Consider the following 230,686-nt stretch of genomic DNA (forward strand, 5'->3'; position numbering starts at 1 on the left):
TGCACCGTGTTGCTCGACGGCCAGCCAGTACGTTCGTGTACGACGTTCGCGGTGGCCTGTGAAGGCCGGCAGGTGACGACTGTCGAGGGCTTTGAGCAAGACCCGGTGATGGCGCTCCTGCGTGAGGCTTTCTCTGAGCACCATGCCTTGCAATGTGGTTATTGCACGCCGGGTATGTTGACCACTGCGCGCGATATCGTGCTGCGCTTGCCTGAGGCCGATGAGCATCAAATTCGTGTCGAGCTGTCAGGCAACATCTGTCGTTGTACGGGCTACATGGGCATCGTCGCGGCCATTCGCAGTGTCCTTGTGCAGCTACGTGAACAGCCCGATCCAGTGATTGAATCCGCACGTGCACAGGCCCTGGCGGGTCATGGCGTTGCGATGCCAGCCAGTAGCGGGTCCTTTGCTTCTTTTACCGCAGAGCACAGCGCGCAGACACCGGCTGTCGAGCCTTCCGCCAGCCCTGCGTCAGAACCCTCGAGCGAGCGTGCGCCTGCCGGAATCAAGGGCGGAACCCGGATGGATGGACGCTTCAGTGTTGGCTATCCACCAGAACAGGTCTGGGCTTTCATGGCCGATCTGGAAGCTGTTGCCGGCTGCCTTCCCGGTGCCAACCTGGAAGAAAACGACGGCGAGCGAGTCAAGGGCTTTATTGCCATCAAGTTTGGCCCGATGGCTGCCAAGTTCGCGGGTGCGGCACGCTTGACGCGTAATGAAGAACAGCGTTCGGGCATGCTCAAGGGCGGTGGTCAAGACACCATCAGTCAATCGCGTGCCAATGGCGAGATCACCTACCGGGTGTTGTCCGATAACGCTGGGGCCACGCTCGTCGAAGTGGAAATGCTCTACTCGCTGCAAGGGCCGTTGGCGCAATTCTCGCGCTCTGGCCTGGTGAAGGACTTCGTGGCCCGGATGATTCTCGACTTCGGTCGCAATGTGGAACGGCGTATGGATCCCAATGCGAAACCGTCGACGCAACCGGCAAAATTGAACGTCTTTGCCCTGGGGATGAGCATCATCTGGAATCGCATCAAAGGCTGGTTCGGCCGATGAACAATGCGACCCCTGCTGCGGTTTCGCAGGCACGCGGCATGACCCGTGAAGAGCGCAAGGTCATCCTTGCCTCTTCCTTCGGGGCATTGCTTGAATGGTATGACTTCTACATTTATGCGGCGTTGGCCGGCTACTTCAGCGTGCTGTTTTTTCCTCCCGGAAACGCCACCGCGGCGTTTCTCGCCAGCCTGGCAACCTTCGGTGCGGGTTTTCTGGTTCGCCCGTTGGGGGCTTTGCTGTTCGGGCAGATGGGTGACCGCCTGGGACGTAAACGTACGTTCATGGTCACCATCATACTGATGGGAGTGGCCACCGTCGGCATCGGTTTGCTGCCGAGCTTTGAACACATTGGTATCGCGGCGACTATCTGCCTGGTGATTTTGCGGTTGTTGCAAGGACTGGCTTTGGGGGGAGAAGTAGGCGGCGCGGTGACTTACGTCGCCGAGCACTCGCCCACGGCTCGTCGGGGGTTGTACACCAGCAGTCTGCAAATTACCGCAGGGGCTGGGTTGCTGCTGTCGCTGGTTGTTGTCTACAGCCTCAAAGGGGTTATCAGTGAAGATGATTTCCGGGCGTGGGGGTGGCGCTTGCCCTTCGTTCTGTCACTGGTGCTGCTGGCCATCTCGGTTTACGTGCGTGGCAAGCTTGAGGAGTCGCCGACGTTCCAGCGCATGAAAGCCGCTGGCCGTACTTCCCGCTCGCCCATCCGCGAAAGCTTCCTGCGCTGGGGTAACCTGCGCCTGGTGCTGATGCTGTTTTGTGTGGCCGCTGCACTGGGGGCGATTTTTGGCACCGGGCACTTCTACTCGATGTTCTTTCTCAATCGCACGCTCAAGTTGCCCCTTGAGACCGTCCATTTGATTCTGGCCTGCGTGTTGTTGTGCGCGACCCCGCTCTATCTATTCTTTGGCTGGTTGTCTGATCGCTGGGGGCGCAAGCCTATTCTGGTGGCGGCTTGCCTGCTGGCGGCCCTGACCACTTATCCCATTTTCAAAGGCCTGACCCATTACGCCAACCCGGCGCTCGAGGCCTTTCTGGAAACACCGATAAGTGTCGCTGCCGATGGCTGTGAGTTTCGCTTGTTCGCAGCGCCCGTCAGCGCCTGCGATCGCGCTCACAGCTACCTGACCGATCAGGGGGTAGGGTATACGGCTCAACCCGCCGAGGTATCCGGGACGGTCATCGTGACGATCGGCCAGCAACGGCTGGTAGACCCTGGCGCTGAAGATCTGCATCGGGCATTGGTGAGCGCCGGCTGGCCGGCGACAGCGGACCCGGCGCAGGTCAATGGGCCGATGCTGTTTGTGTTGATGCTCTTACTGGTGGTCTATCTGGCAATGATCTATGGGCCGATGGCGGCGTTCATGGTCGAGTTGTTTCCCGCGCGAATCCGCTATACCTCGCTCTCACTGCCGTTCCACCTGGGAGCGGGCTGGATTGGCGGCATGTTGCCTTTTATCGTTTCGGCCCTGAACGTGGCCTACGGCGATCCTTACTTTGGCCTGTGGTTCCCCGTATCGATCATTGCATTCGGGTTGCTGGTAACCCTGGTTTTTGCCCCTGAAACGCGGGGCCGATCCCTTGAAGACGATGGCGCGGAAATCAACTGAACATGACCTGGGAGAGTGACCATGTCTGATTTGTACTCCTTGCTCGATGCATTGGATCAAGCCGACAGCGCAAAGACCGATGCTGTTCTGGCCACGGTCGTCAAGGTCGAGGGCTCGGCCTATCGGCGTCCTGGCGCCAGGATGCTGATTCCACTCTATGGCTCGACCGTCGGAACCATCAGTGGCGGTTGCCTGGAACAGGAATTGGCCAAAAAGGCCTGGTGGCTGACCGAGTCCGGTGAGGCAGTGGTTCGTCGTTACAGCACGGCGGCCCAGGAAGAGGAGGACGCCGATGATGAGGACGCGGCGCTGACCTTTGGCCTGGGCTGCAACGGTACCGTGCATGTACTCCTGGAGCGTCATGAAACCGGCAAGAAGAGTTTGTTGATCGATGTGCTTCAACGGGTAAAAGCCAGCGGTCAACCGGCAGCCCTGGCGACGGTCATAGCGGCGGGCAGAAAATCCCGTGTGCGAATCGGCGCCCGGATGGGCCTGGATGCCTTTATGAACCCGTGCGAGGGGATGTACTGCCAGGCACTTGAACACACCCTGCGTGGCGACTTGCACAGTACCCTTGGGCGCAAGCAGTCTCAGTTGATGATTTACGGAAGCGGTGCCGATGCAGTCGAGGTCTTTCTCGAATACATCGCGCCACAGCGCCGACTGGTGATCTTTGGCGCGGGTCATGACGCCCAGCCTTTGGTGCGGTTCGCAAGGGATCTGAACTGGCATGTAACGGTGGTGGACGGGCGTGCGCATTTTGCTCGCCCGGAGCGGTTCCCTGGAGCAAACCAGGTCCTTGTGGCGCCCATCGACGAGCCTTTTAACTTATCCAGTGCTGTCGACGGTGCCGCGGTTGTGATCATGACCCACAGCTATCGACAGGATCGGCATTGGCTGCAAAGCATTTTGCACTGTTCACCCGCCTATGTCGGGCAGTTGGGCCCTCGAGAACGAACAGAACGATTGCTCGATGAGATGGGCGCATTGGCCTGTTCGCCAGAAGATCTGCCCGGGCTTCACTATCCGATAGGGTTGGACTTGGGGGGCGATACCCCGGCGAGCGTGGCCTTGGCCATTGTTGGCGAGATCACGGCCTACCTCAACAAACGCAGTGGCGGGATGTTGAAATACCGCAAAACCACCATTCACCAAGCTTGTGAGCCAACCCACTCTCCAGTGGAGGGCGGCCTGCAGGAGAAAATGGAAGCGTAGCGTCTACTTCCTCCTTGGCGGGTTGGGGAAGTCAGGGCTGAATTTTTCAACGGCCTGTCAGGGCCGCTCTGCGACCCAGTGGAGCAAGCCCCTCGCCACACAGGGCACCGCATGAGGCTTAGATCCGGAAACTGCCAACCAATTGCTTCAGGCGCGCGGCCTGCTGCTCAAGGTCTGAACAGGCCCGCAAGGTCGACTGAAGGTTTTCCACGCCTTCCTGATTCAATGTGTTGATTTCGGTGATGTCCATGTTGATCGAGTCGACCACGGCGGTTTGCTCCTCGGTGGCGGTGGCCACCGACTGGTTCATGCCGTCGATTTCGCCGATGCGTAGGGTCACGCTGCTCAGCCGCTTGCCGGCGAGGTTGGCAATCTCCACGCTGTCCTGGCTGTGACGCTGGCTTTCACTCATGGTGCTGACCGATTCGCGGGCGCCCACTTGCAGCTCCTCGATCATGGTCTGCACTTGTTGCGCCGACTCCTGGGTCCGGTGCGCCAGGTTGCGCACTTCATCGGCAACCACCGCGAAACCTCGACCGGCCTCGCCGGCGCGGGCCGCTTCAATGGCCGCGTTGAGGGCCAGCAGGTTGGTCTGCTGGGAGATGCTGGTGATCACTTCGAGAATCTTCCCGATGTTCACGGTCTTGCTGTTGAGCGATTCGATGTGGGTACTGGAGACGCTGAGCAGGCTCGACAGTTGGTTCATTGCCGCGATACTGCGGTCCACCACTTGCTGACCGTCCTCGGCGAGGTGGCGGGCATCACTGGCCTGGTGCGAGGCGTGCGCTGCATTGCGGGCAATTTCCTGGGTTGCAGCGCCCAGTTGATTGATCGCGGTGGCAACGCTGCTGGTCCGGCTCGATTGTTCGTCGCTGTTGAGCATCGATGAGTTCGACGCACTGACCACGCGCAGTGCAACTTCGTTGACGTGCTCGGTGGCCGACGACACTTCGCGGATCGAGCCGTGAATACGTTCGACGAAACGGTTGAAGGCATTGCCGAGAATGCCGAACTCGTCCTGGCTCTGGATGCTCAGGCGACGGGTCAGGTCACCTTCGCCATCGGCGATGTCCTGCATGGCGCGGGTCATCACGTGCAACGGCTGGATCAGAAAGCGGATCAGCATGCCGAGCAAGGCGATGATGATCACCACCGCAATGATGGTGGCAATGATCGCTGAGGCGCGGAAGTCGTTGAGCATCGAGAACGCCTTGTCCTTGTCCACGGACAGGCCGATGTACCAGTTGACCGACGGCAGCCCCTTGATGTGGGTGAAGGTCATGATGCGCGTCATACCGTCGACTTCGACTTCACTGAAGTCGCCGCTGATCTGCGGGGTGTTTTGCGGATACGCCTCGCTCAGTGACTTCATCACCAGCATTTTGTCCGGGTGCACCAGGATCTTGCCGTCGGCGCTGACCAGGAAGGCATAGCCCATGCCGCCGAAGTTCAGCGCGTTGAGATTGTCAATCAGGGTTTGCAGGCTCAGGGCGCCCCCGACCACGCCAACGCTTTGCCCGGCTTTTTTCGACGCGCTGGCAATAGTGATAACTGTCTGGTGTGTCGCTGCTTCGACATAGGGTTCAGTCAGGGTGCTGCTGGCATTGTTTTCAGCGCTCTTGTACCAGGGGCGAGCGCGCGGGTCGAAGTCGTCAGGCATTTTCGCTTCAGGGCGGATAATGAAACTGCCGCTGGCGTCGCCCAGGAATGAAGACAAGAAGGTGGAGCTCAAGGCTTTTTGCTCGAGCAACCTGGCTGCGTTGGATTGTTCGGAGTTGAGGGCGATGTTCTGGGCGAGGTTTTCGATAAGCAGAATGCGTCCGGTCAACCAGATTTGAATGTTGTTGGCGGCAACGTTGCCCGTCTCATGCAGGTAATTGTCCAGGTTCTGGCGGATCGCATTGCGCTGAAAGTAGTCGTTGTACAGCGTGAACGAGGCAAGGGCGGCAATGACGATGAGGGCGGCGGCAAGCAGGATTTTATGGCTGAAGCGCAGATTTTTGTTCATGGCTTGTGGGTCCGCTAAGGTCTTGTTGCCCAGGGCGCGCTCTTAAGATCGGCAGGGACTATGTGTCGCAATGATTGGGGGGAGATGAAGCCGACTGCTATTTGTGGCAAGGCGTTCTTGAGCCGCTTTTTTCAGCAGCAAGCTCAAGGGGTGGACGCAGTCCTCGCTACGGGTTGCCACCAGGCAGTGATCGATCCAGAGAGGCTATCGATCACTGCCTGATGGTCGCTTTACAGGCGATCCAGGCCGCGTTTCAGTCCTGCAACGCCGCGTTGGCTGACGCCAGCGGTTGAGTTTTGGGCTGGCGTTGGTAAACGAAGCACATCGCTAATGCAGCAACGGCTCCCGGGATGGCGAAGACAATGAAGTTAAAGTGCAGTGGCAGTTGAATGCCGACCAGCACGCCCCCCAGGATCGGTCCCACTATCGCTCCGGTGCGTCCGATACCCGACGCCCAACCGAGGCCGGTCGAACGGATGTTCATCGGGTAGAACTGGGCAACCAAGGCCCACGCCAGAATCTGCGTACCAATGGTGCTTGCACCCGCTATTGCCACCAGCACGTAGAGGACTGCCGTAGGCGGGTGGAAGCCGAGCGAACTGATTGATACCGCTGCAATGACGAAGAACACCACTACCACATTGCGGAGTTTGAAACGGTCTCCAAGCCAACCGCCACTGATTGCGCCAACGATCGCACCGAGATTCAGCACCAACAGAAACATGATGCTTGATCCCAGTCCATAACCGGCATTAACCATCAGTTTCGGCAGCCAGGAGCCCAGCGCATAAATCATCAACAAACAGCAGAAACACGAGGTCCAGAGCAGTAGAGTGCTGATCGCGCGGCCCTCGCGAAACAGTTGTACCATTGGTGCTCCAGCATTTTTTTGCGTCGGTGTGCTGAAGTCGTCATTTGCCCGTGGGACAAAGCTTGGCTCAATACGTTGTATTACCTGACTCGCCTCGGTCGTGCGACCTTGACGCACGATGAATCCGACTGATTCGGGCAATGATCGATAAATGATCGGTAGCAGCAGCAATGGAATGGCTGCGACATAGAACAGTGATTGCCAACCGAAGTCTGGCAAGAGCACAACTCCCAGTCCTGCAGAGAGCATCCCGCCCACCGAGTAGCCGCTGAACATGATTGCCACCAGCGTGCTGCGAAGTTTCTTCGGAGCGTATTCGCTCATTAGCGCTACCGCATTGGGCATTACGCCGCCGATGGCAAATCCGGCGATAAAACGACAGATGCCGAACTGGGTAGGGTCTGTGCAAAATCCGGTCAGCGCGGTGAATACACTGAATAGCGCGATTCCGCCTACGATGATTGGTTTACGACCGATCTTATCCGCGAGAGGGCCCAGGATCAGCGCACCAAACATCATACCGAACAGCGCACAACTACCGAGTGAGCCTGCTTGTACGGGTGTCAAACCCCATTCTTGCATCAGCGCTGGCAGCACAACGCCGTAGATTACCAAATCGTAGCCGTCAAATATAAGGATCAGCGTGGTCCAAAACAGCACCCGCCAGTGGAAGGGATTGAAACGTGCCTCGTCTATCAATTTATTGATATCGATTTTTCGCATGGCATCTGACTCTTGTTGTTGTTTTTAGAAACCTGATCCTGAACCTGCGTGTGGCGACTGGCCGAGCGGCTCAGCCAAGAGCGTCTCCACTGGCCGGAAGGCTCATGCCGATAAAGTAAACATCTGGTTTGTAGTCAGGAAGAGCAGGGCGCATGCCTGCTCTTCGACGGTTATCTTTCGGTTTTGTGTGGTTTTCATCGTAAGGCCCTGTCGGAAGGTTCAGAACTCACTGCTATGTCGTTCCATGCTCGATAATCAATGATTTTAATCAGTATACTGACTATATGCATTGATCAAACTGATCCTTCAATCGACCCTGTAGACGTAGCGTGTCGCACAGGTAGCCTGTGCCATCAATCAACCGCCAATGCGCCAAATTAGATCAGTACACTGACGAAATGATCGTTGCAGATGCCGTGTGGATTGTCAAAGTATTTGGTCGGGGGGGAGAGCACTGAAAATCGGGCTTTACAGAGATAAACCCTGCGCCCTGATCTTGCTTGCGCCATGACCGACAGGTGCCAACCAAGACGGCGTACGAAGGCGGATCGATTCTCGCAACGACCTTTTCAGCGACCCTTGCAACGCTTCGCGGGAACCTCCAGGAGACAGACAATGTTGTTCACCGACGTCGTCATTGAACAGGCCCAGGAAGCGCTCGGCCCAAGCGCAAGGCGCTGCGTCACGGCTGTGGTACTGGCTGCGGGCCTGAGTCACCGGATGGGGCGCGAGAATAAATTGCTTCTGCCGATCTCTGGCGAGCCGCTCATCAGGTTCGTCGTACGTGCGGCGCTCCAGGCTCGCTGTCAAAGGGTCTTGGTGGTACTTGGGCATGAGGCGCCTGGTGTTCGTGGAGCACTGGTCGATCTTCCGGTCGAGTGTGTGTTCAATGAAGCTTTCGAAGAAGGCATCGGTTCGTCAGTACGGGTCGGCGCGAATAGCCCTGACTCTGTTCAGGAGCTCGCAATGGCACTCTCGGATATGACCGTTAGGCAAGCCCGAATCACCGGTAATGACTACACGCCAGGCGACGCGGATCGCGCATGCGTGGTTCGAACTCCCATATGGAAACCGTTTCAGGAGTCGTACTTGGCAAGAGGCTTCTCGAAACCCCGGGTTTTGGTGAGCCTTGCTCGGAAACTCTGCCGGGTGGCATTTGCCCTGATGGAAAATCAGAGCGAATACCAACCGGCGTGAAGTTGCAGGGTTGCCCGCAAAGACTGCAGTGCCCGCGCCACAGATTCTGACCAGATCTCAATCCAGCTGATGCCGATAAGGCAAGTCCGGCCCGGTCTTGCCGCAGGTCAGGGCGGCGGCGCTGACGGCGAAGCTGAGCATGCCGTCGATCTGTTCGCGGCTCAGGCGCTGCAAACCCTCCACCGAATCCAGCTGCTGTTCGGTCAGCCAGGCGATCAGTGCCGCCTGGAAAGTGTCGCCGGCACCGACGGTATCGGCCATCGCCACGGCACGGGCCGGCACCGACCAGGTGCCATGGCGGCGGCTGAACACGGTCGCGCCCTGGCCGCCACGGGTCAGGAAGACCAGCTGGCAGCGCTGTTCCAGCCAGCCTTCGATCACGCTCTGCGGATCGCGCTCGGGGTAGAGCAGGTTCAGGTCTTCGTCGCTGACCTTGATCAGGTCGGCATGCTCGACCAGCGCGCCGATGCGTTCGCGCCACCGTTCGATATTCGGCTCCGGGTTGAGTCGCACATTCGGGTCGAGGCTGATCAGGCGTTTGCCGCTTTCCCGGCGGACCAGAGCGAGCAGGGTGTCGGCAATCGGCTGCACCACCAGCGAGAACGAGCCGATATGCAACCCGCGCACCTCGGCGCCCAACTCAGGCAGATGCGCCGGCAGCAGTTGGCGATCGGCACAGCCTTCGCCGCGGAAGCTGTATTGCGGCGAGCCATGGGCGCCGACGGCGACCATTGCCAGGGTGGTCGGTGCATCGAAGTCCAGCAGGTAGTCCGGGCGCACGCCTTCATCCTTGAGCACCTGCTGCAAACGCCGGCCGAGGTAGTCGGTCGACAGCCCGGCGAATAGCGCCACATCGATGCCCAGGCGCCGCAGGCCGACGGCGACATTGAACGGCGAACCGCCGGCAATCGCCTTGTAGTTCACTTTTGAAGCCTGACCGCTGGCGTCGTTTTCACTGAAGAAATCGAACAGCGCTTCGCCACATACCAGATACATAGTCGTTCGCTCTTTAAAGGTTCGCTACACGTTGTTGATAGCGTTCGTAGGCCGGTTGATAGGCGGCCTCGCTTTGTTCGGTGCAGACCACCGGGGTGTTCATGATATCGAAGAGGGTTCTTCATCTCTGATCGTGAAGTCAGCGATGTTGCTGGCCGAAATCACAATGTCGGCATTCGGAAGGTCGTTGCGTCGAACTTTTTCATAGGAAGTAGACTCATCGAAACCCAATGATCGCCATCGATCAAGCAGTCGCGCTTCCAGGGTTTTTCGGTCAGCCTGCAGCATAATGGTGGCGTCAAAACAGTCTCTTAAAGACGACCATGGGGCGAGGTTTAATAGAAGGTAGTTTCCTTCCACGATGAGATATTTCACGTCAGAGGAAATCAATCGTCCTGCAGCACGGGATATCTCCAGGATTCGATCGAATACCGGAACGGCAACCGCGGGTTCGTTGTTCGCACGAAGCCGCAGCAACAGACTCCTGAAGCCACCCACATCGAATGTATCGGGAGAGCCCTTGCGATCCAACAGGTTCAAGGATCCAAGAACCGCGTCATCGTAATGAAAGCCATCCCCGGGAACGACAGCTGCGCTCCCCGGCATAACGCCATTAAGGGCCTCTACCAAGGCCTCGGATACAGTGGACTTGCCGGCACCAGGCGGCCCCGCCAGCGCAACGACAATTCGATTACCAGACAGAGACTTAACGTAGTCGAGTAGCTCTGTGCTTACTATTGTGTCTGCTTTGGTGAGCATGCCAAATCTCTCGTCAACAGGTGTCACTCAGGCTTCCCGTACCGAGCTACGTGGAGCCTGAATAACACGTGTGGATATATAGCTACAACAGGATCAACAGCCATTCCCCGCATTACAGATGGGGCTAGAGACCCCTATGTCATTTGACTCAACCGCTCAGTGGTCAGCCTGCCAGCCTTTGTAGTCCATGACATTAGTTCGGGTTACAAGTGAGGGTTTAAGCAGTACCGTTGTGCTTTCCAGGGGTTTGCCATTCAGCAGGTCATTACCCATCGTTACGGCCTGTTGTGCCTGGCCCCAAGGGGACTGAGAGGCAGATGCCTGGATCTGAGTATCGCTTTTGAGCGCAGTCTCTATATCGGGAGCCCCATCCACCGATGCGATAATGATGCCTTTGCGCTTGAGTTGTTTTGCTGCCAGGTCTGCACCTATGGCCTGGGGATCATTGATCGCGAACACCGCGTCGACTTTTGCAAAGCGAGTCAAGTCCGATTGCATCACGCTGTAGCCACCTTCGCGCGAGCCTTTGGCATCCTGATTATCAGACAGTACCTTGATATCGGGTGCCTGCGCGAAAACACTCTTACAGCCATTGACCCGGTCCAGGACTGCTGAAGTTTGCGTACCATTCTGGATAATAACGTTACCCTTGCCCCCCAGCTTTTCAGCTATGTACTGACAGACAATCCTGCCGGCTTCGACGTTATCTGTCTGTACCATGGCGTTGGCACCTTGCACCATAACATCTACTCCCACAACCACTATGCCTGCCTTCCTGGCTTTCGCAATCGCAGGCGCGATTGCCACGGGGTCGACCGCGTTGACAAGAATCAAGTCTACGCCCGAAGAAATGAAGTTATCGATCTGAGTGAACTGCTTGTTCAAATCGTAATCTGCCGACACTGAGATAAATTTTGCTGCTGGATTGATATGCAGTGCCTCGGCTTTGGCGCCATCTACCATTGCTACGAAATAAGGATTACCCAACGAGCCAACAGTTATCCCGACGGATTTCAACTCTCGCGCGTGTGCGGTGCTAAATGCCAGTAGTGTACAAACAGCGGTAAGTATTGTTTTTTTCATGAGAACTGTCTCTTATTATTGGAGTGCGGGGGGGTAATTTTATATATGATTCAGGTTCGTGCGCCTGACTGCCGAAAGCGATCGAGGGCTACCGCTCCGATGATGACAACACCTTTGATGATGTATTGCCAGATATCCGAAACTCCCAGCAATATCAGGCCATTGGAAAGTGTAGCGATAATCAGGGCACCAATTAGCGTACCGACAATGGTGCCGACACCTCCTGTAAAGCGTGTGCCTCCCAGGATAACGGCGGCGATAGCGTCGAGCTCATAAGACTGCCCCATTTGCAGTCCGTTAGCAGCCATCAGTCGAGCGGAAGTCATGATGGCCCCCACACCCGCCAACAAACCGGATAGGGCATAAACAAATAACAGGACTTTCCAGACCTTGATTCCCGACAACCGTGCGGCCTCAGGATTGCCGCCCACTGCGTAAATCTGTACGCCTAAAACCGTCCGTCGAAGAATAACCCACGAAAGAGTAACCACTACCAGCGCGATTACAACCAGCCATGGCACCCCGAACAACGTTTCGTTTCCAATATAAGCAAAGGATAGGTCGGGATTGAACACCGTTTTGTCTTCGCCGATGAGGCGTGCGATTCCACGCATCGCAGTCAATCCGCCTAGCGTGACTATAAACGCCGGTAGCTTCCCGAAAGCGACTAAAACACCATTGACGAGCCCTAGCAGCAGTCCGACTCCAAGCCCCGCAGCGATGGCCAGGGGAGCAAACCCCGGAACTTGCGAGACCAATAGCGCCACTACTGCGGAAACAGCCAGAATCGAACCCACCGAAAGGTCGATGCCACCTGTCAAAATCACGAAAGTCAGACCTGACGCCAACACCACATTGATAGAGGCTTGCTGACTGATGATTGAGAAATTCTGGACCGAGAAAAAGCTCTCGCTCATCAGGCTAAAGCCCACACAAAGGAGTAACAACACGGGCAGCATGCCCGCCACCCTCATTAGTTGGCGCATTTTATCCTGCGGGGTAACTCCGGCGATGCTTCGTACACCCGGTTTGGTGAAGTCACTTACTACTTTGCTTTGCAGTGGGGAAGTCATTGGACTAAGTCTCCGTTGGCTAGAGTCAACCTGTCGCTGCCTGTGGCAAACGCGATAATGGCTTCAGGTGTGATATCAAGACCGCTGTGGCCACCGAGTTCGGTGACAAGTTTACCTTCACACATGACCAATACACGGTCAGCAATGCCAACGACCTCTGGTAGTTCACTTGAAATCATCACTACACAAACGCCGGATGCGGCTAATGCATTGATGATTTTATATATTTCTGTTTTAGCCCCAATGTCGACACCCGATGTAGGCTCGTCGAGGAACAACACCCTGGGCTTCATCTCAAGCAGGCGAGCCAGCAAAACCTTTTGCTGGTTGCCTCCAGACAGCGCTCCGACATTGATATCTGAAGACGCTTTGATATTGAGTGCCTGGATTGCTTGTTCGGCGCGTCCAGTTCCGGCCGTTCGGTCGACAAAACCCGCCAATCGGGCATCACTTCCGAAAACACATACATTGATATTGTCGTGGACACTCATGTCGAGAAAAAGGCCCAGTGCTTTGCGGTCTTCTGTCAGGTAGGCGATGCCTGCATTACCTGCATCGCGAGGAGAGCGTATGACTACAACTTCGCCGTCCATTTCAATCTTTCCGCCGGAGTACGCATCGACACCTGCGATTAATCGGGCAAGTTCGGTTCTTCCAGAACCCACCAGTCCTGCAATCCCGAGAATTTCGCCGGCATACAGATCGAAACTGCAATCTTGAATCTTGAAACCGTCTGTAAGGTTGCGAACACGTAGTATCGGTTTCTCATAAGCGCACGAAGGACGCTCATGGGCGTAGAAACCGGAAACATCGCGGCCAACCATCATCCGGACCAAGGTTTCAGCTGACAGCGTGACGCGATCCAGCGAACCAACGTAATGACCGTCTCGGAGCACCGAAACAAAATCGGACAATGCGTATATCTCAGCCATTCGATGGCTGATATAGATGATTGCGACGCCATCATCACGCAGCTGGCGAATCAACGTAAAAAGACTTTCGGTTTCTTTTGAAGATAGCGGCGTTGTAGGTTCGTCCATCACCAGGATTCGCGTATCGGCATGAATTGCACGGGCGATTTCAACAAGTTGTTGGTCCGCAATCGACAGGGTGCCGACCAGCGCGTGCGGATCAAATGTGACGCCAAGCCGCTTTAGCACAACGTGTGCGCCTTCGGTCATGGCCTTGTGGTTTACAACCCCACATCGTCGAATCTCTCTACCCAGGTAGATGTTCTCCACCACGCTCATATTCGCGCACAAGCTGAGCTCTTGATAGATGACTGATATGCCATGGCGCCTGGCATCGTTCAGGCCATAGTTTCGAATATCACATCCATCGATTCGGATAGTGCCACTGTCGGCGATATAGGCCCCCGACAGTATTTTCATCAGAGTGGATTTTCCGGCGCCGTTTTCGCCCATTAGCGCGTGGATTTGTCCAGGGAAAATACTGAGGTCAATGTCATGCAGGACGCGCACTCCATTGAATGACTTCGAGATGGAACGCATTTCCAATAGGGCAAGAGGTGGACTTTCAGATCCAGTGCTCAGCATAGCGGTTCACTCCTTATCTACCGATTTGAGAAGCAGTTGAAACCTCTCATCGGTGTTCTTGTTCGAGAAACATAGCTGAAAGGAAAGCGCTTGCGCAAGCGCTTTCCTTTTCGTGCGGGGAAATGGGGTGAGGTTGGAAAAGCGCTTGCGCAAGCGCTTTCGTCTCGGCTATGCTTTTTCCAACAAGCGCTGCCGTGTCCCGTCAATCGGTTCGCAGGATGATCGCTACGATAATAAAAAGGAGTGCCCGGCTATGCTGCATAGCGGATTCCACCATCTCGATTCAGCCACTTCAGATGCGCTGCGCACCTCGCTGGGACTCTCACGAAGTGGCGGGCCCGTCCCGGCATCGATTCCGAGAGCCATCGACGCATTTTCTTGCCGTGAGCTTTACAATAGCTAGCCGCTGGACATGAGTTCAGCGCTATCCATCAATCACGTGAGAAAGGAGTGATGCACAGTGGGCGCAAAGATGAGCGATGTCGCGCGAGCCGCGAACGTATCAATGTCTACGGTATCTCATGTACTCAACGGTACTCGTAAAGTCCATCCTGACACCGTTCGTAACGTGAATCAGGCGGTAGAGTCCGTAGGCTATATTCGGAACTCACTCGCGCGGTCTCTGGCTCGTTCCTCTTCGGGTTCGGGTGCCATAGGTGTGGCGATTGCTACGCTGTCAAACTATTACTTCAGTGAAACAGTACGTGCCATCGAAGCGGCATGCGCGAAAAGCGGTTTGATGATGATACTCGTCAATACGCAAAGAGATCCGGAACAGGAACTCAAAGCGGTCAAAGCACTGCATGAGCGACGTGTTGACGGGATTGTTCTCGCCTCGGAATATGATCCGGAAAATCGAGTATTCAATTACTTGAAAGCCAACAAGATACCCACGGTTCTCATCGATCGACTGCTCTCGACGTCTTTCGATCAGGTCGGGGTAGAGAATAAGCATTCATCTCAAGAGTTGATTGCACACTTGATTAAATTGGGTCATCGGCGCATCGGGATGGTATCCGGACGATTGACTCAGTCTTCTTCTCTTGAGCGAATTGATGGCTACCGCGCGGCCTTGGCTGACGCAGGAATTCAGTACGAAGATCAATTGGTTTGCTGTGGTGAATCGGCGATTACGCCGGGAATGGAAGCCACTCGCCGTTTGCTATCGCTAGAGCACCCGCCCACCGCAATAATGACGGCAAACAACTTGATGACCATTGGTGCAATGCAGGCCCTTCGTGAAGCGGGGCTTGAGGTGCCAAAGGATATCGCGCTGGTTGGTTTTGACGATTTCGACTGGGCGGATGCTTTTAGCCCAAGACTGACAGTTGTAGCGCAACCTCTCGAGGAACTCGGAGCCCAGGCTGTGAAGCTTTTATTGAAGCGTATCAAGCAACCTGATGGGAGACGTCAGACTATTCGATTGAAACCCTCTTTAATCCAGCGAGATTCTTGCGGCGCTCCCAAATGACTGTACTCAGGGCTTCGTCCTGAGGATCTAGCGGTTGCAGACGTGAATTATTTGACTCTTGTCCACGTCTCGCCGCCCGGATAACGTTGAAACTACATGACTGGCACCTGGTTTCCATTTGTCGTGCACGCCTATCTATGCGTGCAGTGTTTTTTTTGCTTGAGCGACCGGCTTTCGGTTTTGTTTTCTTCAGGTTTCAATGATTTCGTTAAAGAAATAGATATTTATTTTTATCGCGATGGACAACGCTGACCTCGCGCAACGAAGTCCGATAATGGGTTGTAACTACACACCGCAGAGCTTATTCCTGTGAGGGTGCTTCTGCGTTTGCAGAATGACAAAACTTGAATCGTTTGATCGAGATGGCAGAAGCCGTATTGGCGAAGAGGGGCTGAGCATGAATAACTACAACAAAACGAATGATGTGACTGCACTACCGGCATGGCGCAATCTGCTCGACCATCGGGAGAGCATGAAAAATTTTAGTATGCGCGATGCCTTTCGAGATGACAGTAAACGTTTTCAAGACTTTTCCTTGGCGGGCTGCGGGCTTTTTCTGGATTACTCCAAAAACCTGATCACTCACGAGACGCGCTCATTGCTTGTAAACCTTGCTCGCGAGGCTGGGGTGGAACAGGCAGCGCATGCCATGTTCAGGGGGGAGAAAATCAACGGTTCCGAGGGGCGTCCTGTGCTGCATACCGCGTTGCGGCGACCAGTGGGGGAGCCGTTGATGGTCGATGGTCGCAACTTGATGCGCGATGTGCATGGTGCCCTGGCGCAGATGACTGACGTTGTGGGTCGTATCCATAGCCATCTGTGGCGTGGTTACAACGATAAGGTCATCACTGATGTCGTAAACATTGGTATTGGTGGCTCATTTCTGGGCCCGGAGCTTGTCTCTGAGGCACTCACGCCTTTCGCTCGGCATGGGGTGCGGTGCCATTATCTGGCTAACATCGATGGCAATGAATTCCGAGAGGTAACAGCCGAACTGAACGTAGAAACAACGCTGTTCATCATCTCCAGCAAAACCTTCGGTACTCTTGAAACCTTGAAGAACGCGCAAGCTTCTCGTAGCTGGTACCTGGCTAAGGGCGGGACGGAAGAAAAGCTATATCGCCACTTCATTGCTGTGACAAGCAATCGTCAGGCTGCGCTGGATTTCGGCATCCGTGAAGCAAACATTTTTCCTATGTGGGACTGGGTCGGTGGCCGTTACTCACTATGGTCTGCCATTGGCCTGCCGATTGCTCTGGCCATTGGCATCGCTAACTTCAAGGAACTGCTGTCCGGCGCGTACGCGATGGATCAACATTTCCTGAACGAACCATTGGAACAGAACCTTCCCGTTCTTTTAGCGGTACTTGGCGTTTGGTATCACAACTTTTGGGGGGCGCAAAGCTATGCGTTCTTGCCCTATGACCATAACCTGCGCAACTTCGTGAAGCATCTGCAGCAGATGGACATGGAGTCTAATGGCAAAAGTGTTCGGCATGACGGCACGTCAGTTTCCTGCACCACTGGCCCAGTAATCTGGGGCGGCGTGGGGTGTAACGGACAGCACGCTTACCACCAGTTGCTGCATCAGGGGACGCCTCTGATTCCAGCGGACTTCATTGTGCCTGTGGTCAGCCACAATCCAGTGGCCGATCATCAGGAATGGCTGTACGCCAATTGCTTGTCTCAAAGCCAGGCGCTGATGCGCGGCAAAACCCGCAGTGAAGCTGAGGCAGAGCTGAAAGCCAAAGGCCTTTCATCCAGTGAGGTTGAACGACTGGCGCCGCATAAGGTGATCCCCGGCAACCGGCCAAGCAATACGGTTGCTCTTGAGATCATCAATCCACATAGCCTGGGTGCGCTGATCGCCCTTTATGAGCACAAGGTCTTTGTCCAGGGCGTAATTTGGGGAGTCAATTCGTTTGATCAGTGGGGCGTGGAGCTGGGCAAGGAACTAGGCAACAGCGTCTATAGCCTCCTGACTCGCTATGACGCGGAACCGGCTGATGATTCCTCGACGCAGGGTCTTATAGATTTCTTCCGGGGACGTCATCGGGGTTAGAGCCTCATAAGATTGGGCGGGACGTGTTTATCTCAATCGTTAGCTCACCGTGGTCACTTTGCACTGGCAATGCCTGGATTTTTCTCATGCTTTTAGTTCAGGTAATGCGGTGCCTTTTTTATTCGATTCAACTGGGTATTTAACTTCCGGGAGCCGGTGCGTGGAGTTAGCTGCGTACCTGGATCAAAAGCATGCTGTTCGCGTTGTCGACCTTGTCCAATAAATATAACAAACAAAAGGTTTTATGAATGAACGTTAAAACTCTCAGCGTAGTTCTGGGTGCGTCCCTTGCTGTTTGCTTTTTGTCCGTTGACGCGTATTCAACAGACTTCAGTGGTTATTTCAGAACCGGAGTAGGGGATTCGACTCAAGGAGGGAAGCAGTCGTGTTTTCAGCTACCGGGCGCGCAATCCAAATATCGCCTTGGCAACGAATGTGAGCAATATCTGGAGCTGGATTTGCGTCAGGATCTGCTTTCACTGGACGACGGTTCGGTGGTCAGCGTGGAAGGCATGGCACAGTTTTATAATGAGTATGGCCATGCCCCAAAATTTGACGGGGAGCACGGCTATACGCGGATGAGTCAGCTCTACGCAGAGTGGAGCAAGATGCCGGCATTGAATGGTGGCTCGTTCTGGGCGGGCCGTCGTTACTACAACCGAAACGACATCAATATTTCCGACTACTTCTACTGGAACCAAAGCTCAACAGGCTTTGGGTTCGACCAGGTCGCGTTGGGAGATCGAAAGTACAGCTACGTGTTCTCACGCAAGGACAACGTCTTCCAAAAGGATTTTGTCACCCGTCATGATGTGACCGTCAGCGGATTCAACACAAATCCCGGTGGCGAGGTTCAGTTGGGCGTCAGCTATCTGGACAAGCCAAGCCGCAAGGATGCTCATCAGGGCTGGTCGGTGGTTGCCCAGCACAAGCAGGTCGCGTTTATGGGCGGAGTCAACAAGTTCGCTGTTCAATACGGCCGAGGGCCGGGCACCGCGTTGGGTTACACCGGTGATTCCACGTTGGATGAGAGCAACAAGAGCTGGCGGCTCGTGGAGTTTTTCGATTGGCAAATGACCCACGCTTTCAGCGGTCAGGTTGAATTGGTCTATCAAAAAGACACGCGCCCTGATGGGGATGATCAGAACTGGTTATCCATGGGTGTTCGGCCAATTTATGCGTTCACGGATCAGTTCAAGTTGATCACCGAAGTTGGGCGCGACCAGGTTGAAGCCGCAGACGGTACCCGAAAACTCACTAAGTACACCATCGCGCCGACCTGGTCACCGAAGGGCCCGGGATTCTGGGACAGGCCGGAAATTCGTCTGTACTACACCTACGCAACCTGGAACAAGGCTGCGCAACGCGCCGCCAGCTTGCAATCTCCGGGATCGGCTCTGTCTGATACCGGTGCGTTTGGTACAGACCTGCAAGGCTCCAACGTAGGGGTTCAGGTCGAGTATTGGTGGAAATAAACGCCCTGAATGCGCGGTGACCCTTCGGTTACTTGTACCCGTTTCTGAATGGCATTGTTCTTGCTCTCAATACATTTCAGGTCCAATGGCGGGCCAGTAATTCTATATAGACAAAGACGTCCCCACTCGTCCACACCCCTGCTGATGGCAGGCGGTGTGGCGGGTGAGGACGTTTTTTTTTGCCTTGCTTTTGGGGTGATCAAGACGCCTTGGAACAGGAGTGCAAGGCAAGAAAGAGCGCCTTTTCTACGCAAAATGACTGAGCGCTCGCCTTCAAAGAGGGCGATCGAAGGTTGATGGGGGCTAGTTCCACCGTAGTAGCCCTTCAAATGATGGAGCATCCAGAGGCCTGTACGCATGACAACTCACTCTCCGCTACTCGAGCCTCGCCCGAGGCACTTTTGGCGCCTCGGCCTCCAACAAATATTTGCCACGATGTTGATCGTCCTGGTCTTGATGGCGGCAGCCAATGTCGCGATCGTGCAGCTGATACTCACGCGTTTCGACAAGGTCGCGGAAACTATCAATGGAGCGGGCCGTCTACGTATGTTGAGTCAGAAAATCGCCTTCGAGCAGTTGGCCTCATTGCGCCCATCCAGTACCGGTGGTGGTATCGCAGCGACACTGGACGCCTATGAGCGCGACCTGGCCGCACTTGAGCACGGAGGCCAAGTCATACCGAGGCTGTCGCTCAAGATGCGGCCACTGCTCATGGCACTGCGCCGTGACTGGACGGCGTACCGCGAACAGGTGCAACGGCTGTATGGCAAACATGAGGCATCCATTGAGCACGATGCGCTGGCCGCTGAATCCACACGGCTTCTGGACAATGCCGAGGCGCTGGTTGCGACCCTCACCCTGGACAACCAACGGGCCCGGGCCCGCATGAAGCTACAGCTCTCTGTGTTATTTCTGGCCGAGCTGCTGATTTTTGCAACCCTTGTGTTCATCGTCCGTCGACGCATCCTCGCGCCGCTGCGTGAGCTGACTCAGCACCACCGGGAATTGGCCGCGGGGCATTACGCAAGCCACATGGCAATCAAGTCCAGCGACGAAATGGGCGACCTGGCGAGCGCGTTCAATTTCGCCTCGCGCACTATCGCCGAGCTGATGCTGCGCAACGCCCAAGACAACGCCACGCTCCAGCAGACGGCCTCGATGTTCCAGAGACTGGCGGAAAACGCCATCGTTGGCGTGTATATCGTCCAGGATGAGGCCTTTGTATTCGCCAACCAGCGCATGGCAGACATGTTCGGCTACGGCCGTGAGCAGATAACGACCTCGCTCAGCTTGTTAGACATCATCGATGAAAAAGACCATGAAGTTGCGAAAGCGCAGATCCAAAAGCGCCTGAACGGTGAGGTAAACACAGTCATTTACGAGGTGCGTGGGTGTAAGTCCAATGGCGCCAGGATCGATCTTGAAATATACGGCAACGTCATGGCGCTCAATGGCCGTCTCGCGACGGTCGGTGTCATGCTCGATGTCACCCAGCGCCACGAGACGCAAAACCAGCAGCGGCGCCACTATGTGGAGAGCTTGCAATATCAGGCGACCCACGATGAGTTGACCGGGCTGGCCAACCGCAAACTCTTTTTCGACTGCCTCAATCAGGCGACGGCCATGGCGCGCCGCTTCGGCAAGCTGGTGGCGGTGCTTCTATTGGATCTGAACCAATTCAAAATCATCAATGACAGCCTGGGGCATCCCACCGGCGACGACTTGCTTCGCGCAGTGGCAGGCCGCTTACAGGCACTGATGCGGGGAACCGACACCGTTGCGCGTCTGGGGGGCGATGAGTTCGTCGTCTTGCTGCCCAACATGACCGCACCAGAGGAGGTCGCCCATGTCGCGCAAAAGATCCTCGACGCGCTGGCTGCGCCCTTTACCATCCAGAACCGGGAGATCCAGATCAGTGCCAGCACAGGTATCAGCCTCTACCCGCAGGATGGCGAGGAGCATGAGCTTCTCAAGAGCGCCGACCTGGCGATGTACAAGGCCAAGCAGGATGGCGGCAGTAAGTTCCAGTTCTATTCGACGGAAATGGATAGCCATAACCGGCGCCACATGGAACTCGTGGCCGAGCTGCGCCATGCACTTGAGCGCAGCGAGCTGACGCTGGCGTACCAACCCAAGTGGGATCTGTGCACACAGCAGATCAAGGGGGCGGAAGCCCTGCTGCGCTGGCAGCATCCGCGCCTGGGCAATATCTCTCCGACAGAATTCATTCCGCTGGCGGAGGAGGCTGGTCTGATCATTCCAATCGGCGAATGGGTCATGCATACCGCCTGCGCACAGAACCGGGCTTGGCAGGATGCAGGTTTGCCTGCCTTTGCCATCTCCATCAACCTTTCCGCCAGGCAATTCCACGGCGATGATCTGATCGATCTCGTCAATCGCGTACTTGAGCACACCGGGCTGGATGGCAAGTACCTCGACCTGGAGCTGACCGAGAGTGTGCTGGTGCAGAACCTTGATTCGACTGCAGCGGTGCTTGCCAGGCTCAAGAAGGCCGGTGTAGAGCTATCCATGGACGATTTCGGCACCGGCTACTCTTCACTGAGCTACCTGATGCGCTTGCCATTCGACACCCTCAAGCTTGATCGCTCGTTTATCAGCAATCTCGCTACGCTGCCCGGTGCTCGAACCCTTACCCTGGCAATCATCACCCTGGCACACAATCTGGGGTTGAAAGTCGTTGCCGAGGGCATTGAGACGCAAGAGCAGCTTGGCTTCTTGCGCAGCAGTGGTTGTGATCAGGGCCAGGGTTATTACTTCAGCCGCCCCTTGCCAGCGGAGGTTTTTTTCCAGTACGCCATGCACCGGATTTTCCCGTTCGATCTGCCTCCTGCCAGGCCTGCAGGCCTCATGCAACAGCTAACGACCGGCAGCCCTGCGCATAAGCAGCATTTTGTGAATATCTGAACCGCCCAATCCGGAGCGCATCCCTGAAAAAACCGGTTTCTGATCGCAAGAGAGGTGCGCCGCGGCACCTGGAGCAGAGGTTATCGGCATGGTGAATGGACACTCCTTCATCTCAAGCCGCCTAGCGCGGCAAATCTGCAGCAGAAAAACCGTTGCGCTGATAGAACCGCTCCAGTTCACGGGGCTCGGGCTCTACACCGGTGAATATCTTCAGATACTCGGGGATGTAGCGCATCCTCTGGGCCACCGGCTCCCGGGTTTTCATGCTGATGTAGCCAATCTGCGTCAGGTATATCGAGCGTGCGCGGGTCACGGCAGCGTCGTGTTCGAAACCAAAGCGGTCGAACATCTCGGTCAAGGCCTGGACGCGTTGTGAGTCAGCCTGGCCGATTTCCTCAGCCACCTCCGGGGATTGAAGTGCCCAGCTGCGCATGGCGAACTCGAATTGCGAGTCGAACAGATCACTGTTCAGCCAGCAATCGAAGACGTTGAGAATCGCTTCTGTAATGGATTCGGCATAGGCCTGGGACTTTGACACCAGATTGAAGGTGTTCTTGTTTTTCCAGAGGGCTATCAGCGCCTCGAGCAAGGCTTCCCGATCCTGGAAATACCAGTAGAAGCTTGTCCGCGAAAGATTGAGCTTCTTGGCCAGCGGCATCACCCTCACGGCATCAACCCCCGACTCCGTCAGGCTTTCGTAGGCCGCGTTAAGCCAGCCTTCCAGAGAGCCACGGCCCGCCAGTTCTGGGCTATTCGTCGTTGCTTTCATTGGCGCATTTCCCACGTTCGTTTTACCTTTTCAGGTGACAATATACACTGGTGTCAAGCTTATTGACACTGGTGTACATCGGGTCTATCGTCCATTTGCCTGATGACCTGCATGCGAGACCGATATGAATAACGATCCGCTTCTTCAGCCTTATCGCCTCAAGCACTTGACGCTGCGCAACCGCATCATGACCACCTCCCATGAGCCCGCGTATCCCGAAGACGGGATGCCCAAGAAATTGTATCGGGCCTACCACGTTGAGCGTGCCAAGGCCGGTGTGGCAATGACCATGACCGCAGGGTCGGCGGCTATATCCAGGGACAGCCCGCCCGTTTTCAACAATATTCTGGCTTACAAAGACGAAGTGGTCGGATGGATGAAGGACCTCACCGACGAATGTCATGAACATGGCGCGGCGGTCATGATCCAGCTCACCCACCTGGGCCGGCGCACGCGCTGGGATAAGGGTGACTGGCTGCCGGTGGTGTCGCCTTCGCATAATCAGGAACCTGCGCACCGAGCCTTCCCCAAGAAACTCGAACTCTGGGATATCGAGCGGATCATCGTTGACTACGCCGATGCCGCAGAACGCATGAAAGCGGCGGGGCTGGATGGTATCGAGCTGCAGGCCTACGGCCACCTGATGGATCAGTTCTGGTCACCGCTGACCAACGAACTTGAAGGGCCTTACGGGGGATCGCTGCACAATCGCCTGCGCTTCACCTTTGACGTACTGACCGCGATTCGCCAACGCGTGGGCCCGGAGTTTATCGTTGGCATCAGGTACACGGGTGATGAAGTCCTCGCCGGCGGCCTGCAAAAAGAGGAGGGGTTGCACATCTCGCAGCTGTTGAAAGACAGCGGCATGGTTGACTTCCTCAACGTGATTCGCGGCAACATCGCCACTGATGCCGGCCTCACCGACATTATCCCGATCCAGGGCATGCGCAACGCTCCCCATCTGGACTTCGCCGGCGAAATTCGCGCACTGACCGGCTTCCCGACCTTTCACGCGGCGAAGATTCCCGACGTCGCCACCGCCCGCCACGCGATTGCTTCCGGCCTGGTGGACATGGTCGGCATGACCCGGGCGCACATGACCGACCCACACATCGTGCGGAAAATTATCGAAGGCCGGGAGGATGAGATTCGTCCTTGCGTCGGCGCCAACTACTGTCTGGACCGTATCTATAACGCCGGTGCCGCCTATTGCATCCACAACGCGGCGACGGGCCGTGAAACGACGATGCCCCATGAAGTTCCCAAAGCCTCGGTGAAGCGAAAAATCGTCATAGTCGGCGCCGGCCCAGGCGGGTTGGAGGCAGCCCGTGTGGCTGGCGAACGTGGTCATGAGGTGGTGGTGTTTGAAGCGGCGAACCAGCCCGGTGGGCAGATTCGCCTGACCGCTCAATCCGAGCGCCGCAAGGAGATGATCAGCATCATTGACTGGCGCATGGCGCAGTGCGAACGGCTTGGCGTCAAGTTCCACTTCAACACCTGGGCCGATGCACCGACCATTCTCGACGAGAATGCCGATGTGGTGATTGTCGCCACGGGCGGACTGCCCCACACCGAAGTGCTGCAGCGCGGTAATCAGTGGCTGGTATCGAGCTGGGACATTATTTCCGGCGACGTAAAGCCTGGGCGCAACGTGCTGATCTACGACGACGCCGGCGATCACGCAGGCCTGCAGGCCGCGGAGTTCATCGCCCGCAGCGGCGCCAGGACCGAAATCATGACCCCCGACCGGTCGTTCGCGCCGGAGGTGATGGGCATGAACCTGGTGCCCTACATGCGCTCGCTGCAACAGCTCGACACCACCTTCACCGTCACTTATCGACTCAAGGCCGTCGACCAGGAAGGTGGCCAGCTGTTGGCAACCATCGGCACCGACTACAGCAACCTGGAGAAAACCCGCGTGGTCGATCAAGTCGTGGTCAACCATGGCACCCGGCCCCTGGACGAATTGTATTTTGAGCTCAAGCCGCTGGCCAGCAATGAGGGCAGCGTGCAGTACATGGACCTGATTGTGGGCAAGCCGCAATCCGTGGCGACTAACCCGCAGGGGCGTTTCCAGTTGTTCCGAATCGGCGATGCGGTGTCATCACGCAATACCCACGCGGCGATTTACGACGCGCTTCGCCTGGTCAAGGATCTCTAGCCGTCAGCTGTTTCGAGCCTTTAGTCACTGCCCTGAAAGTTGGTTCGATTGGTTTTGATTAACGTCAAACTCTTCCCAGCGAGGTTGCTGCATGCAAACGGGTTCTGAATCCACCGAGTCGCTCACTGCTTTAGCCGAAACACAGCTGCGTTTTCGCAGCGATGCAATCGTCACCGGACATGCACTGGCACCGGTCGACAGGGGATTGCTGGACGCCTATGCGGCTATCGATCGCCCAGCTCTGCGCCACTACCGGCTGGAGCGCATTCGCCAGCAACTGCGCGAGCAGGATTACGCCGGTATCCTGCTGGCCGACCCGATTAACATTCGCTACGCCACCGACACCAATAACCTCGGTTTGTGGGTGATGCACTCACCCAGCCGATATGTGTTCGTGGCCACCGACGGGCCGGTGGTGCTTTTTGAATTTACCAGCAGCCGGCATAACAGCGAGCACGTTGAAACCATCGATGAAATTCGCCCGGCCATCCCTTGGGTGTACTTTTTGGCCGGCCCGCGGGTGCAGGAAAAAGCCGAGCGCTGGGCCCGGGAAGTGGCGCAGCTGATGACCCTCCATGGCGCCGGCAATCGCCGCCTGGCGGTGGATCGATGCGATCCCTGGGGCGCGGAAAAACTCAAGGACAAGGGCATCCAGTTGTTCGATGCGCAGCCGCTGATGGAGCAGGCACGCTTGATCAAATCGAAAGAAGAGATCGTCAGCCACCGCGTGTCAATGGACGTCTGCGATCTGGCGATTGCCCGGATGCGCGCCAGCCTGGTGCCGGGGATCACCGAAAACCAGCTGTGGAGCATCATGCATGGCACCAATGTCGCCCATGGCGGGGAGTGGGCGGAGAGCCGCTTGCTGAACTCTGGCCCGCGGACCAACCCGTGGTTCCAGGATGCCTCGGACAAGGTCATCGAGGCCGGCGAAATGGTCTGTTTCGACACCGACATGGTCGGGCCTGGCGGCTACCTCTCGGACATTTCACGCAGCTATGTCTGCCCCGGCAAGGCGCCGACGGCCGCCCAGCGCGACTTGCTGGAGATCGCTTCGCAGCAGGTTAACTACAACGTCGAACTGCTGCGTCCCGGGCTGTCTTTTCGTCAGTTTGCCGAGCGCTGCTGGCCGGTGCCCAAGCAGTACGAGCACAACCGTTACATGATGATGCTGCATGGCGTTGGCTTGGTGGATGAGTACCCGAGCGTGGCCTACGCCGTGGACTTTTCCGAGTGGGGCTACGACGGCCACTTCGAGGCGAACATGGTGGTCTCGGTGGAAAGTTACATCGGTGAGCAAGGCGGCCGTGAAGGCGTGAAGCTGGAAGAGCAGGTGCTGATTACCGCCAATGGAGCGATCAAACTTTCGCGTACACCTTTAGTCGACGGCGATCGATAACAGTGGTTGTTGCCTGATTCTTGCAAGCATGGCGCCCACCCTGTACGGAGAAAAAATAATGAGCAGCATGACCGCGATCGAAACCGCACCGTCCTTGTCGCCGCGCCTGCAGTCGAATGCCGAGCCGTTCCTGCGCCTGGATGCCATCCATAAGCAGTTTGGTCCCTATCCCGTCTTGCACGATGTGTGCTTTGAGATGGAAAAGGGTGAAGTGGTGGCCATCATCGGTCCCAGCGGATCCGGAAAAAGTACCTTGCTGCGTTGCATCAACCAGTTGGAGCCGCCGACCCGGGGCCGGGTCAGCATGGCCGGCGTGCACATCGAGGCCGGGCGTGCGCTGCCCAGGAGCGAGCTGCTGAAGTTGCGCCGGCGCATCGGCATGGTGTTTCAGTCGTTCAACCTGTTCCCGCACCTCACGGTGCTGCGCAATGTCAGCCTTGCGCAGATCCGCACTATGGGCCGCAGCGCCAAGGAAGCCGATGCAAGGTCCCTGCAATTGCTCGATCGGGTCGGGCTCGCCGACAAGGCCCATTACTATCCGGCGCGCTGTTCCGGTGGCCAGCAGCAACGCATCGCCATCGCCCGGGCCCTGGCCCTGGAACCCGAACTGATGCTGTTCGACGAACCGACCTCGGCGCTCGATCCCGAACTGGGGCTGGAAGTGCTGGCGGTGATGAAAGAGCTGGCGCGCGAGGGGATGTCGATGATTGTCGTCACCCACGAAATGCATTTTGCCGAGACCGTTTCCGATCGGGTAGTGGTCATGGCTGAAGGTCGCATCATCGAGCAGGGGCCCAGCGTGCAAGTCATGCGTGACCCACGGCACGAGCGGGTGATCCAGTTTCTGCAGGCTGTGAGGAATCGCTGATGCTGGACATACTGAGTGTGTTGCTGCGCGGTGTGCCCTGGACCATCGCCGTGACTTTGGGGGCCTTCAGCATCGGCGTGGTGATGGGTTTTCCAATCTGCGCCTTGCGCATGTCGAACTTGCGTGTGTGCCGGCTTGGCGCGGCAATGCTGGTGCTCACCTTGCGTTCCATTCCGCCGATCGTCTGGCTGTTTTTTATCTTCTTCGGCATTGGCGGCGGGTACGTCACGCTGTCGCCATTCGCCGCCGCGGTGCTCGGTCTGGGGCTGATTACCGCGGCGCACATGGCCGAAGTCTACCGAGGCGCGTTCGCGGCAATTCCGGACGGGCAATACGAGGCGGCGAATGTTCTCAGCCTGACGGCGCCGCAGCGTTTTTTTGATGTCATCCTTCCGCAGTTGGTGCGCATCGCCATTCCCACCTCGGCGACTTATGCGATTGGCCTGCTCAAGGACTCGGCGGTGGCCTCGACCATCGGTGTCGGCGATATCAGCTTTGAGGCCTATCAAGTGTCCCAGCAAACCTTTCAGGGGTTGGGCGTGTATAGCGCGGCGGCCTTGGTCTACCTGATCCTCAGCGTACCGGTGGCGTTATTTTCCCGCTGGTTGTCTACCACGCTGAAGCAGAGGATTTCCCGATGACAGAACTTCTGAATCTGTGGGCGGCCTGGTTTCCCGAGCTGTGGAAGGGCTTTGTGTTGTCCATGCAGGTCACCGCCGTCAGCCTGGTCCTCGGGATTGTCCTGGGGCTGGTACTCGCCCTCGGGGTGTCTGCGTCGAGCAAGACCCTGCGCTACCCGGCCTTGATCATCGTTGAACTCGGGCGCGGCGCCCCGGCGCTGATCCTGCTGCAGTATTTCTATTTTGGCCTGCCCTCGGTGAATCTGACGCTGACTTCATTTTGGGCGGCGGCGTTGGCATTGGCCTACTGCGCGGCGGCCTACACCAGCGAAATCATTCGCGGCGGCATTGAGGCCGTGGCCCAGGGGCAGAACGAAGCCGCCGAGGTGATCGGCCTCAGCCGCGTCGACGCGCTGCGGTTCATCATTCTGCCCCAGGCCTTGCGGGTGGCACTGCCGTCATTGCTCGGCTTCTCGATCATGATGTTCCAGGCCTCATCGCTGTGCTTCACCATCGCTCTCCCGGAAATCGTCAGCCGCGCCTCGGCCATCGGCTCGTCGACGTTTGAGTACATGCCCGTGCTGGCCCTGGCGGGACTGATGTATGCCGCTGTTTGCGCGCCCGCGACCCTGGGTGTGGCGGCACTGGAGAGAAGATTGGCGCCGAGCCGGCAAGCATGAACATTTCACTCACGCTGCTTTCTTCAAACGATGCTTTCTCATTGGAAAGGTGAAGTAATGATGACGTCATTTCAAGGCATTATCCGTTGGGCATTCCTGTGTTCGGCCGTCGCTGGCGCACCTTATGCGTTTGCTGACTGTAAACCCGCCCACCAATTTGAAACCCTCACTCCGGGAGTCTTGACCGTCGCTGCATGGGTATTCCCTCCCTATTCGATCCCGGGCCCTGACAATCAGGCGAGCGGTGTTGACGGCGAGATCATCAAGCGGGTGGCGGCCAAAGAGTGTCTTGAAATCAAGTCGACTGTCGTGGACCCTGCGGCCGTCATTCAGTCGGTGATTGCCAAACGTGCAGACGTTGCCATCGGTGACTGGTACCGAACAGCGGAGCGTAACAAGGTACTTGGGCTTTCGGCCCCCTTGTACCTGGACGTCATGGGGATTATCTCCCCTCAAGGCTATTCCAGGATTTCCGAACTGGAAGGCAAGCGTGTCGGCACGGTACAGGGTTATCTCTGGGTGGACGATCTGAAAAAAGTCCTCGGCGACAACCTGATTCTGTATCCCAATCCCGTGGCGATGGCACAAGATCTGGCGTCCAACAGGATTCAGGCCGGTGCTGACAGCTTCGCCGTCGGTGTAGCCTCTCAACAGAAGGGGGCGTATCAGGGCCATAGCATCAAAGTATCGGAGCCCGATCCCCGGGTAAAAGCCACCCTTGAACCTGGGCAAACCAGTTTCCCCTACACCAAATCCAATGCTGCACTGGGTCACGCGCTGAGTGAAAATATCCAGGCATTGCACCGTTCTGGAGAGATCGCCGAAATCCTCGCATCCTTTGGACTTGATCACAAAGCAGCCGATGTGGGGGCGCCTCGCCTGTTGGAATAACACGTGGCAGAGGGCCGAACGAGCCGACTGCTCCTGCGGACGATTCGGCCCCTGCGCTGGCCTCAAGACTGCTCTGGAGAAATGATGGACGATCCTTCACTGGTCAAGCGTCTTTCGCTTGAAGAAGCTACCGCTTTCGCTCGGCAGCAATGTTTAGCCTACGGGGCCAGCGAGGCTGTGGCGCAGGCGCTCGCCAATGCCACTGTTTCTGCACAGGCCCATGGCATGCAGGGGGTAGGCTTCGCCCATTTGCCCGATTACCTGAGTGGATTTGCCACCGGACGTATTGCAAGAGCGGTGGAGCCGATCATGACCCATGTGGCGCCAGCCATGATTCGCTGCGATGCGCAAAGAGGCATTGCGCAGTTGGGATTCGACCAAGCGTTCGCGTCGTTTTGTGCTACCACGAAACAGCAGGGCATCACCCTGTTCGCCCAGCACAATGCGTTTACCTGTGGTGAACTGGGTTATTACACCCGTCGCCTGGCGGCTGAAGGACTCGTCGGGCTGGCGTTCACCAATGGCCCGCCGCTGCTGACTGTTTCAGGCCAGAGCCGTCCTATGTATTCGACTAATCCCATGGCGTTTGCCGCGCCAGGTGCGGATGGGCGCAAAGTGCTGATTGACCAGTCAAGCAGCGCAACGGCGTACGTCAACCTCCTTAGAGCGGCCGAAGCGGGGGAGGCTATTCCCGCAGGATGGGCCGTCGACGCGCAGGGCAACGAAACACTGAGTGCTCGCGAGGCATTGAATGGCACCTTGTTGGCGTTCGGTGGCAGTCGCGGAGCGAACATCGCGTTGATGGTCGAAGTCCTTGCCGGCTGTGTTACGGGCGCCAATTGGTCGCTGGACGCGCCGGACTACCGTGCAGGCAACGACTCACCCGGCTCGGGATTGCTGGTCATAGCCATTGCTCCCCGGTTACTCGATGAGCGCTTCGAATCTCGGCTGGCGGAGCAAATGACGCGTCTTGCAGCCATGGGCATCTACCATCCTGGCAAAGCGAAAGAGGAGGCTTACGCGAGTGCGATGCGTGAGGGCATCTGTCTGCCCTTGGCGTTGCTCGAGCAAATCGGTCGGACCTCCCTCGACGAGTGCCACGTCGCTTAGTTGCAATTTGAACCGGCCCGGGGACAGACGCCGATCCCCTTATCATTGGCGTGTCCACGGTCTGCTTACCTAATAAAACAGGGACATATCACTGCAACCCTCTCGGCGCGCGACTTCTGCCATAGAGAGACTGAGTGGAGGAAACATCATTTTAAGCAGTGCAGCTTTTCGTTCGGGTGAATAGAAAGGCATGACCATACTCTTGCCGCCCCCGGAATGCTTTTTAAGAATTCGGAGAGGCGACAATTACCCTGACACGGGGGCCCATGGGGTTCCACTGAATTCCAAGGAGAAAGAAGAAACGACCCTCGGGTCTTTTTTCGTTTGTGTGATATTCCGCTGAAATCCACTGCGCTCCAGCAGCATTCAGCGATTGTAGGTCCATTTTTTCGGCGTCCCCTAGGTCAAGACTTGTTTGGGCGTTGCTGCGTTGGCACAAACATTTCGTTGAAGCCTTGTGTGGTCGGCACCGAGGACTTCACGCAACCGGAGCTTCATGGTGTCAGCCTTAGTAGTGTCAAGCGCACTCAGCCGCATGACAACTTTGGTCTTGCGGTCGCCATCTTCCAGCTGCTAGTTATGGGCAAGCATCCTTATGCTGGCCGTTATAGTGAGGCAGATCTCGGTCTGGGCCAATCGATTGCGCAGAACCGCTTCGCTTTTTCAATCTCGCGTTGGACGGGGGGCAAACTTTTTCTGCGTGTCAGATGGGAGAGCTAACCCTGCGAACCAACAGTAAAACAGAGAGCGTTTTTTAGGTTGCTCGATCTATGGCCGTTGCATGCATACTGAATTCCTCTGTCCGGACTACCGGTCCCCGATGCGTATAGAGGGGCACTACCTGATTGCGCTGCGGAGGCTGGATTCCGTTGTACTAGGTGACGGGTAGCCGGATGGCTCTACATGGCGCCGGCAAGACATCTGGGGTTGTACAGATTATCGTGGTAAAGGTGAGCCCGTTTTTTGCACCCATACAGAAACACACATTACTCCTCCTATCACCTCAGCCTCTGTTTGGTTGAGTGGTTAGGGCTGTTACTAGATGCTGATGTTTTTCAGTTGAAGTCCCTGCTACACCTGAGGTTCGCTCGCCGTCCTTCCAGGCTGGCACTTTTCTATCTTCATGGACGGAACAATTTATGAGTCAACCCCCCATCAGCGGCAAATCGCTTCAGCAGTCTCTGGATTTTTTGCGCTCTGAGCTCTTGTCCTTATCTCCAGCGGGCCCAAATGGGTTTGAAGGTCTTGTTGCTACTGCTCTGGCTGATCTCACGGGGTTGACCTTTAGGCTGGCAAAGAGCGGTTCTCAATTCGGGCGTGACGCTAGCACCCCTCGTGCTCACTTTGCGATTGCAATGGAAGCTAAGCGGTATCAAGACTCACTCAGGCTGGAGGATGTAGCAGGGAAAATTTGGATTGCGGCAGAAGAGCTTGCCTCAAATATTGATGTGTGGGTGCTTTGTGCAACATCTGAAATGGGAGACGGCGTGCTCGCGAAGTTGGAAGCCATGCTGGAAAAGCGTGGCATCAGTTTGCTGATGCTTGATTGGACTATGGCACAGCTTTCGCGATTGGCGGTGCTTTTAGCAAGTGCTCGTGGGAAGGTCAGGCAATGGTTTGAGATTCATACAGCAGTTGGACTCGCATCAAAGATTGATGCTGCACTTGCAGATATTGAGGCGGACCACGCATTTTTATCAGCGCATCAAAAATTAAAGCAGGAAGCTAGTGCGGGTTACTCTGGCCTCGGGACACTTTCTGAGACAAATCGGACCTGGTGTAGTCGAGTGTTTTCGGAGCGATTGTCGTCAAAACAAGCGTTTGGTCAATATCTGACAGTGCAAGATAGTGCATTCCCGGCCATTGCTCGCCCCTCAATTGAAGCTGCTTTAAATAATGCAGTTTTCTCTCCGCAACCGGCTTTAGGATGTATTGCTATCCTCGGGCCTGAAGGTGCCGGAAAATCTTGGCTGGCTGCACAATTGTGGGTGAAAGCAGCGCCTCAACCCATACTAATCATCGGTGGTACTCAGGTTGTCGACTTAATCGATCCAAAGGATCCACTAGGCACTTTGGCGAGGCTAATTTCAGCTCAAGGGGAGGGTGACTTTGATGAGTCCGCAGAGCGTTGGGGGCGACGACTGCGTAGATGGAGGCAGCGCCCAGCTGCTCAATTAAATGATCCGCTTAGATTCTTGGTCGTAGTTGATGGGCTCAATGAACGGAGTGGTATGCCGTGGGCCGACACAATCGTTAGGCTAGTGGCAGAAGTGGAAAAGCTTGGTGGGCGCTTGATCTTAACCTGTCGTGAACGGTTTTGGGATCGTGAGATAGCACCCCGTTTGGCGGGGATCAATATCATCCCAGTAAGAGTGGGAGGTTACCAAACTGAGGAGCTCTGCGAACTGCTTTTACGACGTGGTATTCCTGCCGAGAGCATTCCATCGTCGGTGCGTGAGTTTATGCGCAATCCTAGAATCTGTTCCGTTGCTTTAGATTTACTTGGTCGCTTATCTGCGAATGCAGATGAACTCACAATAGAGCGTTTGTTATTAGAGTATTGGAGGCGTCGTCTAGAAGAGCGCGGTGATCTCACAGCCCACAATATTCGTGACTTTGAAAAGCTACTTCGGTCTCACGCTAATGCACTGCGTAAAAATCGAGGTGTTCAATTTGATCGAGACGATTGGCTCGAACACTCCGGAGCTGCTAAACGAAGTGATGGGCGCTCAGTGGAGCATGACCTAACAGACATTGAGGAGGGGGCGTTTCTGAAAGTGGTGGAGAACGAGGAAGGCTTCTACGAATTCAAGTCCGAGACAGTTCCTTTTGCTTTAGGGTTAATGGTCGCTCGTGAGCTACAAGACGAGGTTCGAAAGTCTGGCCGTGCTCCATCTGAAGTGATTGATAGTATCGTTGAAGAGGTTCAAGGGTTTGACCTCGTTGGTGAGGCTTTGCGATCGGCTGCTGGGATTGCCTGCTTTGAGGAAAGTTACCCTGCTCACGCTCGTGCTGCACTTATCTCTGCATGGTTGGAGCTGCAAAACATTCCTGACTCTGCATATGAATGTCTTGTGGCCTACACCAATGCAAACCCAGAAGCTGTTTTAGATGCCACTGAGACTGCCTATGATGAACATACCAATGCTCGAAGACGCCAATGGTTGCTAGGGGCGTTGCTCAGCTCTATAGAACGGCCGCGTGTAGCATCTGCGGCTGATTTACGTATAGGTAAATGGCTCGCCCGCTGGTCACGAGTTCCTCGTCAACTGGGGAGGCTTGATGATAGGGAAACGACTCGGGTTAAAGAGCAAGCAGAGAGGATTTCAGAAAGACTCAGTCACTTAACGCAAGAAGAACAGAGATTTTTTGCGAAATGGTGTGAGGACGTTGGCTCCCCGGATTCGACTCAGTTAGATCTGCCAGCAGCCTTTTTGTTGGCTGCTAGACCACAAGCTGCCTATGCAGAAAGTTTTTTGGCTTGGGCATTCGCCTGGTCCGTCACTGGCGATTACCAACGAGCAGATGTCGAGCTAGCTTGGGTGATTCGATTTAACAAAATAGACTTCCCTGAATTTGAGCGCAATTTGCTAGCCGCCGTTGAAGCTCTAATTAGTTCACCACATACGGAGGTGACCCGGAAGGCAGCAGCGATTGCTTTACGTATGCTTGGAACGGTACAGGGCTCCATCGAGGCTGACCGACTGAATCCTCGTAAGCCAGGAGAGCGCTGGCGTCAGGTGGAGAGCCTCTGTGCAACAGACCCTTATGATCCAGTGTCAGAGTTTCCAGCGAACCTTGGTAATGGGATTGATTGTGTAAACACACTGGAGCCCTCAAGTTTGTGGAGTCAATACGTTGGAGATGCGGGAAGCAACGAGTTGGAGTCTATTATTCCTGCTTTGGCTCGATTTGATATTGATTCGGTAATGCCATTACTGCGAAAGGTTGCTCGTGAGGCTCAGGTGAGAAGTTATATGCCGCTCAGGCAGCTCAGTTGGCAGTTGCAATGGATTAGTCCTTTGTTTGATCGCGAGACACTAGAGGCGGTGCACTATGGTTACAATCGGCTTGTTCAGAAATCCGATCTTTTAGTCGGTTCTGATACGACGCATGTGCCGGCTTCGGTTCTCCTCAGCTTGCTCCCGCATTTTGAAGCTAATGAGCAACTGCAGTTATATCTCAAGCTCCCTGGTAGTGTTGAGGATTGGTATGCGTTCCGCGAAGTTTTTAAGGCTCTGGGTGCCACTGATTTCGAGTTTTTCTTATTGGAGACAGAACAGGATTTGCGTCTTTTCCGTCGTGTATTGTTCTTTGCCTCGGCTCATTGCGTAGCTTTAACTGATAATAGCCGGCAGGTGCTCGCGCGTGCTTTGAAGCAAAAGAATCAGGATGTTGTGACTTATGCATCAGAGGTCGCATATGTAGCCCGTGATGCGGAACTCGACAATGTGGTAATCACTGCAGCGAAACAACGTATTCCTGAGTCCAGTTTAGGAGATGAAGCTTTTTGGATAAGTAGGGCAGTAACTGCTGCAGTCGTTTCGACTGGAAATGTTCATGAGTCAGCATTGATCACTCATGGCTTCCTTGGTTTTGCTGCTGAACAGTTTGCGGGCCTGCTAGATAGGCAATTGATTTCGGAAGTGAGTTTGGTGATTAATCGATTGCTTCTTCCTATTACCACCGCCGAACCTGAACTTGGAAAGTTGTTTTTGGAAGGGGGGCGTAATGGTAAGGAAATCACTCGCTCAGTAAAAGATCGAGCTGAGGAACGTGATGAACAGGATTCTGATACGCTGAAAGCTCTTTCTAAGCAAATGGGAGCCTTAGGGGTTGGAGTTGAAGAGTTTCTTGATCGGCAAGAAATCCTGGGTGACGAGTCCAACGCATATTTGCGTGACTTGACTAGCGAGAAAGCACAGGCTCTAGCACGGGTTCCTGATCTTGTTGGGTTGAAGAGATTGGTGAGAGTCGCTCCAGAAACTGTAGCCATTTGGGTTGAGCGTATTCTTGCGGAAACCGACAAAGGGCGTTTGTCAAATATACGTAACATAGCTTTGGTTCTTGCAGAGGCATTGGCTATAGGGGATCCAGCGTCTGCTGCTGCTCTTTTAAGTCATGTGAAACGCCTGCGGAGTCCTATCGAGCTATTGGTCGGGCACGCTCGAGTACCGCAGCACATAGTTTCTCTATTTGCTGGGCCTGCGGTTGAGGTTTTGTCAGATTTAAGGATAAGAGCGCTGGACAACGCCATGACAGATGCCGATCTTGAAACTTTGGTATTTGTTGCAGAGTCTGGCGGTCATAGCGTATGGCTTCGTAGCTGGATTCAGTATGAGGTCGAATCGGCCATCCCTGGACGTATTGCTCGGGCGTTAACAGTTGAGGGAATGCGAAATGATGACGAGCCATCGGTACTGCTAAGTCGTAGTTGGGGTGGTGGGTTTCTGGAGCATGTTGCCGAACGAGCGAGATTCGCTTACAAACGAAATGTTTGGTCTAGATATTGGTATGTCCAGGCAGTCAGCTCTTCAGAGCCTATTGAGTTCTGGAGATTTGGGGTGCTATTGGCTGGCATCACAGATGTTCGCGCATTTCATTGGTTTGATGCTGATCTCAATACACCCGTCATGCAGCGATTTGGGAGCGAGCTCTTTAAACGCGTCCGTAAGGCGGCAGAAAAGAGATCAAAAAAACGGAAAGATACTTTGTATGGACAGACAAAGCCGAACAAAGTTTTGTCTCAGGTACTGATTAGCCAATGTGTCTAGTGGGGGGCGGGGAACTGCACTGAGTTTGTGATTTGCAACGGGGTTTCCATACTTAACGATCTACAAAGCAGCTCAAGCCAATTTCCAAGAAGCGCTTCATTGAAGGTTGTGAGTTGTAGAAAAAAGCGACCTTCGCAGACCAAGGCCAATTCAGCTTTCGCACCCTCTAGCTCTCGTAGCAAGAAGCGAGCGTTGCCAAACAACCACTGTTTAAGGTTGCCGAAGGGATGCTCCACGACGGATCTTCGGCTGACCATCATTTCGGGATGCGCCTGCGTCGGTGCATTGCGCTTTCAGCGGGCAGTCAGTGCAGTCGCTAACCGTCGCCTGGTGGCCGGGATACCACTTCTGATTCTGTCTCAAGCGCTGGCATTGGCTTCATGCTCGTCTGCGAAGGCCATGAGCACCTCCAGATCGAGCACATCCAGTTTGATCCGGGCGATAAAGGCGGAGAACGCCAGGTTGGCGGCGAGCAGCCGCAGATCGGCGACCCAGGCGGGAAGATGGACCGGCCCCTGGAGCCAACCGGACTCGAAGAGCGGGGCCAGGCGTACGGTATCCCCCAGGCTGAGGCGTCCGGCGAACAGATAGCCCACCAGTTCCGGCCGGTTGTCGCGGATCGCTATGCGCAGCAGGGTATGGACGCCAAGCAAACCGGTCAGGTAGGCGGCATCCTTGGTGAACGCCGAACCGCCGCGCAGGTCGGCGCCGCGGAAAACCCGTTGGGTCGAGCGGAAGGACTCCTCCTGGGACTGACCGGCTGCGAGAAAACCTTCGAATACCTGGATGAAATCGGCGCCATCCAGCGCCTGCTGGACCGCGAGCACGCGCAGGGCGAGACGGCGCAGGCGGTTGATGTCCATGCTGCCGGTGAACAGCTCGGCCAGGGTGGCGATACCCTCCTGAGTCTGGGTCGTGCGTGGCGCACCCAGGCCCAGGCTTTTCAGGTTGGGTTGGAGCGCGCCGTTTTGTGCCGTGGCGACATGCACGAAGGCCTCATGCTGCAATAGCTGGTTCTTGTCCAGTTCAGAGAACAGCGCGCTGGCACGCAGGCGGATGCGACTCGCCCCGGCGATGGCCTTGGCGGCCAGGGTCGGATCGAGCACCACCGTAATCCGGCCCGGGCCGAAGAAGCGGTCCAGTTCCGGCTGCATCCAGGCGGCAAAGACCTCGGCCGGGATCTCGGCCTGGCTCGGTGGAATCTGCGCCCCCCCCAGAAGGGCGTCGGTGGTTTTCAGGAAGAAATGGGCCGCGTCCAGCATGCTCAGCTTCTGGCTCGGGTAGTAGAAGTCCGGACGCCGGTACAGCGCTGACGAGTACCGGGTGAAGTCGGGCGTGCCAATGGCACCCAGCATGCGCCCGGCCGTGGCATAGCTGCGCGCCGTCATGGCGAGGTAGCGCCCGGCTGGATGCCCCTCATCGCAGTGGCCGGTAAATGCTTCCAGGGCAGCGATGTCGGCGCTGTGCTCGCGCGGGCGCAGCTCGACCCTGGGCAGTTCTGCCTGCCCGGCGCGCCAACGCGCCAGGAATACCTCCTCGACCCCATCCGGCCAGGCCAAGGCATCCAGCACGCGGATCTTGCGGGTCAGGCCGGGCAGGGCGGCATCGAGTTCGGACAGGGGCGCGACGCTCACGCAAACCTCCTTGGGCGATGTGGGTCAATCTCAAAAGAGTAGTCGTTGTCCAGGCTTCGCGTTGCGGGCGGTCAACAGCCCGCGTTTGATGGCTGCCAGGCCATCTGTGCACCTGTTGCTCTTTGAAACAGTGACGATTGAGAGTCTCCAAGTGCAAGGGATTGCTTACAGAACCTGGGGGCATCGAGTTTTTTTCTCACCTAAAGGAGCGCAAGATGAGCTACTGGACGTTCGAACAACGTGTCGCGGTCGGCTTGCGCGTAGCCCTCCCGGGCACCACGGGTAAGGACAATTCACCGAATCCCACGATAAGCGCTTTCGCTGTCGACTGCAGGGAACGGGGGAGGCGTTTTGAAACCATTCCTGCTCAGACCAAGTGCCTCAACGTTGAACATGTTGCTTCAAGGTTGCCTGCAGCGCCGTGACGCTGTGCCACCCGCTTTAACGGAAAAAGCGGTCGTCCCCGGCATTCCAAATGCTCGCTACTGGCTAGACCTGGATCTGACTTCGTTCATCCAGGATGCAACTCAGGCCAACATTCGCGAGCGCGAGGAACTCGTCAGAGCAGGGAAGCCAAGCGACATCCTGCCGTTGGCAAGTATGCTGGCCGTTTCGGGTGGCGGCGACGCAGGCACATTTGCGGCGGGACTTATCGCGGGATGGACCCTGCATGGGACTCGACCTATGTTCAAGGTCGTCACGGGTATTAGCGCAGGCGCGCTGGTCGCCCCGTTCGCCTACCTGGGGCCTCAGTACGATAGCGTCATCCTGGGGATTTCCAACGCAATCGGTCCAAAAGACTTTTTCCATTCGCGAAATGTCCTGACCCGGCTTGCCAGCGACGGTATGGCGGACAGCAAGCCACTGTCGCGGCTCATTGCAAAGTACGTCACGCCTGAGGTGCTTGCGGCGATCGCGGCGCAATACGCAAAAGGACGACTGCTGATGATCGGCACAACCGACCTCGATTCAGCGCGGCCAGTCACTTGGAACATGGGGGCTATTGCCTCCAGCCAGGCACCGGGAGCGCTCGAGTTGTTTCGCAACATCATGGTCGCATCGATGAGTATTCCCGGCGCCGTCTCACCGGTCATGATCGATGTGGAGGTCGACGGCCATCAGTTCCAGGAAATGCACGTGGATGGAGGGGTCATCACTCAGGTGTTCCTATACCCACCTGGCACCGTGATGGCGCTGAACAAGGTCCCTGGAGCCATTTTGCGATGCGGGCGTCATTTCTATGTCATTCGCAATGGGAGACTGGAGCCGCAATGGTCCGGGACGAAGCGCCGTACGTTGAACATCGGCGGTCGAGCCATCAGTGCCTTGATTCAAACCCAGGGAATAAGCGACCTGGATCGAATTTACCGTATCGCGCTGCAGGATGAGGCGGACTTCAATCTTGCGTACATCGGCTCTGACTTCTACTTTCCGCGCAATCAGAAATTCGATGGCGAGTACATGAAGCGTTTATTCGATTACGCCTTTCAACTCAGCGCGAAGGGCTATCCGTGGCATAAGTCGCCGCCGAGAGAGAATACGTGAGGGGCCCGATTCTCTGGACTCCCGTACGGGCAATACAGTCATCGTCGGGCGCGCACTGGGAGGTGCCCTTGGTTTTCAGGATCGAGCTGCTGGACCGTCACCCTCAGTTCGCTCAGACGATTGCCGGGGCTTGCTGGAAAGTAGCTTCGCGTGGGCTGCAGTCCACCGCCTGTTACGTCCCGTGTCGAGGGTTGCCAGGTCATTAGTCAGCCGCGCAGGTGACTCCCCGGTGACTTCGCACAGCAGCGCTGTTATAGCGTCCCCGTCAACCGTGCCGTGCGCTTGTAGAAGATCCGCCACAGCGCTGACAGCGGGCCAGTACCGGCGCACCAGACAACTGGACCGGGCGATTGCCCGGGATTCGGCGTCGAGCAGCTTTCGTGCGGGCAGCAAGCTTATCAATTCGTGACCCCGGCGCCGGTCACCCCAGCCGCTGGCGCCGATGAATTTGTCAGATTGGGTGTGCCGGTAGACGGCTTCGGCCACCGGGCCGGCGAAGCAATTGAGAAGGTCTCGTTCAATTGACTCGACCATAGAGGGCAGGTATTCAGCAATCCCGGGGGCGTTGAGGGCTGGGTGCTGGACAAAGTAATCAGCCTCGACCAACCCCTCTACGTTTTGTGGGTTGCCGCGCAGATCAATCATTGGGCCGCTGAAGGCTTCCGTCCTGGTGCGCACAGTGACGCGCTTGATGGGCTGACCATTCCACCAAAAGGCCAGGGCGTGGCCAGCTTCGTGGACGGCCGTGCGACGCGGGCGCTGATTCATGATCTGGTCCTCCTCCGTGCAGGTCACGTAACAAGGTCTTCAACGAGAGCTACTCTCTGCTCCATCACCAGGGTTCAAGTAAAAGATTGTGTCTATCAAGACCCAATACTGCGGCTATTAGCTATCTTCTATAGAGGGTCTAGCATTGATTTAGCGCTGGCGTAAGCTGGCCGGTCGAGACCTGATAAGACATACGAATGAGTCAGAAGCGTACTAGGCTTGCCGTGGGCCTCCTGGCTGGCAACTTGATTGCCGCTATCGAAGTATTCCCGTGAGGCTTTGATGATCAGTTGATCGAACTGCTGGCCCTGCAGCCTATGTCATCGATTTCGCTCGTCGCTATTGCGCGCCCGGCCGGGCCGGATAGCTGGATGAACACGACCAAAGGTAGCTCACACATGGCAACTGAATCGAAATGCCCATTCCATGCCACCGCTGGCGGTGGCACGACGAACCGCGACTGGTGGCCGAACCAACTGAATCTGAAGGTCCTGCACCAGCACTCGTCCCTGTCCGACCCCATGGACGAGGGCTTCAACTACTCCGAAGCGTTCAAGAGCCTGGACTTTGCGGCGGTCAAGCAAGACCTGCATGCGCTGATGACCGATTCGCAAGACTGGTGGCCTGCGGACTTCGGTCACTATGGGCCGCTCTTTATTCGCATGGCCTGGCACGCCGCAGGCACGTACCGCACCGGTGACGGACGTGGTGGTGCCGGCTCCGGTCAGCAGCGCTTCGCGCCGCTCAACAGTTGGCCGGACAACGTCAGCCTTGACAAGGCACGCCGGTTGCTTTGGCCGATCAAGCAAAAGTATGGCCGTAACATCTCCTGGGCCGATCTGATCGTCCTCACCGGCAACGTCGCGCTGGAGTCCATGGGCTTCAAGACCTTTGGTTTTTCCGGCGGTCGGCCGGACGTCTGGGAACCGGATGAGGCCGTCTACTGGGGTTCGGAAAACAAATGGCTGGGAGGCGACACTCGCTACGGAAAAGATAAAGAGCCAATGCAAGAGCCCGGCGAAGGCCCACTCGTCGCTGAGCCGGGGGAAAATGAGGAGAGCCGTACCGACCAAGGGCGCAATCTGGAAAACCCGCTCGCCGCGGTGCAAATGGGCCTGATCTACGTCAACCCCGAAGGTCCTGAAGGCAACCCGGATCCGCTCGCTGCGGCGAAGGACATTCGCGAAACCTTTGGTCGCATGGCGATGAATGACGAAGAAACCGTGGCTCTGATCGCCGGTGGCCACGCCTTTGGCAAGACCCACGGCGCCGGACCTGCCGACAACGTCGGCGCCGAGCCCGAAGCCGCGGGCCTCGAAGCACAGGGCCTGGGCTGGAAGAGCACCTTCGGCACCGGCAAAGGCGGCGACACCATCACCAGCGGTCTGGAAGTGACCTGGACCACTACCCCCACGAAGTGGAGCAACAACTACCTGGAAAATCTGTTCGGCTTCGAGTGGGAACTGACCAAGAGCCCGGCGGGTGCGAACCAGTGGACGGCGAAAAACGGCGCTGGCGCCGGCATTATTCCGGATGCTCACGACCCGTCCAAGCGGCGTAATCCGACCATGCTGACCACCGACCTGTCCCTGCGATTCGACCCGATCTATGAACCGATTTCACGGCGCTTCCTGGCGAATCCGGATCAATTGGCCGACGCGTTCGCCCGTGCCTGGTTCAAGCTGATCCACCGCGACATGGGGCCGCTCTCGCGCTACCTCGGCCCGGAAATGCCGAACGAAGAACTCCTGTGGCAAGACCCCATCCCGGCGGTCAACCATGCCCTGGTCAACGACAGCGACATCGCAGCACTCAAGAGCAAACTCCTGGCCTCGGGCCTGACTGTCTCGCAGCTGGTATCAACGGCCTGGGCGGCGGCTTCCACCTTCCGTGGCTCCGACAAGCGCGGCGGCGCCAACGGTGGGCGCCTGCGTCTCGCACCGCAGAAGTTTTGGCAGGCCAACCAGCCCGAGCAACTGGCGAACATACTGGCAAAACTGGAGGGTATCCAGAGCGAGTTCAACAGTGCACAAACCGGCGGCAAGAAGATCTCGCTGGCGGACCTGATCGTGCTGGCCGGCTGCGCTGGCGTCGAACAGGCGGCGAAAAATGCCGGGCACAGCGTGACGGTGCCTTTCACCCCAGGGCGTATGGACGCGACCCAGGAACAGACGGATGTAGAGTCTTTCGGGTTCCTGGAACCCGCCGCCGATGGCTTCCGTAACTACCTCAAGAGCAAATACAGCGTACCGGCCGAGGCGCTGCTGATCGACAAGGCGCAACTGCTGACACTCAGCGCGCCAGAAATGACCGTGCTCATTGGCGGCCTGCGCGTCCTGAACACCAACGTCGGACAAACCCCGCACGGGGTCTTCACGAAGCAGCCGGAGGCGTTGACCAACGACTTCTTCACCAACCTGCTCGACATGGGCGTGGAATGGAAACCGGTCTCGGAAGCCAACGAAGAGTTTGAAGGGCGCGATCGCAAAACCGGCGAAGTGAAGTGGACGGGCACCCGTGTCGATCTCGTCTTCGGCTCAAACTCGCAGCTGCGAGCCTTGGCCGAAGTCTATGCCAGCGCCGACGCGCAGGAGAAATTCGTCAAAGACTTCGTCGCGGCCTGGACCAAGGTGATGAACCTGGATCGCTTCGACCTTCGGTGACGCGGGCGTTAAACCTGTGAGGCCTTGAAGTGGGCCACCTCGACCTGGTCGCTCAGGTCGGGGTGGCTCGAGGGAGGTAGCCAAGAGTCGATGCGGCATATTCCATTCGGTGTTTCTGAAAACCCGCAACGCCTCCCTGTGCACGTTATTTGTACTCGGCATTGAAAAAAGAGGCTTCGGCCGCTTCGGCCTCTTTTTTTCGTTCCGGGCGGGGGACCACTGAAATCCAGCCTCTCCCAGTGTCCCCTTGACCGAATCCTCGCAAGAAGAGGCATTGAGCATGCCTCTCCTGGTTACCTGGAAGATTTTCAGGTTTGCGGTACGGTATTCCCGCTCGCAGCGATGGCTTTGTTCTGCACGGCCCGACACAGCAGGCTGGAGACCATGAACCCGAGAATGGCCAACAGGCTCATCAAACTGAAGACGTAGTTGTAGCCTGGCTGGCCAGGGAAACGGTCAAGGATTGCGCCATAGATCACGTAAGCGAACATGCCGGGCGCATAGCCAATCAGGCAACCAATACCGAAGGCCGAGCCGGTGATGTGCTGTGGGATGCCCACTTCGCCCATGGGCGCCCAGAACACACCGCGCATGGAGAAAACGATGAGTGCGAAGGAGAGGGTGGCCGCCATGCCCGCATAAATGAAACCGTGGCTTTTGGGGATGAGCATGATCACGCCCATGGTTGGCAGCAGTGCCAGGAATGCCCATTTCAGGTAACGGCTCGGACTCTTGAATTGCTTGTCGGCAATGAAGCCACCCGCAGGACCACCCAGGATCTTCAGGAAGTACTGGTTGATGATGCCGTACGCGCCCACCAATGCCACGGGAAGTTCGTAGATGTCTTTGAGGTAGGGAATGAAATAGGTCAGGCCACAATAAACGATGTAGACCATGAACACATTGAGGCTGACCAGCCAGATACCCGGTACCTTGAGGGCCTCGACCAGATTGGATAGGCCATTTTTCTGCTGCGTGCCCGGCTGCGTACTGCCGCCCCTGAGCAGGAACCAGGTCAGGGTCCCTGCAATGATGTCGATCGCCGAGTAAAAGAGGATGGCTGATTTCAAGCCATTCTCGCCGGAACCCATGGCAATGAAGACACCCAGGGCAGAGAACGCGACCACGGTATCAATGACCCCACGGCCTCCTTCTAAAAGTCCGAATAGGCGTCCTTGCTCCTTGTCATCGCCCAGATTGCGGATGGCTTTGAGCAGCGAGGGCCAAAAGATGCAGTCGGCGCAGACAGCCAACAGGCCGAATACGACCAGCAGATTGCTGAAGGGCGGAAAGGTCGCCAGGTAGAGTCCCAGGCTGCCGGTGCCGATCAGGCCAATGGGAATCAGCTTCCGAGTGTCGAAACGGTCTGCGAGGAGGCCACCCACGACAAACAGCGCGGTGGCAATGATGGCGTTAGCGCTCAGGAGCAAGCCGATTTCAGTATGGGTCAAGCCCATGAATTGCTGCATGGGTACATAGAAGGCGTCTTTCAGGTTCGCCAGCTTATAGATGGTGCCGCCACCGAGGATCAGTATCAGGAATCTGAGCCATTTGGCCTTATCACGTGCTGTCATTATTATTCTCCAGGCGTAATTGGGTAAATGTTGCCGATGGTCATGTCAGGTTCAGGCGGTTGCGCGGTTCGCCAGCGTCAACTCGGCCAAGGTTCGGAACTCACCGAGCAGTGCCCGCACATAGGTGATCTGGTTATTCGCCCAGCGGTGTTCCTCAGCCATCATTCGCTCTAGCGAGTAGCCTGGCGGTAGCGCCGTTTCGCTCATTTCCCGGTACGCAATGAAGGGGTCAGCGGCTTCATCCGCTTGACGGAAAGCAGGGGCGATGTAGTGATTTTCCTGCTCAAGGATGAACGCGATCACTTGCGGGGTCCGCTCTCCGAGCAGCAACAGCTCAAACAGCATGCGGGCGCCGGGCAGGTCGTCTTCATCGCCGCCCTGCAGGACGCCGTAATGGCCGAAACCGTTTTGTTCGGGAACGATGCGCACGCCTTTCAGATGGGCTTGACGAATATGCGGGGCCAGGGTCTGAAGCGCCTGCAGAGGTTGTTCGCAGGCATTGATCATGTTGCCGAAGTCGAACAGCGCATGCAGTCGCGGATGGTTGAGCCGGCTTAGCAATTGGGCGATTTCGGCGCTTTTGAGTTCCTCATGTTGCTCAAAATCGAAGAACAGGTTGTGCTCGTCTGCTTGCTGCGCCAGGTAATGCAGGTCGGACTCGATCATGTCCATGACCCGAGACAGCGCCCCCTCGTAGCGTGAGTAGACGCGAATGTTGCGGGTGCCGAGGGTCTTGGCAATGGCGATCACTTGATCCACATCTTTTTTCAGTGTGCTACTGATCTCCAGGTGTACGTCCAGGCCCAGGCCAGTGGCTTTGTCGGCGAATGCCTGAAGCTGCTCGGGAGTCATTTGGCCAAGGCTGTTTTCTTCGCCGTCGAGCAGATGCAGGCTCAAGCCTTGCAACTCGTTACGGTAGGCAAAATCCAGCATGTCGGCTGGAGTGAGGCGGCCATGGGTGAGGTTGGTCAGTAGGGGATAACCATGGGCAAACAAGCGCAGCTGCCCGAGTCTGTCGAGCAGTTGGCTGGCCAGTTGCTCTGTCAGTACAGGAGGAGTCTCAGCCCCGACAGCCTTGTGGCTGAGCAAGGCGTGGAAGCGTTTTTGGATATTATTCATTCGAGTCATTCCTAGTGCAGGCACCGGGTCTACCGGCGCAGCCTTTATCGCGCCAGACAGGAACTCTCGATAGATCCATTATTATTTAAATGATAAGACCACTTACCGTGCTTGAACGGGCCTGCCCATGCGGTGCACAGAGTCTATGTCTGCGCAGATGGCCTCAGACCTTGTGACCCATTTTGCGCAGGGCCTGCACCAGTGCTTCGACTTTTTCCTCGGCCTTTTCTTCCGGGGTGCCGGCGAAACCGATCAACAGTGCAGGTGGCAGGTAGTGCTGCAGGCAATAGTCGCTCAGGGCATAGGTGTGAATATTATGCCGGGCAAGTTCCTTGGCGATGGTGTCGTCATTGAGCTCGGGTGGCAGCCAGGCGATCAGGTGCATTCCGGCCTCTACTGGCGTGATGTTGAAGAAGCTGCCGAGGCGCTGTTGCAGTTTTTCCACCAGACATTCCTGGCGTGCCTGGTAGAGCGCGCGCATGCGGCGGATGTGGCCGAGAAAATGACCTTCGCGCATGAAGTCTGCGGTAACAGCCTGGAGGAGGGTGGGCGGGCTGCGATCCATGACGGCTCGAATGGTGCAGAAAGGTTCGATCAGGGCCTGCGGGAGAATCACGTAACCCAGACGTAGAGAGGGGTAAAGCACTTTGCTGAAGGTTCCGACGTAGATCACCCGGGCCCACTGGTCCATGGCATAGAGCGCAGGCAGTGGGCGACCGCTGTAGCGAAATTCACTGTCACAGTCGTCCTCGATAATCCAGCTTTGGTTGCGCGCGGCCCAATCGATAAGCTCCTGTCGCCGCGCATAACTCATGGTGATCCCCAGGGGGTGCTGGCGAGACGGAGTGGTAAACACCAAGCGGGCGTCGGGGCATTCGCCCAGACCTTGCTGTATGTCGATCCCCTGTTCGTCTATGCGCAAAGGCACCACCTGACCACCCTGTGCCTGGAGCGCGATGCGCGCAGCAATATGTCCCGGATCTTCCATCCATACACGGTCGTCGGGATTGAGCAGCAGCATACCCAGCAGGTTGAAGGCCTGCTGGGCACCGGAGACGATCACTACCTGATCCGCGCCGCAGTCGATGCCGCGGGCATCAAAGACATATTCGGCAATAGCCTCGCGCAGCTCCATCAGCCCTTGCAGCTCGCCATAGCCGAGCATGGCCTTGGTCGGTTTATGCAAGTGGCGGTTCATCAGGCGCTTCCAGATGTGGTGGGGGAAAGCGTCGTAAGTACTGTGGCTGGGCAGGAAGGAGGTAGGGGTCGCGGGATCCCAGTCTGCGTAGGAAATCCCTTGGAAATGGTGAGTGCGCAGGGACAGCATGGACTGGCTCAGGTTTGACAGGCGAGGAGGTTGGGGCTGCCTGTCACTGTCGGCGCCGCCACGGTTTTCCCACTCATTGCCGACATAGGTACCGGCCCCGGTGCGCGATGTCAGAAAACCTTCAGCGATCAGCTGGTCGAAGGCATTGAGGATGGTAATCCGCGACAACTCCAACTCTTTGCTCAAGGTGCGGGTCGAAGGCAGGCGGATCCCTCCTTGCATCCTTCCGGTCAGAATCTGCTTGCGAATCTGCAGATAGAGTTGGCGGTATAGGGGAATGGAACTGGTACGGTCCAGCTCGATACCAGACAGCAGCAAACCTGCAGGGGATTTCATTACATGCTCGTTTGAGTTGGACCGTTGGTTTGTCTGAAGCGTCGCCAAGTCTGAGGCGGATAAGGGTATCGAGAGGTACGCCATAAGTCACGTGTACCGGCAAGGGCGCCCAGCAACAATAGCCAGACGCCGACGTTCAGCGTCCTTTTTTTGCAAGGTGTTCTCCACCTCGGCAATGGGTTCGTTTACAGGGACCTGAGTTGAAATGACGTCAGGGCGAAATGTACAGCTGTGTCAATATGGTTGACATAGGTGTACATTTTGCTTGCGAGGCTTCTGGTGACTCACTAGGATCAAGCCATGAACGAGCAAACCAAAGTTACCCCTGACTGACCACGACTTCTGACTGACAAAGGCAGGTTCAAATGCTCAGTAAACCCACGATAGGCATCATCGGTGGATCGGGATGGCTTGGCCGCTCGATAGCCTTGGCAATGCTCGACAAGGCGTTTGTAAAGCCCGGCGCGTTGGTGCTTTCAAACCGTTCTGCAGCTCATCCGTTACCGAGTGAAAAGTGGCCGCAAGTGACAGTCACTCGCGACAACCAGGCGCTGGTGGAGCGTTGTGATGTGGTCATCGTATCGGTACGCCCGGAGCAATTTGCCGACGTGGAGATTTTCGCTGAAAACAAGCTGGTGATTTCCTTGATGGCCGGCGTGACCCTGGACGATGTTGCGCAGCGTACGGGCAGTCGGCAGGTGATACGCGCCATGCCCAATGCCGCTGCAGAAATCGGCAAGTCCTATACGCCCTGGTTGGTCACGCAGGCGGTCACCGACGAGCAGAAAGCCTTCGCCCAGCGGCTGTTCGAAACCTTCGGCAGCGCCGATGAAGTCTTCAGCGAAAGTCATTTGAACTACCTGACGGCGCTGGTCGGAACGGGGCCGGCTTACCCGGCGCTGCTGGCTCGCAGCATGCTCGAGCATGCCTTGAGCAGAGGCTTGCCTCCCGCCATTGCCCAGCGTGCAGTGAGCGCTGTGGTAGTGGATGCCAGCCAGCTGATCGGCAATGGACACTCCGTCGACGAACTTTTGCAGACACTCATCAACTATCGGGGCGTTACCGCCGCAGGTCTAGAAGCCATGCTCGCCGGCGGCATCGATAAAACAATAAAAGCAGGTCTGGATTCGGCGACCTCGGTCGCCTGTTCCATGAGCCCATTTGCCCATTCTGCTGACACCCAGGAAGGTCCAATGACGCGGTAGTCGACCCTTCTTGATACTGGCCGCAATCGAGGGTCGAGCACCCAAGTATCAAGCCGCCTTCGGGCAATGCCAGTCAGTTAAGGCGGTACGCGAACGGTAGCAGCTGGCGAAGCCTGCGTTCGGCTGCGAAGCAGTCGCAAATCCTGCTTGCACGGTCTGTCTGAAATACCGCGGTGCCTGATTTTACGACTGCTGCGCAGCCGAACGCAGGCTTCGCCAGCTGCTACGGGGGACAGTTCCGAACCTCAAACTCCTTTGCCGCCTTCGGGCGGCTTTTTTGCGTTCGGGGAAAATAATGTCTGCACTCTTTAACGCGGTTCCACGAGTGATGACCTCGAAAAATGCAAGCCCGGGCGAGGCCTCTGCATCGGCATCGAAGATCCGGGATCCGAGCCATTTCAGCGCTTGTGATCAGACGGAACAACTCGTTCGCGTTCTTGCAGACAGGAGAATCCCTGCTTAACTCTGAATCAATGGTCAGTTAGTGACTAGCCAGTCACGATGGCCATCCAGGCACCCTCGCACTGTCGCTACTTGTATGTGTTGCCAGGTTAAACCGGCGAGGGGGCTGTGTTGACGCATGAAAATCGCCTGAAGTTATTAATGTGTTTGCCTGGCACTGAATTGTCAGGTCCACGTGTCCTGCTTTCTGCGATATGGCCCTGTGGGTAGTTGCTCACGCTGTGCGTTTAGTCCAATTTGTTCCGGGAAGAGAATGACATGATGCCGAAAACTGCCATCGTCGAGACTTGCAAGAAATACAAGGTTTATACCGAGCACTATCTCAACGCCGCCGCCGACAAAACCATCATTCTGGTCAACGGCTCGCTGACAACCACCGCATCCTTTGCCCAAACGGTGCGCTACCTGCAGCCGCGATTCAATGTGGTTCTCTACGACCAGCCCTACGCCGGTCAGTCGAGACTGCACAACCCCCAAGGCCAACCGATCCGCAAGGAAGACGAGGCACAGATACTGCTGGAACTGATCGAGCACTTTTGTGTGGACCATGTGCTGTCCTTTTCCTGGGGTGGGGCGGTTACCTTGCTGGCGCTGGCTCAGCGGCCGCGACGAATCGAAAAGGCGGTGATCAATTCATTCGCGGCGCGGGTCAATACGCCGATGCGCGATTATCTGGAGAGCTGCCTGAGCTTTCTCCAGGCCTGCGATCGCCTCAATGTCGGGCGCTTGATCAACAGCACGATCGGCAAGCACCTGCCATCGCTGTTCAAACGCTTTAATCAGCGCCATGTCAGCAGCCTGGCCGAGCACGAATACCTGCAGATGCATTTCCACGTCAATGAGGTGCTGACCCAGGACACCTGTTACGTCGCCTGTGCCGATGCCATCGAAATCCCGCTGCTATTCGTCAACGGCGAACTGGATGAGTACACCTCGGTAGAAGACGCCCGGCTTTTTGCCGATCATGCCCCTCAGTCCCGGTTCCATACCATCAAGAACGCCGGGCACTTCCTCGATATGGAACACCAGGCGGCCTTGCATGACACCCAGCAGGCCTTGCTCGACTTTTTGCAGCCGGCTTCCAGGATCGCGCAGCCGCTGGACAGCGGGCAACACTGCGCCGCGGGTCAGCTGATACTCCACTGAATCATCTATGGGATCGCTACAAGAGGCGGTCAATGGCACTCGCTTGTGAACGATGGGGACACGACCATCACGCTGTTGGGTCTACCACGGAGGTTTGGAGGAGGTGATGCATGGCACTTTCGCAGAATCAAATTACCCCGACTACCCCGATGGGCGCGAACCTGACCGCGGGCGGAGCGACGTTTCGCGTATGGGCTCCGCGCGCCCGGGAAGTCCATGTATGTGGCGACTTCAACGGTTGGGTCAGGAACGACTCCACGCAGTTGATGCGCCAGCCTGATGGACGCTGGACGGGCTTTGTCTTCGGCGCGACTGACGGAAATAAATACAAGTTCTATATCGTGGGTGAAGGCTCGGAGGGCTTCAAGCGCGATCCCTATGCTCGCGAGCTGACACCGGAATGGCCGAATCCTTCCTGCATCATCCGCTCAGCGGTCAGCTTCCCTTGGCAGGACTGGAACTGGCGAACGCCGGAGTTCAGCGATCTCATCATCTATCAGCTACATGTAGGTACCTGGTATGGCCCTGGGTTGCCAGACCGCGTCGCAACGTTCCTCGACGTGCTTGCCCGGATCGAATACCTGGCCGATTTAGGCATCAACGCTATCGAACCGCTACCGATCGGTGAGTACAGCACGCCGCGCAGCATGGGCTATAACGGATCGGATCTGTTCTCGCCGGAAATGGACTACTTTGTAGACGCAGCAGAACTGGATCCGTACCTGGCGCTCGCAAATCGCCTGCTTGTTCAGAAGGGGAAGTCTCCCCTGACGCGAGAGATACTTGAGAGCGGTATCAACCAGCTAAAAGTCCTGATCGATTGCTGCCATCTCTACAACATCGCTGTGATTTTTGACCTGGTATACAACCATGCGTCCGGCGATATCCGCGGCCAGGCAGAGTCCCTGTACTTCTTCGATCGCGCCGCCGGCATGAACCCGAACGACAGCCTTTACTTCTCCGACCGCGAGCACACGGGGCCGGTATTTGCGATGTGGAACAGTGATGTCAGACAGTTCCTGATCGACAATGCGGCATTCTTTGCCGATGAATACCATGTCGACGGCTTTCGCTACGATCAGGTGACGGTGATCGACCAAGAGAATATCGGCAGCGGGTGGCTGTTCTGCCAGCATCTCAACCAGACAGTCCGCAGTCGCGATCCTGCTGTCATCAACATCGCGGAGTATTGGGGGCCGGAGCCCGCGGTTGTACGGCCCAGTGAACACGCTGGCGCTGACTTCGATGCAAGCTGGCATGACGGCCTGCGACTCGCGATTCGTGGCCTTATCAAGCAAGCGGCAGCGGGAAGGGACGCGCCGCTGGACTGGCAGGGCGTGGTTGATCAAGTTCGCGCGCCGGGCTTTCGCGACGCGTGGCGAGCAGTGCAGTGCGTGGAAAGCCACGATGAGGTCTATCGTGACAGGTCCGAGCGAATCCCGTTGCTCGCTGCTGGCGGTGGAAATACGCGAACCTGGTACGCGACGAGCCGTTCCCGCGTCGCCACCGGATTGCTTCTGACCCTGCCGGGTATCCCGATGATCTTCATGGGCCAGGAGTTTTATGAGGACAAAAAATGGGCTGATGATCCCGTCAATCATCCGGACACCCTAATATTCTGGGGTGGCCTGGATTCAGACCGGACCATGCGCGATTTCCATCGCTTCACCAGGGAACTCATAGGGTTGAGGCGAAGGCAGCCGGCTCTTCGCGGCGAGCAGATTAACGTCCTGATGATGGACAATTTCCAACGCGTCCTGGTGTTTCATAGGTGGCTGGAACGAGTGGGCAGAGACGTAGTAGTCATCGCAAGCCTGAATGAGCAGACGTTGAGCAATTTCCGCGTACCTATGCCTGGCGCGGGCCCCTGGTTGGAAATCTTCAACAGCGATGCCTACGAGAGCTGGATCAACCCTGCCATCGCGGGCAACGGAGGCAGGGTTTCGGCGACAGAAGAACCGCTTAACGACATGTCCTGCTCCGCAACCATTACCATTCCGGCCAATGCGATATTGGTATTTTCTCGTGACCATGGTGACTAGTACTTCCTGAGCCCGCCGCTCGAATCTGGAGCTTTTGCTTCAAATCCCTGCATCGAGCGGTTTCTTTGTTTCTGATCGAAACGACCCAAGACAATCTCTGGCAAGCGACGGGTTTCACCACCGGGGACTTCCCGTTCGCGTACGCCTTCATCACGCAAATCGCGCCAGATCCAGGCTCAAAACAAATTAACCATGGGCCCCGTCTTTTGGCTTGACAGGCCGGTTTAAAGTCATATAACTTCAAATCGTATACTTTCTACCGAGTGGAGAAGTCGATGACCCGTCTAAGCGTTCTTTTCGCATCTACCGCGGCAGCCCTAGGGCTTTCTTTAGCATTTTCAGCCATTTCTGCGCCGGTTCAGGCCGATACCTTGTCGAAGATTCGTGAGCGTGGCGTGCTCGTCTGTGGCGTGCACCCTGGCTTGGTCGGCTTTGGTGCGCCCAACAGTGCTGGCGATTGGCAGGGTTTCGACGCGGACTTCTGCAAGGCCTTTGCGGCGGCAATTCTCGAGAAGCCCAAGGTCAAATTCGTCCCGCTGTCCGATCAGGCACGTTTCACCGCGCTGCAGAATGGCGAAGTCGATGTCCTCTCCCGGAACAGCACCTGGACCCTGACGCGCGATACCACGATGGGCCTGCAATTTCCGGTGGTGGACTTCTTCGACGGGCAAGGCTTTCTGGTTAACAAGAAACTGGACGTCACCAAAGCCTCAGAGCTGGATGGCGCTACGGTCTGCATCCAGCAGGGCACGACCAGCGAATATGTGGTTCGCAACTTCTTCGACAAGCTGAAGATCTCGTTCAAGCCAGTGGTGATCGAAAGCGGGACTGAATTCTTCTCGGCCTTTTTCGCCAGCCGCTGCGATGTGATCACCAGCGACATGTCACAGCTGGCGGTTATCCGGCTCAACTCGGGCCACCCTGAAAACTACGTCATCCTTCCTGATGTGATCGCGAAATCGCCACTGGGCCCCGTTGTCCGTGGTGATGACAAGCACTTTGCAGACATCGTCAAGTGGACAGTCTTTGCAACCTTTACCGCAGAAGAACTGGGCATTACCAAAGACAACGTTAAACAAATGCTCACCAGCAACAACGAAGACATCCGCCGCCTTCTGGGTGTAACCCCAGGCGTGGGGGCGAGTCTGGGCCTCAAGGAAGACTGGGTCGTCAATGTCGTTTCCGCTGTAGGCAACTACAAGGAAATCTTCGAGCGCAATGTTGGCGCCAACACCCCCCTGCAGATGAAGCGTGGCCAGAATGCGCTGTGGTCGGACGGTGGTCTGCTCTACGCTCCGCTTTTCTGATCCGTGATGTGAATGACTTCAACGCCGCATAGATGGCGAATCAGAAACGAGAGGTGAAGGTCATGTCGGCAAGAGATGGCGCGGTTAAACCCCAACACCGGGCAGTCACGGTGTTGGTCCAGCTTGCAGTGCTCACGGTTGTCGTACTTGCGTGTTGGTACTTCGGGCACGTGATCCACGAGCGCCTTACACAGAAAGGGATCAATACCGGGTTTGGCTTTCTGTGGGCTCGCGCCGGCTTCGACCTCAGCGAAAGCCTGATCGCCTACAGCGGTGACAAGTCATATGGCTACGCGTTGCTCGCGGGTTTTTCGAACACGCTGAAAGTCGCGCTCTGCGCCATTGTGCTCTCCGTGTTGCTCGGGGTGCTGGCGGCGCTGGCGCAGTTGTCCAAATTCGGCCTGGCCCGGCGAATTGCCAAAGTGTATGTCTCGACGATCCGCAATACGCCGCTGCTGCTGCAGTTGTTCTTCTGGTTCGCGGTGTTTACTTACGGTTTACCGGTAGTCCGGGAGGCGCTGGAGCCGCTACCGGGTCTGTTCATCAGCAATCGCGGGGTTAATTTTCCGTGGCCGAACCCCTTCGCATTAACGGCGATCGTCGCGATATTTTGCACCCTCGTGGCGTTTATCCTGAGAAGCGTGAAGACCGGTGGCGGCGCACTGAAAAATCCCGGAGCGTTGCAGATAATCCTGAGCCTGATTGCAGTTGTGGCCACCGCCTATGCCCTGTGGTCCGGGCAGATGACCTTTGAATGGCCGACAGCCAGCAAATTTTCAATCGGCGGCGGCGGGCACTTTTCGCCAGAGTTCATGAGTATGTTCATCGGGCTCTCTGTGTATACGGGCACTTATATAGCAGAAGCGATCCGTGGAGCCGTGCAGTCCATTGCCCAGGGACAGGTTGCAGCAGGTTATGCGCTGGGTCTGACGCACTTTGGCGTGCTGCGTTACATCGTGATGCCACAAGCCTTCCGGATCGCCATGCCGGCGGTGGTCAGTGAGTTGCTGAACCTGATGAAAAACAGCTCGCTCGGTGTTGCGGTTGGATACCCGGAATTGGTCTCGGCGGGAAATACCGCCATGAATCAGACGGGGCAGGCTATCGAATTGATCAGCATCTTCATGCTGGTCTACGTCACGGTAAACATCATTACCACACGGCTAATCGGTATTTGGGAGAAACATTATGTCTGGTAGTTTGAATAATGGTGCCCACGTATCGAATGTCGCACCCTTGACGATCATCCAGCGCCTGAAAGGCCTGGGTTTAGGTCTGCCCAGCAGGATTCTGCTCGGCGCATTGTTTTTCTGGGGCGTCGTTGCGGTTGGCCCAAGTATCTTCAAGTGGTTGTTGCTCGATGCAACCTTTGTCGGCGATGCTGCGTTGTGCCACCAGAACGGAGGCGCCTGCTGGGCGTTTATCGGTACCAAACTCAATCTAATCCTGTTCGGGGCCTATCCTCCCGAGTCGCTTTGGCGTCCGATCACCTTCATTGCAATGATTGTGGCGGTTGCGCTCTGGTGTCTGATTCGGGTCCGCCATCACAAAACCTCCATTGTGTTGTGGATACTGGTAGCACTGATCGGTTACTTGTTAATGAGTGGCGGACTGTTTGGTCTTGAATCCGTGGATCGTGCGCGCTGGGGTGGATTGCCTATCACCATACTGATCAGCATTGCCGGTCTGATGTGTGCGTTCCCATTGGGTGTATTGCTGGCGCTCGGTTGTCGCTCGCAGATGCCGCTTGTCGCTGTTCCGTGCCGGCTTTACGTGGATATCATTCGCAGTGTTCCGGCGATCACTATTGTCTTCATGACCTTTGCGATCATTCCGTTGCTGCTGCCGGACGAACTGATTTTCGACAAGCTTTTTCGGGCGGGCATCGGTCTCTCGTTATTTACCGCCGCTTACTTTTCCGAAGCGTTGCGCGGTGCCCTGCAAGCACTTTCAGTCGGTCAGCGCCAGGCGTCGGCAAGCCTGGGGTTCGGCTATTGGGGCAGTCACGCCTATGTCATTTTGCCGCAAGTCATCGCCAATTCCCTGCAACCGATTGCCAACATCGCCATTGCGTTCGTCAAAAACAGTTCGCTGTTGATGATCATCGGCCTTTTCGATTTGCTTGGATCGGCAAGATCAAGCCTTTATGACGAGAACTGGCAAGGGTTCTATAAGGAGCTCTACCTGTTCGTCGGGGTCATCTACTTTGTTATCTGCATGTATATCCAACACTACGTCGCGTCGATTGAACGTGAGCGTAGAACCCGCCTGTATCAATAATGGACGCCTCCATGAAAGAAATCATAGAAGTACCGTTTTTATCTGACGCGCTCAGACGTTTGAATACACCGACATCGCTGCTGATTCGCTCGGGTTCGATGCTTTATACCTGTGGCCTGCCACCAATGGACCCGCTGACAGGCAATATTGTCAGAGGCACGATCGTCGAGCAGACTCACGCGGTACTGCGCGTCATGAAAGTTGTTCTTGAGTCGGTCGGGTCATGTCTTGATAACGTCGTTAAAACAACGATCTATGTCACGGATCCAGCGATGATGGATGAGGTGAATAGCGTGTATCGCAAGTATTTCCCCGAGAATCCACCGGTCCGGTCATTCGTTGCAGTCAAACCCTGGCTGTTTCCGTTTGATATCGAAATTGATGTAGTCGCGCATAGTTAGAACTCGGTTGTAGTGGGTCGCAGAATCAATACTTGGTAAAAGAATAACCCCTCTCCTGGTCGCTATAAGCCATTCGATTCGTTGCTTTAATATTTAGTCCCCTGCACTCGGATTGAGTCGTTTCGACGTTTCAGCTTTTCTGTCAGATGCTCTATTAAGGAATTTACCGATGAAAAATGACATTGCCGTACTTGATTCGGTTCAAGTGGCCAAACTGATCGGTCAGATTGATGTGCTGTCCGCGTTGCGTCGTATGTTCCTGGCATTGGGACAGGAAAAGGCGGTGCAGCCGCCACAACTGCGCAATCCGTTTCCCAACGGCCAGGGCAACTTTATCAGCTACCTTGGAACGCTGGCCGAGGAGCGAGTGTTTGGCGCCAAGCTCTCGCCCTATATTCCGCGCCCTGAGAGGGCTTTGGTGACGGCCTGGACGCTGATGATGTCGATGGATGACGGTCAACCGCGCCTGCTCTGTGATTCGGGTCAACTGACGGCTGAGCGAACCGCGGGAACGACAGCGCTCGCCATAGACTTGTTGGCGCCCGCGCATGTCAGCAAGCTGGCCGTGGTGGGAACAGGGCGGTTGGGACAAGCGCATGTCCGGCATGTCTTGTCGCTGCGCGAGTGGGGGGATATCCGGTTGTACTCACCCAATATTGGCTCTCTGCCAGAGTCCGGGCAGCAGGCCCTGCGCGATCTCGATCCGCGCGTCAGCATTCATACCGAACTCGCCAGTGCCGTCGACGATGCGGATGTCATCATGCTGTGCACCTCGGCCGGTCGAACGGTGCTTGATCCTGCCGTGCTCAAAAAGCCCGCACTGATCACTTCCATTTGTACCAATGCACCACTGGCCCATGAAGTACCGCCCGAGTCCCTGCCGAGCATGAGTGTCTATTGCGACTACCGGGCGACGACGCCCGACAGTGCAGGGGAAATGCGTCTGGCAAAAGACCGGCATGGCTGGCTACCCGAGAGCATTTGCGGCGATCTGCCGGAGCTTCTGACGGGAGTCGCCCGACTGCCCGATCCCGAACGTCACACCTTCTTCCGCTCGATCGGATTGGGTCTGGAGGATATCGCCCTTGCCAATGAGCTTTATCAGTTGCATATGAAGGACAGCTGAGTAGAGGTTTAGAAGTGGTTCTACGTAGGTCATCGTATTAATAAGCCGGGGGGATGGAAACATCCCCCCGGCTTCTTGCTTATTGAGCCGATGTCTCGAGTATCAACGAACGTCATCGGACTTTACCTGGACCCGCCGGACAAGGCGCTGGTTCTCTGCTGTGATGAAAAAACCAGGTGCAAGCCCTTGAGCGTACCCAGCCTGGGTTGCCGCTGGGGATCGGTCATATCCGCACGCAGTCGCACGATTATGCGCGCATTGCAAGGTCACGCTGTTCACGGCTCCTCACTCCGCTACGTGGATTATTGAGACCGATAATAGGTGCCATGAACGGCGTCATCGCCATCACCAGAATCGCCTTGACAAGCCTGCGGCGATGGAGAACGCCATGACCTAATTCCCCGTTGCGTCATGTCCTGTTTGAGGGGGGGGGATAGATAACGTTTAAATGTTGCTTATGGATTAGCTGAATAATGACGTTGAACTTCGCAGAAGATGTACTGCAATTAGTAAGTGATGAGGAGTAATTGGTTGAGTTGTGGGAATAGGCTTACAGATTTCTAGGATGAGTGTTGCCATGTCTTAGGGCGATATTTGAAGTTTCCGTAAGTAATTTCTGATTTTTTTTTGGCGCTTGACGATTTATCTCGGTTCGAACTAAGTTTGTAGTGTCACCGCCCATGGTGACAGAATACTTCGTCGCGCTTCTAGTAGGCTCCGAACGTTAAGCCTCAGTGAGTTCGCTAGTGTCCTGATCGGGACCGGTTAGATTGATATCTAAAGGCAGCCAGGGGCAGTCAGGATAAGAGCAGGAATAGGTGCCTATAAAGTTTGAATTAATAAACTAAATAGCCAATGAGGCCATTAAATGGATATTTCTGAGCTTTCTGGATTGAATCCGATAAGGGATGGTCGTCACGAAGACGTAATGCGACGGTTAGATGACTCCGGATATTCTTTAGTCGTGGGGCTTGGTGGGCAGAGCAATGCGATCTCGCTTATGCAGTCACTGGGTGGTTTCATCAAACAGTACAACGGTGCTGTAGAACACGACGTTACTTACAAGCCAGGCTTCGACGATAAGGCGTATTCACAGAGCATTAATGCGATACGTGCCCATACTGAAGCTCCGGGCTGGAGCCCTAGTCCGAGATTTCTAGCCCTCTATTGCAAGCAGCAGGCGCGTTGCGGTGGAGGCTATACGAATCTTCTGGACTGCGAAGATGTTATTGCTGAACTCGATACTGACGAACTCACGCTTATGGAGTCCGAATCTATTTATTTTCCTGGGCCAGAAAGAGGGATTGAAACTCCAATGCTGAGCTTTATAAATGGCCTCAGGGTACTGAGGTTCAGTTACAACCTCCTGGTGAGCGGTGAATACGATCCAGTAATGAATAAGAAGGTAGGCGAAGATAAACTTCCTCTGGGGGTGGCGGGAATCGCGCTGGCCCATAAAATTACTCGGTTATTTGACCAGCAATGCTCCTCGATACTAATCCCCGATGACGGGTTATTGATTTGGGATAATCAACGCATGCTGCATGCGCGTGCAGAATATACAGATAAGAAACGTCACCTCATTCGTTACTGGATATCCTGATATGGACATGCTTGCGGTCAAGGAAGTGCCGGTTAATACAACTATAGGGAACAGGCTAAGCAAGTTGGTACTTGATAGAACTCATGATCGCGATTTGGCCTACGATGTTGATGTGGTCAGTCGCGTGTTGCCCTTCAAAATCAGCGGGCACGTTATAGATCATCTAATTGACTGGTCCAATGTGCCAAACGATCCCATGTATCGATTGCTCTTCCCGCATCGGGACATGCTTCTGCCTTCAGACTTTTCACTTGTAGGAAGAACTATTAACGATCCGGATCGCTTAAAACAAGCAGTTGCAGATATTCGTGGCCGTCTAAATCCACACCCTGGAGGGCAGCTTGATATGAATGTGCCGGAGGCGCAAAGCGGCCTACAGCATAAGTATGCAGAAACGGTGCTTGTATTTCCAAAGCAGGGGCAGACGTGCCATTCGTATTGTTCTTATTGCTTTCGCTGGGCCCAGTTCGTCGGCGACACGGATCTGAAAATTGCAGTCGACTCACCAGAATCCATGGTCTCTTACCTGAAAATTCATCCGACGGTTAGCGATGTGCTGTTAACAGGTGGCGATCCGCTGGTGATGAGAACCGAAAAGCTCGCGGCCTACGTTAAGGCGCTGTTGGTGCCGGAGCTTAGTCATATACGAACTATAAGAATTGGTACGAAGGCGCTGTCCTTTCATCCGGCACGGGTGGCGATGGGGGCAGACGCTGATGAATTATTACGTCTTTGCGAGGAGGTCGTCCTGAGTGGAAAGCATCTTGCCTATATGCTCCACTTCTCACATCCGCGAGAAATGGAACCCGATATAACCCGAATGGCAATTCGGCGCCTTCAATCGACCGGCGCTCAGTTGCGCTCGCAAGCGCCGGTGGTAAGGCATGTCAATGACAGTTCAGAAGTCTGGTCGAGTATGTGGCGCGAGCAAGTCAACGCTGGCATTCATCCTTACTACATGTTTGTAGAGCGAGACACTGGCGCACATCATTACTTTGGGCTTCCGCTTGTACGCGCCCATGAAATTTATACTCAGGCAATACGCCAAGTTTCTGGTCTTGCTCGGACAGCAAGGGGCCCCGTTATGTCCGCTACGCCAGGGAAAGTGGTCGTTGACGGAGTGGCCCATCTTCCACAGAGGAAGGCTTTGGCACTTCGCTTTCTCCAGGCGCGTAATTCAGAACTTGTCGGAAAGCCTTTTTTTGCTAAATACGATCCGAATGCCCAATGGTGGGATGAGCTTTCTCCTCTGGGTTGTACCGATGAAGTCTTTTTCAAAAAAGGGTGTTGAGCATGGATAAAAAACATTTTGTCAGTGTCGAGTGGACTAGAAAAGCTTCGACACTTGCATTGACTGATCATGGTGTTCCTTCTGCTGAGGCCGAGGCCATTACTGAGGTTCTGCTTGAAACTTCGTTATTGGGAGTTGAAACGCATGGACTGCGACTTCTGGCAACTTATCTGGACGAACTCAATCGCGGGGTATCCAAAACATCTCCCGAATACTCGATCATCAACGACACTGGCCCTGTCGTTTTCATGGACGCGGATGGGGCATTAGGTGTATCCGCAGGACTGCGTGCGTCCAGATTGGCTGTCGAGCGAGCGCATGATTTTGGGATCGCAGCGGTTGGCGTCAGAAATTCCAACCATTTTGGTGCGGCTGGCGTCTACTGCCGAAACATCGCCAAAGCCGGCTTTATAGGGCTATCCACAACTTCAGCGGCAGCGAGAGTTGCATGCTTTGGGGGGCGAGAGCCTCTGTTTGGCACTAATCCGATTTCTGTCGCATTCGGCGATGACTTTTGCCTGGACATGGCAACGAGTCAGGTCTGCTACTCAGAGATAAAAGAACGTACGCGTACCGGCACAGCCCTTGAGTCAGGCTGGGCGGTTGATGAAGCCGGACGCTCCATTGCCGACGCGAGTGCAATGCATGCCTTGTGTCCACTGGGTGGTTACAAGGGCCAAGGACTCGCAATGAGCGTGACGCTTCTTACGTCGATCCTGATGGGCGGCCCGCTAGACTGGGAGATGGAACACATGAACGTAAGTACGGACGGCAAAAGTCGTGGTGTTTGTCATTTCTTCCTGGCGATCAACCCAGACGTATTTGGTGGGGCGCAGGCGGCCTCCGCCGCTTGTGAGTCACTTGTGATGGCTGTTCGAAACAGCCCGCCTTTTGATCCTGATCACCCGGTCCTTATTCCGGGAGATGCTCAACGTGTTCATAAAGCACGGCAGCTACTCGGTGGTCTGGAGTTGGACTCTTTAACCTATACAATTTTAAAGGAGCGGGTATGAACGCGACGGCTTTTCCAGTCTGGATTGACGGCACCGTTGTAGAAGCCAACGCTGCCCATGTTCACATAATGACGCCGAGCCTCCATTACGGCTGGGGGGTATATGAGGGCATTCGATTCTATGCAACACAGAAAGGTCCTGCGGCGTTTCGCCTGACTACGCACCTTGAGCGCTTACGGCGGTCGGCAAAAGCCCTAGGGATGAATATTCCTTTTACTGACGCTGAGCTTGTCGACGCATGCAAACAGGTGGTGTCTCGTAGCGGATTGGCGGCTGGCTATATCCGGCCAATTGTTTTTCTTCGAGAGGGGGCGATGTCCGTTGCTGCTCAACTGGAAGATGTCCGAGTGGCGATTGGTTGTTGGGCATGGAACTCCTATCTTGGAAGTTCCAGTGAGCGTATTCGCATCAGAACCAGTGGCTGGACACGTTCGAGCCCGAACGCGCTTCCCCCGAGTGTCAAATCGACCGGTGGTTACATCAATGCCTCGCTTGCTCGCCTTGATGCTATTCGCGGTGGAGATCAGGAAGCCATTATGTTGAACGCTGCCGGACGAGTTGCTGAGGCATCAGCGGCGAATGTTTTTATGGTAATGGACGGTGAGCTAGTGACCCCGCCGCTCTCCGAAGGCATCCTCCCGGGCATAACCCGTGACTCGATTATTTCTATGGCCCAGGACATTGGGATAAATGTTATAGATCGGCCTATTGCGCCCGCCGAGCTGCGATCGGCATCCGAGATCATGCTTGCTGGTACAGCCGTTGAGTGGGTCAGTGTCGGCACCCTCGATGGTCAAGTTCTCGATAAGGCAAATACGGTTTTCGTCGAGCTTCGAGCGATGTTTGATCTCGCCATCGAAGGGCGCCTTACGGGCCGTGAGGCTTGGGCTGAGGTGATGTGCTAAATGGCTGATTATCCGTTTAAACGTCCAATACTGATCGGGTTTGTGTTGGCCGTCATTTCAGCCGTTTGCTTTGGAAGCGCGGGGCCTGTGACCAAGGCCTTAGCCATGGCCGGACTCTCTGCATTGCAGATCACGCAGGCGCGCATGACCCTTGCCGCACTCATCATGTTGCTGGTGGCTTTGTCTAGAAATCCCAGGCACTTGCTAGTGAAAGTGTCGGAGTGGCCACTGATTGTTGGCTTTGGCGTGCTTGCCTTCTGCATGAACCAAAGTTTGTACACGGTCGCTGTATCGAGGCTACCGGTTGGCATCGCTCTGCTGCTTGAGTATTTAGCACCGGTAATGATTGTGCTTTGGATTAGGCTAGTGCGCAGGGCACCGCTTCCTCCCGCGATTTGGTTAGGGTGCGTCGCGGTACTCCTGGGTTTGGCTTTAGTGGGTGAGGTGTGGGCAGCATTCAGCTTCGATGTGATTGGCGTCATCGCGGGTGTGGGAACGGCAGTCGCGCTGGCCGCACGCTTTTTGCTCACTGAGCGGGGTCTTCTCACTCGTGATCCGATTGCCTTGTCTGCGTTGGGAGCGACGATCGGCGCAATTGCGCTTAACATCCTTGCACCACCAAGCGAATTCCCCTGGCGTAATGCAATGGTTGAAACTGCTCAACTTGGAAGCACGGAGATACCGTTGTGGGCATTGATCGCTTGGCTTGCCGTTGTGTCTACCGTTGTCGCCTATTTTACGGGGGTCTGCGCCCAGCGCTACTTGCCTTCGTCAACGATGAGCCAATTGGCGACGCTCGAAGTTCTTTTTGCTGCCGCATTCGCATCTTTGCTACTTGGCGAGCGTCTGACAACCCTTCAAGTAACGGGAGGGCTGATTATGCTGGCAGGTATAATCACAGCACAGGTTATGATCGCTCGATATAAATTACGACGCAGCCTCACTGACTCCATATCCGTAACGGATGCGTCAAAAGCCTCGACAAGTGAGTTCATTACCACCAGACATTAAAAAGCAATTTGCCCACGATTCAGGCTGCCCAATGTTCGCTCTCTATCATTTACTAAGTATAGGGTGGGGGTTTGTGGCGCGGTTACTTCAGTCGTGTCCAGACGCTCCTACCAACACAACTCGAAGGCATTTTTCGCGCCCGGCCGGATGCTGCTGCCCAAGCGTGCGCACTCGCGAGAAAGGGTGTCGTGCAGCCATTGACGGTCATCGCCTTCGGCGCGACAGAGGCGAAAGCGACGCAGGCGGGTGGGTATCAGGTCCAGCGACTGCAGGTGCCCGTCCGGGTCCAGCGAGGCAAAGTACAGAAGTCCCAGGTCGCCGCGAAAGGCTGCGTGGCCCTCGATGCCTTCGTAATCGTTCAGGAGATCGCCGCAGCCATAGAGAATCAGGCGTTCGCGGTACACCTCGATGCCCTTGACGTGGTGCGAGGAATGCCCGTGCACCAGGTCAACTCCGGCCTCGTCGATCAAGGCATGGGCGAACCGGACCTGCTCAAGCGGGATATCGAACCCCCAGTTGCCGCCCCAGTGAATGGAGGCGACCACCAGATCCCCTGGATTTTTGCTATCGAGAATCCGTTTGGCCACCGGGCGCAGGCTTTGCATCGACAGATCCTCCAGCCGTGCGACGCCCGCGCGACTGTCCGTGGCGGCCCAGTCCGGCGCAATGCCGCTGTCGGGTGCGCCAAGGCCAAACACCAGCAAGCGCCGCCCGCCAGGTTGCGGCAGCACGGCGGGCGCTTCGGCAGATTGCCGGTTGTGCCCGGCGCCGGCGCTGCACATACCGTTGCTCGCCAGGGTATCCAGCGTATCGGCCAGGCCGGCTGGCCCCCAGTCCAGCACGTGGTTGTTGGCCAGCACGCAGCAGTCGATGCCGGCTGCGCTGATGGCCGGGAAGTTCTCCGGGCTCATGCGGTAATTGATGCCCTTGGGCTCCGGTCGTCCGCGGCGGGACACCGCGGTTTCCAGATTGATGATGCGTGCGTGGGGCTGGCGAAGTTCGAACTCATCCAGCGCATCGCCCCAGACATAGGTGAAATCGACCGGGCGGGGGATCGAGCCATTGACTCGTTCTGCCAGCCGGACGTAATCGCCGGCATGCTTGACGTAAGATTCGTAAAGCCGCGGATCAACGGGATGCGGCAGTACTGCGTCGATGCCGCGGGCGGTCATGACGTCGCCGGAAAGAAACAGCTTCAGCGTATCGGTAACAGCTGCCATGGCACCCTCCCGGATATCCCGAAAAACGTAAGCCCGGGGACAGCCCTGATGCCAGTCCGTTAGCACTGGATACCCCCCAAAAGATCGCAGCCTGCGGCAGCTCCTACACGTTTTGCGCACACCCGTTATTACAAGGGTGGATCGGCGCGGCGTAGGAGCTGCCGCAGGCTGCGATCTTGGCGATATTACACTCGCCGAATCAATGTTGCAGGATCTTGGAGAGGAAGTCCTTGGCGCGGGGGGAGCGTGCTTCGGGGGTGCCGAAGAACTCTTCCTTTTTACAATCTTCAATGATTTTTCCCTGGTCCATGAAAATCACCCGGTCACTGACCTTCCTGGCAAAGCCCATTTCGTGGGTGACGCACATCATGGTCATGCCCTCGTTCGCCAGCTTTATCATGACGTCCAGAACCTCTCCGACCATTTCCGGGTCCAGCGCCGAGGTGGGTTCGTCAAACAGCATCACGATCGGGTCCATCGATAATGCCCGAGCAATCGCCACACGCTGCTGCTGGCCACCGGAGAGTTGCCCCGGAAACTTGTCCTTGTGGGCGCTCAGGCCGACGCGGTCGAGCATCTTCAGGCCCCGTTCGAGCGCTTCGTCCTGGCCACGGCCCAGCACCTTCATCTGGGCCAGCGTCAGGTTTTGCGTCACGGACAGGTGCGGAAACAACTCGAAGTGCTGAAACACCATGCCGACCCGACTGCGTAGCTTCGGCAGGTTGGTTTTCGGGTCCGAGAGGCTGATGCCGTCGACGACAATCTCGCCTTTCTGGAAGGGTTCAAGCGCATTCACTGTCTTGATCAACGTCGACTTGCCAGAGCCGGAAGGGCCGCACACCACGACTACCTCGCTCTTTTGTATAGCGGTAGTGCAGTCGCTCAGCACCTGAAAATTGCCGTACCACTTGGAAACATTTTTTATATTGATCACGGTGGTTGTCCTGATGTGGTTGCAGATAGCGCAAGAGGGTGCGAGGACCTGATCTGTTGTTAATTCCTCTTCCTACTGTAGAAAGTATACGATTATTTTCCGATCGACAATGAAAATGCGACGAATGAGGACAATCCGTAGCAGCTGGCGAAGCCTGCGTTCGACCGCGAAGCGTCGTAAACAGGCGATATGCGGTCTTTCCTGAAAGAACGAAATTTGCCATCTTGCGAGCGCTACGCACTCGAACGCAGCCTTCGGCAGCTGCTACGGGGAAGGGAGCAGGGCCTGTCGTCCTTGTTGGTTTTCGTTTAATCGTATACGGTTGCAGATAATGCTCGTCTCTGCCAAACCCAGACACGCCTTTAAACCGCTTCCTGGCCACTTAGTGTCATATGTCTAACCATTCACCACTGAAATACATTGCAGGCCTGATCCCGTTGGCGCGTGTGTCCGCGCCCCAGTTTGTGGCTGCCGTCATCAGGGAAGCCATTGTCACTGGCGCGCTTTCCGGCAGCGAGCCGCTTCGTCAGGACCTGATCGCTACCGAACTCAACACCAGCAAGGTGCCGGTTCGCGAAGCGTTGCGCGAGCTTGAAGGCCAGGGCCTGGTGCAGTTTTTGCCGAATCGGGGCTTCATGGTGACACCGCCATCCCTGAATGAAATGAATGAGTGTTTTGAGTTGCGAGCGGTTTTAGAGCCGCTGGCCGTTCGCCATTCGGTACCGCTCTCGACTCCCGAGCAACTCGATGCTGTCGAACGCATCATCGATGAGTTCGAGAAAGTCCACGATCCGCTCCTCAGCAGTCAATGGAACCTCTCGCTGCATACGGCGCTTTATGCACCTGCGCAGATGAAGCACCTGGAAAACATGATCATCCGTGCGCACACCATTGCGCAGCGCTATACGCATATCTACATGCAGCTGCGCTCCGCAGGGATTGATAGCCAGGACGAGCATCGTGCGATTCTCGCGGCGTATCGGGCAAAAGACGTGGAGGCGGCCGTTGCGTTGATGACAACCCACCTCAAGCAAGCATCGGATGAGGCGGCTGAATACCTGAAAGACCACTTTGATTAAAAGTGATCGTGGGCACGCAATGCCCCCGCAATTGATCGGGTGTACACAACCCTCGTAGGAGCTGCTGCAGGCTGCGATCTTTTGATCTTGATCTTCAGCGGTCTTCAATATCGCCAAAAGATCGCAGCCTGCGGCAGCTCCTACGCCGACCGGGTACATCCGTGAAATTGCAGCGACACGCGATCCTGTAGGAGCAGCGCTCAGTCTTATTTGACCTTCAACACCTTCGGATTTGAGTTGCCCCAGATCGTGTAGAGGTCCGCCAACAACACGCCGGTGATGGTCTCAAGCTCGGTCTGGGTAATCTCTTCATCGCCCTGTTTGCCATACAGAACGACCTCATCTCCCGCCTTCACGCCCTTGATGCCACTGACGTCCACCATCAGCGTGTTCATGGTGACCTTGCCGATCACCGGTGCGCGCTGGCCGTGAATCAGCACCGAGGCTTTGTTGGAGAATGCCCTTCGATAACCGTCGGAGTAGCCGGCCGGGATGTTGGCGATCAACGAATCTTTGCTCAGGGTAAAGGTGCGGTCATAGCTGATGGTGCTGCCCGCCGGGTAGGCGTTGACCATCGCGACCCGCGACTTGAACTGCATCACCCGTTGAAACTCATTGTGCCCGCCCACTGGATAGCCATAGAGCGCAGCCCCCGGGCGAACCATGTCCAGCCAGCCCTCGGGCACCTCAAGGGTGGTGAAGGTATTGGCGCAGTGCAGGGTGATCTTGCTGCGGTCCAGTTTTGCGTGCTCGATCAACCAGCCGGACTGCTCCTTGAATGTGGCCAGCCCCCGGAGAACATCCTCGCGTTCTTCGACCGGGAAGTGAGTCATGATCCCGACGATATTCAGGTGCTCCAGCCGAGTCAGATCCACCGCCTGTTGTTGCCCCTCAGCCGTGCTCATGTCCAGGCCATTGCGGCTCATGCCCGCTGAATTCAGCGCCAGGTGAACAGGCAGTTTCACGCCCTTGCGGGTCGCCAGTTGATTGAGCTGGCGGGCCACCTCCAGATTGCCGACCAGTTCTTCGATGTTGTAGCGCAGCGCATTCTCGACTTCATCAACGGTAGTGCTGCGCAAACGCAGCAGGCGGCCCTTGAAGCCTTTTGCCCGTGCAACACGCGCCTCCTCGTTGCTCGCCACGCCGATACAGGTGATGCCCATCCTGATGGCGGAAGGGATCAGTAAAGCAATGCCGCTTCCATAAGCATCGGCTTTCATCACGGCGCAGATCTGGCTTTTACCCGCCACTCGTTGCTGGAGCTTGGTGATGTTTCCTTCGAAGGCGGCCTGATCAATCTCCAGCCAGGTGTTGGCCTGGCCTGATTGATTGTCTGCGCGTGGGTGTTCCGGGGTGGGATCGAGCAGGGGGGCGGCATTGACCACGGGCGTCATTGCCGTAAAAGCCAGTGCGAGTGTCAGCGTGCTGAGCATAAAACGTGGCATATCAAGTCTTCCATACTGGATGAGGAGAAGCTCCATGCACGCGTGGATTTGGCAGCAGCCAGGTCCATATGGCATCGAGCGAACAGCCATGGAATTTTTCAGGAAAGTCGTCGTTTGTTTATGTGGTGTGACAGGCCATTCGCAGCGGATGACGCTGTTAAACGGGGATAAACAACAGAGAACTTATTTGCACACTGGATGGGTGCAATAGCACGTTTCAGTACCCTGACAAGCGTCAGTGGCAAGCCGCATCTGCGCAGCAATATTCATTGATGGGTATCCGCAACGAGAGTCCATTGTGCAAGAGCGGAATCGGCTGCCGAGGCGAAGCTTTCAGCATTCTGAGTCGAGAGCCAACTGGATAACAGCCGAGTCGGCCGCTTCAGTGGAGGGAGAATAACCGCACTCACTTCCCTGTCTGGAAAGGCTCCCATGCAAACGACTAATACGGTGTTGATGATTCGGCCTTCGCGGTTTTCTTTTAATGTTGATACCGCCGCGAATAACCGATTTCAGAATTGTTCATTGCCCCAGGATCAAGCGCAGGCTCATGCCCTTGAGGAGTTTGACGGCTATGTAGCGGTATTGCGCGAGCATGGGGTCGAAGTGCTGGTGGCCCAGGACAGTGCGTCCCCCCATACACCGGACTCGATCTTTCCCAACAACTGGTGGAGCAGTCATGCCGATGGCACGCTGGTGCTGTACCCCATGCAGGGGCAGAACCGTCGGCTGGAGCGTGAGAAGGGCGTTCTGGAAGCGTTGCTGCAGGACTATTCGATTGAACAGGTACTCGACTTTACCGGGCTGGAGCAACAGGAGCTGTTTCTCGAGGGCACCGGCAGCATGGTGCTCGATCGCGTTCAGCGTATCTGCTACGCAGGTTATTCGGCGCGCACTCATGTCGATGCACTGCGCACGTTTGTCGAGAATCTTGGGTACCGCTTGTGTGCCTTTAGCGCCGTTGACCGTGACGGGATGGCGATCTATCACACCAACGTAATGATGAGCGTCGGCACTCGCCTGGCGGTGGTCTGCCTGGAAGCTGTCAGTGACCTTCAGGAACGCGCCGGGCTTGAGGCGCAGCTGCGATCCAGTGGCAAGGAAATCCTCGCGCTGACCTGGGAGCAGCTCGAGTCGTTCGCGGGCAACATGCTGGAAGTTCATAACCGCAAGGGTGAGCCGATCCTGGTGATGTCGCGGACCGCCTGGTTCTCCCTGGATACCGAGCAACGCCAACTGATCGAGCGGCATGCCAAGCCATTGCCGGTGAACATCGATACGATCGAACTGATTGGCGGCGGCAGTGCTCGCTGCATGTTGGCCGAAGTGCATTTGCCAAAACAAATGAACCAGGAGACGGTCGATCGTGGCGATTTCGATCGTTTCATGGTTCCCAACTACGCACCTGCGCCGTTTATCCCGGTCCGCGGAGAAGGCTCGCGGCTCTGGGACCAGAGTGGTCGTGAATTGATCGATTTCGCCGGCGGGATCGCCGTCAATGTGCTCGGCCATGCTCATCCGAAACTGGTCAGTGTGCTGACGGAACAAGCGCACAAGCTCTGGCATGTCTCCAACGTATTTACCAACGAGCCGGCATTGCGTCTGGCGCGCAAACTGGTGGGTGCAACCTTCGCCGACCGCGCGTTCTTCTGCAACTCGGGAGCCGAGGCGAATGAGGCGGCATTCAAGCTCGCACGACGGGTAGCCCATGACCGTTATGGCGAGGAAAAATATGAAATCATCGCTGCGTTGAACAGCTTCCATGGCAGAACACTGTTTACCGTGTGCGTTGGCGGCCAGCCCAAATACTCCGACGGCTTCGGCCCGCGAATTGAAGGGATCAGCCATGTGCCGTTCAATGATCTGGCGGCATTGCAGAACGCGATCTCGGATAGAACCTGCGCGGTGGTCCTTGAGCCGATACAGGGCGAGGGCGGTGTGCTCCCGGCTGAACATTCTTACCTGGAAGGTGCCCGCCAGCTATGCGATCAATTCAATGCACTGCTGATCTTTGACGAGGTGCAGACCGGGGTGGGGCGTACTGGAGAACTGTTCGCTTACCAGCATTACGGCGTTGAGCCCGACATCCTGACCAGTGCCAAGAGCCTGGGGGGCGGCTTCCCGATTGGCGCGATGTTGACTCGAGAAGGGCTGGCTCGACATCTGGTGCCGGGCACCCATGGCACGACTTATGGTGGTAATCCTCTGGGCTGTACGGTGGCCGAGGCAGTGTTTGATCTGGTGAGCGACCAGGCCCTGCTCGATGGGGTCAAACAACGTGCAGCGCAGTTCAAGTCTCGCCTCGCGCAAATGGCAGAGCAATATGGCGTGTTCAACGAAATTCGCGGGGTGGGACTGCTCATCGGTTGCGTGCTCAGTGACAGCTGGCGCGGGCGAGCCAAGGAAGTACTGAACGCGGCGGCCGGGCAGGGGCTGATACTGTTGCAAGCCGGTCCCGATGTACTGCGCTTTGCCCCCAGTTTGATTGTGTCCGATGCGGACATTGTGGAAGGGCTGGCCCGGTTCGAGCGCACCCTTGTGCTGCTGACCCGGGCTGCAGTTTAACGATGAGTAATAGCCTGAAGTTCAGCCACAAGATCCTGCTGGCGGTCTCGCTGATTGTCATCGCCGCTTTTGCGTTATTCACCGCCTACAACGACTATCTGCAGCGCAGCGCGATACGGAAAAACCTGGAGAGTTATCTTCACGAAATGGGTGGTGTCACCGCGAGCAATATTGCCAATTGGCTGTCTGGCAGAGTGTTGTTGATGGAGAGCCTGTCACAGTCGGTGGCGCTCGATCCGGCTGCGGAGAACATCACGCTGTTGCTCAAGCAGCAGGCCCTTGCGGCGAATTTCATCGCGACCTATGTGGGAGATAAAGACGGTAAATTCATGACTTGGCCGGATGCCAAAATGCCGGATGGCTACGATCCCCGTGGCCGCCCCTGGTACAAGGATGCAATCAACAGCAGCGGTCCGACTGTCACCGAGCCTTACATCGATGCCACGACCGGTAACCTGGTCATCTCCGTCGTCGACGCGGTCAGGGCCGGGCAGACCCTGGGTGTCGCTGGCGGTGATCTGGGCCTGCAGGCCATTGCCGACAGCATCAATGCACTGGACTTCAATGGCATGGGCTATGCCTTCCTGGTCAGCAGCGAGGGCAAGATCCTGGTCCACCCGGACAAAGCGCTGGTGATGAAGACGCTCGCCGATGTCTACCCGCAAGATACCCCGCGCATCAGCGGTGATATCAGTGAAGTTCGAGTGGATGGCCACACCCGCATCGTCACCTTTGCACCGATCACCGGCTTGCCCTCACTGAACTGGTCTATCGGTTTGTCCGTGGACAAGGACAAGGCGTTCTTGATGCTCAGTGAGTTCCGGGCTTCAGCGCTGGTCGCGGGCCTCATCGCAGTGCTGATTATCATCGCCTTACTCGGCATGCTGATTCGCATCCTGACGCAGCCGCTACGGGTGATGACCAGGACCATGCAGGATATCGCCGAGGGTGAAGGCGATCTGACCAAACGCCTGACCATCCAGAGCCAGGACGAATTCGGCATCCTCGGTACGGCGTTCAACCGCTTCGTCGAACGGGTGCATGGTTCGATCCGCGAGGTCTCCTCAGCCACCGAGCAGGTCAACGAAGTGGCCCTGCGGGTGGTCAGCGCTTCCAATTCGTCGATGCGCAACTCCGACGAGCAGTCCAGCCGGACCCATAGCGTGGCGGCTGCGATCAACCAGCTCGGCGCAGCCGCAGAGGAAATTGCCCGCAACGCAGCCCAGGCCTCGCATCAAGCGAGCGACGCCCGGGGCCTGGCTGAGGACGGCCAGCAGGTCGTCGATAGAACCATCGAGGCCATGAACAGGTTGTCCGAAATGCTCAGCACCTCCAGCGGCAATATCGAAAACCTCAACAGCAAAACGGTGAACATCGGGCAGATTCTCGAGGTGATCAGCAGCATCTCCCAGCAAACCAACCTGCTGGCCCTCAACGCCGCCATTGAAGCGGCCCGTGCCGGCGAGGCCGGGCGCGGTTTTGCAGTGGTCGCCGATGAGGTACGCAACCTGGCCCATCGCACCCAGGAATCGGCGCAACAGGTGCAGGCCATGATCGAAGAGCTGCAAGTCGGCGCCCGCGAGTCGGTCAGCACCATGAGTCAAAGCCAGCGCCACAGCCTGGAAAGCGTGGAGATCGCCAACCTGGCCGGCGAGCGCTTGAATAGTGTGACCTTGCGCATCGGTGAGATCGACGGCATGAACCAATCGGTTGCCACCGCTACGGAAGAGCAGACTGCCGTGGTCGAGTCGATCAATACCGACATCAGGGAGATCAACACCCTTAACCGGGACGGCGTGGAAAATCTGCAGTCGACCTTGCGGGCCTGTTCTGATCTGGAGCAGCAGGCAGCACGCTTGAAGCAGTTGGTGGGTGGTTTTCGGATCTGATCGGGGTACGTCGTGCAGCCCCATGCAGGAGCTGTCGCAGGCTGCGATTTTTTGGCTGTTCTGCAGATTACCGAGAATCAAGATCAAAAGATCGCAGGCTGCGCCAGCTCCTACGCCGACCGTGATTGGCAGAATGATCTGCGCGAAGCCTGCAACCGATCGTGTCTGGTTCGTAGGTCCGCGACTGCTTCAAGCCACCCGATAGATCGCAGCCCGGAGCAAGCCCTTCCCACATTCGGTCGTTGAATAAGCATAAAAAAACGCCGCACCTCGCAAAGGGGCGGCGTTTTTTTGTGGCGAGGGAGCTTGCTCCCTCGCCACAGGCGTCAGGCTTGAGCGACCGGGATCTTGGCGTTCGCAGCCGCTTCACGGAACTCGGCGATCTGGTCGAAGGACAGGTAGCGGTATACATCGGCCGCCATGCTGTCGATCTTGCCAGCGTATTCCATGTACTCCTCGACGGTCGGCAGGCGACCCAGGATCGATGCCACGGACGCCAGCTCGGCCGAAGCCAGGTAGACGTTCGCGCCATCGCCCAGACGGTTCGGGAAGTTACGGGTCGACGTCGACACCACGGTGGCGTTCGGTTCAACGCGAGCCTGGTTACCCATGCACAGCGAGCAGCCCGGCATTTCCATGCGCGCGCCAGCCTTGCGGTAGATGCCGTAGTAGCCTTCTTCGGTCAGCTGGTGAGCGTCCATTTTGGTCGGCGGCGACAGCCACAGACGGGTTGGCAGTTGATCCTTGACCTGTTCCAGCAACTTGCCGGCAGCGCGGAAGTGACCGATGTTGGTCATGCATGAACCGATGAACACTTCGTCGATCTTCTGGCCTTGAACGGTTGAAAGCAGACGGGCGTCGTCCGGGTCGTTCGGCGCGCAGAGCACAGGCTCTTTGATGTCGGCGAGGTCGATTTCGATCACTTCAGCGTATTCGGCGTCCTTGTCGGCCACCAGCAGCTCAGGGTTGGCCAGCCAGGCTTCCATCGCTTGAGCGCGACGTTCCAGAGTCCGTGCATCGCCATAGCCTTCGCCAATCATCCAGCGCAGCAGGGTGATATTGGAGCTCAGGTACTGCGCAATGGCTTTTTCCGGCAGTTTGATGGTGCAGCCCGCAGCGGAGCGTTCGGCGGAAGCGTCGGACAGTTCGAACGCTTGCTCGACGGTCAGGTTGTCGAGGCCTTCGATTTCCAGGATGCGCCCCGAAAAAGCGTTGATCTTGCCTTTCTTTTCCACGGTCAGCAGGCCAGCCTGGATCGCGTAGTAAGGAATGGCGTGAACCAGGTCACGCAGGGTGATGCCCGGCTGCATCTTGCCTTTGAAGCGCACCAGGACCGATTCCGGCATGTCCAGCGGCATCACGCCGGTGGCGGCAGCGAACGCGATCAATCCGGAACCCGCCGGGAAGGAGATCCCGATCGGGAAGCGGGTATGGGAGTCACCACCGGTACCGACGGTGTCCGGCAGCAGCATGCGGTTAAGCCAGCTGTGGATGATCCCGTCGCCAGGCTTGAGCGAAACTCCACCTCTGTTGCGCATGAAATCAGGCAGGGTGTGGTGGGTGGTCACATCCACAGGCTTTGGATAGGCCGCGGTGTGGCAGAAGGACTGCATCACCAGATCGGTCGAGAAGCCCAGGCACGCCAGGTCTTTCAGTTCGTCACGGGTCATAGGACCGGTGGTGTCCTGGGAACCGACGGTGGTCATTTTCGGTTCGCAGTAGGTACCTGGACGAACGCCAGCCACGCCGCACGCCTTGCCGACCATTTTCTGCGCCAGGGTGTAACCCTTGGTGCTTTCAGCCGGTGCTTCAGGCAGCTTGAACAGCGTCGAAGGTGGCAGACCCAGCTCGGCGCGAGCCTTCTCGGTCAGGCCACGGCCGATGATCAGCGGGATACGGCCGCCGGCACGGACTTCGTCCAACAGCACCGGGGTCTTCATTTCGAAGGTGGTCAGGACTTCGTCAGTGCCGTGTTTGCAGACTTTGCCAGCATGTGGGTACAGGTCGATCACGTCGCCCATGTTCATGTTGGTGACGTCGAATTCGATCGGCAGTGCGCCAGCATCTTCCATGGTGTTGTAGAAGATTGGAGCGATCTTGTTGCCGAAGCAGAAACCGCCGGCACGCTTGTTCGGCACGTAAGGAACGTCGTCGCCGAAGAACCACAGCACCGAGTTGGTCGCCGATTTACGCGAAGAACCGGTACCGACCACGTCACCGACGTAGGCGATCGGGAAGCCTTCGCCGCGCATGGTTTCGATTTGCTTCATCGGGCCGGTGACGCCTTGCTCGTCCGGAACGATGCCGTCACGGGCCATTTTCAGCATGGCCAGGGCGTGCAGCGGGATGTCAGGACGGGACCAGGCATCGGGAGCAGGGGACAGGTCGTCGGTGTTGGTTTCGCCGGTGACCTTGAATACGCGCAGGCTGATCTTGTCGGCCAGCACCGGGCGCTTCTGGAACCACTCGCCGTCGGCCCAGGATTGCAGTACGCCTTGAGCGTGAACGTTGCCGTTTTTGGCTTTTTCCGCGACGTCGTGGAAAGCATCGAACATCAGCAAGGTGTGCTTGAGTTCCTTGGCTGCGACTGGCGCCAGTTCGGCGTTGTCCAGCAGGTCAACCAGGGTCACGATGTTGTAGCCGCCCTGCATGGTGCCGAGCAGTTCAACCGCGCGTTTTTTGTCGATCAGAGGGGAAGTGGCTTCGCCTTTGGCCAGCGCGGAGAGGAAACCGGCCTTTACATAGGCGGCTTCGTCCACTCCTGGTGGAACGCGATGGGTGATCAGGTCAACGAGGAAAGCTTCTTCGCCAGCCGGGGGATTCTTCAGCAGTTCGACCAGGCCGGCGGTTTGATCAGCATTCAGCGCCAAGGGCGGTAGCCCTTCCTCGGCGCGTGCCAGTAAATGTCGGGTATAGGCTTCAAGCACTGGGTATCTCCTGTCATTGCCGCACTTTGCTGAGTGCACGAGGGGGCGGGTAGCTGGCCGAGCCTGGTCCGCAAAATAAATGCAGGAACAGTTTTCAGCAATCGAGGGTGACCGCCCGTAACTGCCAAATTCAACTGCTCCTACAAAACCTGTTCTGTCCCGCAAAGCGAGAGGGGCAGCAGATCTGCATCTGCGCCTTGGGCTTGCGTGCGAGGTGCATCATTCATCGTTGACAGTATTTATTGTCAACACATTCTCGCGATGCAGGCGAAACATAATGATTTTATTGGGCTAAATCAACAATATTGTCGACACATTGCTTCTGGAGCAGCAAGTTGAGCGCTTGAAGCCGCTGGTGGGCAGTTTTCGGATCTGATTGGGAGCTGCTGCATCAGTCATGCGAGCCGGGTGTTTTTTTCAACGGCCCGATACCGTTCATAAGTGACCAGGGTGGATCAGCAGCGAACCGGCACTCTGCCGCGGGCTTCACACTTGCAAGGGGCTACTGATCGAGCCCCTGTGCACAGCATTCAGAGCCTGTCGATCCGCCGTATCAATGGCCTTTGACTTTCTTGATCCTGATCAGAATCACCATGAGGATACCGATGAAGAGAGGGGTCATGGCCAGCATGGCCTCTCGCGCGGAAACCTCGGCTCCCAACACGTGCAACCCCGAATAGACAAGCTTGAGCAGGTTTATCAGGTAGTAGGTGATGGCGATAATCGACAGGCCTTCCACGGCGCGCTGGATCTTGATCTGTGCATCGGCGCGGGCGTTCAGGCTTTTGAGGATTTCCGAGTTCTGTTCTTCCATTTCGACCTGCACCCGCGCTTGCAGCAGGTCGCCAAGGTTGGCCACGCTTTTGGCCAGGTGCTCCAGGCGTTGCTCGGTGGCGGCACAGTACCTGACGGTAGGCTTGAAGCGCCTTTCGATGAAAATGCCGAGGCGCTGGCAATCCCCCACGTGGCTTTCCCGTAGTTCGCCAAGGCGCTCGAACACCAGTTGCGCATAGGCCTGGGTGGCACTGAAACGGTGGCGGGTTTTCGCGGTGCTACTGACCACCTGCGCCGACAAACTGGAAATGTCGGCCAGCAGGACTTTCGCGTTTGTAGAGTCGGAGCCGGCGTTACGCTCGGAGAGGGTGACCAGGGTCTTGTCGAAGACATTGAGTTGGGCGCTCAAGGTCTTGGCAGTAGTCAATGCCAGGGAGGCCATCATCCGGTAGGTCTCGATTTCCAGCAGCCGCCGGATCATCCGTCCTTGGCGGTAGGCATTCAGACGGTGGTTGACGAACAGAAAACGGTTGGTACTGTCCTCGCTGAGGCGAAAATCGCTCCAGACCATGGCGTCACCTCCACCCACGCAAGAGCCGCAAGGGTCCTTGAAGCCATAGCTTGCGAGGTCCAGTGCTGCTTCGCCACGCACCACAATCTGTACCGCGCTGATCATCAGCGGCCGATGTGGCTCGATCTTTTGTGCCAGCGACTCGGGCAACGATGTCCAGTACAGGTCATTGCAGGACGACGTGATCACCAGGGTCAGGGTGAAGAACTCGGCGTGACGTTCCCACTTCAGTGGGTGGCCGTCGAGGTGAGTGATGCCTTGGGCCGCATTCGGGTCGAAGGTCGCAGGGCAGCAGTTCTGCAGCAACGCATTGCACTCCCGGTCCCCGCCGAGGAAGGCCAGATGAAACACATGGGCCGGCTCGTCGAAATACAGGGATGGGCGGGCGTGCAGTTCGTTGTGTAGGGTGTGTCTTTGCGGGTGCATGCTGTTCAGGCCAGGTTGATTTATTGTTCTTGGCGCTTGCGATAATGCCCAGGCGTCGGTGCTTTTCAGGGCATTGATCGGCTGCTGTTGTTAATGGGACAGGTTGACGAACCCACGAGTCACCAGCGGTAGTCGCTGTTTTTTCGTCCCCCCTTGAGGCCTAGGTCTCTACCCATCTTTTTTGTTCTGGCTCTCGTAGCAGCTGCCGAGCCTGCGAGGCTGCGTCCGGCCGCAATTTTCGCGATCATGGTGTCAGCGGATTCCCGCCAGGCAGTGCTCGAGAATATCGAGTCCTTCGTTCAGCACCTCGGGCTCGATGGTCAGCGGGGCAAGCAGGCGGATGATGTGCCTTGATTTGCCGCTGGGCATCAACAGCAGGCCGGCGGCTCGGGCGGATGCCAGTAACTCGGCGAGCTGCGCAGTGGCCGGGGCGCCTTGCGGGGTGGTCAGTTCGATACCGCGCATGGCGCCTGTGCCGGTCAACCTGCCCAGGTATGGCGAGAGTCTTTTCTCCTGCCAGGACAGGTAGCGGGAGACTATGGCGCTCTCCTGCATTTCGCCCCAGCCGGACAACTGTTCATCGCTCATCTGCTCCAGTGTTGCCAGGCCCGCCGCGCAAGCGATGGGATTGCCGGAATAGGTGCCGCCCAGCCCGCCCTTGGGCAGAGTGTCGACCAGCGCTTTACGGCCAACCACTGCGCCGAGGGGGACTCCGCCGGCGATGCTTTTGCCCAGCAGGAGCAGGTCCGGTTCGATACCGAGGCGGCTGAAGGCAAAGCGTTGTCCCGTGCGCCCGAACCCGGACTGAATCTCATCGATAATGATGAGAATCCCTTTTTCATCGCAAAAGGCTCGCAGGGTTTTTGCGAAATCAGGCTCCATCGCCAGAAATCCAGCTTCCCCCTGAACCGGCTCGAAGATGAAGCAGGCCACGTCATTGACGTCGATCTCGACACTGAACAGGCGGTCCAGGGCTTTGAGGGCCTCTGCGGTGGTGACGCCGGTATCCTTGCTCGGGTAGGGCAGATGGAACACCGGCCCCGGAAGGACGCCCACTCGCTGCTTGTAGGGTGCTACTTTGCCGTTCAGGTTCAGGGTGGCCAAGGTCCTGCCGTGGAATCCACCGTCAAAGGCAATGACGGCTGTACGCCCGGTGACACCCCGCACGATCTTCAGGGCATTTTCTGCCGCCTCGGCCCCGCTATTGGTGAACATGCCGCTCAAGGGGTAGGAGACGGGTATGAACTTCTCCAGTCTGTCCATAAACCGTAGATAGGGATCATGGGGCGCGGCATTGAAGGCATAGTGAGTCAGCCTTGCCGCTTGTTCCTGAATGGCCTTGACCACTAATGGGTTGCAGTGCCCCAGGTTTAATACCCCGATGCCGCCAACAAAGTCGATATAACGTTTGCCAGTAGTATCCCAGACTTCTGCATTTTTGCCATGAGACAGGGTTATCGGGTGAACGATGGAAATCGATTGACTGATGTTCTCGCTATTCATGACTGGGCACTCCCCGATATACAAGTTCGGCTGAGGGTCGAGTCATGAAAGGCGACGATCGATAGAAGGCGCGAAGACATAGTTAAACCCGCTAAGCCAGATGTTTTTTCTATCTAAGCGAACAACGCTTGCACCCTGCAAACGAAATAAAATCCGGGCATCATTCCAATAATTCTGGATGTTTATCCCGAAGGGGTGTTGCGCTGACCTGATATCGAGGGACCAGGGCAATGCCGCAGCCAGCCTGCGCTGCCCGGATGCACATGTAAAAGGTGTCGATATCATCAGGAAACCAATTCCTGATGCCGCTATCGAAATCGGTGGTGGCTATTGGCATTTGATTTGTTGATTGAACGAGGTTTCAGTTATGACGCTTCGTTGATGAACTTCTGCTGGCGATGCCTGATTATGTTATAAAATGTCAGGCGTTTCGTTGCTTCGGGTGATAACGTTGCTCGGAATTTCGATTGTGTTGTTACAGCAATTGCAATGCGTGAAGTTTTTTTCGCCTGGAACTCAAAAAATCAATCCTTTTATGGCTGCTGCCTCCTCGCGCATAGAACTGTTGAGTTTGTGTCGAAGAGGCGGTTCGAGATTATAGCTCGGTGTTATAGAAATAGAACTCTGGCTTCAGGGGCGCAAGGGATGTAATGGCCGCCGACCTTAATCAAGGTAGATTGATAATGACTGAAGAACATGGTGGCAGCACGCACCCCATACAGGTAATCGCGATAACGAGCGGTAAAGGCGGGGTAGGGAGGACCAGCATTTCTGTGAACCTGGCTTTGGCCTTTGCCAATTCAGGCAAACGAGTCGTGCTGTTCGATGCAGATTTTGGGCTGGCCAACGTTCATGTTCAACTCGGCTTTGCTCCCGAACTCACGATTGCCGACGTGATATTGGGCAATTGCGAATTGAAAGATATGTTGCACCTCGGGCCCAAGGGCGTTCGCATCGTTCCGGCCTCTTCTGGTTATAACGATATGGTTGAATTTGATTCGGCCCTGTATGCAGGTCTGATTCAGTCCTTCAGTGAAATTGATAACAGTCTGGATGTGTTGATAGTTGACACGGCTGCCGGCATTGGTGAGTCGGTTGTCAGCATGGTTCGGGCGGCTCAGGAAGTCCTGGTGGTGCTGACTCCCGACCCGACGTCTATCTCTGATGCCTACGCGTTGATCAGATTGTTACACCTTGGTCACGGAATGTGTCGTTTTCGAGTGCTCGCCAATATGGTGCAAAGTACCCACGAAGGCCTTCAGCTCTATAGAAAATTGACCAGGATTACCGATAGATTTCTAGATGCCACCCTGCAGTTTGCAGGGTCGGTACCGTATGACGAGTTAATGCGTAGTACAGTGCATCAGCAGCGCGGAATATACGATGCGAAACCGCTTTCCGGGTTTTCTAAAGCAATGGATGCCTTGGTGCGGAAAATCAACCGCTGGCCGTTGCAGTCCGAACCTCGTGGTCATCTGGAGTTTTTTGTCGAAAAGCTGATACGCATGCAAAGACAAGGTCAGGATGCGCTGATGTAAGGCGCCTTGATCCCCGTTCATTCCTGGATGTACCCGGTCGGCGTAGGAGCTGCCGCAGGCTGCGATCTTTTGACTTTGACGCCTAAGGCGCCTTGATCTCCAAGGTAAGTAGCAGGAGCGAGTTGGCTCGCTCCTACAATTGCGGCCCCCCCTCGAAATGTTTTCCATCACCAACCATTAGCTCTCGACAGGTCTGAATGCCTGATTGTTCGGCATGCTCGTCACCCGGCACGGTCTTTGCCTTGAATAGAATCCATTGTCTTTCTGATCCTGAGAGGTGCAGTTGCCTATCGTCAAGGCGAGGGGGCGTGAAGGTTAGTAAATATCTTTGGATATCAGCGTAAAGGGGGTCTTGATGAGGATTTTAATATCAAGCCATAGCGACCAGTTGTTAATGTAATCAAGGTCTATCTCGACGCGTTTTTGCATCTTGTCGAGGGTGTCGGTTTCCCCGCGGCATCCGCTTATCTGGGCCAGCCCGGTTATACCTGGCTTGATGCGATGGCGGGCCATGTAAGCATGTATTTTGCCGGTGTAGTAATCATTGTGAGCGACGGCGTGTGGCCGCGGTCCGACGAGCGCCATGTGCCCTTGCAACACATTGAACAACTGCGGCAACTCATCGATCGAGGAGCGCCGGATAAAGCGCCCCACGGCAGTCACCCGTGAATCCTGCCGACTCGCCTGCTGCACATGCTTGTCGTCATGCACTTGCATGGAGCGGAATTTCCAGACCTTGATGATCTTGCCGTTCCAGCCATGGCGCTTCTGTTTGAAAAGAACAGGACCTGGCGAGGACAATTTAACAGCGACAGCCACAGCGACCAGCAGTGGGCTCAGGCAAATGAGGGCGGTGAGCGCCAGAAAACGATCCACCAACGCTTTACTCAGGGCCGCGGTGGGGTAGCTGGTCAGGGGGCTTTCATTGAGATGTATCGCGGGTAAACCACCTACCTCACTCACGGAGTGATTGAGCAGCATCATGCTGTCCAGGTCGGGAACCCAGACAACATCGACATTCAGATCAAGAAGATCAATGTACAGCGCTTCAATATGTTGCGCTTCACTGAATGAAAGAGCGATATACAAGCGGCGAATGTCATGGGCGTTGATGAGTGTGCGCAGTTCTTGCAGTTCACCGACTATCATCGGCGATCTGGCGGCACTGTTGGCGGACATCGAACTGACCAGGCCGACGAGGGGGAAGTGGTTTTGCCCGGAAAAGGTGTCGGCCAGTTTCAACGCAATTCCGTTGGTGCCAATAATCAGGCTGTTGTAGTGATGGTTGAATTTTTGATGATAATATTTGGAGAGATAATGCATTAGTAGATAAGGCAGAACCTGCACGGCATAACCCAGTAATGACCAGACTATTATAGCCTCTCGAGAATACAAGTCGCTTGCCTGGCTGATGAAGCCGATGAGGGCCAGGCATGCCAAGGTGATTGTCCAGCCGCACAGCAGTCGAACCAAACCGTTAATATAATGATGTTTCTTGTAATAAACCTGAAGCACAGAGTACGCAGGTACCGATACCAGCAAAGTCAGAATGGCTAACATTCGATAGTGGAAGTCAACTTCTCCCGTTTGGTAATACGCCAGCATAAACAGCAGCGTGATGACCAGGCTCATCGCAACGGACCACTGGCCCCAAAAGGTCAGTCCTTTAGCTACAGCTTTTCGATCTATGCGGGTATGTATCACGGTGCAGACCTTTTGAAGATGACCATCCGTATTGAAGTTGCTGGCGACGCGGAGTTGTATGTCGCTGCAGTCTTCGTGCGCATTTATCATTCAGAACTTCCAGGGCGGAAGGCTGTACGATTTGCTGATGATAATATCTTGAGGAAAGGTGTGTCCGACGATTTATAACGCTGCTGGGAGGAAGTGCCGCTAATTATTGTTGTAAGCAGGGCGGCGTTTGTTCGATTATGCCTGCTTGACGTTGGGTCGATGCAGGGAAACAGCATATGAAGCTCTGTTCTGCTGGAATTGATCAGGGGGTAGTCTTCACTTCTTGAACCAGGCAATAGCCCCGATTTCTCACCGACCGAAACAAGCGCTCGCCATGGGCGTTATTAAACTTGTCCTGTAGCCTGCTCAAGCACATTTCAAGGCCGCTATAGTGCGAGGGATCTCGATCAATGCCCAGGATCAGCTCTTCCTTGCTACAAACCCGGCGGTCACTGAGTACCAATTGCTTGAGTAAGAGCGACTCAATGGTAGTGAGCGGAATGTGTATTTTTGCATTGAACAGTTCACGTTTGTTGAGACTGAACGACCAGGCTTCAGAGGTCGCGCACGCCTTCTTTGGGCGATTCGTTTCAGGGATAAATGCAGGTTCGACGGCGGCATCTTCGAACGGAGGGCCGTTTTTCAGGAATTTATCCGGGGTGAGGAATTCCTTGGCAAGAGGGGGGGTGAGGAGCGACTGGTTAAACCTGCTTTCAATGCCATGCATTGCGAGACAGTTGGAGATTTCCTGCTGGCCCTGTGCTGACAGCGTTCGGTTGACTATTTCCGTCAGAATATCGTTGGTGAAAATTGAACGCTTTTTAGCTCGGACACTGTCAGGTATCACACTTATACTGATAGGTCTCTGATTTAAGGAGATTTTCATGTGTGAAATAAGGTCCTTGAGGAGATAAAACAGCAAGCCTCTTGCCTGCCAATGAATAACTCTGCTGTGTGGTTCAAGTTGCCGGGGGTTGATTTTTGTTTAGCGGGCAGGTTGAAGCTCCATGCCATTGGCTGTCACGAGATGACGCCCCGGCACAGTCGATAGCCAAAGCCACGAACGCTGTGAATCAGTTCAGTCTTGTAAGCAGTTCTGATCTTGGTGCGTAGCCGGCTGATGGTTTTTTCCAGGGCGCGTGGATCATAGAATATAACATTCGGGTCCAGGGCTTTGGCAATACTGTCTTGGCTCATAACGTGTTGCGGTGCATTGATCAGGGCGTCAAGAATCGTCATCTCTGTATAAGAGATTTCCAGTTTGCTTGAGTTTGCGGACAACAGGAGTCGTGTTCGATCCAGCGTCAACTGGATTTTTGCTTTCCAGACAGTGTCGTGGAATATAGTTGAAAGTAAATTGGTTTTTTCTGTCTGCTCGCCTGACAATTTAACGCAATGGTCGGCGCCGGCAAGATAGCAATTCACACCTGAAAACGACTTGGGGTGTGTGAATAACATCAAAATACTGGCCACATGGTTTACCGAGCGGATTTTCTTTACAAGATCAAGGCTTTCATTGATGGCCGCCGGACCATTGATCTCGATGAAAATAGCGTCTATGGAAGCAATATCACATATCTGGTTCAATGGCATGAAAGGGATTGACGCGTCAACGTGTAACGCTTCTGAAACTGTGACCTGCTTCAAGCTTTCTGCCAATGCCTGGGTGCGCGTAAAGGTCAATATGACAGCATCCTGCTTTTTGGAAGTGCATCCTGCGTTAACCATATCATCTAACTCAACTGCTTAGAGGCACAATAATGTTGCCATACAAGCTTGGTATGCTATTCGACATTTTATAACATTTTCAAGCTAAAAATAATGCCTGGTCTCACCGGGTTCCTTCGGGAATCGGGGTTATTTTGAATGCCTGATCAATAAAAAACTGAAGTCAGTTACTCTCCCAAGGAGGGCGGATTATTCTGGTGAATTGGCCATTGATAGTGTGGGTATTTCACAGAGAAAGTTCATGGTCTGACGAGTGCGCAGCGGAGCTGTCCAATGCTAAAATAATTGATATATCTATGCGAAATAGACATGGCCACTGATTGGCCAGCATTCAGCAGGCGGCGGAAGTTTGGGAATCGTAGTTTCATCGGGAATCCGATTCAGATGCAGCCAAATAAACTAGCGCAGGATCGTGGTCCCGTAGCCCATTGTCGGGCTGTTGTAACCCGGTCTGTTCTGCGTCAGCCCTACGACTAAAGTCGCATATTGAATAAAATTTATTAGAAGTTTCAAATTTTTGAACCCTCATTTGCCGTGCAGGATCGGAATAAACAATGCATTTGTATTGATTTCTGTAGTGAAGCGATCGGTATCGACCAGATACGATCCGATTTTGAGTGTAACGTTCATTTAAATCTGAAATTTCTAAAAACGTACGTTTGTTTTGTACCCGCAGGGCTGCAGTCAAGGTGGCATCGCTACCCGCTCCGATTAATCGCGCGTCCAGTGCCACGCAAGCAGCAATCCGATCAACACACCGAAGCCGTTGGCCACGGCGTCGTAAGCCGATGCCGTGCGCAGCGGCATCAGTTCTTGCGTATATTCGATGAGGATCCCGGTGAGCAGACAACCCAAGGCGATCCACCGCAGCTTGACCCGCTGGAAAGCCAGCCGGCAACTAAAGGACAAGGCGAGAAAACCGATCAAATGATGCAGCTTGTCTTCCTGGGCAAAGGCTTCGGGAATCGGCTGCGCACGCAGCCCGGCAGTCAGCAGGGCCCCGCTGATACCGACGAAAAACAGTACGCGTACCCAGAAGGGCAACTCTATGAGACGCTGGAATTTCAGATTCATTCGGTGATTTTCTCGAAGTTTTTATAGAACGCATCACTGTTGCGGCCATCGGTCATGGTGTGCAGCGAATACTGGCGGTCAAGGCGCGCACCACCATCGCGGGTCAGCGGAGCCCAGGCCAGATTGGCGCGGCGCATCGTTGAAACACTCATCATTTCGTCGAACGGGATGGAAATATAGATGCCTTTGTCGAAACTACCTTCGCCATACTCTTCTTTCGAGGCCGTGGTACGGGTGACCCAGCCACCGAATTTCACGCCGTTACTGAATTCGTGGGACAGATCGATCGTAGTGCCCCAATCCCGGGCCAGATAACGTCCGACACTGACCGCTGCCTGCAACTCGAAGGGTAGTTCAGTATAGGTGGTGATGTGACCGGTCAGGGTCTTGTATCCGCGCAGGCCAAAACCCTGATCAAAGTCGCGCTGTCGCACGTAGTTCAGATCAGCCCCCACGGCCCAGCGCTCGCCCATGGGACGGTAAAGCAGCTCAGCGCCGACCCCGGCGAACATCGATTCCAGATAACCGCCGTACACCATGCCATACAGGTCCTGGTCCAGTTGCCTGGCATGGTTGAGCTGAAAGGCCGGCATTGTGACGTCCGAGGTGGTGATGTACTTGCGCAAATCACTGCGCACCCGGGGCAGGTCGCTTGGCGCGTCGTAGGTGAAGTCGTCGAAGTTGTTCAGTAGATTGACGCTCAGGCCACCGCTGGTCCAGATGCTGCGGGTAAAACGGTATTCGGCTTCCACATCGGCGCTCAGCTGGTACAGCAGAAAACCGTCAGGGCCACCAATGTTTTGCTTGTAACCCAAACTGAAACCATAGGAAAAAGGCTCCAGAGCCTGGGTGTACAGGATGTTCTCAACGTGTGGCGTGGCCCGGTTCAGCTCAGTGGTGCGGTGCAGGTCGGTAAGGTCCTGCCGGTTGTTTACCACGGAACGGAAGGTTTCCCGCGGCACACTGACTTCTTCCACCGGCATGTCGTAACGCTTGTTCACTAGAGTGAACCAGTCGATCTGGTCATTCGCGCTGTTGTCCAGAATCCGGCTGGCCCGGCCCACGCCCTTGGCCGAGTAGAAGTAGCGCGACTGCTCGCCATATACCATCAGCTCGGAATCGCGCTGAGTAATGCGTTCGACCTTATAACCGGCGTTGCTTTCCAGTTGTCTGGAAACCCTGGCCCAGTCGACCTGATTGAGCGCCATGCTCGACGCCTGTGCAGGGAGCAGCTGGGCAGGGGCGTCGTAGCGTTTGACCGGTGCCTTGCGGCTGGCGAAATTGGTATGCAGCGTGATGCCGAACAACGCCGTATTGCCGCGCTCCCAGCCCACCGTCAGATCGACAGAGTCGCTGAGTTTGTAGACCGCGCCGATATTGATAGGCGAGTCCTGCTGCTGGTTGTTGCCTTGCGGTTCATGCCGATAGTCGTTGCCGTCGAATTCGAGCTTCAGGCTCAAGGGCGACCAGGGCGTTTGATAGGCCACGCCACCAAACAACGCAGGCGAACCGCGGAAATACGAGCTGGTGTTGACGTCGCCCGCAGTCGAGCTTTTCGGGCGTGTATCGAAGCGGTCATCGAGGTACCCCAGCGGGTTGTCGAGATCCCCGCGGTTACCGATATAGCCCCAGGCAATCCCCAGGCTGAAATCCAGATTGTTGTAACGCTTGTTCGCTACAAAATATTCACTGGAAAAAAGGCCGGTACCGCCGATATCACGAAAACCGAGCGCGACCTCGGGCAGCCAATGGCTTTCTTGCCAGAGTCGGGCTTTGGCATCCACCGCCTTGTCTTTATAGCTCTGGTCGCCACTGAAGGACTCCGGCCCGTATTTGCGATTGCTGATGGCAGTATAACGAAACGACCCTTCGAGCCAGTCAAGCGGCTGCAATGAAAGGCTATAGCGAGAGTAAGGGTCCGTGCGGTTGGCGTTCAGGCTCAATTCGCCGGCCGGGGCCATCCGGGCGGTAGGGGATTGCAACAACCCCACGCCGCCGAAATCATTCTGGGTAAAACGCGGCTCGCCATGAGCCAGACTGTAGGGCAACAACACTACGGCGGCAAAACGTAACTTCAAGGGGCCACCTCGGCCAGCGGTTGGGTGGCGAGAAACCGGGCCAGCTGCTCGTTCAAATCGGGAGTGGGCAGATCGGGATCATCGTTTCGCACGGGCACCAGAATCCTGCTGCCCGCGACGGCAAACACCCCATCCTCGCGATTCCAGCCGGCGATGCCGACTCGCTTGACCCGGCCATCGGGATCGATCAGCCACAGGTAATCGGCCTCTGCGTCGGTCAGTGGCAGACAGCTTTCGAGGTAGTCACGGGCCTGCAGCGGGGCGCCATAAGGCAAGGTGCAGGGTTGTTCCACGGCGCCCATTACAGTGACTGTGGTCGGGCGCGATGGGTAAACCAATTGGTCGCCATCGTTGAGCAAGTAGTTGCGCGCGAACCCGACCTCCAACGCCACAGGGTCGAGCACCGCGACTCTGCGCCCGGTGACCGGTAAGCGACTGACGTCTTCAAACAGCCGCGCAGCCAGGGCCGCAAGCCTGCCGTTTGCTTTGAGCAAGGCGCCACGTTGCAGCATCTTCAGATCGAACAGCACACCGGCTTTCAGGCGATTTTGCGGCTCCAACAGCGGCTGGTGCAGCCAGGCGGCGGCCAGCCAGTAACTTTCGGCGTTCGGCCGTGCCTGGCTGACGACATCCAGCAAACGTGCGCCCGGCACAGTCGTGAAGGATCCGCCACTGCGTACATCACCCGTCACCGTGACAGCTGCGTGGCTCAGCGCAGAACTGACCAGCAACAGACAAGCCGAGAGTGTTTTCGAATACCTCACCGGCCCGTCTCCCAGTCAGGACGCAACAGCACAATCTTCAAGAAAAGCTCCGGCGTGAGATGTTGTTCGCTTTGCAGGATCAAGCCATCCTCAGGGTTGACCCAGAAACGGTTGGTGGCGTGGAATCCCAGCTCGGGGATGTCGATGCGTTCGTCTATGCGCTGCAACGCATAGTCCTTTTCCAGGATGGTGACGGTCTCGACGGCCTGGCGACTGAAGCGACTGTTGACCGCCAGGCCGATCCGCTGACCCTGATAGAGATCGATCCAGCGGGTGCTGCGGTAACCGTCGGGTAATTGCTGCAAGCCGCGCTTGAACGGCGACTCACCGTCGAACCCTGTGCCGTCCAGATTGGTGCCCAGGCCGACGCTGCGCACCGCCAAACCGTCGCGCATCAACAACACCTGCTTGCCGGAGGCGACCCAGAACTCCAGGTCGCCCTGCTGGCGAAGCCTGGCCATCACCCCTTCGCTGGCGTCGGTGGTGACCTTGATCTGCGCATAGGGCACTGCCTCCACCTGCGCCGGGGTCAGCAGCAGCGGTTCGACGCGACCTGTAGACGCTTTAAAGGTATCCAGGGAGGCCTGCATCAAGGGATTGCAGCCACACAACAGCAAAGCCAGCGCCAGGCATGAGCGATTACGAAAAGTTTTCAAAACGGCTCAAACCTTATCGGCTGCTGGATTCACTGATATTGTTTTGCGCCGCTGCCCCGGTACCCAGAATGCTCGCCGAAGGTACCAACTGACTGATCAAGCGGTTCCAGCGAGTCACCCCTGCAGGGCCGACGTAGACAATATCCTGGGGCTGCAGATCGAAGCGGCTGGCGAGGGCGAACGCGGTGGGTGATTGGGCGTCCAGCTGAAAGACTTTGGCCGGCTCGGTTTCAAGGTTATCGGCGCCCCGAATGACATACAGCGCATTGCCATTGGAAGTGGTCTGGTTCAGCCCGCCGACCGATCCGATCACATCCGCCAGATTCATCTGACTGATTTTGAACGTCAGCGCCCGTGGCTGGTTGACCTCGCCCATCACATAAATCTTCTTCCGGTCGTTGTACGGCAGGTACAACTGATCGCCGTCTTTCAAATAGACGTTATGCAACAGCGAGCCTTTGCTGTTGAGCGCATCCAGGTCCAGTCGATATTCACGCCCATCACGGTTCAATGTCAGCCCGGCCAGATCCGCATTCAATGGGTCGACAGTGGCGGCACCGATGGCTTCGACGACACTCAGCGGTGAAGTGGTGATCGGCTGTTGACCGGCTTTCATGACCGCGCCGGAAATAACCACCTTCTGGCTGGCAAAGCGCAAAACGCTCAAATCCACCTGAGGGCTGTCGATGAATTGCGCGAGGCGCTCGGCGATAAACCCGCGCAGCTCCTCGATGGTTTTACCCGCGGCTTCAACATTGCCGACATAGGGGTAAAACATCGTGCCATCCGGGCGTACCAGACGGCCATTCGCATCAATCTGCTGTTGGGCACCCGACGGCGCGGTCAACTCCGGGTGGTCCCACACGGTGATGTACAACACATCGTTGGCCCCGATCCGGTAAGCCCCCGGCTTGAACCCCAACAACTCGACCGGCACCGAGGCTTGCACTTTTGTCGCCGCGTCCTGGGCAATCAGTTTCGGCGTTATCGGAATCAACTCGACCCGACTGCTTTCCGGTGAGCCATCACGGCCGATATCACTGGTATCCAGGTATTGACCGGGCGCGAACATACAACCTTGCAGGGCAACACCTGCAAGTACAGCGAGCGACAAATTACGAATCATGATGGGGGGCACTTGTGGAGGAAACACAGCAAAACCAACCCCCCCGGATTGCTCCGGGTGGTTGAGGGCAATCGACCTGGCGCCGGGCTTAGCGGGTACCGGTGGTCCCGGTAGTGCCAGTGGTGCCGGCATTGCTGTTGCCACCGCCGCCGCCTTTACTGGCGGACAGCGCAGCGGCCCCGGCTGCAACCGCGACGCCAATGCCGACGGCAGTCGTGGTGACTACGCCGCCCAATACACCGGTCGACGTGGCCAGGGAAGTACCTGTTGCGGTCCCGGCCGGTGCGGACGAAGCAGAAGATGGCGCAGAAGACGCAGAAGGTGCAGAAGGCGCAGAAGATTTTGCAGGAGGCTCAGCGGCCAGGGCAGAGGCACTCAAGGCAAGCATTAGCGCGGAAACAAATAATTTGCTCATGGGGAAATTCCTTTTGATACATCGTCTGTATTGGCGGTGACACTTGAGCGCGTAAGTGCAAGGTTACTAACTTCGAACATTCGGCATGCTTGAAGCATCGTGATGGAGCAGGGCACGGCGAGCGTGACACTTGAGATATTTCTTTACCGGCATTCATATTCGCAATATCAGCTTTAGAATACCTGCGCGAGGTACCTGAGGTTGCTGACGTTTTCTAACATGCCCCTCCAGCAGGCTCCGGTTATTGAGCTTGTGGCGCAGTTCGCCTGATCTTCCAAAATGGGCGCGATCAATAGCGTTATCGGCCATAACCCTGCGGATTACCTGCCTGCCAGCGCCAGGTATCGGCCATCATTTTCGGCAAGCCACGCTTGGCCTTCCAGTCCAGTTCATGGGCGGCTTTTTCCGGGTCGGCCCAGCACTCGGCAATATCCCCGGGGCGACGCTCAACCACTTGATAAGACACTGCTCGACCACTGGCTTGCTCGAATGCCCGAATCATTTCCAGCACGCTGTAACCGATACCCGTGCCCAGGTTCCAGATGTGCACTCCAGTCTTTTGGGCAATAGTCCGTAGCGCACTCAAATGCCCCTCAGCCAGATCCTGCACATGGATGTAGTCGCGCACCCCGGTACCATCCTGCGTCGGGTAATCGGCGCCGAACACCGATAACTGCTTGAGCTTGCCGATGGCCACCTGGCTGACATAGGGCAGGAGATTGTTTGGCACGCCAGTGGGGAAGTCCTCCCGGATTGGCATCTGCGTCGGCTCGCCATACACCGTGGCGGAAGAGCTGAACACCAGATTGAAAACTTCGGCGTGGGCCATCGCCTGGCACAGGGTGACACTGTTCTCATAATAGTCGAGTGGTTCGCGGACAGATTTAAAATCGGCGAAATGTAATACCGCGCTGATCTCCTGGGAAGCGAGCAACGCATGACCGCGAATATCGCCCTGAATGAATTCAGGTACTTTGTCACGCGGAACACCCACTCGACGAAGCGACTCCACCGAAATCTGAACTTACGAGCGCCAAGAGCGCTTAGAGGACAGCTCGGATCGCTTTAGATTTTCTTTGATGACTGACCAGATGAACTTACTGTTTGTGGTCAGATAACGTTTCCACCTCCTGCCGGGCACCTGGATGACCCAACTGATTGCGCGAGCGGTTACGAGCTGTTTGTCATAGGTTTGCTGAGTTTTGGATTGAAGCTGGCACGGTCAGTCGCTATGCACGGTCGGAGAAAAACTTTCTACTTCCGACGAGATCCTGACACTTGCTCGAGTATTTATTTCTTGAAAACCCCGACGATTCGTCGGCCTTCAATCACAAGCAATGAGGTGATGCTTCGCTCGTCCATCAGCAGCAGCGCATCTTCGACACGGGTTCCGACAGGCACCATGATCGGATCGCGACTCATGAGTTCGGCAGCACTTTTGTCGAATACGGCTTCGCCGTAGCGCTCGATGGCTCGGCGGATATCGCCATCGGTTACAAGTCCCCAGCCTTCAGCAAACTCACCTATGGCCAACCCAAGGCTGCCGCAGGACATGGTATGAATCACCTCCAGCACATTAGCGTCTACGCTCACGAACGGTAGATTAGCGGTGACCATCTCGTCTTCCACTTTACTCAGCAGTCGCCGACCGAGGGAGCCGCCAGGGTGAAAACGGGCGAAATTTTCGGGTTTGAAATCCCGGGCCTTCATTAGGGTGATCGCCAGTGCATCGCCCATGGCCAGGGTGGCAGTCGTGGAGGAGGTTGGCGCCAGCTGCAGCGGACAAGCCTCTTCCTGCACCCCGACATCCAAGTGGCTATGAGCTGCCTTGGCAAGCGTGGACAGTGGTTTTCCGGTCAAGGCGACGAGGTAGTTGCCGTTGCTCCTGAGGTAGGGAATCAACTTCACCACCTCATCTGTCTCGCCGGAATTGGAGATGGCGACAAATACATCGTCAGGTGTGACCATGCCGAGATCGCCGTGGTAGGCCTCACCCGGGTGCATGAAGAAGCTGGGAGTGCCCGTGCTGGCCAGGGTCGCGGCGATTTTCTTGCCGACGATGCCGGACTTCCCCATACCGCAGACGATCACTCGGCCCTTGGAGGTCAAAATATGCTGCACAGCCTCCACAAAGGAGTTGTCCAGGCGCTCGGCAAGACTAGCCACTGCCTGAGCCTCGATGGTGAAAACGTGCTTAGCGATTTCGATGTATTTCATATCTTTCATGGCTCTTCCTTAAGTAGTGAATGTGATCGATTAGCCCCACTGGGTATCCACACCATGAGCGTGATGCATGCCACGTTCTGATAGAGATTCAGCGCACAGCAATGACCATCCGCAGTTGCGATCGGTCATTGCTGTGCGCAATGGTGGCTCCATTCATCGAGTAAGGGTTGATAAGCAACATCCAGAGTCAGGCCTCCAAGCAAAAGAAGATGCTCGGCCACCTCACGGGCCACACCTTTCCCACCAACGGCTCGGGTAATATGGTTCGCCTGGCTCAGCACTAGACTGTGGGCATCGGCAGGGGCATAGCTTATGCCCACCTGCTGCATGACCGGCAGGTCGATCACGTCGTCACCGACGAAGGCGACCTGTCCATCCTCCAGACCAAGATCGCGTTTGAGTTCAACGTAGGCGGATAGCTTGTCGTGGCAGCCAGTGACAACCGGGTCGAATTTGAGCTGGCGGGCGCGGAAGTCGAGGGCAAGGCTGGCCTTGCCGGAAATTATCCCGCAGCGAACTCCATGAGCTCGCAACAAGGCAACCGCTACCCCATCCTTGGCATTGAAGCTTTTGAACACTTCACCATCCGCTCCGACATGCAGTGTGCCGTCGGTCAGCACACCATCGACGTCAAATAACACTAGCTGGATCAGCCCATTATAGGCGCTCGCCATCAGCGAATTCCCAGGTCCGGCATGTCTTTGACGAGGTCATCGATAATCTTGATTTGCCTAAGGAAAGGTTCCAGCAACTCGAGCGCAAGAGCACTTGGGCCATCGCAGCGGGCATCATCCGGATTCGGGTGGGCTTCCAGGAACAGTCCAGCCAGACCGACGGCCATGCCAGCACGGGCCAGCTCCAGCACCTGGCGACGACGCCCACCCGAGGCATCGCCCACTGGATCGCGGCACTGGAGGCTGTGGGTGACATCGAAGATAACCGGACAATCGCCGCTGGCTTCTCTCATCTGGGAAAAGCCGAGCATGTCTACCACCAGGTTGTCGTAGCCGAACGAACTACCTCGTTCACAGAGAATCACCTTCTCGTTACCCGCTTCACGGCACTTGGCTACGATGTGCTTGACTTGCGTTGGACTCATGAACTGAGGTTTTTTCACATTGATCACCCGACCTGTGCGGGCTACAGCTACCACCAGGTCGGTCTGGCGGGCGAGGAAGGCCGGGATTTGAAGCACGTCGACCACCTCGGCCACCGGTACTGCCTGCTCGAGCTCATGCACGTCGGTGATCAACGGCACGCCGAATTCGCGTTTCACAGCTTCGAGAATGCGCAAGCCTTCTTCCAGTCCAACACCCCGGTAGGAGTGCATGGAGGAGCGGTTAGCTTTGTCGAAGGATGCCTTGAACACATAGGGAATACCCAGTTTTCGGGTTACCTCGACATAGTGTGCACAGGCAGAAAGTGTGGAATCGAGGTCCTCGATTACATTGATGCCGCCAAAAAGGGTGAATGGCTTTTCATTGCTAATGGATATGTTATTTAAATTAATCATGACTTTTTCTGGTTAAATTGATGGATTTAAAATTTCGGTATAAAGATTTTTTACTTTTGATGCCATAACTTCTGCAGAGAATTTTTTTTCATAAGTGCTTCTGCAGTTTTTTTCGAAGAATGAATCTGATTTGGTTTTGAGTTTTTCAAGGCAATCACCAAACTCCGCATTAAAATCCTCTATTGAGAAAGTAAAGCCATTAAAGTCGTCGGAAATAATGCTTGGTAAGGCTCCTCTGTTTGAGGATATAACCGGAGTTCCGGCACGCATGGACTCAATGGCAACCAAACCAAATCCTTCCCATCTGCTTGGCATTACTACAGCGCTGTATTCTGCATACATGTGCTCTAGTTCTTCTGTTCCAAGCCAGCCTAAGTAATTTATTTTTGGTGACGATGTGCGTTTGTTTAGATTGTTTAATACTTCTTCGCCAGCAACGTCGAGTAAAAAATCCGGATTGTATTTTTCGTAGAAGTCGATGATTAAATCAAAACCTTTCTGATAGTCAAGACGTCCTACAAAAAGAAGCCTGCCATTTCTTTCTTTTGATTTTTTCTTGGGGGATAGATCACGGACGCCATTTTCGATAAGGTGAACTTTTAATTTGTCCGTGGTTTTGCAGATCAAGTTGAATTCGTAACTGGATATAGCTATTGTGGCGTTAGTGTGGCGTGAAAACAATCTTTCGATAAAGGCATATATTTTATTTTTTATGCCGCTGACTCTTTGTGGGTCAAAAGAAACGCCGTGAGGCTGATATACAATTCTTGCTGAAGAAAAAATAAGGGCGAGTCTACCAACTACGCCGGCAAAAGAGCTGTGGAGATGGACAATGTCAGGTTTTAATTTTAGGTAAATATATATGAGTTTTATAGAGAAAATGGTTAGGCCTAGAAGTGATCGAGATCCTTGGTAAGAGTATGTGCCAGACGTGGAGCCTATATACTTGGTATGAGCTGAGTTAACAAGCACAAATGTTTTGTGAGTTTTGTTTTGGTTGGTAAGTAGTTCGTTAATGACGGTGGCGACGCCCCCTTTTGCGTATTCGGCAACATGAAGTATCTTTAACATGAGGGTCTCTTCGGTGTCAGTGGTGGGAGGGGGTTGGTTTGTTTTGGACTGGTTTTGTAATGATCGGCTTATATCCTGTAATCAACCAAGATGATTAATCGACTTTTGTGAAGTGGTGATTTAATCAAGGCCTTCCTATAATCTTTTGAGCTGGCGGTTGCATGAACTGAGTGCGACGCGGTTACTGAACTGAAACAGGAGCCTCGTAAGCATTTAATGCCGAATAGCTTGAATGGAAGGTCGTTGATATGTTGGAAAGTAATATTTTTTCTGGTTTCGCACAAATATTAAAAAGTAAGCTTGAAGGTGTTTTTTGATGTTGTTAAGTTTTTTTGCGTTTTCACAAAGTTACTATTGCGCTGTGATTGTTCGTGCTCCTTCGAAATTATTCATCTTGAGTTTTTTTCTAGACTCATTATGGAACTTGCTAGCTATTAGCAGTGCAATGCCTAGCGTAAGAGGCATACTGTAGACTGAAGCAAATCCCACTTGATTGCTTTCGAAAAAAGATAGCATGGCGTATGACGCAAAAAACACCCATCCGAGGCTGATCTTTGAAAAGCTGAGGTAGATGAAGAGCGAAATTACTCCGATTAAACCCAGAAGTCCGGACTCAGTGAAGTATTTTATATACATAGACTGTGTGCCGTAAGCAGTAGCTACACCTCGCTGCACAAATTCCCCATATGCAGATGCAGCGCCTTCCGCCAGTGTGGTCTCGGAGACTCCCAAACCGAAAAGCGGAGACGATAAAGCTTGGTTATAATAAAAATTCCAAATGACAGGTCTGTAAGTAAGTAGTTCGTTTGAAAGGGTAGAGTTGTCCAGGGTTAGGTAATGCTGACCGACCAAAAATATAGAAAATACCGTAATGAATACTGTTCTGCAGAGTCGTTCGCTTATTCTAAATAGATGTGTGAAAGTTAACGCAAACAAAATTACCGCTGTTGAGGCTCGAGCTTCGCTCTGTATGGATACCAAAAAGGCTAGTAATATTAAAAACATAGCCCCCCAATACTTACTGCGGTAATAAATTAGATAAATTGCTAAAGGTGCCATCAAAGCCGCTGGATAGTTTTGGTGAGCTTCGATAGGAACTCCGATAGCTCTACTAATGGCAATCGTAAGGCCCGGAATATAAATCAGCGAACTCCAAATTAACATGTATGTTTTATAGTTTGCAGTTCTTATTGAGGCGTAAACCGAGACGAAATAAATCAATGTGAAGGCGGTATATAGCAGTCCGGTAGGGTTTAAGCTTTTGAAGATTACAAAATAGAGGTCTTTGAATATAAATAATATTAGTATTGAAAGTGTGAAGAGTAGTTTTCGATTAATTGTGAATTCTCTTTTTTCACACCGGCTTGCAATGTAAAGCAGCCCGACACAGCAATATAAGGCAAGCAGAGTGTATGCGAATGCTCTCAATTGCATGCCTAAACTCATTAATAAGCATGTAAGACTATTAATAGCCGGTAAGAATAATGTTTTCAATGGAAAGCGTTTAATCATGTTTTTGTGCTCCCATTTGCAAGAGTGGTTTAATAATGATCATGCCGCTGATGTTGACTTCCAGATGGCGAAAGTATTAAAGCCAAGATACTTCTTGACTTGGTATGCACCAAGGATTTTCTGTCCGGCTACAGCGACGGCTGTTGCTATAGCGGCGCCATTCATTTCCATTGAAGGTATTAATAGTGCTCCCAGGATTATTGCCAGGAATGCACCGAAGATAGTCTGGTTCCTAACCTGTTTTTCATGACCAGTCATGATTAGCAAATAATCAACGGAGCCCGCAGCTACGTTAATTAATTGCCCGATTGCCATGATTCTTAGAGCGGTAGCTGCTGTTCTAAACTCTTCCCCAAAAAGCCCCAGCAACCATTCAGAAAAGGTTAACATAAAGAGCACAGCTGGCACGGCAGCAATCAGCATTAGTTTAACTGACCACAAAGCGATATGTTGAAGGTCTTGATGATTCCCTCGTGTAAATAGCTCTGAAAATTTGGGTGCAGCTATGCTGTTTACGGCTACTAAAATAAAAGTAGCCAAAAATGAAGTTCTTTGTGCTGCAGAAAAATATGCTATTTGATCGGAAGAACTCCACATTCCCATAAAAATTTGTGATGACCACTGTATTGTCTGTGACAGCATTATAACGAGCCATAAAGGAGTACAGCTTGAGAGTAAATGTTTGCTTGTATACGAGGAATTTCGACTATTGCCTTTTGGTGAGGTTGAGAACCACCAGTAAACTCCGAGGATCATCGCTAGGGTGCAGGCTGAAAGATAAAGATAAGATACTTCTATTGCTGTCTCTATAATGGCGAAATATGCAGTTGTTAAAGTGAAAATCGGCACAATAACATTTAATAATGTCATTGATTTTACTACTTCTTTAAGTCCTTGGAGAGATTGAGAGCATAAGGTGTAAATGGCAACAATTGGAATGGCTAGTGCTATTGTAGGTAATACTTTTTCGAATCCGGGTTGATTGAAAATATGCTTTGTCAGCATCGGTGAAAAATAAATAATTAGAATGGTTGTAATTGAAGATAGAGTAATTGTCCAAGTGACGGATTTTTTGAAAATTGATTGAATGTTGTCAGTGGAATTGTTCTCTTGTTCTCGAGAGATTAATCGAACTAACGTGCTGTCCAGGCCCATTCGGCTAAATGCAGCAGAAAATACGACAATGGTGAAGCCAAGAAAAAATAAACCGGCTTCAGTGGGTCCCAATTTTCTTGCAACTATAATATTCATTAAGAATATACTGCCAGCAGCGGCTACTTTAATTAATAGGGCGGCCGAACTTTTTTTTATAACTTCCTGCATGTGTTTGTTTGCACTGATTTTATGTAGCAATAATTCAAGCATGATGGCGCTGACTTTAGTTGAGTATTGGGTTGGGCTTAACGCTACGAACGGTTTTTAATCGAATTAATTATGTGTCTGGTGATCTTGTGTTTTTTTGTTTTTCTCAAAATTGTTCTCGCGAAGTGCTCTAGTCGTATAGTGACTTTTGCTTTGATTGATGTTGCGCTATGTTTTTTTATTAACAAGTCTGTTTTTTCTTCATTGTGGGTTTTTATCTCGTCCAATACTTTGTTTATATCTTCATGCGATAGCGATTTTGCAATATTATAAGATTGGTAGTTTATCCTCTCTGGGTCGCGGCTTAACATATGATTCAATACAGAGTCTATATTGCAGGATTTGTGGATTCGCCACCCGCACTGCAGTAGTAGGGGGGAGTCTCTATAGTCCAACAATGCCACCGGTGTTTTTATTGCTATTGCAGGGATTGCTATTGATGACGGTGTTGTTATCAAGCATTTTACTTGATCCAGTAAGCGTTCAAATGTACCGCTTGTATGATTATCTTTCGGGTCAATGCCTAGAGCTTCTATCAACTTCCCATCAAATATTCTATAAATTACATGGTAATTGTTCCGATTGGCTGACTCTTGTATGAGCTTTACCAGGTCGATAAGCTGCTCTAACTCGAACTCATTAAAGTAAGACGTATTCGCTGTGCTTATCAGAAACTCCGTAACAGGTTCCAAAGTTTTTTCATTTGGCATGAGCGTTCCAGGTTGAAAGTTGCAGATTCTTTTGGGCGTATACAAATAAGTTGTTTTTCCCAATGAGGTCAGCAGTTCCATCCCCCCCTGGCAGCAAAGAAAATAAATATCGGCGTACGCAGGTAGATGCTGCTTCAGGCCAAGTTTTTTTAGGAAAAAGTTATTGGTCATGTTCGCCCAATCTTCAATGCCATCTGAGAAATATATAACTCGTTTGTTTAGATTCTTGGCGAGAAGAGCGGAGGAAAGTGAAAGCGGGCTGTGGTAGAGGCAAGTCACTACTGCGTCGCATTTTAATATCAAGCTTTCTAGGTTTTCAGAAAATATTTTTGGATAATATATTTCGTGTTTTTTTAAAATTGCGTCTATGCCAAGCTCTTCGTAATACTCCATTGGCTCTAGAACTAATAATCTGGACATTGACGCCGCCTTTGTTGTATTGGTTTTTTTCTGCTGCTTGGACTTGGTAGTATTAAATTTTTAGACGCGCTACCGCCCCACGCTTGCTGTTGTTACCTGAGAGCGGTAACTGGACTGAGTCCGCAGTTAGGACCGCTTCCTATCCAGAGACCCTGTCGCGCGTCGTCATGAGCACCACACTGACGCTGTGCTTTTTAGTGAGCGAACTTATCGATGATCAGTCGCTGGGTTTTACTTTGGAAAGCCTTCAAGGACTCCTACAAGGGTCGACGCTCATGCCGGTCCAGCCAGGCAATCATCTCCATTTGTTGCAGGTATGGGCTACAGGCATGCGCCCTTGTGAGTTGGCCGGTGAATGCGTCAGCCAACCAACTAATTAGGCGGAGTACTGATCAGACATGCTACCGCCCCAGGATTACGTGCTAGTCCCTGAAAGCGGCTTCATTTATCAATAGGTCTGCATCTTATGTTGCAGATGCAGCTAAAACGTCGCTTTGGGATGCCCTTAAAGTGTCAGGAGTGCTCGGTTATCATTAAAATCTTTGGCGTAAATTAAACAGTGTCCGACTTATACTCGTAGTTGTAATAACCATAAGCGCCATAGCCGTATTTGGCGGACGCGCGTTTTTCCACGCCATTGAAAATGGCGCCTTTGAGTTCAATGCCATTTTGCGCAAAACGGCGCATGGTCAATTCAATTTCACGGGCCGGGTTCAGATCGAAGCGGGCCACGATCAGGCTGGTGCCGGACTGGCGACCGACAATGGCTGCATCGGTCACGGCGAGGAACGGCGGCGTATCAAGAATAACCAGGTCGTACAGGGCGCTGACTTGTTCCAGGAAGGCACTGAAGTTGCTGTGCATCAGCAGTTCTGACGGATTGGGTGGTATCTGGCCGCGACCGATAACATCGAGGTTTTCGATGTCTGTTTGGTGAATGGCGGTGGCGAGGTCGCAGCGTTTGGCCAGAAGATCAGACAGGCCGTTTTCTGCCGGGATTCCCAACACTTTATGCAGGTAGCCTTTGCGCATATCCACATCGACCAGCAGCACGCGTTGGCCGGTTTGCGCGACGACCGCCGCGAGGTTGGCGGAAACGAAGGTTTTACCGACCTTGGGGCTTGGGCCGGAAATCATCAGGCGGTTATTGTCAGCCTCGAGCATGGCGAAATGCAGGCTGGTGCGCAGGCTGCGCAACCCTTCGATGGCCAGGTCGGTGGGATGACTGGCCGCCAGCAACGGCGCTGCTTTATTGGCCCGGCCGCGAGCGCCGGCGATTTTGTCTTCTTCAACTTTCTGCAGCGTACTGAAAGGAATCGCTGCATACACCGGCAAACCGAGTTTTTCGATTTCATCCGGATTTTCCACGCCACGGTTAAGGGCTTTGCGAAACAGCACCAATGCAACAGCCAGGAGGGCTCCAAGCAGGGTGGCGATCAGTACGATCAGGGTTTTCTTGGGTTTAACCGGATATCGCAGGTCCACATCAGCAGTGTCGATCAAGCGCACGTTGCCTACGGTACCGGCACGCATGACGTCCAGTTCCTGGGATTTGTTCAGGAGTTGGGTATAAATTTCGGTGCTGACTTTCAAATCGCGGGTCAGGCTCAGCAGCTCCTGCTGGGTTGAGGGAAGACCCTCGACTTTCTTGGCCAGGCCATTTTGCTTGCCGGTCAACTCGCCTAACTGGCTCAGCAAGGCTCGATAGGCCGGATGCTGACGGGTGAATTTGCGATCCATTTCAGCTTGCTGCAGTTTGAGCACCGAGATATTGGTATCGAGGGCCACGATCTGGTCGAGAATGGCCTTGGCTTCGAGGCTGATGTCGATGGATTTGCTGCGAATCTGAAACTGATTCAGGGCAGTTTCAGCTTTTTCCAGGTCTTTACGGACCTGAGGCAGTTGATCCTTGAGAAACTCCAGGCTCTGCGCGGCTTCGGCCGAGGTCCGCTCGATGTTTTGCCGTACATAGAGCCTGGCGATTTCATTGAGGATCTGAATGGCTTTTTCGGGAACGGTGCTTTCCAGAGCCAGCCCGATGATTCCGGAATCTTTACCGCGTTCTGCTACATCCAGTACCTTTTGATATTCCAGGATACTGGTCAGGCGCGGAACCCGGACAACGCTGAACGTTGTGCCAGGGTTGGCTTGCAGCGCTTTGACCTGCAGCTTGATGCCGTCCTGGTCAAAGGATTGGCCCACTAGACCTTTGACTAAAAGGTTGTCGTCTTCATCAAGCAGGGTAAAGCTACCAGCTTCACCGGTGACCAAGGTCAGCTCCTCGCCCAGCAGCTCTGGTGGTAGCTCGAGTTTGGAGATCGTCAGTATTTCGCCACCCCAGCCGAAACTGTTCATGCCGAACCAGGGAGTGGCAACAGTATTTTCCGCGTCTGCTTTGAAGCGACGGGCGATAAAGTCACCGATCAGGGGAAAGCGATTCGGCTCGACTTCAAGGTCCAGCTTCAGATTATCGACAGCGGTGCCGATGGTAATGCGCGACTTGATCAGTTCGATTTCTGTGGCGGATGGGGATTCCTTGCCCAGCATGCTGCCCACATCGGAGAAACCCAGCATGTCATTTTTCTTGGCTTCGACCTGGATCAAGGCGGTCGCCTGGTACACCGGCGTGGCCAACACGGCATAGGCAACCCCGGCGGCCATAAAGACCACGGTAATCCCGGCAATCAACCATTTATGGTCGAGCAGCGTGCCGAGTAGCCCCATCAGGTCTATGTCATCATCATCATTGTCATGGGGCGTTAACGCGGGTAATTGCTGCATAAGTCAGGTCTTTTTTCTTCGCGGGTATTCTGGGAGTGGCTCAGCGTGCAAGACGCTTGGCCCATGCGTGTACGGCTGCTTCAATCAACGCATAAGCATGCAAAAAAGCAGGTCTGCCTTGACGGTATGGATCTTTGATTTCACGGTCGTCCTGCCACTTGCCCAACAGGAAGATTTTCCCTCGGGCTGCAGGTGCCATGCTGAGGATCGCGTTGATGTGCCGGTGTTCCATCACCAGTATCAGATCGGATTCATTGATGGACGCCGAGGTCAGTTGAGTGGCGTTATGCTCTTTCGCTACGTGACCATGTTCTTCAAGGACGCTCAGTGCAGTCGCTTCGATAGGACTGTCCTTGAGTGCGCAAATGCCAGCGGAACTGACGACGATGTCCGACGGTTCCAGGGCTTTGCGCAACAGATTTTCTGCGGTGGGGCTTCTGCAGATGTTGCCAATGCAGACAACCAGAATTTTCTTAAACAAGACAACTTCCTTTTTGCCGTCAATGTTCGCCCGGGTGAAACACTTGGCCATTCATCCGGTCTTGATGTTGTTTGTCGATGAATAACAATTTTCCAAGGTTAATGGGCAAGTTGTTTCTTTTTCATGACATGACCGCTCTGTAATAGTGTCCCTGGTCAGGCGGGATTCAGCCTGCGGAATGGCCTGTGAAGTTACGTTGGTGAAAAATTCTAACTGCGTATCCAGCGCAATATCAACCTTTAAATCGGTGGGAAATTTGTTCTCATGAACGTCGAAGGATATCAATTATTAATAACCGACAAAAAATAACATTAGCGTTGAATTCCTGACGAAACATAACATTCTGGATTGCTTTGGTGTTGGCCGGCAGGGACTGTGATAAACATTGGAACAATAGTTCGATGCACGTCTGATGGCGCTTTCAGGGTGCTCGAGTGGCGTTATAAAAACGTGTTTTTTTCAAGGGGGCCGATCGAAGCAGTATCGGGCCTGTTTTTTTTGTCTGGACGAAACCGCGATGAGCAATTTGAAGTTTATAGGCGGTGAGATCCAGAGTCGGCTGGATGCTGAATTGACTCCGTTGTTGATGATTGAGCGCATGGGCTTGTTTCCCTCCTCAGGCGAAATCTGTCGCAGGGTCAAGGATCCGCACGCGGTGCTTGAGCGTATCAAGACACTGCATGCCGCATCGGCTCTGGAGATAGATGAAGCGCAAGGGCTGAGGCTGGTGTTAACCGACTGGCGCTGCAAATTGCGCGTCTCGTCGATGGAGTCGGTGATTTCGTTACGGGTGGAAAGTCGGGGGAATGTTGCGCTGATGCAGGCAAAAACGGATGAGTTGCTGGAACAGATAGGCGGAAAAAAGGGATGAACGTGCAGGCCGCTAATGGAGTAGTCGCTGAAATGAGCATGACGGAGCGCCTTCCCGCGAGGGCTTGGTACCTGGTCCAGTGCAAGGCCAGTCAAGACGAACGCGCGGAGATAAATCTGCTTAACCAGGGATATACCTGCTTTCGTCCCACCCATCGGCGCGAGCGGGTTTTACGGGGGCGGCGTAGGGTTGTCTGCGAATCGCTGTTTCCGAGTTATTTGTTTATTCAGCTCGGTTCGGATGACAGTTGGGCACCGCTGCGTTCTACCCGCGGCGTATCGCGAGTGGTCAGCTTCGGTGGCAAGCCGTTGCCGGTGCACGATGAGTTGATCGCTCAATTTCATGAGCACGGCAGCGTCGCCCCGATGGAAGTCCGGTTTACCTGTGGGGAGAAGGTACGTATCAATGAGGGGCCCTTTGTCGAACTGGAAGCCATTTTCCTGGCGATGGAGGGGGAAGAGCGAGTAGTGCTCCTGATGCAATTCCTGCAACGAGAACAACGAATCAGTATGCCGTTGGCGGGTGTCAGTAAACACTGAGACGCCGTCCGCGAGGCCTAGAGTTGGAATTATCATACTGAACGGAGTGTCCTTTCGTGGAGATTATTAACGAGTTGCTGCTTACCCGGACACTGGAGCAACTTACCCAGGCTTATGAAGAAATTGCGATGACTTGCGGGAAGACGGGTAGTGAGTTCGACATTAAGTTGATGCCGGCAGCAAGGCGAGGCGAGATTGAAAAGCGGCTCCCCGGCTGGTTGCGGCGATTGAAAAGGAGTTCCCGGCGCCGGGTCACTCAAGTGCTTATAAAGGTTATGTGGGAAGCTCAACAAGACAACCTGGTCTTTCGGGTCAAGGGACTGGCGGCGCTCCTCGAGAGGCTGGTCGACGAAGATGCGGCTATGGATATCGTAAAGTATTGCGCTTCAAGAACAGCTTGAGGCAAAGCGGTGACAGGGCTTGAAGTGGTCTCCAGGGGCACACCTTGAAAATAATAATGTTGCAGTTTGTTTGTGCCCTGGGAAATTTTGCCTTGTTGTTGTGCAGGGTGCTTACCGTGCTCTCGCTGATGACTTGCGCTTGGTGCCTGCTGGCCTGGGAGCAGATCCCGGTCTGGCCGATCGTCCTGGCTGTAACCCTTGCAATAGGGTTCGGTGGTCCGGGTTTTTACTATGACCAGCTCGTTGAAAATTTGAAACGACCGACCTGCGCCAAATGCAGGGTACCGCTTCCGTTCAATGGCGATGGTGTAGCAGCTGCCGAGCGTGCGAGGCTGCGTTCGACGGCGAAGCGGTCGTTAAATCAGGCAACGGGTTCTATCAAGTAAACCGTGGATGCTGGCTTTGCGAGGACTTCAGGGTTGTTTAGATACCCATGCGACTGAATGTCTCTCTGCAACCCCGTAGTCTTCAGTGTTAAAGTCGCCGCCATGAAACTGGTCTCCTCGGATCGCGCGCTGATTGCCTGGACATTGTATTTTTGTGTCCTGTTCAATGTGTTTGCCTGCGGTTTGGGTCATGGGCAAATGATGGGCCTTGAGCTCAATGGCGTCGGCGGTCAGTTCTGCTCGGCGATGGGCCACAAGGGTCCGACTCTGGACACCGATTTCGGTGATCAGTCGGCCAGCAGCTGGGCCACTCTGTTTTCCTGTCCTGTCTGTTGCGCGGTGACCTTGAGCATCGCGTTGCTGTTTTGCCTGGCCTGGCTGCTGCGGGTTGGACTAAAGCCGCCCCCCAGCCGTGAGCTGCGTTGCAAGGCGCCTCCCCGATATTCCTGGCCATCGGCCAACCCTCGTGCTTCCCCTCAGAGTTGACGCCTGCAAGCGGACGGCGTCGTTAGTCGGTCCGCTGCTTGTTTTAGTCGCCCGTTTTCCGCTGATGCAATGGTCGGAGGAAGCAGGCCATGGGTCGGGCATCCGATCCGGTCAACCAAGGAATGCAATGTGATGAAGCGCTATTTCTACCTCTGGCACCGCTGGCTGGGCATTTTCATCGGCCTGTTTATGGCGCTGTGGTTCATTTCCGGCGTTGTGATGATGTATGTCGGCTACCCCAAGCTCACGCCTCGCGAGCACCTCGCACATTTGCCGGAACTGCAACTGGAGCACTGCTGCGCGAGCCTGGCGCAGGTGCTGCAAGCCGCCGGTTCCGACAAGGTGCCGCAGAGTTTGCGGCTGAGCATGGTAGCCGGCGAGCCTCGCTACCTGTTGAGTTATCCGGGCCAGGCCAATGTCGCAGTCGATGCGCGTACCGGGGTGCGAGTGCCAGCGATCTCCCAGGCACAGGCCCTGGCAGCCGCCCGGCAGTTCGATCCAGCGGCGACGGTGCAGGGGCGTGGCCTGGTGCAGGAGGATGTCTGGAGCCTGTCCCGGGCACTGGATGCGGACCGGCCGCTGCAACGAGTCGAACTGGCGGACGCCGAGCAGCGCTTGCTGTACGTCTCCGGCCAGACCGGCGAAGTGGTGCGTGACGCCACCGCCCAAGAGCGCGCCTGGAACTGGATCGGTACCTGGCTGCACTGGTTGTACCCGTTGCGCGGCATCGGCCTGGACGGTGCCTGGACCCAGATTGTGATTTACCTGTCGCTGGCGGCCACGCTGATGACGGCGCTCGGCCTGACGGTCGGCGTGCTGCGCTGGCGATTTCAGCGGCCTTATCGCAGTGGCTCGCGCTCGCCCTACAAGGGCTTCGCGCGCTGGCATCACTTGGGCGGGCTTCTATTCGGTGTGCTGGCCATGACCTGGATCTTCAGCGGGCTGATGTCGATGAACCCCTGGAAAATATTCAGTAGCGTGCAACCGTTGTCGGTGGCTGCCTATCAAGGCGGTTCCCTTGGCGCCGAGGCTTTTCCCATCGCTGCCGGCGACGCGCTGCAGCGTTTCGAGCGAGACGGCCTCAAGGCTCGTGAACTGGAGTGGCGGTTGATCGCGGGCAAGGGTTACCTGATTGGCTACGACGGGGCAGGGCAGACGCGGGTGCTGTCCATGAGTGACGGGCAGGTCAGCGGCCAGTTCAGCCAAAGCACCCTCGAGCAGGCGGCCCGGACAATCCTGCCACAAGGGCAGATGGCCGTTGAACGCCTGCAAGCCTACGACTTCTATTACTACGGGCGTGCCGAGCAAAGCATGCTCGGCCACCTGGAAAAACGCCTGCCCATGCTGCGGGTGCGCTTGGACGACCCCGCCCAAACCTGGCTGCATCTGGACCTTTATACCGGCGCCATTGTCGGCCAGCTCGACCAGCCACGGCGTGCATCGCGCTGGTTGTTCTCGTTGCTGCACAGCTGGGACTGGTTGCCGTTGTTGGCGAGTCGCCCGTTATGGGACGCCTGGATGATCCTGCTGAGCGCAGGCGGTTTGCTGATCAGCCTCACCGGTGTGGTCCTGGGCTGGAGACGCATCCGGCGTTCGCTGCGCAGCAAAGCGGTGCTGCCCGCGACGGCGCCATCACGGGGATCGTAGCAGACAGCAGCGGTTTTACATCCGCCATTCCAGCCCGACGAACAGGCTGCGGCCATCGCCGGGCAGGAACTGTGCACTGTCCAGGCCCTTCGCGTCGGCTATCACCCCAGTCGTGGCAACGTAGGTTTTGTCGGAGAGGTTGCGGCCTTCAACGAAGAAACCGAAGCCCTGCGCCGGTCGGTAGCCACCCTTCAGACCCCAAAGCGCATAGCCATCGGCATACAGGGTTGCAGCCTGATCGACAGTGTAGTGGTTAGGTACCCACTCGAAGGTTGGCCCCGCGTACCAGCCTTCCTGCTGCCACAGGGCTTCGCCCTTGATGAATTGACGCGGGGTGCCTGCCAGGCGGTTATCGCCGTAGACGTTGTCGCCATCGAAGCGGAAGTCGTTGAACAGGTACTGGCCGCGCAGCACGAACTGATCGAAGGTCAGCGAACCGCCCAACTCGATGCCTTGGTGAATCGTGCGGTCGGCATTGACGGTTCCCAGCGGCTGGCCATTGCTGTCGTTGAGCGCGAGCAGTTCGTCGCGGATCTCGCTGCGGTACAGCGCCAGGTCCAGATCGAGGTTTTCCCGGGACCAGCGCATACCGGCTTCCACGGTATTGGCTTTCTGTTCTTTGTTTTTGTTCACCACCTGGCCGCCGGTAAGTTCGGAGAAGGTGGGTGGCTCGAGACTCTGGCTCAGGTTGGCAAACACCTGCAGCCCTTCCGCCAGGTCATGGCGTATACCGATGCGGCCGATATGACCCTGGTAGGTCTGGTTGAACGATTCATCCTGTGGCAGGCAGAACGCCGAGACGGATGCGTTGCACTTGAGACGGTCGTCGACGTCTCGCTGCTGATGCAGCCAGGCGACACCGCCGATCAACGCCAAGCGTTCGGCCACCGGGATCTCCAGTTCGCCAAAGACATTGAGGTTGCGCCCGGTCTGGTGCAGCTCGTTGACCTTGCGCCCTTTGTGCCCGGCAACGTTGACGTAGCGCGAGTCCCAATTGCGTCCCTGGCTGGCTTCCACTCCACCGGTCCAGCGCCAGCCCTTGTTCTCCCACTTATGCGCCAGACGTGCGCCATAGTCCTCACTATCAATATTCAGTACCTGGAAAATCGGGTGGGACAACGACTTCTCGCTGTAGTACGAGGACAACTCCAGGCTGTGGCCATTGTCCAGCTGCAAGGTACTGATGTTGCCGATCCGATTGAGGGTGAAGTCGCGCTTCTGATCATTGCCGATGCTGCTCGCGGACGCTTGCCTGGCGTCGCTGCGCATCTGTGCCTTGGTCAGGCTGCCGGGCAGCTCTGAGTCGGTTTCGACGTGGGTCAGGTAGAAGCGGGTCGCCAGGCGTTCGCCGATGCGGCCGCCGAGGTTGGCGAAATAGCGCTGGTTATCCTGACTGGAATGTTCGCGGTAGCCGTCCTGGTTGGAGTCGGAAATGCTCAGGAAAGCATCCCAGTCCCCAAAGTCCTGGGCGAAAGCAGCGTATCGGCGCTGATAGCCAAAGCTGCCTCCCTCATAGCGCAGGTCTACCGGTGGCGCGGTCTTACCGGTGGGAGTGACGAAGTTGATCGCTCCACCGAGGTTGGCTGCACCATAGCGCCAGGCATTGGCGCCACGCAGCACCTCGATATGGTCGGCGGCCAGTGGCTCGATGGTCTGGAAGTCGAAACTGCCATCGGCCAGATTGACGGGAGCACCGTCCTGCATCAACAACAGACCACGTCCGTGGAAAGTGCGCTGCAGGCCCGAGCCACGAATCGACAGGCGCGCTTCCTCGGCGCCGAAACGTGGCTGGATGAGTACGCCGGTAGCCAGGCCCAGGGCATCCTGCAAGGTGCTGCTACGCCCGGTCTTGTAGGTCTCGGCATCGATGACGGCGGCAGCGCCGGGAATGTGCGAGAAATCTGCGCGCGTCTCTGAAATAGTAGGGGCGGTCGGGTCCTTGCGGTATTCGCTCTTGATCAGGGTTTCTTCAAGTTCAAGGTGTTCGGCTTGTGCAAAAGGAATCAGGCCCAGGCTCAAGGCCAGGCTCAGCAACGGAATATGGCGCATGGTGCGCTCCTCACATCTTGTTTTTAGGCGTTCGAATGGGCAGACAGCGTCTTTTCAGGCCGGGCTGCCGTTCAGACAGACACACTCAGGTGTCCGCAGGAAGGTGCGGATGTGGGTGCTGCGAACGTTTTTACGGGGAGGCGCGGGGGTTGGCGGGAGGCCAGGTGGAGCGGGGAGAGATGCTGGCGCGTTGTTCTCGATACGCGAATGTAGTGCCCGTGGGCCGCATCAGCCAGCCAAGGCAAAGCAACATGCCAATGCTTAAGGTGAATGCGCTACACAGTGGACAACCCAGGGAGGGCATCAGGCTTGGGCTTTTTGAGTCGCCTGAGTCCCCGTCCAGTCCAGCTGCGGAGTGGTTGTCGACCGAGCAAAAGAGCCCGCCGCTACTATTGAGATCCAGACCGCTCATTTGCCCATGATGAACTCCGCAGGCGAACAGACTGAACAGGACGCTGGCGTACAGGATCCATGCAGTTAGTGAGCGGTCATGGCGGGCAAGTTTCATGGGCGGCGACTCTAGCACCGAATTTCTTCCGGGGAACAGATGTTGCGAGTGGCCGATTGCCGCAGGGGCTAATGCCGGAACCCTGCCAGTTCCCGCTGCACTAGACCATGGTACTTACTACCCTGCATCAGGGTTTAATTCACCCACTGTTCCGGGGTTAAAACTACCCGAATAACGCCAATTCCCTGATAAACAGCCCGTTAATGATTGGCATGATTAATGGATTGCATAAGGTCGAGCTTTCCATCAGCAACGCGAATCATCAAATCTGTTGCGCTGATGGCCATACCAGGCGGGCCGGACCTCATCAGGTGGCGACCCGCATTTGTGCAATCGACATGACGCCTGCAATGGATACCTTGATCCAGCGCAAAGACGTGTCGCACCAATGGGGCGATTCTTATGTTTGAAGTCAACGCGGGCAACCTTGAGCAAAGCGCCGAGTGCTTTGCGGCCTATCGGGCCAATTCCAGGCGTCCGGTAGCCGTGGACGATGTTGGTTCAGGGTCGGGCGTTCGTTGGTCGATGGCCGGCCTGCTGTGGGTGGGCCTGGTGGCCTGCCTGCTGGTTCAGTAGTGAATTATTGATCGTGAGTGTCTGGCGTGATTCAGCCGTCTACGGCTGGGTCCTGTTGCGGTTGCTCAGGGATCAATCCCGTCTCGACATTTCCGGCGATTGAGTATTCTGTATGGTTGAAGTCACTCCAGTTTCCCGTGTACAGCACACCCTGCTGGAAGATGTTTTGGCCGTGCTCGTCGGCACGTTGATGGTCTCGTTCGGCATCATGCTGCTACGCCAGGCGGGTGCGCTCACAGGCGGTACGGCGGGAGTGGCTTTCCTGATCCACTACGCCTCGCAGGTTTCATTCGGCACGGCTTTCTTCCTGATCAATCTGCCTTTCTATTACCTCGCCATCCGGCGCATGGGCTGGGCGTTCACACTCAAGACCTTTTGCGCAGTCGCCCTGGTTTCGCTGTTCACTGACCTGCATTTGCGTTTTATCCATATCGATCAGCTCCAGCCAATCTATGCCACCTTGTTCGGCAACCTGATCATGGGGCTGGGCTTCATCGTGCTGTTCAGACACCGGGCGAGCCTGGGCGGGGTCAACATCCTTGCGCTCTACCTGCAGGACCGAACAGGCCTGCGTGCCGGCAAACTGCAGTTGATGGTGGACGTTGCGGTCATGCTGGCTTCGCTGTACGTCGTGAGTGTGCCAGCGCTGATCGTCTCCATAGCGGGAGCGGTGGTGTTAAACCTGATCATTGCGATGAATCATCGGCCTCACCGCTACGCAGCGTGACCGTCGGCACTAGCGGGCAGATGAGATGTGTGAGAGGGATCTCACTCCATATATATTCTTTGAGTCAGACAGTAGCCGCGATTTCTTACTGCACGAAACAGGCGCTCCCCGGCAAAACACTTTTTGAACTTTACCTGTAGTCGACTCAAAATCATTTCCAGACCGCAATAGCGGTCGGGTTCTCTTCCGATACTATAAATCAGCTCTTCTTTGCTGATGATGCGCTCCTCTTTCAGGTGCATGTTTCTTACAATCAGACTCTCTATTTTTGTCAAGGATATTTGACTGATGCCGTTGAGTAGAATGCGATTATTTACGTCAAGTCGCCAGCTTTTACAGCGTTGAGATGATTTTTCTGTATGGGTTGTCATGTCGTTAAGGTTGATGAGTTTTGATGGCGTCGCAATGCGAAAAAAACAGATTGATTCAGCGATTGCGGAGTTCTGTCACGGACCGTGCGAACGGTACGAATTATTTTCGTTGAGCCAATTCATCAATTAAGTCAGGAAACGCATTAGTTGAACCCGGTTTTTACATAAGACGGATGTTCAACCTTTGAATTTATGCAAATTACCAAGCCTGCTATTTGATAGCCAGCTAACAAAATGTAACAGTTTGTTGCATTTACCGCAACAATGCACCGACAAGGACATTTTTTGTGCACGAAAGCCCCGATGTAGAGCCTCGCGCACAGGGCGGGGCGGCAAGATCGTCAGCTACGGATCGGGCCATCGGCAGGTTGGCTGAAACCATGGAAGGAGGCGAAGCTCGCCACCGGTTCGCGTGGGGTTTGCAGGCTGTTTTCTGGTGCGTCACGATCTTCATGGCCAAGCGCAATGCCACAGACCAGGATGTCGTTATCCGCGAGAGGCAAGTGTTGGCGTATTACCTGGTGGTACCAGGCGAACGCGGCTTGGGCGCAGGTATGTAAACCCTGGCCCCTGGCGGCGAGCAGGATGTTCTGGATGAACATGCCTAAATCCATATAACTGCCCGTGTTGAGTCGGCGATCCAGGCTGATCAGCAGGCCTACCGGGGCATCGAAGAACTGGTAGTTGCGTAGCATTTGCTCATGACGGGCAGTTGCATCGTTGCGTTCGATGCCGAGTTTTTCATACAGGCTGAAGCCGACCTCGCGGCGGCGTTGCTGATAGGGCTCGAACCAGGCGGTTGGGTAGTACTCGTATTCGGCAGCATGCTGCGCGGCATCGTTTGTTGCTGCTGCGAGAATATCGTCGCATAGGGATTGTTTGGCCTGGCCAGTCAAGACATGCACATGCCAGGGCTGTACGTTATTACCGCTGGGTGCCCGTGACGCTACCTTGAGAATATGTTCGATCACCGGTTTCGGAACTTCCCATGGCTTGAAACTGCGGACTGATTTGCGTGAGCGGATGGCGGCATCGATATGCATGTGTGGGGTCTCCCTATGCTGTCATTGGCCGCGATTGCGGCCAGGATTACTTACCAGAACTTGAAGGTGTAACCGACGATGATGCGGTTTTCGTCGACATCCGTTGTATGGCTGCCGCGGTAGGCAACATTGCGCAACCTCAGGCTGACGTTTCTCAAAGGTCCACTCTGTATGACGTAGGCGACATCAACGTCACGTTCCCATTCCTTGGCGTTTACCCCGGCGATTTCAAAGTTGTCGCCTGACACATAGCGCGCCATCAAGGTCAGCCCCGGGACTCCGATCGTCGCCAGGTCGTAGTCGTAGCGAACCTGCCATGAGTCTTCCCGGGCACGCAGGAAGTGGTGGTAGGTAACGGTGTTGAATGCCCAGGGATCGGTGCCACCGGCGATGAAGGGCATGCCGGTATCGCCGCTCTGGTTCTGGTAGCTGGTGCCAAGGGCATGACCTTTATAGGACAGGGTGAACATGGCCCCCAGGTTGCGGTTATCAACGTTGGTGCGGCCTTCATTCTCGCTCTGGAAATAACGCACCTCCGACTTCAGGTTTAATCCTTCAGTCAGTCCCAGGTTGTGAATGAGATTGCCGTAGTGCTGGTTGTAATTGTCCTGCAACTCGGCAAAGAAGTAGGTTGCGTTCAGGCTCGGCAGCAACGCGTAAGTGGCACCTGCATAGTTAAAACGATCACTGGCTACGCCTCCGGTGGAACCATCGGCAAACATGTTCATGTCTTCGTAGTCGGTCGAGTTACGCAGGCGGGTGGCGCGGAACTGGCCGCCGGTCAACGTCAGTTTGTCGATGTCAGTGGAGACCACCTGCGCACCTTGAAACGTCTGCGGTAACAGGCGGGTGTCATTGCGAAACGCGATCGGCAGTGTGGGTGCATGAGTGCCGATGGTCAGTACGCTGTTGGCCATTTTGGCTTTAGCCGTAGCACCGACAAACCCAAAACTGTCTGAAACGTCGCCGTCACCCTGCACCTGCAAGGCGCCTGCACCACTGGTTCCACCGCCGGAATCCAGTTTCAGTCCGAGCAGTCCGAGGGCATCCACGCCAAAGCCCACCGTGCCTTCGGTGAAGCCTGAGTTGTAACGCAGCATAAAACCCTGTCCCCATTCTTCAGCTTTGTGGTGGGCCGTGCCCGGGTTGTCGCGAAAATCACGGTTGATGTAGAAGTTGCGGGCTTCAAGTGTCAGGTGGCTGTCGTCATTGAATTCGGCAACGGCCTGCTGAGCGACAAAGGTGGTGCTGATAGCGAGTGCAATGGACAGCGTTTTGGAATCGTCAAGCATGGTTGGACCTCTTTTTTTTATTGTGGAGAACAGCCAGCTATTGCGTTTAAGGAGGTGCTTTGTTTCTGAACTACGAGCATTTTTCAGGGACGAGTCGTCCCGTAAAGCGAAGGTTGAAATTCGCTTTTTTGTTGTGGTTAAACAGTCGCTGAAGGGTGACTCAGTTGAGTTCGGCGTAGCCTCTGATGCGGATTCTGCCTTCTTCATTGGTGAGTAAAAGTTCACGTGACCGGGTGCCTGTTTGATACAGCCGAAGCTGATCGCTCAGCGCAATGGGTGACAGGAAGCGCACGCCAAACCGCTGTAGATGTGCAGGATCCAATAGCGTGCCGAGCATCCCCATGCCCAGCATTCCCTGTGCGAAAACATCCGCGTGCCCGGCCCGACAAGCAATGGCCGGCTCCAGATGCACGCGGTTGTCATCGCCAGAGGCGCGGGCGAAGGCGCCGATTTGCTCGCGGCTGATCGGCATCGCGGTTTGCACTGGCTCGACGTCCTGCACCTCAAATTCTAGGCCTTTGCCGGGTATGCCCGGCACTGGCACCGCGACATAGACGCTGAGCATTTCGCAGGCCAGGCTACCGTCGGCTGTGTGCATGAGGGTTTTCTTGTGCAACAGGCTGAAGCGCGGCTTTTTGATCACCTCGGTCAACTCGGCGCTGCTGCTATAGAGCAGGCCGGATTGCAGTGGCCGGTGGTAGTGGAAGTGCTGTTCGCCATGCAGTAATTGATGAGCCCCCAGGCCTGTCAGGGTGAGCAGTTGATCGACTACCCGGTGATCCATGTCGGCGCTGAAAGCCAGTGTCGGCGCAGGCTCGGTGCGGTGTGGCGCGAGGCCGATTGCAAGGTTCAAGGCACTCACCCGCTGGGGCGTGAACGACCAACTGCAGTCGGCAAAACGATGACCCTTGAGGTGGCTGAGGTCGGTCAGCATTACCAGCCTCCCGAGACGCTGAGCGACTCACCGGTAATCGCGCGTGCCGCATAGGAGGCAAGAAACACTGCACTGTCGCCGATTTCACTGGGTTCCAGCAGACGCTTCATCGGTTGGCGAGCGAGGATGTGTCGTTGCAGCGCCTCTTCCTCGCTGATGCCATCCTGGGCAGCCAGTTGCGGCAGTTGCTTTTCCACCAGCGAGGTACGCACCGCGCCTGGGAGTAGGGCGTTGGCAGTGATCCCCTGGTTGGCGGTCTCCAGGGCCAGGGCGCGGGTGAGACCGATCAATCCGTGTTTGGCGGCGACGTAGGCGCTTTTATAAGGTGATGCCAGTTTGCCGTGGACCGAGGCGATGTTGATGATGCGCCCGTTCTGTTGCGCGAGCATGCCTGGCAGGGCGTGTTTACTCATCAGGAAGGGACCAGTGAGCATCACCGCCAACAGGGTGTTCCACTTGTCCAGCGGGAAGTCCTGCACCGGCGAAATGTGCTGCAGGCCGGCGTTGTTGACCAGTACATCGAGGGTCGGTCGTTCTGCGAGCAGTTGCTCGAAGAACGCCGCGATCTGTGCTTCGCTGGTGACGTCCAGGGCATACGCCCTGGCATTGGGCAGCTGGTTGGCAGCCTGTTCGGCAGCCGCCAGGTTGATGTCGCACAGAGCCACGAAATCACCTTGGGCAGCGAACGCCCGGGCAATCGCTAAACCGATACCCTGGGCGGCGCCTGTAATGATTACGGTGCGGACTGGTTGAGTCATGTGAGTTTCCCGAATCATGCCGCTTTAAGGCGGCAGCGGCTGATGACAAAGAGCGCATCGGTGTTGTCCATCGATGAGAGGTCGCCGGGGTCCTGGCCCAGGTAGGCCGCGCGGATCACCCGGCGTATGACTTTGCCATTGCGGGTCTTGGGCAGCTCGCTGACGTAATGCAGTTGCTTGGGCCGCATGGCCTTGCCCAGCTTGCTGCCGATAAGATCCAGCAGCTCGGCTTCCAGTGCAGCATCCGGCACGCTGCCGGGGTGCAGCACCACGAAACACACCGGCGCCTCGCCCTTGATCTCGTCCGGAATGCCAATGGCGCCTGCTTCCAGTACCTGCGGATGGCTGACCAGAATGGATTCCATTTCTGCCGGCCCGATACGCTTGCCGGCCACGTTCAAGGTGTCGTCGGAGCGTCCGGTAATGGTCCAGAACCCTTCAGGATCGATCACCGCCCAATCGCCGTGGACCCAGGTGTTGGGGAAACGATCGAAATACGATTGTTCGTAGCGTTCAGGTTCCTGCCAGAAGCTGTGGGTCATACCGATCCACGGCTTGGCCAGCACCAGTTCACCCAGCGTTTGCTTTACCGACTGGCCCTCGGCGTCGCAGACCTGGGCCGCCATGCCTGGCATTCGGCTGTTGAAGGTCACTGGCGAGATGGGTTTGACCAGCACATTGGTCAGGATGCCGCCGCCGATTTCGGTTCCGCCGGCATAGTTGATGATCGGGTAGCGACCCTGGCCGACAGTGTTGAACAGCCATAGCCAGGGTTCGGGGTTCCAGGGTTCGCCGGTCGAAGTGAAGGCGCGCAGAGCGCTCAGGTCGTGCCCTTGGGCAATGGCGTCACCAAACTGCATCAGCGAGCGTACCAACGTAGGTGAAACGCCGATGTGGGTGGCTTGATGGCGTGCTCCCAACTGCCAGACCCGATCCGCTTGCGGGTAGTCCGGCGAGCCTTCATACAGTACTGCACAGGCGCCATTGATCAGGCTGCCGAAGACGACCACCGGGCCGGTCAGCCACCCCATGTCGGTGATCCAGAACAGGCGGTCGTTTTGCCCGACATCCATGCACAGACCCACGTCCAGCGCTGCCTTGAGCGGGAAGCCGCTATGGGTATGCACCGCGCCCTTGGGTTTACCGGTGGTGCCCGAGGTGTAGATGATCATCATCGGTGACTGGCTGTCGACCACGGCGGTTGGGCACTGGCTGCCGTCACAGGCTTGCAGGTCTGCGAAATCGATATCGCGGCTGTGCCAGGGAGTATCACGTCCCAGGCGTTTGACCACCACCACCTTCTCCAGCATCGGACTCAGTTCGGCGGCCTTGTCGGCCTCTTCTTTCATGCGGATGACTTTGCCGCGGCGCAGGAAGCCATCAGCGGTGATCAACAGCTTGGCGCCGCTGGCCTCCAGGCGCGTCGCCAGCGCTTCGGCGCCGTAGCCGGAAAACGCCGGGGTGAAGATGGCCCCGAGCTTGACCACTGCCAGCAGCGCAACCACGGTTTCGATCAGCATCGGCATGTAGATCGCCACACGGTCGCCAGCCGCTACGCCCAGCTCGCTGAGACCCTGAGCGACGTTGTTCACCCGCCGCGCGAGTTCGCCGTAGCTGACTTCAACGACCTGACCGTCCTCGCTTTCCCAGATCAGTGCCGGTTGCCGGGCCTGGACCGGTTCCTCGGCCCAACGCTCCAGGGTGGAGCGGACAATGTTCAGTTGGCCGCCTTCGTACCAGCGGGGATGCTGAATGCCGCCAGCATCGTTGAGGGCGGTGTGATAGGGCGTGTCCCAAATAATGCCCAGGGCTTGCTCCAGGGCTTGGGCAAACCATTGTGGATCATTGGTCGAGCGCTCGAGAAAGCCCTCGTAGTCGCTTTCGCCCAGTGTTTGCATCCATTGATGCAGTCGGGTGCGCTGGATAGATTCCTTGCTGGGTGTCCAAACGACGGAACTGTTCATGCCTATCTCCTGATCGTTATTCATCTGCGCGTTATTTGAAGTTTTTATTAATCAGCAGCTTGATCCAGCCGACCACGCCTGAGCGAAAGCACAGCACGCAGATCACGAAGATGCCGCCCAGAATTGGCGCGCCCCACGTGCCCAGGGGCGATTCGGCCAGAAGGTGTTGCAGCGAGACCACAATGGCGGCACCGACGAAGGGGCCGAGCAAGGTGCCGACACCGCCGAGCAAGGTCATCAGCACCACCTCGCCGGACATATGCCAGTGCGCATCGGTCAGGGTCGCCAGCTGGAACACCACGGCTTTAGTCGAGCCAGCCAGGCCCGCGATACCCGAGGAAATGACGAACGCCAGCCACTTGTAGCGATTGACGTTGTAGCCCAGGGAGGTGGCGCGGTCCTCGTTCTCGCGGATGGCCTTGAGGATCTGGCCGAAGGGCGAGTGCACCACGCGGCGAACCAGGGCAAACCCGAGCACGGTGATAGCCAGCACGAAGTAGTACATGGCGTTGTTGTTGGCCAGGTCGATGAAGCCCAGCAGCTTGCCGCGACTGATGCCGTGCAGCCCGTCTTCACCGCCGGTGAACGGAGCCTTGAGGAACAGGAAGTACAGCAACTGCGCCAGGGCCAGCGTAATCATCGCGAAGTAGATACCTTGACGGCGAATGGCCAGGGCGCCGAAAACCGCGCCGATCAGGGCTGCAGCCAGGGTGCCGCCGATGATCGCCAGTTCCGGGCCGACACCCGGGTGTTGGCTCATCAGGTAACCCGTGCTGTAGCCGCCGGCCGCGAGGAAGGCCGCATGCCCGAAGGAGAGCAGGCCCGTGTAGCCAAGCAACAGGTTGAAAGAGCAGGCGAACAGGCCGAAGCACAACAGCTTCATCAGGAACACCGGATAAGCGACCCAGGGCGCCACCAGGCCGATGACAATCAGGGCCAGGTACAGCATGTTCAGTTGGCGTTGTTCGTGGGCTTCGCGGTGTTGCGGGATATACAGCCTGGTTTTGGCATTCATGGCTTACGCCTCCTTTCCGAACAGACCATTGGGGCGAATCAGCAAAACCAGAATCATCACGAAGAAGATCACGGTTCCGGCCGCCTCGGGCCAGAAGACCTTGGTCAGGCCTTCGATCAAACCCATGGCCACACCGGTGATGATGGCGCCCATGATCGATCCCATGCCGCCGATCACCACCACTGCGAAGACCACGATCAACAGATTCGAGCCCATGGTCGGCGATACCGAGTAAATCGGCGCCGCCAGCACGCCGGCGAAGGCCGCAAGCGCCACGCCGAAGCCGTAGGTCAGGGTGGTCAGCAGGGGCACGTTGACGCCGAAAGCCTGCATCAGCCCGGGTTTTTCGGTGCCGGCGCGCAGATAGGCGCCGAGGCGGGTTTTTTCGATCATGCACCAGGTGAACAGGCACATGCCCAAGCCTGCTGCCAGCACCCACGCGCGGTAGGCTGGCAGGAACATGAAGTCCAGCTTGAATCCGCCTTGCAAGGCTTGCGGGATCGGATAACTGCTGCCGGAAACACCGAAGACATTGATGAAGCTGCCTTCGATGATCATGGCCAGGCCAAAGGTCAGCAGCAGGCCGTAGAGATGATCCAGGTGAGCGATGCGCCGCAGCAGCAGACGCTCGATGAGGATACCCAGGGTGCCAACGGTCAGAGGCACCAGAAACAGCGCCGCCCAGTAGTTGATACCGAAGTATTCGAGCAACAGCAGTGCCGCGAAGGCGCCCACCATGTACTGCGCGCCATGCGCAAAGTTAATGATGCGCAGCAAGCCGAAAATCACCGCCAGCCCAAGACTCAATAACGCGTAAAACGCGCCGTTGATCAGGCCCAGCAATAGCTGGCCAAACATTACAGCCAAGGGCACACCGAATATTACTGTCATTGCCGTCGTCCTCTAGCGGGTTACAGGGGCTATGCGCTCGTGACCCGAGGATCAGTTCTTGACGAGCTTGCACTTGCTTTCAGAGAGCGGCAGAAAGGCGTCGTCGGCCGGGATGGTGCCGAGGATCTTGAAAAGGTCCCAATCACTCTTCGACTCTTGCGGGGTCTTCACCTGGGCCAGGTACATGTCGTGGACCATGCGGCCGTCGACGCGCACGCGTCCGTTGTGGCTGAACATGTCGTTGATTGGGGTTTTCATCAGGTACTCGCGCACCACCGCAGGATCATCGGAGCCCGTGGCTTCGATGGCTTTCAGGTACTGCGTGGTGCTGGAGTAGAGACCGGCCTGGACCATGGTCGGCATGCGCTTGATACGCTCGTAGTAACGGTTGGCCCAGGCGCGGGATTCGTCGTTCATGTCCCAGTACCAGCCGGTCACGAACCGGGTGCCCTGGGCGGTTGGCAGGCCGATGGCTTTGATATCAGTGATGAACACCATGAGGCTGGCGATGGTCTGCCCACCTTCCATCAGGCCGAACTGTTTGGCGGTGGAAATGGCGTTGACCAGGTCAGAGCCGGCGCTGGCCAGGCCGATGATCTTCGCCCCCGAGGCCTGAGCCTGAAGGACGTAAGACGAGAAATCACCGGTCTGGAAAGGATGCCGAGCCTTACCGACGATCGTGCCGCCGCTTTCGGCCACGGCTTTGGATACTTGCTCTTCCATGGCATGACCGAAGGCGTAGTCGGCGCTCAGCAGATACCAGCTGTCACCCCCTTTGGCGACAATGGCCTTGGCCGCACTGTTGGATACCGAGTAGGTGTCGTAGACGTAGTGAATGTGGTTAGGCGTGCAGTATTCGTTGGTCAGGCTGGCGGCGGCCGCGGTGGAGACGATGGCGAAGCGGTTTTTTTCTTCCACCAGGCGGGTGACGGCGATGGCTACCGGCGAGGCGTTCAAGCCGGCGATCAGGTCGACACCGCGCCGGTCGATCCACTCGCGGGCGGTGTTTGCACCCAGGTCGGCGTTGTTCTTATGGTCGGCCTCGAACAGCACGATTTTCTTGTCGCCAACCTTGTAGTTGAAGTCTTCAACGGCCATGCGCACCGCTTCCAGGCCACCGGCGCCGGCCAGGTCGCTGTAGGGGCCGCTCAAGTCGTCGAGATAACCGATGCGGATTTCATCATCATTGATGCTGGCTTGGGCGGTACTGGCCATCAGGCACAAAACCAGTGCGCTGGCGACGGCTTTTGCCAGACGGGAAGTGCCAAATTTGAAAGCAGCTGACATGTGAATCTCCAAGGCTCAATTAGAGCTCGTTATTCTTATGGGTTGGATACACAAGGGTTAAACGCCGAGCATGGCGTTGAGTTTTTCCCGTTTTCCGTCCAGCTCCGCGGCGCTGAACCGGTCGACTACCTGACCGTGTTCGATCAGGTAGTGCCGGTCGGCCAGGGGGGCGGCAAAGCGGAAGTTCTGCTCCACCAGGACGATGGTCATGCCACGGCGCTTGAGTTGCGCCAGGACCTCGCCGAGTCGCTCGACGATCACCGGGGCCAGGCCTTCGGTGATTTCGTCGAGCAGCAGCAGGCTGGCACCGGTACGCAGGATGCGCGCCAGGGCGAGCATTTGCTGTTCTCCGCCGGACAAGCGTGTGCCCTGGCTTTTGCGCCGTTCGTGAAGGTTGGGGAACATGCCGTAGATCTCGTCCAGCGACATGCCGCCACTGGCCACGGTCGGCGGCAGCATCAGGTTTTCTTCAACGCTGAGACTGGCGAAGATGCCTCGTTCTTCCGGGCAGAAACCCACACCGAGGCGAGCAATTCGGTGGGCGGCGATGCTCAGGGTTTCACGGCCATTGATGAGGATCGAACCGGTGCGGTGGCCGACCATGTTCATGATCGCACGCAGGGTCGAGCTGCGGCCGGAGCCGTTGCGCCCGAGCAGCGTCACCAGCTCGCCGGGATAGACCTCGAGGTCGATGCCGTGCAGCACGTGGGACTCACCGTAGAAGGCGTGCAGGTTGCTGACGGACAATTGTGCGCTGCGCCGGTTCATGCGTGCACCTCATCGGCTTCTTTGCCCATGTAGGCTTCGCGTACCAGTGAGTTGGCCGAGACGCTGGCGTAATCGCCTTCAGCCAGCACCGCACCGCGCGCCAGTACCGTGATGCGGTCGCACAGACGGCTGACCACGCTCAGGTTGTGTTCGACCATGAGCACAGTGCGCCCGGCGGAGACGCGGCGAATCAGCTCGACGACTACGTCCACGTCCTCGCTGCCCATGCCCTGGGTCGGCTCGTCAAGCAGCATCAGGGTCGGTTCCAGCGCCAGGGTGGTGGCCAGTTCGAGCGCGCGCTTGCGGCCGTACGGCATCTCCACTGCCAGCACGCTGGCATAGGCCTCCAGGCCGACTTCGCACAACAGCTGCAGAGCGCGCTCATTGAGGTGGTTCAGGCGTTTTTCCGGGACCCAGAAGTGCCAGGAGTTTCCTTCGCCGCGCTGTAGCGCGACCCGCACGTTTTCCAGGGCGGTCATGTGACCGAACACCGCCGAAATCTGGAACGAACGGACCAGACCCTGGCGGGCGATCTGGTTGGATTTAAGGGCAGTGATTTCCTGCCCCTGATACAAAATCTGCCCCTGGGTGGGGGCGTGGAACTTGGTCAACAAGTTGAAAAAGGTAGTCTTGCCCGCGCCGTTGGGACCGATCAGCGCGTGGATATGCCCTGTTTGTACCTTGAGATCGACCGAGTTGACGGCAGTGAAGCCGTTGAACTCTTTGGTCAATCCCCGTGTTTCGAGGATGACGTTGCTCATTGCTGTGCTCTTCCTGCCAGGTAGTGATTGTTTTTATTCACCGGCACCATGCCCGGGAGCATGGGTGAAGCCTTACCGCAGGGCGCGGAGGCAGGAAGGGAAGAGGTGTTGAGCCTGCTAGTCCTCCGGCTGGTCCGGCAACCCGTTGCCAAGGGCGACCTTGGCCAAATCGACATGCAACTTGGTGAGAAAATGCAGCAGGCTGACACTGTCGTCGAAACTGAAGCCTTTCAACGCCTGCTGGTAAAACTGGTAAATCCTTTCCTGCAGCGACTCCCAGAACGCCTTCCCGGTGTCCGTCAGTTGCACCAGACGCGCGCGTCCGTCGTCGGGGTGCGGTATGCGCACCACATGGTTGTCGCGCTCCATGCGCTTGAGCACGCCGTCCAGACTCTGCCGGCTGACCACCAGGTACTCGGTCAACTGGTTGAACGAGATGCCTTCCTCGTAGCCTTCGCGGGACAGGGCGCCGAGCACCGCCCACTGCACGGTGCTGATGCCCATCTCGTTTTGCACTTGCCGTTGCAGGGTATTGCCCGTCTGGAACAGCCTGAAGAACAGGCGGTTGGGTATTCCCCTGGTGTTATTGCTGGTCATTGAGATTCCTTGTCGATCCGGTCGGCGCTAGTGTTTATGACAACACCCTGCCTGCCGGAGCAAACAAGGCGTCACTTGGGAACGAATTCCCGGGCGATGATATTTTTCATTATCTGTGCGGTGCCGTCACCGATTTGCAGGCCGAGCACATCGCGCAGGCGCTGGGCAAATGGCAGGTCCTCGCCGTAGCCGGTATGACCGTGGGCCAGCAGACACTGCTTGACCACGTCGAACGCCAGCTTTGGCCCCCACCATTTGTTCATTGCCGCCTCGGCATTGTGTGGCAACTTGTTGTCCTTTAGCCACAGCGCGTAGTAGCACTGAAGGCGGGCGGCATGCACATAGGTCTGTAATTCGGCGAGCGGATGGGTCAGACCCTGGAAGGCCGAGAGGTTCTGGCCGAAGGCCTGGCGTTCGGTCAGCCATTTCCAGGTTTCGTCCAGCGACTGCTGGGCTATCGCCAGGCACTGCAGGCCGATCAACGCACGGCTGTAGTCGAAGCCCTGCATCACTTGTTTGAAGCCTTTGCCCTCATCCCCCAGACGATGGTTTGCGGGTACTTCCACATTGTCGAAGAAGATCGAACCGCGGCCGATGGCACGCTGGCCGGCGTCTTCGAAACGCGTGGTGCTGATGCCTGGCAGAGTCATCGGTACCAGGAAGGCACTGATGCCGTTGGCGCGCGACTCCTGGGTGCCGGTGCGGGCAAAGACTACCGCAACGTCCGACTGATCGGCCATGGAGATGGAAGTCTTCTCGCCGTTCAGGACATAGACGTCGCCTTTGCGCTCGGCCTTCATGCGCAGGCTGGCTGCGTCGGAACCGCCACTGGGTTCGGTCAGGGCGATGCAGACAATTTTCTGCCCGGCGGTGATCGCGCTCAGCCACTCCTTGGCCAGTTCCGGCGAGGCGTGCTGGGCGATGATCTGGCCGTTCAGCGAAGCCAGCAGCGGTATATAACCCACGTTAAAGTCACCGCGGGAGATTTCCTCGATGATGATGCCTGCGGTGACGCAGTCCAGGCCGCTGCCACCGAATTCTTCCGGCAATTCGCCACCGAGCAGGCCCATTTCGCCCATCTGCTGGATCACTGAACGCTCGATTTTTCCCTCAAGGTCACGAGTGCGATAACCAGGCGCAAGCACGTCGGCGCTAAAGCGGGCAACGTTGTCACGAATAGCGTTTTGTTGTTCATCGAATGCGAAATTCATGGTTCTCTCCAAGCCTGGGCCGGGGTTGTGCCGGCAGCGCAGAAGCTGCCGGAACTGGGATCACTTGTAGAACTTGCGGAACTCCGGCTTGCGTTTCTCTTTGAACGCCGCAGTCCCTTCCTTGGCTTCATCGGTGTCGTAGTACAGGCTCAGAGCCTGCATTCCCAGCGCGCCGATGCCCGCGATGTTGGCGCTGTCGGCGTTGAACGAGCGCTTGGCGATGGACAGGGCGGTCGGGCTCTTCTCGAGGATCTCGTCGCACCATTTCTGTACTTCGGCATCCAGTTCTTCATGGGGCACTACCGCGTTGACCAGGCCCCAGTCGTAGGCTTGCTGAGCGCTGTATTTGCGGCACAGGTACCAGATCTCACGGGCGCGTTTCTCGCCGATGATGCGACCCAGGTAGGCGGTGCCGAATCCCGGGTCAACCGAGCCGACTTTCGGGCCGACCTGACCGAAGATGGCCTTGTCGGAGGCGATGGTCAGGTCGCAGACGACGTGCAGCACGTGGCCGCCGCCGATGGCGAAACCATTGACCCGGGCGATCACCGGTTTCGGTACTTCACGGATCAGGCCCTGCAATTCTTCTACCGGCAGACCGATCAGGCCGCGGCCGTCGTACTGACCTTCATGAGCGCCTTGATCACCGCCGGTGCAGAACGCTTTGTCGCCCGCGCCAGTGAACACGATGACGCCGACTTCCTTGTTCCAGCCAGCGCGATTGAAGGCGTGGATCAGCTCCATGCAGGTCTGGCCGCGGAAGGCGTTGTAGCGATCCGGACGGTTGATGGTGATGGTCGCAACACCTTCGACTTCGGTGTACAGAATGTCTTCGTAAATCATGGAAGTTCTCCTGGTTAGCCGGCCATGGTCAGGCCGCCGGACACGGAAATAACCTGTCCGGTGATGAAGTTGGCGTCGTCGCTGGCGAGCAGGGCGATGATGCCCGGGTAATCTTCCGGTTGGCCGAGGCGGCGCATCGGAACGGCGTTCTTGAAGGCTTCCATCAGCTTCTCCGGATTGCTCGAGGTCGCCGCTACGCTCTTCAACAGGGCGGTATCGGTCGGGCCCGGGCAGACCACATTGAAGTTGATGTTCTTGGTCGCCAGTTCGCGCGCCAGGGTTTTGGACAGACCCACCAGGCCTGCCTTGCAGGCGGCGTACACGGCTTCGCCAGAGGAACCGACGCGGGCGGCGTCGGAAGCCACATTGATGACCTTGCCGCCACCGGCTTCAAGCATCTTCGGCAGCACGACGTGGTGCATGTTCAGCGCACCGGTCAGGTTGATCGAGATCAGCTGTTGCCACATGGCCGGCTCAGTCTTGAGGAAGGGCATGAAGCGGTCGAAGCCAGCGTTATTAACCAGTACGGTCGGTACGCCAAGGTCTTTTTCGATGGCTGCCACGGTCTCGACGATGGCGGCGTAATCGGTGATGTCGGCGGCGTAGGCTTTGGCCTTGCCATCGGCTTGGGTGATCAGCTCGACGGTGGTCCGGGCGGCGGCGGCGTCACGATCAAGCACCGCAACCAGGCAGCCTTCAGCGGCAAAGCGCTGGCATACGGCACGACCAATGCCGCCGCCACCACCGGTGATGATTACGGTTTTTCCAGTAAGACCTTTCATGCAGCAGTCCTCATAGTGTTTTTGATTGAATTTCTGGTATTGCCAGTGATCAGCGCTTGGCGGAGTCCAGGCGTATATCCGCGGCCTGTTCGCGCAGTTTGAATTTCTGGATTTTTCCGGAAGGGGTGCGCGGCAAGGCCTGCAGCACTTCCAGGTATTCGGGCAGGTAGTTCTTGGTCAGGCGCTGTTGCAGGAGGAAGCTCACCACTTCTTCCAGGCTCAGGCTGGAGTAGCCGTCGTGCAGGGTCACATAGGCGCACAGACGCTCGCCCAGGCGTGGATCCGGGCAACCAACCAGCGCCACGGCGGAAATTGCCGGGTGCTTGTAGAGCAGGTTCTCGATCTCCACCACGGGGATGTTCTCGCCGCCGCGGATGACCACATCCTTGGTGCGTCCGGTGATGCGGATGTAGCCATGTTCGTCCATGCGTGCCAGGTCGCCGGTGGCAAACCAGCCATGGTCATCCACGCCATAAAGTTCGGGGCGCTTGAGATAGCCGACGAACACGCTGCCGCCGCGGGCCAACAAGTTGCCTTCAGTGCCGCGGGGAACTTCATTGCCGTGCTCGTCGACGACGCTCACCTCAATAAAAGGCAGGGCCAGGCCGTCGGTATGAATGGCGCGCTCGGCATCGTCGTGCAAGCGGGTCATGGTCACCGCGCCGCTCTCAGTCATGCCCCAGGCAGAAATGACCTTGGCATTTACCGCAGTGCTGGCTTTTTCCACCAGGGCGCTGGGGATAGGCGCCCCGGCGGCAACAAAAATACGCAGCGATGACAGTTCTTCGCGGTGCTCGGGGGCAATATCGATCAGATCGGCCAGGAATGGGGTCGACGCCATGGTGAAGGTCGGCCGCTCGGCTTTGATCACCTTGACCGCGAAGCGCGCGTCCCAGATGTCTTGCAGAACAGCCGTGCTCTTCAGGTAAATCGGCAGCATCAGGCCATAGAGGAAACCGGTCTGGTGCGCGATTGGCGAGGCCATGAAAACGATATCGTCAGGGCCCAGCTGCAAGCGCTCGGCATAGGGACGTACGTTGCTGAACAGGGTGTTGGAGGTGTGCAGTACACCCTTCGGCTCACCGGTAGTGCCGGAGGTGTATAGCAGCTGCACCACATCGTCACCGGCCAGGCGGCGTTCGGCAAACAACGCCTGAGTGTCGACCTCTTCCTCCCAGGCGCGTTGCAGCAGGACGTGCTCGAAGCAGTTGGCGCTGTCGTCGCCACCAATCACCAACACATGCTCAAGATCGGGCAGTTCGTCGCGCATCCCCTGCACCATCGCCGGGTAATTGAAGCCACGGAAACTGTGCGGGATCACCAGGACACGGCTCTGTGCGTGGCCGAGCATGAAGGCCAGTTCGCGCTCACGGAAAATCGGCATCAGCGGGTTGAGAATGGCGCCGATACGCACACAGGCCAGGTGCAGAGCTGTTAGCTGCCACCAGTTGGGCAGCTGGCAGGACACCACATCGGACTTGTTGACGCCCAGTGCGGCCAAACCTGCAGCCACGCGGGTCACCAGGCAATCCAGTTCGCGGTAGCTGAGGACGCGGCGTTCATCCTCGCTCACCCGGTAGGCAATCAGCGCTGCCGAGTCGGGAACGCTGGACAGCGCTTGATCGAGATAATCTGTAATGATCTTGTCATTAAATGCGCCCGACTCAAGCATGGCGGAACGTCGCTCGGGCTGCATGTTCGTCTTTATAGTCATATTTACCACCAGCTATTCGGAGTTTTATTCTTTTTTCCGGCGAAAGCTTTGGCTTTCCGATGGAGCTGAAGATACTCGCTAATTTTTTATTATGTCAACATGTTGTCTTTAATTTTTTATGTGGCTAGACTCGATCTCAGTGTTCGGCGCCGACTTCGGGTCATCTGGCCAGACGTCGGCATGCAACGATTCATGCGGCGTGCCGCAGTCAGACAGCAGTGGTGAATGTCATGCCCTACGACAATATTCTGGTTGAGCGTCATGAGAGCGTCGGTCTGATCCGGCTCAATCGACCCGCGATGCACAATGCTTTGAGCGACGCGCTAATGAATGAACTGGGCGAGGCGCTGCGTGCCTTCGAACGCGACGACGGCATTCGCGCCATGGTGATTACCGGTAACGAAAAGGCCTTCGCCGCGGGTGCCGATATCGTCGAGTTGCAGTTCAAGGGGTTCGCCGACGTTTATCTGGAGAACTTCGTGACGGCCAACTGGGAGGAGGTGACTCGCTGCCGCAAGCCGGTGATCGCCGCAGTGTCCGGGGTGGCTCTGGGCGGTGGTTGCGAGCTGGCGATGATGTGCGATCTGATCATTGCCGCCGACAGCGCCCGTTTTGGTCAGCCGGAAGTGAAAATCGGGACTTTGCCGGGCGCCGGTGGTACCCAGCGCCTGGCTCGTGCGGTGGGCAAGGCCAAAGCCATGGATCTGTGCCTGACCGGACGCATGATGGACGCGGCGGAAGCCGAGCGCAGTGGGCTGGTCAGCCGCGTGGTGCCGGCGGCGAGCCTGCTCGACGAAGCCCTGCAGATCGCCCGGCAGATAGCCGGGCAATCGTCGATCGCGGTCAAACTCAATAAAGAAGCGGTCGATCGCGCCTTTGAAACCACCTTGGCCGAGGGCGTGCATTTCGAGCGGCGCCTGCTGCACGCATGCTTCGCCAGCGAAGATCAAAAGGAAGGCATGCAGGCCTTCGTGCAGAAGCGAAAGCCCCTCTGGAAACACCGTTAAGCGATTTTTTACCCGGCCAAAACAACAATAAAAGCAGGCAAAAGTCCTGCAGGAGTTACCCGATGTCTTCTCCCGTGCAGTGGTCCCGTGAAGGGGCGATAGCTGTTGTGCGCATCGATAATCCGCCGGTCAATGCCCTTGGCCAAAGCGTGCGCGCGGGCCTGCTGGCAGCGTTCACCGCCGCCGAACAGGATCCGGACATCAAGCTGGTGCTGCTGTATTGCGCGGGTAGAACCTTTATTGCCGGTGCCGATATCCGCGAGTTTGGCAAACCGCCGCAAGCGCCGATCCTGCCGGACGTGACCCGATCTCTGGAAAGCTTCAACAAGCCGTCCCTGGCGGTACTGCATGGGTCGGTGTTGGGCGGCGGTCTTGAAGTGGCGCTGGCCTGTCATTACCGGATCATTCAGGACAGCGCCAAAGTCGGACTGCCAGAGGTCAAGCTCGGTTTGTTGCCGGGTGCCGGTGGTACCCAGCGTTTACCGCGCCTGGCCGGTGTGGCACTGGCACTGGAGATGATCGTCGGCGGAGAACCGATCAGCGCGGTCGAGGCCAGGCGTAGCGGTATCGTCGATGAGCTGTACGACGGCGAGCCGTTGGCCGCCGGCCTGGCTTACGCCGCGCAGTTACTGGCGCAAGGCGTGCAGCCGCGACGCAGTGGCCAGGCCACGGTGCCAGCAGCTGTCGGCAGCAGCAATGCCGAACTGCTGATGGCCAAGCGCGCAGAGGTGCAACGTAGTCAGCCCGGTTTGTTCTCGCCGCTGCGCTGTATTGCCGCCATCGAAGCGGCGACCACTCTGCCACTGAGCGATGGTCTGCAGCGCGAGCGTGCGCTGTTTCTCGAGTGCCTGGCGTCGCCACAGCGCGCCGCGCTGATCCACAAGTTTTTCGCGGAGCGTAAGGCGGCTAAAGTCGTCGATCCTGATGTGTCGGTTACCGTCGGCAATCGCATGGCCTTGCACTATATCCGCGAGGCCGGGTTGCTGGTGGAGGAGGGTGTCAGTGTGGCGCAGGTGGACGCTGCGTTGCGCGAGTTCGGCATGGCGACAGGCCCGTTCGCCATGCTCGACATGCTCGGCCTGAAGCTCGACGCGGTGGTTCGAAAACCGTCACTCGCGGTCAAGGTCGAGAGCGATCCACAGCGCCACTGGCAACGACCGATCTACGCATTGATCAATGAAGGCGCGCGGATTCTCGAAGAGGGCATCGCCCGACGCGCCAGTGATATCGATGTGATTTTCCTGACGGGCTTCGGCTTCCCGGCCCATCGTGGCGGGCCGATGTTCCTCGCCGATCAGATCGGCCTGCCAGCCGTCCTGCAGCATATTCGTGAGTTTCACCAGCATTACGGCGAGCACTGGAAACCGGCTCCACTGCTGGAGCGCCTGGTCGCCGAAGGCAAGACTTTCGCCGAGCAGGATCAGCAAGGCTGAACAGGCCGCTTGCGGCCGGCCAGCCTGATGCTGGCCCCACACCCATCGAGGACTTTGCATGGACATCAACTACACCCCGGCCGAACTCGAGTTTCGCGATGAAGTACGCAGCTTCCTCAGCGTGGCCGTACCTGACGACATTGCCGCCAAAGTGCGCCTGGGCAAGCATCTTGGAAAAGAAGACCATCTGCGCTGGCAACGGGTCCTGGCCAGGCGCGGCTGGTACGCCGCCAACTGGCCGGTAGAGCATGGTGGTACCGGCTGGAGCGTGGTGCAGCGGCACATCTTCGAGGAGGAGTGCGCCGCCTTCGGTGCGCCGCGGCTGATCTCCTTCGGTGTCAACATGGTTGCCCCGGTGATCATGAAATTCGGCAGCGAGGCACAAAAGGCCTGGTACCTGCCGCGCATCCTGTCGGGCGATGACTGGTGGTGCCAGGGTTACTCCGAGCCGGGAGCCGGCTCCGACCTCGCCAGCCTGAAGACCCGCGCCGTGCTTGACCGCGACCACTACGTGGTGAACGGCCAGAAAACCTGGACCACCCTCGGTCAGCACGCCAACATGATTTTCTGCCTGGTGCGCACCGACCCGCAAGCCCAGCAGCAGCGCGGTATTTCTTTCCTGTTGATCGATATGGCGACGCCAGGCATCACGGTGCGGCCGATCATCACCCTGGAGGGCGATCACGAAGTCAACGAAGTGTTCTTCGACAACGTGCGTGTGCCAATCGCCAATCTGGTGGGTGAAGAGAACAAGGGCTGGACCTGCGCCAAGTTCCTGTTGACCCATGAGCGCACCGGTCAGGCGGGCATCGCCCAGTCCAAGGCGGCGCTGGCGCAGCTGAAACGGGTCGCGACGCAGGAATTGCGTAACGGTCGCCCGCTGCTGGAAGACCCGCTGTTGCGCGTACAGATTGCCGAAGTGGAAATGCAGTTGATGGCCATCGAGATGAGCACCTTGCGCATCCTCGCGGCCGTTCAGGGGGGTGGTATGCCGGGGGCGCAAAGTTCGATCCTGAAGATCAAGGGCTCTGAAATTCGCCAGGCTATCAGCCACCTGCAGCGCAAAGTGCTGGGCGTGCATGCCCTGCCTTTCGCCGAGGAAGAACTGGACTACGGCTATCCCGGCGAGCTGTTGCACACCGACTACAGCGCCGCTGCGGCCGGCCAGTATTTCAACCTGCGCAAGCTGTCCATCTATGGCGGCTCCAACGAAATCCAGAAGAACATCATTGCCAAGATGATTCTTGAGCTCTAAGGAGGCACCCCGTGGACTTCAATCTCAGCGAAGAGCAGCAAATGCTGCAAGACACCGTGGCCCGTTTGGCGCGCGACAGTTACAGCTTTGAACAGCGTGAGCGGTTTTACCGCAGCGAGCTCGGGTTTAGCCGTGAGCTCTGGACCCAGCTCGGTGAGCTGGGTCTCAGCGCCGTGCCGTTGGCCGAGGAACACGGCGGCTTCGGCGGCAGTGGCGTGGACAGCATGCTGGTGATGACCGAACTGGGTCGCAACCTGTGCCTGGAACCCTGGCTGCAGTCACAAATTCACGCGGCCGGGCTGCTGCAGCAACTGGGTAACCCGACGCAACGAGCCGAGTGGTTGCCGCAAGTGGCCACGGGTGAGCTGCAGCTCGCGGTGGCTCTGGAAGAAAGCCAGAGCCATTATCAGCTGCACGATGTGCAGAGCCGTGCCGAAGCCGTTGACGGCGGATGGCGTTTGACCGGGCATAAGTGCGCGGTTATCGGCGGTCACAGCGCCGGGCTGATTCTGGTCTCGGCCCGTACCGCTGGCAGCGCTCTGGATGAGTCCGGCATCAGCCTGTTTCTGCTCGATCCGCAGGCTGCGGGTGTCCGCCGCCGTGATTACCCGTGCATCGATGGCCCACGCGCCTGCGACCTGTACCTGGACGGGGTCGTGCTTGGCCACGAACACCTGCTGGGTCCTGCCGGCCAGGCGCTGGGGGCATTGCGCTACCAGCAGGGCAGGGCGATTGCGGCGCAGTGCGCTGAGGCCATCGGCAATATGCAGGAAGCCTTCAGCCTTACCCTGGATTACCTGAAAACCCGTCAGCAGTTCAGCACCCCGATCGGTAAATTCCAGGCGCTGCAGCATCGCATGGCCGATATGCGCGGCGAGGTGGAGCTGGCGACCTCCATGGCCACTCTGGCTGCCTGTATCGCCGACGAGGCCGACAGCGAGGAGCGCAGTCGCCGTCTGGCAGCCGCCAAGTTCATCGTCACTCGCGCAGCCCGTTTCATTGCCGAACACGCCATCCAGCTGCACGGCGGCATCGGCATGACCTGGGAATACAACCTGGCCCACCATGCCAAGCGCCTGGTCATGCTCAGCCACCAGCTGGGCGATGACGACCATCATCTGCAGGCCTATGCCGATTTGTTGCACAGCGCCTGAACACACACTGCTTGCTACGGCCAGGCACTGCGCTGGCTGACTAATACAGGAACAGATCATGAAAGTACTGGTTACGGTAAAACGCGTGGTCGACTTCAACGTCAAGGTTCGCGTTAAAGCGGACAGCTCCGGCGTCGACCTCGCCAACGTCAAGATGTCGATGAACCCGTTCTGCGAAATCGCCGTGGAAGAAGCCGTGCGCCTGAAAGAACAAGGCGTGGCGACTGAAATCGTCGTGGTGTCGATCGGTCCGTCCACTGCTCAAGAGCAGCTGCGTACCGCCTTGGCGCTGGGGGCCGATCGGGCGATTCTGGTCGAAGCCAACGATGAGTTGAACTCCCTGGCCGTCGCCAAACTGCTCAAGGCGGTGGTCGACAAGGAACAGCCGCAACTGGTGATCCTCGGCAAACAAGCCATCGACAGCGACAACAACCAGACCGGCCAGATGCTGGCTGCACTGACCGGCTACGGTCAGGGCACCTTCGCCTCGAAAGTCGAAGTCAGCGGCGACAGCGTTGCCGTGACCCGCGAAATCGACGGCGGCGGGCAGACGGTTTCCCTGAAGCTGCCGGCCATCGTCACCACCGACCTGCGTTTGAACGAACCGCGCTACGCGGCCCTGCCAAACATCATGAAGGCCAAGAAGAAGCCTCTCGACGTGCTGACTGCGGATGCTTTGGGCGTTTCCACTGCCTCCACCACCAAGACCCTGAAAGTCGAAGCACCGGCTACCCGCAGCGCCGGTATCAAGGTCAAGTCGGTGGCTGAACTGGTCGAGAAACTGAAAAACGAAGCGAAGGTGATCTGAATGACTGTCCTGGTTATTGCTGACTTCTCAACCGACCAGCTGGCTCCGGCCACGCTGAACACCGTGGCTGCGGCCGCGAAAATCGGTGGCGACATCCACGTGCTGGTGGCTGGCCAGAATGTGGGCGCCGTGGCTGAAGCCGCGGCGAACATCGCTGGCGTGGCCAAAGTGCTGGTGGCCGACAACGCTGCCTATGCGAATCAGCTACCCGAGAACGTTGCCCCGTTAGTGGCAAGCCTGGTGATCGGGCAGCGCACGATTTACAGCCATGTCCTGGCCCCTGCCACCTCCAACGGCAAAAACATCCTGCCGCGCGTTGCCGCTGCGCTTGACGTTGACCAGATCTCCGAGATCATCTCGGTGCAAAGTGCTGACACCTTCAAGCGTCCGATCTATGCCGGTAACGCTATCGCTACCGTGCAATCTTCGGCTGCGATCAAAGTGATCACCGTGCGTGCCACCGGTTTCGACCCGGTCGCCGCTGAAGGCGGTTCGGCGGCTATTGAAGCGGTCGCGGCTGTTTACGACGCGGGCACTTCCAGCTTCGTCGGTGAAGAACTGGCCAAGTCCGATCGCCCCGAACTGACCGCTGCCAAAATCGTCGTTTCCGGCGGTCGCGGCATGCAGAACGGCGACAACTTCAAGCACCTGTACGCCCTGGCCGACAAGCTCGGCGCCGGCGTGGGTGCCTCGCGCGCCGCGGTCGACGCCGGTTTCGTCCCCAACGACATGCAGGTCGGCCAGACCGGCAAGATCGTCGCCCCGCAGCTGTACATCGCGGTCGGTATCTCCGGCGCGATCCAGCACCTGGCCGGCATGAAGGACTCCAAGGTGATCGTGGCGATCAACAAGGACGAAGAAGCACCGATCTTCCAGGTGGCCGATTACGGTCTGGTGGCTGATCTGTTCGAGGCTGTTCCCGAACTGGAACAAGCTCTCTGAGGAGTTCTTATGACTACGTTTAAAAAAATCGGTGTGATTGGTAGTGGGGCCATGGGTCGCGGCATCGCGCAGTTGTTCGCCAGCGCCGGGGTCGAGGTGCTGCTGCACGACAGCCGCGGCGAAGCTATCGAACAAGCCCTGTTGCAGAACCGTGACCTGCTGGAGCGTGCTGCGGCCAAGGGCAAGATCAGCGCCGAAGCACTGGCGGGCACCCTGGAGCGCATGCGTGCGGCGCACACTCTGCAGGAACTGGCCGGCTGCGACCTGCTGATCGAGGCCATTGTCGAGAATCTGGACGCCAAGCAGAACCTGTTCCGTGAACTGGAAAAACTGGTCGGCAGCGATGCAGTTCTGGCGAGCAACACCTCGTCGCTGTCGATCACCCGGATCGCCAGCGCCTGTGAACATCCGCAGCGGGTCGCCGGCTTTCACTTCTTCAACCCGGTCACGCTGATGAAGATCGTCGAGGTGGTGCGCGGTGAGCGTACCGACCCGCAGGTGATCGAGCGGCTGACGGCGCTGGCGCAGCACGCCGGACACTTCGCCGCGGTGACGCCGGATTCGCCCGGGTTTCTGGTTAATCATGCCGGCCGAGCCTACGGTCCGGAAGCGCTGCGCATCCTCGCCGAAGGGATTGCCACTCCAGCGCAGATAGACCGCATTCTCAAAGACTGCCTGGGCTTTCGCATGGGTCCGTTCGAGCTGTTCGATCTGGTCGGCCTGGACATTTCCCATGCGGTGATGGAGTCGATTCACCACCAGTTCTACCAGGATCCGCGCTACACCCCTTCAGCACTGGTGCCCACGCGTCTTGCCGCTGGCTTGCTGGGGCGCAAGACCGGGCAGGGCTTCTATCGCTACCAGGACGGCCGTGTGGTCGAGCAAACCCGGGTCGAGCTGCCACAGGTGGTTGTCGACCGGCCGTTCTGGCTGGACTGCCATGATGGTGCGATGCGCGACAAGGTCGCTACCGTGCTGGCGAGTGCCGGTGCGGTGCTGGAGCAGGGTGAACAGCCCAGCTCGAACGCTATCTGCCTGGTCACGCCGCTGGGTGAAGATGCCAGCAGCGTGATCGCCCGCAGGCAACTGCCAGTCGCCCGCACCCTGGCGCTGGAAACGTTTGCCGGTTTCGACCTGCGCCGGGTGCTGATGCGTCAGCCGGGGCTGGACCCCGCCGTGCTGGCACAGGCGCGACAGGCGTTGGGCGCGGATGGCGTGCCGGTGGAGGTGATCAACGACTCGCCCGGTTTCATCGCCCAGCGTGTGCTGGCCAGTATCGTCAACCTGGGCTGCGAAATCGCTCAGCGGCGTATCGTCGATCCCGCCACCCTGGATCGTGCGGTGCAGCTGGCGCTGGGTTACCCCCACGGCCCGCTGGGCTTCGGTGACCACTACGGGGCGCTGAAGATCGAGCAGATCCTGCACCAACTGCACACCCTCTATCAGGAACCGCGCTATCGCCTCAGCCCCTGGCTGCGTCGCCGCGTACAGCTCGGCCTGCCCCTGACCACTCCCGAGGAATAAGCATGACTGCCTACATTTACGATGGCCTGCGTTCGCCCTTTGGCCGCCACGCCGGCGTCCTCGCCAGTGTGCGCCCCGATGACCTGCTGGCCGCGGTGGTTCGCGCCCTGGTGGCGCGTAACCCGTTCGCCGCGCAAGAGTACGAAGACCTGATTGTCGGCTGCACCAACCAGGCCGGCGAGGATGCGCGCAACCTGGGGCGGCACGCGGCCTTGCTGGCGGGACTGCCACCGACGGTTGGCGGCCTGACCGTCAACCGCCTGTGTGGTTCGGGGCTGGCATCAGTGCTCGACGCCGCCCGTGCAGTGCGAGTCGGTGAAGGCGAGTTGTTTATTGCTGGCGGTGCGGAGAGCATGAGCCGTGCGCCCTTCGTGATCGCCAAGGCGCAGAGTGCTTACTCGCGGGATTTCCACGCCTTCGACAGCACCATCGGTGCGCGCTTCCCCAATCCGCGGGTGGAAGCCGAATTCGGTGCCGATTCGATGCCGCAGACCGCCGATAACGTCGCCCGCGAGCTGGGTATCAGTCGCGAGCAAGCCGATACCTATGCGGCGCGCAGCCAGGCACTGTTCGAGGCGGCGGTGCAGGACGGTTTCCATGCCGGCGAAATCCTGCCCATCGAAGTGCCGCAAGGCCGCAAGCAACCGCCCAATGTGGTCGAGCGCGATGAACATCCGCGCCCCGAGAGCGATTTCGCCAGCTTGTCGCGCCTGCGCCCGTTATTCGAGGGCGGCGTGGTCACCGCCGGCAATGCCTCGGGGGTGAACGACGGTGCGGCCGCGCTGCTGATTGGCTCGCAGGCCATTGGCGAGCGGTACGGGCTGAAACCACGCGCGCGAATCCTCGCCGGTGCCATCGCCGGCGTCGAGCCGCGCCTGATGGGTCTCGGCCCGGTGCCGGCGATTGCCAAGGCACTGCAACGCGCCAGGCTGAGCCTGGCCGACATGGATCTGATCGAAATCAACGAGGCCTTTGCCGCGCAGGTGCTCGGCTGTGCCAAACAGCTCGGCCTGGCCTTCGATGATCCGCGCCTGAACCCCAATGGCGGGGCCATTGCGATTGGCCATCCCCTGGGTGCCTCGGGTGCGCGCCTGGCTTACAGCGCGGTGCGCCAGCTTGAGCGCCGCGGCGGCCGATATGCGCTGGTCAGCCTGTGCATCGGCCTCGGCCAGGGCATCGCCTGCGTCATCGAACGCCTCGACTGAATAAAGCATTCACCCCACCTGAATCTGGAGAAAATACCCATGGCCAACAAGGCAAGCTTCAACTGGATCGACCCGCTGCTGCTCGATCAGCAACTGACTGAAACGGAGCGCATGGTCCGCGACAGCGCCCAACAGTTCGCCGCCGACAAGCTGGCGCCACGTGTGCTCGAAGCCTTTCGCCATGAGCGGACCGATCCGGCGATCTTCCGCGAGATGGGCGACACCGGCCTGCTTGGCGTGACCATTCCCGAAGCCTACGGCGGCAGCGGCCTGAACAATGTGTGCTACGGCCTGATCGCCCGTGAAGTGGAACGTGTCGACTCCGGTTACCGCTCGATGATGAGTGTGCAGTCGTCGCTGGTGATGGTGCCGATCAACGAGTTCGGCAACGAAGCCACCAAGCAGAAATACCTTCCCAGGCTGGCCAGCGGCGAATACATCGGCTGCTTTGGTCTGACCGAACCAGACCATGGCTCCGACCCGGGCTCGATGATTAGCCGGGCGAAAAAGGTCGACGGCGGCTACCGCCTGACCGGCGCCAAGATGTGGATCACCAACAGCCCGATCGCCGACGTGTTTGTGGTCTGGGCGAAAGACGATGCCGGCGAGATTCGCGGCTTCGTCCTGGAAAAAGGCTGGCAGGGCCTGAGTGCTCCGACCATCCACGGCAAGGTCGGCCTGCGTGCGTCGATCACCGGCGAAATCGTCATGGACAACGTGTTCTGCCCGGAAGAAAACGCCTTCCCGGACGTGCGCGGCCTGAAAGGTCCGTTCACCTGCCTCAACTCCGCCCGTTACGGCATCAGCTGGGGAGCCCTGGGTGCCGCTGAAGATTGCTGGCACACCGCACGCCAGTACTGCCTGGATCGCAAACAGTTCGGCCGCCCCTTGGCACAGACCCAACTGATCCAGAAAAAACTGGCCGACATGCAGACCGAGATCACCCTGGCCTTGCAGGGCTGCCTGCGCCTGGGGCGGATGAAGGACGAAGGCACGGCAGCGGTGGAAATAACCTCGATCATGAAGCGCAACAGCTGCGGCAAGTCGCTGGATATCGCCCGTCTGGCCCGCGACATGCTCGGCGGCAACGGCATCAGCGACGAGTTTGGCGTAGCCCGTCACCTGGTAAACCTGGAAGTGGTCAACACCTACGAAGGCACCCACGACGTCCACGCGCTGATCCTTGGCCGTGCTCAGACCGGCCTGCAAGCGTTCTTTTAAGCGCACGCGGAACCGGCAAGCGAATGGGGGGGCTTCAACAGACTGTTGCTGCCCCCCTCGTGGTTTTTTGCATCGCTAACGCTGACGATTGTGGCCAATCAGACGGGCACGAATCTCCAGCAGTTTGTCGAGGTCACTATTAGCGGCTTGGGAGCGAGGAGATCAATGGCTCATGTGTCGAGTCACGGCGAAGCGGTTGAGAAATCCATGGGTTATAAAAACCAGTATCAGGGTCAGGACTACCGAGATCGACACGGAGGTAAACCTATAAAAGATATCGAACATGATGTCATGGGACGGCGTCAGGTATTGCCCGAACAGAATCGCCAGCGTGGTGATGGCGCCAAAGCCTATTCCCGGCACGCCTTTTTCCATCGAATGCCAACGGGCGCAGACCATCAAGGCCACCCAGAACATCAATACAACCAAGGGTAAAATGTCATGATGGTTGTAGAGCAACAACTGCATGACAAGGCCCACGGCGCAGCCTATCAGCGTGCCTATGGCACGAATGCGTCCGGCGAAATGCGCGCCTTTCCAGTGCATGGGAAACAGGATCAGGATGCTTGCCACTTGCGCGGACAATGAATCTTTCAAGTCCATGCATTGGAATGCGACAAACGAGGCGGTAGCGACTGTTGCGCCAAGCAGGGCTTCATGGCGCTGGCTGGGCAGGTCTTTTTCTGTCGGTTGTCTGGGACTGCGCGCAGTGACATCCGGGAACAGGTAAAACATCAGCCCGGCGATCGCCGCAGAGAGCCATATCGCTGCGCCATTGCACCAGAGCAAATCGATGACATCGGTTTGCGGATAGCTGGAAAAATGCAGCAGAATCGAGAGAAACACCGCGCTCAGAGCACTGAAGAAAAACAGCGGCCCTTTCGCCATCAGCGCGAAGCGGTACAGGAATAACAGGAACACCACAGGCACCGCCAACGCCGGTCGGTCACCAAAGAGCCCATAAAGCACCCCGACCTCCAGGCTGACCACCACGCCCTGTGCCAGGAACTGGCGGACCAGATGGGCATTCAGGGTTGGAACCAGGCCAAGGATCAACATCGGGTAAACGCAAAAGAAAGCGCCGTACTCCAGATTGAAAACCTTGCAGATCAACAGCCCCAGCGAACCACCGCCGGCAATGCGCAGGCATTGACGCAGATCGTTTTCGCTCAGGCGATGCGCTGCGCCATGCTCAGTAGACATAGTGGATGAGACTGACGAGGCGGATTTGCAGCGCACCCATCATGCGCGCCACAAGGTTATCGCTGGAAAAGAGCTGCACGGTGGCCTTCGCGCCAGAGGGTAACGAGGGCGGAAGATCAGTATTGAATACCAGGTGGATTCGTTGGCGCTGCGCATCCCTTACCCAGCGATCCGATTGCGCAGGTGCGGCAAGGTCGCCGTTTGCGTCGATCTGTCCTTCCTTCACCCCCGACTCCAGGTTGCTGACTTTCGCAGGGAAAATCTCCCCCGGCCGGGCATCGAACACGACTGAGGCGGTTGTGCCGGGCTGCGCATAGCGCAAGGCCTTTTCTCTGAAGTCGGCAGTGACATCGGCATTGTCTTCCACCAACGCCATGACAGCTGCGCCGGCCTGAAGGTACGCACCAGGGCTAAGCTGCAGATTGCCAACCACGCCCGCACGTTCAGCCCGGACTTCGCTGTACTCCAGTTGCAGCCGGGCCTGTTCCAGCGCGTTATGCGCCTGACGGACGTGAACATTGTTGTCGCCGGGGCCACCCCGGCGTGCGGTGATTTCAGCAATGGTGCTGGACGCGGACCGTACTTGCGCCTGAGCAATAATCAGGTTGGCGTTGATTTGATCGCGCAACTGCGTGGAGACGAAGTGCTTGTCATGCAAGGTTCGCATGCGACCCGCCTGGGCTGCCAATTCCTGAACTTTAGCCTTGGCTGCTGACAGGTCCGCCTGGGCTGCGCCGAGAGTCGCATCACGCTCCGAGTAATCCTGGCGAGCGCGCTCGATCATCAATTGCGCTTCCTTGACCTCTAAAGAAAAGGGCCGCGGATCCAGCCGGAACAGCAGCTGCCCGGCCTCGACATGCTGATTGTTGACCACGGTCACTTCGATGACTTGTCCGGATACGCGAGGTGCAATACGAACCACGGAACGGGTTAATTGTGCTTGGGGTGTGAGCGGCATGTAGAGGTCTGCTACCAGGAAATAGACGAACAGGCCGGTCAATATAAAAATGGCGAAACGGACGTGGCGGGCAAATCGTTGGTCAGGGGTCATGGCAACTTACATAAAGCGTTCATGGGCAATCCGCTGGTTGTTGTCGATCCAGTCTTGTTTGATCGTCGTCTTGATTCAAGTGCGCCCAGCGGCCGGGAGACAATCAAAGGCATGCACAGGAAAGGATGGTGGGGCTTGGCGACAGATGTTACCCAGCGCAGGCAAAACAGGCGCATTTAAAAATGTGATAGTCCCAATTCATGCAAGAAATAGTCTGTGGCGCGGACATCTACCTATCTTTTAAGAGCAGCCGAATACTGTGGCGAGGGAGCTTGCTCCCGCTGGGCTGCGCAGCAGCCCCAATAAGGCTACTGCGGTCTTTCAGAAAGCACTCAGCGGCTGCTGCGCCCGAGCGCGGACCGGCCCGCGGGAGCAAGTTCGGTGTGTACACATCTTTTTTGTTCTGACTTGTCGATCTGATCGGATATGTGCATTTATAAAATGCTCAGGCACCCTGTTGTTTCAACCCTTCTACCCTTATCGGCTCGACCGGCTCGGGCGGTGCACCGCGTCGCGTTACGTGGCTGATGCCCATGATCACCAACGGCGTGAAAAGGGCGATATAGGCATTGTCGATGCCCCACGGATTGCCTGCCAGGAACCAGCCGACAGTCGCCACCAGGGAGGCGATAATGCTCAAGAACGCGGCGGTCGCGGTGCCGAATTTCGGGGCGTAGAACACCATCAGCACCAGCACCGCCAGGGAGGCGCGCAGGGCTTTGCCGAGGAAGGCGATCATCAGCACTTTGTCGGACCGTACAAGGTTGTAGCCTGATACCGGACTACGATCAGCCCGCCGCACCGATTGCACAGGCGTGGCCGCAGGGGCAAGCCTACGGCCAACAGTCTTCGCAACAGAAGGCGAGCACCGAACTGGGCTGGGGGCAGTTCTTCCGCGATCCGGCCCTGCAACACCTGTTGCAAGTGGCACTGGATAACAATCGCGACCTGCGTCAGGCCGCCCTGAACGTTGAGGCTTTTCGCGCGCAGTACCGCATCCAGCGCGCCGAGCTGTCCCCCAGCATCGGCGTGGATGCCAGCGGTATCCGACAGAAACTGCCGGCCGACCTGTCGCGCAGTAGCGAGCGCGGTATCGAAAGCCAATTGGGTGTGACCGTGGGTGTAAGCGCCTACGAGCTGGATCTGTTCGGCAGGGTAAGCAGCCTGGACCGCGCCACGCTGGAGACCTATCTGGCTTCAGAAGAAGCGCAGCGCAGTGTGCAGATCAGCCTGATTGGCGATGTGGCCACGGCCTATCTGACTTTGCGAACCGATCAGGGCCTGCTGCAGTTGACGCGCGAAACCCTGGCCAGTTACGACGAAAGCCTGGCACTGGTCCAAAGCAGCCACGACGCCGGAATCGCCTCATCTCTGGATGTGCGTCAGGCACGTAGTCTGGTCGAGCAGGCGAGAGGTCACCTGGCGCGCTACACGCGTCAGGTCGCGCAAGACCAGAACCTGCTGCGCCTGTTGTTGGGCAGTGAGTTACCGGCATTGCCTGAGCGCTTCGACGAGCAGCAGTTCGCCACGCTGCCTGTGGGCATGCCGGCTGATTTGCTGCTACGCCGTCCCGACATCCGTGCTGCGGAACACAACTTGCTGGCGGCCAACGCTAATATCGGCGCGGCGCGTGCAGCCTTCTTCCCGAGTGTCAGGCTGACCGCCAACGCAGGCACGCTGAGCAGTGACATGAATGGACTGTTCGAGGGTGGCTCCGGTAGCTGGAGCTTCGTGCCGCAAATCAATATTCCGATCTTTACCGCCGGGAGACTCGAGGCCAATCTGGATTACGCCGAGGTACAGAAGGACATCAATGTCGTGCGGTACGAGAAAGCCATTCAGACGGCGTTTCGCGAAGTGGCCGATGGGCTCGCCGCCCGCGGCACCTTTGGGGAGCAGTTGCAGGCCCAGCGTGATCTGACCCTGACTACGCAGGAGTACTTCAATCTGGCTCGGCAACGCTACCAGGAAGGCGTCGACAATTACCTCACTGTGCTGGACGCACAACGGGAGCTGTTCAGCGCGCAGCAGGGCTTGCTGACTGACCGGCTGAACCAGATGAGCAGTGAGATTGCGCTGTTCAAAGCGCTTGGCGGTGGCTGGATGAGACAGGTGCCGGCCCGGGAAAAAACGTGAAGACCTGAATTCGGCGTCAGATAAAAAGGCTGGCACACAAAAAACGTTCCTGGGCAGCAAAAACGCCCGATGCAGGGCATCGGGCGTCAGGGCAAAAACCCAATCCCAGGACTTGAAGTCAGGCAGTCGCGCTTCAAGCTTCGCCCTTACCGAGTTGCGCCTGGAGTGCAGCCCTGTGTTCGGGGTGGGCGATTTCCAGCAATTTTGTGATGCGCTGATTGAGAGTCGTACCGCGCAGATCTGCTACGCCGTACTCGGTGACGACAATGACCGCGTCGCTACGTGCGATGGTTACGGGTCCGTTTAACTTCGTGACGATTCTGCTATGGCCACCCGCGGTAGACGGCAGCGCGATAATGGGCAATCCGCCTTTTGAGCGCCGTGCGCCACGGATAAAGTCGACCGCTCCGCCGATGGCCCCGACGTAGCTGCCCGCGGCCAACTCGGAATTGACCTGACCGCTCAGGTCGACTTCGACGGCTGAGTTGATAGCTACCAGTTTGTCGATGCTCTCAAGGATGTGCGCATCATGGGTATAGCGTGTCGAGCGTAACTGGATCGCCGGGTTGTGGTGAGCATAGTCATGAAGCAGGCTGCTTCCCATGAGAATGCCACCTATGCTGATGCCTCGGTCGATCGTCTTGCGCTGGTTGGTGATCGCGCCGCTTTGCATCAGGCGCGCTACACCGTCGCCAAGGCTGCCTGAATGCACGCCCAAATGGCGATGTTCGCCTAACGCACTCAAGACGGCGTCGGGTATGGCACCGATGCCCATTTGCAGGGTGGCGCCATCTTCGATCAGTCCGGCGATATGTTTGGCGATGCGCTGATCGCTCTCCCGGACAGGGCTGAGCGAATTTTCCATGGGCGCTCGATCGGTAAACAGGATGGCGTCCAAATCATCGTCGCCCAAGGTCCGGTCGCTGTAAGTCCATGGCGCCTGAGCATTGATTTCTGCGATCACCAGGCGTGCGCTGTCGAGTGCGGGTAGCAAATACTCGCTGGCCAGGCTCAGGCTGTAGCGGCCTCCGGCGTTGGCGGGCGCCAGTTGCAGCATCAACACATCGATACGCAAAGCACCGCTGCTGATCAGGTCCGGTAGTTCGCAATAGTGGCTGGGGATCACCTGCAGCAACCCGGCATCAGCCAACTTGCGGTTGGCCCCCGCGCCGCAATACGCGATGAAATCCACGTGATCGGAGTGTTCGGGGGTACAGGTCGGGCTGTTGGCGATCCCTAACATCACTCGGAACCTGCCGATCTTTTGCCGCTGGGCCATCAATGCCTGGGTCAAGGGCAGGGGCTCGGCGTTGGCCTGCCCCCACATTACCGTGTCGCCCGGTTGAATCAGTGTGGCCAGGTCCAGCGATTCGAGGTGCAAGAGCTGTGGCATCAGGGCGTTCTCGGCGACAGTCAGCCACAGCTGCCGGTGGGGCAGCCAAAGCTTTAAAAAAGGTAGGGGGGGAACGGCGGCGCGAAGGCCGCCGTGGTCTTTAGACGATCGAGGATGGGTGCTTGGCCAACGGCGTGACCTGGATGGTCATATACGGGAACAGTGGCAGGCTGGACAGCAGTTCATGCAGTTCGTCGTTGCTGGCCACGTCGAGGATGCTGATGTTCGAATATTGCCCGACTACTCGCCACAGGTGTGGCCATTTACCTGCCTCCTGAAGCTCGGTAGCGCGTTTTTTCTCGGCAATTTTAATCGCCTCCACCGTGTCGGCGGGGATATCGCGAGGAATGTTTACGTCCATTTTTACGTGATAAAGCATGGGATCTACTCCGATCAGATTTTGCTGTTGATCAATGGATGGTCGGCAACCCTGGCGTCGTTATCGTCCGGGTTGTGATCCAGATTGGCGTCGACATCTTCCAGGCGCACACCGCGGGTCTCTGGTAGCAGCAACACGGCGATGATTGCCAAGGCGTAGGCCACCAGGCAAAAGCCACCGATCGCTTGCGCCAAGCCAAAACGCTCAGACAGAACCCCGACTCCAGCGATGGACAACGCACCCAGGGATTTACCCAGGTTGTAGGAGAAGCCCATGCAGGTGGTGCGTATGTGGGTAGGGAACAGCTCGCTCAGGAACGGACCGACGACGGCGAAGATACCCGTGGCGAAGGCGCCGACAGGAAAGCTCATTAGCATCAACACGGTGGGGCTCATCGGCACGAGCATATAAACCACGGTGAAAATCCATGCGCCCAGGCAGAAGATCAGCAGCGCAGGTCGGCGACCGTAGCGATCGGAGAGGTACGCTGTGAGTACGAAGCCGGCGAACGCACCGGCGCACATGATCAGCATCGTCATGACTACCGGGCCTGGCTTCAGCCCGCGGACCTGCACCATCAGCGTCGGCAGCCACGCCATGATGGTGTAGGCGGCGGCCTGTAGACCCGTCACTAACAGGGCGCCTAACAGGGTCAGGCGGATCACGGAAGGGCGGAAAGCGGAGAGGATTGAGGCCTTCTCTTTATTCGCGGCCTTGGCTTCCTTGAAAATTTCCGCATCCTTGACGTTGCGGCGGATGAACAGCACAAACGTGGCCGGAATGATCCCCACCCAAAATGCGACACGCCACGCCATTTCCGGTGGCAGGTAAGCGAGTAGAGCAGTCATCACCACCGCAGACAGTGCCCAGCCCACCGCGAACCCGCTCTGTACAAAACCTAAAGCCTTGCCGCGATGCTCGGGACGAATGACCTCGGCCATCAACGCGGCACCCACGGCCCACTCACCGCCGAAGCCCAGGCCTTGCAGGGTACGCACGACCAGCATTTGTTCGAAGGATTGAGTAAAACCTGCCAGCACGCCGAAGAGCGTGAACCAGCAAATGGTGAAAATCAGAATCCGCACTCGACCGTAGCGGTCGCTGAGGATACCGGCGGCCCAGCCGCCCAGTGCGGCAGAGAGCAGCGCGGCGGTGCCGAGGATACCGGCCTCGCCCTTGGATATCTGCCAGACCGCCATAAGGGTCGGCAACAGAAAACTGAACATCTGGGCGTCGTAGGTATCCAGCGCCCAGCCAGAAAAGCATGCCCAGAACGTTTTGCGTTCTTGTGAGGAGCCGGTTTTGTACCATTCGAACATATCGCCGTCCTTCTTGTTATTGGACTTTTTATTGGAGGGACCCTGGGTTTGCGAGTCCGTGATCCAGAATGCAGCAGTTACCGGGTGGCGCCCATTTGCCTTTGCAAAACCCGGCCTTCCAGCCTGACTAAAGCTCAGGCGTCGCGTGGTGAAATCAATAAATCCTGGGCCATGCTGGCGACCAGTCGCCCGTCTCGCCGGTAGATGTGAGTCATGGTCAGCCCTCGACCGGACAGGCTGCGCACCGCATGGTTGACGAACAGCAGCCACTCATTGACGTCGATCTCCAGGCTGTGAAACCACAGCGTGTGATTGAGGTTGCTGATGTAATGGTTTTGCCAGAGATCAAGCATCCCTTGTCCGGGTGCCAGGCTGGCGTTCAGCCAACCGTCAGACAGGTACGCCAGCGCCGCATGGTGCAGGCAGCCTTCGGCCGCAAGCGGTTGGTTCAAGCGCACCCAGTAAGCGATGTCTCCTCGGTCAGCGGGGTGCTCGAAATGATCCTGATGAATCGGCCGGATATCGAGTACCGGCCGGGCACTGAAACGCAGTTGCACGGCCTCGCTGTCCAGCGGGTAACGCTCTGCCAGTTCAGCCAGGGTCGGCAGGCTTTCCGGCGCAGGCATGGGTTGCTGCAGGTGGTGCGGATCGCCGGGTTCGGACTGTGCCACTTGAAAGCTGACGTTGGCGCTGAGCACCAAGCCTGTACCCTGGACACCATAGACATGGCGGGTGGAAAGACGTCGCCCGTCTTGCAGCGCCTCGACGCTGTATTCGATAGTGTCTTTTGGACGCGCGCCCTGCAGAAACGTCATTTGCAGCATGCCGGGACTGCGTCCGTTAGCCGTCTGCGCCGCAGCCCACAACGCCTGCCCCAGCAACTGACCGCCATAGACCCGACCGTTGGCATTGGTGTCATAGGCATAGCTGCGCCAGTTATGCTGGCCCGCCGGTTCCAGGGTCAACAGTTCGGTGAGATCGCGTTGGTCCCAACGGCGTTCGCTGTTCATTGGCTTAGGGTCGCTAGTGCGCTGTAGGTCGATGACTGTTGCACCGGCGACGAGTCCTCGCGCAGGGTCACCGCGCTGAAGTCCAGTGGCACTTGTGTCACGTCCTGCAAGACCTGAGGCGTGATGTCACCGATCAACTCGAGCACTTTTACGCCGGTGGCGGTGATATCCATCGTTGCCAGTTCGGTGTAAACACGGCTCACGCAACCCAGCCCGGTCAATGGATAGGTGCACGCGGGCAGCAACTTGCTACGACCGTCTTTGCCCAGATGCTCCATCATGACGAAGACCCGCTTGGCGCCGATGGCCAGGTCCATCGCGCCACCCACTGCCGGAATCGCATCCGCTGCTCCGGTGTGCCAGTTGGCCAGATCGCCTGTGGCCGACACTTGGAATGCACCCAGTACGCAGACATCCAGGTGCCCGCCGCGCATCATCCCGAAGGAGTCGGCATGGTGGAAAAAAGCGCCGCCCGGGGCGAGTACGATGGGTTCTTTACCCGCGTTGATCATGTCCCAGTCTTCTTCGCCAGGCGCGGCGGCCTGCCAGCGGCCCAGCACGCCGTTTTCACTGTGCAGGAAGAAGTCTTTATCCAGCGGCAGATGGTTTGCTACCAAGGTCGGCAGGCCAATTCCGAGGTTGACGTAAGAGCCTTCAGTGATGTCTCGGGCGACTCGTTGCGCCATGGCAATGCGTACATTCTTGTCCATACCAATCATCCCGCTCGATTTAGAAGTGTCGCTGGTTCGCCGGCTGGATTGCGGCGCAGTACCAGGTGCTTGACGTAGATCCCCGGCGTTACGATGGTCTCGGGGTCCAATTCGCCCAGCTCGCAGAAGCGTTCGATGGAGGCAATGGTGTTTTTTGCCGCCATGGCCATGACCGGGCCGAAGTTGCGTGCCGTCTTGCGATACACCAGGTTGCCCCAACGGTCCCCGGCCTCGGCCTTGATCAAGGCGTAATCGACGTGGATTGGATACTCAAGCACATAATCACGGCCCTTGATGGTGCGGGTTTCCTTGCCTTCGGCCAGCAATGTGCCGAAGCCGGTGGGTGTAAAGAACGCGCCAACACCGACGCCGGCAGCGCGCAAGCGCTCGGCCAGATTGCCTTGGGGCACTATCTCCAGTTCGATCTTGCCAGCGCGATACAGGGTTTCGAAAACGTGGGAGCCGGTCATGCGAGGATAGGAACAGAGAATCCTGCGGACCCGGCCAGCCTTGAGCAGTGCAGCCAGACCGGTATCTCCCTGACCGGCGTTATTGCTGACGAGCGTCAGGTTGCGAGCCCCCTGGTCGATCAGCGCCTCAATCAAGTCATCGGGCATACCCGCACCGCCGAAACCGCCCACGGCGATGGTGGCCCCATCGGGGATATCAGCCAGAGCCGCCTGTACGCTGGGGGAAAGCTTGTCGATCATGGATGTGGTCCTTGTTGTGAGATCTTCCACCGTTATCGTCCAGCGTCGGGGTAACGGCGGGATACAGGCAGACAAAGCGTCGGGTGCGTGGCCCGGGCGCTTCGACTGCCTGGTTCGATCAGCTTGCCCAACGCAGCCGGCAGTCACAATTTCGGTCTTCGGAAGGCTTGATTAACCGGTGATTAACAGCTGTTCGACGAGGGCTTTAAACACCAGCCACGCCGACCGTCATTCCACCGCAGACGTACAGCACTTGACCGGTGACAAAGCCACTTCGGGCGTCTAGAAAAAATGCCGCAGCCTGGGCGATATCATCCGGCATGCCCAGGCGCGCTTGACGGGGATCGAATCGATGATGGCCTGCGTGCGAGGGCTGTCTGGTGGATTGGCGCGCTCGAACAGTTCAGTACGGATCGGGCCAGGACCGATAGCGTTGGCCGTGATACCAAAGCGGCCCAACTCCAGCGACCAGACCCGGGTCATACCTAACAATCCTGCCTTGGTGGCGGCATAGGCGCTGCGTAGCTCTTTGCCCAAGGCTGCGCGTGAAGACATGTTGAGGATGCGCCCGAAGCCAGCCTCTTTCATGCCGGGCAACAGGGCTTGCATGCACTGCAGCGAGCAGCGCAGGTTGAGCGCCCAGACCTGCTCCAGCTCCTCAAGGCTTTGCTCTTGCGCGTTGTTGGGGCAGACCATGCCGACGTTGTTGACCAGTCGGGTGATAGGCCCACCCGCAAGCGCTTGTTCTAGTGCCTGCGCGGTGGCTTTCACATTACTGAGGTCAGCAAGAAGGCCGTCTCCGATACGGTCGATAATCACCGGTTCGAAGCCGTCTTCAATGCAACGCTCGACGATCGCTGCGCCAATGCCTGAAGCGCCGCCAGTAATCAGTACTCGTTCTCTGGACATAGGTGTGTTCCTTGAGTGGCTTTAGTGGCCTGTGTGGCTAGTTCTGTTAGTCAACTTCGTTGCCGAGCCCATATCCTGCGTTGCTGTTCCTCGCCATAGCGGGCTATGACTCGTCACAGCGCCTTGGCTATGGACTTCTGGCATCCGAATTTGAGCTAACGAACTAGCCACACAGGCCACTAGACTGTTGCGACAGGATTCAACGGTGCACCCACGGCTCCCGGCAGGCGCAAGGGCGGGGCGGTCAGCAGAAAACGATTACGCCGGTGGGCGCGTAACCATTTTGCCAGTGGCGTGAGGTGCCACAGTTCGCCCAGGTGAATGCCCAGCTTGAACAGGCAGTGGTGATGCAACGGCATGACTGAGCAACAGCCATCGCCATGCCCGTTGGGAAAGATTTCCACCGAGTAATTGTCGGCAGCGATAGCGACCAATCCGCTGTCAGTGATCCATTGCAGCAGACGCGGATCGTTACCGTCGAGTACCGCTGCGAGCGAGTCCAGGACCTGGGTGTCCGGTTGCTTGTTCATCCCAAGCACCGCTTCGGCGTAACCGGTGTGCAGGCAGACAATATCGCCAGGTTCGACCTTCACCTGATCGGCATCGAGCACGTACATCAATTCGTCATAGCCAATATGGGTACGGGCATCGCCGTAGTGATGGTGCAGGTCGATCATCACGCCACGGCCTTGCACGCAGGTTTCGGCCATGCGTTCGATGCCCAGGGCGTGGGCGCATGAGGTGCTGTGGGGGGCAATTTCGCCCTCAAAGCCGCAATCGGCGATATCGCTGGGGCCGACGACATCAATGCCCGCTGCGTAGCCATTGTAATAAAGCGGCTCAGCCACTCCGTCGCCGTTGGCGTCGAACAGGGCGCCAACGTGAGAGAGGGCGTCCCACTGGGTGGAGTATTGCAAATGCAGAATGGCCAGGTCGTCGCTCAGCACGTCGGGGCGGCCAGCCTGGATGCGGTCGTACTGATAATTCATGTTGACCCCGCCTTTACGCAGCAAGGGGCGCAGAATCGGAGGTCGGCGATTGACGTTCATGGCGTTGCCGCCCGGGTAGTCCAGCGGCAGGCTCAAGCAGAAAGCCAGGCCTTCGCGGACCTCGGCGATGCCCTGCAGAACCTTGTCGGCGGTGAGCAGGTTGAGTCGCCCCTTCTGATCGTCTGGGCCAAAATCCCCCCAATTCGAGCCTTCGGGACGATGTTTCCAACGGTGATGGGGCATTCGGCCTTCCTTTTTATTATAAGTTGCAGGCGGCCGTCAGCCGCCCATGGGCTTTGAGCCTCCTTCTCTCAGGCTCGCGTAGCACCGGCAATCGTGTGTTCTGTAGCGTGGCATCAGGCGTCGTTCACACCGCTGGGGCAGCACTGTCCGAGGCGTGGCACCATTCGACCAGGCTGTTGGCGAAGTCTCGGGCGAACGACGAAAGCCCGTCAAAATCCTGCGCGCACAGCTGGAAGGTACGCACCGCCCAAGGATCGAGCAGGGCGCACGACCCTATGTTTTGTTGGCCCTTGAGTCGGGTGAATCCGGCCTGGGGCACGATGGCAATTCCGGCACCGGCTTCGACCATCCGGAAAATCGCATCGGAGCTCGCCACCTGCACGCGAATGGTCAACGGCGTGTGCAGTGCAGCGGCGGCCCGACTGAGGAATACGTGGATCGCACTGCCTTCGAGCAACGAGACGAAAGCGTATTGCAGGGCTTCTTTGAAAAACACTTCGCTGTTGGCCAGTATTGGATGCCCGAGGGGGGCGATGACCATCAGGCGGCTGGACACCAGCGGCACGCTTTGCAGCCCGTCGGTGACCACGCTGCCAGACACGATTCCAAGGTCGGCGCCGCCATCGCGAATGCTGCGCACAATGTCGTCGCTGAGGCGCTCGCGCATGTCGATATGCACGTCTGGATGGGTCTTCAGGTATTCGCCCACGACAGGCGGCAAGTATTCGGTGATGGCCGTGGTATTGGCCAGCAACCGCAACTGGCCCTTGAGGCCAATGGCATATTCCTGCAGGTCGCCTGTAAGCAATGCCAACTGCGCGAGGATCACTCGCGCATGTTGCAGATAGGTCTTGCCCGCATTGGTCAGCGTCACGCCCTGAGGTGAGCGCTCGAGCAGGCGCATGCCCAGGTTGTCTTCAAGGTTCTTGATGCGATTGCTGGTCGCGGGTACCGAGAGAAACGAACGCTCGGCGCCTCGAGTCAGGCTGCTGGTTTCCGCAATGTTGATGAACAGGCGGAAGTCAGTGATATCAAAATGGGTCGCCATTAGTGTTCTACTTCTTGGTCAGGGATGACCCAAGGTAATGGCAGCCGCCATTGCCTGTCCATACACAAGCGGCAGCGTCTGGCTCGCCGGTTTACCACTGCGCCGGCTCAAAGAGAAAGCCATCGCCCTGGCGCCGGATATAGCCGCAATGTGGCTCGCCAAAGTGCACCGGCATGATCAGGGCTTCCCGATCAGCGGCGCGGTTGAGAAACTCCATTCGCGTAGCACGGGCGGTGTCTTCCCAGATGCAATAACCAGAATTCACGTCTGGACGCACGATCTGAATGGGGCTGTGCAAGATGTCGCCACAGAACAGACCTTCCTCACCGCGAGAGCGTACGCGGAATGCCACTTGCCCGGGGCTGTGCCCTGGCGCAGGCTCGACCACCAGGCAATCGGCGATTTCCTGTGGCGACTCCATCATCACGCCTAGCCCTTCGTCGATGATCGGCATGACGCTGTCAAAGAACGAATCGCCGAATACGTCGATGACGCCTGCCTCCTTGTTCTTGCCTTCCTTACAGAATACGAAGTCTTCCTTGGGAATGTAGTAACGGGCGTTGGGGAATGTCGGTACCCAGCGTCCGTCTTGCCAAGTGGTGTTCCAGCCAACGTGATCGGCATGCAGGTGGGTCAATACGACATGGGTCACTTTTTCCGGAGCCGCACCCGCAGCGGTCATCCATTCGCGCACCAGGGTATTAAGCATGTTCATCCGGGGGATGCCCGCACGCGGCTTGAAGTTTCCGACACCGGTGTCAACCACGATGATGTTGTTACCGGCGTGGACCACCCAGAACTGGATGGTCACGATCAATTTGTTCATGTGTGGCACCCAATGATCAGGTGCCATCAATTGTTGGTGCTCTTCGAGCACGCTGCGGTCGATAGAGGGGAACAGGAAGGCGGGATCGTGGGTCGGCCCTGCGTATTCGAGGATTCGGGTGACTTTGATATCGCCGATCATGCGTGACTGCATCATGGTGTGTTTTCCTCTTTCTTCTCTTATAGGGGTTTGCTATGCAGCGTGTTCGCTGGCGGCGACCCGGTGTTCAGGGTTGGCCATGAAAACCTGGTAACTCTCGGCGCCAGTGCGGCCCTCGAGAATATAGTGCTCAAGCAGGGTACTTACCCATCGCGGGCTCTGCACCGGCATGAAATGCCCCGAGGCAACCTGTAGCGCTTCGATATGGCTGGCAAATCCAGCGAGCCGATTGATTTCTGCGGGCGGGCGCAAGCCATCATATTCACCTGCGATCAGCAGTGTATGGACTGGTAAGCGCGGCAGGTCGCCCTCAAGCTCCATGCGCGCCAGCATCGCGAAGATAGCGGCGAAGCTTTGTGGGTCTGCGCTCAGCCAGCGAAGGCTGAAACGTTCGAATGCAGCAGCGTCTGTTCGCAAAGGCGTGGGCCAGGTCTTGTCCAGCAGCGCCGGGATCAGTGTTTTCAATCCTTCGTGGCGAATCGTGCTGGCGCGTTCCAGGGTGGCCTCGCGGGCCGTGGGCGCCACTCCACAGGCAGGCGCCAGTCCGATCAGGTGGCTGACCCGCTGCGGATAAAGGGCTGCGAAACGAATGGCAATGGCAGCGCCCACCGCGACACCGACCAATGCCAGGGGACCCTTGATCTGCAGACTGTCCAACAATGCAGCGAGATCGTGGATGTGTGCATCGAGCTCGATTTCGCCGACGATTTTTTCTGAAAGTCCTGAACCGCGCACGTCATAGCGCAGTGTCTGGAACTTCCCCTGGAGCAGGGTGCAAACCTGATCCCAGCTTTCCAGGGTGCCGCCCATTTCATGAATCAATACCAGCGCCGGCCCGGTCTTCGGGCTCAGTTCATAGCGCAGTACCTGGTTGTTTACCTTCACCCAGTTCATGTCAGTACCTCGCTCAGACGCGCTCGAAGATCGCGGCCATACCCTGGCCGCCGCCGATGCACATGGTCTCCAGTCCATAACGCACATCGCGTCGGCGCATTTCATGGAGCAGGGTGGTCATGATGCGCAGGCCGGTGGCGCCAATCGGATGCCCTAAGGAAATACCCGAACCGTTGACATTGACCCGCTCGATATCCTCGATGTCCCAGGCGCGCAAGACCGCCAGCGCCTGTGCGGCAAAGGCTTCGTTGACCTCGATCAGGCCCATGTCGGCCAGGCTCAGGCCTGTGCGTTGAAGCAGTTTGGCGACGGCGGGCACCGGGCCGATACCCATGCGTGCCGGGTCACAACCCGCCGAGGACCAGTCCACCAGCCGAGCGATCGGTTGCAGGTTATGACGCGCCGCGTATTCGCGGGACACCACCAGGCAGCCGGCAGCGGCATCATTTTGCTGGCTGGAGTTGCCCGCCGTGCACACCCCGTCGGGCAACAATGTGCGCAGGCTTGCCATGGTTTCCAGGCTGGCATCGGCGCGGATGCCTTCGTCCATGCTCACGCGTTCGCTTGCGCCACGTTTGCGCGGCACGTCAAGGGCAATGACCTCGTCGGCAAACCGTCCTTCGCGCCATGCCGTGGCTGCATTCAAGTGGCTGCGGACGGCGAAGCGGTCAGCTTCTTCACGAGAAATATGGTAATCGCGGGCCAGGTTTTCAGCGGTCTCTGGCATGCCCGAGATGCGACCGAAGCGCGTCTCGGGCTGTGAGCGCTCACGGCCTCGTTCCAGGCGGTCGTGCATTTTCACACTGCCGGCGCGCGCGCCCCAGCGCATGTCGTTGCTGTAGTACTCAATGTTGCTCATGCTCTCGACGCCGATGACCATGACAGCTTCGGCGTGGCCTGTCTGGATGCGCATCGCTGCATCGGCGATGGCCTGCAGGCCCGAACCGCAGCGCCGGTCTAGCGTGTAACCCGGCACCTCGATGGGCAAGTCGGCCAGCAGTGCGGCATAACGACCCATGCAGGGCGCCTCACTGTTGGCGTAAGACTGGGAAACGATGACTTCATCCAGAGAGTCAGGGGCTATGTTCAGGCGACTCACTAAGGTACGAATCACGGTAGCTGCGAGCTGGTCAGCAGTCAGCGAGGCGAGTACGCCACCAAATTTGCCGATGGGCGTTCTCAGGGGCGACACGATCAAAGCGTCTTTCATCACGCAGGTACCTTTTATTATGGGCGTGTGCGACATGTTCAAACCAGCATGGCGGTGGTTGGTCTGACAGACAATTTCGTTTAGCGAAAGGCTGCGTTTCGTGCTGCTTAAGCACCGCCCTTTGGCGTAATGCTGTTCACTCGAGAAAATGGATGGCGGCCTGGCAGCCGACCGGGTTTTTGATGGTGCACATATCCGTTTCTGCGGTCACGGCGGTTACCGCGGTTACCGCGGTGACGGCAAGATTGAAAGATCGCAGCCTCGCTTCGCTCGACAGCTCCTACAGGGGGGGGCGTTAGCGCAGAAATGGATCTGTACACAATCAACAAAATACAAGCCGGGCATTACGCTCTTTTGCGGGGGTGTTTTCCTCAGCGCAAGTGCCGCTTAAGCAAATTCCAATACCCAAGCTGTAACGGGCTGCCCATGCTGGCTTCGCCCTGAGCGTCCGACGCCGTGGCGACCCAACAAAAACAATTATCGGAAACCACCCCCCATGCAAAAGCTTCCCTTGGCGCATGCGTGCGCGCTTACCTGCCTTGCGCCAATCCTGGCCGTTCCTTGTATCGCCCAAGCTGACTTTCTCGGCGATAGCAGCACCACGCTCAGTCTGCGCAACTTTTACTTCAACCGTGATTTCCGCCAGGACAATGCGAACCAGTCCAAGCGCGAAGAGTGGGCGCAAGGGTTCATGTTCAACGCTAAATCCGGCTACACCGAAGGCCCGATTGGCTTCGGCGTAGACCTGTATGCCGCGCTGGGGGTAAAACTGGATTCATCCGACGCCCGCGCAGGCACCGGTTTGCTGCCTAACGCATTTGGAAACGCTGGGCCGGATGAGTACAGCGATCTGTCGGGGGTGTTCAAGGCCAAAGTGTCGAAAACCGAACTTAAAGTCGGTGGTTTGATGCCTAAATCTCCCGTAGCGCTGTCGAGCGATGCGCGGCTGTTGCCGCCGTTTTTCAATGGTGTCGCCCTGACGTCCACTGACGTGGACAACCTGATGATTGATGTCGGGCAATTTCGCAGGGTCAACTATCGCAACTCCAGCGGTAACCACGATGACCTGAGGACGGGTAACTATTCGGCCAGCAGTGATCGTTTCGATTACGCCGGTGCGGCCTATACGTTCGGTCCGCAGCTGACGGCCTCCTTTTGGCGGGCGGAGCTTGCGGATGTCTACCAGCAGAATTACTACGGTTTGTTGGCCGCTCACACGCTCGGCAGTTGGACGCTGAGCGGCAATCTGGGTTATTTCGATTCCTCCGACGCGGGAGCCCAACGGGCAGGAAAGATCGACAACGGCCTGGCTTCGGTGCTGTTGTCGGCCAATCTGGGTGGGCATACCTGGCGGGTCGGCTACCAGGATAACCGCGGACGTTCAGCGTTTCCCTTCTTGCAGGATGCTGATCCTAACGTCGCCAACGTGGTGCAAATCCTCGATTTTACCCGCGCTCACGAGAGCTCATGGCAAGCTCGCTACGACGTGAACATGGCCACCTTTGGCGTGCCGGGCCTGACTTTTCTCGCGCGCTATCTGCGAGGTGACGGGTTCGAAGTGGCGGGTAGCAACGCCCAAGAGTGGGAGCGCGATCTGGACGTGAGCTACGTCATCCAGAGCGGACCGTTGAAAAACCTCGGAATGCGCTGGCGCAACGCCATGGTGCGCTCCGATGCACTGGGAGACCTGGACGAAAACCGGTTGATCCTTTCATACACCTATGCGTTCAAATAACTGAATTAACCACGCTCCACTGAAACCGGAAAAGGACCCCAGAGGCTGGCGGTCCTTTTTAGCGTTATCGCAAAACGGACCACCGGGAATTCCGATGGTCCGTCAATGGTATCGCTTGGCGTCAGGCGTTATTGACTGATGCCAGGATATTACGTGCACGTTGAATCACTGGGGCGTCGATCATTTGCCCGTCGAGTTGAAAGGCTCCAGTTTGATCTGCGCCCGCCAGCACGCGACGGGCCCAATCCACCTGAGTGAGGGTGGGCGCCAATGCCAGATGCACGACTGCTACCTGGCGCGGATGAATACACAGCATGCCTGCAAACCCCTTGGTGTGTGCGCTCAAGGCGAAGTGCTCAAGACCGGCGGGGTTGTCGATGCGAGCATAGACGGTCTCCAGTGGTGGGGCCAGGCCAGCGAGACGGCTGTGCTGCAGCAGGGCGAACCGAACCTGATCGAGCATGCATTCAGCGCCAGCGGTCCCGGCAATCAGCCCCAGGTCCAGACTCATGTCCAGACCGCCATAGGTCAGCCGGTCTACACCCGAAACTTGAGAAATCGCTGCCAGCGCCTGCAACCCCAATGCGCTTTCGATAATAGGCAACACTGGCCGGCCAGCGGTAGCCGCCCGGGCAACCTGTTCTGCGCTTTCAGCCTTCGGCAGCATGACGCCGCACACACCGGGCTGGGCTGCGCAGAACACCAGATCGGCCTCGTGCTGAGCATGGCTCGCCATATTGACCCGTACCCAAACGCGGGCACTCGGCTTTGCCCGCAAAAACGCTCCGAGATTTTCCCGAGCCTGGGTTTTGTTCGATTCCTGGACAGCATCTTCGAAATCGACGATGACCGCGTCGGCGCCACTGGTCAGCGCTTTGGCGAACCGTTCGGGCCGGTTGCCGGGCACAAACAGCGCCGAACGCATCAGTTTGTCAGTCATGAGCCGCTCCTTAGAAGCTGCGTGGCAGCTCGAGCAGGTGCTCGGCGACGTAGGACAGAATCAGGTTGGTTGAGATGGGCGCCACCTGGTACAGGCGGGTTTCACGAAATTTGCGTTCGACGTCGTATTCGCAGGCGAAGCCAAACCCGCCGTGGGTTTGCAGGCAGGCATTGGCCGCTTCCCAGGAGGCCTTGGCCGCCAGGTATTTAGCCATGTTGGCGCTGGCCCCGGCGTTCTCGCCGCTGTCATATTCCTCACAGGCGCGCCAGCGCATCAGGTCTGCCGCTTCGATCTCGATGTGCGCTTCAGCGATGGGGAACTGCACGCCCTGGTTCTGCCCGATCGGGCGACCGAACACCACGCGGTCGCGGGCATAAGCGCTGGCCTTTTCGATAAACCAGCGACCGTCACCGATGCACTCGGCGGCGATCAAAGTGCGTTCGGCATTCAGGCCGTCGAGGATGTACCTGAAGCCTTTGCCTTCCTCGCCGATCAGGCTGTCAGCGGGAATTTCCAGGTTGTCGAAGAACAGCTCGTTGGTCTCGTGGTTGACCATGTTCGCGATGGGTTGCACGGTCAGGCCGTTGCCGATGGCTTCGCGCAGGTCCACCAGGAAAATCGACATGCCTTCCGACTTCTTCTTCACGTCGGCCAACGGCGTAGTGCGCGCCAGCAGGATCATCAAGTCGGAATGCTGGATTCGCGAGATCCAGACCTTCTGCCCATTGATCACATACTTGTCGCCTTTGCGTACGGCGGTGGTCTTGATCTTGGTGGTGTCAGTGCCGGTGGTGGGCTCGGTCACACCCATCGATTGCAGACGCAATTCACCGCTGGCCAATTTCGGCAGGTAGTAGCTTTTCTGCGCCTCGCTGCCGTGGCGCAGCAGGGTGAACATGTTGTACATCTGGCCATGCACCGTGCCGGAGTTACCGCCGCAGCGGTTCACTTCTTCCAGGATCACCGACGCTTCGGCCAGCCCCAGGCCTGAGCCACCATATTCGGTCGGGATCATCGCCGACAGCCAGCCGGCGTCGGTCAAGGCCTTGACGAAGGCTTGCGGGAAGCCTTTTTCTTCATCGACCTTGCGCCAGTAAGCCGCATCGAATTCGGCACACAGGGCGCGTACGCCTTCGCGGATGGCATTGAAGTCTTCGTTATTATTGGGGTTCATCTCAAGTCCTATGGAGTGATGCAAAACTCAGTCGAATTCGACGCTTGCGTGTTGGCTGATACCGGTCTCATTGCCTGCCCACAGGTCGGCGAAACCGCGTTGGGTATGGTGTCCACCGACCTTGAAATGGGCGGGTGCTATCAGGGGGCGGATGCCGCGAAAGGAAAACTGCCGAACCCGTGCCAATGGGTTTGCCCGCACGAAAGCGGCCAGATTCAGGGTGGCGGTCAGCGGGCCCTGGACGACCAGACCGGGATAACCTTCGGTCCGGGTGACATAAGGCCAATCGAAATGGATGCGGTGGGCATTGAAGGTGACGGCTGAGTACCGGAACAGCAGCAGCGGGTCGGGGCTGATGTTTTCGCTCCACTGCGTTTCGGGAAGCGGCTCTCCCGCGCTGAGCCGGGGTGGGTTGGGTTCACGGTAAACAATGTCTTGCTCTTCGCTTATGCACAGCTGTTCGTCTTGCCACAGAGCATGAGTGAGCGTGACGAACAGCAGTGATCCGGTACGGCCGTTTTTTTCCTCGATATGCTTGATCGTAGTGTGACGGCGGGCGGCCGCACCGACACGCAGAGGATGGATGAATTCAACCCGGCTGCCTGCCCACATGCGGTTACGTCCATGCGCAGGCGGCATGAATTCGCCCAGGGTCGGATGCCCGTCAGGACCGAGGTTGCGTTGCTCTGCGCAGTCATCGAAAAAACACCAGTGCCATAGCCACGGTAACTCCTGGCCATCAGTGGGTGCTGGGGCATTGAACATCGCTGCGATGCGCCGCACCAAAGGGAGGCTGAACTGGTCATTGCGCACCTGTGTTCGGCCCACCCAGTTACCCGGTTCGAAATCTTGCATGCTGTGCTTCCCCTGTTGGCTGCGGTAGCAAACAGGATGAAGGGGAGAGCAGAGGTCGGGAATTTGCTTTTGCGTAAGTCAGTGTGAAGCTTTGCCTAAGGCAGGGCATGCGGGGCGCAACGCCGCCTTCCAATTTTCGAAATTGCTGTCGACGATGCTGCCGATCATGCTGCTGCCAGGCTTTTGTGGAGCAGGCCGCTATAAACAAATTTCTGGATACACGCCAACAAGCGCTTTCGCTGTTTGCCAGCAAGGGCTACACCAATGTCGGGATGCGCGAGCTGGCCTCGGCCCTGGGGATTAACTGCGGTTCGATCTACAACCACATCGAGAGCAAGGAAGCATTGCTCTATGAGTTGTTTGAAGAGCTGCTGGGGTTATTACAGACCAGGGCCACGCAAATACAGCGCAATGCCGAGGCCCCCCAGCGGCTTCGCAAGATCATTGAAATGCACTTGAGTCTGCAGGACCGCATGCCGTGCCATTTTCAGCTGCTGGAACGTGAGTGGCGTCATTTAAGTGAGCCTTGGCTCAGTCACGCCGATGCCCATCGTGCTCGCTATGAACAGATCATCGCTGCAGCTCTCGGCCCTTCAGCGTGCAGCCAAGCCTGCACGAAAAGCATCGTCACGCTACTCAATCAAGCCCCTGCCTGGCTGCCGGCGTTAAGGCTCACGGTGAGCGCCCGCCTGGATCTGGTCCACTCCATGGTCGAACTGATTCTTGCCCAAGCGTTTAGCGATTCGAGGGGGCAGCGTACAGGTGGAGTTACCGTCCGGGCTTCTTAGCAAAAGCAAAAGGCGGGCTTTCAATAACGTAAATGGGCACATCAACAAGACTGGTTCATGCTCGGCCCCCATAGAGATACCCCCCATAACAATAAGGATCGGCCCATGTTCTCTTGGTATAAAAGCGGCACCCCGCGTGAGAAGAAAACCTTTTGGGCCTGCTATGCCGGCTGGGCCCTGGACTCCTATGACATGCAGATGTTCAGCTTCCTGCTGCCCACGCTGATAGGGATCTGGGGGTTGACCAAAGGCGAGGCGGGCATTGTCGGGACGTCGGCCTTGCTGTCGGCGGCCCTGGGCGGATGGATCGCAGGCATCCTGAGCGACCGCTTCGGGCGGGTGCGCATCCTGATTTTTACTGTGTGCTGGTTTACGTTCTTTGGCGTCGTCGCAGGGTTTGCTCAAAACTTTGAGCAATTGCTGGTCGCACGTACTCTCCAGGGCTTGGGATTCGGCGGCGAATGGGCTATCGGTGTAGCGCTCATGGCCGAGGTCATCAACCCAAAAAATCGTGGCAGGGCGTTGGGTTTCGTGCAGTCCGGTTTTGCCTTGGGATGGGCCGGCGCCGTGTTGGTCGTCACCGGGATCCTGGCGTATTTCCCCGCTGAGTACGCCTGGCGTTTGGCTTTCTGGGTCGGTGTGCTTCCAGCGCTGGTGGTGATTTTCATTCGGCGCAACGTCAAGGATTCGGATGCGTTCAAGCAATCGCAAAAGCTGGACACTGATAAAGCATCCATCGGAACCGTTTTTTCCGCCAAGTACATCAAGGTCAGCATGCTCGCGAGTTTGTTAGTCATCGGGTTGCAGGCGGGCTGCTACGTGATTTTGGTCTGGACGCCTTCGATGATGGCCGAGCGCGGTGTTGTATCCGGGTCGCTTATCCTGACGATTCTGATCATGGCACTAGGCAGTCTTTGCGGGTTCGCCACTACCGCCTACATGTCAGACCGCCTGGGCCGACGCCCGACGCTGATGATCCTGTCGCTGGCCTCCTGGATTGTCACCGTTGCCTATATGTTCGTACCGCTCAACCCACTGGTAGCGCACGTCATGGGCTTTTTGGTCGGCGCGTTGGCGATTGGTATGTTTGCGGCGCTGGGCCCCTTCCTTAGCGAGTTATTCCCGACTCAGGTTCGCACCACTTGCATGGGATTCTCGTACAACGTCGGCAAATCGGTAGGCGCAATGGCTGTCACGGGGGTTGGTCTACTGGCTGCTAAATTCGGTCTGTCCCAGTCTGTTGGCGCGTTCTGCCTTGTCGCTTACGCCATCGCTGTATTTGCCCTGCTGCTGCTACCCGAAACCAAGGGGGTTCGGCTTGATGAACTTGAAACAGCTGAAAGCGAAACCAATCCATCGCCGCAACCGTTGCCCATGCAGCGTACTTGAAGGAAGTTTCAAATGATTAGAATCGTCTATTTGCTGGTTAAACCTCAAACCATGAGCGACGGGGTCTTTAAGCAAGAATGCGTGCGTCACTTCGAAATGAGCGATGGCATTCCTGGGTTGCACAAATATGAGGTCAGGCTTGTAGTGGACAATCCCGGCGACACCCATGTGCCCTACCTGGAAGTAGGGCCGGTACATGCAATTGGGGAATGCTGGTTTCGCGATGAGTCCGATTATGCGCTTTATATGGAGTCCAATAAGAGAAAGGTTTGGTTTGAGCATGGCAAAACGTTTATTGGCGGGCTCAAGCCATTCGTGACAGGCGATATAGTTTCGTCGTGATCTAATGGAGGCGGACGGATGCGTTCGCCCACCCATCTTTACTCGCTGGATCATTTCAAGGATAACCAACCGTGAGGCTCAGGCATTTGCTCAGTGGCCTGCGGGCGGAAGAGCACGAGTAGATCATTTGAGGCATTTTATCCGGCTGCAGTAAAAACAGGATTATTTAAAAATCTGATAGTCCCAATTCCTGCGCGCGATGAGGGGCTACCTGTCCGATAATTCAATAATGGAGTGAAGTACTCTGGTGCGCCTGGCCGGACAAAACAAACGTACGTTTTATAATATTGAAAATATTACGGACTGAGCCTGGAGACTGAAACGTATAATCAACGGAAATGACGATATTTGATCTTTTTGTGCCTGTTGAGACAAAAAAATTTATTAAGGGCTCCATATGGACCAGTTTGGCCTGCGGCTGAAAGAGGAGCGCAAAACACTAGGGCTTTCACAACATGACTTCGCTGCAATGGGTGGTATCGCTGCGAATGCTCAAGGGCGATATGAAACCGGGAAGCGCCTTCCAAAACTGGATTATCTGGTCAATATTCGGCAAAAAGGCGTAGATGTCCTCTACGTGCTTACCGGTCAACGAGCTGTTCTGACTGATGAAGTCCTGACCGATGCAGAGAAGCTCATCATCAAGCACTATCGCAGTCTGGACGTAGTCAATCAGAACGCGATTGCACAGATCACTCTAGCTCTTGCCGAGCGTGGATAATCCCGCCAGTGCGGTTCATCAGGAGAGGTTTATTGCTATAGTAGCTAAATGCCGGTGTTCGTGAGTGTCACTCATCATCAGGGAGCGAAAATGGGATCGAGATTCGTTGTTGTTCCGGCTATTCCTGCCGTAACCGGAATCGCTCGCAATGGAACTCGCCACTATTGCACTGCGGTTCCGGTCGGCTTCGATATCTATGACAATCAAGAGAAACAGCGATTGAAGTCGACCTACCCAACCCATACAGAAGCGCAAGCCGAGTGCGCAAGGCGTAACGCAGAGTAGCCTGGCATCCGGCGTGAGATCATCAGGTCCGGTTTAACCCGATCAGTCGCGCCGCGAAACATGGGCTTGATTCAGCAGTTTTCAAGCACCGCGGCATGGCTAAGCCATGCCTCGAAATGCCTGGCTGGCATCGGTGGGCTGATCAAATAGCCTTGGCCCGTATCGCATCCGGCGCTGCGCAGGAACTCCAGTTGCTCAGGTGTTTCGATGCCTTCCGCGGTCACAGTGAAACCAAGGGCGTGTCCCAAATCAATGATTGCCCGGGTTATCGCGATGTAGGCTTTGCCGTGGGGCAGATCCGAAATAAAGGTGCGATCGATTTTCAGATTGTCGATGGGTAGATCCTTCAAATAGGCCAACGAAGAATAGCCTGTGCCGAAATCATCGACCGCCACCGTCAAGCCCATCGATTGCAATTGGCCAAGAACATTTTGCGCCAGTTCTTGCCGATCCATGACCAGGCTTTCCGTCACTTCGATTTCCAGCGCCTGGGCTGGCAGGTTGTAGCGCTCTAGAGCCAGCCGTACCGTTTCGACGAAATCGCTTCGTTCGATTTGCAAGACCGCAACGTTGACCGCCACCCGCTGGCTGAATCGCCCGGATTCGCGCCAGTTGTGAAGCTGGCTACAGACTTTATCGAGCACCCATTCCCCGATCGGGATAATCAGGCCCGTGCGCTCCGCCAATGGAATGAAATCAGCTGGAGAAATCAGCCCCAGTTCAGGACTGCGCCATCTGATCAGCGCTTCCGCTCCGTCAATCCGGCCACTTGCAAGGTCAAGCTTGGGTTGATACCAGATCTCGAATTCCTCGTGCTTCAGCGCGTGGCGCAGGGCCCCCTCTAGCGTGACTCTGGCCTGGATCGAGGTGGTCATTTGCGCTTGGTAGAAACGGAAATCATTGCGCCCGGCTTCCTTGGCCGCGTACATCGCCGTGTCGGATTGCGTCAGCAGGGTTTGCGCCGTCAATGCGTTCTCAGGACACATCGCCACGCCTATGCTCGCCGTGATCAGTGCCGCAGTACCTTCCAGGTCGAAGGATTGATGCAATGATTGCAGTATTTTTTCCACGACCGGGATGGCTTCTGCCGCGCCGCTCAGGTCATCAAGTATGAAGGCAAACTCATCTCCTCCCAGTCGAGCGAGCATATCGCCTGGCCTGAGGCCATCAGCGAATCGCCGGGAAGCCTGCTGTAACAGCAAATCCCCCTGGGGGTGGCCCATGCTGTCGTTGACCAGCTTGAATCCGTCAAGATCCAGGGTGAGCACCGCGAGGCTGTTGCCTTGGGCGTTCGCGCGCTCGATGGCTTGCGTTAGCCGCTGGTGAAACAACACCCGGTTGGGCAGGCCTGTCACCGAATCAAAATGGGCCAGATGTTCAAGCTCGGACTCGGCCTTCTTGCGTTCGGAGATGTCCCGAACGACCACATAAGTGACCTTCTCTTGAGCCAACTGCAGCGAACACAAGGTCACTTCGGCGGGAAAAAGACTGTCGTCCGCGCGCTTGTGCAGCCATTCAACCCGTAGCGATCCCTCATTGTCGGCCAAGGCGAGCAAGGCCTTTGCCTTGTCCGCCGAGCTCTGCCCATCGGACTGAAACGCCGGAGAGAGATCGGCCAGGGTGATGCCTGGAAACAAGTCGTTATCGAAACCCAGCGTCTGTAGGGCGGCGGAATTGGCCAGGTTGATTCGCCCATCCTGCCCGACGATCCATATCGGATCGGGGGAACGCTCGAACAACGCCCGAAAGCGGTCCTCACTTTGCATCAGGGAAGACTTTATTATCTGGCGTTCCCTGATTTCTTCCAGTAATTCGGTATTACGCCGGCGAATCAGGCGGTGGCTCAGACTGATTTGCAAAGCAAAAATGCTCAGCAAGAGGATTCCGGCCAGGGCCATGAGGAAGAGCCCGGAATCCATCAGTGAAATGGTTGGCCATCCACCCACCGGCTCCCCTGCCAATTGCCAGCTACCGCCGGGGATAGCCACCGTGAGAAGGACCGGATGCTTTTGAAAAAGGCCAGGATCCCCCTGGATCATTCCACCGGCTTCGCCCAGGCCATCGTGCCCGCGCAAGGCAACAGCAAGACCGTTATCGGCGCTCATTCCGCCGGCCAGTAACAACTGGTCGACAGTGGCCACCACTGAAATGTTGCCCCAATACACCCTGTGCTCTTTTTCAATGGAGCGGAAAACCGGACGGCGATAAATCAGCGCCCGTCCGCCTTGACGCAGCTCGAGCGGGCCTGCAAGGAGTGCCGACCCGGACAGTCGGGCTTTTTCCAGCAGAGGGTACTGGTCGACCAGCGTTCGATAATTCAGGCCGAGGATACTTTCATTACCTTTGAGCGGGTACACCACCCTGAGGATGTCATCCGGGGCGATAGCGATGTGACGAATGTAGGGCACCGAGTCCATTGCGCTCTGGACCATGCTCTGGAAATGCGCGGGAGTGATGAAACCGTCGGCACTGAGCAACTGAGCGATACCCTCGGTCTCGCTAAAAGCAAAACGAATCCGCTCCTCCAGCTGCGTACCCAGACTGTGGAGTTTCGTTGCGACTTCGGCGCGATCACTGTTGCGCCGATGCTCGTTATCCAGCCTTCCCACGCCATAGGCAAGCGCCGTCCCGACAAGCAGAACACCTAGGGGTAGAAAGAACGGACTATACGAACGCACGAGCTGTTTGACGGCCGAGACAACAGGGTTGACACCACTACTCATAACACCTACTCGAAGAAATTCCGGTCAAACCTTAGGCAGTCAGTGCAAAAAACCAGAGGATCAGCATGAGGTACGCTGGAGGCTCCCATCGGTGGCAAACACCCTAACATGCCACTCCCTCGTCTCGCTCGATATCCTGATGACAGACGACAGCGCCGATTATCGACCATTCCTTTGAGCAAGCGCTGGCCGAGTAACGGCTCGCCATGGTTTGACTAGGAATTGAACGCCTCGATATTGCGACGCACGAACTCACTCACGTTGATCGGCTGGGCCCCTGTGAGCTTATGGAAGTCATCGGTCATTCGGGCATAACGTCCAGCCCGGTGCAGGTCGGCCATGGTTGCGAGATGATTGAGCACATGATCGGACAAACCGGTCTTGCTCATGCTTTCGCGCCAGGCATGGACGGTGGTATCGACGTAGTTAATGGTTCGTCCCAATACCTGAGTGAACACATCCGCATAAAACGCCATGTTTTGTGACTCAGGGCCGGTCAAATGGTAAATCGAGCCGATATGCGGCTGTGGATCGAGCAAAATGGCGCTGACCGCCCTGGCCACATCCTGCGCGGCAATCGGTGAGGTTTTTCCCTCTGCGAATGGCACTCGAATTTCGTTCTGCGCCTTGATGGTGCTTGCAGTGAATTTAAGGAAAAAGCCGTCCATGAACACCGTCGGCCTGACATGAACCACCGGTAACCCGGACCAGTCGAGTACCTGCTCCGCGAGCCAGTGCAACTTATGCTGCGGGCTGGCGGTGGTCTCGGTAATGCTCATTTGCGCGAGGGTCATCTGGGACATGTTGATGAATGCTTCGACGCCATGGTGCTTGGCCACCGCAGCCACATTGACAGTGGCTTCCAGATAGGCGGCAGACACCGACATACCGAAGTAAATGGATCCGCAACCCTCGATAATCCGGTGCATATCCTCAAGGTCCAACAGATTGCCAATGACCACCTCGGCACCCATGTCACGCAACGCCTGAGCACGCTGGTCTTCGCGGTGGACCATGGCCCGGACGTTTTTTCCGCTGGCTAGCAACAGTTCGGTCAGGGTTCTGCCGACGGCACCGATATTGCCTGCTGCACCTGTGACAAGAATGGGTTTTTGACTGGACATGATAGGTACCTTTAATTGAAACGTTTCAGAGGGTGCTGCGGCGAAAGATCAGCAATTTGGAGACTGAGCGTTGACGCAGTTCACCGTGCTGGTTGAGCGTGTCGGCCTGGAAAGTGACAAGGCCGCGATCAGGTCTGGATTTCGAAGGATTGATGGCCAGAACCGAGGTCTCGACCCGCAGTTCGTCTCCAGGACGCGTAGCGGTGGGCCAGCTCAACTCGCTGCCGGCGCCGATAAGACCCGCATCCAAAGGCAGGCATGAGACAAGCAGGCGCATGGTGATCGCGGCGGTGTGCCAGCCGCTTGCGGCAAGCCCGGCAAAAAAACTGTGCTCGGCCGCCTGGCTGTCCAGATGAAAAGGCTGGGGATCGAATTGCAGGGCAAAACTCTTTATTTGCTGCTCATCGATCAGGTAAGTGCCGCTGCGGAATGTGTCGCCGACTGACAAGTCGTCAAGGAACAGCTTGTGAGAGGTGGCTGCGTCATTCATGGGATCAACTCCGATGGGGAAGGCTTCTTTACGTCCGGAAAATAATATTATGACTGTAATATAATCTTGCGTCCAGGATGCTGCAAGCCTCTATTTTTGGCACCTCAAATGAATGGATCAGCTACAGTTTTCCCGAATGCTACATCCGTTTCGATCCACATATGCGCTGCTTACCAGGGGGGCATTCAGCTTCGAACAAATTGGTCTAGGGCTCAGTTTCCTGAGGCGGGTATTCCGCGCTTCGTTGCGGGTCCAATGATTAGGGAGCAGTGAATTCTGCTGCTCGTCGCTGAAACACGAAGGTTCGACGGAGGTCGACGCGGACCAGAACGAAGGTGCCGCCATGAAAACCACACATTCTGCGAGGACCGGCAACGCATGCTGGGATGAGAATATTGCCAGGAACAACCGTCTTTTCTTTGAGGCTGATCGACTGGATGCCGAGGCCTACAAGATTCTTGGTAATGAATACATCGATCCGAGTACATGGAGGAGGTTCTCTGAAGCCAAGAGGAACGCCGATCAAAAATACCAAGAGGCCCATCAGGACTGGTTACGGATCAGGAAAATGATCATCAGCTCCTGAAAAACCCGCTGATGGGTTCGTACGTCCAGGAAAGGAGGTGGGATATGAGTTGTCCGGTGTGCGGAAACCATGGTGCTCGGGAGGATCTTTCGTTCGGCGGTGGAATGCGCTTCTACTGCGAGCCCTGCGGTGGCTTCTTTCGAATTTCATCAACCCTGATCAATATCGCTGAAGGAAAGACCTTTGACTCGGAGCGTGCCCGCCAGCGCCTGAAAGAGCAGCGCGAAGCCCACGACCCCGACAGCCTGCAGGATCCGGAACCGACGTTAGGGCCGGATGATGCGGACCTGCTGATTGATCCGGACTGAACTGCCTGGGCAGGAGGTCCTTACGAGTAACGATTTCAAGCCAGAATCCAGACCCGTCACCACCCCCTGAGCCGCCCGAAGACTTGGGCAGCCCCAATGATGATGGGTGCGTCCTGGGTAGTGCAGGGCCCGGCCACTAAACAGGCTTTTTCAGCCCTTTCAGGATTAGCATTCCTTTGCAGCGTCCACACCTGAAGCCGTCAATTTAACCGGGTAGGTCACCGACGGTTCATGACCTTCGATGGACACGGTTCCACCCTGGATCAAACCCTTGTCCTGCAACAGCTTGAGTGCTCCGGCAACCACCTTTTCTCCGCGAAAATTATCCAGGACTTCCTTGCCAAGGCCGTGAGGGTGCGCGTGCAATAAGCGCGTGAGGATTTCTTTCTCAAGTTCTTTATTGCTCATGACGTGCCTCGCTTCAATGTGATTGATTTCTCGGTTGCGCTTCATTTCTATGTTTGACAAGGAACCGAGAGCGGCATTCCAAAAAAACCGGAAGAGTGTGTGGCCGGTATTCGAGATTTTTACCCGACAGAGTGCTTGGGCACCGTGCGGGTGTACTGCTCCCAACTGCTCCATTTCGCGCCGGGGATGAACGAGCGTGACCTATCGGTTTGATTGCCCGCGCTGTCAAACAGCGGAATCGTCGCCCAGCTGGAACCTCCGGGATCGTACACGGCACCTATCCAACTGGTATTTCTGACAGTTGTGTGTCAGTCGTTTGAAGGGTTGAATGTTTCGTTTATGGAGTCGCCCGCCGTGGAATCGGCTGGCTTGTCAGGGAAATACCTCATGCCCATGCACACCCCTTATGCCCCTCGACTCGCGCTGCCAAACAAGGCTGGACAGCTCGATCCGGGTTTTGCCGAGGGTGGGAAAGCTTCGGTGTATTTCGCCGGCAGCACTTCAAGCATGGCCAGCGGAATCGCGATTGATTCGCGTGGCGGATTGTTGGTCGCGGCCAGAGTCGGGACGGTCGATGGCGGGCAGTTCGGCTTGGCTCGCTTGCTTGGCGATGGTTCGGCGGATCTGGATTTCGGTACTCAAGGGAGTGTCATCGGCCAGTTCGAGCGAGGGTTTGAAGCCAGCGGCGGGGCCGTTCAGGTACTGCCGGATCGGAGGATTCTGCTATCGGGCCTGCATTATGAAGATGCCCATCGAACGCTGCCGGCGCTGGCGATGTTTGATCCGCACGGCCACCCGGACCTGACGTTCGGGGAGCGAGGGCTGCAGGTGGTGCGCTTGCCGGATTCGCTCTCCGTTGGCGTGCGTGATGGCTGGCTGCCCCCGGGCCTGCCGGGTGTGGAAGCGTGCGTGGCCCGGGTTCAGGCCGATGGGCGGATTCTGCTGTTGGCCAATCACCACTATGAGCTGGCGGACCACGCTGGCGTCTTGATCCGGCTGGCGCCCGATGGCGCGCTGGATAGGTCTTTCAATGGTTGCGGTTTCGTCGTGGCAAGACATTTGTGGATGAATACCTGGCTCGGCAGCCTGCTGGTCCAGGCGGACGGACGAATTGTGGTGGGCGGTTCAATCAACCTGCCGCAGGAAGGTTTGCTGGTGCGTTTTGAGTCGGACGGTTGTCTGGACGATGGCTTTGGTCAGGGCGGTTTCCTGTCCTTCAAGGCCCAGGGGCGTAGTGCTCAGGTGAGCCAGGTACTGGAGCAGATTGATGGGCGTTTGCAGTGTTTTGGCAGCAGCCGCGACCCGATGCGCTGTCTGTCCATGAGTTGGCGCAGCAGTGGAAAGCCGGACTTTGGCTTCAACGCCGGGAATGTGCTGCTGACGAACATTGGTCATAGCAGCTGCCAGTGGTCGGCCGCTGCTGCCCTGGGAGATGGTCGGATAGTCACCGCAGGAGCGACGATCGGTGGTGTGGAGGCTGATTTTATCGTGGCACGCTATCTACCCAGCGGCGAGCTGGATCGCAGTTTTGGCAGTGATGGCTTGACCCGCACACGCCTGGGCCGCAGCCTGGACACCGCGACGTCACTGGCGCTACAAGACGACGGGCGGATTGCCGTCGCCGGTTATTCACTGGACGGCAATTACCGGGCGGTCGTTGTGCGGTATCTGGGGTAGCGAGCTCTTGCGGACACTTGTGGCGAATCCAGGGTCGGGGAGGGCTGAGCGCCTTCAATTATAGTCATATTGACAGTATCGTGGGTCTATATGACTTGTTGTCATGTAGTCGTTATGACATATACTTATGTAAGTAACTGATTTTATTAAATAAAAAAACTGGCACGTTTCGTGGAAGACCTATGGAAAATACTAACCGCCATAGGAATCCATCATGACTCATTCAATCCCCCTCACTTTTTCCCTGTGCCTTCTTTTCTCCCCGCTATGCATGGCCGACCAGGTCGTCCGCGAAGTCCCCGACACCACCGGCGGCAAAGGCTATGGCACGCTCACCGGAATGATGGTCGGCGCAGTGGGCGGTCCCTTGGGTGCGCTGGTCGGCGCGGGGGCCGGTTTCTTCCTGGGCGGCGCAGCGCAACAAGCCTCTGGCCTGAGTGGGACCGCGTACGAAGTGAAGGATGCCCAAGGCAACCTCAGCACCGTGCGCTCGCCCAACGCGCGCTTCGCGGTGGGCCAGCACGTCACGCGTAAAGGTCTGCGTCTGGTGGCTCAGGAAGACTGAAGACGACGTCCGTTTCGCTCGCCGCTCAGCATTGCTCATCTCATGCACATTGCCTGGAAATCAAAGTGCACGCTGAGGTGAGGCGCTGGCGGGCACGGTTGACCCTGTCCTCTGTAAAGCCGCTATTGGCGATCCAGTCCTGACTATAGGCACCGCGGGCACCGTTGCTTGGCTGGAACAGGAAGTCGCGGTTGAAAATTACGCTGCTCCTGAATCCGGTACCGAGTCGCCCGCCCGCTTGCGTGCCGATTGAGCACGCAGTCCGCCCATGAGTTTTTTACGGTTTTTTTACGGCAGACAGTGTGCTCTGCAAGGATACTGAAGGCCACATTCAGGCACGGTTCGTAGCGCGTACATGCCCCCGCAACACTTCGCTTCCTCGGTTTTATCTTCGGCATTCTCCTGGATACCTCAGGTCTGTTCGCGTCAGCGCAAGACAGTCAGGATTTTTGCTTGTTGCCGACCCAAAGGCAGCCTGCGGTTCTTCAACACCCAAATTTTCGAGAAACAATAAGTGAGCCAATCAGCTTCCCACGCAATCGAAGAACCTCATGCAAAAACCTCGGCGGCAGGCTTGCTGGTGGCAGCGGTGGGCGTGGTGTACGGAGACATTGGTACCAGCCCGCTGTACACCCTTAAAGAGGTGTTCGCCGGGCACTACGGGGTGCAAGCCAACCACGATGGTGTGCTGGGCATTCTTTCGTTGATCTTCTGGTCGCTGATCTGGGTGGTCTCGTTCAAATACGTGCTGTTCATCCTTCGCGCCAACAACCAGGGCGAGGGCGGCATCATGGCCTTGACGGCGTTAGCCCGTCGCGCTGCCGCCCCCTATCCGCAGTTGAGTAAAGTGTTGGTCTTGCTCGGGCTGTTCGGTGCGGCGCTGTTCTACGGTGACAGCATGATCACCCCGGCCATCTCGGTCCTCTCCGCTGTTGAAGGGCTCCAGCTGGCATTTGACGGGATCGAGCACTGGGTTGTGCCCTTGTCCGTGATCGTACTGGTGGCGCTGTTCCTGATTCAGAAACACGGTACGGCGCGGATCGGCATCCTGTTCGGACCGGTGATGGTGTTGTGGTTTCTGGTGCTTGGTGCCCTCGGGATTTACGGCATCTTGCAGCGCCCGGAAGTGTTGCAAGCGCTCAACCCGTACTGGGGAGCACATTTTTTTATCGCTCATCCGGGTATCGGTGTGGCCATCCTGGGTGCGGTCGTGCTCGCGCTGACGGGCGCCGAAGCGCTGTATGCCGACATGGGCCACTTCGGTCGCAAGCCGATTGCTCGTGCCTGGTTCATCCTCGTACTACCGGGCCTGGTGTTGAATTACTTCGGCCAAGGCGCCTTGATCCTGGAGAACCCTGAGGCTGTACGCAATCCTTTCTATCTCCTGGCGCCGGGCTGGGCGTTGTTGCCGATGGTCGGGCTCTCCACCCTGGCAACCATCATCGCCTCGCAAGCAGTGATTTCCGGGGCCTTCTCCCTGACTCGTCAGGCCATCCAGTTGGGCTATGTCCCGCGCATGTTTATCCAGCATACCTCCAGCCAGGAGCAGGGGCAGATTTACATCGGCACGGTTAATTGGGCGCTGATGGTGGGGGTGGTGCTACTGGTCATCGGCTTCGAATCTTCCAGTGCGTTGGCCGCGGCGTACGGGGTTGCCGTGACAGGCACCATGTTGGTCACCACAATCCTGTCCTCGGCGGTCGTCCTGCTCCTCTGGAAAACCCCGCGCTGGTTGGCCATCCCGATGCTTCTCGGGTTTCTGCTGGTGGACAGCCTGTACTTCGCGGCCAATGCGCCGAAAATTTTTCAGGGCGGTGCCTTTCCAGTCATCGCGGGCATCGGGCTGTTCATTTTGATGACGACCTGGAAACGCGGCCGCAAGATCATTGTCGAGCGGCTCGACGAAGCGACTCTGCCGCTACCGTTGTTCATTAGCAGCATTCGTTCGCAGCCGCCCCATCGAGTGCAAGGTACCGCGGTATTTCTGACCGCGAGGGCAGACGCTGTCCCCCATGCACTCTTGCACAATCTGCTGCACAATCAGGTGTTGCACGAACAGGTGGTGTTGCTCACGGTGGTGTCCGAAGACAGTCCGCGCGTGGGGGCGGATCGTCGGTTCGAGGTCGAAGCTTATGGCGAGGGATTCTTCCGGGTAAGCCTGCACTTTGGCTTTATCGAGGAGCCGGATGTACCCGCAGCATTAAGTCTCTGTCACTTGAGTGATCTGGATTTCAGCCCGATGCGTACGACCTATTTCCTCAGCCGCGAGACGGTTATTGCGACCAGGCGTATCGGCATGGCACGTTGGCGAGAAAGCCTGTTCGCCTTTCTGCTGAAGAACGCCAACAGCAGCTTGAAGTACTTCAAGCTGCCGCTGAACCGGGTGATAGAACTGGGTACACAGGTGGAAATGTGAGGGAGGGCGGCTGTCGCTAGAAGCGGCCGTTCCATCCTGGGACTCTAGCGCGGCAGGTGCACCACCAGTCCAGTGAGCGCACAAGCTATTGCCGACACCTTGTCTGTTGCTCGGGGGATTTTTGGATCTAACGCACTGTGTAGCCGCTGTCGACAATCCAGTCCTGGCCATAGACGCCGCGGGCGCCGTTGCTTAGCTGGAACAGGATCACATCGGCAACCGCTCCGGCCTCGAGGAACTTGCCATCGAGCAGTCGCTGGTTTACCGCGTTGGCGACGCTGGCCAGCTCCTCATCCTTCAAGCCTAACGTGGACCAGATGGGCGTGGCGGTGGGGCCGGGGGAAACCATGTTGATGCGTATCCCGAGAGGCGCCAGTTCGACCGCCAGGGTACGGGCATGTGCTTGCAGTGCGGCTTTCGAGGCGATATAGGCCGCGAGTCCGGGGAAGGTTAGCCGGGCCAGGAAAGTGCCGGTGAATACCACCGAAGCCGGTTTCGCCATTTGGCTGCGCAGGTTGGCCAGGGTGTTCAAGGCGCCAGCGCCATTGACCGCCCATTGACGATCAAACGCCGATACGTTCAGGCCGTCCGCCAGTTGCGCGATGCCAGCATTGGGCACAAGGAAATCCACTGGGCCGATTGTCGAAGCCTTATTCGCCAATCGGATCAGGTCGGCCTCTTGGGTGACATCGCCGGGGATCCAGTGCAGCTGTTTGGTAAAGCGTTCGGCCAGATCCTTCAAGCCGCCGATCTGGCGTGACATCGCCAGCACTTGAGCGCCTTGAGCCAGCAGGCGCTCGGTGACGGCCAGGCCTATGCCGGAACTTGCGCCGGTGACTACGGCCAGGCGGCCCTCGAATTCATTACTCATAAATACTTCCCCTTGAATAGTCAGAGAGTGGAAATCAAAGGGGAGCCATCAAAAAACGGGCCAAGTGATTTTGTTATATAAATCAATTGGATATTATGTTGATAGTCGTTATGACTATTTGAAAATGAGGTTATAAAGACTGCACGCAGTCATTATGACTCCAGTTTTCGCAGTGCAACGGCAGCGAGCCTCCTCGCGATGTAGGACTATCAGGCGGTATCAATGTTGAATGTCAGAGGGTCATCGCGAGCAGGCTCCACAATAGAGATCAGTCAGTCAGGGACATCGCTTTATCGCCCCGGTGCATCATTGACTGGAGCGAATGGCTCCGCCATCGATCAACAGGTTCTGCCCGGTGATGTAGCTGGCGTGAGCGCTGCAGACAAACGCACAAAGAGCGCCGAACTCTTCGGGTGTGCCAAAGCGCTTGGCCGGGATTTCTTGACGGCATTCATCCAGGAACGCTTCGCTGTCCTGGCCAAGATCCTGGGCGGCTTCTACCAGGTTGTTGCGCAGCCGATCGGTGTCGAACGAGCCCGGTTGCAGGTTGTTGATGGTCACGTTGCGGCTGGCGATGTTCTCTTGCCGGGCGAGCCCCGCGATGAAACCGGTCAGCCCGCTGCGTGCTCCGTTAGACAGGCCAAGACTCTCGATGGGTGACTTGACCGCGCTCGAGGTGATGTTGACGATACGTCCGAAACCTCGTTCGGCCATGCCATCCACCGTGGCCTTGATCAGCTCGATGGGGGTGAGCATGTTGGCATCCAGGGCCTTGATCCAGGCATCCCGGTCCCAGTCGCGGAAGTCTCCCGGAGGCGGCCCGCCAGCGTTGTTGATGAGGATGTCGAAATGCCCATGGGCGGCCAGCGCAGCCGCCCGGCCTGCCGCGGACGAGATGTCGCCGGCGACGGCAATGACGGTTACGGCGGGGTTCAGCGCGCGTAACTGATTGGCGGTTTCATTCAGAGTCTCTTCGCCCCGAGCCGTGATCACAACGTTGACGCCTTCGCTGACCAGCGCCTGGGCGCACGCCTTGCCAAGCCCTTTGCTGGCCGCACAAACCAGTGCCCAGCGCCCCGCGATGCCGAGATTCATAGGTGGTCTCCTGAGTGATCTTATAAAGGGAAAGTAAAATACCGTGGTCACGCGGCGCAGCATAATCCTCAAACTGCCGGGATCACACCCAGTCAGTTTCCTACAGCACTCAAGACGGGTTGGCAGAGCAGTTGGAGCTGCAAGCCGAATTTCATAAGTGCGCATAATATTAGTATTAGGTTATGCGTAAATTGAATTTTACAAGGCGGGTTCTTATCGCTAGCTTAGAAGCGTTCGTTAGGAAGAAAGAAAATTATATAACCAATCATCTTTCTTTACGCTACCAAGGAGCCCCCCATGAGCGTTCAATTCATTGGCATGATTGGCCACCGGCTGTCATCGGAAACCCTGGACCCTGTAGGTCCTGTCTTCGACAAGTCGTATATCACCCGTTTTGCTCAGGTGCATGAGGAAGCCGGTTTCGACCGCATTCTGGTCGGCTATTGGTCGGACCAGCCGGACGGTTTCCTGGTCACCGCGTTGGCGGGACAGGCCACCTCGCGCATCCACTTCCTCCTGGCGCATCGCCCGGGGTTCGTCGCGCCCACCCTGGCGGCGCGCAAGCTGGCCACCCTCGAACACCTGCTCGATGGTCGTCTGGCGGTGCATGTCATCAGTGGCGGCAACGATGGCGAGCAACGCAAGGACGGCGACTACCTGGATCACGACCAGCGCTATGCCCGCACCGATGAATTCCTGCAGGTGGTACGGCAGGTCTGGACGGGCGAGAAGCCGTTCGACCATCAGGGCGAGTTCTATCAGGCGCAGGGCGCTTTTTCGGCGATCAAGCCGCTGCAAAAACCGCACATCCCGGTGTATTTCGGTGGCTCCTCGGCTGCGGCACTGGCAGTCGCGGGCAAGCATGCCGACGTGTTTGCGCTCTGGGGCGAGTCGCTGGAGCAGACCCGCGAAACCATTCAGGCGGTGCGCGCCGAGGCGACCAGGCAGGGACGTGAGATTCAGTTCAGCGTCTCGTTCCGGCCGATCATCGCCGAGACCGAGGCGGCCGCCTGGGCCAAGGCCGACAGCATTCTGCAGACCGCCCGCCAGCGCCTGGCGCGCTGCGGCCCGGTGCTGGCAAACAAGCCGCAGAGCGTGGGTGCCCAGCGCCTGCTCGACACCGTCGCCCGAGGCGAGCGTGTCGATGAGCGCCTGTGGACGGGAATCGCCGGACTGGTCGGCGGTGGTCACAACTCCACGGCATTGGTCGGCACGGCCGAGCAGGTGGCCGATGCGCTATTGGCCTATTACGACCTGGGCGTGACCTCCTTCCTGATCCGTGGTTTCGACCCGGTCAACGATGCACAGGACTACGGCCGCAAGCTGATTCCGCTGACCCGCGCCAAGGTCGCTGCACGTCAGGCCCGACTGAGTGCCTGAAGCTTTTCCCCCTGACTTTAATTCAAGCTGTCACGAGACCGCGCGCGCGGATCGGGCTCTTTACTGTTTGCCTGACAAGGCATCTGGAGACTTCCGTGCGAAACCTTCTGCAACTGGCTGCCGGTGTACTGGCCACCTCCCTGAGTCTCACCGCGTCGGCCCTGACCCTTAATGTCGGCGATCAAAGTTACAACACCCGTTCCGTGATGGAAGCGGCGGGGGTGCTCGACGACTTGCCGTACACCCTGGAATGGAAGCAGTTCACTGCCGGCTCGCCGGTGGCCGAAGCATTGAACGTCGGCAGCCTCGACCTGGGCCTGCTCGGCGATGCGCCGCCGCTGTTCCTTGGCGCCCTGGGCGCACCGATCAAGGTGATCGCGGTGACCCGGCAGAATCTCGACGGCGTGGCCATCCTGGTGAGCAAGGATTCCCCGATCAAGACTCTGGAAGACCTGCGCGGCAAACGTGCGGCGATCTGGAAAGGTTCCTGGAGCCAGCAGTTGCTGTTCAGTGCCCTGGACCAGGCCGGTGTGCCCCGTGACGCCCTGGACTTGCGCTACCTGAGTGCGCTGGATGCGTCCCATGCGCTGGATGGTGGTTCGGTGGACGTGATCGCCACGTGGGAGCCCTACGTGACCGTGCAGGAACGCCAGGGCGCCCGGGTCCTGGCCACGGCCAAGGACCTGATTCCGGCCCAGAGCTTCGTGGTGGCGAGCAACAAGGCCGTGGTGGAAAAGCGTGCGGCAATCGCCGATTTCCTCCAGCGTTTGAAACAGGCCCGTGACTGGACCCTGAGCGATCCGGCGCACACCGAGGCCTATGCCGATGCCTGGGCAATACGTACCCGTGCCGACCGCGACATCGCCCGGGCCTGGTTCGCTCGAGCGAAAACCGATGTAGTGCCGGTCAGCAAGCAGTCGATTGCCGATGCGCAGAAAACCATCGACTTCTTCAGTGGCCTGGGCCTGATCAAGTCCTACCCGGCACCGACCTTGTTCGACCAGTCTTTCGCAGGGGCGTTGCAACCGGCCGTGGCCAAGGCTGGCGTGCAACCATGAGGCCGCAGGCCAGGGAGGACTTCAGACACTGAATTTATCGATCTGCGTTTCGCGCCACATAATCCCGGCACCTGGCAGGTCCGGGATTACCGCGTGCCCGTCCTTGAAGGTCAGCGTCGGTTCGATGACCGCCCCGGCGATGTCCAGCCGTTCGAGCCAGTCTGCCGTGGGGGAGACCGCCAGCAGATGCGCACTGAACTCCTGAAACAAATGGCTGGAAAGCGGCAGACTGAACTGCTGGGCCAAAGCACTTGCTCGAAGCCATCCGGTGACACCGCCGATTTTCATCAGGTCCGGCATCGCCAGGTCGCACGCACCCGCATTCAGCGCCTTGAACATCTCTTCGGGACCGAACCAGTTCTCGCCGATTTGAATCGGTACATCCAACGCTGCGCAGATGCGTGCATGCCCGGCATAGTCGTGCTGCAAGGTCGGCTCTTCGATCCAGGCCAGGCCTTCCTCTTGCAGGGCCAGGCCCCGGCGGATGGCTTCGGGCACGGTCAGGCTCTGGTTGTAGTCGACCATGATGGAAAAATCTTCACCCACTGCGCGACGCATGCTTCGAATCACCCGCAAATCCTCGGCCAGACTGGCATAGCCGATCTTGGTCTTGACTGCGCGAAAGCCCGTTTCGGCGGCGCTGACCGCACGAGTCGTAGCCAGGGCTTCTCCGTCCAGGCTGTGGCTGTCATAGCTTTTCACTGCTCGCAGACTGCCGCCCAGACACTGTACCAACGGCAGCCCTTGGGTCTTGGCTAAAGCATCCCAGGCGGCCATGTCGATGCCCGAGGCAGCCATACGCACCAGACCTGTGAAACCCAACAGGCAAAAGCGCTTGCTGAGCATCTGTTCCAGGTCACCGGGTGCCAAGGGCTGATCGACGATCAGACCGGCCATGTTATCGACCATTTGCTTGAGCGGCTTGAGCGCTGCCAGCGTGTAGGCGAACAGGTAGGCATGCCCGGTTACGCCAGCGTCGGTCGTCAGGTCCAACAGCACCAACGGGGCGCTGGCGACAGTACCGACGGCGGTATGAATGGGATACGTCAGGGGAACATTCACAGCGCGAGACTGGAGTCCGGTGATCTTGATGGCAGGCATCTTCAGCTTCTCGCTTGGTCAAGTGGGTGAATCCGGGCAGGTACCAGGACGGTTTGTGCCGGTGCAGGCGACAGGTCGAGGTAAGCGGGCGACAACTGCTCCACGCAAGGGCAACCGATCTGGGCCAGGGTTCGGTCGATATCGGCCTTGAGCAGGCGCAACACGTCGTCCACACCGGCTTCGCCCCGCGCCGCCAGGCCATACAGGGTGGCGCGCCCCAGCAGTACGGCGTCGGCCCCCATGGCCAGCGCCTTGACGACGTCGGCTGCGCGACGGAAACCGCTGTCGATGAGTACCGGGCGGCTGACCATGCGCACGGTTTCAGCCAGCACTTCGAAGGGCGAGATGGCCGTGTCGAGTTGCCGTGCGCCGTGGTTGGACAGAATCACCCCGTCGACACCCTCAGCGATACATCGGGCGGCATCGTCGGCATCCAGCAGGCCCTTGACCAGCAAGGTGTGGGGCCATTTGTCGCGCAGCCAGCGCAACGCCTGCCAATCGAAACTGGCATCCATCTGCCGGCTCATCAGGGCGGCCTGGACCTCCAGGCTGGACGCATCACTGCTGACAAAGTTGGCCAGTTCGGGCATGCCATGGCGCAGCAGATCAAGTGACCAGCGCGGATGCAGGCACCCGTCGAGCATTACCCGCGGGCTATAGCTCATGGGCATCTTGAATCGGTTGCGCAGGTCGCGTTCGCGATAGCCGTTGACTCCAACGTCGATGGTCAGCACCAGGGTCGTGTAGCCAGCGGCCAGCGCTCGTTCGACCATCTGTTCGGCCAGGGTGCGGTGGACCACATAGAGCTGGAACCACAATTCACCATCGCAACGGCGGGCCAGGTCCTCGATGGACAGGTTGGAGGCGGTGGAAAGCACGAAAGGAATACCCGCCCGGCTGGCCGCGCGGGCCAGGGCCAGATCGCCCTCGGGCCACAACGCGCCATTGAGGCCGGTGGGGCCGATCAACAGCGGCAGTGCCTGGCGTTTGCCGAACAGACGGGTCGATAGGTCGCGCTGGCTGACGTCTACCAGCCGCCGCGGCTTGAATCGAACACGCTGGAATACCTCGCGGTTGTGCTGCAGGCCCTGTTCATCTTCGGCGCCGCCTTCAAGGTAATCGAAGACTGTTTTGGGCAAGCGTCGACGGGCCAATTGGCGGTAGTCGGCGACGTTCAGCGGAGCATTGTTCCACATGGATGCTGCTCCTCAGCTCTGCGGCGCCAACGTACTGACTTCAATCAGTACCGGCGCGTGCAGCGCCAGAGCCTGATGCAGGGCATCTTCAAGCTGGTCTCGGTCCCAGGCTTTGAACGACTGCATGCCATAGCCCTTGGCCAAGGCGCAGAAGTCGATGCCCGGGACGTCCAGGCCAGGTACGTTCTCCACTTCCAGAACCCCGGCAAACCAGCGCAAGGCACCGTAGGTACCGTTGTTCATGATGATGAATATCGTCGGAATGTTGTATTGGACGGCGGTCCATAGTGCGCTGATGCTGTAGTTGGCCGAGCCATCACCGATCACTGCAATGACACGCCGCTCGGGCTCAGCCAGTTGCACACCCACTGCCGCCGGCATGGCGAATCCCAGGCCACCGGCAGCGGCGAAGTAGTAGCTGCCCGGATTGCGCATGGCCAGGCGTTGCCACATCAGTGCGGTGGTGGAGGTGGATTCGTTGAGGTAAATGGCCGTGTGCGGAGCGATTTCGTCGAGGGTGTCGAATACGACTTCCGGGCGCAGCGGGCCTGCGTGCTGCTCCACCGGCTCAGGCAGTGGCAGCGGTGTCGGCATTGCCCGGGAGGAGGGCTTCACGCGTTCAGCCAAGGCGGCCGCGATCAACCCGACATCGCCGACGATGGCATCGCCCATCGGTGCCCGCGCCGCTTCCAGCGGGTCGCAGGTGACGGCAATCAGCCGCGTACCTTGGGCCAGGTACTGACCCGGATCGTACTGGTGGTAGCGAAACACCGGTGCGCCGAGTACCAGCACCAGATCATGGCCTTCCAGCAGTTTGCCAATGGCCGCAATGCCCGCCGGGAGCAGGCCACGGAAGCACGGGTGGCGAGTCGGGAAAGGACAGCGCGGCGCCGACGGTGCGACCCACACCGGGGCTTTCAGGCGTTCTGCCAATGTCACGCAATGCTCGTTGGCCTTCGCCGCATCGACATCCGGACCCAGCACCAGCACCGGGTTGCGGGCATTCGACAGTTGTTCGAGCAGATCGGCCAGAAGGACATCGCCCGGCAACCCGGCACTGACTACCCGTCGCTCAAGCAAGTGAGAAGATTGTGGATCGGCTTCCCGCGCCCAGTCGTCATAGGGCACGGACAAGTAGACCGGCCCGCGCGGCGACATGGAGGCCATATGGATCGCCCGACTCATGGCGTGCGGGACTTCCTGGGCGCTGGCCGGCTCATAACTCCATTTGACCAGCGGCCTGGGCAGGTTGGCGGCGTCGACGTTGGTCAGCAGCGCTTCGACTCCCACCATGGCGCGGGTCTGCTGGCCTGCAGTGATGATCAGTGGAGTATGAGAGTTCCAGGCATTGCTCAACGCACCCATGGCGTTGCCAGTGCCGGCGGCCGAATGCAGGTTCACGAAACCGGGGGTACCGCTGGCCTGTGCGTAACCATCGGCGATGCCGACCACCACACCCTCGTGCAAACCGAGGATGTAGTTGAAGTCCTTTGGAAAATCCTTGAGGAACGGCAGCTCGTTGGAGCCCGGGTTGCCAAAGACGGTGGTGATGCCTTGGCGACGCAGCAATTCGTAGGTCGTGGAGTGTACGGATGCCATTGCGATGATCTCTGTCAAAACGTCAGCCTCAAAAGTAAGAGGTCGTCTTGAATAGATCAAATAGATGGTTTTTTCGACTTAATATAGATGCTGTCTATTTTTATTGGGGCGCCTGGCCGGCCGCCTGGGCTCAAAGGCCTGCCAGGGCGTCCTTCAACAGCCCGCAAAACCAGCGTTGCGCAAGGATATCGCTGTCATGGTCATTCCATTGCAGGCTGACTTCGATAGACGGGACGCTGAAGGGCAGTTCCACCACGCGGGTATGGCTGCGAGACGCGAACATCGCGGCCACCCGTGAGGGCAGGGTGACCAGCAGGTCGCTGCCGGAAACAACTTCCGGCAACACACTGAAGTGCGGCACCCGCAACCTGACCTTGCGTTCGAAGCCGGATTCGCGCAATCGATCCTCGACCACGTGGTGCCCGGACACGGCGGAAACCACCACGTGGTTCTCCTCCAGGTACTGCTCCATCGTCATCGTCGAGCCAATGCGTGGGTGGTCCTGACAAACCAGGCACACATAGCGCTCACTGAAAATCAGCGCACAGTTGGTATTGAGTGGTGAGTCGCTGCGGTTGCAGATGGCCGCGTCGATCTTTCCAGTACTCAGCCATTCGCTGAGCTTTTCGATATCGAGCTGGATGATTTCCAGCTCGATGCCGGGCGCTTGCGCCTGCAAGGCCTTGAGGATGTAGGGCAGAAAGAACACTTCGCCCAGATCGGACAAGACCAGGCGAAAGCCCCGTGTCGAAACCCGTGGGTCGAAGTGGCTGGTCTGGGCAATCGCCCGCTCGATCTCCGACAGTGAGTAACGGAATTTCGCGTACAGCTGCGTGGCCAGGAATGTCGGCTGCATGCCGTCCCGGCTGCGCTTGAACAGCGGTTCGTTGAGCAATGTGCGCAGGCGATTCAAGGCGTAGCTCACGGACGGCTGGGTCACATGCAAGCGCTCGGCGGCGCCGCTGACGCTGCCGGTTTCGAAAATCGTCACGAAGACCCGGATCAGATTGAGGTCGATCACTGCCACTCCGAATATAGTTTGTATTTATAGTTAATCGAAAAATCTATCTATTTGATCTATTCAAATTCTATCCATATCGTCTGGAAACGCAAACGAAGCAGTCCTGCATCGCTTCGCAATCTTCTGGACAGCGCACTGCCAAGTCCCGCTGCCATGGCCCCGAAAATAATAAGAGTAACGTGTATGCGCTCAATCAATGCGTTGGAAGTCGTCAACTCCGCACGGCTTAACCGGTTCCACTACCTGCTGGTTTTCTGGTGTTCGTTCATCATGATGTTCGATGGCTACGACCTGGTCATCTACGGTTCGGTGTTGCCCCATTTGATGACCGCCTGGGCGTTGACACCCGGCGAAGCGGGCATGCTGGGCGCCAGTTCCATGGTCGGGATGATGTTTGGCGCAGTCACCCTGGGCACCCAGGCTGACCGTTTCGGCAGGCGTCGCATTATCCTTTTCTGCGTTGCCTTGTTCAGCCTCGCGGCGTTGTCCAACGCCTTTGCCACCGACGCCACCAGCTTCGCCTTGTGCCGCTTCCTGACTGGCGCAGGACTGGGAGGCGTTGTGCCTAACCTGGTGACCATTCTCAAAGAGATGTCGCCGGGTTCATGTCGCAATCGTCTTATCAACCTTATGCTCAGCTTCTTCGCCATCGGTGGGCTGCTTTCCGGCCTGGCAGGTATCTATCTGATCCCGCTTCTGGGTTGGCATTCGCCGTTCTACGTCGCGGGCCTGTCGTTTTTGTCCTTGCCGTTGCTCTACAAGACCCTGCCCGAGTCGGTGGCCTACCTGCTGCATCGTAACCGCCAGGAGGAGGTGGCCAGGATGTTGCGTCGGATCAACCCCAATCACAATCCCGTTGGCGCGGTGACCTATGTGTTGCAGTCGGCTGTTGAAGCGGGCGCTGGCAAAACGTCGATGTCAGCGTTGTTCGGCAATGGTCGGGGGTTCAGCACATTGATGCTGTGGTTGAGCTTCGGCATGTGCATGCTGATGGTGTATGGCCTGAACACCTGGTTGCCGAAACTGATGAGCAGCGGTGGCTATCCATTGGGGTCGAGCATCGTGTTTCTGGTGGTAATGAACGTCGGCTCCCTGATCGGCACCTTGATCAGCGGCGTGCTGGCCGATCGTTGGGGTTGCAAGGCGACACTGGCGCTGTTCTTCGCCCTGGCTGCCGTCTCCATATCGATGTTGGGCATCAAGCCGGATGCGACCACGCTCTATGCCTTGTTGCTGATCGCTGGCGGTTCAACCGTGGGCTGCCTCTCTGTAGTGCATACCCTGGCCGCCGATCTTTACCCCTCCCAGGTTCGTTCCACCGGCGTCAGCATGGCGGCTGCGATAGGCCGTTGCGGCGCTGTGGCAGGGCCGCTGCTGGGAGGCTTTCTGTTCAGCCTGAGCCTGCCCTTTGAGCACAATTTCCTGGTCTTCGCCCTTCCTGGAGTGATCGCGGTGATTGCCGTGTTGTTGGTATCACAGAAGCCGGTTGCACTTCCTCTTGCACAAACCCGCCCTACGGAGAGTGTCTGATATGGCCATCGCCAACCTTCAAAATCACTATGCGTCTATTGCTGCATTCATGGACGAGCAACGCTGGAAAGCACGCTTTTATACTGGAACCTGGCAATCGGCCGCTAACGAAATGCCGGTGAATGAGCCCGCCACCGGTGAGTGCCTGGCAACCGTCGGGATTGCCAGCGCGGCGGACGTTGCAGAGGCCGGACTGCGCGCCCGGCAAGCCCAGTCGGGTTGGGCGGCCACTCCTTTCGATCAGCGCGCGGCGATACTGCGAGAGGCGGCGCGGCTTCTGCAACAGGAAGCCGAGAGCTTCATCGAATGGAATATCCGTGAGTGTGGCGGCGCTCGTTTCAAAGCCGAGTGGGAGCTCAGTGTGTGCGTCGAGCAGTTGCAGATGGCCGCCGCCATGCCCATGCAAGCCAATGGCGAAGTGTTTCCCTCGAGCCTGCCAGGGCGAACCAATATCTGGCGGCGGGTGCCGATGGGGGTTGTCGCGGTCATCTCTCCCTGGAATTTCCCGTTGCTGTTGTCCTTGCGCTCGATTGCGCCGGCACTTGCTTTGGGGAATGCGGTACTACTGAAACCCTCGGAATTCAGCAGCGTCACCGGGGGCCTGCTGCTGGCGCGGTTGTTTGAGCTGGCGGGTGTGCCGCAAGGGGTGTTTCAAGTGCTTCCCGGTCTTGCACAAACCGGTTCCGCATTGGTCAGCGACCCTTCGGTGAAGATGATCGCCTTCACCGGTTCGACGGCGGTGGGGCGCAGGATTGCCGAAACCTGCGGTGGACTGCTCAAGCGCTGTTCGCTGGAACTGGGCGGCAACAATGCCCTGATCGTTTGCCCTGACGCAGACCTCGATGCGGCCAGCTCGTCAGGTGCCTGGGGCTCGTTCCTGCACCAAGGGCAGATCTGCATGCAGGCGGGAAGGCACATTGTTCATCGCAGCGTGGCCACGGCCTACACCGAGAAACTCAGGGAACGGGCAGAGCATCTTGCCTGCGGGAACCCCTTTACCCAGGACGTGCAACTTGGACCCCTGATCAACGCCCAGCAGCGCGACCGCGTACATGGCCTGGTACAAGACGCCATCCACCAGGGCGCGACGTTGGTCACAGGAGGGGAATACCAGGATCTGTGTTACCGGCCGACCGTACTGATCGACGTTACGCCGGATATGCCGGTGTTCAAGGACGAGATTTTCGGGCCGGTCGCGCCCATTGTGGTGTACGACGATATCGAGGAGGCCTTGGCGCTGGTCAATGCGTCGCCATACGGATTGGCGGTTGCCATTCATACCGCCAATGCCACGCGCGGCTATGAATGGGCAGGGCGTATACATAGCGGCATGGTGCATGTGAACGACCAGACGGTGAACAACGAATTCCAGGTGCCTTTTGGCGGCATGGGGGTTTCCGGTTACGGCGGCCGTTACGGTGGCCCGGCGAACTTTGATGAGTTCACCGAGCGTCAGTGGGTCAGTCTGATGAATGATCCGGTCCAGTACCCGTTCTAGCGCACTGTCCTGTCGCTGGGGGGAGCAGGCGCGATCCCGGCGATTGCGCCTTCTATATAAAAAACCAATGAATCCGGCGAGGCCCTTCGCAGGGGCTCGGCTGTGCGCTGCATTTGAGTTTTTGCAGAACAACAATAAGAAAAGGAATGTGTGTCATGAAAGCTTCTGTTCGTCTTGGTGCTTTGGGCTCCCTGTTGACCATGGCAATCGCTCCTGCGGTGAAGGCTGATGCCCTGGAAGACAGTCATCTCAACCTCGGGTTGCGCAACTTTTACCTGGACCGGGACTTCAAGCAGAACAATGCTCCCAAGTCTCGTGTCGGCAGTTGGAGCCAGGGTTTCGATCTGCAATTCAAGTCGGGCTATACCGAGGGTCCGATCCAGTTTGGTCTGGATGCCGCCGGACAGTTCGCCTATCGGCTCGATGGCGGTGGAGGGCGGGGGCCGGACACCGTGTTGCCCTACGATGCCGGCAAGGGCGAACCGGTTCATGACTATGGTCGTGCCGGCCTGACCGCCAAAGTGCGGATGTCCAGCACCGAGGTCCGCGTGGGCGAGCACCGCCCAACCTTGCCTGTGGCCTTTATGGACGACTCCAGGCAGCTGGTCACTACCTTTGAAGGGGCGACCATTGAGTCCCGGGAGTGGTCGAAGCTGACCTTGAATGCCGGTAGGTTCTGGAAGATCTCCTCGCGCGAATCGTCCAATCGGGAGGACATCTACCTGTTCGGCGACAGTCCTGCCCAGAGCAGCGACGGACTCAACTTCGCGGGTGCGCGTTACGACTTTACCCCTGCGCTCAACGCCACCTATTACTTTGGTCAACTGGAAGACATCTATCAGCAACATTACCTCGGCCTGGCGTATACCTTGAGTTTTGGGGACGGCTATAGCCTCAAGAACGATGTCCGTTACTACAACAGTCGCGAGGAGGGCAAGCAGCTGTCGGGCGACCTCGATAACCGATCGCTGGGCTTTATGACGGCGCTGAAAAAAGGTGGAAACACCTACACGCTCGCTTATCAACGCATGTTCGGTGACGACGCCTTTCCGCTACTCAATGGCTACGCGCCGCAGCCTTATCTGGTGAACTGGTCGACCGTTGCTTTCTTCAAAGCCAGCGAGCGATCCTGGCAAGCGCGTTACGACTACGATTTCGCCGCCTTGGGTGTTCCGGGTCTCAAGTTCATGACCCGCTATCTGCGCGGTGTCGACATCAATCGTGGAGCGAATCTTGCGGATAACGTCGAGAGCGAACGCAACTTCGTCATGTCTTATGTGGTGCAGAGTGGTCTGCTTCAGGGACTGGGTGTCGAAGGTCGCACCATCAAGGTGAAAACCCGATACGGCGCTGACTACGATGAGAACCGGCTGATCACCTCTTACACATGGAAGTTCTGGTAGGCACAACGGATTAAAGCCCTTGGCATACACTTGTGCGGTGATTCCACGGAGCCAGGAACATGTCCAGGGCAACCGCTACACGTAGCATCCCCCGCACGGTGTGGGCGTTAGGCTTTGTCAGCCTGTTCATGGACGTGTCTTCAGAGATGGTCCATAGCCTGCTGCCCGTATTTCTGGTGGGCACTCTCGGCGTCAGCATGATCACCTTGGGGCTGATCGAGGGTATTGCCGAGGCGACGGCGCTGATCGTTAAAGTCTTTTCAGGCGCCATCAGTGATTACTTCGGACGACGCAAGGGCTTGCTGTTGCTCGGCTACGGACTGGCTGCACTCTCCAAGCCTCTATTCCCGTTGGCCCACACCGCGGAAATGGTATTCACCGCGCGCTTTCTGGACCGGATTGGCAAAGGTATTCGCGGGGCTCCACGTGACGCTCTGGTCGCTGACGTAGCCCCACCGCAGATCCGTGGAGCCTGCTTCGGTTTACGTCAATCCATGGACACCGTGGGAGCCTTTCTCGGGCCGGCAATGGCGATCGCATTGATGTATGTCTTCCACGAAAACATCCCGCTGGTGCTTTGGATCGCCGTGATACCGGCTTTGGTGGCGGTGAGTCTGATTGTCGTTGGCATTGATGAACCGAAGCATGCAGGGCCAGGTCCGGCACAACGTTTTCGTTCACCCATTCGACTGGGACTGCTTCACAGTTTTTCTCCGGCGTACTGGCAGGTGGTGATAGTCGGCGCATTGTTCACCCTTGCACGTTTCAGCGAGGCGTTCCTGGTCTTGCGCGCTCAACAAACAGGGCTGTCCGCGACTTGGGTGCCGATTGTGATGGTGGTGATGGCCTTGTTCTACACGCTCTCGGCCTACCCGGTGGGAAAACTCTCTGATCGTGTGAGCCGCACCCGTCTGCTCGGGGGCGGATTGATCCTGCTGATCCTGGCAGATCTGGTTCTGGCTAACGCTGACTCGATCAGTATGCTGATGCTCGGTGTCTCATTGTGGGGGCTTCATATGGGATTCAGTCAGGGGCTGCTGGCGACGCTGGTCGCTGACACGACTCCCGCTGAGTTGAAGGGCACCGCATTCGGGATTTTCAATCTGGTGAGTGGGGTTTCAATGCTGCTGGCAAGCGGGGTGGCAGGGCTGCTGTGGCAAACCTATGGGGCAGCAATGACCTTCTATGCCGGGGCAGTATTTTCTGCGGTCGCGCTCATGCTGCTCCTGGTACGCGGTGAAAAGAGTCGGCATCACCAGAAGCATCGGCAGTGACCATTCGACCGTACCCCGCACACGCCCAACCGGAGCTGCCGCAGGCTGCGATCTTTTGATCTTGCTGTTGCTGTTGCTGTTGCTGTTGCTGTTGCTGTTGCTGTTGCTGTTGCTGTTGCTGTTGCTGTTGCTGTTGCTGTTGCTGTTGCTGTTGCTTTTGAACTTGATCTGCCTGCCCCTTTCCCAGAGGCCGAACGCAGGCGTTGCGCAATGGGGTCGTGTCAGTCGACATCAATGGCAGATGCCAGACCGTCTTCACGCCCTGAGCCTTTCCGTCCACACGGTTGGGCTTTGTCAGAGCCGCCTTCATCGCGAGCAAGTCGGATCGCCGCACCGCCGCTCCCACACAATCAAGATCAAAAGATCGCAGCCTGCGGCAGCTCCTACAGGGGAATCCAGTGACCAGCGAACGGCATAATCCCTTTCGGCATGCGCTACAGGAAATTCATGATCGCATCAAAATGTTCATCACTGTGAAGACCAGGCAGTGAAGCCCATCGGGCATCAATAAATCCTTTTTGCTCGTGGCTCTTTAATCGGACTCCAGCTCAGCCGATGTCATCGTAATGTCATGGTCCCAGTGGCAAGATCCTTCACCCCCCTACTTTTTTATGGTCTCGCGGACGAAGTGCTTTCGGCTCGTGAGCTCAAAAGGAATTCAGCATGAAGGGTGACGCTTCGCTGTTTGCCGCCGTTGATCTCGGTTCCAACGCGTTTCGGATGATGATTGGCCAACAGGTCAAGCGCAACCAACGGCTGGTCATTCAGGAAGTGAAAACCTTTCGCGAGCCCGTGCGTCTTGCAGAAGGGTTTCAAGGAAAAGCACTGGATGGTTTCGCGTTGGAGCGCGGCTGGCTGGCCCTGGAGCGATTCGGCAAGCAGCTACGCAATTTCGAGGCTGGCCGTGTTCGGGCGGTGGCTACCAGCGCAGTACGTGAGGCCAATAATTGCGACGTGTTCCTTGCTGGTGCCGAACAACGCCTGGGGTTCCGTATCGATGTGATTTCCGGGCGCGAGGAAGCCAAACTCGTCTATGCGGGGGTGGCCCACACAATGCCAAGTGCGCAAGTCGTTCGACTGGTCGTTGATATCGGTGGCGGGTCTACCGAACTCATTGTCGGGCAGGGTGATCGTCCGTTGTTGACTGAAAGCATAGCGATCGGCAGCGGCAGTTTTAGCAAGCGCTATTTTGTCGGTGGCTATATTGACAGTCGCGCTCTCCAGGAGGCCGAGCGAATCGCCAGCGAGAAAATTGAAAAGGTTGCCCAGCGTTATCGCAAGCTGGGCTGGGAGCAAGCCATCGGCTCTTCCGGCACGGCAAGGATGCTGGCCAAGGTACTCAAGGCCAATGGCCTGAATGCCTATGGTCAAGACGGCATTACTTATGCTGGCTTGTTGCGCTTGTCCCTTTGTCTGCTGGAGGCCGGCCACGTCAAACAATTGAAACTGGCTGGACTGCAGGCACAACGATTGAGCACGTTGCCGGGTGGGCTGGCGGTAATGCTCGCTGCCTTCAAAGTGTTAGGCATCGAAGAGATGATCCCCTCCGAACCAGGTTTGAGAATGGGTGTACTCCACGGCCTGATGCGGATGCCTGGCTCATCGATCATGTAGGGGCCAAGTCTTTGCAAGCAACCGTAAAAGTCGTGTCAGCTGTGCCTCTGCTTTCAATAGCGCCACCGCGCCAGCGGCCTCAATCAGTCGCGGGTAGAGACTGTTGAAAAAAGAAAGAGGGTGCGCCCATGAACTGTCTCATTTGTGCAGGAACCGCCGAGCGCATTCTGTGTGATGGTGATTGGGAAGAGCGAGACTGCCCCTCCTGTGGGCATTACCGGGTTTCTGATGCCCTGGTGTTAACCCTGATGGAGCAGGGGCAGATTTTTGATGTGAGCAAAATGAGGATCTGGCTTGCAGAAAAGCGCAGGGACGGCGGGATACCTTATATCGAGATCCATGAAGCGCTGCTCATGCCATAAGCCAGTGGTTCCTTGCTGTGCAGGCTCGCCACCCATGGATGAAAGCGCCGCCCCTCATCCATTCAAAATCACATAAACCTTTCTGACATCGGTGAGGTTTTCCCAGGTGCGCGCAAGGCTGACGCCGATAAAACGCAGCGGCTGGGGTTACAACAATTACCTGGAGACCAAGCAGATCACTCAATACACCGGCGGCCCCTGGGGCTGGTACCTGAAATAGCGAGGAGCTAAAAGCGGTAGGCCGCAGGAATCTGCCGGGAAATGAACTGCTGCATGTGTTCGAGAAAGCTGATGTGCAGTTTCGACACCGGCCCCTGAACCGGCAGCAGCATACTGAAGTCCATTTCGATTGCCGGTTCGAACGCTTTGAACAGGATGCCACTGCCGCGGTACTCGACCGCGCTGATGGCATCGACCAGCGCCACCCCCAAGCCTTGTTCGACAAACGCGCACATTGGCAGCGACAGCTGGGTCTCCAGGCGCAGTTCGCGCTCGACCTCATGGGCGGCAAATATCGCGTCGATGTGCTGGCGCGAACCGATGGATTGCGGATAGGAAATAAACGCCTCGCCGTGCAGGTCTTCCGGCACGATCGTGGTCTTGCCCTGTAAACGATGGCCGGTCGGCAGTGCGCAGAGCATGCGAGTGGCCAACAGTTGCTCCGCGCGTGGGCTGGGGTAGGTATTGGGCAGCACGATGATGCCCAGGTCGCAGCGCTGGCCGACCACCAGATCGACCACCTCCCGCGATGAATGCACCACCAGCGATATCTGCACCTGATCATGCTCGGCCATGAACGCGGCGATGGCCCGCGGCAGGAACGACAAGCCCATGGCCGGTGCGCAAGCGATGTGCAGTGAGCCGCGTTTCAAACTGCGAATGTCCTGCGCCGTTCGGGCAATGGTTTCGACCCCGATCAGTGAACGCTGCACTTCCTGATACAGCGTCATGGCCTCGGGGGTCGGCTGCAGCCGGCCTTTGATCCGGTCAAACAAGCTGAAACCGATGTCCTCCTCGAGGCTGGCAATCAGTCGCGTCGCCGCCGGTTGCGAGATGTGCAGCATTTCGGCGGCGCGGGTCACGGTCTGGCCCAGAATCACCGCGCGAAAGGCTTCCAGCTGACGAAGATTCATGGCGGAGCGTTCCTTTGAAAAATCCATAACAAAAAGACATGGGCTTGCCAAAATAAAGCATTTTTCAATGCGCTGTCAGCTCTCTAGGATCTTCTCTATATAGATTCTCGAGGCCTGGTGCCTGCGCTGCAGGTGATTTTTCAGCATCGAACGAACGACAGCGGGACTCATGCAAAAACCTGATGTGATTATCGTCGGCGGCGGCCTGGTGGGTATGTCCATCGCTTACGGGCTGGCTTTGCTCGGTCGCCAGGTCCGTGTCCTGGATGAAGGTGACGACGCCTTTCGGGCCGCGCGCGGCAACTTCGGCCTGTTGTGGGTCCAGGGCAAGGGCTACGGGATGAGTTCGTACGCGCAATGGACTCGCGAATCGGTAGCGCTGTGGCCACGGCTCGAGGCGTCGTTGCAGGCAGACACCGGCATCGACGTTCATCTGCGCCAATCCGGCGGGTTCCAGCTGTGCCTGACTGACGATGAAATGGCCGAAGAAAGCCGTCGACTGCTCTGGCTGCGCGAAGCCATGGCGGGCGATTACCCCTTCGAACTACTGGACTCGGCACAATTGCGCGCCCGCTTGCCTGGCGTGGGGCCGAGCGTCGTCGGCGGCTGTTACTCGCCCATGGACGGGCACGTCAATCCGCTGAAATTGCTGCGGGCCCTGTACGCCGCCTGCCGGATGCGCGGAGTGAAGATTATCAACGGCCACCGGGTCAGCGCCATTGGCCGGTTTGCCTCGGGTTTCGAGCTACAGGCCGGTGAGCAGCGCTGGTACACCGGGCAAATTGTGCTGGCCGCCGGACTGGGTAATCGCCAGCTGGGCGCGCAACTGGACATGGATGTGCCGGTGCGTCCCAATCGGGGGCAAATCCTGGTAACCGAGCGACTCAAACCTTTCCTGCATTACCCCACCACTTATGTGCGGCAGACCGACGAAGGCACGGTGCAATTGGGCGACTCCCATGAGTCGTTGGGTTTCGACGACGGCACCAGCAGCGCCGTGATGGCCGATATCGCCCGGCGTGCGGTGCAGTGCTTTCCACAGTTGGACCAGGTGCGCCTGGTGCGGGCCTGGGGTGCGCTGCGGGTGTTGAGTGCCGACGGTTTTCCGATCTATGAAGCGTCGCAGGCCTGCCCCGGGGCCTTTGTGGTCAGTTGCCACAGTGGCGTGACCCTGGCGGCGATCCACGCTTTGCGCCTGGCGCCGTGGATTGCCGGTGAGTTTGACGATCCTGCTGTGTTGCCTTTCAGTCTGCAGCGCTTCAGTCAAGAAAATGAGGTGTGCCATGCCGGCTGACAGCCTGTTTCAGGCCCTTGGCCCTGCGGATAAATCGGTGTTGATCGAATTCGAAGGCGCGTTATTGTCGGTGCCCGCTGGCATTTCCCTGGCCGCCGCATTGCTGCTCAGCGGGGTCACTCATACCCGTGAAAGCGCGGTCAGCGGCCGGCCCGGTGCGCCCTATTGCATGATGGGCGTGTGCTTTGAGTGTCTGGTCGAGGTGGATGGCCACGCCAATTGCCAGGCCTGCCTGCTGCCGGTTCGAGCGGGTATGCGTGTGCGTCGCCAGCGCGGTGCCCGCGATGTGCGGCTCGGTGACCACGGCGAGGAAGGTGCTGATGAGTAATCAGACTGTCGACCTGATCGTGATCGGCGCCGGCCCGGCGGGAATGAGCGCAGCCCTCGAAGCCACGCGACAGGGGCTTTCGGTGGTGGTGCTGGATGAACAGTCCGGCCCTGGCGGGCAGATCTATCGTAATGTCCTGCAGGCCGATGCGCGCAGCCGCAGCGTATTGGGTGAAGACTATGGAGCAGGCGCCGGACTCGCTGCGGCGTTCCTCCAGTGTGGGGCACGGTATCTGGCCAATGCGGCGATCTGGCAGGTCACGCCACAGCGTCAGGTGCATTTCCTGATCGATGGCCGCGCCGAAGTCTTGCAAGGGCGTCATGTGTTGATCGCCACCGGTGCGTTCGAACGACCGATGCCGATCCCGGGCTGGACCTTGCCCGGGGTCATGACCGCCGGAGCCGGGCAGATCCTGCTCAAAAGTGCGGCGCTGGTACCGGGCGGCCCCGTGGTGCTGGCCGGCTGCGGTCCCTTGTTGTACCTGCTTGCGGTGCAATACCTGCGCGCCGGCATCACCATCGAAGCCTTGGTGGACACCAGCGGGCGGGGCGATCTGGCGCGTGCCTGGCGCAAAGTCCCCGCAGCCCTGCGCGGCTGGCGCGAGCTGCTCAAGGGGCTGGGTTTGCTTGCCGAATTGAAGCGCGCCGGCGTCAGGCATTTTCGTGATGCCCGCAATTTGCTGGTCGAGGGCCAGGCACGGGCCCGCTCCCTGAGTTTCGACAGCAACGGTTGCCGCTGGAACATTCCCGCCTCGCGGATTTTGCTGCATCAAGGCGTGGTGCCCAATACCCAGATCAGTTGGTCGTTACGTGCCGAACATGACTGGAACGAACAACAACTGTGCTGGATCGCCCGCCGTAACAGATGGGGCGAAACCAGCCTGCCAGGCATTTTTATCGCCGGTGACGGTGGGGCGATCGGCGGCGCCCAGGTGGCGCAAATCGAAGGCCGCCTGGCAGCACTGGCGGTTGTCGCAAAGCTGGGAAACGTTGACGCGCAACAGTTGCGACAACTCGCCAAGCCTTATCGAAAAGCCCTGCGCCGCCAACGTGCAGCGCGGCCGCTGATCGATGCGCTGTATCGCCCGCAACAGCAAAACCGCATTCCGGCCAACGAGGTGATTGTCTGTCGTTGCGAAGAGGTCAGCGCCGGCGCGATCCGTCACTACGTCGAGCTCGGCTGTCTGGGGCCCAATCAGACCAAGGCTTTCGGCCGTTGCGGCATGGGGCCTTGCCAGGGCCGTCTGTGCGGTCTGAGCGTCACCGAAATCATTGCCGAACATCGCCGGGTACCGGCCTCAGAGGTCGGGTACTACCGCATTCGATCGCCGCTCAAACCCATCACCCTTGGTCAATTGGCCGCCGAGAAACCTCTCACCCAGGAGCACTTATGAGCAGTATTCAACGCATTGAGAGCAATCCGCGCCTGAGCCGCAGTGTCGTGCATAACGGCGTGGCCTGGCTCAGCGGCATCGTCGCCGCCGATTGCAGCCAGGACATCCGGGGTCAGACCCGCCAGGTTCTGCAACGGGTCGATGAACTGTTGGAGGCCTCTGGCAGCGACAAGAGCCGGCTGCTCAGCGTGCAGATCTGGATGAAAGACATGAGCGCCGATTTCGCCGGCATGAATGAAACCTGGAGCGCTTGGGTCGATGCTGGGCAAACGCCGGCACGGGCCACGGCCCAGGTGATGTTCGATGACCCACAGATCCTGCTGGAGTTGATCGTGACCGCCGCGGTCTGAGCCATCCTGATTTAACCGCTACGCTTGGCCAAGCCTTGCACAGCGGCGGAGCAGACGACCGACAGAGTCGCCACTCCCGCTTGTTCACATTGCTGCTGCCTATAACGGACGCCTTCTTTTGCGGAGCGCCCGAAATCAACAACATCGCATCCGGAGCTATGAATGAACGTGAAACGTGCTGTATTGAAAGTCGGCCTTGTTTCCTTGCTGGCGTTTGGCGCCAGCCTGCAGGCGGCGGAACAATCCCTGCGCCTGGGCATCGAAGCGGCCTACCCACCGTTCGCCTCGAAAACCCCGGACAACACCCTCGTCGGATTCGACTACGACATCGGCCAGGCACTGTGCGCCGAGATGAAGGTGCAGTGCCTGTGGCAGGAGCAAGAGTTCGACGGGCTGATTCCTGCGCTCAAAGTGAAGAAAGTCGATGCGGTGATTTCTTCGGTATCCATCACTCCGGAGCGGCTGAAATCGGTGGATTTCACTGATCGCTATTACCGTATTCCGGCGCGTCTGGTGTTCAAGAAAGGCAGCGGTATCAGCAACATTCCAGCTCAGCTCAAAGGCAAACGGATCGGTGTCCAGCGCGCGACCAACTTCGATCGCTACGTCACCGAGAAATTCGCCCCGGCCGGTGCCGAAGTGATCCGCTACGGTTCACAGAATGAAGTATTCCTCGATCTTTTGGGCGGGCGACTGGATGCAACCATGGCCAGTTCGGTGGTGATCGATGAAAGCCTGTTGAAGAGGCCAGAAGGGCGTGAATTTGAATTCGTCGGCCCGAATTTCACCGAAGAGCAATTCTTCGGCACCGGTATCGGCATCGCGGTGCGTAAGGACGATCCGCTGGCAGGCCGTTTCAACCAGGCATTGGCGACGATTCGAGCCAACGGTACCTACGACAGGATTCGTCAGAAGTATTTCGATTTCGATATCTACGGCGAGTGATCAACCAGCGTTCTTTCGGCACGCCTATGGGGTACCAAAGGAACTTTTTGCAACTACCAGCCTGATCGACAGACCTTCGCGCTTCCAGTCACGGGTAATCTCGCCGCCAAGCTGACCACGTACTGTCGCCTTGGCGAGCAGGGTGCCAAAACCAATGCCATCGGGTGCCTGGTCAATCACAGGCCCGTTTCTTTCGCTCCACTCGATGGTAAACAGATCCCCACTCTCGCTGCAGGCGATATCCAGAAAACCTTCGGCTAAGGAGAGCGCGCCATATTTTGTGGCGTTTGTTGCAAACTCATGCAACAGCAGTGCGAAGCTGGTTACTGCACTACCGGCAATCGAGACGTCCGGGCCGGTAACGAAAGCGCGGGATTGGCAGTTGTCGTCTCCACCGGCATAAGGCGCGACGATCGTTTGAATCAGCGTATGTAACGTCGTTGGCTGTTCGCTGTTTAAACCATGGGCGATGGTCAGCGCGTGCGAGCGCGCCAATGCGTTCAGTCGCGCACAAACGGCGGAGGCGAGCTGCGCGGGCGTCGTGGCCGAACGGGCGCTCAGCGATACAACGCTGTTAGCCAGCGCGAACAGATTTTTTACCCGGTGATCCATTTCTCTGATGAGCAGGTTTTTCTGTTCTTCTGCCTGTCGGCGTTCAGTGATGTCGCGGGCGATCTTGGCCGCGCCGATGATCCGACCCTCACGGTTTCTGATAGGTGAGATGGCCAGGGATATCTCGACAAGGCTGCCGTCCTTGCGGCGTCTGATAGTTTCATAATGCTCGATGCGCTCGCCTCGACGGATGCGTTCCAATATGCCTGGTTCTTCATCCTGTCGATCAGTGGGAATCAGCATGGCGACCGGTTTGCCGATGGCCTCTTCGGCCGTGTAACCGAAGAGCCGTTGGGCTCCACTGTTCCAGTTGATAATCGTCCCGTTCAGGTCCTTGGCAATAATTGCATCGTCGGAGGATTCGACGATCGCATCATGTCTGCGCGCGGCCTCGTCGGCGATCACCTGGTCACTGAGATCGACCAGCATGTTAACGGCGCCGATGAGATTCCCGGTCGTATCGAAGATCGGCGAGGGGAACGCCCGAAAGCGAATACGCGAACCATCCGGGCGCTCTGCAATGGCCTCAAGCCCTCTGACCGGGCGTCTTTCCCTTAACGCTATGGCCATCGGGCATTCGTCGTGGGGCAGGGGAGTGCCGTCAGGCCAATAGAGCTTCCAGGAACCGCAGAACTCGCTTTGCCCAAGGTTGGGACTAACCCCCCATAGAGAAGCCGCGGCGGAATTGAAAAAAGTGATCAGCCCCCTCGCGTCCGTGGTGTAAACGGCCTCGGGCAGGGCTTCAAGGATGTCATGCACGCCCATTTCTTGAGTGGCTGAGCGGAAATCCGGGCCTTTGTTTGTGGGGCCATAGGAGGCCTCGCAAGTGGTCTCGGGTTCATCAATCGGCATGTGGCTCATTCCAGACTCCGTTACGTGGCGGCGCTCCTTGCTTGGGCTTTCCCCCTATTCACCTGATGCTGCAGGAGATAATGCGGTGGTAAGTCATAGAGAATGACAGTGCGCTTACAAGAGAATTCACCCATATCGCATAGTGAACCGCGACCCTGGATCCGGTATGAATCAGCGCAGGTTTATTCGACGCGCACGGACGACCGGGCAGGCCAGTAGCGATGCGACAAATTTAATGTAGGCCAACTTATGGCGGATTGGATTCAATAAAAAAATTTATTTCGAATCGATCGAACCGCCTTATGCTCGCGGCTCTCTCAATCAATGTCAGCTATGCAAGGCTGCGATCTTTTGATCTTGCTTCGGGCACTCTTCAGAACCGCTAAAGATCGCAGGCTTCGCCAGCTCCTACGCCGACCGCGTACACCCGCAATAGGATGGGTGTACACAACCCCCGTAGGCGCTGCCGCAGGCTGCGATCTTTTGATCTTGCTTCGGGCACTCTTCAGAACCGCTAAAAGATCGCAGGCTTCGCCAGCTCCTACGCCGACCGGGTACACCCGCAATAGGATGGGTGCACACAACCCCCGTAGGAGCTGCCGCAGGCTGCGATCTTTTGATCTTGCTTCGGTCACTCTTCAGAACCGCTAAAGATCGCAGGCTACGCCAGCTCCTACGCCGACCGCGTACACCCGCAATAGGATGGGTGTACACAAACCCCCGTAGGAGCTGCCGCAGGCTGCGATCTTTTGATCTTGCTTCGGGCACTCTTCAGAACCGCTAAAGATCGCAGGCTACGCCAGCTCCTACGCCAACCGGGTACACCCGCAATAGGATGGGTGTACACAAACCCCCGTAGGAGCTGCCGCAGGCTGCGATCTTTTTGGGTGCGGCAAGCGAGCCGATGAATCTCATATGCATTTATGGAATAAATAAATCGTTATATATTCCTTTTGTTGTTAGCTCATAACGTGCACTTTGAAGGCCTGCACATCAGTGCGGATTCGCTCAACAACTGCCAGGAAGCCTCATCATGACCATCAAAGCGATCAATGTTCGGAACCAGTTCAAGGGCATCGTCAAGGAAATACTCGAAGGCGCGGTGGTTTCTGAAATCGAGGTGCAAACCGCTTCCGGAATCGTCACTTCGGTCATTACCACCCGTTCCGTGCGCGATCTTGAATTGAAGGTAGGCAGCGAGGTCATCGCCTTCGTCAAATCCACCGAGGTTTCGATCGCCAAGCTCTGAAACTGTCGAGCTTGAGCCTGAGACCCCACGGCTTCGGCCGTTTTCGACCGGCCGCGATGTATGTTGGGAAGATCAAAAGATCGCAGCCTGCGGCCCCTCCTACAGATCTGCGTACACCCGCTCCCACAAGGTTCCCGCGATATCTGGCTATTTAGAAACTGAACCGCCGCAGAATAACTTCCAGTCCGTTGGACATCGCCTTGAGTTCCTGGGTCGTTCGCACGATCCCGCCTTGGGCTGCAGCGTTCTCTTCGACACTTTGCGCCACTCTTTCCACGTTGCACGCGACCTGTTCGCTGGCTGCGCGCTGCTCCTGCAGGGACAGGGAAATGAAACTGACGGCGGCAAGGGATTCGTCCAGCGCGCTCTTGATCCTGCTCATGGATTGGCCTGCGCTTTCCACCAGTTTCTGGCCATTGGTCACGCGCTCGCAGCCGGCGGCCATGCTTTCCCTGGCTTTGAACATGCCGTTTTGAATGGCATTGACCAAGGTAACGATTTCCGTGGTGGATTGGGCTGTGCGGGCGGCCAGGCCGCGGACTTCATCCGCTACCACGGCAAAGCCACGGCCTTGTTCGCCCGCCCGTGCCGCTTCGATAGCAGCGTTGAGCGCAAGGAGATTGGTCTGTTCGGCGATGCCCCGAATCACGCCGACAATCAGGCTGATGTCGTTCGACTGGATCGCCAATTGATCGATATCGGCGGAGCTTTGCGCAACCAGATTGGCAATTTGCCCCATTTCCTGGATGGACTCGTTCATCACCGCTATGCCGTCACCGGTGATCTCGCCGGCTTTCTGCGCGGTGCTCCGGGCCTGTCGAGCGTTGTCGGCGATGTGGGTGATACTCACGGAAAGTTGTTCTACCGTGGCGGCCATGGACGAGGCTGTCTCGCTTTGCAGCGCGGCGCTGCTCAGTCCCTGTTCGGAAGATGCCGACAATTGCAGGGCGGCACCCTCGATCTGCTCGGAGGCCTGGCTGATCTTGCCAATCATTTCGCGCAGGCTATGGCGCATAGCCTGGACGGAGTACAGAACTCCCGTCGTCTGCTGTTGCTGATCAAGCTGTGTACCGGCCAGTTTTCCTTCGGCGATGTTCGAGCTGATGGCGGCGAGCTCCGCGGGTTCGGCGCCGAGCTGGCGGCCCAACAGTCTGGAGAAAAACAACCCATAGACCGCCCCGGTAATCAACGCCAGGGCCAGAATCAGCAGGCTGAGTTTGAGATTGGAGGAGTAAGCGACCTGGTTGTGCTGGAACTGGTTGTTTGCCTCGACAAGCTGTACCTCGATCAGCTCGGAAAATTTGCCTGACAAGGGATCAATCAGCGGATACAGCTGGTGGGTCGCGAAGTCTGCGATACCGCCGACGTCGTTCTGGCGCAGCATGCCCAGCAATAGTTGCAATGGCCCGTGGGTGGCTTCCATCAGCGGACTGATTTGCGCGATAAGACGGGTTTCTGCCGGGATCAGTTGCGTCGATTTATACGCCTGCCATGTTTGATCGATCTCCCTCTGGGCCTGCTCGATCCGGGCCAGTGATTCAGCGTTGGTGAGGTTGCCATTGCGCGCCTTGTGGGTAGCGTCGACGATGTCCACAGCATACAGGTCGGCGATTTTTTTCAGATCGCGCAGTGGCACGACTCGATCGAGGTAGACAGTCTCCAGACTGTGTACAGCGGATTGCATTCCATAAAGTCCAAGCCCGCCGACACACAATAATCCCAGCAGCAAAGCGCTGGTCAGCAGAAGCAGATGAGTCCTGATTTTCCAGCTTTCCATAGTCCGTAATTCCTGAATCAGATTATCCTGGTGGGCGATCGAGAAGTCAGAGCCTGTTACTGCCTAGCGCAGAAAGGGCATATTGCCATCATGCGCGGTGTCGACAAAAAAAGCCGTTGCATTACCGGCGAGTACTTGCCAATTTGCGACCATCGATAGAGCGAACAGGCGCCTCGGCCGAACGCAGCAGGGGAGGATGTTGGGGGGAAAGACTCAGGGTGGATTCACTCGATTGAAAAGAGTGGGGCTCGTCAGGCGGTTCCACGCAGATCTACAGCCTGACGATTACCTGTGGCGAGGGGGCCCCAAGAGCGAACACATAGGGCGAATCTGCGAATCGCTAAATGACGAAAAAACCATGGGTGCCATCGCGGGCGAGCTGGTCCACCAACCCGTACTCCCAATCCAGATAAGCCTGCATGGCTTCACGGGGATTATCGGTGCCCTCGTAAGGGCGGCGATAGCGGTCGATACGCGGTGACGCCAGATGACTTTCGCCTTCTTCCAGGGGCAGCTGCGCGGCAATCCAGCGGGTCGTTCCGCCTTTGAGCAGGAACACCGGTTTGCCGGTCAGGGCTTCGACCTCGGCGACGGCCAGCCGCGCCAACTGACTGCTGCCGCAGGTCAGTACATAGCGTTGCGCGGCAGGCACATTAGCCAGGGCTTCGCGCAATTGGCCACGCAGCGCCCACCAGGCGCCGGGGATATGGCGTTTGACGTAGTTGGCGCTGCTGGTGAAGTCCAGTACCAGGCTGTCGCCGTGGGTCAGCCATTCGGCCAGGGTCTGGGGGCTGACTTCTTCGGCCTGCGGCGATATAGGCACCGGTGCCTGCCAAGGGCCTGTTTCGTTGAAATTCGCCGGTTGCAGGTCATCCAGCACATGTACTTCCCAGCCCAGTTGCGCGAGCCAGGAGGCTGACATGTTGGCGCGTACGCCATCGTCGTCGACCAGCACCAGCCGGGCACCGCGCACGCTGGCGAAATGGTCGGTTTCCTGCACCAGTTGCCCACCCGGTGTCGAGCGGGCAGTGGGCAGGTGGCCGGCCTCGAATTCTTCCGGGGTGCGGACGTCGAACAGGTAAGTGCTGCGCGACGACTCTTGCTGCCAGCGCAACAGATCAGCCAGCGTTGCGCGCCCCACCAGGGCTTTGTCGGCTACCCGGCGAGCCTCCCGGGCGGCAATTTCGCGATTGCGTTCACTGGTCGGCGCGAATCGACGTGCCTGGCCGTGTTGCAGTTGCTGTCCGGCCAGGGTCCAGCCAATCGTGCCGTTGCGCAGGGCCGAGACCGGATTGTCGATGCCGGCATTGATCAGCGACTGGGTGCCGATGATGCTGCGGGTACGCCCGGCACAATTGACGATGATCCGGGTGGCGGGGTCGGGTGCCAGTTCGCGGACACGCAGCAGCAGTTCGGCGCCCGGAACACTGATGCCGGTGGGAATGCTCATGGTCTGGTACTCGTCGAAACGCCGGGCGTCGAGTACTACCACATCAGCCTCGCTATCGAGCAGCACCTGGACTTCCTCGGCAGACAGCGACGGCGTATGGCGCTGGCTTTCCACCAGTTCGCCGAAGGCTTTGCTCGGTACGTTGACGTCGATGAACAATTCACCTCCGGCCTTGCGCCAACCGTCCAGACCCTCCTCGAGCAGGCTGACATGGGTGTAACCCAGCGCCTGCAAACGTTGTGCGGCGACGCTCGCCAGGCCTTCGCCATTGTCATAGAGGGTGAGGGCGGTATCACGCCGTGGAATGCGCGAATACACCTCGAGCTCGAGCCGGGACAGCGGGATGTTGGCGGCGAACAGCGGATGGGCTTCGGCGAAGGGCGCTTCTTCGCGCACGTCGATCAGCGCCAGTTCTTCATGGGCCAGCAGCGCCTGGCAAATGTCGGCGAAGGAACGCGTCGGTAGGGTGCTCATAGGTCTTGGCTCTCTTTGGACAGATCCCAGATGTTCGGGAGAAAGGCGTTGGAATAACCTGAGATGAACAGTTTCTCGCTGCCATCGGCCTGGTACACCGCGCGGCGCGCGGCACCGATGTTGGCGCCATAGACATGGATGCTGATCGAAACCTGATCGTCGTAGGCGTTGCTGACTTGATGGATATCGCCGATGCGCGGGGAAACCGCTTCGACCCGGCCTGGTTCCAGTCGCACCTTATGACCTTGCGCGACTAACCGGCCGTCAACGCTGCGTTCGAAGCCTTGCGAGTATTCCGCGCCGCGCAGCATGCCAATCAAGCCCCAGATCCGGTGGTCATGGATCGGGGTACTTTGACCCGGACCCCAGACAAAACTGACAACGCTGAAGCGCTGCCGTGAATCGGCATGCAGCAGGTACTGTTGGTAGCGTTGTGGGTCGGGCCGGGCAAAACCATCGGGTAGCCAGTCGTCGTGGCTGACCAACTGGGCGAGCAGCTTGCCGCCACGGTGCAGCAGATCACCCTCGCGCGGGTTGCCGTCGATCAGTTCCGCCAGGGCGCCAATAAATGCTCTGAGTCTCTCCGGGTGTCGGACCTGGGTCATGGCGATTCCATCGTTCGTTTTGAGAAGTGATGCCATGATTTAAGCATAATGTTTTTTCGTAATATGCTATTTTTTAATGATTAGCTTATAGCTGAAAAGCATTTATAACGGCGACTTTCAAGAGATAAGGCTATTAACGCTAAAGCGCGGAGCAAGCCTGGCAGGGCAGACCTGTCCAACTCTGCTCGATGGAACTATGCTTTTCAGACATTTTATTTACTGTTCTCTATGTGCGGGCCAAATGAAAATTGATGATATCGATGCCTTTGTAGAGGTGATTCGTTGCCAGTCGATCAGCCATGCCGCCGAGTCCCTGCAATTGACTCAACCGGCGATCACCCGGCGCGTGCAAAACTTTGAACAGGCGCTGGGCGTGAAGTTGTTCGACCGCAATACCAAACCGCTGAAGCCGACGGTCATCGGCATTCGCGTGTACGAGCAGTGCCGCCTTATCCTGCGGGAAATGGATGCCTTGCGTGAACTGGTCGCCAGTGACTCCGCGCCCACGGGTGTGTTGCGCCTGGGAGTGCCGCAAACCATCGGCGATGTGGTGCTGCTCGACGCGCTGAAGCACCTGCGCAATGAATACCCCGAACTGCGCGCACAGGTCGCGACAGGCTGGGGTAGCCAATTGGTCGGCAAAATCGAACGAGGCGAGCTGGATGCGGCGGCGGCGCTGTTTCCCGCCGGCAAGGTCTTCCCGGACACTATCGTCGGCCACTCCATCGGCAAGATGGAATTGGTCGTGGTCTGCGCCAAGGATCAATTGCCCAAACGCCCTTGCAAACTCGCCGACTGCTACCAGAATGGCTGGATCCTCAACCCTGATGGCTGCGGCTTCCGTGCCGGGCTGCAACGAACCCTGTCGGACCAGGGCCTGGCTATGCGGGTCAATCTGGAAACCTTCGGTACCGAGTTGCAATTGGGTCTGGTCGCCGATGGCCTGGGTCTTGGACTGGTGCCGCGCCCCTTGCTGGAACGCAGTGCTCACCGCGAACAGTTGGCCGTCATGCCACTCAAGGATTTCAAACCGGTGATGGACCTGTGGCTGATCTATCCGCATTTTCTCGGCAATCTGCAAGGACCGGTCGACGCGTTTGGCAAACGGGTGGCGGGCTCGTTGCAGAAGATCAAGGACGCTGCCTGATGGCTGGAACAGGGGATTGCCGGTGCCGAATATAATAAAATAAATTAATAATTAGCTTAGATTAAAATGTGATTTTTGTTATTTTTTTGCTTCGCATAGGCTTGCTGGAGATTTTTAAGGCCATCCAGGGAGTTTTGCCATGAGCGCTTTCAGTCCGTTATCCAGTCCCGCCAAAAACCCTCGCCAGCGTGTCAGTCCGCAAGAATGGGAGGTGCGTGTAAAGCTGGCGGCGGCCTATCGATTGGCCGCGCTGTTTAAATGGACGGATCACGTCTACACGCATTTTTCCGCACGGGTGCCGGGGCCCCATGAGCACTTCCTGATCAATGCATTCGGCCTGCTGTTCGATGAAATCACTGCGTCGAATCTGGTCAAGGTGGACATCGACGGGACCATCGTCGACGACCCCACCGGCATTGGCATCAACCACGCCGGTTATGTGATTCACAGCGCGATCCATGGCGCACGGCCCGATCTGCAGGCCGTGTTGCATACCCATACCCGCGATGGCATTGCCGTGTCGGCCCAGCGCGACGGGCTGCTGCCAATCTCCCAGCACGCCATCGGTTTCTCGGGACGTGTGGCTTATCACGGCTACGAAGGCATCGCCCTGGACCTCGACGAACGCGAACGCCTGGTCGCCGATCTCGGCGACAAAAGTGTGCTGATCCTGCGCAATCATGGCCTGTTGACGGCGGGGATCAGCGTCGAACACGCGTTCCAGCAACTGCATGTACTGGAGCGAGCCTGCACTATTCAGATTGCGGCTCAGGCGGGTGGCAACGCTGAATTGATCTTCCCGCCTGCGGAGGTCGTGGCGAAGGTCGAGAAACAGGCAGAAGTCTTGAAACGTGGCGACGGGCCGGGTGTTGCGCGGCATTGGGACGCGCTGATTCGGCAGCTGGAGAGAACTGATACGGCTTATAAGGAGTAATCCTCTGCGAAGAGCAAGATCAAAAGATCGCAGCCTGCGGCAGCTCCTACCGGATTTTGTGTAGGCCCAAGAATTCCTGGGTGGGCACGCCTTTGTAGGCGCTGCCGCAGGCTGCGATCTTTTGGGAGCTAAGGCTCGCCGTGAGTCAAGCCTCCTTTGCGCAGTAAGTCGAGGACGTCAACAAATGGAACTATGGCCTACGCTTACCCCCAGACGCAGGGGGCTTCCCTGATCGCAACTCATCCGGTGCCCACAGAACACTGCTATCGGGAGACACCTCATGTCCGCCTTGTTCCGTCGATTCAGCCGCTACATTGCAACGGCCATTACCGCAGCCGCCCTCGCAACACCGGTCTTTGCACTGGACACCGTCAAGTTCATGGCCCCTGGCTCGGTTGGTGGCGGTTATGACCAGACCGCGCGGATTATGGGCAAGGCCTTGGTCGAGGCCAAGGTGGCCAAGTCCGTCACCTTCGAGAACAAGGGCGGAGCAGGGGGGACGTTGGGGCTGGCGCAGTTTGCCAATAGCACCAAGGGCGACCCAAATGCCTTGCTCGTGGTCGGCGCAATCATGGTCACTGCGGTAGAGCAGAACAAACCGCAAATTACCTTGAAGAATGTGACACCGATTGCCCGGCTTTTTACCGAATACAACGTGCTTGCCGTACGCAAGGAGTCCCCGTATCAAACCCTGGAAGACGTGCTCAAAGACTTCAAGGCCAACTCGGCGAGTATCAAGTGGGGTGGTGGTTCCAAGGGCTCGATTGATCACATCGGCATCGCCGAGTTGGCCGGCAAGATGGATGTGCCGGTCAACAAGGTGAACTACGTCGCCTACGCGGGCGGCGGCGAAGTCGTTGCGGCGACGTTGGGAGGCCACATCACGGTGATCACGGGTGGCTACGCCGAGCTGGGCCAATACATCAGAAACGGCCAGTTCCGTGTACTGGCCATCGGCGCGCCCGACCGCGTGGAAGGCATCGACGCACCGACCCTCAAAGAGAAAGGCTATGACGTGACGATCGGCAATTGGCGTGGCGTCTATGGCGCCGCGAACCTCACACCCGAGCAGCGCAAAGAAGTCACCGACGCGGTCCTGGCCGCCACCAACAGCAAGGTCTGGCAGGACAACCTCAAAGCCAACGCCTGGTCACCGAGCATTCTGACCGGTGATGAGTACGGTAAATTCGTCGAAGAAGAACACCTGCGGTTGCGGGCGATGCTGGTCAAGGTCGGGTTGCTTTGAGATGGCCCGGCTTCGCAGCATAGTGCCGGCCCAGCTGGCGGTCGGCGCAGGCCTGATTGCCATCAGCTTGATCCTGGCGATCGGCGCTTTCCGGTTTCCCGCCGAGATGGGCTTCGTCATCCTCGGTGCCCATGTCTACCCCTACGCCGTCGCGGCATTTCTCGGTGTTGTAGGGCTGTTGCTGAGCTATCAAGCGCTCACCGGTGGTTTCCGTGAGCTGGCGGACCACAGCGACGAGACGGCCAAAGTGTTGCCTGGCGGCAAGCTCGGTGCGGCCTGGGTGACCGCGGGTCTGGTGGGGGTCGCCTTGCTCATCAACCTTATCGGCTTCGTGTTGGCGGCGGCGCTGTTGTTTGCCTGTTCGGCACGGGGTTTTGGTAGCCGTCGTCCACTGCGGGACCTGGCCATCGGCATTGCCCTGACCCTGCCGATTTACTGGCTGTTCAACGCCGGGCTAGGGGTTTCCCTGCCGCCCCTGGTCAACGCCTGGATCTGACCGGGCCGAAGGAGGTCAACAAGGTGGACATTCTCTCAAGCCTGGCGATGGGTTTTTCCGCGGCGCTGACGCCGATCAACTTGATGTGGGGGTTTATCGGTTGTCTGCTCGGCACCGCGATCGGTGTCTTGCCGGGTATCGGGCCGGCGCTGACGGTGGCGTTGCTGCTGCCGATTACCGCCAAGGTCGATCCCACCGGGGCCCTGATCATGTTTGCCGGGATCTATTACGGCGCTCAGTTTGGCGGCTCCACCACCTCTATCCTGCTTAATACCCCCGGGGAATCGTCCTCCATGGTCACGGCCCTGGAAGGCAATCTCATGGCCCGCAATGGTCGAGCAGGACCGGCCCTGGCAACGGCCGCGATAGGCTCATTTGTCGCCGGCACCATCGCAACGATTTTACTGACTCTGTTCGCCCCACTCGTTGCCACACTGGCGCTCAAATTTGGTCCTGCGGAGTATTTCGCGATTCTGGTGCTGTCTTTCACGACAGTGTCTGCGGTGCTCGGCGCTTCGATGCTGCGCGGCTTCGCCTCGTTGGGGATTGGATTGACCATTGGCCTGATCGGCCTGGACTCGACCTCGGGCATTGCCCGTTACACCTTGGGGGTTCCCGAGTTGGTCGATGGCATCGAGGTGGTGCTGGTGGCGGTCGGATTGTTTGCGGTGGGGGAGGCCTTGTACAGTTTGCTGTATCAAAAAGAAGAAACGGCCAGCCGGCACCGCTTGACCTCGTTGTGGATGACCGGCGCCGACTGGAAACGCTCGATCCCAGCCTGGTTGCGGGGAACGCTGATCGGTTTTCCCTTTGGCTCCATTCCGGCCGGTGGCGCTGAAATTCCGACGTTTCTGTCCTATTCGACCGAACGCAAACTGAGTAAATACCCGCAAGAGTTTGCGGCCAGCAAAGGCGAGGGCGCCATCGAAGGCGTGGCCGGCCCCGAAGCCGCCAACAACGCGAGCGCAACCGGTTCTTTGGTGCCGCTGCTGACCCTGGGCATCCCGACCTCCGCCACCGCGGCGATTCTGTTGGCGGCTTTCCAGAACTACAACCTGCAGCCGGGTCCGTTGCTGTTCCAGACCTCGGGAGAGCTGGTCTGGACCCTGGTCGCCTCGCTGTACATCGGCAACGTCATCCTGCTGGTACTGAATCTGCCGTTGGTGGGCCTCTGGGTCAAGCTGTTGCAGATCCCCCGGCCGTACCTGAATGCCGGCATTCTGGTGTTTGCCACCATTGGCGTGTACGGCATGCGCCATTCCTCCTTCGACCTGCTGCTGATGCTGGCGATCGGTTGGGGCGGGGTGTTGATGCGGCGCTTCGACTTTCCCGTCGCCCCGGTGATCGTCGGCATGCTGCTGGGCCCGATGGCCGAAAAGCAGCTGCGCAACGCCTTGTCCATCAGCCAGGGCGACTGGTTGGTGTTTGTAACGCAACCGATTGCGGCCTCGGTCCTGGCGCTGACGCTGCTGGTGCTGGTGGTCCCGTACCTGCTTCACGCACGCGGCATCAAATTGCACGAGGACGATTGAGCCGGGCTGCCGCGATGCCAGTCAGTTAGATGAACATCGCACCTGTGGCGAGCGAGCTTGCTCGCGCCGGGACGCGCAGCGGCCCCGAACTCTGCAAGCCGGCATCATTTAGCATGTCTCCTATACTGATTCGCGCCGACAGGCTTAACGCAATACTCGAACGCCGTCGGAACAGCTGTCATCGTGCTGACCGTTTCCCTCCCAGTCCCAGCAAGGAGATCGAACATGGCAATCCGCATAGGCGACGAAGCACCGGATTTCACCGCAGAAAGCACCGAAGGCCCGCTGCACTTTCACGAGTGGATGGGTGACAAATGGGCCATCCTGTTCTCGCATCCGAAAGATTTCACCCCTGTCTGTACCACCGAACTCGGTTATATGGCCGGACTCAAGCCGGAGTTCGACAAACGCAACACCAAGATAGTCGGGCTCAGCATCGACCCGGTCAGCGACCACCAGGCCTGGATGGGCGACATCAAGGAGACCCAGGGCCATGCGGTCAACTATCCGATGATCGGCGACGAGAATCTGGTGGTGGCGAAGCTCTACGACATGATTCACCCGAATGCCGGTGGCGGCCCACGCACCGCGGTGGATAACGCTACGGTTCGCTCGGTGTTCATCGTCGGCCCGGACAAGAAGGTCAAGGCGATGTTGATCTACCCCATGAGCGCCGGGCGCAACTTCGACGAAGTGTTGCGCCTGCTCGATTCGCTGCAATTGAACGCGAAACACACGGTCGCCACCCCGGTGAACTGGCGGCCAGGCGAGGATGTCATCATTCCCACTTCGGTGTCCGACGAAGAGGCCAGGAAGAAATACCCCCAAGGCTTCAAGACGTTGAAACCCTACCTGCGCACTGTGGCGCAGCCCAAGTAACATCCGCCTGTAAAGGGCCCAGTCACAATCGGAGAAAGGATTGTTGATTGGGCTCACCCACCTGACTGCCGGCGCCGCGCCGATGGTTATCTTGAAGCATTTCCTCTAGATCGCTTTCAGCCAGGATCGGCCACAGTTGTCCATCTGACAATTTAGCGAGCTTCACTTGCATAGACATGGGCAGGAGGACGATACCGAGGTCCTGTTTGACCGCGCTTATGTTGGTTTGCCCACTGTATGTTCTGGCAAGCCCGGTCGAGCTGGGAGGCGGAGCAGATTTTGCTGGCGACGTTGAACCTCGCCGAGGCTCGTGACAAGTGCATCAATGATCACCACGACTTGCATCGCGATGGGCGTCCTCACTTTATGACATGAGCAGATCGCTCAAGTGACAGGTGTTGCTATTTCGAACCAGCAGGACGGGGCGGCCAGTGCTATTCGCTGATTTCGCCAAGGTCTGGCTCGTGGGTGGCTCGACGAGGCAGGTTTAGCCGACAAATTGACGCGGTCGTTACTGCTGTACTTGGTTAGCACACCATTCGTCGATTAATTGACGATTTTGATCTTGAACAGACTGTGGTCGCAGGCGCCCGCGACGAGCCTAAGACCTTGATTTGCGAGGAATGGGAGCCCCCTTGGGAACATCGGCCGGGTTACCCGCATGAGGCTTGGGTCGACAACTGGCGAATAGGCAGGCTGGCAGCGCGCCAGGCTGGCCTAGACTCACTTGAGCGGCTCGAGGGAGCACATCATCATGCGTAATATATTGATTACTATTCCTATTTCTGTTGTCTCGATGGCTTTGCCCGGCTTTTGGCAACGTCCGCAACCCCTGCCGGTGCCGCTGGTGGAAGTGGCCTCAGGCCGGTGGAAATCCTGGTTGCCAATACCCGGGCGAGCACCGTCAAGGCCTGTCGGAGCTCGCATTTGTCCTTCAACCGCAGTGACCAGGTGAGCGAGCAGCTGATTCAGGAAGGCCCGCTGGTGGAGGCCATAGTTCATTTTTCAAGGGGGGGCAGAAGGTAATGTCGGACCACAGAAAACCGATACGCGTGATGCTGATCGATTGTCGTCCCCTTGTCCTCATGGGCCTTCACGACTTGATCAATGCCAGGAAGCCCCGGATGGAAGTGAGCGGCCAGGCCACCACCTATACCAATGCGCTGGATCTTGCCGATCAGTTGCGTCCCGATGTCATTTTTTTCAGTTTCTTTCCGGATGTGCTGAACCCGCTGGAGGTCGTCGCGGAACTCACCCGCAGCGCCGAAATGAAAGTGCTGGTGCTCAAGGGCCTGTACGAAGCTGTCCCCGTTGCCCAGGCGATAGAGGCGGGCGCTCGCGGCATCGTGCTGGCGGAAGACTCGACGGAATCGATCGTCCGGGCCATCATCAATGTCCACCATCGCGACATCGGACTGGATAGAGCCTGGGCCGGTGGGCTTTCCGGCTATGCCGCGACCGAACATATACCCTTGAAATGCAATCTGGAACAGGCGAAACAGGCGCGGCTGACGCTGCGCGAGAGGGAACTGATTCGCGCCATCGTGAGGGATCCGTCCGCCAAATACATAAGCATCGCCGGGCGCCTGGGCATCAGCGAGCACACCGTGCATAACCACCTCAGCAACATCTATCAAAAGCTTGATCTCATCAACCGCATCGACTTGCTGATGTATGCGCAGAAGCACGGGCTCACCAACAACGAAGAGCCACCCGCCTGGGTGGAATTGAGGTGAATTTCACCTCAAAACAAGACGATCTGACACGCCTTTGGGGCGCTTTGACAGTCACCGCGGATCTCATATAGAGCAATGCGAGGGTGGTTTCTACCCCACCCTCGCATCCTTTCACGCTCGATGCCTCAGACGCCGCCAAAAACAATGTCGCTAGCCAGAACATCGACCCCGACCAAGGTGATAGTCGTTGTTTGTCCGCCATCCTCGGCAATCGTCACGATGCTGTCTGCGCCGGAGGTGTCGATCGATTGGACAACGGCGTTCTGGTCGCCGTTGAGCACCAGCGTGTCTCGCAGGCTTGGGGCCGCATCGAAGCCGGTGACCTGGTACAGGTTCTCGGAGAATGACAAATCGATGTTGAAGGCATCACGCTCACCGCCCGTGCCAACCAGCGTGTAGTCGAAGAGTGCGTCGGGCGGGTTGGTGGCGAACAGGTTGGCGTCAAACGTACTCGTCGCCGAGTCCCCATCCTTGTCCGTCAGCGTCGCGCTGAACGTCAGCTGGACATCGCTGGCCAGGTTCTCGGTCTCCTGAATGAATTCGATCACCGGGACCTTGATCACGCCCAGGCCCATCGTGAGCTGAACCGCATCAATGAGCTTCGAGTCCGTTCTCTCGATGACGAAGGACGTCTGTCCTCCATCCTCCGAAGTCAGATCAGCGGCAAGAACCTTCGTCGGCGGACCCGAAATCGTGCCGTCCTCGTAGAAGATCGTGTAGTACAGCTCTTCCGTTGCCGGGTCGTACCCCTGCACCGAGTTGTCGATGAAAATTTTCATGCCCGTCAACAAGGTCTCGGGATTGATGACGAAACTCTCGTCACCGGCATTGATGCCTGCCGTTCCGTTTCCATCCAGGTTGTTGTTGGTAATGCCGATCCCGGATGTGCTGACGTTCATGTTCGCGGTGCCGATGAATGCAAACCCGCCGGCTTCTATCTGCGCTTCGGTGAGGTCGGGCGCTCCCGGCGCGATGGCGGAAAATATATCGGCTGAGGTAGCGGTCGCGTTAACACCAAAAAAGACAATCTCCTCAGATGGCGAAGGAATAGTCGGCGGATTCTGCGCCGGAATTAACAATGTGCGCACGGGATCCGGGCCGCCGGCACCGAGCGAGCCATCCTCAGTGCTCTGGACGATCGTCGAACTGATGCCTTGCACCAGATCCAGTGCATAGCTGCCATTGGCGAAGGCGGTCAGCGTGTAGTCGACGCTGGTATCCGCTGTGTCGGTGTTGTTGTCGAAATCGCCGGTCAAAGTCCCTGCGAATTGGTACGCGCCATTGGCGTCCGGTGAGGGCGTCTGCTCGGTGAGCGTGCCGGTCCCGGTCGTGGTCGTGTTGTCTGGCCTGACGAGGGTGAACTGGCCATTCACCAACGAGATATCCAGACCGGTCGCACCCAGCCCGTCGGCTCCGGCCGAATTGTTCCAGAACCCGTATTGCGCAAGGATGCTACCGGTCCCGATCAGGTTGCCGAACGCGAGTGTTGGGCCGTCGTCCTTGAACACCAGGTTCTGCCCGATGTTGAGCGTCGCCTGGGTGCTGTCGCCGTCCCCATCGGTCTTGGTCGCCGTCAGCGTCACCAGATTGTCCGAGGTCAGAGTCTTCGAATCATCGGGATTGGTCGTGACGGGATGCACCACGGCGCGGATCTGGTCGAGCGTGACGTCACCATTGGCGGCCACGCTGACGGTGAACACCAGCGCATTGCTCGTCGCTGTGCGGCCTTCCACCACGGTGCCGTTGAGCGACAGGTTCACCGCCTGGCCGGTGGCCGTGTCGGTCAGCCCGGAGGCACCCGCCACCACGCCCAGCGCATAGGTCAGGGTGCCCGCGCCATCAGCGCCAAACGCCGAGCTGAAGTTGGCGGCAAAGCTCTGGGTGGCGTTGGTCGCCAGTACCGTTTCGTCCACCGTCAGCGTCGGCTCCACGCCGGTGGTGCTGATGCTCGGCCCGTCGTCCTTGAACACCAGGTTCTGCCCGATGTTGAGGGTCGCCTGGACGCTGTCGCCGTCCCCATCGGTCTTGGTCGCCGTCAGCGTCACCAGATTGTCCGCCGACAGAGTCTTCGAATCATCGGGATTGGTGGTGTCGGGATGCACCACGGCGCGGATCTGGTCGAGCGTGACGTCGCCATTGGCGGCCACGCTGACGGTGAACACCAGCGCATTGCTCGTCGCTGTGCGGCCTTCCACCACGGTGCCGTTGAGCGACAGGTTCACCGCCTCGCCGGTGGCCGTGTCGGTCAGCCCGGAGGCACCCGCCACCACGCCCAGCGCATAGGTCAGGGTGCCCGCGCCATCAGCGCCAAACGCCGAGCTGAAGTTGGCGGCAAAGCTCTGGGTGGCGTTGGTCGCCAGCACCGTCTCGTCCACCGTCAGCGTCGGCTCCGCGCCGGTGGTGCTGATGCTCGGCCCGTCGTCCTTGAACACCAGGTTCTGCCCGATGTTGAGGGTCGCCTGGACGCTGTCGCCGTCCCCATCGGTCTTGGTCGCCGTCAGCGTCACCAGATTGTCCGAGGTCAGAGTCTTCGAATCATCGGGATTGGTGGTGTCGGGATGCACCACGGCGCGGATCTGGTCGAGCGTGACGTCACCATTGGCGGCCACGCTGACGGTGAACACCAGCGCGTTGCTCGTCGCCGTGCGGCCTTCCACCACGGCGCCGTTGAGCGACAGGTTCACCGCCTCGCCGGTGGCCGTGTCGGTCAGCCCGGAGGCACCCGCCACCACGCCCAGCGCATAGGTCAGGGTGCCCGCGCCATCAGCGCCAAACGCCGAGCTGAAGTTGGCGGCAAAGCTCTGGGTGGCGTTGGTCGCCAGCACCGTTTCGTCCACCGTCAGCGTCGGCTCCGCGCCGGTGGTGCTGATGCTCGGCCCGTCATCTTCGAAGATCATCTTGGAGCCGATTTCGGCTTTCGCAATAGAGGCTTGGAGCAGCTTGAAGCCACCGATATCAAAATCGGCGTGGTCATTGCCCTTGGCGTCGAGGGCCGCCCCGTTCTCGATGAGCACGCGGTTGTGATCCGACGTTGTGGTGTATTCAACCCTGTAGCCGGCTTTAACGCCGGTGATTGTTGCAACCCCAGCGGCAAAGCTGATGCCAATGGTCGGATCATTCACCGATCCGTCTGAATTCTCGATCACCAGCCCGGTGCTAATGTTGATGACGCGAACATTGGTGAGGGCAACCGACGTATCACCCACATATCCGTTGATGAAATTCACGCCAGGTTCAGCAGCGGTGCTGAATGCGCTGATTTTTACCACAGCACTCTTGCCGCTTTGCAACTGCACGACGTCGAAAGTGGCCGACTTCGCATTGAAGACGTCGGTAAAGTCGATGTTGGATTCAATATCTGCTTCGGTCTGATCCAGGTTGGGAATGGTCACATTCTGCCTGGCACCCGTGACGAACGAAAAGCGGATGCCTTCCTGTTCCGTAATCATCTGATTGTTGGTGCCGAAGGTGGTCGGGCCACCTGCCTGGCTGGTATTGATCGTGTCGCCAGTGCTTATATTGGCGCCAGTTGACTGGTCTGCGGGGTTCTTCCCGGTGGCGATGATCGTGGGATCCGTGATCCGCACAACACCATTGACCGTTTCAGTTGTCGGGTTCGCCGTCGTGAACATCAGGAAGAGGTTCTGACCGGAGGGCGCATTGGCCAGACTGAATACCAGATCCTGACTGGCTCCGATGAAAACCTTATTCAGCAGATTGACAGCATCGTCGGGATTGCTGGTGTCCGGATGCTTGAGCGGTTGGTACTCCACGGTCCAGATCTTGCCGCCCGTGACCGGCGATCCGGTTTCTTCAATATAGGCAGCGAACACGATCGCGCCGGTTGGACTCCCGGCTCGGCCCAGAACGATGTTGTTGTTCGTATCGGTATAGAGAAGGATGCTGGTGCCATCGAGGGTATCCAGTCCGCTGTCCAGGCCATTGAGCGGTGCGCCAGCGCTGTCGACGAAGCTGATATCGGTAATGCTTGCGCCGGGGTCAGCGGTGAGGGTGAACGCATTGCTGCCCGTGTTGCCCGCGGCACCGGTATAGCCACTCAAGGCCGCACCCGTGGCGGTACCTGCGCCAAGTGCGGTCAAACGGGTAGAGAAGGTCGAGGGCAGGGACGCCACCAGAATGTCGTTGTCGTCAGCGTCTCCCGCAGGGCTTGGAGTGGCGGTGGTGTTCTGCAACCCGGCCGTTTCGTCCAGCGTAACGTTCACGCCGGTCGCCACGACGCTCAGAACGCTGTCCGTAAACGACATTGTCGCCACTGAGTCGTCACTGGTGCCGAACACACGATCGACACCCGCAGAGGCCGCGGTGAGCAGAAACGTCGCGCCTGCCGAATCGTCGGGATTCACGTACCACGAGGTCGTGACGCTGCCGTTGACTTGGCCGTCGAGATCGCCGGCGCCGCCGTCGGTCACGTACCAGGGCTCATGTCCCGCGCCGGTGTTGGTATCGAGCACGTCGTCGGGCGTGCCCCACACGTTATCCGCGCCGGCGCCGATGGCGTGCTCCACTTCGAGCTTCACTGTGCTGCCGGCGGCGAAGCCGCTGGCGGTGATGATGGCGGTGCTGCCGGGTGCGTAGTCTCTCAGGTCGGTGGTGACGGTCGGAGTGTATAGGGGGGCCGGATCGCTCCGATCGGCACCGGTGTTACCGGTCAGGTCGCTCGTTAGCGATGAGTTTTTCTTGGAATTAGCCATGACTTCCTCCTGAGCAATTCTAGTCTCTGGTCATCGAGGCCTGACCGTGGACCTTTTTCTGCTGTAGACCAGTAACTATGAATAAGCGCCGGGGATTGCGCATCGGCCGATACTCCCAGGCGGGGTGGGAGTTTCAGACTACTTGGGAGGGGGAAACGGGATGACGCGAAGGCGCGGGGCCGCATATTCCGTTTGTGAATAAGGACATGGCGCCGGTGCTCAAGGCCGCCCGGGCTTTAACCGCCAGCGCGTCGAGCTGAACTTGTCGTGCGGATCTCATACTAGAACTGCAAAAAGCAATGCGAGGGTGGTTTCTACGCCACCCTCGCATCCTTTCACGCTCGATGCCTCAGACGCCGCCAAAAACAATGTCGCTAGCCAGAACATCGACCCCGACCAAGGTGATGGTCGTTGTTTGTCCGCCATCCTCGGCAATCGTCACGATGCTGTCTGCGCCGGAAGTGTCGATCGATTGGACAACGGCGTTCTGGTCGCCGTTGAGCACCAGCGTGTCTCGCAGGCTTGGGGCCGCATCGAAGCCGGTGACCTGGTACAGGTTCTCGGAGAATGATAAATCGATGTTGAAGGCATCACGCTCACCGCCCGTGCCAACCAGCGTGTAGTCGAAGAGTGCGTCGGGCGGGTTGGTGGCGAACAGGTTGGCGTCAAACGTACTCGTCGCCGAGTCCCCATCCTTGTCCGTCAGCGTCGCGCTGAACGTCAGCTGGACATCGCTGGCCAGGTTCTCGGTCTCCTGAATGAATTCGATCACCGGGACCTTGATCACGCCCAGGCCCATCGTGAGCTGAACCGCATCAATGAGCTTCGAGTCCGTTCTCTCGATGACGAAGGACGTCTGTCCTCCATCCTCCGAAGTCAGATCAGCGGCAAGAACCTTCGTCGGCGGACCCGAAATCGTGCCGTCCTCGTAGAAGATCGTGTAGTACAGCTCTTCCGTTGCCGGGTCGTACCCCTGCACCGAGTTGTCGATGAAAATTTTCATGCCCGTCAACAAGGTCTCGGGATTGATGACGAAACTCTCGTCACCGGCATTGATGCCTGCCGTTCCGTTTCCATCCAGGTTGTTGTTGGTAATGCCGATCCCGGACGTGCTGACGTTCATGTTCGCGGTGCCGATGAATGCAAACCCGCCGGCTTCTATCTGCGCTTCGGTGAGGTCGGGCGCTCCCGGCGCGATGGCGGAAAATATATCGGCTGAGGTAGCGGTCGCGTTAACACCAAAAAAGACAATCTCCTCAGATGGCGAAGGAATAGTCGGCGGATTCTGCGCCGGAATTAACAATGTGCGCACGGGATCCGGGCCGCCGGCACCGAGCGAGCCATCCTCAGTGCTCCGGACGATCGTCGAACTGATGCCTTGCACCAGATCCAGTGCATAGCTGCCATTGGCGAAGGCGGTCAGCGTGTAGTCGACGCTGGTATCCGCTGTGTCGGTGTTGTTGTCGAAATCGCCGGTCAAAGTCCCTGCGAATTGGTACGCGCCATTGGCGTCCGGTGAGGGCGTCTGCTCGGTGAGCGTGCCGGTCCCGGTCGTGGTCGTGTTGTCTGGCCTGACGAGGGTGAACTGGCCATTCACCAACGAGATATCCAGACCGGTCGCACCCAGCCCGTCGGCTCCGGCCGAATTGTTCCAGAACCCGTATTGCGCAAGGATGCTACCGGTCCCGATCAGGTTGCCGAACGCGAGTGTTGGGCCGTCGTCCTTGAACACCAGGTTCTGCCCGATGTTGAGCGTCGCCTGGGCGCTGTCGCCGTCCCCATCGGTCTTGGTCGCCGTCAGCGTCACCAGATTGTCCGAGGTCAGAGTCTTCGAATCATCGGGATTGGTCGTGACGGGATGCACCACGGCGCGGATCTGGTCGAGCGTGACGTCACCATTGGCGGCCACGCTGACGGTGAACACCAGCGCATTGCTCGTCGCTGTGCGGCCTTCCACCACGGTGCCGTTGAGCGACAGGTTCACCGCCTGGCCGGTGGCCGTGTCGGTCAGCCCGGAGGCACCCGCCACCACGCCCAGCGCATAGGTCAGGGTGCCCGCGCCATCAGCGCCAAACGCCGAGCTGAAGTTGGCGGCAAAGCTCTGGGTGGCGTTGGTCGCCAGTACCGTTTCGTCCACCGTCAGCGTCGGCTCCACGCCGGTGGTGCTGATGCTCGGCCCGTCGTCCTTGAACACCAGGTTCTGCCCGATGTTGAGGGTCGCCTGGACGCTGTCGCCGTCCCCATCGGTCTTGGTCGCCGTCAGCGTCACCAGATTGTCCGCCGACAGAGTCTTCGAATCATCGGGATTGGTGGTGTCGGGATGCACCACGGCGCGGATCTGGTCGAGCGTGACGTCACCATTGGCGGCCACGCTGACGGTGAACACCAGCGCATTGCTCGTCGCTGTGCGGCCTTCCACCACGGTGCCGTTGAGCGACAGGTTCACCGCCTCGCCGGTGGCCGTGTCGGTCAGCCCGGAGGCACCCGCCACCACGCCCAGCGCATAGGTCAGGGTGCCCGCGCCATCAGCGCCAAACGCCGAGCTGAAGTTGGCGGCAAAGCTCTGGGTGGCGTTGGTCGCCAGCACCGTCTCGTCCACCGTCAGCGTCGGCTCCACGCCGGTGGTGCTGATGCTCGGCCCATCGTCCTTGAACACCAGGTTCTGCCCGATGTTGAGGGTCGCCTGGACGCTGTCGCCGTCCCCATCGGTCTTGGTCGCCGTCAGCGTCACCAGATTGTCCGCCGACAGAGTCTTCGAATCATCGGGATTGGTGGTGTCGGGATGCACCACGGCGCGGATCTGGTCGAGCGTGACGTCGCCATTGGCGGCCACGCTGACGGTGAACACCAGCGCATTGCTCGTCGCTGTGCGGCCTTCCACCACGGTGCCGTTGAGCGACAGGTTCACCGCCTCGCCGGTGGCCGTGTCGGTCAGCCCGGAGGCACCCGCCACCACGCCCAGCGCATAGGTCAGGGTGCCCGCGCCATCAGCGCCAAACGCCGAGCTGAAGTTGGCGGCAAAGCTCTGGGTGGCGTTGGTCGCCAGCACCGTCTCGTCCACCGTCAGCGTCGGCTCCACGCCGGTGGTGCTGATGCTCGGCCCATCGTCCTTGAACACCAGGTTCTGCCCGATGTTGAGGGTCGCCTGGACGCTGTCGCCGTCCCCATCGGTCTTGGTCGCCGTCAGCGTCACCAGATTGTCCGAGGTCAGAGTCTTCGAATCATCGGGATTGGTGGTGTCGGGATGCACCACGGCGCGGATCTGGTCGAGCGTGACGTCACCATTGGCGGCCACGCTGACGGTGAACACCAGCGCGTTGCTCGTCGCCGTGCGGCCTTCCACCACGGTGCCGTTGAGCGACAGGTTCACCGCCTCGCCGGTGGCCGTGTCGGTCAGCCCGGAGGCACCCGCCACCACGCCCAGCGCATAGGTCAGGGTGCCCGCGCCATCAGCGCCAAACGCCGAGCTGAAGTTGGCGGCAAAGCTCTGGGTGGCGTTGGTCGCCAGCACCGTTTCGTCCACCGTCAGCGTCGGCTCCACGCCGGTGGTGCTGATGCTCGGCCCGTCGTCCTTGAACACCAGGTTCTGCCCGATGTTGAGGGTCGCCTGGACGCTGTCGCCGTCCCCATCGGTCTTGGTCGCCGTCAGCGTCACCAGATTGTCCGCCGACAGAGTCTTCGAATCATCGGGATTGGTGGTGTCGGGATGCACCACGGCGCGGATCTGGTCGAGCGTGACGTCGCCATTGGCGGCCACGCTGACGGTGAACACCAGCGCGTTGCTCGTCGCCGTGCGGCCTTCCACCACGGTGCCGTTGAGCGACAGGTTCACCGCCTCGCCGGTGGCCGTGTCGGTCAGCCCGGAGGCACCCGCCACCACGCCCAGCGCATAGGTCAGGGTGCCCGCGCCATCAGCGCCAAACGCCGAGCTGAAGTTGGCGGCAAAGCTCTGGGTGGCGTTGGTCGCCAGCACCGTTTCGTCCACCGTCAGCGTCGGCTCCGCGCCGGTGGTGCTGATGCTCGGCCCGTCGTCCTTGAACACCAGGTTCTGCCCGATGTTGAGGGTCGCCTGGACGCTGTCGCCGTCCCCATCGGTCTTGGTCGCCGTCAGCGTCACCAGATTGTCCGAGGTCAGAGTCTTCGAATCATCGGGATTGGTGGTGTCGGGATGCACCACGGCGCGGATCTGGTCGAGCGTGACGTCACCATTGGCGGCCACGCTGACGGTGAACACCAGCGCGTTGCTCGTCGCCGTGCGGCCTTCCACCACGGCGCCGTTGAGCGACAGGTTCACCGCCTCGCCGGTGGCCGTGTCGGTCAGCCCGGAGGCACCCGCCACCACGCCCAGCGCATAGGTCAGGGTGCCCGCGCCATCAGCGCCAAACGCCGAGCTGAAGTTGGCGGCAAAGCTCTGGGTGGCGTTGGTCGCCAGCACCGTTTCGTCCACCGTCAGCGTCGGCTCCGCGCCGGTGGTGCTGATGCTCGGCCCGTCGTCCTTGAACACCAGGTTCTGCCCGATGTTGAGGGTCGCCTGGACGCTGTCGCCGTCCCCATCGGTCTTGGTCGCCGTCAGCGTCACCAGATTGTCCGAGGTCAGAGTCTTCGAATCATCGGGATTGGTGGTGTCGGGATGCACCACGGCGCGGATCTGGTCGAGCGTGACGTCACCATTGGCGGCCACGCTGACGGTGAACACCAGCGCATTGCTCGTCGCCGTGCGGCCTTCCACCACGGCGCCGTTGAGCGACAGGTTCACCGCCTCGCCGGTGGCCGTGTCGGTCAGCCCGGAGGCACCCGCCACCACGCCCAGCGCATAGGTCAGGGTGCCCGCGCCATCAGCGCCAAACGCCGAGCTGAAGTTGGCGGCAAAGCTCTGGGTGGCGTTGGTCGCCAGCACCGTTTCGTCCACCGTCAGCGTCGGCTCCGCGCCGGTGGTGCTGATGCTCGGCCCGTCATCTTCGAAGATCATCTTGGAGCCGATTTCGGCTTTCGCAATAGAGGCTTGGAGCAGCTTGAAGCCACCGATATCAAAATCGGCGTGGTCATTGCCCTTGGCGTCGAGGGCCGCCCCGTTCTCGATGAGCACGCGGTTGTGATCCGACGTTGTGGTGTATTCAACCCTGTAGCCGGCTTTAACGCCGGTGATTGTTGCAACCCCAGCGGCAAAGCTGATGCCAATGGTCGGATCATTCACCGATCCGTCTGAATTCTCGATCACCAGCCCGGTGCTAATGTTGATGACGCGAACATTGGTGAGGGCAACCGACGTATCACCCACATATCCGTTGATGAAATTCACGCCAGGTTCAGCAGCGGTGCTGAATGCGCTGATTTTTACCACAGCACTCTTGCCGCTTTGCAACTGCACGACGTCGAAAGTGGCCGACTTCGCATTGAAGACGTCGGTAAAGTCGATGTTGGATTCAATATCTGCTTCGGTCTGATCCAGGTTGGGAATGGTCACATTCTGCCTGGCACCCGTGACGAACGAAAAGCGGATGCCTTCCTGTTCCGTAATCATCTGATTGTTGGTGCCGAAGGTGGTCGGGCCACCTGCCTGGCTGGTATTGATCGTGTCGCCAGTGCTTATATTGGCGCCAGTTGACTGGTCTGCGGGGTTCTTCCCGGTGGCGATGATCGTGGGATCCGTGATCCGCACAACACCATTGACCGTTTCAGTTGTCGGGTTCGCCGTCGTGAACATCAGGAAGAGGTTCTGACCGGAGGGCGCATTGGCCAGACTGAATACCAGATCCTGACTGGCTCCGATGAAAACCTTATTCAGCAGATTGACAGCATCGTCGGGATTGCTGGTGTCCGGATGCTTGAGCGGTTGGTACTCCACGGTCCAGATCTTGCCGCCCGTGACCGGCGATCCGGTTTCTTCAATATAGGCAGCGAACACGATCGCGCCGGTTGGACTCCCGGCTCGGCCCAGAACGATGTTGTTGTTCGTATCGGTATAGAGAAGGATGCTGGTGCCATCGAGGGTATCCAGTCCGCTGTCCAGGCCATTGAGCGGTGCGCCAGCGCTGTCGACGAAGCTGATATCGGTAATGCTTGCGCCGGGGTCAGCGGTGAGGGTGAACGCATTGCTGCCCGTGTTGCCCGCGGCACCGGTATAGCCACTCAAGGCCGCACCCGTGGCGGTACCTGCGCCAAGTGCGGTCAAACGGGTAGAGAAGGTCGAGGGCAGGGACGCCACCAGAATGTCGTTGTCGTCAGCGTCTCCCGCAGGGCTTGGAGTGGCGGTGGTGTTCTGCAACCCGGCCGTTTCGTCCAGCGTAACGTTCACGCCGGTCGCCACGACGCTCAGAACGCTGTCCGTAAACGACATTGTCGCCACTGAGTCGTCACTGGTGCCGAACACACGATCGACACCCGCAGAGGCCGCGGTGAGCAGAAACGTCGCGCCTGCCGAATCGTCGGGATTCACGTACCACGAGGTCGTGACGCTGCCGTTGACTTGGCCGTCGAGATCGCCGGCGCCGCCGTCGGTCACGTACCAGGGCTCATGTCCCGCGCCGGTGTTGGTATCGAGCACGTCGTCGGGCGTGCCCCACACGTTATCCGCGCCGGCGCCGATGGCGTGCTCCACTTCGAGCTTCACTGTGCTGCCGGCGGCGAAGCCGCTGGCGGTGATGATGGCGGTGCTGCCGGGTGCGTAGTCTCTCAGGTCGGTGGTGACGGTCGGAGTGTATAGGGGGGCCGGATCGCTCCGATCGGCACCGGTGTTACCGGTCAGGTCGCTCGTTAGCGATGAGTTTTTCTTGGAATTAGCCATGACTTCCTCCTGAGCAATTCTAATCTCTGGTCATCGAGGCCTGACCGTGGACCTTTTTCTGCTGTAGGCCGCAACTATGGGTAAGCGTCGGGGATTGCGCATCGGCCGTTACTCCCAGGCGGGGTGGGAGTTTCAGACTACTTGGGAGGGGGAAAGGGGATGAACGCGGCGCTGGCCTGGGTAATACTCGTTGCCGGAGGCGATCCGGCCAGTGGCTACACACAGCCGTTCGGCATGATCTAAACTCCACAAAAAATGGCTTTTCGAGCAGGAGTTTCAATGCGAAGCACACCTGAGAACAGTCTGAAAAATGCGTTGAAAACCTGTAGAGACAGTTTTATTTTTGTTGGTTTGTTCAGTTTTTTCATCAACGCGCTAATGCTCGTTCCTACCTTCTATATGCTTCAGGTGTATGGGCGAGTGATGACCAGCGGAAGCCTGTCAACCCTGGTAATGCTGACGCTGATCATGACCTTGCTGGTGGCCACGCTCGGCTCACTGGAGTGGGTTCGTTCACGAATCATGGTCCGGGTCAGTACCCGGCTGGATGTGCTGCTCAATCGCCAGGTCTATAAAGCCAGTTTCAAACGGGCTCTGGACAGTGGCGGCATGGATGCGTCAGCCCAGTCACTCAACGACTTGACGGGTTTGAGACAGTTTCTCTCCGGTAATGGGTTGTTCGCTTTTTTCGATGCGCCCTGGTTGCCGATCTACATCGTGGTGATGTTCCTGTTTCATCCGTGGTTTGGCTGGGTAGCGACGGGCAGCGCTCTGTTATTGCTGTTACTGGCGTTTATCAATGAGAAGCTGACGGGGTCGGCGCTGGCCCAGGCCAACAAGGAGCATATCGGCGCGACGCTCTACACTACGAAGAACCTGCGCAACGCCGAAGTCATCGAGTCCATGGGCATGCTTGAAACCCTGATGGATCGTTGGGGGGGGCGGCAAAAAAACGTTCTGTTCCTGCAGTCTCAGGCGAGCGATAGAGGGGCCATTGTCAGTACGCTTTCCCGGTCCTTCCGGCTCCTCGTGCAATCACTGGTGCTGGGCCTGGGGGCTTACCTCGCGGTGGACCATCAGGTGGGGGCAGGCATGGTGTTTGCCGGGGCCGTGCTGTTGGGGCGTGCACTGGCCCCCATCGATCTGATCATCGGCAGCTGGAAGGGGTTTATTGCGGCTCGCTCGCAGTACAGCCGTCTGAACGACATACTCGACAAACAACAGGCGCAACCCGAGCGTATGTCTTTGCCTGCGCCTCAGGGGCACGTACAGGTGGAGAATCTGGTTGTCGCGGCACCCGGCTCGAAAACCCCGATCATCAAAAACATCAGTTTCAGCGCACCTGCCGGCTGCGTTGTCGGAATCATCGGCCCGAGTGCCGCGGGCAAGTCCACCCTGGCCAGGGCTCTGATGGGGGTGTGGGCGCCGCAGCATGGCGTGGTCCGGCTGGATGGTGCCGACATCAGTTTGTGGGACAAAACCGAGCTTGGGCCGCATATCGGTTACCTGCCCCAGGACATTGAATTGTTCGAAGGCAGTATCAGCGAGAACATTGCCCGTTTCGCCGCGGTCGATTCGGCGAAAGTCATTCTGGCGGCCAGAACCGCTGGCGTTCACGAAATGATTTTGCTCTTGCCCGATGGCTACGACACCGTCATTGGCAGCGAAGGCGTCATGCTGTCGGGAGGGCAGCGCCAGCGTATCGGACTGGCCCGCGCCCTGTATGGCAACCCGCGGCTGATTATTCTCGACGAACCCAATTCCAATCTCGACGAAGTCGGTGATCGCGCCTTGGCGGAAGCCATCCCGAAAATCAAGCAGACCGGCGCGACCCTGTTTGTAATTACCCACCGAACCAACATCGTGTCGCAGCTTGATCGGCTCATGGTGATGATCGCTGGGGTTATCAGTCTTTATGGGCCGCGCGAGCATGTGCTGGCCGAACTCAACGCGCATCAGCAGGCACAAAAGCACGCCACGCCAGCAGGCGCAAACATGGCTTCGGTCGCTACCTGCAAGGACGATGTCGATGAACCCTACAATTCCCAGTCGTCAAATTGATAGCTTCGCCGACCTGCCGATATCTGATCGTAAAGTACGTCGCCTGGGTTTGGGCATTGTATTGATGACCTTCGGCCTGTTCGGCACCTGGGCGGCGATCGCGCCGCTGGACGGTGCCGCTTACGCACCTGGGGTGGTCACCGTGCAGGCTTACCGCAAAACGGTTCAGCATCTTGAAGGGGGTATCGTCAAGGCGGTACTGGCCCATGACGGTGACATCGTCAAGCGGGATGATCCGCTGATCATTCTCGATGATGCCCAACTGCGCTTCGAATACGAGATGACCCGAAGCCAACTGGTCGCGGCCAGTGCCATGGAGGCAAGGCTCAGAGCGGAGCGCGACACGCTGCCGGCGATCGGCTTTGGCGAGATAGCCGATCCAGCCAGTCTGCGAGGTGTGGAAGCGCGCCAGGGCGAGACCCAGGTATTCAACGCTCGGCAGGGCTCGCGGCTGGGCCAGATAGCGGTGCTGCGGGAGCGCATTGGCCAGTTGCATCAACAGATCAAGGGATTGGAATCGATGATCGGTGCCAAGGTTTATCTGGAGAAATCCTACAACGGTGAAATCGATGAATTGACCGACCTGCTGAAGCAAGGGTTCGTTGACAAACAACGTCTGCTCGAGCAGGAGCGCAAGCTGGGGATGCTCAGGTCGGAGGTGGCGGATCACCGCTCCACTATCAACAGGACTCGTCTGCAGATCAACGAAACACAGCTGCAGATTCTACAAATCGATAAAGACTTCAATGCCGAGGTTGTCAAGCAGCTGGCCGAGGTTCAGACCAGGTTGTACGACCTGCAAGAGAAAACCTCGGCCCTGGAGGATCGACTCAGTCGTATCGTCATCCGCGCACCCGACGCGGGCATGGTGATTGGCATGACGGTGCATACGATTGGTGGAATCGTGCGCCCGGCGACGCCGCTGCTGGACATTGTTCCATCGGTTTCCGAACTGGTAATAGAGGCCCAGGTGGCGCCGGTGGATATTGATCGTATCGCCATCGGCAAACGTGCCGATATCCGTTTCGGCGCGTTCAACAGTTCAACCACTCCGGTGATCGAAGGCGAGGTCAGCAACGTGTCGGCTGACCGGCTGACCAACGAAAAGACCGGGGCTGCCTATTACCTGGCGCGGGTCCGGGTCACCGAAGCCGGTGCGCGGACCTTGGGGGAGCGCAAGTTGTTGCCGGGGATGCCGGCGGACGTGTTGATCATTACCGGGCAACGCACGCTGTTGCAGTACTTGATACAGCCGGCCCGTGATGCCATGTCTCAATCGATGATCGAGGAATGACCGTGGGCGCGTCGGCAGTTCTGCTGGGCGGTCTGTTCATACTTGCAGCGGGTGCCGCCCTGGCGCAACCCACTGCAGCAACGCCGACCGGGGTCAGTGCCTCGACGTTTTCCACCGACCTCATGCAGTTGTATCGCGAGGCCCGGCTGGAAGATCCGCGGGTATTGGCCTCCTATGCGCAAGCGCAGGCGGGCCAGGAACATCAGCGCGAGGCCATGGGGGCGTTGTTGCCGCAAGTATCGCTGAACGCCGGGTCGAACCGGATTCACCAGGAAAACGACCTGGTGCAGCAGAGTTACGATAGCGAAAACTACAGCCTGGTGCTGCGTCAGTACCTCTACAACAAGGCCGCGTGGGAGAACTACCAAAAATTCAAAAGCCTGGCCAGGCAGTCCGAGTCTGAAGCGCTGGACGCCCAGGCCGAGGCCACCGTGGAATTGGCTCGGCGTTACTTCACCGCGCTGGCGGCCGAGGATGAACTGGAGTTGGTGAGGGCGGAGCGTCGAACCACGCAAAAGAGTCTGGACCGAGTCAATGCGTTGTACGAAAAGCAGCTGGCATTAATTACTGATCAGCTTGACCTCAAGGCCCGGGTGGACTTGCTGGCTGCGCAGGAACTGGATGCCCGCAACCAGGCCAGTATCAGTCGCGAGGCGCTGGCGGAGATCGTCGGCCGGCCGGTCAAGGAGAAGCTCAACCGGATTCGCGATGACGTGCAGCTACGGGTTTCGGCGCAGAGTCTGGAAACCTGGGTCCGCGAGGGCATGGCCCTGAACCCGGCGCTCAAGGCCAACGAAAGCGGCGTCGAAGCAGCGGGCGCAGCGTTGCGCAGCGGCAAGGGCGGGCACTATCCGACCCTGAGTCTGAGCCTGAGCGCACAAGAGACCAACGAAGGCTACAACAATGCCCTGACGCCCCGCACCGACAGCTATGTCGCCGGAATCAGCGTTCAGGTGCCGCTGTACAGCGGTGGCGCGACCTCGGCGCGGGTCCGTGGGCTCTACCAGGATCAGCTTGCCACCGAGCAGCAACTGGAAGCGATCCGGCGCCGGGTGGTCAAGGAGATCACCAGCGCGTACCTGACCGCCAGTTCGAACGGCGAAAAGATCAATGCGAGTCGGCTGGCCCTGGCCTCGGCGCAGCTGTCCAGAGTGGCGGCAGAGAAAGCGCTTACCTACGGAATGGTCAATGCCGTCGATGTATTGGCCAGCGTACGCAACGAATTCCGCGCTCGGCGTGACCTGCTCAAGACGCAGTACGAGTTCATCAGCAATGTCTTCACCCTCAATCACTGGGCCGGAAAACCGCCGGCCGAAAGTGTCGAAAGTGTCAATGGCTGGTTGAGTCCCGGCAGCTCCGGCCAGGACTTCCTGCGCCCCTGATCCCGCGTTGGATCGTAGGAGCGGCCGCAGGCTGCGATCTTTTGATCCGGCATTGGCGGTGCCCCTGAAAAGATCGCAGCCTGCGGCAGCTCCTACGCGCCGGCCGGGTACACCTGCAATGGGGTGGGTATCCGCAATCCCCCCCGTAGGAGCTGCCGCAGGCTGCGATCTTTTGATCCGGCATTGGCGGCGCCGCCGAAAAGATCGCAGCCTGGCGGCAGCTCCTACGCCGACCAGATACACCTGCAATGGGGTGGGTATCCAGTCCTCAACCCCCGATCAACCGGGTAAAGAGGATGATCAGTTGCGCCTGACGGGTGGTGCCGGTTTTGCGGAACAGTGCGCGCAGCTGAGTCCTCACGGTGTTGATGGAGACGTTCAGGCGCGTGGCGCAGCCTTCCAGGGTCAGCCCCTGAGCCAGCAGTTCGGCCAATCGGTGTTCGGCCGGGCTGAGCTGGAAAAGCTCGGCCAGCAACGGGCTTGGCAGGCGTTTTTCCAGCAGTGCCAGCAGCACCAATGGCTGGTTGAAGTGCCGGTTGTAGCCGGCTTCGACCGGCGCCGGAGTGACCAGCAGCTCTTGCGAGTCGATGGTGTCGAGGCGTAGCCAGCCGGCCTGGCGCTTGCCGTTTTTGCCCGCGGCACGGCGGATAAGTGCCCGTAGACAAGTATCTTGAGTGGTGCTGTGCAGGTGGGCGAATTTTTCAAACAGCGGTGAACCATTCAGGCTCATGTGCCGCGCGGCCTGATTGCAGTGCAGCACCTGCCCCTCGCCATCGAGCAGCCAGAGCGGAGCCGGGTGATGGTCCAGCAGCAGGTCACGCTTGGCCAGATCCAGTTCCAGGCAGTTGATCCTGGCGGACAGTTTGACCGCCTTGAGCAAGTGTGGGGTGATTCGCTCCAGCAGCGCAAAGTGCCGGGCAGAGGGCGAGGGCGCACCGACCTCGTGGAGTGCGGTCAGGTAGATGCCCGAGTCGGCCTGTTCATCGAGCCTCACGCTGGCGACATTATGCAGCCCCTGGGGGAGGAGGGACGCCTGATCATCCGGGTCTTGCAGGGCATGCTCGGCGCCGAAATCGATGAGTTCGTTGTACCAGCAACCCAAGGTGCGCGAATCCCTGAAATCAAGACCGGGGGCAAGCTGCCATGACTGCTCCTGGAAGCCGTTCAATCCTGCCGAAGTGTAGAAGTTGATGGTCGTCGCGGCTTGAGCGTCGCGCTTCTGGTAACTGGCGTAGAACAAACAAATCTGCTGATGACCACTGGCCTCGACCAGTCGTTTCAGCAAGGGCTGCCAGGTTGTCGTGTCCAGCGCACACTCGTAGCACAGGTCGACGAGTTCGTCGTACAACTGCTGTTCGCGTACTTGAGTCACCATGCTGAAAGGGCCTGCCGCTTTTAAGGAACACGCTGCAGCAATGATGGCCTATTGCTTTCTTTGCTTCAAGGTCAGCTATTCTGAAACGCAGGGGGGCGGGATGTTGAGCGGGAAAAAACACGCTTTCAGCATGAGTGCGTTATCAGCGGTGTCTTTCGAATGGTTCGTATCAGGTTGTCTATCTCCCTTCGCAGGCCGTGTTAAAACACGGCCGCGAAGGGCACCAAACCAGGTGTTGGCGCCCTGGTAATCGACTATTTTGACATCGCGGCTCGGGCGGCCTCGATCTTGGCTTTGACCGAATCAAGGTTGAAGCTCGCGCCTTTTTGCATGGGTGGGTATTCAATCGCCGTTTCAGCCAGTTTGGTGACCTGCTGCTGGACAAACACGAAACGCCAGAACTGATACTTGAACCAGTCGAAATACTGCTGGGAACCCTCAGCCGACTGGTTCTCCGGCCAGCCGGTACGTTCAAACGGGTCAAGTCGCAGGTTGGTCAGAACCGGCACATCGACCGCCAGCTTCGCGCCCATCCAGCCACCCGGCTGATCGATGAAGCGGTATTTGTAATCGTCGATGCGTATGGCCCCGAGCGCACTTTCTCCGAAGTAGAAGATCTCATGACGATTCGACGGACCTTTGCCGGTGATCATCGGCGTCTGGTCGTAACCGTCCAGGTGAACCTTGTAGGTCCTGTCGCCCAGTTGCTTGCCTTTGAGCAATTCAGCCGTAATGTTCGGGTTGCCTGCCGCTGCGACCAAGGTAGGGAACCAGTCCATACCGGACATGATGCCGTTGGCGATCTGGTTTGCCGGTACTTTACCCGGCCAACGAATGATTGCCGGAACCCGGAAACCACCCTCCATGACGGTGCCTTTTCCCATCGCGAAGGGTGTCTGACCACCATCCGGCCAGGTGAAGTTTTCCGCTCCGTTGTCAGTCGTGAACACGACGATAGTGTTCTCGTCAATGCCATCTTTCTTCAGCTTGGCCATCACATCGCCAACGATGTCATCGAGCTGTGCCATCCCGGCTTCCTGTTCCGACCAGCCGTTTTCCGGGTTACGCATCGCTTGATACCTGTCGGACAGGTGCGTGACGATGTGCATGCGTGTCGGATTGAGCCACAGGAAGAACGGTTTGTTGTCCTGCCTGGCCTTGTCGATGAAGCTGAAGGCCTTGTCACGAATCTCTTCGTCAACGGTTTTCATCCGCTGTGGATAGAGCGTGCCGGCGTCTTCAATTTTCTGTTTGCCGACCTTGCCCCAACGCGGCATCACAGTCGGGTCGTCCGTGGTGGTGGCCCAACTGTGGACCATGTTGCGCGGACCGACGGTGGGTAGCAGGGCCTGCGGATAGTTGGGGTGTGCCGGATCTTCCATGGCGTCCAGGTGATAGAGGTAGCCAAAAAATTCGTCGAAACCATGCACGGTGGGCAGGAACTGGTTGAGGTCACCCAAGTGGTTTTTGCCGAACTGGCCCGTGGCATAGCCCATGGATTTGAGCGTGGTGGCGATGGTCACCGCCTCGGCGGGAATACCGATCGGTGAACCTGCCTGACCGACTGTGGTCATGCCGGTCCGGATCGGCAGTTCGCCGGTGATGAAGTTGGCGCGACCGGCGGTGCAACTGGCTTCGGCATAATAATCGGTGAAGCGCATGCCCTCGGCGGCGAGGGTGTCGAGGTTCGGCGTTCTTCCGGCCATCATACCCTGGTTGTAGACACCGATATTTGACCAGCCGATATCGTCACCCATGATCACCACTATGTTGGGGGACGGCTTATCGTCCGCGAGGGACAGGCCAGGCAATGCGGCCGCCGACAGCAGCGCTGTAACGGCAAACATCGTAGAAACGATTCTCTGGTACATGCTGAGCTCCTTAACACTTTCGTAAGTGTCTCGAGAACAGTCTTTGAACTACGTTCTCGAAATTGGATCCCCCGGAAATAGCGTAGGTACTAACACTGAAATATCCAGTTTCATTTCAACGTAGAGTCACACGTTGAAGATCCAGGAGCTCCTGAGTTGAAGGGTCTGGTTGGGCATGGGCGTCGACTACGCGCTGTACCTGCTCAGACGCTGCCCCATGTGGCGAGGGAGCTTGCTCCCTCGCCACAAGTCGGTGTTTGATTTGCCACAGGGTCAGTGTTTGACTTGAGAGGTTCGTTCCATCACTGACATTTCTCCGTGTCTTGTGTTGTTTTTTCCACGCTGCTAGGGTTCGTTGATAATAATTAACACTGACCCTGTCCTCGCGCGTCTGCGCAGGGATACAAGGAAGGAAGATCCCATGCAGATTCAATCCCACGACACTGCGGATGTTGATCAGCAACTGGTCATCGCCGGTTGGCAAGAGCATTACCAACAGATGTCACCCGGTTATTTCCAGGGCAAGGTCGTGCACATGGAGCTGGGTGGGGTTGAGGTGTATGAAGAGCGGATGAACACCCGAATCGAGCAGCATTTCCATGCGCCTGCGGATTCACTGGTGTTCAGTTTCGATACTCGCAATGGCTCGCTGTACTTACTCAACGAAGAAACCCGGAACACCTGGATCACCCCGGAGAACTAACAGGAAGTCGCCGTGGTGATCGGTCCGCAGTACCTGAAGCAACTCGACTGCCTGAACCTGAGTCGCCTTGATGGCTTGTTTCTGACGCCGCTGGTTTCCCAGCAGAGCCAGGTCTTCGGCCGCTGGTTGAGCAGCACCCTGCAACAGCTGGACTCGGCGCAGCCGCCGGTGGGCGAGGAGGGGTTCGCGCAGCAACTGGTCGACGATTGCCTGTATATCCTCGACTGCCCGAGCCAGACCCTGGAGCGCGCCAGCCAAAAACACCTGGTCCATGACCGGCGGCTGATTCAACGGGTGTTCGATCTGGTCATGGTGTGCCCGCAAGAGCATTTCAATGTGCTGCAACTGGCCGATGGCGCCGGGGTGTCCGTGCGCCAATTGCAGCAAAGTTTCACCGCCTTTACCGGAGTGTCTCCCGGCCAGTGGCAGCGGTTGCGTCGATTGAACTTCGCGCGCCGCGATCTGCTGCGCACCTGCGCGGGTGAAACCACCGTGGCGGAAATCGCCATGCGCTGGTCATTCTGGCACCTGGGGCGTTTCTCCGAGGCCTATCGCGGGCTGTTCGGCGAGCTTCCCAGCTGTACCCTGATGCGCCGCCGCTGAGCGCTTTGTTTGCGCCCCAAAATGAGGCGCTAACAAAGCCGCAAATCGGATAGAAGCCGGCATCCTCCTGATTGCACTATCACCTTGAAGCATGGAACCGGGCAGCCATGGGGCGCTCGGGCATTTCCCTGTACGAGGCGTTATGAAAGGCAATCTGGACCGACTGAGCCATTGGCTCAAAGAAAACAAAATTACTGAAGTCGAGTGCCTGATCTCTGATCTGAGCGGCATTGCCCGGGGAAAAATATCCCCGACCAACAAGTTCCTCAACGAGCAGGGCATGCGCCTGCCGGAGAGCGTGTTGTTGCAGACAGTCACCGGCGACTATGTCGAAGACGATATCTACTACGAGCTGCTCGACGCGGCGGATATCGACATGCACTGCCGTCCCAGCCGGCGTGGGGGAGTGGCAGGCACCCACGATGTTGCAGGTGCACGCGGTCGGCGTAGGAGCTGGCGAAGCTTGCGATCTTTTCTGCGGACACCGCCGCCGCCAGGATCAAAAGATCGCAGGCTGCGGCAGCTCCTGCGAGAGATCGCATGCAGCCGGCGTGGGGGAGTGGCAGGCACCCACGACGTTGCAGGTGCACGCGGTCGGCGTAGGAGCTGGCGAAGCCTGCGATCTTTTCTGCGGACACCGCCGCCGCCAGGATCAAAAGATCGCAGCCTGCGGCAGCTCCTGCGAGAGATCGCGTGCAGCCGGCGTGGGGGAGTGGCAGGCACCCACGATGTTGCAGGTGCACGCGGTCGGCGTAGGAGCTGGCGAAGCCTGCGATCTTTTCTGCGGACACCGCCGCCGCCAGGATCAAAAGATCGCAGGCTTCGCCAGCTCCTACACCCATCCCCGCCAATGAATGCATAAAAGAACTTGGTTTGTAGTGCGGTTACTAATTAGAATGAATCTCATTTAAACTATTTCTTGGCGCAGGTTTGCATATATGAGTGATACCGCGATGCCGACAGAACAAACCCTCCACGACCTGTACCGCGACCATCGTGGCTGGCTGGAGAGCTGGTTGAGGCAACGCATGGGGAATGGCTGTGATGCCGCGGACCTGAGCCAGGATACGTTCATGCGGGTCCTCGCCAGCTCGCAGCGGATTGCCGACTTGCAGGAGCCACGGGCGTATTTGCTGACGGTGGGCAAGCG

180 protein-coding genes and 16 pseudogenes (2 of these 196 cut by a window edge) are annotated in these 230,686 nt (G+C 57.6%); 96 read left to right on the forward strand and 100 right to left on the reverse strand.

Annotated features, from left to right (window positions below):
* The 3 genes in view from AC3IUA_RS12585 to AC3IUA_RS12595 are tightly spaced (at most 21 nt apart) and all read left to right on the forward strand, a layout consistent with a single transcriptional unit that may run on beyond the window.
* A protein-coding gene (locus tag AC3IUA_RS12585) for a xanthine dehydrogenase family Fe-S subunit (protein ID WP_489361312.1) crosses the window boundary here: on the forward strand, positions 1-1,056 show its 3' portion. It extends 141 nt beyond the left edge of the window; only the last 1,056 of its 1,197 coding nucleotides appear in the window; the start codon falls outside the window, past its left edge; the stop codon is at positions 1,054-1,056.
* Positions 1,053-2,666, forward strand: a complete 1,614-nt coding sequence (locus AC3IUA_RS12590; RefSeq protein WP_489361314.1) for an MFS transporter — start codon at positions 1,053-1,055, stop codon at positions 2,664-2,666. The genes AC3IUA_RS12585 and AC3IUA_RS12590 overlap by 4 nt, the downstream gene beginning before the upstream one ends.
* A gap of 21 nt (positions 2,667-2,687) precedes the next feature.
* Positions 2,688-3,881 (forward strand): XdhC family protein, encoded by a 1,194-nt coding sequence (locus tag AC3IUA_RS12595; RefSeq protein WP_489361315.1) that lies wholly within the window; start codon positions 2,688-2,690, stop codon positions 3,879-3,881.
* Between the two features lie 118 nt (positions 3,882-3,999).
* Here AC3IUA_RS12595 and AC3IUA_RS12600 read toward each other — a convergent pair whose 3' ends face one another.
* The 3 genes and pseudogenes from AC3IUA_RS12600 to AC3IUA_RS12610 form a co-directional block, all read right to left on the reverse strand.
* A complete protein-coding gene (locus AC3IUA_RS12600; protein ID WP_489362325.1) occupies positions 4,000-4,764 on the reverse strand; it encodes a methyl-accepting chemotaxis protein in 765 nt (254 codons plus the stop codon).
* A gap of 93 nt (positions 4,765-4,857) precedes the next feature.
* Positions 4,858-5,889: pseudogene (locus AC3IUA_RS12605) on the reverse strand (HAMP domain-containing protein); the annotation flags it as partial.
* Positions 5,890-6,142: 253 nt separating this feature from the next.
* Positions 6,143-7,483: an MFS transporter gene (locus tag AC3IUA_RS12610; protein WP_489361317.1), complete on the reverse strand. Its 1,341-nt coding sequence runs from the start codon at positions 7,481-7,483 to the stop codon at positions 6,143-6,145.
* 615 nt (positions 7,484-8,098) lie between these two features.
* Here AC3IUA_RS12610 and AC3IUA_RS12615 point away from each other — a divergent pair.
* A pseudogene (locus AC3IUA_RS12615) lies at positions 8,099-8,458 on the forward strand (nucleotidyltransferase family protein); the annotation flags it as partial.
* Positions 8,459-8,536: 78 nt separating this feature from the next.
* Positions 8,537-8,730, forward strand: a pseudogene (locus AC3IUA_RS12620) (hypothetical protein); the annotation flags it as partial.
* A 7-nt stretch (positions 8,731-8,737) separates the two neighbouring features.
* On the opposite strand, the gene AC3IUA_RS12625 reads toward AC3IUA_RS12620, so the two are convergent.
* From AC3IUA_RS12625 to AC3IUA_RS12645, 5 genes are all read right to left on the reverse strand, one after another.
* Complete coding sequence (locus tag AC3IUA_RS12625; protein WP_489361319.1) at positions 8,738-9,676, reverse strand: carbohydrate kinase family protein; 939 nt, start codon at positions 9,674-9,676, stop codon at positions 8,738-8,740.
* 99 nt (positions 9,677-9,775) lie between these two features.
* Complete coding sequence (locus AC3IUA_RS12630; protein WP_489361321.1) at positions 9,776-10,435, reverse strand: nucleoside/nucleotide kinase family protein; 660 nt, start codon at positions 10,433-10,435, stop codon at positions 9,776-9,778.
* A 156-nt stretch (positions 10,436-10,591) separates the two neighbouring features.
* Positions 10,592-11,518 carry an ABC transporter substrate-binding protein gene (locus tag AC3IUA_RS12635; protein WP_489361322.1) on the reverse strand — a complete coding sequence of 309 codons (927 nt, stop codon included), beginning with the start codon at positions 11,516-11,518 and terminating at the stop codon, positions 10,592-10,594.
* A gap of 50 nt (positions 11,519-11,568) precedes the next feature.
* Complete coding sequence (locus tag AC3IUA_RS12640; RefSeq protein ID WP_489361323.1) at positions 11,569-12,591, reverse strand: ABC transporter permease subunit; 1,023 nt, start codon at positions 12,589-12,591, stop codon at positions 11,569-11,571.
* Entirely contained in the window at positions 12,588-14,147 is a 1,560-nt protein-coding gene (locus tag AC3IUA_RS12645; RefSeq protein ID WP_489361325.1) for a sugar ABC transporter ATP-binding protein, read from the reverse strand. The genes AC3IUA_RS12640 and AC3IUA_RS12645 overlap by 4 nt, the downstream gene beginning before the upstream one ends.
* Positions 14,148-14,607: 460 nt before the next feature.
* On the opposite strand from AC3IUA_RS12645, the gene AC3IUA_RS12650 reads away from it, so the two are divergent.
* The 4 genes from AC3IUA_RS12650 (at position 14,608) to AC3IUA_RS12665 (ending at position 22,080) form a co-directional block, all read left to right on the forward strand.
* A complete protein-coding gene (locus AC3IUA_RS12650) occupies positions 14,608-15,618 on the forward strand; it encodes a LacI family DNA-binding transcriptional regulator (RefSeq protein ID WP_489361326.1) in 1,011 nt (336 codons plus the stop codon).
* Positions 15,619-16,015: 397 nt separating this feature from the next.
* Positions 16,016-17,680, forward strand: a complete 1,665-nt coding sequence (gene pgi / locus AC3IUA_RS12655) for a glucose-6-phosphate isomerase (RefSeq protein ID WP_489361328.1) — start codon at positions 16,016-16,018, stop codon at positions 17,678-17,680.
* Positions 17,681-17,928: 248 nt separating this feature from the next.
* Complete coding sequence (locus AC3IUA_RS12660; RefSeq protein ID WP_489361330.1) at positions 17,929-19,155, forward strand: maltoporin; 1,227 nt, start codon at positions 17,929-17,931, stop codon at positions 19,153-19,155.
* A 435-nt stretch (positions 19,156-19,590) separates the two neighbouring features.
* On the forward strand, positions 19,591-22,080 hold the full coding sequence (locus tag AC3IUA_RS12665; RefSeq protein WP_489361332.1) for an EAL domain-containing protein: 2,490 nt from the start codon (positions 19,591-19,593) through the stop codon (positions 22,078-22,080).
* 121 nt (positions 22,081-22,201) lie between these two features.
* Here AC3IUA_RS12665 and AC3IUA_RS12670 read toward each other — a convergent pair whose 3' ends face one another.
* On the reverse strand, positions 22,202-22,849 hold the full coding sequence (locus AC3IUA_RS12670; RefSeq protein WP_489361333.1) for a TetR/AcrR family transcriptional regulator: 648 nt from the start codon (positions 22,847-22,849) through the stop codon (positions 22,202-22,204).
* A 124-nt stretch (positions 22,850-22,973) separates the two neighbouring features.
* Here AC3IUA_RS12670 and AC3IUA_RS12675 point away from each other — a divergent pair, with 124 nt between their 5' ends.
* From AC3IUA_RS12675 to AC3IUA_RS12710, 8 genes are all read left to right on the forward strand, one after another.
* Positions 22,974-25,010, forward strand: a complete 2,037-nt coding sequence (locus AC3IUA_RS12675; RefSeq protein ID WP_489361334.1) for an oxidoreductase — start codon at positions 22,974-22,976, stop codon at positions 25,008-25,010.
* A gap of 91 nt (positions 25,011-25,101) precedes the next feature.
* Positions 25,102-26,409 (forward strand): M24 family metallopeptidase, encoded by a 1,308-nt coding sequence (locus tag AC3IUA_RS12680; protein WP_489361336.1) that lies wholly within the window; start codon positions 25,102-25,104, stop codon positions 26,407-26,409.
* A 58-nt stretch (positions 26,410-26,467) separates the two neighbouring features.
* Complete coding sequence (locus AC3IUA_RS12685) at positions 26,468-27,277, forward strand: amino acid ABC transporter ATP-binding protein (RefSeq protein ID WP_489361338.1); 810 nt, start codon at positions 26,468-26,470, stop codon at positions 27,275-27,277.
* Positions 27,277-27,918: an amino acid ABC transporter permease gene (locus tag AC3IUA_RS12690; RefSeq protein ID WP_489361340.1), complete on the forward strand. Its 642-nt coding sequence runs from the start codon at positions 27,277-27,279 to the stop codon at positions 27,916-27,918. Before AC3IUA_RS12685 ends, AC3IUA_RS12690 begins: the two co-directional genes overlap by 1 nt.
* The gene (locus tag AC3IUA_RS12695) at positions 27,915-28,577 is read left to right on the forward strand and encodes an amino acid ABC transporter permease (RefSeq protein ID WP_489361342.1); all 663 of its coding nucleotides are present in this window, start codon (positions 27,915-27,917) and stop codon (positions 28,575-28,577) included. Before AC3IUA_RS12690 ends, AC3IUA_RS12695 begins: the two co-directional genes overlap by 4 nt.
* Positions 28,578-28,634: 57 nt before the next feature.
* On the forward strand, positions 28,635-29,468 hold the full coding sequence (locus AC3IUA_RS12700; protein ID WP_489361343.1) for a substrate-binding periplasmic protein: 834 nt from the start codon (positions 28,635-28,637) through the stop codon (positions 29,466-29,468).
* Positions 29,469-29,552: 84 nt separating this feature from the next.
* Complete coding sequence (locus AC3IUA_RS12705) at positions 29,553-30,578, forward strand: Ldh family oxidoreductase (protein ID WP_489361345.1); 1,026 nt, start codon at positions 29,553-29,555, stop codon at positions 30,576-30,578.
* A 1,139-nt stretch (positions 30,579-31,717) separates the two neighbouring features.
* On the forward strand, positions 31,718-36,352 hold the full coding sequence (locus AC3IUA_RS12710) for an NACHT domain-containing protein (RefSeq protein ID WP_489361347.1): 4,635 nt from the start codon (positions 31,718-31,720) through the stop codon (positions 36,350-36,352).
* 140 nt (positions 36,353-36,492) lie between these two features.
* On the opposite strand, the pseudogene AC3IUA_RS12715 reads toward AC3IUA_RS12710, so the two are convergent.
* Together AC3IUA_RS12715 and AC3IUA_RS12720 are read right to left on the reverse strand one after the other, a co-directional pair.
* A pseudogene (locus tag AC3IUA_RS12715) lies at positions 36,493-36,715 on the reverse strand (IS5/IS1182 family transposase); the annotation flags it as partial.
* Positions 36,712-37,986 carry a peptidase MATCAP family protein gene (locus tag AC3IUA_RS12720; protein ID WP_489361348.1) on the reverse strand — a complete coding sequence of 425 codons (1,275 nt, stop codon included), beginning with the start codon at positions 37,984-37,986 and terminating at the stop codon, positions 36,712-36,714. The pseudogene AC3IUA_RS12715 and the gene AC3IUA_RS12720, both read right to left, overlap by 4 nt.
* Before the next feature lie 351 nt (positions 37,987-38,337).
* On the opposite strand from AC3IUA_RS12720, the gene AC3IUA_RS12725 reads away from it, so the two are divergent.
* Positions 38,338-39,531: a patatin-like phospholipase family protein gene (locus AC3IUA_RS12725; protein WP_489361350.1), complete on the forward strand. Its 1,194-nt coding sequence runs from the start codon at positions 38,338-38,340 to the stop codon at positions 39,529-39,531.
* 75 nt (positions 39,532-39,606) lie between these two features.
* Here AC3IUA_RS12725 and AC3IUA_RS12730 read toward each other — a convergent pair whose 3' ends face one another.
* On the reverse strand, positions 39,607-40,299 hold the full coding sequence (locus AC3IUA_RS12730) for a hypothetical protein (protein ID WP_489361351.1): 693 nt from the start codon (positions 40,297-40,299) through the stop codon (positions 39,607-39,609).
* A 371-nt stretch (positions 40,300-40,670) separates the two neighbouring features.
* Here AC3IUA_RS12730 and katG point away from each other — a divergent pair, with 371 nt between their 5' ends.
* Positions 40,671-42,962, forward strand: a complete 2,292-nt coding sequence (katG, locus tag AC3IUA_RS12735) for a catalase/peroxidase HPI (RefSeq protein ID WP_489361353.1) — start codon at positions 40,671-40,673, stop codon at positions 42,960-42,962.
* Between the two features lie 308 nt (positions 42,963-43,270).
* On the opposite strand, the gene AC3IUA_RS12740 is transcribed toward katG, so the two are convergent.
* The 3 genes from AC3IUA_RS12740 to pdxR form a co-directional block, all read right to left on the reverse strand.
* Positions 43,271-44,536, reverse strand: a complete 1,266-nt coding sequence (locus AC3IUA_RS12740) for an MFS transporter (RefSeq protein WP_489361354.1) — start codon at positions 44,534-44,536, stop codon at positions 43,271-43,273.
* A gap of 51 nt (positions 44,537-44,587) precedes the next feature.
* Positions 44,588-45,655, reverse strand: coding sequence for a sugar phosphate isomerase/epimerase family protein (locus AC3IUA_RS12745; RefSeq protein ID WP_489361356.1), 1,068 nt, complete (start codon positions 45,653-45,655; stop codon positions 44,588-44,590).
* Positions 45,656-45,818: 163 nt separating this feature from the next.
* Entirely contained in the window at positions 45,819-47,318 is a 1,500-nt protein-coding gene (pdxR, locus tag AC3IUA_RS12750; protein WP_489361358.1) for a MocR-like pyridoxine biosynthesis transcription factor PdxR, read from the reverse strand.
* Positions 47,319-47,683: 365 nt separating this feature from the next.
* On the opposite strand from pdxR, the gene AC3IUA_RS12755 reads away from it, so the two are divergent.
* From AC3IUA_RS12755 to AC3IUA_RS12795, 9 genes and pseudogenes are all read left to right on the forward strand, one after another.
* Positions 47,684-48,523 carry a pyrroline-5-carboxylate reductase family protein gene (locus tag AC3IUA_RS12755; protein WP_489361360.1) on the forward strand — a complete coding sequence of 280 codons (840 nt, stop codon included), beginning with the start codon at positions 47,684-47,686 and terminating at the stop codon, positions 48,521-48,523.
* 720 nt (positions 48,524-49,243) lie between these two features.
* Positions 49,244-50,131 (forward strand): alpha/beta fold hydrolase, encoded by an 888-nt coding sequence (locus AC3IUA_RS12760; RefSeq protein WP_489361362.1) that lies wholly within the window; start codon positions 49,244-49,246, stop codon positions 50,129-50,131.
* A 110-nt stretch (positions 50,132-50,241) separates the two neighbouring features.
* Positions 50,242-52,173: an alpha amylase C-terminal domain-containing protein gene (locus AC3IUA_RS12765; RefSeq protein ID WP_489361364.1), complete on the forward strand. Its 1,932-nt coding sequence runs from the start codon at positions 50,242-50,244 to the stop codon at positions 52,171-52,173.
* A 275-nt stretch (positions 52,174-52,448) separates the two neighbouring features.
* On the forward strand, positions 52,449-53,480 hold the full coding sequence (locus AC3IUA_RS12770) for an amino acid ABC transporter substrate-binding protein (RefSeq protein WP_489361366.1): 1,032 nt from the start codon (positions 52,449-52,451) through the stop codon (positions 53,478-53,480).
* Positions 53,481-53,542: 62 nt separating this feature from the next.
* Entirely contained in the window at positions 53,543-54,679 is a 1,137-nt protein-coding gene (locus tag AC3IUA_RS12775) for an amino acid ABC transporter permease (protein ID WP_489361368.1), read from the forward strand.
* 103 nt (positions 54,680-54,782) lie between these two features.
* Positions 54,783-55,760, forward strand: a complete 978-nt coding sequence (locus AC3IUA_RS12780; protein ID WP_489361369.1) for an amino acid ABC transporter permease — start codon at positions 54,783-54,785, stop codon at positions 55,758-55,760.
* An 11-nt stretch (positions 55,761-55,771) separates the two neighbouring features.
* Positions 55,772-56,161, forward strand: a complete 390-nt coding sequence (locus AC3IUA_RS12785; RefSeq protein WP_489361371.1) for a RidA family protein — start codon at positions 55,772-55,774, stop codon at positions 56,159-56,161.
* Positions 56,162-56,330: 169 nt separating this feature from the next.
* Positions 56,331-57,287 (forward strand): ornithine cyclodeaminase family protein, encoded by a 957-nt coding sequence (locus tag AC3IUA_RS12790; RefSeq protein WP_489361372.1) that lies wholly within the window; start codon positions 56,331-56,333, stop codon positions 57,285-57,287.
* A gap of 108 nt (positions 57,288-57,395) precedes the next feature.
* A pseudogene (locus AC3IUA_RS12795) lies at positions 57,396-57,544 on the forward strand (IS630 family transposase); the annotation flags it as partial.
* Between the two features lie 29 nt (positions 57,545-57,573).
* Here AC3IUA_RS12795 and AC3IUA_RS12800 read toward each other — a convergent pair.
* Positions 57,574-57,680, reverse strand: a pseudogene (locus tag AC3IUA_RS12800) (malonate transporter subunit MadM); the annotation flags it as partial.
* A gap of 475 nt (positions 57,681-58,155) precedes the next feature.
* On the opposite strand from AC3IUA_RS12800, the gene AC3IUA_RS12805 reads away from it, so the two are divergent.
* The 5 genes from AC3IUA_RS12805 to AC3IUA_RS12825 are packed head-to-tail and all read left to right on the forward strand — an operon-like array spanning position 58,156 to position 63,110.
* Positions 58,156-58,890 (forward strand): Fe(II)-2OG oxygenase family protein, encoded by a 735-nt coding sequence (locus AC3IUA_RS12805; RefSeq protein WP_489361373.1) that lies wholly within the window; start codon positions 58,156-58,158, stop codon positions 58,888-58,890.
* A 1-nt stretch (position 58,891) separates the two neighbouring features.
* Positions 58,892-60,181: a KamA family radical SAM protein gene (locus AC3IUA_RS12810; RefSeq protein ID WP_489361375.1), complete on the forward strand. Its 1,290-nt coding sequence runs from the start codon at positions 58,892-58,894 to the stop codon at positions 60,179-60,181.
* 2 nt (positions 60,182-60,183) lie between these two features.
* Positions 60,184-61,194: an Ldh family oxidoreductase gene (locus AC3IUA_RS12815; RefSeq protein ID WP_489361377.1), complete on the forward strand. Its 1,011-nt coding sequence runs from the start codon at positions 60,184-60,186 to the stop codon at positions 61,192-61,194.
* A complete protein-coding gene (locus tag AC3IUA_RS12820; RefSeq protein ID WP_489361380.1) occupies positions 61,191-62,099 on the forward strand; it encodes a branched-chain amino acid transaminase in 909 nt (302 codons plus the stop codon). The genes AC3IUA_RS12815 and AC3IUA_RS12820 overlap by 4 nt, the downstream gene beginning before the upstream one ends.
* The gene (locus AC3IUA_RS12825) at positions 62,100-63,110 is read left to right on the forward strand and encodes an EamA family transporter (RefSeq protein ID WP_489361382.1); all 1,011 of its coding nucleotides are present in this window, start codon (positions 62,100-62,102) and stop codon (positions 63,108-63,110) included.
* Positions 63,111-63,217: 107 nt separating this feature from the next.
* Here the strand turns inward: AC3IUA_RS12825 and AC3IUA_RS12830 are convergent, their stop codons facing one another.
* Positions 63,218-64,330, reverse strand: a complete 1,113-nt coding sequence (locus AC3IUA_RS12830) for a CapA family protein (protein ID WP_489361384.1) — start codon at positions 64,328-64,330, stop codon at positions 63,218-63,220.
* 199 nt (positions 64,331-64,529) lie between these two features.
* Positions 64,530-65,264, reverse strand: coding sequence for an amino acid ABC transporter ATP-binding protein (locus tag AC3IUA_RS12835; protein ID WP_489361386.1), 735 nt, complete (start codon positions 65,262-65,264; stop codon positions 64,530-64,532).
* Between the two features lie 392 nt (positions 65,265-65,656).
* On the opposite strand from AC3IUA_RS12835, the gene AC3IUA_RS12840 reads away from it, so the two are divergent.
* A complete protein-coding gene (locus AC3IUA_RS12840) occupies positions 65,657-66,343 on the forward strand; it encodes a GntR family transcriptional regulator (RefSeq protein ID WP_489361388.1) in 687 nt (228 codons plus the stop codon).
* Between the two features lie 206 nt (positions 66,344-66,549).
* Here AC3IUA_RS12840 and alr read toward each other — a convergent pair whose 3' ends face one another.
* Positions 66,550-67,788, reverse strand: coding sequence for an alanine racemase (alr, locus tag AC3IUA_RS12845; protein ID WP_489361390.1), 1,239 nt, complete (start codon positions 67,786-67,788; stop codon positions 66,550-66,552).
* Between the two features lie 432 nt (positions 67,789-68,220).
* On the opposite strand from alr, the pseudogene ctlX reads away from it, so the two are divergent.
* The 4 genes and pseudogenes from ctlX to AC3IUA_RS12865 form a co-directional block, all read left to right on the forward strand.
* A pseudogene (gene ctlX / locus AC3IUA_RS12850) lies at positions 68,221-69,132 on the forward strand (citrulline utilization hydrolase CtlX); the annotation flags it as partial.
* Complete coding sequence (locus tag AC3IUA_RS12855) at positions 69,133-70,353, forward strand: aspartate aminotransferase family protein (RefSeq protein WP_489362327.1); 1,221 nt, start codon at positions 69,133-69,135, stop codon at positions 70,351-70,353. It begins immediately after the preceding pseudogene.
* Positions 70,354-70,499: 146 nt separating this feature from the next.
* Positions 70,500-71,384: pseudogene (locus tag AC3IUA_RS12860) on the forward strand (HAMP domain-containing protein); the annotation flags it as partial.
* 258 nt (positions 71,385-71,642) lie between these two features.
* Positions 71,643-72,242 (forward strand): annotated as a pseudogene (locus tag AC3IUA_RS12865) (methyl-accepting chemotaxis protein); the annotation flags it as partial.
* A 326-nt stretch (positions 72,243-72,568) separates the two neighbouring features.
* Here AC3IUA_RS12865 and acnB read toward each other — a convergent pair.
* The 4 genes and pseudogenes from acnB to AC3IUA_RS12885 all read right to left on the reverse strand — a co-directional run.
* Complete coding sequence (acnB, locus tag AC3IUA_RS12870) at positions 72,569-75,169, reverse strand: bifunctional aconitate hydratase 2/2-methylisocitrate dehydratase (RefSeq protein ID WP_489361392.1); 2,601 nt, start codon at positions 75,167-75,169, stop codon at positions 72,569-72,571.
* A gap of 553 nt (positions 75,170-75,722) precedes the next feature.
* On the reverse strand, positions 75,723-76,940 hold the full coding sequence (locus tag AC3IUA_RS12875) for a DUF3422 domain-containing protein (RefSeq protein ID WP_489361394.1): 1,218 nt from the start codon (positions 76,938-76,940) through the stop codon (positions 75,723-75,725).
* Between the two features lie 252 nt (positions 76,941-77,192).
* Positions 77,193-78,443 (reverse strand): 2-aminoadipate transaminase, encoded by a 1,251-nt coding sequence (locus AC3IUA_RS12880; protein ID WP_489361395.1) that lies wholly within the window; start codon positions 78,441-78,443, stop codon positions 77,193-77,195.
* A gap of 205 nt (positions 78,444-78,648) precedes the next feature.
* A pseudogene (locus AC3IUA_RS12885) lies at positions 78,649-78,720 on the reverse strand (hypothetical protein); the annotation flags it as partial.
* Positions 78,721-79,126: 406 nt separating this feature from the next.
* Between AC3IUA_RS12885 and AC3IUA_RS12890 the strand changes: the two are divergent.
* A complete protein-coding gene (locus AC3IUA_RS12890) occupies positions 79,127-79,981 on the forward strand; it encodes a MinD/ParA family protein (RefSeq protein WP_489361397.1) in 855 nt (284 codons plus the stop codon).
* A 315-nt stretch (positions 79,982-80,296) separates the two neighbouring features.
* Here AC3IUA_RS12890 and AC3IUA_RS12895 read toward each other — a convergent pair whose 3' ends face one another.
* The 19 genes from AC3IUA_RS12895 to AC3IUA_RS12985 form a co-directional block, all read right to left on the reverse strand.
* Complete coding sequence (locus AC3IUA_RS12895) at positions 80,297-81,685, reverse strand: undecaprenyl-phosphate glucose phosphotransferase (protein ID WP_489362329.1); 1,389 nt, start codon at positions 81,683-81,685, stop codon at positions 80,297-80,299.
* 292 nt (positions 81,686-81,977) lie between these two features.
* Positions 81,978-82,601: a winged helix-turn-helix domain-containing protein gene (locus AC3IUA_RS12900; protein ID WP_489361399.1), complete on the reverse strand. Its 624-nt coding sequence runs from the start codon at positions 82,599-82,601 to the stop codon at positions 81,978-81,980.
* A gap of 134 nt (positions 82,602-82,735) precedes the next feature.
* Positions 82,736-83,398, reverse strand: a complete 663-nt coding sequence (locus AC3IUA_RS12905; protein WP_489361400.1) for a helix-turn-helix domain-containing protein — start codon at positions 83,396-83,398, stop codon at positions 82,736-82,738.
* A gap of 756 nt (positions 83,399-84,154) precedes the next feature.
* The gene (locus AC3IUA_RS12910) at positions 84,155-84,517 is read right to left on the reverse strand and encodes a VanZ family protein (protein ID WP_489361402.1); all 363 of its coding nucleotides are present in this window, start codon (positions 84,515-84,517) and stop codon (positions 84,155-84,157) included.
* Entirely contained in the window at positions 84,514-86,595 is a 2,082-nt protein-coding gene (locus AC3IUA_RS12915) for a YjbH domain-containing protein (protein ID WP_489361404.1), read from the reverse strand. The genes AC3IUA_RS12910 and AC3IUA_RS12915 overlap by 4 nt, the downstream gene beginning before the upstream one ends.
* Positions 86,592-87,359, reverse strand: a complete 768-nt coding sequence (locus tag AC3IUA_RS12920; protein ID WP_489361406.1) for a capsule biosynthesis GfcC family protein — start codon at positions 87,357-87,359, stop codon at positions 86,592-86,594. Before AC3IUA_RS12920 ends, AC3IUA_RS12915 begins: the two co-directional genes overlap by 4 nt.
* Positions 87,356-88,015 (reverse strand): YjbF family lipoprotein, encoded by a 660-nt coding sequence (locus AC3IUA_RS12925; protein ID WP_489361407.1) that lies wholly within the window; start codon positions 88,013-88,015, stop codon positions 87,356-87,358. Before AC3IUA_RS12925 ends, AC3IUA_RS12920 begins: the two co-directional genes overlap by 4 nt.
* 13 nt (positions 88,016-88,028) lie before the next feature.
* Positions 88,029-89,141, reverse strand: a complete 1,113-nt coding sequence (locus AC3IUA_RS12930; protein WP_489361409.1) for a polysaccharide biosynthesis/export family protein — start codon at positions 89,139-89,141, stop codon at positions 88,029-88,031.
* Positions 89,142-89,229: 88 nt separating this feature from the next.
* A complete protein-coding gene (locus AC3IUA_RS12935) occupies positions 89,230-89,556 on the reverse strand; it encodes a hypothetical protein (RefSeq protein ID WP_489361411.1) in 327 nt (108 codons plus the stop codon).
* Between the two features lie 298 nt (positions 89,557-89,854).
* Complete coding sequence (locus tag AC3IUA_RS12940; RefSeq protein WP_489361413.1) at positions 89,855-90,550, reverse strand: NAD-dependent epimerase/dehydratase family protein; 696 nt, start codon at positions 90,548-90,550, stop codon at positions 89,855-89,857.
* 296 nt (positions 90,551-90,846) lie between these two features.
* Positions 90,847-91,782 (reverse strand): KpsF/GutQ family sugar-phosphate isomerase, encoded by a 936-nt coding sequence (locus AC3IUA_RS12945; protein ID WP_489361415.1) that lies wholly within the window; start codon positions 91,780-91,782, stop codon positions 90,847-90,849.
* 125 nt (positions 91,783-91,907) lie between these two features.
* Complete coding sequence (locus AC3IUA_RS12950; RefSeq protein WP_489361417.1) at positions 91,908-92,456, reverse strand: KdsC family phosphatase; 549 nt, start codon at positions 92,454-92,456, stop codon at positions 91,908-91,910.
* Positions 92,456-93,295, reverse strand: a complete 840-nt coding sequence (kdsA, locus tag AC3IUA_RS12955) for a 3-deoxy-8-phosphooctulonate synthase (RefSeq protein WP_489361419.1) — start codon at positions 93,293-93,295, stop codon at positions 92,456-92,458. Before kdsA ends, AC3IUA_RS12950 begins: the two co-directional genes overlap by 1 nt.
* Before the next feature lie 12 nt (positions 93,296-93,307).
* Entirely contained in the window at positions 93,308-94,366 is a 1,059-nt protein-coding gene (locus tag AC3IUA_RS12960; RefSeq protein ID WP_489361420.1) for a glycosyltransferase family 4 protein, read from the reverse strand.
* A 351-nt stretch (positions 94,367-94,717) separates the two neighbouring features.
* Entirely contained in the window at positions 94,718-95,878 is a 1,161-nt protein-coding gene (locus AC3IUA_RS12965; RefSeq protein WP_489361422.1) for a hypothetical protein, read from the reverse strand.
* A 39-nt stretch (positions 95,879-95,917) separates the two neighbouring features.
* Positions 95,918-97,243, reverse strand: coding sequence for an oligosaccharide flippase family protein (locus AC3IUA_RS12970; RefSeq protein ID WP_489361424.1), 1,326 nt, complete (start codon positions 97,241-97,243; stop codon positions 95,918-95,920).
* 41 nt (positions 97,244-97,284) lie between these two features.
* Positions 97,285-98,370 carry a hypothetical protein gene (locus AC3IUA_RS12975; RefSeq protein ID WP_489361425.1) on the reverse strand — a complete coding sequence of 362 codons (1,086 nt, stop codon included), beginning with the start codon at positions 98,368-98,370 and terminating at the stop codon, positions 97,285-97,287.
* A gap of 552 nt (positions 98,371-98,922) precedes the next feature.
* Positions 98,923-101,151, reverse strand: a complete 2,229-nt coding sequence (locus AC3IUA_RS12980) for a polysaccharide biosynthesis tyrosine autokinase (protein WP_489361427.1) — start codon at positions 101,149-101,151, stop codon at positions 98,923-98,925.
* Positions 101,152-101,191: 40 nt separating this feature from the next.
* Positions 101,192-101,632: a low molecular weight protein-tyrosine-phosphatase gene (locus AC3IUA_RS12985; protein WP_489362331.1), complete on the reverse strand. Its 441-nt coding sequence runs from the start codon at positions 101,630-101,632 to the stop codon at positions 101,192-101,194.
* Between the two features lie 517 nt (positions 101,633-102,149).
* Here AC3IUA_RS12985 and AC3IUA_RS12990 point away from each other — a divergent pair.
* The 6 genes from AC3IUA_RS12990 to AC3IUA_RS13015 all read left to right on the forward strand — a co-directional run bounded on the left by AC3IUA_RS12990 (position 102,150) and on the right by AC3IUA_RS13015 (position 105,962).
* Positions 102,150-102,503, forward strand: coding sequence for a mannose-1-phosphate guanylyltransferase (locus AC3IUA_RS12990; RefSeq protein WP_489361429.1), 354 nt, complete (start codon positions 102,150-102,152; stop codon positions 102,501-102,503).
* Positions 102,504-102,535: 32 nt separating this feature from the next.
* A complete protein-coding gene (gene rfaH / locus AC3IUA_RS12995; RefSeq protein WP_489362333.1) occupies positions 102,536-103,042 on the forward strand; it encodes a transcription/translation regulatory transformer protein RfaH in 507 nt (168 codons plus the stop codon).
* Positions 103,043-103,098: 56 nt separating this feature from the next.
* Entirely contained in the window at positions 103,099-103,443 is a 345-nt protein-coding gene (locus tag AC3IUA_RS13000; protein ID WP_489361430.1) for a hypothetical protein, read from the forward strand.
* A gap of 56 nt (positions 103,444-103,499) precedes the next feature.
* Positions 103,500-103,829, forward strand: coding sequence for a hypothetical protein (locus AC3IUA_RS13005; protein ID WP_489361432.1), 330 nt, complete (start codon positions 103,500-103,502; stop codon positions 103,827-103,829).
* Between the two features lie 102 nt (positions 103,830-103,931).
* On the forward strand, positions 103,932-104,315 hold the full coding sequence (locus tag AC3IUA_RS13010) for a DUF2946 domain-containing protein (protein ID WP_489361434.1): 384 nt from the start codon (positions 103,932-103,934) through the stop codon (positions 104,313-104,315).
* 132 nt (positions 104,316-104,447) lie between these two features.
* Complete coding sequence (locus AC3IUA_RS13015; RefSeq protein ID WP_489361436.1) at positions 104,448-105,962, forward strand: PepSY domain-containing protein; 1,515 nt, start codon at positions 104,448-104,450, stop codon at positions 105,960-105,962.
* A gap of 15 nt (positions 105,963-105,977) precedes the next feature.
* Here the strand turns inward: AC3IUA_RS13015 and AC3IUA_RS13020 are convergent, their stop codons facing one another.
* Together AC3IUA_RS13020 and AC3IUA_RS13025 are read right to left on the reverse strand one after the other, a co-directional pair.
* A complete protein-coding gene (locus AC3IUA_RS13020) occupies positions 105,978-108,011 on the reverse strand; it encodes a TonB-dependent receptor family protein (protein WP_489361438.1) in 2,034 nt (677 codons plus the stop codon).
* Between the two features lie 130 nt (positions 108,012-108,141).
* A complete protein-coding gene (locus AC3IUA_RS13025) occupies positions 108,142-108,519 on the reverse strand; it encodes a DUF2946 domain-containing protein (RefSeq protein ID WP_489361439.1) in 378 nt (125 codons plus the stop codon).
* Positions 108,520-108,722: 203 nt separating this feature from the next.
* On the opposite strand from AC3IUA_RS13025, the gene AC3IUA_RS13030 reads away from it, so the two are divergent.
* The 3 genes from AC3IUA_RS13030 to AC3IUA_RS13040 all read left to right on the forward strand — a co-directional run bounded on the left by AC3IUA_RS13030 (position 108,723) and on the right by AC3IUA_RS13040 (position 109,822).
* Positions 108,723-108,929: a hypothetical protein gene (locus AC3IUA_RS13030; RefSeq protein ID WP_489361441.1), complete on the forward strand. Its 207-nt coding sequence runs from the start codon at positions 108,723-108,725 to the stop codon at positions 108,927-108,929.
* Positions 108,922-109,095 (forward strand): hypothetical protein, encoded by a 174-nt coding sequence (locus AC3IUA_RS13035; protein ID WP_489361442.1) that lies wholly within the window; start codon positions 108,922-108,924, stop codon positions 109,093-109,095. The genes AC3IUA_RS13030 and AC3IUA_RS13035 overlap by 8 nt, the downstream gene beginning before the upstream one ends.
* A gap of 112 nt (positions 109,096-109,207) precedes the next feature.
* Positions 109,208-109,822, forward strand: a complete 615-nt coding sequence (locus tag AC3IUA_RS13040; RefSeq protein ID WP_489361444.1) for a YitT family protein — start codon at positions 109,208-109,210, stop codon at positions 109,820-109,822.
* Between the two features lie 712 nt (positions 109,823-110,534).
* Here the strand turns inward: AC3IUA_RS13040 and AC3IUA_RS13045 are convergent.
* From AC3IUA_RS13045 to AC3IUA_RS13115, 15 genes are all read right to left on the reverse strand, one after another.
* Positions 110,535-111,236, reverse strand: a complete 702-nt coding sequence (locus AC3IUA_RS13045; protein WP_489361446.1) for a nitroreductase — start codon at positions 111,234-111,236, stop codon at positions 110,535-110,537.
* Between the two features lie 50 nt (positions 111,237-111,286).
* Positions 111,287-112,528: an OprD family porin gene (locus AC3IUA_RS13050; protein ID WP_489361448.1), complete on the reverse strand. Its 1,242-nt coding sequence runs from the start codon at positions 112,526-112,528 to the stop codon at positions 111,287-111,289.
* A 160-nt stretch (positions 112,529-112,688) separates the two neighbouring features.
* Complete coding sequence (locus AC3IUA_RS13055) at positions 112,689-113,462, reverse strand: FAS1-like dehydratase domain-containing protein (RefSeq protein ID WP_489361449.1); 774 nt, start codon at positions 113,460-113,462, stop codon at positions 112,689-112,691.
* Positions 113,462-114,220 (reverse strand): 3-hydroxybutyrate dehydrogenase, encoded by a 759-nt coding sequence (locus AC3IUA_RS13060; RefSeq protein ID WP_489361451.1) that lies wholly within the window; start codon positions 114,218-114,220, stop codon positions 113,462-113,464. The genes AC3IUA_RS13055 and AC3IUA_RS13060 overlap by 1 nt, the downstream gene beginning before the upstream one ends.
* A 14-nt stretch (positions 114,221-114,234) precedes the next feature.
* Positions 114,235-116,184 carry an AMP-binding protein gene (locus AC3IUA_RS13065; protein ID WP_489361453.1) on the reverse strand — a complete coding sequence of 650 codons (1,950 nt, stop codon included), beginning with the start codon at positions 116,182-116,184 and terminating at the stop codon, positions 114,235-114,237.
* Positions 116,185-116,215: 31 nt separating this feature from the next.
* The gene (locus AC3IUA_RS13070) at positions 116,216-117,199 is read right to left on the reverse strand and encodes a branched-chain amino acid ABC transporter permease (protein WP_489361454.1); all 984 of its coding nucleotides are present in this window, start codon (positions 117,197-117,199) and stop codon (positions 116,216-116,218) included.
* A 3-nt stretch (positions 117,200-117,202) separates the two neighbouring features.
* Positions 117,203-118,090, reverse strand: a complete 888-nt coding sequence (locus AC3IUA_RS13075; RefSeq protein ID WP_489361456.1) for a branched-chain amino acid ABC transporter permease — start codon at positions 118,088-118,090, stop codon at positions 117,203-117,205.
* 51 nt (positions 118,091-118,141) lie between these two features.
* A complete protein-coding gene (locus AC3IUA_RS13080) occupies positions 118,142-119,377 on the reverse strand; it encodes an ABC transporter substrate-binding protein (protein WP_489361458.1) in 1,236 nt (411 codons plus the stop codon).
* Between the two features lie 57 nt (positions 119,378-119,434).
* Positions 119,435-120,145 (reverse strand): ABC transporter ATP-binding protein, encoded by a 711-nt coding sequence (locus tag AC3IUA_RS13085; protein WP_489361460.1) that lies wholly within the window; start codon positions 120,143-120,145, stop codon positions 119,435-119,437.
* The gene (locus AC3IUA_RS13090) at positions 120,142-120,906 is read right to left on the reverse strand and encodes an ABC transporter ATP-binding protein (protein WP_489361462.1); all 765 of its coding nucleotides are present in this window, start codon (positions 120,904-120,906) and stop codon (positions 120,142-120,144) included. Before AC3IUA_RS13090 ends, AC3IUA_RS13085 begins: the two co-directional genes overlap by 4 nt.
* 117 nt (positions 120,907-121,023) lie before the next feature.
* Entirely contained in the window at positions 121,024-121,503 is a 480-nt protein-coding gene (locus tag AC3IUA_RS13095; RefSeq protein ID WP_489361464.1) for a MarR family winged helix-turn-helix transcriptional regulator, read from the reverse strand.
* 71 nt (positions 121,504-121,574) lie between these two features.
* Positions 121,575-122,714, reverse strand: coding sequence for a cyclohexanecarboxyl-CoA dehydrogenase (aliB, locus tag AC3IUA_RS13100; RefSeq protein WP_489361466.1), 1,140 nt, complete (start codon positions 122,712-122,714; stop codon positions 121,575-121,577).
* Positions 122,715-122,774: 60 nt separating this feature from the next.
* The gene (locus AC3IUA_RS13105) at positions 122,775-123,557 is read right to left on the reverse strand and encodes an enoyl-CoA hydratase-related protein (protein WP_489361467.1); all 783 of its coding nucleotides are present in this window, start codon (positions 123,555-123,557) and stop codon (positions 122,775-122,777) included.
* Positions 123,558-123,571: 14 nt separating this feature from the next.
* Positions 123,572-124,339 carry an SDR family NAD(P)-dependent oxidoreductase gene (locus AC3IUA_RS13110; protein WP_489361469.1) on the reverse strand — a complete coding sequence of 256 codons (768 nt, stop codon included), beginning with the start codon at positions 124,337-124,339 and terminating at the stop codon, positions 123,572-123,574.
* 49 nt (positions 124,340-124,388) lie between these two features.
* Positions 124,389-126,053, reverse strand: a complete 1,665-nt coding sequence (locus tag AC3IUA_RS13115; RefSeq protein WP_489361471.1) for an AMP-binding protein — start codon at positions 126,051-126,053, stop codon at positions 124,389-124,391.
* A gap of 230 nt (positions 126,054-126,283) precedes the next feature.
* Between AC3IUA_RS13115 and AC3IUA_RS13120 the strand changes: the two genes are divergently transcribed.
* The 9 genes from AC3IUA_RS13120 to AC3IUA_RS13160 all read left to right on the forward strand — a co-directional run bounded on the left by AC3IUA_RS13120 (position 126,284) and on the right by AC3IUA_RS13160 (position 136,602).
* A complete protein-coding gene (locus AC3IUA_RS13120) occupies positions 126,284-127,060 on the forward strand; it encodes an enoyl-CoA hydratase (RefSeq protein ID WP_489361473.1) in 777 nt (258 codons plus the stop codon).
* Between the two features lie 62 nt (positions 127,061-127,122).
* On the forward strand, positions 127,123-128,493 hold the full coding sequence (locus AC3IUA_RS13125; RefSeq protein ID WP_489361475.1) for an enoyl-CoA hydratase-related protein: 1,371 nt from the start codon (positions 127,123-127,125) through the stop codon (positions 128,491-128,493).
* Positions 128,494-128,551: 58 nt separating this feature from the next.
* The gene (locus AC3IUA_RS13130; protein WP_489361476.1) at positions 128,552-129,748 is read left to right on the forward strand and encodes an acyl-CoA dehydrogenase family protein; all 1,197 of its coding nucleotides are present in this window, start codon (positions 128,552-128,554) and stop codon (positions 129,746-129,748) included.
* Between the two features lie 11 nt (positions 129,749-129,759).
* Complete coding sequence (locus tag AC3IUA_RS13135; RefSeq protein ID WP_489361478.1) at positions 129,760-130,902, forward strand: acyl-CoA dehydrogenase family protein; 1,143 nt, start codon at positions 129,760-129,762, stop codon at positions 130,900-130,902.
* A 58-nt stretch (positions 130,903-130,960) separates the two neighbouring features.
* Positions 130,961-131,710 (forward strand): electron transfer flavoprotein subunit beta/FixA family protein, encoded by a 750-nt coding sequence (locus AC3IUA_RS13140; protein ID WP_489361480.1) that lies wholly within the window; start codon positions 130,961-130,963, stop codon positions 131,708-131,710.
* Complete coding sequence (locus AC3IUA_RS13145; protein ID WP_489361482.1) at positions 131,711-132,652, forward strand: electron transfer flavoprotein subunit alpha/FixB family protein; 942 nt, start codon at positions 131,711-131,713, stop codon at positions 132,650-132,652. It begins immediately after the preceding gene.
* Between the two features lie 9 nt (positions 132,653-132,661).
* The gene (locus AC3IUA_RS13150; protein ID WP_489361484.1) at positions 132,662-134,176 is read left to right on the forward strand and encodes a 3-hydroxyacyl-CoA dehydrogenase; all 1,515 of its coding nucleotides are present in this window, start codon (positions 132,662-132,664) and stop codon (positions 134,174-134,176) included.
* Positions 134,177-134,178: 2 nt separating this feature from the next.
* Complete coding sequence (locus AC3IUA_RS13155; protein WP_489361486.1) at positions 134,179-135,381, forward strand: 3-oxoadipyl-CoA thiolase; 1,203 nt, start codon at positions 134,179-134,181, stop codon at positions 135,379-135,381.
* Positions 135,382-135,420: 39 nt separating this feature from the next.
* Positions 135,421-136,602: an acyl-CoA dehydrogenase gene (locus AC3IUA_RS13160; protein ID WP_489361488.1), complete on the forward strand. Its 1,182-nt coding sequence runs from the start codon at positions 135,421-135,423 to the stop codon at positions 136,600-136,602.
* A gap of 162 nt (positions 136,603-136,764) precedes the next feature.
* On the opposite strand, the gene AC3IUA_RS13165 is transcribed toward AC3IUA_RS13160, so the two are convergent.
* The 3 genes and pseudogenes from AC3IUA_RS13165 to AC3IUA_RS13175 form a co-directional block, all read right to left on the reverse strand.
* Positions 136,765-137,805: a DUF2955 domain-containing protein gene (locus AC3IUA_RS13165; protein WP_489361490.1), complete on the reverse strand. Its 1,041-nt coding sequence runs from the start codon at positions 137,803-137,805 to the stop codon at positions 136,765-136,767.
* A complete protein-coding gene (locus AC3IUA_RS13170) occupies positions 137,795-138,856 on the reverse strand; it encodes an HlyD family secretion protein (RefSeq protein ID WP_489361492.1) in 1,062 nt (353 codons plus the stop codon). The genes AC3IUA_RS13165 and AC3IUA_RS13170 overlap by 11 nt, the downstream gene beginning before the upstream one ends.
* A gap of 445 nt (positions 138,857-139,301) precedes the next feature.
* A pseudogene (locus AC3IUA_RS13175) lies at positions 139,302-139,610 on the reverse strand (sodium:solute symporter family protein); the annotation flags it as partial.
* Positions 139,611-139,627: 17 nt separating this feature from the next.
* Here AC3IUA_RS13175 and AC3IUA_RS13180 point away from each other — a divergent pair.
* Entirely contained in the window at positions 139,628-140,992 is a 1,365-nt protein-coding gene (locus AC3IUA_RS13180; protein WP_489362335.1) for an efflux transporter outer membrane subunit, read from the forward strand.
* A 133-nt stretch (positions 140,993-141,125) separates the two neighbouring features.
* Here AC3IUA_RS13180 and AC3IUA_RS13185 read toward each other — a convergent pair whose 3' ends face one another.
* From AC3IUA_RS13185 to AC3IUA_RS13245, 13 genes are all read right to left on the reverse strand, one after another.
* The gene (locus tag AC3IUA_RS13185) at positions 141,126-142,385 is read right to left on the reverse strand and encodes an acetyl-CoA hydrolase/transferase family protein (RefSeq protein WP_489361494.1); all 1,260 of its coding nucleotides are present in this window, start codon (positions 142,383-142,385) and stop codon (positions 141,126-141,128) included.
* Positions 142,386-142,485: 100 nt separating this feature from the next.
* Positions 142,486-142,764, reverse strand: a complete 279-nt coding sequence (catC, locus tag AC3IUA_RS13190; RefSeq protein WP_489361496.1) for a muconolactone Delta-isomerase — start codon at positions 142,762-142,764, stop codon at positions 142,486-142,488.
* A 14-nt stretch (positions 142,765-142,778) separates the two neighbouring features.
* Positions 142,779-144,083, reverse strand: a complete 1,305-nt coding sequence (locus AC3IUA_RS13195) for an MFS transporter (protein ID WP_489361498.1) — start codon at positions 144,081-144,083, stop codon at positions 142,779-142,781.
* 134 nt (positions 144,084-144,217) lie between these two features.
* Positions 144,218-145,093, reverse strand: coding sequence for an acyl-CoA thioesterase (locus tag AC3IUA_RS13200; RefSeq protein ID WP_489361500.1), 876 nt, complete (start codon positions 145,091-145,093; stop codon positions 144,218-144,220).
* Positions 145,090-145,812 carry a 3-oxoacid CoA-transferase subunit B gene (locus AC3IUA_RS13205; RefSeq protein WP_489361502.1) on the reverse strand — a complete coding sequence of 241 codons (723 nt, stop codon included), beginning with the start codon at positions 145,810-145,812 and terminating at the stop codon, positions 145,090-145,092. The genes AC3IUA_RS13200 and AC3IUA_RS13205 overlap by 4 nt, the downstream gene beginning before the upstream one ends.
* A complete protein-coding gene (locus AC3IUA_RS13210; protein WP_489361504.1) occupies positions 145,809-146,513 on the reverse strand; it encodes a 3-oxoacid CoA-transferase subunit A in 705 nt (234 codons plus the stop codon). Before AC3IUA_RS13210 ends, AC3IUA_RS13205 begins: the two co-directional genes overlap by 4 nt.
* Before the next feature lie 205 nt (positions 146,514-146,718).
* Positions 146,719-146,835, reverse strand: coding sequence for an SDR family oxidoreductase (locus tag AC3IUA_RS13215; protein WP_489361506.1), 117 nt, complete (start codon positions 146,833-146,835; stop codon positions 146,719-146,721).
* Positions 146,796-147,422 (reverse strand): SDR family NAD(P)-dependent oxidoreductase, encoded by a 627-nt coding sequence (locus tag AC3IUA_RS13220; protein WP_489361508.1) that lies wholly within the window; start codon positions 147,420-147,422, stop codon positions 146,796-146,798. Before AC3IUA_RS13220 ends, AC3IUA_RS13215 begins: the two co-directional genes overlap by 40 nt.
* A 179-nt stretch (positions 147,423-147,601) precedes the next feature.
* A complete protein-coding gene (locus tag AC3IUA_RS13225; protein WP_489361510.1) occupies positions 147,602-148,654 on the reverse strand; it encodes a cyclase family protein in 1,053 nt (350 codons plus the stop codon).
* 124 nt (positions 148,655-148,778) lie between these two features.
* Entirely contained in the window at positions 148,779-149,702 is a 924-nt protein-coding gene (locus AC3IUA_RS13230) for a LysR substrate-binding domain-containing protein (RefSeq protein ID WP_046482907.1), read from the reverse strand.
* A gap of 91 nt (positions 149,703-149,793) precedes the next feature.
* Positions 149,794-150,684, reverse strand: coding sequence for an MBL fold metallo-hydrolase (locus AC3IUA_RS13235; RefSeq protein ID WP_489361512.1), 891 nt, complete (start codon positions 150,682-150,684; stop codon positions 149,794-149,796).
* Between the two features lie 36 nt (positions 150,685-150,720).
* Complete coding sequence (locus AC3IUA_RS13240) at positions 150,721-151,581, reverse strand: alpha/beta fold hydrolase (RefSeq protein ID WP_489361513.1); 861 nt, start codon at positions 151,579-151,581, stop codon at positions 150,721-150,723.
* Positions 151,582-151,594: 13 nt separating this feature from the next.
* Positions 151,595-152,791, reverse strand: coding sequence for an acetyl-CoA C-acetyltransferase (locus AC3IUA_RS13245; protein WP_489361515.1), 1,197 nt, complete (start codon positions 152,789-152,791; stop codon positions 151,595-151,597).
* Positions 152,792-153,287: 496 nt separating this feature from the next.
* Here AC3IUA_RS13245 and AC3IUA_RS13250 point away from each other — a divergent pair, with 496 nt between their 5' ends.
* On the forward strand, positions 153,288-154,526 hold the full coding sequence (locus AC3IUA_RS13250; RefSeq protein ID WP_489361517.1) for an OprD family porin: 1,239 nt from the start codon (positions 153,288-153,290) through the stop codon (positions 154,524-154,526).
* 121 nt (positions 154,527-154,647) lie between these two features.
* On the opposite strand, the gene AC3IUA_RS13255 is transcribed toward AC3IUA_RS13250, so the two are convergent.
* Genes AC3IUA_RS13255 through AC3IUA_RS13265 form a run of 3 tightly spaced genes read right to left on the reverse strand, consistent with a single transcriptional unit; the run spans position 154,648 to position 157,495 of the window.
* A complete protein-coding gene (locus tag AC3IUA_RS13255) occupies positions 154,648-155,466 on the reverse strand; it encodes an HpcH/HpaI aldolase/citrate lyase family protein (protein ID WP_489361519.1) in 819 nt (272 codons plus the stop codon).
* A 10-nt stretch (positions 155,467-155,476) separates the two neighbouring features.
* Positions 155,477-156,640 carry an acyl-CoA dehydrogenase family protein gene (locus AC3IUA_RS13260; RefSeq protein ID WP_489361521.1) on the reverse strand — a complete coding sequence of 388 codons (1,164 nt, stop codon included), beginning with the start codon at positions 156,638-156,640 and terminating at the stop codon, positions 155,477-155,479.
* Between the two features lie 27 nt (positions 156,641-156,667).
* Entirely contained in the window at positions 156,668-157,495 is an 828-nt protein-coding gene (locus AC3IUA_RS13265; protein WP_489361523.1) for an HTD2 family dehydratase, read from the reverse strand.
* Between the two features lie 107 nt (positions 157,496-157,602).
* Between AC3IUA_RS13265 and AC3IUA_RS13270 the strand changes: the two genes are divergently transcribed.
* From AC3IUA_RS13270 to AC3IUA_RS13285, 4 genes are all read left to right on the forward strand, one after another.
* On the forward strand, positions 157,603-158,283 hold the full coding sequence (locus AC3IUA_RS13270) for a TetR/AcrR family transcriptional regulator (RefSeq protein WP_489361525.1): 681 nt from the start codon (positions 157,603-157,605) through the stop codon (positions 158,281-158,283).
* Between the two features lie 105 nt (positions 158,284-158,388).
* On the forward strand, positions 158,389-159,672 hold the full coding sequence (locus AC3IUA_RS13275) for an MFS transporter (protein WP_489361527.1): 1,284 nt from the start codon (positions 158,389-158,391) through the stop codon (positions 159,670-159,672).
* Between the two features lie 12 nt (positions 159,673-159,684).
* Entirely contained in the window at positions 159,685-160,014 is a 330-nt protein-coding gene (locus AC3IUA_RS13280; protein ID WP_489361528.1) for an EthD domain-containing protein, read from the forward strand.
* Between the two features lie 397 nt (positions 160,015-160,411).
* On the forward strand, positions 160,412-160,735 hold the full coding sequence (locus AC3IUA_RS13285; RefSeq protein ID WP_489361530.1) for a helix-turn-helix domain-containing protein: 324 nt from the start codon (positions 160,412-160,414) through the stop codon (positions 160,733-160,735).
* A gap of 356 nt (positions 160,736-161,091) precedes the next feature.
* Here the strand turns inward: AC3IUA_RS13285 and AC3IUA_RS13290 are convergent, their stop codons facing one another.
* The 4 genes and pseudogenes from AC3IUA_RS13290 to AC3IUA_RS13305 form a co-directional block, all read right to left on the reverse strand.
* On the reverse strand, positions 161,092-163,125 hold the full coding sequence (locus AC3IUA_RS13290; protein WP_489362337.1) for a putative bifunctional diguanylate cyclase/phosphodiesterase: 2,034 nt from the start codon (positions 163,123-163,125) through the stop codon (positions 161,092-161,094).
* Between the two features lie 12 nt (positions 163,126-163,137).
* Positions 163,138-163,743, reverse strand: a pseudogene (locus AC3IUA_RS13295) (CHASE domain-containing protein); the annotation flags it as partial.
* Between the two features lie 215 nt (positions 163,744-163,958).
* Positions 163,959-164,867: an NmrA family NAD(P)-binding protein gene (locus AC3IUA_RS13300; protein ID WP_489361531.1), complete on the reverse strand. Its 909-nt coding sequence runs from the start codon at positions 164,865-164,867 to the stop codon at positions 163,959-163,961.
* Positions 164,868-164,892: 25 nt separating this feature from the next.
* Positions 164,893-165,357 carry a MaoC family dehydratase gene (locus AC3IUA_RS13305; RefSeq protein WP_489361533.1) on the reverse strand — a complete coding sequence of 155 codons (465 nt, stop codon included), beginning with the start codon at positions 165,355-165,357 and terminating at the stop codon, positions 164,893-164,895.
* A 343-nt stretch (positions 165,358-165,700) separates the two neighbouring features.
* On the opposite strand from AC3IUA_RS13305, the gene AC3IUA_RS13310 reads away from it, so the two are divergent.
* A complete protein-coding gene (locus AC3IUA_RS13310; RefSeq protein ID WP_489361535.1) occupies positions 165,701-165,943 on the forward strand; it encodes a hypothetical protein in 243 nt (80 codons plus the stop codon).
* 44 nt (positions 165,944-165,987) lie between these two features.
* Positions 165,988-166,251 carry a hypothetical protein gene (locus tag AC3IUA_RS13315; RefSeq protein WP_489361537.1) on the forward strand — a complete coding sequence of 88 codons (264 nt, stop codon included), beginning with the start codon at positions 165,988-165,990 and terminating at the stop codon, positions 166,249-166,251.
* 165 nt (positions 166,252-166,416) lie between these two features.
* On the opposite strand, the gene AC3IUA_RS13320 is transcribed toward AC3IUA_RS13315, so the two are convergent.
* Together AC3IUA_RS13320 and AC3IUA_RS13325 are read right to left on the reverse strand one after the other, a co-directional pair.
* On the reverse strand, positions 166,417-166,659 hold the full coding sequence (locus tag AC3IUA_RS13320; protein ID WP_489361538.1) for a hypothetical protein: 243 nt from the start codon (positions 166,657-166,659) through the stop codon (positions 166,417-166,419).
* A 140-nt stretch (positions 166,660-166,799) separates the two neighbouring features.
* Positions 166,800-166,940, reverse strand: a pseudogene (locus tag AC3IUA_RS13325) (hypothetical protein); the annotation flags it as partial.
* A 106-nt stretch (positions 166,941-167,046) separates the two neighbouring features.
* Here AC3IUA_RS13325 and AC3IUA_RS13330 point away from each other — a divergent pair.
* From AC3IUA_RS13330 to AC3IUA_RS13340, 3 genes are all read left to right on the forward strand, one after another.
* Positions 167,047-168,336 (forward strand): NHL repeat-containing protein, encoded by a 1,290-nt coding sequence (locus AC3IUA_RS13330; protein ID WP_489361540.1) that lies wholly within the window; start codon positions 167,047-167,049, stop codon positions 168,334-168,336.
* A 214-nt stretch (positions 168,337-168,550) separates the two neighbouring features.
* Positions 168,551-168,901 carry a hypothetical protein gene (locus AC3IUA_RS13335; protein ID WP_489361542.1) on the forward strand — a complete coding sequence of 117 codons (351 nt, stop codon included), beginning with the start codon at positions 168,551-168,553 and terminating at the stop codon, positions 168,899-168,901.
* A 514-nt stretch (positions 168,902-169,415) separates the two neighbouring features.
* Positions 169,416-171,317: a potassium transporter Kup gene (locus AC3IUA_RS13340; RefSeq protein ID WP_489361543.1), complete on the forward strand. Its 1,902-nt coding sequence runs from the start codon at positions 169,416-169,418 to the stop codon at positions 171,315-171,317.
* A 127-nt stretch (positions 171,318-171,444) separates the two neighbouring features.
* Here AC3IUA_RS13340 and AC3IUA_RS13345 read toward each other — a convergent pair whose 3' ends face one another.
* On the reverse strand, positions 171,445-172,188 hold the full coding sequence (locus AC3IUA_RS13345; RefSeq protein ID WP_489361545.1) for an SDR family NAD(P)-dependent oxidoreductase: 744 nt from the start codon (positions 172,186-172,188) through the stop codon (positions 171,445-171,447).
* A 306-nt stretch (positions 172,189-172,494) separates the two neighbouring features.
* Positions 172,495-173,283 (reverse strand): SDR family oxidoreductase, encoded by a 789-nt coding sequence (locus AC3IUA_RS13350; RefSeq protein ID WP_489361547.1) that lies wholly within the window; start codon positions 173,281-173,283, stop codon positions 172,495-172,497.
* A gap of 297 nt (positions 173,284-173,580) precedes the next feature.
* On the opposite strand from AC3IUA_RS13350, the gene AC3IUA_RS13355 reads away from it, so the two are divergent.
* Both AC3IUA_RS13355 and AC3IUA_RS13360 read left to right on the forward strand, forming a co-directional pair.
* Positions 173,581-174,663, forward strand: a complete 1,083-nt coding sequence (locus tag AC3IUA_RS13355; RefSeq protein WP_489361549.1) for an LLM class flavin-dependent oxidoreductase — start codon at positions 173,581-173,583, stop codon at positions 174,661-174,663.
* Between the two features lie 95 nt (positions 174,664-174,758).
* Positions 174,759-175,721, forward strand: coding sequence for an ABC transporter substrate-binding protein (locus tag AC3IUA_RS13360; protein ID WP_489361551.1), 963 nt, complete (start codon positions 174,759-174,761; stop codon positions 175,719-175,721).
* Between the two features lie 21 nt (positions 175,722-175,742).
* On the opposite strand, the gene AC3IUA_RS13365 is transcribed toward AC3IUA_RS13360, so the two are convergent.
* The 4 genes from AC3IUA_RS13365 to AC3IUA_RS13380 form a co-directional block, all read right to left on the reverse strand.
* Positions 175,743-176,822, reverse strand: coding sequence for an enolase C-terminal domain-like protein (locus tag AC3IUA_RS13365; RefSeq protein ID WP_489361553.1), 1,080 nt, complete (start codon positions 176,820-176,822; stop codon positions 175,743-175,745).
* A 2-nt stretch (positions 176,823-176,824) separates the two neighbouring features.
* Complete coding sequence (locus AC3IUA_RS13370) at positions 176,825-178,018, reverse strand: alpha-hydroxy-acid oxidizing protein (protein WP_489361554.1); 1,194 nt, start codon at positions 178,016-178,018, stop codon at positions 176,825-176,827.
* A 12-nt stretch (positions 178,019-178,030) separates the two neighbouring features.
* Positions 178,031-179,617 carry a benzoylformate decarboxylase gene (mdlC, locus tag AC3IUA_RS13375; protein ID WP_489361556.1) on the reverse strand — a complete coding sequence of 529 codons (1,587 nt, stop codon included), beginning with the start codon at positions 179,615-179,617 and terminating at the stop codon, positions 178,031-178,033.
* Positions 179,618-179,747: 130 nt separating this feature from the next.
* Entirely contained in the window at positions 179,748-180,638 is an 891-nt protein-coding gene (locus AC3IUA_RS13380; protein WP_489361557.1) for a LysR family transcriptional regulator, read from the reverse strand.
* A gap of 183 nt (positions 180,639-180,821) precedes the next feature.
* Between AC3IUA_RS13380 and AC3IUA_RS13385 the strand changes: the two genes are divergently transcribed.
* From AC3IUA_RS13385 to AC3IUA_RS13400, 4 genes are all read left to right on the forward strand, one after another.
* Positions 180,822-182,168, forward strand: a complete 1,347-nt coding sequence (locus tag AC3IUA_RS13385) for an MFS transporter (RefSeq protein ID WP_489361559.1) — start codon at positions 180,822-180,824, stop codon at positions 182,166-182,168.
* A 1-nt stretch (position 182,169) separates the two neighbouring features.
* A complete protein-coding gene (locus tag AC3IUA_RS13390) occupies positions 182,170-183,666 on the forward strand; it encodes a benzaldehyde dehydrogenase (protein WP_489361561.1) in 1,497 nt (498 codons plus the stop codon).
* A 155-nt stretch (positions 183,667-183,821) separates the two neighbouring features.
* The gene (locus AC3IUA_RS13395; protein WP_489361563.1) at positions 183,822-185,069 is read left to right on the forward strand and encodes an OprD family porin; all 1,248 of its coding nucleotides are present in this window, start codon (positions 183,822-183,824) and stop codon (positions 185,067-185,069) included.
* 59 nt (positions 185,070-185,128) lie between these two features.
* Positions 185,129-186,343: an MFS transporter gene (locus AC3IUA_RS13400; RefSeq protein ID WP_489361565.1), complete on the forward strand. Its 1,215-nt coding sequence runs from the start codon at positions 185,129-185,131 to the stop codon at positions 186,341-186,343.
* Here the strand turns inward: AC3IUA_RS13400 and AC3IUA_RS13405 are convergent.
* Positions 186,285-186,662, reverse strand: a complete 378-nt coding sequence (locus AC3IUA_RS13405; protein ID WP_489362540.1) for a hypothetical protein — start codon at positions 186,660-186,662, stop codon at positions 186,285-186,287. The two genes, AC3IUA_RS13400 and AC3IUA_RS13405, sit on opposite strands and share 59 nt — an antisense overlap.
* A 344-nt stretch (positions 186,663-187,006) precedes the next feature.
* Between AC3IUA_RS13405 and AC3IUA_RS13410 the strand changes: the two genes are divergently transcribed.
* Positions 187,007-187,957 carry a Ppx/GppA phosphatase family protein gene (locus AC3IUA_RS13410; RefSeq protein WP_489361567.1) on the forward strand — a complete coding sequence of 317 codons (951 nt, stop codon included), beginning with the start codon at positions 187,007-187,009 and terminating at the stop codon, positions 187,955-187,957.
* Between the two features lie 128 nt (positions 187,958-188,085).
* A complete protein-coding gene (locus AC3IUA_RS13415) occupies positions 188,086-188,319 on the forward strand; it encodes a hypothetical protein (protein ID WP_489361569.1) in 234 nt (77 codons plus the stop codon).
* 227 nt (positions 188,320-188,546) lie between these two features.
* On the opposite strand, the gene AC3IUA_RS13420 is transcribed toward AC3IUA_RS13415, so the two are convergent.
* Positions 188,547-189,452 carry a LysR substrate-binding domain-containing protein gene (locus AC3IUA_RS13420; protein WP_489361571.1) on the reverse strand — a complete coding sequence of 302 codons (906 nt, stop codon included), beginning with the start codon at positions 189,450-189,452 and terminating at the stop codon, positions 188,547-188,549.
* 169 nt (positions 189,453-189,621) lie between these two features.
* Here AC3IUA_RS13420 and AC3IUA_RS13425 point away from each other — a divergent pair, with 169 nt between their 5' ends.
* The 5 genes from AC3IUA_RS13425 (at position 189,622) to AC3IUA_RS13445 (ending at position 193,762) form a co-directional block, all read left to right on the forward strand.
* The gene (locus tag AC3IUA_RS13425; RefSeq protein ID WP_489361573.1) at positions 189,622-190,746 is read left to right on the forward strand and encodes an NAD(P)/FAD-dependent oxidoreductase; all 1,125 of its coding nucleotides are present in this window, start codon (positions 189,622-189,624) and stop codon (positions 190,744-190,746) included.
* Positions 190,736-191,074 (forward strand): (2Fe-2S)-binding protein, encoded by a 339-nt coding sequence (locus AC3IUA_RS13430; protein WP_489361575.1) that lies wholly within the window; start codon positions 190,736-190,738, stop codon positions 191,072-191,074. The genes AC3IUA_RS13425 and AC3IUA_RS13430 overlap by 11 nt, the downstream gene beginning before the upstream one ends.
* Entirely contained in the window at positions 191,067-192,467 is a 1,401-nt protein-coding gene (locus AC3IUA_RS13435; RefSeq protein ID WP_489361577.1) for an FAD-dependent oxidoreductase, read from the forward strand. The genes AC3IUA_RS13430 and AC3IUA_RS13435 overlap by 8 nt, the downstream gene beginning before the upstream one ends.
* Complete coding sequence (locus AC3IUA_RS13440) at positions 192,464-192,817, forward strand: RidA family protein (RefSeq protein ID WP_489361579.1); 354 nt, start codon at positions 192,464-192,466, stop codon at positions 192,815-192,817. Before AC3IUA_RS13435 ends, AC3IUA_RS13440 begins: the two co-directional genes overlap by 4 nt.
* 162 nt (positions 192,818-192,979) lie before the next feature.
* Positions 192,980-193,762 (forward strand): ABC transporter substrate-binding protein, encoded by a 783-nt coding sequence (locus tag AC3IUA_RS13445; protein ID WP_489361581.1) that lies wholly within the window; start codon positions 192,980-192,982, stop codon positions 193,760-193,762.
* Positions 193,763-193,786: 24 nt separating this feature from the next.
* Here AC3IUA_RS13445 and AC3IUA_RS13450 read toward each other — a convergent pair whose 3' ends face one another.
* Complete coding sequence (locus AC3IUA_RS13450) at positions 193,787-195,235, reverse strand: PAS domain S-box protein (protein WP_489361583.1); 1,449 nt, start codon at positions 195,233-195,235, stop codon at positions 193,787-193,789.
* 1,024 nt (positions 195,236-196,259) lie between these two features.
* On the opposite strand from AC3IUA_RS13450, the gene AC3IUA_RS13455 reads away from it, so the two are divergent.
* Positions 196,260-196,475, forward strand: coding sequence for a TOBE domain-containing protein (locus AC3IUA_RS13455; RefSeq protein WP_489361584.1), 216 nt, complete (start codon positions 196,260-196,262; stop codon positions 196,473-196,475).
* Between the two features lie 151 nt (positions 196,476-196,626).
* On the opposite strand, the gene AC3IUA_RS13460 is transcribed toward AC3IUA_RS13455, so the two are convergent.
* The 3 genes from AC3IUA_RS13460 to AC3IUA_RS13470 form a co-directional block, all read right to left on the reverse strand.
* Entirely contained in the window at positions 196,627-198,252 is a 1,626-nt protein-coding gene (locus tag AC3IUA_RS13460; protein WP_489361586.1) for a methyl-accepting chemotaxis protein, read from the reverse strand.
* Between the two features lie 340 nt (positions 198,253-198,592).
* On the reverse strand, positions 198,593-200,176 hold the full coding sequence (locus AC3IUA_RS13465) for a rhodanese homology domain-containing protein (protein ID WP_489361588.1): 1,584 nt from the start codon (positions 200,174-200,176) through the stop codon (positions 198,593-198,595).
* Positions 200,173-200,781, reverse strand: coding sequence for a cysteine dioxygenase family protein (locus AC3IUA_RS13470; protein ID WP_489361589.1), 609 nt, complete (start codon positions 200,779-200,781; stop codon positions 200,173-200,175). Before AC3IUA_RS13470 ends, AC3IUA_RS13465 begins: the two co-directional genes overlap by 4 nt.
* Before the next feature lie 241 nt (positions 200,782-201,022).
* On the opposite strand from AC3IUA_RS13470, the gene AC3IUA_RS13475 reads away from it, so the two are divergent.
* The 8 genes and pseudogenes from AC3IUA_RS13475 (at position 201,023) to AC3IUA_RS13510 (ending at position 208,751) form a co-directional block, all read left to right on the forward strand.
* Complete coding sequence (locus tag AC3IUA_RS13475; protein WP_489361591.1) at positions 201,023-201,928, forward strand: LysR family transcriptional regulator; 906 nt, start codon at positions 201,023-201,025, stop codon at positions 201,926-201,928.
* Positions 201,929-202,067: 139 nt separating this feature from the next.
* Positions 202,068-202,862 carry a class II aldolase/adducin family protein gene (locus AC3IUA_RS13480; protein WP_489361593.1) on the forward strand — a complete coding sequence of 265 codons (795 nt, stop codon included), beginning with the start codon at positions 202,068-202,070 and terminating at the stop codon, positions 202,860-202,862.
* A gap of 280 nt (positions 202,863-203,142) precedes the next feature.
* Positions 203,143-204,108, forward strand: a complete 966-nt coding sequence (locus AC3IUA_RS13485) for a tripartite tricarboxylate transporter substrate binding protein (RefSeq protein WP_489361595.1) — start codon at positions 203,143-203,145, stop codon at positions 204,106-204,108.
* Between the two features lies 1 nt (position 204,109).
* Positions 204,110-204,604 carry a tripartite tricarboxylate transporter TctB family protein gene (locus tag AC3IUA_RS13490; protein ID WP_489361596.1) on the forward strand — a complete coding sequence of 165 codons (495 nt, stop codon included), beginning with the start codon at positions 204,110-204,112 and terminating at the stop codon, positions 204,602-204,604.
* A 23-nt stretch (positions 204,605-204,627) separates the two neighbouring features.
* Positions 204,628-206,136: a tripartite tricarboxylate transporter permease gene (locus AC3IUA_RS13495; RefSeq protein WP_489361598.1), complete on the forward strand. Its 1,509-nt coding sequence runs from the start codon at positions 204,628-204,630 to the stop codon at positions 206,134-206,136.
* Between the two features lie 225 nt (positions 206,137-206,361).
* Entirely contained in the window at positions 206,362-207,015 is a 654-nt protein-coding gene (locus AC3IUA_RS13500) for a peroxiredoxin (protein ID WP_489361600.1), read from the forward strand.
* 236 nt (positions 207,016-207,251) lie between these two features.
* A pseudogene (locus AC3IUA_RS13505) lies at positions 207,252-207,390 on the forward strand (carbon-nitrogen hydrolase); the annotation flags it as partial.
* A gap of 650 nt (positions 207,391-208,040) precedes the next feature.
* Positions 208,041-208,751, forward strand: a complete 711-nt coding sequence (locus AC3IUA_RS13510) for a response regulator transcription factor (protein WP_489361602.1) — start codon at positions 208,041-208,043, stop codon at positions 208,749-208,751.
* A 125-nt stretch (positions 208,752-208,876) separates the two neighbouring features.
* Here AC3IUA_RS13510 and AC3IUA_RS13515 read toward each other — a convergent pair whose 3' ends face one another.
* Positions 208,877-213,016, reverse strand: coding sequence for a DUF5801 repeats-in-toxin domain-containing protein (locus AC3IUA_RS13515; protein WP_489362339.1), 4,140 nt, complete (start codon positions 213,014-213,016; stop codon positions 208,877-208,879).
* A gap of 796 nt (positions 213,017-213,812) precedes the next feature.
* A complete protein-coding gene (locus tag AC3IUA_RS13520; RefSeq protein ID WP_489362341.1) occupies positions 213,813-219,800 on the reverse strand; it encodes a DUF5801 repeats-in-toxin domain-containing protein in 5,988 nt (1,995 codons plus the stop codon).
* A gap of 726 nt (positions 219,801-220,526) precedes the next feature.
* Here AC3IUA_RS13520 and AC3IUA_RS13525 point away from each other — a divergent pair.
* Genes AC3IUA_RS13525 through AC3IUA_RS13535 form a run of 3 tightly spaced genes read left to right on the forward strand, consistent with a single transcriptional unit; the run spans position 220,527 to position 224,984 of the window.
* A complete protein-coding gene (locus AC3IUA_RS13525; protein WP_489361603.1) occupies positions 220,527-222,308 on the forward strand; it encodes a type I secretion system permease/ATPase in 1,782 nt (593 codons plus the stop codon).
* The gene (locus AC3IUA_RS13530) at positions 222,277-223,602 is read left to right on the forward strand and encodes an HlyD family type I secretion periplasmic adaptor subunit (RefSeq protein ID WP_489361604.1); all 1,326 of its coding nucleotides are present in this window, start codon (positions 222,277-222,279) and stop codon (positions 223,600-223,602) included. Before AC3IUA_RS13525 ends, AC3IUA_RS13530 begins: the two co-directional genes overlap by 32 nt.
* A gap of 2 nt (positions 223,603-223,604) precedes the next feature.
* Complete coding sequence (locus tag AC3IUA_RS13535; RefSeq protein ID WP_489361606.1) at positions 223,605-224,984, forward strand: TolC family outer membrane protein; 1,380 nt, start codon at positions 223,605-223,607, stop codon at positions 224,982-224,984.
* Between the two features lie 268 nt (positions 224,985-225,252).
* On the opposite strand, the gene AC3IUA_RS13540 is transcribed toward AC3IUA_RS13535, so the two are convergent.
* Together AC3IUA_RS13540 and AC3IUA_RS13545 are read right to left on the reverse strand one after the other, a co-directional pair.
* Positions 225,253-226,359, reverse strand: a complete 1,107-nt coding sequence (locus AC3IUA_RS13540; RefSeq protein WP_489361608.1) for a LuxR C-terminal-related transcriptional regulator — start codon at positions 226,357-226,359, stop codon at positions 225,253-225,255.
* A 254-nt stretch (positions 226,360-226,613) separates the two neighbouring features.
* Positions 226,614-228,230 (reverse strand): arylsulfatase, encoded by a 1,617-nt coding sequence (locus AC3IUA_RS13545; protein WP_489361609.1) that lies wholly within the window; start codon positions 228,228-228,230, stop codon positions 226,614-226,616.
* Between the two features lie 421 nt (positions 228,231-228,651).
* On the opposite strand from AC3IUA_RS13545, the pseudogene AC3IUA_RS13550 reads away from it, so the two are divergent.
* From AC3IUA_RS13550 to AC3IUA_RS13560, 3 genes and pseudogenes are all read left to right on the forward strand, one after another.
* A pseudogene (locus AC3IUA_RS13550) lies at positions 228,652-229,536 on the forward strand (helix-turn-helix domain-containing protein).
* Positions 229,537-229,678: 142 nt separating this feature from the next.
* A pseudogene (locus tag AC3IUA_RS13555) lies at positions 229,679-229,927 on the forward strand (glutamine synthetase); the annotation flags it as partial.
* Positions 229,928-230,474: 547 nt separating this feature from the next.
* On the forward strand, positions 230,475-230,686 hold the 5' portion of the coding sequence (locus AC3IUA_RS13560) for a sigma-70 family RNA polymerase sigma factor (RefSeq protein ID WP_489361611.1). 298 nt of this gene lie beyond the right edge of the window; the window shows 212 of its 510 coding nt (coding positions 1-212); its start codon is at positions 230,475-230,477; its stop codon lies off the right edge, out of view.

Source organism: Pseudomonas sp. KH_050, from assembly GCF_057838875.1.

Excerpts from the sequence above, each read along its gene's own strand:
- AC3IUA_RS12590 (WP_489361314.1), top strand. The coding sequence starts at position 1,053 with ATGAACAATGCGACCCCTGCTGCGGTTTCGCAGGCACGCGGCATGACC.
- AC3IUA_RS12595 (WP_489361315.1), top strand. The coding sequence starts at position 2,688 with ATGTCTGATTTGTACTCCTTGCTCGATGCATTGGATCAAGCCGACAGC.
- AC3IUA_RS12600 (WP_489362325.1), bottom strand. The coding sequence starts at position 4,764 with ATGCTCAACAGCGACGAACAATCGAGCCGGACCAGCAGCGTTGCCACC.
- AC3IUA_RS12610 (WP_489361317.1), bottom strand. The coding sequence starts at position 7,483 with ATGCGAAAAATCGATATCAATAAATTGATAGACGAGGCACGTTTCAAT.
- AC3IUA_RS12625 (WP_489361319.1), bottom strand. The coding sequence starts at position 9,676 with ATGTATCTGGTATGTGGCGAAGCGCTGTTCGATTTCTTCAGTGAAAAC.
- AC3IUA_RS12630 (WP_489361321.1), bottom strand. The coding sequence starts at position 10,435 with ATGCTCACCAAAGCAGACACAATAGTAAGCACAGAGCTACTCGACTAC.
- AC3IUA_RS12635 (WP_489361322.1), bottom strand. The coding sequence starts at position 11,518 with ATGAAAAAAACAATACTTACCGCTGTTTGTACACTACTGGCATTTAGC.
- AC3IUA_RS12640 (WP_489361323.1), bottom strand. The coding sequence starts at position 12,591 with ATGACTTCCCCACTGCAAAGCAAAGTAGTAAGTGACTTCACCAAACCG.
- AC3IUA_RS12645 (WP_489361325.1), bottom strand. The coding sequence starts at position 14,147 with ATGCTGAGCACTGGATCTGAAAGTCCACCTCTTGCCCTATTGGAAATG.
- pgi (WP_489361328.1), top strand. The coding sequence starts at position 16,016 with ATGAATAACTACAACAAAACGAATGATGTGACTGCACTACCGGCATGG.
- AC3IUA_RS12660 (WP_489361330.1), top strand. The coding sequence starts at position 17,929 with ATGAACGTTAAAACTCTCAGCGTAGTTCTGGGTGCGTCCCTTGCTGTT.
- AC3IUA_RS12665 (WP_489361332.1), top strand. The coding sequence starts at position 19,591 with ATGTTGATCGTCCTGGTCTTGATGGCGGCAGCCAATGTCGCGATCGTG.
- AC3IUA_RS12670 (WP_489361333.1), bottom strand. The coding sequence starts at position 22,849 with ATGAAAGCAACGACGAATAGCCCAGAACTGGCGGGCCGTGGCTCTCTG.
- AC3IUA_RS12675 (WP_489361334.1), top strand. The coding sequence starts at position 22,974 with ATGAATAACGATCCGCTTCTTCAGCCTTATCGCCTCAAGCACTTGACG.
- AC3IUA_RS12680 (WP_489361336.1), top strand. The coding sequence starts at position 25,102 with ATGCAAACGGGTTCTGAATCCACCGAGTCGCTCACTGCTTTAGCCGAA.
- AC3IUA_RS12685 (WP_489361338.1), top strand. The coding sequence starts at position 26,468 with ATGAGCAGCATGACCGCGATCGAAACCGCACCGTCCTTGTCGCCGCGC.
- AC3IUA_RS12690 (WP_489361340.1), top strand. The coding sequence starts at position 27,277 with ATGCTGGACATACTGAGTGTGTTGCTGCGCGGTGTGCCCTGGACCATC.
- AC3IUA_RS12695 (WP_489361342.1), top strand. The coding sequence starts at position 27,915 with ATGACAGAACTTCTGAATCTGTGGGCGGCCTGGTTTCCCGAGCTGTGG.
- AC3IUA_RS12700 (WP_489361343.1), top strand. The coding sequence starts at position 28,635 with ATGATGACGTCATTTCAAGGCATTATCCGTTGGGCATTCCTGTGTTCG.
- AC3IUA_RS12705 (WP_489361345.1), top strand. The coding sequence starts at position 29,553 with ATGGACGATCCTTCACTGGTCAAGCGTCTTTCGCTTGAAGAAGCTACC.
- AC3IUA_RS12710 (WP_489361347.1), top strand. The coding sequence starts at position 31,718 with ATGAGTCAACCCCCCATCAGCGGCAAATCGCTTCAGCAGTCTCTGGAT.
- AC3IUA_RS12730 (WP_489361351.1), bottom strand. The coding sequence starts at position 40,299 with ATGAATCAGCGCCCGCGTCGCACGGCCGTCCACGAAGCTGGCCACGCC.
- katG (WP_489361353.1), top strand. The coding sequence starts at position 40,671 with ATGAACACGACCAAAGGTAGCTCACACATGGCAACTGAATCGAAATGC.
- AC3IUA_RS12740 (WP_489361354.1), bottom strand. The coding sequence starts at position 44,536 with ATGACAGCACGTGATAAGGCCAAATGGCTCAGATTCCTGATACTGATC.
- AC3IUA_RS12745 (WP_489361356.1), bottom strand. The coding sequence starts at position 45,655 with ATGAATAATATCCAAAAACGCTTCCACGCCTTGCTCAGCCACAAGGCT.
- pdxR (WP_489361358.1), bottom strand. The coding sequence starts at position 47,318 with ATGAAATCCCCTGCAGGTTTGCTGCTGTCTGGTATCGAGCTGGACCGT.
- AC3IUA_RS12755 (WP_489361360.1), top strand. The coding sequence starts at position 47,684 with ATGCTCAGTAAACCCACGATAGGCATCATCGGTGGATCGGGATGGCTT.
- AC3IUA_RS12760 (WP_489361362.1), top strand. The coding sequence starts at position 49,244 with ATGATGCCGAAAACTGCCATCGTCGAGACTTGCAAGAAATACAAGGTT.
- AC3IUA_RS12765 (WP_489361364.1), top strand. The coding sequence starts at position 50,242 with ATGGCACTTTCGCAGAATCAAATTACCCCGACTACCCCGATGGGCGCG.
- AC3IUA_RS12770 (WP_489361366.1), top strand. The coding sequence starts at position 52,449 with ATGACCCGTCTAAGCGTTCTTTTCGCATCTACCGCGGCAGCCCTAGGG.
- AC3IUA_RS12775 (WP_489361368.1), top strand. The coding sequence starts at position 53,543 with ATGTCGGCAAGAGATGGCGCGGTTAAACCCCAACACCGGGCAGTCACG.
- AC3IUA_RS12785 (WP_489361371.1), top strand. The coding sequence starts at position 55,772 with ATGAAAGAAATCATAGAAGTACCGTTTTTATCTGACGCGCTCAGACGT.
- AC3IUA_RS12790 (WP_489361372.1), top strand. The coding sequence starts at position 56,331 with ATGAAAAATGACATTGCCGTACTTGATTCGGTTCAAGTGGCCAAACTG.
- AC3IUA_RS12805 (WP_489361373.1), top strand. The coding sequence starts at position 58,156 with ATGGATATTTCTGAGCTTTCTGGATTGAATCCGATAAGGGATGGTCGT.
- AC3IUA_RS12810 (WP_489361375.1), top strand. The coding sequence starts at position 58,892 with ATGGACATGCTTGCGGTCAAGGAAGTGCCGGTTAATACAACTATAGGG.
- AC3IUA_RS12815 (WP_489361377.1), top strand. The coding sequence starts at position 60,184 with ATGGATAAAAAACATTTTGTCAGTGTCGAGTGGACTAGAAAAGCTTCG.
- AC3IUA_RS12820 (WP_489361380.1), top strand. The coding sequence starts at position 61,191 with ATGAACGCGACGGCTTTTCCAGTCTGGATTGACGGCACCGTTGTAGAA.
- AC3IUA_RS12825 (WP_489361382.1), top strand. The coding sequence starts at position 62,100 with ATGGCTGATTATCCGTTTAAACGTCCAATACTGATCGGGTTTGTGTTG.
- AC3IUA_RS12830 (WP_489361384.1), bottom strand. The coding sequence starts at position 64,330 with ATGGCAGCTGTTACCGATACGCTGAAGCTGTTTCTTTCCGGCGACGTC.
- AC3IUA_RS12840 (WP_489361388.1), top strand. The coding sequence starts at position 65,657 with ATGTCTAACCATTCACCACTGAAATACATTGCAGGCCTGATCCCGTTG.
- alr (WP_489361390.1), bottom strand. The coding sequence starts at position 67,788 with ATGCCACGTTTTATGCTCAGCACGCTGACACTCGCACTGGCTTTTACG.
- AC3IUA_RS12855 (WP_489362327.1), top strand. The coding sequence starts at position 69,133 with ATGAACCAGGAGACGGTCGATCGTGGCGATTTCGATCGTTTCATGGTT.
- AC3IUA_RS12875 (WP_489361394.1), bottom strand. The coding sequence starts at position 76,940 with ATGCACCCGCAAAGACACACCCTACACAACGAACTGCACGCCCGCCCA.
- AC3IUA_RS12880 (WP_489361395.1), bottom strand. The coding sequence starts at position 78,443 with ATGAATAGCGAGAACATCAGTCAATCGATTTCCATCGTTCACCCGATA.
- AC3IUA_RS12890 (WP_489361397.1), top strand. The coding sequence starts at position 79,127 with ATGACTGAAGAACATGGTGGCAGCACGCACCCCATACAGGTAATCGCG.
- AC3IUA_RS12900 (WP_489361399.1), bottom strand. The coding sequence starts at position 82,601 with ATGAAAATCTCCTTAAATCAGAGACCTATCAGTATAAGTGTGATACCT.
- AC3IUA_RS12910 (WP_489361402.1), bottom strand. The coding sequence starts at position 84,517 with ATGAATCTGAAATTCCAGCGTCTCATAGAGTTGCCCTTCTGGGTACGC.
- AC3IUA_RS12930 (WP_489361409.1), bottom strand. The coding sequence starts at position 89,141 with ATGATTCGTAATTTGTCGCTCGCTGTACTTGCAGGTGTTGCCCTGCAA.
- AC3IUA_RS12935 (WP_489361411.1), bottom strand. The coding sequence starts at position 89,556 with ATGAGCAAATTATTTGTTTCCGCGCTAATGCTTGCCTTGAGTGCCTCT.
- AC3IUA_RS12945 (WP_489361415.1), bottom strand. The coding sequence starts at position 91,782 with ATGAAAGATATGAAATACATCGAAATCGCTAAGCACGTTTTCACCATC.
- AC3IUA_RS12950 (WP_489361417.1), bottom strand. The coding sequence starts at position 92,456 with ATGGCGAGCGCCTATAATGGGCTGATCCAGCTAGTGTTATTTGACGTC.
- kdsA (WP_489361419.1), bottom strand. The coding sequence starts at position 93,295 with ATGATTAATTTAAATAACATATCCATTAGCAATGAAAAGCCATTCACC.
- AC3IUA_RS12960 (WP_489361420.1), bottom strand. The coding sequence starts at position 94,366 with ATGTTAAAGATACTTCATGTTGCCGAATACGCAAAAGGGGGCGTCGCC.
- AC3IUA_RS12965 (WP_489361422.1), bottom strand. The coding sequence starts at position 95,878 with ATGATTAAACGCTTTCCATTGAAAACATTATTCTTACCGGCTATTAAT.
- AC3IUA_RS12970 (WP_489361424.1), bottom strand. The coding sequence starts at position 97,243 with ATGCTTGAATTATTGCTACATAAAATCAGTGCAAACAAACACATGCAG.
- AC3IUA_RS12975 (WP_489361425.1), bottom strand. The coding sequence starts at position 98,370 with ATGTCCAGATTATTAGTTCTAGAGCCAATGGAGTATTACGAAGAGCTT.
- AC3IUA_RS12980 (WP_489361427.1), bottom strand. The coding sequence starts at position 101,151 with ATGCAGCAATTACCCGCGTTAACGCCCCATGACAATGATGATGATGAC.
- AC3IUA_RS12990 (WP_489361429.1), top strand. The coding sequence starts at position 102,150 with ATGAGCAATTTGAAGTTTATAGGCGGTGAGATCCAGAGTCGGCTGGAT.
- rfaH (WP_489362333.1), top strand. The coding sequence starts at position 102,536 with ATGAGCATGACGGAGCGCCTTCCCGCGAGGGCTTGGTACCTGGTCCAG.
- AC3IUA_RS13005 (WP_489361432.1), top strand. The coding sequence starts at position 103,500 with ATGTTGCAGTTTGTTTGTGCCCTGGGAAATTTTGCCTTGTTGTTGTGC.
- AC3IUA_RS13010 (WP_489361434.1), top strand. The coding sequence starts at position 103,932 with ATGAAACTGGTCTCCTCGGATCGCGCGCTGATTGCCTGGACATTGTAT.
- AC3IUA_RS13015 (WP_489361436.1), top strand. The coding sequence starts at position 104,448 with ATGAAGCGCTATTTCTACCTCTGGCACCGCTGGCTGGGCATTTTCATC.
- AC3IUA_RS13020 (WP_489361438.1), bottom strand. The coding sequence starts at position 108,011 with ATGCGCCATATTCCGTTGCTGAGCCTGGCCTTGAGCCTGGGCCTGATT.
- AC3IUA_RS13025 (WP_489361439.1), bottom strand. The coding sequence starts at position 108,519 with ATGAAACTTGCCCGCCATGACCGCTCACTAACTGCATGGATCCTGTAC.
- AC3IUA_RS13030 (WP_489361441.1), top strand. The coding sequence starts at position 108,723 with ATGATTGGCATGATTAATGGATTGCATAAGGTCGAGCTTTCCATCAGC.
- AC3IUA_RS13035 (WP_489361442.1), top strand. The coding sequence starts at position 108,922 with ATGTTTGAAGTCAACGCGGGCAACCTTGAGCAAAGCGCCGAGTGCTTT.
- AC3IUA_RS13040 (WP_489361444.1), top strand. The coding sequence starts at position 109,208 with ATGGTTGAAGTCACTCCAGTTTCCCGTGTACAGCACACCCTGCTGGAA.
- AC3IUA_RS13045 (WP_489361446.1), bottom strand. The coding sequence starts at position 111,236 with ATGCATATCGATGCCGCCATCCGCTCACGCAAATCAGTCCGCAGTTTC.
- AC3IUA_RS13050 (WP_489361448.1), bottom strand. The coding sequence starts at position 112,528 with ATGCTTGACGATTCCAAAACGCTGTCCATTGCACTCGCTATCAGCACC.
- AC3IUA_RS13055 (WP_489361449.1), bottom strand. The coding sequence starts at position 113,462 with ATGCTGACCGACCTCAGCCACCTCAAGGGTCATCGTTTTGCCGACTGC.
- AC3IUA_RS13060 (WP_489361451.1), bottom strand. The coding sequence starts at position 114,220 with ATGACTCAACCAGTCCGCACCGTAATCATTACAGGCGCCGCCCAGGGT.
- AC3IUA_RS13065 (WP_489361453.1), bottom strand. The coding sequence starts at position 116,184 with ATGAACAGTTCCGTCGTTTGGACACCCAGCAAGGAATCTATCCAGCGC.
- AC3IUA_RS13070 (WP_489361454.1), bottom strand. The coding sequence starts at position 117,199 with ATGAATGCCAAAACCAGGCTGTATATCCCGCAACACCGCGAAGCCCAC.
- AC3IUA_RS13075 (WP_489361456.1), bottom strand. The coding sequence starts at position 118,090 with ATGACAGTAATATTCGGTGTGCCCTTGGCTGTAATGTTTGGCCAGCTA.
- AC3IUA_RS13080 (WP_489361458.1), bottom strand. The coding sequence starts at position 119,377 with ATGTCAGCTGCTTTCAAATTTGGCACTTCCCGTCTGGCAAAAGCCGTC.
- AC3IUA_RS13085 (WP_489361460.1), bottom strand. The coding sequence starts at position 120,145 with ATGAACCGGCGCAGCGCACAATTGTCCGTCAGCAACCTGCACGCCTTC.
- AC3IUA_RS13090 (WP_489361462.1), bottom strand. The coding sequence starts at position 120,906 with ATGAGCAACGTCATCCTCGAAACACGGGGATTGACCAAAGAGTTCAAC.
- AC3IUA_RS13095 (WP_489361464.1), bottom strand. The coding sequence starts at position 121,503 with ATGACCAGCAATAACACCAGGGGAATACCCAACCGCCTGTTCTTCAGG.
- aliB (WP_489361466.1), bottom strand. The coding sequence starts at position 122,714 with ATGAATTTCGCATTCGATGAACAACAAAACGCTATTCGTGACAACGTT.
- AC3IUA_RS13105 (WP_489361467.1), bottom strand. The coding sequence starts at position 123,557 with ATGATTTACGAAGACATTCTGTACACCGAAGTCGAAGGTGTTGCGACC.
- AC3IUA_RS13110 (WP_489361469.1), bottom strand. The coding sequence starts at position 124,339 with ATGAAAGGTCTTACTGGAAAAACCGTAATCATCACCGGTGGTGGCGGC.
- AC3IUA_RS13115 (WP_489361471.1), bottom strand. The coding sequence starts at position 126,053 with ATGACTATAAAGACGAACATGCAGCCCGAGCGACGTTCCGCCATGCTT.
- AC3IUA_RS13120 (WP_489361473.1), top strand. The coding sequence starts at position 126,284 with ATGCCCTACGACAATATTCTGGTTGAGCGTCATGAGAGCGTCGGTCTG.
- AC3IUA_RS13125 (WP_489361475.1), top strand. The coding sequence starts at position 127,123 with ATGTCTTCTCCCGTGCAGTGGTCCCGTGAAGGGGCGATAGCTGTTGTG.
- AC3IUA_RS13130 (WP_489361476.1), top strand. The coding sequence starts at position 128,552 with ATGGACATCAACTACACCCCGGCCGAACTCGAGTTTCGCGATGAAGTA.
- AC3IUA_RS13140 (WP_489361480.1), top strand. The coding sequence starts at position 130,961 with ATGAAAGTACTGGTTACGGTAAAACGCGTGGTCGACTTCAACGTCAAG.
- AC3IUA_RS13145 (WP_489361482.1), top strand. The coding sequence starts at position 131,711 with ATGACTGTCCTGGTTATTGCTGACTTCTCAACCGACCAGCTGGCTCCG.
- AC3IUA_RS13150 (WP_489361484.1), top strand. The coding sequence starts at position 132,662 with ATGACTACGTTTAAAAAAATCGGTGTGATTGGTAGTGGGGCCATGGGT.
- AC3IUA_RS13155 (WP_489361486.1), top strand. The coding sequence starts at position 134,179 with ATGACTGCCTACATTTACGATGGCCTGCGTTCGCCCTTTGGCCGCCAC.
- AC3IUA_RS13160 (WP_489361488.1), top strand. The coding sequence starts at position 135,421 with ATGGCCAACAAGGCAAGCTTCAACTGGATCGACCCGCTGCTGCTCGAT.
- AC3IUA_RS13165 (WP_489361490.1), bottom strand. The coding sequence starts at position 137,805 with ATGTCTACTGAGCATGGCGCAGCGCATCGCCTGAGCGAAAACGATCTG.
- AC3IUA_RS13170 (WP_489361492.1), bottom strand. The coding sequence starts at position 138,856 with ATGACCCCTGACCAACGATTTGCCCGCCACGTCCGTTTCGCCATTTTT.
- AC3IUA_RS13185 (WP_489361494.1), bottom strand. The coding sequence starts at position 142,385 with ATGCCACAGCTCTTGCACCTCGAATCGCTGGACCTGGCCACACTGATT.
- catC (WP_489361496.1), bottom strand. The coding sequence starts at position 142,764 with ATGCTTTATCACGTAAAAATGGACGTAAACATTCCTCGCGATATCCCC.
- AC3IUA_RS13195 (WP_489361498.1), bottom strand. The coding sequence starts at position 144,083 with ATGTTCGAATGGTACAAAACCGGCTCCTCACAAGAACGCAAAACGTTC.
- AC3IUA_RS13200 (WP_489361500.1), bottom strand. The coding sequence starts at position 145,093 with ATGAACAGCGAACGCCGTTGGGACCAACGCGATCTCACCGAACTGTTG.
- AC3IUA_RS13205 (WP_489361502.1), bottom strand. The coding sequence starts at position 145,812 with ATGATTGGTATGGACAAGAATGTACGCATTGCCATGGCGCAACGAGTC.
- AC3IUA_RS13210 (WP_489361504.1), bottom strand. The coding sequence starts at position 146,513 with ATGATCGACAAGCTTTCCCCCAGCGTACAGGCGGCTCTGGCTGATATC.
- AC3IUA_RS13215 (WP_489361506.1), bottom strand. The coding sequence starts at position 146,835 with ATGCCGGATGATATCGCCCAGGCTGCGGCATTTTTTCTAGACGCCCGA.
- AC3IUA_RS13220 (WP_489361508.1), bottom strand. The coding sequence starts at position 147,422 with ATGTCCAGAGAACGAGTACTGATTACTGGCGGCGCTTCAGGCATTGGC.
- AC3IUA_RS13225 (WP_489361510.1), bottom strand. The coding sequence starts at position 148,654 with ATGCCCCATCACCGTTGGAAACATCGTCCCGAAGGCTCGAATTGGGGG.
- AC3IUA_RS13230 (WP_046482907.1), bottom strand. The coding sequence starts at position 149,702 with ATGGCGACCCATTTTGATATCACTGACTTCCGCCTGTTCATCAACATT.
- AC3IUA_RS13235 (WP_489361512.1), bottom strand. The coding sequence starts at position 150,684 with ATGATGCAGTCACGCATGATCGGCGATATCAAAGTCACCCGAATCCTC.
- AC3IUA_RS13240 (WP_489361513.1), bottom strand. The coding sequence starts at position 151,581 with ATGAACTGGGTGAAGGTAAACAACCAGGTACTGCGCTATGAACTGAGC.
- AC3IUA_RS13245 (WP_489361515.1), bottom strand. The coding sequence starts at position 152,791 with ATGAAAGACGCTTTGATCGTGTCGCCCCTGAGAACGCCCATCGGCAAA.
- AC3IUA_RS13250 (WP_489361517.1), top strand. The coding sequence starts at position 153,288 with ATGCAAAAGCTTCCCTTGGCGCATGCGTGCGCGCTTACCTGCCTTGCG.
- AC3IUA_RS13255 (WP_489361519.1), bottom strand. The coding sequence starts at position 155,466 with ATGACTGACAAACTGATGCGTTCGGCGCTGTTTGTGCCCGGCAACCGG.
- AC3IUA_RS13260 (WP_489361521.1), bottom strand. The coding sequence starts at position 156,640 with ATGAACCCCAATAATAACGAAGACTTCAATGCCATCCGCGAAGGCGTA.
- AC3IUA_RS13265 (WP_489361523.1), bottom strand. The coding sequence starts at position 157,495 with ATGCAAGATTTCGAACCGGGTAACTGGGTGGGCCGAACACAGGTGCGC.
- AC3IUA_RS13270 (WP_489361525.1), top strand. The coding sequence starts at position 157,603 with ATGCGGGGCGCAACGCCGCCTTCCAATTTTCGAAATTGCTGTCGACGA.
- AC3IUA_RS13275 (WP_489361527.1), top strand. The coding sequence starts at position 158,389 with ATGTTCTCTTGGTATAAAAGCGGCACCCCGCGTGAGAAGAAAACCTTT.
- AC3IUA_RS13280 (WP_489361528.1), top strand. The coding sequence starts at position 159,685 with ATGATTAGAATCGTCTATTTGCTGGTTAAACCTCAAACCATGAGCGAC.
- AC3IUA_RS13285 (WP_489361530.1), top strand. The coding sequence starts at position 160,412 with ATGGACCAGTTTGGCCTGCGGCTGAAAGAGGAGCGCAAAACACTAGGG.
- AC3IUA_RS13290 (WP_489362337.1), bottom strand. The coding sequence starts at position 163,125 with ATGAGCGCCGATAACGGTCTTGCTGTTGCCTTGCGCGGGCACGATGGC.
- AC3IUA_RS13300 (WP_489361531.1), bottom strand. The coding sequence starts at position 164,867 with ATGTCCAGTCAAAAACCCATTCTTGTCACAGGTGCAGCAGGCAATATC.
- AC3IUA_RS13305 (WP_489361533.1), bottom strand. The coding sequence starts at position 165,357 with ATGAATGACGCAGCCACCTCTCACAAGCTGTTCCTTGACGACTTGTCA.
- AC3IUA_RS13310 (WP_489361535.1), top strand. The coding sequence starts at position 165,701 with ATGAAAACCACACATTCTGCGAGGACCGGCAACGCATGCTGGGATGAG.
- AC3IUA_RS13315 (WP_489361537.1), top strand. The coding sequence starts at position 165,988 with ATGAGTTGTCCGGTGTGCGGAAACCATGGTGCTCGGGAGGATCTTTCG.
- AC3IUA_RS13320 (WP_489361538.1), bottom strand. The coding sequence starts at position 166,659 with ATGAGCAATAAAGAACTTGAGAAAGAAATCCTCACGCGCTTATTGCAC.
- AC3IUA_RS13330 (WP_489361540.1), top strand. The coding sequence starts at position 167,047 with ATGCCCATGCACACCCCTTATGCCCCTCGACTCGCGCTGCCAAACAAG.
- AC3IUA_RS13335 (WP_489361542.1), top strand. The coding sequence starts at position 168,551 with ATGACTCATTCAATCCCCCTCACTTTTTCCCTGTGCCTTCTTTTCTCC.
- AC3IUA_RS13345 (WP_489361545.1), bottom strand. The coding sequence starts at position 172,188 with ATGAGTAATGAATTCGAGGGCCGCCTGGCCGTAGTCACCGGCGCAAGT.
- AC3IUA_RS13350 (WP_489361547.1), bottom strand. The coding sequence starts at position 173,283 with ATGAATCTCGGCATCGCGGGGCGCTGGGCACTGGTTTGTGCGGCCAGC.
- AC3IUA_RS13355 (WP_489361549.1), top strand. The coding sequence starts at position 173,581 with ATGAGCGTTCAATTCATTGGCATGATTGGCCACCGGCTGTCATCGGAA.
- AC3IUA_RS13365 (WP_489361553.1), bottom strand. The coding sequence starts at position 176,822 with ATGCCTGCCATCAAGATCACCGGACTCCAGTCTCGCGCTGTGAATGTT.
- AC3IUA_RS13370 (WP_489361554.1), bottom strand. The coding sequence starts at position 178,018 with ATGTGGAACAATGCTCCGCTGAACGTCGCCGACTACCGCCAATTGGCC.
- mdlC (WP_489361556.1), bottom strand. The coding sequence starts at position 179,617 with ATGGCATCCGTACACTCCACGACCTACGAATTGCTGCGTCGCCAAGGC.
- AC3IUA_RS13385 (WP_489361559.1), top strand. The coding sequence starts at position 180,822 with ATGCGCTCAATCAATGCGTTGGAAGTCGTCAACTCCGCACGGCTTAAC.
- AC3IUA_RS13390 (WP_489361561.1), top strand. The coding sequence starts at position 182,170 with ATGGCCATCGCCAACCTTCAAAATCACTATGCGTCTATTGCTGCATTC.
- AC3IUA_RS13395 (WP_489361563.1), top strand. The coding sequence starts at position 183,822 with ATGAAAGCTTCTGTTCGTCTTGGTGCTTTGGGCTCCCTGTTGACCATG.
- AC3IUA_RS13400 (WP_489361565.1), top strand. The coding sequence starts at position 185,129 with ATGTCCAGGGCAACCGCTACACGTAGCATCCCCCGCACGGTGTGGGCG.
- AC3IUA_RS13410 (WP_489361567.1), top strand. The coding sequence starts at position 187,007 with ATGAAGGGTGACGCTTCGCTGTTTGCCGCCGTTGATCTCGGTTCCAAC.
- AC3IUA_RS13415 (WP_489361569.1), top strand. The coding sequence starts at position 188,086 with ATGAACTGTCTCATTTGTGCAGGAACCGCCGAGCGCATTCTGTGTGAT.
- AC3IUA_RS13420 (WP_489361571.1), bottom strand. The coding sequence starts at position 189,452 with ATGAATCTTCGTCAGCTGGAAGCCTTTCGCGCGGTGATTCTGGGCCAG.
- AC3IUA_RS13425 (WP_489361573.1), top strand. The coding sequence starts at position 189,622 with ATGCAAAAACCTGATGTGATTATCGTCGGCGGCGGCCTGGTGGGTATG.
- AC3IUA_RS13430 (WP_489361575.1), top strand. The coding sequence starts at position 190,736 with ATGCCGGCTGACAGCCTGTTTCAGGCCCTTGGCCCTGCGGATAAATCG.
- AC3IUA_RS13435 (WP_489361577.1), top strand. The coding sequence starts at position 191,067 with ATGAGTAATCAGACTGTCGACCTGATCGTGATCGGCGCCGGCCCGGCG.
- AC3IUA_RS13440 (WP_489361579.1), top strand. The coding sequence starts at position 192,464 with ATGAGCAGTATTCAACGCATTGAGAGCAATCCGCGCCTGAGCCGCAGT.
- AC3IUA_RS13445 (WP_489361581.1), top strand. The coding sequence starts at position 192,980 with ATGAACGTGAAACGTGCTGTATTGAAAGTCGGCCTTGTTTCCTTGCTG.
- AC3IUA_RS13450 (WP_489361583.1), bottom strand. The coding sequence starts at position 195,235 with ATGAGCCACATGCCGATTGATGAACCCGAGACCACTTGCGAGGCCTCC.
- AC3IUA_RS13455 (WP_489361584.1), top strand. The coding sequence starts at position 196,260 with ATGACCATCAAAGCGATCAATGTTCGGAACCAGTTCAAGGGCATCGTC.
- AC3IUA_RS13460 (WP_489361586.1), bottom strand. The coding sequence starts at position 198,252 with ATGGAAAGCTGGAAAATCAGGACTCATCTGCTTCTGCTGACCAGCGCT.
- AC3IUA_RS13465 (WP_489361588.1), bottom strand. The coding sequence starts at position 200,176 with ATGAGCACCCTACCGACGCGTTCCTTCGCCGACATTTGCCAGGCGCTG.
- AC3IUA_RS13470 (WP_489361589.1), bottom strand. The coding sequence starts at position 200,781 with ATGACCCAGGTCCGACACCCGGAGAGACTCAGAGCATTTATTGGCGCC.
- AC3IUA_RS13475 (WP_489361591.1), top strand. The coding sequence starts at position 201,023 with ATGAAAATTGATGATATCGATGCCTTTGTAGAGGTGATTCGTTGCCAG.
- AC3IUA_RS13480 (WP_489361593.1), top strand. The coding sequence starts at position 202,068 with ATGAGCGCTTTCAGTCCGTTATCCAGTCCCGCCAAAAACCCTCGCCAG.
- AC3IUA_RS13485 (WP_489361595.1), top strand. The coding sequence starts at position 203,143 with ATGTCCGCCTTGTTCCGTCGATTCAGCCGCTACATTGCAACGGCCATT.
- AC3IUA_RS13490 (WP_489361596.1), top strand. The coding sequence starts at position 204,110 with ATGGCCCGGCTTCGCAGCATAGTGCCGGCCCAGCTGGCGGTCGGCGCA.
- AC3IUA_RS13500 (WP_489361600.1), top strand. The coding sequence starts at position 206,362 with ATGGCAATCCGCATAGGCGACGAAGCACCGGATTTCACCGCAGAAAGC.
- AC3IUA_RS13510 (WP_489361602.1), top strand. The coding sequence starts at position 208,041 with ATGTCGGACCACAGAAAACCGATACGCGTGATGCTGATCGATTGTCGT.
- AC3IUA_RS13515 (WP_489362339.1), bottom strand. The coding sequence starts at position 213,016 with ATGTCGTTTACGGACAGCGTTCTGAGCGTCGTGGCGACCGGCGTGAAC.
- AC3IUA_RS13520 (WP_489362341.1), bottom strand. The coding sequence starts at position 219,800 with ATGTCGTTTACGGACAGCGTTCTGAGCGTCGTGGCGACCGGCGTGAAC.
- AC3IUA_RS13525 (WP_489361603.1), top strand. The coding sequence starts at position 220,527 with ATGCGAAGCACACCTGAGAACAGTCTGAAAAATGCGTTGAAAACCTGT.
- AC3IUA_RS13530 (WP_489361604.1), top strand. The coding sequence starts at position 222,277 with ATGAACCCTACAATTCCCAGTCGTCAAATTGATAGCTTCGCCGACCTG.
- AC3IUA_RS13540 (WP_489361608.1), bottom strand. The coding sequence starts at position 226,359 with ATGGTGACTCAAGTACGCGAACAGCAGTTGTACGACGAACTCGTCGAC.
- AC3IUA_RS13545 (WP_489361609.1), bottom strand. The coding sequence starts at position 228,230 with ATGTACCAGAGAATCGTTTCTACGATGTTTGCCGTTACAGCGCTGCTG.